The organism is Streptomyces atratus (assembly GCF_900119365.1).
In the GTDB taxonomy this organism is placed as follows: Bacteria; Actinomycetota; Actinomycetes; order Streptomycetales; family Streptomycetaceae; genus Streptomyces; species Streptomyces atratus_B.
This window is the reverse complement of record NZ_FPJO01000019.1, coordinates 1-162,174: the sequence shown is the minus strand read 5'-3', so window position 1 is coordinate 162,174 and position 162,174 is coordinate 1. Positions and strand designations below refer to the sequence as shown.

Annotated in this window: 158 protein-coding genes, 1 tRNA gene and 4 pseudogenes; 84 read left to right on the top strand and 79 right to left on the bottom strand. The window is 70.6% G+C overall.

All coding sequences use genetic code 11. The features are described 5' to 3' along the window. The 3 genes from BT364_RS27375 to BT364_RS27365 all read right to left on the bottom strand — a co-directional run. On the bottom strand, positions 1-239 hold a 239-nt coding region (locus BT364_RS27375), incomplete at its 3' end, for a helix-turn-helix domain-containing protein (protein WP_177328245.1). A 38-nt stretch (positions 240-277) separates the two neighbouring features. Beyond that, positions 278-670, bottom strand: a complete 393-nt coding sequence (locus tag BT364_RS27370; RefSeq protein WP_177328244.1) for a nuclear transport factor 2 family protein — start codon at positions 668-670, stop codon at positions 278-280. Positions 671-710: 40 nt separating this feature from the next. Further along, a complete protein-coding gene (locus BT364_RS27365) occupies positions 711-1,547 on the bottom strand; it encodes a class I SAM-dependent methyltransferase (RefSeq protein ID WP_072487895.1) in 837 nt (278 codons plus the stop codon). Between the two features lie 69 nt (positions 1,548-1,616). On the opposite strand from BT364_RS27365, the gene BT364_RS27360 reads away from it, so the two are divergent. Both BT364_RS27360 and BT364_RS27355 read left to right on the top strand, forming a co-directional pair. Beyond that, positions 1,617-3,491: a S9 family peptidase gene (locus tag BT364_RS27360; protein ID WP_072487894.1), complete on the top strand. Its 1,875-nt coding sequence runs from the start codon at positions 1,617-1,619 to the stop codon at positions 3,489-3,491. Positions 3,492-3,598: 107 nt separating this feature from the next. Continuing rightward, positions 3,599-4,480, top strand: a complete 882-nt coding sequence (locus BT364_RS27355; RefSeq protein ID WP_072487893.1) for an SURF1 family protein — start codon at positions 3,599-3,601, stop codon at positions 4,478-4,480. Between the two features lie 89 nt (positions 4,481-4,569). Here the strand turns inward: BT364_RS27355 and BT364_RS27350 are convergent, their stop codons facing one another. The 4 genes from BT364_RS27350 to BT364_RS27335 form a co-directional block, all read right to left on the bottom strand. Then, positions 4,570-5,808: a hypothetical protein gene (locus tag BT364_RS27350; protein ID WP_072487892.1), complete on the bottom strand. Its 1,239-nt coding sequence runs from the start codon at positions 5,806-5,808 to the stop codon at positions 4,570-4,572. Between the two features lie 137 nt (positions 5,809-5,945). Beyond that, positions 5,946-6,521: a SigE family RNA polymerase sigma factor gene (locus BT364_RS27345; protein WP_072487891.1), complete on the bottom strand. Its 576-nt coding sequence runs from the start codon at positions 6,519-6,521 to the stop codon at positions 5,946-5,948. Between the two features lie 358 nt (positions 6,522-6,879). After that, a complete protein-coding gene (locus BT364_RS27340; RefSeq protein WP_072487890.1) occupies positions 6,880-7,947 on the bottom strand; it encodes an aspartate-semialdehyde dehydrogenase in 1,068 nt (355 codons plus the stop codon). Next, positions 7,944-9,215, bottom strand: a complete 1,272-nt coding sequence (locus BT364_RS27335; protein WP_072487889.1) for an aspartate kinase — start codon at positions 9,213-9,215, stop codon at positions 7,944-7,946. The genes BT364_RS27340 and BT364_RS27335 overlap by 4 nt, the downstream gene beginning before the upstream one ends. 272 nt (positions 9,216-9,487) lie before the next feature. Here BT364_RS27335 and BT364_RS41745 point away from each other — a divergent pair, with 272 nt between their 5' ends. Further along, the gene (locus BT364_RS41745) at positions 9,488-9,664 is read left to right on the top strand and encodes a hypothetical protein (RefSeq protein ID WP_177328243.1); all 177 of its coding nucleotides are present in this window, start codon (positions 9,488-9,490) and stop codon (positions 9,662-9,664) included. 22 nt (positions 9,665-9,686) lie between these two features. Here the strand turns inward: BT364_RS41745 and BT364_RS27330 are convergent, their stop codons facing one another. From BT364_RS27330 to BT364_RS27320, 3 genes are all read right to left on the bottom strand, one after another. Further along, positions 9,687-10,346: a DUF5063 domain-containing protein gene (locus tag BT364_RS27330; protein ID WP_072487888.1), complete on the bottom strand. Its 660-nt coding sequence runs from the start codon at positions 10,344-10,346 to the stop codon at positions 9,687-9,689. A 149-nt stretch (positions 10,347-10,495) separates the two neighbouring features. Continuing rightward, positions 10,496-11,095 carry a recombination mediator RecR gene (gene recR, locus BT364_RS27325; RefSeq protein ID WP_072487887.1) on the bottom strand — a complete coding sequence of 200 codons (600 nt, stop codon included), beginning with the start codon at positions 11,093-11,095 and terminating at the stop codon, positions 10,496-10,498. Positions 11,096-11,196: 101 nt separating this feature from the next. Next, entirely contained in the window at positions 11,197-11,532 is a 336-nt protein-coding gene (locus tag BT364_RS27320; protein ID WP_072487886.1) for a YbaB/EbfC family nucleoid-associated protein, read from the bottom strand. A gap of 373 nt (positions 11,533-11,905) precedes the next feature. On the opposite strand from BT364_RS27320, the gene BT364_RS27315 reads away from it, so the two are divergent. Next, entirely contained in the window at positions 11,906-12,652 is a 747-nt protein-coding gene (locus tag BT364_RS27315) for an SLATT domain-containing protein (RefSeq protein ID WP_072487910.1), read from the top strand. Positions 12,653-12,744: 92 nt separating this feature from the next. Here the strand turns inward: BT364_RS27315 and BT364_RS27310 are convergent, their stop codons facing one another. The 3 genes from BT364_RS27310 to BT364_RS27300 form a co-directional block, all read right to left on the bottom strand. Beyond that, positions 12,745-13,395, bottom strand: coding sequence for a hypothetical protein (locus BT364_RS27310; RefSeq protein ID WP_072487885.1), 651 nt, complete (start codon positions 13,393-13,395; stop codon positions 12,745-12,747). Positions 13,396-13,519: 124 nt separating this feature from the next. Next, entirely contained in the window at positions 13,520-14,278 is a 759-nt protein-coding gene (locus BT364_RS27305; RefSeq protein ID WP_072487884.1) for a GntR family transcriptional regulator, read from the bottom strand. Between the two features lie 163 nt (positions 14,279-14,441). Continuing rightward, complete coding sequence (locus tag BT364_RS27300) at positions 14,442-15,815, bottom strand: aspartate aminotransferase family protein (protein ID WP_072487909.1); 1,374 nt, start codon at positions 15,813-15,815, stop codon at positions 14,442-14,444. Positions 15,816-16,099: 284 nt separating this feature from the next. Between BT364_RS27300 and BT364_RS27295 the strand changes: the two genes are divergently transcribed. The 6 genes from BT364_RS27295 (at position 16,100) to BT364_RS27270 (ending at position 23,723) form a co-directional block, all read left to right on the top strand. Further along, positions 16,100-16,705, top strand: a complete 606-nt coding sequence (locus tag BT364_RS27295) for a DJ-1/PfpI family protein (RefSeq protein ID WP_072487883.1) — start codon at positions 16,100-16,102, stop codon at positions 16,703-16,705. Continuing rightward, the gene (locus tag BT364_RS27290) at positions 16,702-17,184 is read left to right on the top strand and encodes a MarR family winged helix-turn-helix transcriptional regulator (protein WP_072487882.1); all 483 of its coding nucleotides are present in this window, start codon (positions 16,702-16,704) and stop codon (positions 17,182-17,184) included. Before BT364_RS27295 ends, BT364_RS27290 begins: the two co-directional genes overlap by 4 nt. A gap of 156 nt (positions 17,185-17,340) precedes the next feature. Continuing rightward, complete coding sequence (locus BT364_RS27285) at positions 17,341-19,206, top strand: serine/threonine-protein kinase (protein WP_072487881.1); 1,866 nt, start codon at positions 17,341-17,343, stop codon at positions 19,204-19,206. Positions 19,207-19,282: 76 nt separating this feature from the next. After that, positions 19,283-19,474, top strand: a complete 192-nt coding sequence (locus tag BT364_RS43335) for a DUF397 domain-containing protein (RefSeq protein WP_371268655.1) — start codon at positions 19,283-19,285, stop codon at positions 19,472-19,474. A gap of 82 nt (positions 19,475-19,556) precedes the next feature. Beyond that, complete coding sequence (locus BT364_RS27275; RefSeq protein ID WP_072487880.1) at positions 19,557-21,545, top strand: YncE family protein; 1,989 nt, start codon at positions 19,557-19,559, stop codon at positions 21,543-21,545. Between the two features lie 699 nt (positions 21,546-22,244). Further along, the gene (locus BT364_RS27270; protein WP_177328247.1) at positions 22,245-23,723 is read left to right on the top strand and encodes a PucR family transcriptional regulator; all 1,479 of its coding nucleotides are present in this window, start codon (positions 22,245-22,247) and stop codon (positions 23,721-23,723) included. Between the two features lie 85 nt (positions 23,724-23,808). Here the strand turns inward: BT364_RS27270 and BT364_RS27265 are convergent, their stop codons facing one another. Together BT364_RS27265 and BT364_RS27260 are read right to left on the bottom strand one after the other, a co-directional pair. Beyond that, entirely contained in the window at positions 23,809-24,693 is an 885-nt protein-coding gene (locus BT364_RS27265) for a glycoside hydrolase family 19 protein (protein ID WP_072487878.1), read from the bottom strand. Positions 24,694-25,272: 579 nt separating this feature from the next. Beyond that, positions 25,273-26,556, bottom strand: coding sequence for an adenylosuccinate synthase (locus BT364_RS27260; RefSeq protein WP_072487877.1), 1,284 nt, complete (start codon positions 26,554-26,556; stop codon positions 25,273-25,275). Positions 26,557-26,742: 186 nt separating this feature from the next. Here BT364_RS27260 and BT364_RS27255 point away from each other — a divergent pair, with 186 nt between their 5' ends. Continuing rightward, positions 26,743-27,600, top strand: coding sequence for a diacylglycerol kinase family protein (locus tag BT364_RS27255; RefSeq protein WP_072487876.1), 858 nt, complete (start codon positions 26,743-26,745; stop codon positions 27,598-27,600). A gap of 103 nt (positions 27,601-27,703) precedes the next feature. Then, the gene (locus BT364_RS27250) at positions 27,704-27,913 is read left to right on the top strand and encodes a hypothetical protein (protein WP_072487875.1); all 210 of its coding nucleotides are present in this window, start codon (positions 27,704-27,706) and stop codon (positions 27,911-27,913) included. 28 nt (positions 27,914-27,941) lie between these two features. On the opposite strand, the gene BT364_RS27245 is transcribed toward BT364_RS27250, so the two are convergent. Beyond that, entirely contained in the window at positions 27,942-28,487 is a 546-nt protein-coding gene (locus BT364_RS27245) for a GbsR/MarR family transcriptional regulator (RefSeq protein WP_072487874.1), read from the bottom strand. Positions 28,488-28,589: 102 nt separating this feature from the next. Here BT364_RS27245 and BT364_RS27240 point away from each other — a divergent pair, with 102 nt between their 5' ends. The 3 genes from BT364_RS27240 to BT364_RS27230 all read left to right on the top strand — a co-directional run bounded on the left by BT364_RS27240 (position 28,590) and on the right by BT364_RS27230 (position 31,551). After that, positions 28,590-29,522, top strand: a complete 933-nt coding sequence (locus BT364_RS27240) for an ABC transporter ATP-binding protein (RefSeq protein WP_072487873.1) — start codon at positions 28,590-28,592, stop codon at positions 29,520-29,522. Further along, positions 29,519-31,153 carry an ABC transporter permease gene (locus BT364_RS27235; protein ID WP_072487872.1) on the top strand — a complete coding sequence of 545 codons (1,635 nt, stop codon included), beginning with the start codon at positions 29,519-29,521 and terminating at the stop codon, positions 31,151-31,153. Before BT364_RS27240 ends, BT364_RS27235 begins: the two co-directional genes overlap by 4 nt. A gap of 68 nt (positions 31,154-31,221) precedes the next feature. Then, the gene (locus tag BT364_RS27230) at positions 31,222-31,551 is read left to right on the top strand and encodes a hypothetical protein (protein ID WP_072487871.1); all 330 of its coding nucleotides are present in this window, start codon (positions 31,222-31,224) and stop codon (positions 31,549-31,551) included. Between the two features lie 43 nt (positions 31,552-31,594). Here the strand turns inward: BT364_RS27230 and BT364_RS27225 are convergent, their stop codons facing one another. The 15 genes from BT364_RS27225 to BT364_RS27155 form a co-directional block, all read right to left on the bottom strand. Then, complete coding sequence (locus tag BT364_RS27225; protein WP_072487870.1) at positions 31,595-32,824, bottom strand: cytochrome P450; 1,230 nt, start codon at positions 32,822-32,824, stop codon at positions 31,595-31,597. Between the two features lie 62 nt (positions 32,825-32,886). Continuing rightward, the gene (locus tag BT364_RS27220; RefSeq protein WP_072487869.1) at positions 32,887-33,564 is read right to left on the bottom strand and encodes a response regulator; all 678 of its coding nucleotides are present in this window, start codon (positions 33,562-33,564) and stop codon (positions 32,887-32,889) included. Further along, positions 33,561-34,826 carry a sensor histidine kinase gene (locus BT364_RS27215; RefSeq protein ID WP_072487908.1) on the bottom strand — a complete coding sequence of 422 codons (1,266 nt, stop codon included), beginning with the start codon at positions 34,824-34,826 and terminating at the stop codon, positions 33,561-33,563. The genes BT364_RS27220 and BT364_RS27215 overlap by 4 nt, the downstream gene beginning before the upstream one ends. A 141-nt stretch (positions 34,827-34,967) precedes the next feature. Then, a complete protein-coding gene (locus BT364_RS27210) occupies positions 34,968-35,843 on the bottom strand; it encodes an alpha/beta hydrolase family protein (protein ID WP_072487868.1) in 876 nt (291 codons plus the stop codon). 125 nt (positions 35,844-35,968) lie between these two features. Further along, the gene (gene kynU / locus BT364_RS27205) at positions 35,969-37,159 is read right to left on the bottom strand and encodes a kynureninase (RefSeq protein ID WP_072487867.1); all 1,191 of its coding nucleotides are present in this window, start codon (positions 37,157-37,159) and stop codon (positions 35,969-35,971) included. Further along, positions 37,152-38,000 (bottom strand): tryptophan 2,3-dioxygenase family protein, encoded by an 849-nt coding sequence (locus BT364_RS27200; RefSeq protein WP_072487866.1) that lies wholly within the window; start codon positions 37,998-38,000, stop codon positions 37,152-37,154. Before BT364_RS27200 ends, kynU begins: the two co-directional genes overlap by 8 nt. 175 nt (positions 38,001-38,175) lie before the next feature. Next, entirely contained in the window at positions 38,176-38,589 is a 414-nt protein-coding gene (locus tag BT364_RS27195) for a DUF3151 domain-containing protein (protein WP_072487865.1), read from the bottom strand. 56 nt (positions 38,590-38,645) lie between these two features. Further along, positions 38,646-40,172 carry an MFS transporter gene (locus BT364_RS27190; protein WP_072487864.1) on the bottom strand — a complete coding sequence of 509 codons (1,527 nt, stop codon included), beginning with the start codon at positions 40,170-40,172 and terminating at the stop codon, positions 38,646-38,648. A 67-nt stretch (positions 40,173-40,239) separates the two neighbouring features. Beyond that, positions 40,240-41,415 carry a MalY/PatB family protein gene (locus BT364_RS27185; protein WP_072487863.1) on the bottom strand — a complete coding sequence of 392 codons (1,176 nt, stop codon included), beginning with the start codon at positions 41,413-41,415 and terminating at the stop codon, positions 40,240-40,242. Between the two features lie 90 nt (positions 41,416-41,505). Next, entirely contained in the window at positions 41,506-42,528 is a 1,023-nt protein-coding gene (gene fbaA, locus BT364_RS27180) for a class II fructose-bisphosphate aldolase (protein WP_072487862.1), read from the bottom strand. Positions 42,529-42,753: 225 nt separating this feature from the next. Next, entirely contained in the window at positions 42,754-43,293 is a 540-nt protein-coding gene (pyrE, locus tag BT364_RS27175; protein WP_072487907.1) for an orotate phosphoribosyltransferase, read from the bottom strand. A 41-nt stretch (positions 43,294-43,334) separates the two neighbouring features. Further along, the gene (locus BT364_RS27170; RefSeq protein ID WP_072487861.1) at positions 43,335-44,135 is read right to left on the bottom strand and encodes an aldose epimerase family protein; all 801 of its coding nucleotides are present in this window, start codon (positions 44,133-44,135) and stop codon (positions 43,335-43,337) included. Positions 44,136-44,203: 68 nt separating this feature from the next. Beyond that, entirely contained in the window at positions 44,204-45,145 is a 942-nt protein-coding gene (locus BT364_RS27165; protein WP_177328241.1) for an SRPBCC family protein, read from the bottom strand. A 113-nt stretch (positions 45,146-45,258) separates the two neighbouring features. Beyond that, positions 45,259-46,857 (bottom strand): polyamine aminopropyltransferase, encoded by a 1,599-nt coding sequence (locus tag BT364_RS27160; protein WP_072487859.1) that lies wholly within the window; start codon positions 46,855-46,857, stop codon positions 45,259-45,261. A gap of 84 nt (positions 46,858-46,941) precedes the next feature. Then, positions 46,942-47,463 carry a DUF2617 family protein gene (locus tag BT364_RS27155; RefSeq protein WP_072487858.1) on the bottom strand — a complete coding sequence of 174 codons (522 nt, stop codon included), beginning with the start codon at positions 47,461-47,463 and terminating at the stop codon, positions 46,942-46,944. A gap of 711 nt (positions 47,464-48,174) precedes the next feature. On the opposite strand from BT364_RS27155, the gene BT364_RS27145 reads away from it, so the two are divergent. Continuing rightward, positions 48,175-49,353 carry a pyridoxal phosphate-dependent aminotransferase gene (locus BT364_RS27145; protein WP_072487857.1) on the top strand — a complete coding sequence of 393 codons (1,179 nt, stop codon included), beginning with the start codon at positions 48,175-48,177 and terminating at the stop codon, positions 49,351-49,353. A 72-nt stretch (positions 49,354-49,425) separates the two neighbouring features. Here the strand turns inward: BT364_RS27145 and BT364_RS27140 are convergent, their stop codons facing one another. The 3 genes from BT364_RS27140 to clpB all read right to left on the bottom strand — a co-directional run bounded on the left by BT364_RS27140 (position 49,426) and on the right by clpB (position 54,294). Next, positions 49,426-49,986, bottom strand: a complete 561-nt coding sequence (locus BT364_RS27140; RefSeq protein WP_072487856.1) for a type III secretion system chaperone family protein — start codon at positions 49,984-49,986, stop codon at positions 49,426-49,428. 69 nt (positions 49,987-50,055) lie between these two features. Continuing rightward, complete coding sequence (locus BT364_RS27135) at positions 50,056-51,309, bottom strand: MFS transporter (RefSeq protein WP_072487905.1); 1,254 nt, start codon at positions 51,307-51,309, stop codon at positions 50,056-50,058. A gap of 363 nt (positions 51,310-51,672) precedes the next feature. Continuing rightward, a complete protein-coding gene (gene clpB, locus BT364_RS27130; RefSeq protein ID WP_072487855.1) occupies positions 51,673-54,294 on the bottom strand; it encodes an ATP-dependent chaperone ClpB in 2,622 nt (873 codons plus the stop codon). A 249-nt stretch (positions 54,295-54,543) separates the two neighbouring features. Here clpB and BT364_RS27125 point away from each other — a divergent pair, with 249 nt between their 5' ends. Continuing rightward, positions 54,544-54,948, top strand: a complete 405-nt coding sequence (locus tag BT364_RS27125; protein ID WP_072487854.1) for a pyridoxamine 5'-phosphate oxidase family protein — start codon at positions 54,544-54,546, stop codon at positions 54,946-54,948. A gap of 121 nt (positions 54,949-55,069) precedes the next feature. Here the strand turns inward: BT364_RS27125 and BT364_RS27120 are convergent, their stop codons facing one another. Next, positions 55,070-55,390 carry a Rieske (2Fe-2S) protein gene (locus BT364_RS27120; protein WP_072487853.1) on the bottom strand — a complete coding sequence of 107 codons (321 nt, stop codon included), beginning with the start codon at positions 55,388-55,390 and terminating at the stop codon, positions 55,070-55,072. Continuing rightward, positions 55,387-55,725, bottom strand: coding sequence for a hypothetical protein (locus BT364_RS27115; protein ID WP_072487852.1), 339 nt, complete (start codon positions 55,723-55,725; stop codon positions 55,387-55,389). Before BT364_RS27115 ends, BT364_RS27120 begins: the two co-directional genes overlap by 4 nt. Positions 55,726-55,853: 128 nt before the next feature. Here BT364_RS27115 and BT364_RS27110 point away from each other — a divergent pair, with 128 nt between their 5' ends. Beyond that, positions 55,854-56,840, top strand: a complete 987-nt coding sequence (locus BT364_RS27110) for a helix-turn-helix transcriptional regulator (protein WP_371268654.1) — start codon at positions 55,854-55,856, stop codon at positions 56,838-56,840. A gap of 103 nt (positions 56,841-56,943) precedes the next feature. On the opposite strand, the gene BT364_RS27105 is transcribed toward BT364_RS27110, so the two are convergent. The 4 genes from BT364_RS27105 to dnaK form a co-directional block, all read right to left on the bottom strand. Then, positions 56,944-57,390, bottom strand: coding sequence for a heat shock protein transcriptional repressor HspR (locus BT364_RS27105; protein WP_072487850.1), 447 nt, complete (start codon positions 57,388-57,390; stop codon positions 56,944-56,946). A 1-nt stretch (position 57,391) separates the two neighbouring features. Further along, a complete protein-coding gene (dnaJ, locus tag BT364_RS27100; protein WP_072487849.1) occupies positions 57,392-58,576 on the bottom strand; it encodes a molecular chaperone DnaJ in 1,185 nt (394 codons plus the stop codon). 93 nt (positions 58,577-58,669) lie between these two features. Continuing rightward, the gene (gene grpE, locus BT364_RS27095) at positions 58,670-59,323 is read right to left on the bottom strand and encodes a nucleotide exchange factor GrpE (protein ID WP_072487848.1); all 654 of its coding nucleotides are present in this window, start codon (positions 59,321-59,323) and stop codon (positions 58,670-58,672) included. Then, entirely contained in the window at positions 59,320-61,173 is a 1,854-nt protein-coding gene (gene dnaK / locus BT364_RS27090; RefSeq protein WP_072487847.1) for a molecular chaperone DnaK, read from the bottom strand. The genes grpE and dnaK overlap by 4 nt, the downstream gene beginning before the upstream one ends. Positions 61,174-61,489: 316 nt before the next feature. Here dnaK and BT364_RS27085 point away from each other — a divergent pair, with 316 nt between their 5' ends. From BT364_RS27085 to BT364_RS27075, 3 genes are all read left to right on the top strand, one after another. Beyond that, a complete protein-coding gene (locus tag BT364_RS27085) occupies positions 61,490-62,152 on the top strand; it encodes a sugar transferase (RefSeq protein WP_079179658.1) in 663 nt (220 codons plus the stop codon). Between the two features lie 88 nt (positions 62,153-62,240). Continuing rightward, entirely contained in the window at positions 62,241-64,508 is a 2,268-nt protein-coding gene (locus tag BT364_RS27080) for a (Fe-S)-binding protein (protein WP_072487846.1), read from the top strand. A 190-nt stretch (positions 64,509-64,698) separates the two neighbouring features. Continuing rightward, a complete protein-coding gene (locus tag BT364_RS27075; protein WP_072487845.1) occupies positions 64,699-65,655 on the top strand; it encodes a Yip1 family protein in 957 nt (318 codons plus the stop codon). A gap of 80 nt (positions 65,656-65,735) precedes the next feature. Here the strand turns inward: BT364_RS27075 and BT364_RS27070 are convergent, their stop codons facing one another. Together BT364_RS27070 and dcd are read right to left on the bottom strand one after the other, a co-directional pair. Then, entirely contained in the window at positions 65,736-66,245 is a 510-nt protein-coding gene (locus BT364_RS27070; protein WP_072487844.1) for a phosphoribosyltransferase, read from the bottom strand. 6 nt (positions 66,246-66,251) lie between these two features. After that, on the bottom strand, positions 66,252-66,827 hold the full coding sequence (gene dcd / locus BT364_RS27065) for a dCTP deaminase (protein WP_072487843.1): 576 nt from the start codon (positions 66,825-66,827) through the stop codon (positions 66,252-66,254). 466 nt (positions 66,828-67,293) lie between these two features. On the opposite strand from dcd, the gene BT364_RS27060 reads away from it, so the two are divergent. Then, positions 67,294-67,367 (top strand) — tRNA-Gly (locus BT364_RS27060). A 186-nt stretch (positions 67,368-67,553) separates the two neighbouring features. Here the strand turns inward: BT364_RS27060 and BT364_RS27055 are convergent. Beyond that, positions 67,554-67,775, bottom strand: coding sequence for a hypothetical protein (locus BT364_RS27055; RefSeq protein ID WP_072487842.1), 222 nt, complete (start codon positions 67,773-67,775; stop codon positions 67,554-67,556). Between the two features lie 73 nt (positions 67,776-67,848). Beyond that, a complete protein-coding gene (locus BT364_RS27050; protein WP_143166558.1) occupies positions 67,849-70,368 on the bottom strand; it encodes a type I restriction-modification system subunit M/S in 2,520 nt (839 codons plus the stop codon). A gap of 484 nt (positions 70,369-70,852) precedes the next feature. Between BT364_RS27050 and BT364_RS27045 the strand changes: the two are divergent. From BT364_RS27045 to BT364_RS27020, 5 genes and pseudogenes are all read left to right on the top strand, one after another. Continuing rightward, a pseudogene (locus BT364_RS27045) lies at positions 70,853-71,236 on the top strand (hypothetical protein); the annotation flags it as partial. Positions 71,237-71,243: 7 nt separating this feature from the next. After that, positions 71,244-71,591, top strand: coding sequence for a transcriptional regulator (locus BT364_RS27040; RefSeq protein ID WP_072487840.1), 348 nt, complete (start codon positions 71,244-71,246; stop codon positions 71,589-71,591). Next, positions 71,588-72,236, top strand: a pseudogene (locus BT364_RS27035) (nucleotidyl transferase AbiEii/AbiGii toxin family protein). Before BT364_RS27040 ends, BT364_RS27035 begins: the two are co-directional and overlap by 4 nt. Before the next feature lie 1,272 nt (positions 72,237-73,508). After that, entirely contained in the window at positions 73,509-73,757 is a 249-nt protein-coding gene (locus BT364_RS27025) for a type II toxin-antitoxin system CcdA family antitoxin (RefSeq protein WP_072487838.1), read from the top strand. Beyond that, a complete protein-coding gene (locus BT364_RS27020; RefSeq protein ID WP_072487837.1) occupies positions 73,754-74,155 on the top strand; it encodes a PIN domain-containing protein in 402 nt (133 codons plus the stop codon). The genes BT364_RS27025 and BT364_RS27020 overlap by 4 nt, the downstream gene beginning before the upstream one ends. 719 nt (positions 74,156-74,874) lie before the next feature. Here BT364_RS27020 and BT364_RS27015 read toward each other — a convergent pair. After that, positions 74,875-75,270, bottom strand: coding sequence for an NAD-dependent epimerase/dehydratase family protein (locus BT364_RS27015; protein WP_072487836.1), 396 nt, complete (start codon positions 75,268-75,270; stop codon positions 74,875-74,877). Positions 75,271-75,352: 82 nt separating this feature from the next. After that, the gene (locus BT364_RS27010) at positions 75,353-76,840 is read right to left on the bottom strand and encodes an MFS transporter (RefSeq protein ID WP_072487835.1); all 1,488 of its coding nucleotides are present in this window, start codon (positions 76,838-76,840) and stop codon (positions 75,353-75,355) included. Between the two features lie 166 nt (positions 76,841-77,006). On the opposite strand from BT364_RS27010, the gene BT364_RS27005 reads away from it, so the two are divergent. The 4 genes from BT364_RS27005 (at position 77,007) to BT364_RS26995 (ending at position 80,114) form a co-directional block, all read left to right on the top strand. After that, positions 77,007-77,585, top strand: coding sequence for a TetR/AcrR family transcriptional regulator (locus BT364_RS27005; protein WP_072487834.1), 579 nt, complete (start codon positions 77,007-77,009; stop codon positions 77,583-77,585). Further along, positions 77,582-77,860, top strand: coding sequence for a hypothetical protein (locus BT364_RS41090; RefSeq protein ID WP_143166557.1), 279 nt, complete (start codon positions 77,582-77,584; stop codon positions 77,858-77,860). Before BT364_RS27005 ends, BT364_RS41090 begins: the two co-directional genes overlap by 4 nt. 158 nt (positions 77,861-78,018) lie before the next feature. After that, positions 78,019-78,450 carry an SRPBCC family protein gene (locus BT364_RS27000; protein WP_072487833.1) on the top strand — a complete coding sequence of 144 codons (432 nt, stop codon included), beginning with the start codon at positions 78,019-78,021 and terminating at the stop codon, positions 78,448-78,450. Between the two features lie 422 nt (positions 78,451-78,872). Continuing rightward, a complete protein-coding gene (locus BT364_RS26995; RefSeq protein ID WP_072487832.1) occupies positions 78,873-80,114 on the top strand; it encodes a PP2C family protein-serine/threonine phosphatase in 1,242 nt (413 codons plus the stop codon). A 195-nt stretch (positions 80,115-80,309) separates the two neighbouring features. On the opposite strand, the gene BT364_RS26990 is transcribed toward BT364_RS26995, so the two are convergent. Beyond that, positions 80,310-80,804, bottom strand: a complete 495-nt coding sequence (locus BT364_RS26990) for a DUF5994 family protein (protein ID WP_072487831.1) — start codon at positions 80,802-80,804, stop codon at positions 80,310-80,312. Between the two features lie 280 nt (positions 80,805-81,084). Here BT364_RS26990 and BT364_RS26985 point away from each other — a divergent pair, with 280 nt between their 5' ends. Then, positions 81,085-81,633 (top strand): DUF5994 family protein, encoded by a 549-nt coding sequence (locus BT364_RS26985; RefSeq protein WP_072487830.1) that lies wholly within the window; start codon positions 81,085-81,087, stop codon positions 81,631-81,633. Between the two features lie 708 nt (positions 81,634-82,341). Here the strand turns inward: BT364_RS26985 and BT364_RS26980 are convergent. Next, positions 82,342-83,007, bottom strand: coding sequence for a CBS domain-containing protein (locus tag BT364_RS26980; protein ID WP_256260241.1), 666 nt, complete (start codon positions 83,005-83,007; stop codon positions 82,342-82,344). A gap of 235 nt (positions 83,008-83,242) precedes the next feature. Between BT364_RS26980 and BT364_RS26975 the strand changes: the two genes are divergently transcribed. Then, positions 83,243-86,296, top strand: a complete 3,054-nt coding sequence (locus tag BT364_RS26975) for an FG-GAP-like repeat-containing protein (RefSeq protein ID WP_072487829.1) — start codon at positions 83,243-83,245, stop codon at positions 86,294-86,296. Positions 86,297-86,437: 141 nt separating this feature from the next. Here the strand turns inward: BT364_RS26975 and BT364_RS26970 are convergent, their stop codons facing one another. The 3 genes from BT364_RS26970 to BT364_RS26960 all read right to left on the bottom strand — a co-directional run bounded on the left by BT364_RS26970 (position 86,438) and on the right by BT364_RS26960 (position 88,366). After that, entirely contained in the window at positions 86,438-86,761 is a 324-nt protein-coding gene (locus BT364_RS26970; RefSeq protein ID WP_072487828.1) for a hypothetical protein, read from the bottom strand. Continuing rightward, on the bottom strand, positions 86,754-87,314 hold the full coding sequence (locus BT364_RS26965) for an RNA polymerase sigma factor (protein ID WP_072487904.1): 561 nt from the start codon (positions 87,312-87,314) through the stop codon (positions 86,754-86,756). The genes BT364_RS26970 and BT364_RS26965 overlap by 8 nt, the downstream gene beginning before the upstream one ends. 269 nt (positions 87,315-87,583) lie before the next feature. Beyond that, on the bottom strand, positions 87,584-88,366 hold the full coding sequence (locus tag BT364_RS26960; RefSeq protein ID WP_072487827.1) for a polysaccharide deacetylase family protein: 783 nt from the start codon (positions 88,364-88,366) through the stop codon (positions 87,584-87,586). A gap of 200 nt (positions 88,367-88,566) precedes the next feature. Between BT364_RS26960 and BT364_RS26955 the strand changes: the two genes are divergently transcribed. Continuing rightward, positions 88,567-89,316: a DUF1838 family protein gene (locus BT364_RS26955; RefSeq protein WP_072487826.1), complete on the top strand. Its 750-nt coding sequence runs from the start codon at positions 88,567-88,569 to the stop codon at positions 89,314-89,316. Positions 89,317-89,333: 17 nt separating this feature from the next. Here BT364_RS26955 and BT364_RS26950 read toward each other — a convergent pair whose 3' ends face one another. From BT364_RS26950 to BT364_RS26940, 3 genes are all read right to left on the bottom strand, one after another. Then, entirely contained in the window at positions 89,334-90,257 is a 924-nt protein-coding gene (locus tag BT364_RS26950) for an RNA polymerase sigma-70 factor (RefSeq protein WP_072487825.1), read from the bottom strand. Then, complete coding sequence (locus BT364_RS26945; protein WP_072487824.1) at positions 90,254-91,462, bottom strand: NAD(P)/FAD-dependent oxidoreductase; 1,209 nt, start codon at positions 91,460-91,462, stop codon at positions 90,254-90,256. The genes BT364_RS26950 and BT364_RS26945 overlap by 4 nt, the downstream gene beginning before the upstream one ends. A 270-nt stretch (positions 91,463-91,732) precedes the next feature. Continuing rightward, positions 91,733-92,683 (bottom strand): alpha/beta fold hydrolase, encoded by a 951-nt coding sequence (locus BT364_RS26940; RefSeq protein WP_072487823.1) that lies wholly within the window; start codon positions 92,681-92,683, stop codon positions 91,733-91,735. A 127-nt stretch (positions 92,684-92,810) separates the two neighbouring features. On the opposite strand from BT364_RS26940, the gene BT364_RS26935 reads away from it, so the two are divergent. Continuing rightward, a complete protein-coding gene (locus BT364_RS26935) occupies positions 92,811-93,422 on the top strand; it encodes a TetR/AcrR family transcriptional regulator (protein ID WP_072487903.1) in 612 nt (203 codons plus the stop codon). 91 nt (positions 93,423-93,513) lie between these two features. Here BT364_RS26935 and BT364_RS41085 read toward each other — a convergent pair whose 3' ends face one another. Then, positions 93,514-93,774 (bottom strand): hypothetical protein, encoded by a 261-nt coding sequence (locus tag BT364_RS41085; RefSeq protein ID WP_143166556.1) that lies wholly within the window; start codon positions 93,772-93,774, stop codon positions 93,514-93,516. A 357-nt stretch (positions 93,775-94,131) separates the two neighbouring features. Between BT364_RS41085 and BT364_RS26930 the strand changes: the two genes are divergently transcribed. The 8 genes from BT364_RS26930 (at position 94,132) to BT364_RS26895 (ending at position 101,348) form a co-directional block, all read left to right on the top strand. After that, positions 94,132-95,358 carry an ATP-binding protein gene (locus tag BT364_RS26930; RefSeq protein WP_072487822.1) on the top strand — a complete coding sequence of 409 codons (1,227 nt, stop codon included), beginning with the start codon at positions 94,132-94,134 and terminating at the stop codon, positions 95,356-95,358. Continuing rightward, positions 95,355-95,759, top strand: coding sequence for a roadblock/LC7 domain-containing protein (locus BT364_RS26925; RefSeq protein WP_072487821.1), 405 nt, complete (start codon positions 95,355-95,357; stop codon positions 95,757-95,759). Before BT364_RS26930 ends, BT364_RS26925 begins: the two co-directional genes overlap by 4 nt. Then, on the top strand, positions 95,756-96,130 hold the full coding sequence (locus BT364_RS26920) for a DUF742 domain-containing protein (RefSeq protein ID WP_072487820.1): 375 nt from the start codon (positions 95,756-95,758) through the stop codon (positions 96,128-96,130). The genes BT364_RS26925 and BT364_RS26920 overlap by 4 nt, the downstream gene beginning before the upstream one ends. Continuing rightward, positions 96,105-96,695 carry a GTP-binding protein gene (locus tag BT364_RS26915; protein WP_072487819.1) on the top strand — a complete coding sequence of 197 codons (591 nt, stop codon included), beginning with the start codon at positions 96,105-96,107 and terminating at the stop codon, positions 96,693-96,695. Before BT364_RS26920 ends, BT364_RS26915 begins: the two co-directional genes overlap by 26 nt. A gap of 115 nt (positions 96,696-96,810) precedes the next feature. Then, complete coding sequence (locus tag BT364_RS26910) at positions 96,811-98,202, top strand: cytochrome P450 (RefSeq protein ID WP_079179655.1); 1,392 nt, start codon at positions 96,811-96,813, stop codon at positions 98,200-98,202. A gap of 347 nt (positions 98,203-98,549) precedes the next feature. Continuing rightward, positions 98,550-99,680 (top strand): cytochrome P450, encoded by a 1,131-nt coding sequence (locus tag BT364_RS26905; RefSeq protein WP_072487901.1) that lies wholly within the window; start codon positions 98,550-98,552, stop codon positions 99,678-99,680. Then, positions 99,677-100,456, top strand: coding sequence for an enoyl-CoA hydratase/isomerase family protein (locus BT364_RS26900; RefSeq protein ID WP_072487818.1), 780 nt, complete (start codon positions 99,677-99,679; stop codon positions 100,454-100,456). The genes BT364_RS26905 and BT364_RS26900 overlap by 4 nt, the downstream gene beginning before the upstream one ends. Positions 100,457-100,766: 310 nt before the next feature. After that, entirely contained in the window at positions 100,767-101,348 is a 582-nt protein-coding gene (locus tag BT364_RS26895) for a CAP domain-containing protein (protein ID WP_072487817.1), read from the top strand. On the opposite strand, the gene BT364_RS26890 is transcribed toward BT364_RS26895, so the two are convergent. Together BT364_RS26890 and BT364_RS41740 are read right to left on the bottom strand one after the other, a co-directional pair. Next, entirely contained in the window at positions 101,312-101,533 is a 222-nt protein-coding gene (locus BT364_RS26890; protein ID WP_072487816.1) for a DUF397 domain-containing protein, read from the bottom strand. The two genes, BT364_RS26895 and BT364_RS26890, sit on opposite strands and share 37 nt — an antisense overlap. Positions 101,534-101,773: 240 nt before the next feature. Further along, on the bottom strand, positions 101,774-102,781 hold the full coding sequence (locus tag BT364_RS41740) for a helix-turn-helix domain-containing protein (RefSeq protein ID WP_072487815.1): 1,008 nt from the start codon (positions 102,779-102,781) through the stop codon (positions 101,774-101,776). Between the two features lie 189 nt (positions 102,782-102,970). Here BT364_RS41740 and BT364_RS43325 point away from each other — a divergent pair. The 3 genes and pseudogenes from BT364_RS43325 to BT364_RS26870 form a co-directional block, all read left to right on the top strand. Next, positions 102,971-103,264 (top strand): annotated as a pseudogene (locus BT364_RS43325) (helix-turn-helix domain-containing protein); the annotation flags it as partial. Positions 103,265-103,368: 104 nt separating this feature from the next. Next, positions 103,369-104,166 (top strand): VOC family protein, encoded by a 798-nt coding sequence (locus BT364_RS26875; RefSeq protein WP_072487814.1) that lies wholly within the window; start codon positions 103,369-103,371, stop codon positions 104,164-104,166. A gap of 138 nt (positions 104,167-104,304) precedes the next feature. After that, a pseudogene (locus tag BT364_RS26870) lies at positions 104,305-104,931 on the top strand (phosphoribosyltransferase); the annotation flags it as partial. A gap of 70 nt (positions 104,932-105,001) precedes the next feature. On the opposite strand, the gene BT364_RS26865 reads toward BT364_RS26870, so the two are convergent. Continuing rightward, positions 105,002-106,507 carry an alpha/beta hydrolase gene (locus BT364_RS26865; protein WP_072487813.1) on the bottom strand — a complete coding sequence of 502 codons (1,506 nt, stop codon included), beginning with the start codon at positions 106,505-106,507 and terminating at the stop codon, positions 105,002-105,004. 330 nt (positions 106,508-106,837) lie between these two features. On the opposite strand from BT364_RS26865, the gene BT364_RS26860 reads away from it, so the two are divergent. After that, a complete protein-coding gene (locus BT364_RS26860) occupies positions 106,838-107,662 on the top strand; it encodes a M23 family metallopeptidase (protein ID WP_072487812.1) in 825 nt (274 codons plus the stop codon). Positions 107,663-107,779: 117 nt separating this feature from the next. On the opposite strand, the gene BT364_RS26855 is transcribed toward BT364_RS26860, so the two are convergent. Continuing rightward, the gene (locus BT364_RS26855) at positions 107,780-108,271 is read right to left on the bottom strand and encodes a hypothetical protein (protein WP_072487811.1); all 492 of its coding nucleotides are present in this window, start codon (positions 108,269-108,271) and stop codon (positions 107,780-107,782) included. Between the two features lie 380 nt (positions 108,272-108,651). On the opposite strand from BT364_RS26855, the gene crcB (BT364_RS26850) reads away from it, so the two are divergent. The 4 genes from crcB (BT364_RS26850) (at position 108,652) to BT364_RS26835 (ending at position 110,878) form a co-directional block, all read left to right on the top strand. Then, positions 108,652-109,062 (top strand): fluoride efflux transporter CrcB, encoded by a 411-nt coding sequence (crcB, locus tag BT364_RS26850; RefSeq protein WP_072487810.1) that lies wholly within the window; start codon positions 108,652-108,654, stop codon positions 109,060-109,062. Next, a complete protein-coding gene (locus tag BT364_RS26845) occupies positions 109,059-109,415 on the top strand; it encodes a DUF190 domain-containing protein (RefSeq protein ID WP_072487809.1) in 357 nt (118 codons plus the stop codon). The genes crcB (BT364_RS26850) and BT364_RS26845 overlap by 4 nt, the downstream gene beginning before the upstream one ends. Beyond that, positions 109,412-109,786, top strand: coding sequence for a fluoride efflux transporter CrcB (gene crcB / locus BT364_RS26840; RefSeq protein ID WP_072487808.1), 375 nt, complete (start codon positions 109,412-109,414; stop codon positions 109,784-109,786). The genes BT364_RS26845 and crcB (BT364_RS26840) overlap by 4 nt, the downstream gene beginning before the upstream one ends. Positions 109,787-110,113: 327 nt before the next feature. Then, on the top strand, positions 110,114-110,878 hold the full coding sequence (locus BT364_RS26835; RefSeq protein ID WP_256260240.1) for an SDR family NAD(P)-dependent oxidoreductase: 765 nt from the start codon (positions 110,114-110,116) through the stop codon (positions 110,876-110,878). Between the two features lie 98 nt (positions 110,879-110,976). Here the strand turns inward: BT364_RS26835 and BT364_RS26830 are convergent, their stop codons facing one another. Both BT364_RS26830 and BT364_RS26825 read right to left on the bottom strand, forming a co-directional pair. Further along, on the bottom strand, positions 110,977-112,434 hold the full coding sequence (locus BT364_RS26830) for a DEAD/DEAH box helicase (RefSeq protein WP_072487807.1): 1,458 nt from the start codon (positions 112,432-112,434) through the stop codon (positions 110,977-110,979). 242 nt (positions 112,435-112,676) lie between these two features. Continuing rightward, positions 112,677-112,880 (bottom strand): cold-shock protein, encoded by a 204-nt coding sequence (locus tag BT364_RS26825; RefSeq protein ID WP_072487806.1) that lies wholly within the window; start codon positions 112,878-112,880, stop codon positions 112,677-112,679. A 750-nt stretch (positions 112,881-113,630) separates the two neighbouring features. Here BT364_RS26825 and BT364_RS26820 point away from each other — a divergent pair. Genes BT364_RS26820 through BT364_RS26800 form a run of 5 tightly spaced genes read left to right on the top strand, consistent with a single transcriptional unit; the run spans position 113,631 to position 117,539 of the window. Next, positions 113,631-114,092, top strand: a complete 462-nt coding sequence (locus tag BT364_RS26820) for a hypothetical protein (RefSeq protein ID WP_072487805.1) — start codon at positions 113,631-113,633, stop codon at positions 114,090-114,092. Positions 114,093-114,098: 6 nt separating this feature from the next. Next, positions 114,099-114,710 (top strand): toxin, encoded by a 612-nt coding sequence (locus tag BT364_RS26815; protein WP_072487804.1) that lies wholly within the window; start codon positions 114,099-114,101, stop codon positions 114,708-114,710. A gap of 47 nt (positions 114,711-114,757) precedes the next feature. Further along, the gene (locus BT364_RS26810; RefSeq protein WP_072487803.1) at positions 114,758-116,056 is read left to right on the top strand and encodes an MAB_1171c family putative transporter; all 1,299 of its coding nucleotides are present in this window, start codon (positions 114,758-114,760) and stop codon (positions 116,054-116,056) included. Next, a complete protein-coding gene (locus tag BT364_RS26805) occupies positions 116,053-116,649 on the top strand; it encodes a phosphatase PAP2 family protein (RefSeq protein ID WP_072487802.1) in 597 nt (198 codons plus the stop codon). Before BT364_RS26810 ends, BT364_RS26805 begins: the two co-directional genes overlap by 4 nt. Positions 116,650-116,690: 41 nt before the next feature. Continuing rightward, on the top strand, positions 116,691-117,539 hold the full coding sequence (locus BT364_RS26800) for a GNAT family N-acetyltransferase (protein ID WP_072487801.1): 849 nt from the start codon (positions 116,691-116,693) through the stop codon (positions 117,537-117,539). Positions 117,540-117,551: 12 nt separating this feature from the next. On the opposite strand, the gene BT364_RS26795 is transcribed toward BT364_RS26800, so the two are convergent. The 3 genes from BT364_RS26795 to BT364_RS26785 all read right to left on the bottom strand — a co-directional run bounded on the left by BT364_RS26795 (position 117,552) and on the right by BT364_RS26785 (position 120,508). Then, entirely contained in the window at positions 117,552-119,267 is a 1,716-nt protein-coding gene (locus tag BT364_RS26795) for a SpoIIE family protein phosphatase (protein WP_072487800.1), read from the bottom strand. A 188-nt stretch (positions 119,268-119,455) separates the two neighbouring features. Beyond that, complete coding sequence (locus BT364_RS26790; RefSeq protein WP_072487899.1) at positions 119,456-119,728, bottom strand: DUF1876 domain-containing protein; 273 nt, start codon at positions 119,726-119,728, stop codon at positions 119,456-119,458. Between the two features lie 69 nt (positions 119,729-119,797). Further along, positions 119,798-120,508 (bottom strand): dienelactone hydrolase family protein, encoded by a 711-nt coding sequence (locus BT364_RS26785; RefSeq protein ID WP_072487799.1) that lies wholly within the window; start codon positions 120,506-120,508, stop codon positions 119,798-119,800. 97 nt (positions 120,509-120,605) lie between these two features. On the opposite strand from BT364_RS26785, the gene BT364_RS26780 reads away from it, so the two are divergent. Next, on the top strand, positions 120,606-121,091 hold the full coding sequence (locus BT364_RS26780) for a peroxiredoxin (RefSeq protein WP_072487798.1): 486 nt from the start codon (positions 120,606-120,608) through the stop codon (positions 121,089-121,091). A 53-nt stretch (positions 121,092-121,144) separates the two neighbouring features. On the opposite strand, the gene BT364_RS41735 is transcribed toward BT364_RS26780, so the two are convergent. From BT364_RS41735 to BT364_RS44350, 3 genes are all read right to left on the bottom strand, one after another. After that, on the bottom strand, positions 121,145-121,318 hold the full coding sequence (locus BT364_RS41735; protein ID WP_177328239.1) for a hypothetical protein: 174 nt from the start codon (positions 121,316-121,318) through the stop codon (positions 121,145-121,147). Between the two features lie 86 nt (positions 121,319-121,404). Beyond that, positions 121,405-121,800: a nitroreductase/quinone reductase family protein gene (locus BT364_RS26775; RefSeq protein WP_072487797.1), complete on the bottom strand. Its 396-nt coding sequence runs from the start codon at positions 121,798-121,800 to the stop codon at positions 121,405-121,407. Positions 121,801-121,830: 30 nt separating this feature from the next. Continuing rightward, positions 121,831-122,328, bottom strand: a complete 498-nt coding sequence (locus BT364_RS44350; RefSeq protein WP_371268653.1) for a hypothetical protein — start codon at positions 122,326-122,328, stop codon at positions 121,831-121,833. Positions 122,329-122,415: 87 nt separating this feature from the next. Between BT364_RS44350 and BT364_RS44345 the strand changes: the two genes are divergently transcribed. Continuing rightward, a complete protein-coding gene (locus BT364_RS44345) occupies positions 122,416-122,556 on the top strand; it encodes a hypothetical protein (RefSeq protein WP_371268652.1) in 141 nt (46 codons plus the stop codon). A gap of 741 nt (positions 122,557-123,297) precedes the next feature. Here the strand turns inward: BT364_RS44345 and BT364_RS26765 are convergent. Next, positions 123,298-124,725, bottom strand: a complete 1,428-nt coding sequence (locus tag BT364_RS26765) for an ATP-binding protein (protein WP_072487795.1) — start codon at positions 124,723-124,725, stop codon at positions 123,298-123,300. A gap of 714 nt (positions 124,726-125,439) precedes the next feature. On the opposite strand from BT364_RS26765, the gene BT364_RS41730 reads away from it, so the two are divergent. The 3 genes from BT364_RS41730 (at position 125,440) to BT364_RS26750 (ending at position 127,850) form a co-directional block, all read left to right on the top strand. Beyond that, on the top strand, positions 125,440-125,907 hold the full coding sequence (locus BT364_RS41730; RefSeq protein WP_177328238.1) for a hypothetical protein: 468 nt from the start codon (positions 125,440-125,442) through the stop codon (positions 125,905-125,907). A gap of 210 nt (positions 125,908-126,117) precedes the next feature. Beyond that, a complete protein-coding gene (locus BT364_RS26755; protein WP_072487793.1) occupies positions 126,118-126,588 on the top strand; it encodes a cation:proton antiporter regulatory subunit in 471 nt (156 codons plus the stop codon). Positions 126,589-126,590: 2 nt separating this feature from the next. Next, a complete protein-coding gene (locus BT364_RS26750; RefSeq protein WP_072487792.1) occupies positions 126,591-127,850 on the top strand; it encodes a cation:proton antiporter in 1,260 nt (419 codons plus the stop codon). A gap of 103 nt (positions 127,851-127,953) precedes the next feature. Here the strand turns inward: BT364_RS26750 and BT364_RS26745 are convergent, their stop codons facing one another. Both BT364_RS26745 and BT364_RS26740 read right to left on the bottom strand, forming a co-directional pair. Then, positions 127,954-128,901, bottom strand: coding sequence for a M56 family metallopeptidase (locus BT364_RS26745; protein WP_072487791.1), 948 nt, complete (start codon positions 128,899-128,901; stop codon positions 127,954-127,956). A gap of 7 nt (positions 128,902-128,908) precedes the next feature. Next, positions 128,909-129,304 carry a BlaI/MecI/CopY family transcriptional regulator gene (locus tag BT364_RS26740; protein WP_072487898.1) on the bottom strand — a complete coding sequence of 132 codons (396 nt, stop codon included), beginning with the start codon at positions 129,302-129,304 and terminating at the stop codon, positions 128,909-128,911. A 330-nt stretch (positions 129,305-129,634) separates the two neighbouring features. On the opposite strand from BT364_RS26740, the gene BT364_RS26735 reads away from it, so the two are divergent. Beyond that, on the top strand, positions 129,635-130,090 hold the full coding sequence (locus BT364_RS26735; RefSeq protein WP_072487790.1) for a tellurite resistance TerB family protein: 456 nt from the start codon (positions 129,635-129,637) through the stop codon (positions 130,088-130,090). Positions 130,091-130,297: 207 nt separating this feature from the next. On the opposite strand, the gene BT364_RS26730 is transcribed toward BT364_RS26735, so the two are convergent. Further along, positions 130,298-131,368, bottom strand: coding sequence for a PucR family transcriptional regulator (locus tag BT364_RS26730; RefSeq protein ID WP_072487789.1), 1,071 nt, complete (start codon positions 131,366-131,368; stop codon positions 130,298-130,300). A 263-nt stretch (positions 131,369-131,631) separates the two neighbouring features. Here BT364_RS26730 and BT364_RS26725 point away from each other — a divergent pair, with 263 nt between their 5' ends. The 5 genes from BT364_RS26725 to BT364_RS26705 all read left to right on the top strand — a co-directional run bounded on the left by BT364_RS26725 (position 131,632) and on the right by BT364_RS26705 (position 142,343). After that, positions 131,632-132,309: a hypothetical protein gene (locus tag BT364_RS26725; RefSeq protein ID WP_072487788.1), complete on the top strand. Its 678-nt coding sequence runs from the start codon at positions 131,632-131,634 to the stop codon at positions 132,307-132,309. Between the two features lie 150 nt (positions 132,310-132,459). Next, positions 132,460-134,616 carry a flotillin family protein gene (locus BT364_RS26720; RefSeq protein WP_072487787.1) on the top strand — a complete coding sequence of 719 codons (2,157 nt, stop codon included), beginning with the start codon at positions 132,460-132,462 and terminating at the stop codon, positions 134,614-134,616. Between the two features lie 58 nt (positions 134,617-134,674). Further along, positions 134,675-139,633, top strand: coding sequence for a DNA repair ATPase (locus tag BT364_RS26715; protein ID WP_072487786.1), 4,959 nt, complete (start codon positions 134,675-134,677; stop codon positions 139,631-139,633). Between the two features lie 30 nt (positions 139,634-139,663). Further along, the gene (locus BT364_RS26710) at positions 139,664-141,658 is read left to right on the top strand and encodes an NAD-binding protein (RefSeq protein WP_072487785.1); all 1,995 of its coding nucleotides are present in this window, start codon (positions 139,664-139,666) and stop codon (positions 141,656-141,658) included. A 76-nt stretch (positions 141,659-141,734) separates the two neighbouring features. Next, the gene (locus tag BT364_RS26705) at positions 141,735-142,343 is read left to right on the top strand and encodes a 3'-5' exonuclease (protein WP_072487784.1); all 609 of its coding nucleotides are present in this window, start codon (positions 141,735-141,737) and stop codon (positions 142,341-142,343) included. A 4-nt stretch (positions 142,344-142,347) separates the two neighbouring features. Here BT364_RS26705 and trpS read toward each other — a convergent pair whose 3' ends face one another. After that, positions 142,348-143,394 (bottom strand): tryptophan--tRNA ligase, encoded by a 1,047-nt coding sequence (gene trpS / locus BT364_RS26700; RefSeq protein ID WP_072487783.1) that lies wholly within the window; start codon positions 143,392-143,394, stop codon positions 142,348-142,350. Positions 143,395-143,572: 178 nt separating this feature from the next. After that, complete coding sequence (locus tag BT364_RS26695) at positions 143,573-143,986, bottom strand: ATP-binding protein (protein ID WP_072487782.1); 414 nt, start codon at positions 143,984-143,986, stop codon at positions 143,573-143,575. 433 nt (positions 143,987-144,419) lie between these two features. Here BT364_RS26695 and BT364_RS26690 point away from each other — a divergent pair, with 433 nt between their 5' ends. From BT364_RS26690 to BT364_RS26650, 9 genes are all read left to right on the top strand, one after another. Then, the gene (locus BT364_RS26690) at positions 144,420-145,298 is read left to right on the top strand and encodes a DUF5753 domain-containing protein (protein WP_072487781.1); all 879 of its coding nucleotides are present in this window, start codon (positions 144,420-144,422) and stop codon (positions 145,296-145,298) included. Next, positions 145,295-145,501 (top strand): DUF397 domain-containing protein, encoded by a 207-nt coding sequence (locus tag BT364_RS26685; RefSeq protein WP_079179650.1) that lies wholly within the window; start codon positions 145,295-145,297, stop codon positions 145,499-145,501. Before BT364_RS26690 ends, BT364_RS26685 begins: the two co-directional genes overlap by 4 nt. Positions 145,502-145,545: 44 nt before the next feature. Then, positions 145,546-146,052 (top strand): DUF6879 family protein, encoded by a 507-nt coding sequence (locus tag BT364_RS26680; protein ID WP_371268651.1) that lies wholly within the window; start codon positions 145,546-145,548, stop codon positions 146,050-146,052. Positions 146,053-146,307: 255 nt separating this feature from the next. Continuing rightward, positions 146,308-146,517: a hypothetical protein gene (locus tag BT364_RS26675; protein ID WP_072487779.1), complete on the top strand. Its 210-nt coding sequence runs from the start codon at positions 146,308-146,310 to the stop codon at positions 146,515-146,517. A 6-nt stretch (positions 146,518-146,523) separates the two neighbouring features. Beyond that, positions 146,524-147,060, top strand: coding sequence for a DUF6879 family protein (locus BT364_RS26670; protein WP_072487778.1), 537 nt, complete (start codon positions 146,524-146,526; stop codon positions 147,058-147,060). After that, positions 147,057-147,899: a helix-turn-helix domain-containing protein gene (locus BT364_RS26665; RefSeq protein ID WP_072487777.1), complete on the top strand. Its 843-nt coding sequence runs from the start codon at positions 147,057-147,059 to the stop codon at positions 147,897-147,899. The genes BT364_RS26670 and BT364_RS26665 overlap by 4 nt, the downstream gene beginning before the upstream one ends. A gap of 87 nt (positions 147,900-147,986) precedes the next feature. Next, positions 147,987-148,442, top strand: coding sequence for a hypothetical protein (locus tag BT364_RS26660; protein ID WP_072487896.1), 456 nt, complete (start codon positions 147,987-147,989; stop codon positions 148,440-148,442). Between the two features lie 370 nt (positions 148,443-148,812). Beyond that, positions 148,813-148,941 carry a hypothetical protein gene (locus BT364_RS43320; protein ID WP_256260239.1) on the top strand — a complete coding sequence of 43 codons (129 nt, stop codon included), beginning with the start codon at positions 148,813-148,815 and terminating at the stop codon, positions 148,939-148,941. Positions 148,942-149,031: 90 nt separating this feature from the next. Further along, positions 149,032-149,790, top strand: a complete 759-nt coding sequence (locus tag BT364_RS26650) for a hypothetical protein (RefSeq protein ID WP_072487775.1) — start codon at positions 149,032-149,034, stop codon at positions 149,788-149,790. Between the two features lie 57 nt (positions 149,791-149,847). Here BT364_RS26650 and BT364_RS26645 read toward each other — a convergent pair whose 3' ends face one another. Further along, entirely contained in the window at positions 149,848-150,273 is a 426-nt protein-coding gene (locus tag BT364_RS26645; protein ID WP_072487774.1) for a hypothetical protein, read from the bottom strand. A gap of 29 nt (positions 150,274-150,302) precedes the next feature. Between BT364_RS26645 and BT364_RS26640 the strand changes: the two genes are divergently transcribed. Continuing rightward, positions 150,303-150,902, top strand: a complete 600-nt coding sequence (locus tag BT364_RS26640) for an SMI1/KNR4 family protein (RefSeq protein WP_072487773.1) — start codon at positions 150,303-150,305, stop codon at positions 150,900-150,902. 21 nt (positions 150,903-150,923) lie between these two features. Here the strand turns inward: BT364_RS26640 and BT364_RS26635 are convergent, their stop codons facing one another. Then, positions 150,924-152,063: a Fic family protein gene (locus BT364_RS26635; RefSeq protein ID WP_072487772.1), complete on the bottom strand. Its 1,140-nt coding sequence runs from the start codon at positions 152,061-152,063 to the stop codon at positions 150,924-150,926. A gap of 555 nt (positions 152,064-152,618) precedes the next feature. On the opposite strand from BT364_RS26635, the gene BT364_RS26630 reads away from it, so the two are divergent. After that, the gene (locus BT364_RS26630; RefSeq protein WP_072487771.1) at positions 152,619-154,046 is read left to right on the top strand and encodes an FtsW/RodA/SpoVE family cell cycle protein; all 1,428 of its coding nucleotides are present in this window, start codon (positions 152,619-152,621) and stop codon (positions 154,044-154,046) included. A gap of 123 nt (positions 154,047-154,169) precedes the next feature. Here the strand turns inward: BT364_RS26630 and BT364_RS26625 are convergent, their stop codons facing one another. After that, complete coding sequence (locus BT364_RS26625) at positions 154,170-154,310, bottom strand: DUF6126 family protein (protein ID WP_256260242.1); 141 nt, start codon at positions 154,308-154,310, stop codon at positions 154,170-154,172. 154 nt (positions 154,311-154,464) lie between these two features. Between BT364_RS26625 and BT364_RS26620 the strand changes: the two genes are divergently transcribed. From BT364_RS26620 to BT364_RS26610, 3 genes are all read left to right on the top strand, one after another. Then, a complete protein-coding gene (locus tag BT364_RS26620) occupies positions 154,465-155,553 on the top strand; it encodes an LLM class flavin-dependent oxidoreductase (RefSeq protein ID WP_072487769.1) in 1,089 nt (362 codons plus the stop codon). 5 nt (positions 155,554-155,558) lie between these two features. Then, on the top strand, positions 155,559-156,230 hold the full coding sequence (locus tag BT364_RS26615) for an FMN reductase (protein ID WP_072487768.1): 672 nt from the start codon (positions 155,559-155,561) through the stop codon (positions 156,228-156,230). Positions 156,231-156,349: 119 nt separating this feature from the next. Then, on the top strand, positions 156,350-156,772 hold the full coding sequence (locus BT364_RS26610; protein ID WP_072487767.1) for a universal stress protein: 423 nt from the start codon (positions 156,350-156,352) through the stop codon (positions 156,770-156,772). A 92-nt stretch (positions 156,773-156,864) separates the two neighbouring features. On the opposite strand, the gene BT364_RS26605 is transcribed toward BT364_RS26610, so the two are convergent. Next, positions 156,865-157,275 carry a hypothetical protein gene (locus tag BT364_RS26605; RefSeq protein ID WP_072487766.1) on the bottom strand — a complete coding sequence of 137 codons (411 nt, stop codon included), beginning with the start codon at positions 157,273-157,275 and terminating at the stop codon, positions 156,865-156,867. A 114-nt stretch (positions 157,276-157,389) separates the two neighbouring features. On the opposite strand from BT364_RS26605, the gene BT364_RS26600 reads away from it, so the two are divergent. The 3 genes from BT364_RS26600 to BT364_RS26590 all read left to right on the top strand — a co-directional run bounded on the left by BT364_RS26600 (position 157,390) and on the right by BT364_RS26590 (position 161,410). Then, the gene (locus tag BT364_RS26600; protein ID WP_072487765.1) at positions 157,390-158,286 is read left to right on the top strand and encodes a hypothetical protein; all 897 of its coding nucleotides are present in this window, start codon (positions 157,390-157,392) and stop codon (positions 158,284-158,286) included. Between the two features lie 115 nt (positions 158,287-158,401). After that, positions 158,402-159,352 carry an NADP-dependent oxidoreductase gene (locus tag BT364_RS26595; protein WP_072487764.1) on the top strand — a complete coding sequence of 317 codons (951 nt, stop codon included), beginning with the start codon at positions 158,402-158,404 and terminating at the stop codon, positions 159,350-159,352. Between the two features lie 135 nt (positions 159,353-159,487). Continuing rightward, positions 159,488-161,410 (top strand): FUSC family protein, encoded by a 1,923-nt coding sequence (locus BT364_RS26590; RefSeq protein ID WP_072487763.1) that lies wholly within the window; start codon positions 159,488-159,490, stop codon positions 161,408-161,410. Between the two features lie 19 nt (positions 161,411-161,429). Here BT364_RS26590 and BT364_RS26585 read toward each other — a convergent pair whose 3' ends face one another. Together BT364_RS26585 and BT364_RS26580 are read right to left on the bottom strand one after the other, a co-directional pair. After that, the gene (locus BT364_RS26585; protein ID WP_072487762.1) at positions 161,430-161,831 is read right to left on the bottom strand and encodes an RNA-binding S4 domain-containing protein; all 402 of its coding nucleotides are present in this window, start codon (positions 161,829-161,831) and stop codon (positions 161,430-161,432) included. A gap of 165 nt (positions 161,832-161,996) precedes the next feature. Then, the coding region (locus tag BT364_RS26580) for a transposase (protein WP_177328237.1) at positions 161,997-162,174 on the bottom strand (178 nt) is incomplete at its 5' end.

Sequence of the window (162,174 nt, the reverse complement as noted above, 5' to 3'; positions counted from 1 at the left end):
ACGAGACCTGGATTGAGGAACGCCAGCTCCTCGGTCTTCTTCCACGCCGTCAGCATCGCCGACGTAGCGTTGTAGTTGACCCGCTCCTGCCGCACCCATGCCTCCGTGCGGGCGGCGAGCGCCAGATTGTAGACCTTCCGCACGCAACCGAACGTGCGCGACAGCTCGGCTGCCTGCGCATCAGTCGGATAGAAGCGGTACTTGAACGCCCGCTTCACACGGCTCGTGGTCACGCTCACAAACTAGTGATGCTGCGAGTTAAGATCAAACCTGCGGGTCACAGCACGGCCTTTCGCCCTGGGGGCGAAACTCCGCTCCTTGCCCTGCTCCGCAGGAGTCCGATTCCTCTCCGCCCTGAAGGGCGGAGTATCCACGGAGGAATCCGATGAATGGCGGGCAGCTCCTCGGCGCCGACCGTGAAGCGCGTACGGACGGCGGCCTGCCGCCCCTGGCCGTCGGCCACCACCCGCTCGACGCGGACGCGCCAGTCCCCCGGGTACTCCCGGTTGAACCGCAGGTACCGCTCCTTGCCGCGGATGCGCTCGCGGGTCTGCGGCAGGTCGTACAACACCTCGTCGGCCAGCGTCGTGGCGAAGACGTCCCAGTCGCGGGCGTCGGCCGCGCTCCAGTACGTCTCCACCACGGCGCGCAGATCGGCAGTCGTCGTCATGGTCCGAGTCCGAACCCCGCCACTGACAGTCGGCCCTTGTTCAGGAATCGGCCGCCCTCGACGCCTTGATGGAGTACATCAACGGGATGCGCGGCCGGCCGGCGGGGAAGCGGTAGGAACCGTCGCCCTGCCGTTCCAGATCCGAGAAGCGGGCGAAGAGCGAGATGTCGTGCTCGTGCAGGAACTCGATCCGCAGCCCGGCTGCCGCCAGCGCCGACACCACCTCACCGATCGGGTGCTGCCATTCGACGCTGCGGTTGTGGACGGTGGGCGCGTCGAAGTCCGCGTACGTACCGGGCGTCTCGTCCACCCAGGCGTCGCGGCTGAAGTAGTCGTGCTCGATCTTCGTCCCGGTGGAGTCGTCGAGGCAGTCCGTGATCGGGTGGAACTCCGCGAGATAGAGGAAACCGCCGGGCGCCACGAGCGATGCGGCGGTCTCGGCCCAACGGCGGGTGTCGGGCAGCCAGTTCAGCGCGCCGATGCCGGTGTAGACGATGTCGTACGACGAGTCGGGGACGGCCTCCGCGGCGTCGTGGACGTCGGCCGCGACGAACGCCGCCCGGTCCTGGCCGAACCCGAGCTCGCGGGCCAGGGCGCGCGCGGTCTCGACGGCCGGTTCGGAGAAGTCCAGACCGACGACCTGTGCGGCGCCGTGCCGGGCCCAGGAGAGGGTGTCGACCCCGATGTGGCACTGCAGATGGAGCAATGACTTTCCCGTGACGTCCCCGACCTCGGCAAGCTCGAAGTCGCGCAGGGCTTCCTTGCCTGCGCGGAAGGATTCGAGGTCGTAGAAGTCGCTCGTGGCGTGGATGGGGACCCGCTCGTCCCAGTGCGCGCGGTTTGCCTCGTGCCAGTCGGCAGGGGTCGATGCATGCATGCCGGGAGGTTATCCACAGGCTGCGGACGAAGCGAACGAATTGTCGGCGTCCCGACGCAGAATGGGGGCATGACTGAGATCACTGGCTCGACGCCCACCCCCTCCGACCAGGCCCCCGCCTCCGTGCCGGAGTGGGAGCAGCGCTTCCGGGCGCCACGGGTGTCGTTGCCCGACTGGGCGGAGGACGCACCCGACCGCGCACTGTTCATCTCCAACGCGACGGGGACGTACGAGCTGTACGCATGGGACCGCGCCACCGGGGAGCAGCGCCAGGTGACCGACCGGCCGAACGGCACGACGGACGGGGCGCTGACACCCGACGGGGAGTCGGTCTGGTGGTTCGACGACACCGATGGCGACGAGTTCGGGGTGTGGATGCGCCGGCCGTTCCACGCCGGCGGGGACGGGGAGCCGGGCGCGCCGGTGGACGAACCGGCGACGCCCGGTCTCGGCCCCGCGTACTCGGCCGGGCTCGCGATCGGGCGGGACGGCACGGCGGTGGTCGGCCGCTCGACCGACGAGGACGGGACGACGATCCATGTCGTGCGGCCCGGAGCGGAGCCCGTGGAGATCTACCGCCACCGCGAGTCGGCGGGCGTCGGCGACCTCAGCCATGACGGGACGCTGATCGCCCTGGAGCACACCGAGCACGGCGACGCGATGCACTCCGCGCTGCGCGTGGTACGCCCGGACGGGACGACGGTCGCCGAGCTGGACGACACCGAGGGCGGTACGAAGGAGCTGGGTCTGACCGTGCTGGGCTTCGCCCCCGTCGCCGGGGACACGAGGCTCCTGGTCGGGCATCAGCGGCGGGGCCGCTGGGAGCCGATGATCTGGGATCCGACGACGGGCGAGGAGACGGACCTCGCGATCGGTCTGCCCGGCGACGTGGTCGCCGAGTGGTATCCGGACGCCTCCGCACTGCTGGTCGTGCACGCCTTCGAGGCCCGTAGCGACCTGTGGCGGTACGAGCCGGGGGCGGGCGGCGCCCCCGCCCGGGTGAAGACCCCCGCGGGTTCGGTGTCGGGTGCCACGGCCCGGCCGGACGGCACGGTGGAGTACCTGTGGTCCTCGGCCGCGCAGCCGCCCGTCATCCGGTCCACCTCGGGTGCGGTGGTGCTCGATCCGCCCGGCGCGAAGGCCCCGGCGTCCGTGCCGGTGGACGACGTGTGGGTGGACGGGCCCGGGGGCCGTGTCCATGCGCTCGTGCAGCGGCCCGCCGCCCCGGCCGAGGGCCCGTTCCCCACGGTCTTCGAGATCCACGGCGGCCCGACCTGGCACGACAGCGATGCCTTCGCCTCCGGCCCCGCCGCCTGGGTGGACCACGGCTACGCGGTCGTCCGGGTCAACTACCGCGGCTCCACCGGATACGGCCGCGCCTGGACGGACGCGCTCAAGCACCGGGTCGGCCTGATCGAGCTGGAGGACATCGCCGCGGTGCGGGAGTGGGCGGTGAAGTCCGGCCTCGCGGACCCGGAGCGGCTGGTCCTGGCCGGCGGCTCCTGGGGCGGCTATCTGACCCTGCTCGGCCTCGGTACGCAGCCGGACACCTGGGCCCTCGGCCTGGCGGCGGTCCCGGTCGCCGACTACGTCACGGCGTACCACGACGAGATGGAGGACCTGAAGGCGATGGACCGCACGCTGCTGGGCGGCACCCCGGAGGAGGTTCCCGAGCGCTTCGAGGCGTCGTCCCCGCTGACGTACGTCGACGCGGTCCGGGCGCCGGTCTACATCTCGGCGGGCGTCAACGACCCGCGCTGCCCGATCCGCCAGGTGGAGAACTACGTCGACCGGCTGAAGAAGCGGGACGCGGTGCACGAGGTGTACCGGTACGACGCGGGACACGGCTCGCTCGTCGTGGAGGAACGGATCAAGCAGGTCCGCCTGGAACTGGACTTCGCCCGGCGCCACCTGTCCCCGGAGCCGGGCACGACCGGCGCGTAGCGGACAGGCGGACGGGGCGTCCGTCCCCTGCGGCACAAGGCCGGGGACACGGCCGTCAGTCGGCACCCCGCTCCGGGCGGCCGGAGCGGGGACCGTACCGTGGAGGGGTGTACCGGTTCCTGCTGACCCCGCGATGGTGGGGGATCAACCTCTTCGTCGTGCTGGCCATCCCGTTCTGCGTGTTCATGGGCACCTGGCAGCTCGGCCGCTTCGAGGACCGCGTGCAGACGCACGACGCCGCCGAGAAGCAGCCCGCCCCGGGGTCCCGGCCCGCCAAGCCGATCGACGAGCTGCTTCCCGTCGACACGGTGACCTCCGGCCGCCCCGCCATCGCCACCGGCCGGTACGCCGACCAGTTCCTGGTGCCCGGACGGAAGCTGGACGACAAGAGCGGCTTCTACGTCCTGAACATGCTCCGCACGGACAGCGGCAAGGCGCTGCCGGTGGTGCGTGGCTGGATGCCCGGCAAGCCCGGCAGCACCGCCGTGCCCCCCGCGCCGACCGGCGAGGTCACGGTGACCGGCGACCTCCAGGCATCCGAGAACGCCGGCACCGCGGGTGTCGACACGGCGGGCGGGCTCCCCGACGGCCAGCTGGGCATGATCAGCGCCGCGTCCCTGATCAACCTCGTCCCGTACGACGTCTACGACGCATGGGTGACGCTCCAGGACACGGGCGCCGGGACCGGTGACAAGGCGGCCGGCGCGCTGCGTCCTGTCCCGGCCGCCAAGGCGCAGGGCACCGGGCTCGATCTGAAGGCCTTCCAGAACCTCGGCTACACCGGTGAGTGGTTCGTCTTCGCCGGGTTCGTGCTCTTCATGTGGTTCCGGCTGGTCCGCCGCGAGGCCGAAGCGGCGCGCGACCTGCAACTGGGCCTGGTCGCGGAAGCGGAAGAGGAAGCAACGTCGGAAGCGGAGGCCAGGTCCGGGTCGGAAGCCGGGTCCGGGTCCGGGTCCGGCAAGGACGCCGTGGGCTCCGGAGCGGTCTGAGACACACAGACGCAGACACAGACACGCGCGAGGGGCCCGCCGATCGATCGTCGATCCGGCGGGCCCCTCGCGTCATACGTCGTACGGCGTCACGTCGCGGGAGCGAGCACCCCGGTCCGGTAGATCGTGCCCGAGCAGGCGTTGGCGATCTTCGCCTCCGCGACCGGTGCCCCGGCCTCCGGCGTGTGCGTCACGGCGACGCTGCCGTCCTGCGTCCCGCCGCCGTCCTCGCTGCCGAACTGCGTGTCCGCCCCCGTCGTCCCGTCGCCGCTCCCCGAACCGGCACCGGCGGCCGTGGCGCCGCTCGCACCGCCCGCGTCGTCGGTCGGTGTCGGGCTCGGCGAGCCTCCGACGGTCGGGCAGGTGTCCTTCGGCACCCAGGCGAACTTCACCTCGTACGCCATCGACGGCTTCAGCAGCACCGTCCCCTGCTCCTGCGAAGGGTCGGGCAGCCCGGCCGCCGCGTCACCCGCGGTGTGCTGGACAACCGCGATCCTGGCCGGGTCGGCCGCGCCTATCGCCTGGAAGCCCACGCTGCCGCTGCTGCTCACCGAGCACTCCGTGCCGGAGACATTGGCGATCCGGAAGGTTCCGTAGACCGTGCCGTCGGCACCGGCCTCACCGGTCTCGGCCGAAGCGACACCGAGCTGCTGCGGGTCGCAGGTCGGCATGGAGGCCATCGCGGGGTCGCTCGGACCGGCTCCCCCGCCCGACAGGTGTCCGTCCCCGCCCTGGCCACGGCTGTCGGAGGGGCTGCTCGTGCTCGTGGGCCGGTTCCGGTCGCCACCGGGCTGCCCGTCGGCGTTGCCGCCGCTGTTCTTGCCGCCGGCCTGCGCGCCGGTGTCCGTGCCGTTGCCGCCCTGCGCCTGCTCGCCGTGCCCGGCCATCTCGGGGTTGGCGGTGTTCGAACCGTCGGAGTTCGCGACATGGACGAAGGCGGGCACCGCGGTGCCGATGAGCAGCGCCGCAGCCGCCAGACCCACGACGGCCTGCCGTCGCTTGGCGCGCCGGACGGGAACCGCGCGCCGCAGATGGTCGAGCGTGCCGTCGCTGGGCTCGATGTGCTGGACGGCGCCGCGCAGCATGCGGCTCAGCGCGACCTCGTCGAGGTCCGCACCACCACCGGCTCCCGGTCCGCCGTGCGGGCCCGAGTCCGGGCCCACCGAGCGCGGACCCGGGCCGAAGAGACTGCTCAGACTGCCGAGCTCGGCGGTCTCGGCCGCCCTGGCAGATTCAGCAGCCCCAGCGGCCCCGGCGCCTTCAGCCCCGGCACCGGCAGCCTCCGCGTCCCTGTTCGCCCGCGAGGCGTTCTCCGGCCCGTGGTTCACAATTCCGTTTCCAGTCCGGTCAATCCGACGCTCACGTCCGGCGGAGCCGTGTTCACGTTCGTCGAAGCCGTGTTCACGTTCGCCAGGGCCCTGTCCGCGTTCATCAGGGCCGTTCTCGTACTCGCCCTCGCGCCGGCTCATGCCTGGGCCTCCATCACGACGCGCAGCGCCGCGATCCCGCGGGAGCCGTAGGCCTTGACCGAGCCCAGGGATATCCCCAGCGTCTCGGCCACCTGGACCTCCGTCATGTCCGCGAAGTAGCGCAGCACCAGTACTTCCCGCTGGCGCCGTTGCAGCCCCCGCATCGCCTTGATCAGCGCGTCCCGCTCCAGCTGGTCGTAGGCGCCCTCCTCCGCGCTCGCCATGTCCGGCATGGGCTTGGAGAGCAGCTTCAGCCCGAGGATGCGGCGGCGCAGCGCGGAACGCGAGAGGTTGACGACGGTCTGGCGCAGATACGCGAGTGTCTTCTCCGGGTCCCGTACCCGGTTGCGGGCCGAGTGCACCCGGATGAACGCCTCCTGCACCACGTCCTCGCAGGAGGCCGTGTCGTCCAGGAGCAGGGCCGCGAGACCGAGCAGCGAACGGTAGTGGGCCCGATAGGTCTCGGTGAGATGGTCGACGGTGGTTCCGGCAGCCACGCTCTCCTCAGCGCCCTCGCGCTGCGAGGGCAGCCGTGCGGGGCGCGCAGCGGGCATGGGCGCAATCACCGGCATCCCGCCGGGTGCGCGGGGCCGTCGGAGCGGACGCACCGAAGCGCCGCGCAAGGGGCCCACCACTGTGATATCGAGAACCTCTGCCACGCCAGTTGGACACGTTTCCCCCCGTCAGGGTTGTACGCGCGCGGCACCGCGTTCGGCGCTGTGCGACATGCCCTCATACGTACCTGCTCTTCCCCGAATGCCCCGAATGTGCGCCCCGCCGCGCCAGAGGTGACGACATAGACGCGCACTCCCGGGCCAGTGGTTGCAGCAGGCCGAAAGTCATCGTCGGATACCCCGACACCCCAGCTCAAGAGGTTGAGACCTTCAACTTACTCACAGAGCATTCACAGACAGTACAAAACAGGTTCGATCAGGACCGTTGGGGGAACTCCGCGGCCACCGACTCGGCGATCTGCGCCACGTTCAACGCCGCGCCCTTGCGGAGGTTGTCACCGCAGACGAACAGCTCCAGACCCCGCGGATCGTCCAGTGACCTGCGCACTCGCCCGACCCAGGTCGGATCGGTGCCGACGACGTCGGACGGTGTCGGGAAGTCCCCCGCCGCCGGGCTGTCGTACAGCACCACGCCCGGCGCCGTCGCCAGGATCTCGTGGGCCCGGTCGACCGCGATCTCGTTCTCGAACCGGGCGTGCACGGACATCGAGTGCGTCGCGACGACGGGTACGTACACGCATGTCGCCGCGACCCGCAGGCCCGGCAGGTCCAGGACCTTGCGGCACTCCTCGCGGATCGCCAGCTCCTCCGACGACCAGCCGTCCCCCGCCTCGGTCCCGGCCCAGGGCACCACATTGAGGGCGACCGGGGCGGCGAAGGGGCTGCCTTCCGTGTCCCCCAGGGCCCTGCGTACGTCCCCCGGCTTCGTGCCCAGTTCCGTACCGGCGACCATCGACAGCTGTTCGCGCAGCGCCGCGACACCCTCCCGGCCCGCACCGCTCACCGCCTGGTACGAGGAGACGACCAGTTCCCGTACGCCGAATTCGGCGTGCAGTGCACCGACCGCGACGATCAGCGCGAGCGTCGTGCAGTTCGGGCTCGCGACGATGCCGCGTGGCCGGATCCGTACGGCATGCGGATTGATCTCGGGCACGACCAGCGGAACGTCCGCGTCCAGCCGGAACGCGGCGGAGTCGTCGATGACGACCGTGCCCTTGGCGGCGGCGATCGGCGCCCACTGCGCGGAGACCTCGTCGGGCACCAGGAACAGCGCGACGTCCACGTCGTCGAAGACGTCCTCGGTGAGTTCGAGGACCTCGCTCTCCTCGCCGCGCACGACCAGCTTGCGACCGGCCGAGCGCGGCGAGGCGATCAGCTTCACCTCGCCCCAGACATCCGCGTGCTGCGAAAGGATCTGGAGCATGACGCCGCCGATCGCCCCGGTCGCTCCGACGACCGCGAGCGAAGGACGGCACGCGGTCATCGGCCGGTGCCCCCGTAGACGACGGCCTCGTCGGAGTCGCTGTCCAGGCCGAACGCGGTGTGCACGGCGCGCACGGCCTCGATGACGTCGTCGGCGCGGGTGACCACCGAGATGCGGATCTCGGACGTCGAGATCAGCTCGATGTTCACGCCGGCGTCCGACAGCGCCTCGAAGAAGCCCGCCGTGACCCCCGGGTTGGTCTTCATACCGGCGCCGACCAGGGAGATCTTCGCGATCTGGTCGTCGTAGCGCAGCGACTCGAAGCCGATGCTGCCGCGGTTGCGCTCCAGGGCGTCGATGGCCTTGCGGCCCTCGGCCTTCGGAAGCGTGAACGAGATGTCGGTCAGACCGGTCGACGCGGCGGAGACGTTCTGCACCACCATGTCGATGTTGATCTCCGCGTTCGCGATGGTGCGGAAGATCGCGGCGGCCTCGCCCGGCTTGTCGGGCACGCCGACGACGGTGATCTTGGCCTCGGAGACGTCATGGGCGACTCCGGAGATGATCGCGTGCTCCACCTTCTGGTCCCCTTGCGGCTCGTTGCTGACCCAGGTTCCGCGCAGTCCGGAGAAGGACGAGCGGACGTGGATCGGGATGTTGTAGCGGCGTGCGTACTCCACGCACCGGTGCAGCAGCACCTTGGAGCCGGACGCGGCCAGCTCCAGCATGTCCTCGAAGGAGATCCAGTCGATCTTCCGGGCCTTCTTCACGACCCGCGGGTCGGCGGTGAAGACACCGTCCACATCGGTGTAGATCTCACAGACCTCGGCGTCCAGCGCGGCCGCGAGCGCGACGGCGGTGGTGTCGGACCCGCCGCGGCCGAGGGTGGTGATGTCCTTCTTGTCCTGGGACACACCCTGGAACCCCGCGACGATCGCGATGTTCCCCTCGTCCAGCGCCGTACGGATACGGCCCGGCGTCACATCGATGATGCGCGCTTTGTTGTGGACCGAGTCGGTGATGACGCCCGCCTGGCTGCCGGTGAAGGACTGGGCCTCGTGGCCCAGGTTTTTGATCGCCATCGCCAGCAGGGCCATGGAGATCCGCTCTCCGGCGGTCAGCAGCATGTCGAACTCACGCCCGGCAGGGATCGGGGATACCTGCTCGGCGAGATCGATCAACTCGTCCGTCGTGTCGCCCATCGCTGACACCACGACAACCACCTGGTTGCCGTTCTTCTTGGCATCGACGATTCGCTTGGCGACGCGCTTGATGCCCTCGGCATCGGCTACGGAGGAGCCTCCGTACTTCTGCACGACAAGGCCCACGTGCGCTCCTCGCTCAGTCCATTACTGCGGTCGACTCAGTTTAACGAGCAGCCCGGAAACGCCCCGCTGATACCACATGGTGAGATGTCCCGCTCAGCACGTGATCATCGGCGTGTCGTCCGGACTGCTCGTACACGTCCTGCCCGCCGCGCGGGCCCGCACTCCCGCATGTGGTCCAGCCCACACGCCTGGCGGCCCGGGTCCACGATCCGGCGGCCCTCCCCCTCCAGCGTGGACCGGAACCCAGCCGTCCGCCCCTCGGGGGCCCCGCCATGCGCAAGCCGCTGGGCGCGAACCCCTGGACCGACATCGTCGGCCACCTGGACCCGGGCATTGCGGTGAACGCCTCGCGCCGGGGCACGGACGAGCTGTGGCGGGTGTCCCGCACGGACGACGGCGCACCACTGGGCTGCATGCGCGACGGTGACCTGCGGTGCGACGGGGGGTGAGAGCGGGGTGCGCGTATCGCCGCTACTGCACCGGCCGCAGCCCCAGCGGTCCCGCGATCTCCTCGGCCATGACGCGGCCGGCCTCCTCGGCCAGGTCGTCGTCGATGGTTTCCGAGTCGGTGTCCAGGCCGTCCAGTTCCTGGAGGGGCTGGTTGAGGCGGATGTGGGCGATCAGGGACTGGAGGGCGCGCAGGGTGGCGGAGGCGGTGGAGCCCCAGTTGGAGAAGTAGGAGAACTGCCACCACCACAGGGCCTCGGTGGTGCGGTCCTCCTCGTAGTGGGCCAGGCCGTGGCGCAGGTCGGTGACCAGGTCGGCCAGGTCGTCCGAGATCCGGGCCGGGACCGGGGCCTTGCGGGGCTCGTACGGGTCGAAGACCTCGGAGTAGACGTCGATCGGCTCCAGCAGGGCGGCGAAGCGCTCGCGCAGCCCGTCGGCGTCCGGCTCAGCGCCCAGGTCCGGCTCGTAGCGCTCGTCGGGGACGATGTCCTCGTACGCGCCGAGCCGGCCGCCGGCCAGCACGAGCTGGGAGACCTGGAGCAGCAGGACGGGGACGGCTTCCTCGGGCTCCGCGACCTTGGACACCTCGGTGACCGCGACGATGAACGTCTTGATCTGGTCGGCGATCTGGACGGCGAAGTCGTCCGGGTCCTGCGTGACGGAGTTCAGCGTGGCGTCAGACATCGAGGGGACCTCCCGTGGGCACGGTCGCGAACGGTGAGTAGAACATAGCGTCGCTGAACGTAAAGCCGCCGTGAGTCGCGGGAACGGTCGTGGAAACGGCCACCGGCTGAACATCGGGAGACGTGAAGGCGTCAGGCATCGAGAAGGCGTCAGACATCGAGCAGGCGCCTCCCCTCGAAGGCGCGGCCCAGGGTGACCTCGTCCGCGTACTCCAGGTCGCCGCCGACCGGCAGACCGCTGGCCAGCCTGGTGACCCGCAGGCCCATCGGCTTGATCATCCGCGCCAGGTACGTCGCCGTGGCCTCGCCCTCCAGGTTGGGGTCGGTCGCCAGGATCAGCTCCGTGATCGAACCGTCGGCGAGGCGGGCGAGCAGTTCGCGGATGCGCAGATCGTCCGGGCCGACGCCCTCGATCGGGCTGATCGCGCCGCCGAGCACGTGGTACCGGCCCCGGAACTCACGGGTCCGCTCGATCGCGACGACGTCCTTCGGCTCCTCGACCACACAGATCACCGACGGGTCCCGGCGCGCGTCCCGGCAGATGTTGCACTGCTCCTGCTGGGCGACGTTGCCGCAGACCGAACAGAACCGGACCTTGTCCTTGACCTCCAGGAGGGCATGGGCGAGGCGGCGCACATCGGTCGGCTCGGCCTGCAGGATGTGGAAGGCGATCCGCTGCGCGCTCTTGGGACCGACGCCGGGCAGCCTGCCCAACTCGTCGATGAGGTCCTGAACCACGCCTTCGTACAACGGGAACGCCTTCCTTTCCTGTTCTGTCCCGGGTGAGCCGAGTCCCGTCCCGGGTGGGCCGAGTCCTGTCCCGGGTGGGCCGAGCCGGAGGATTCAGCGGGTCAGAAGGGGAGACCGGGCATGCCGCCCAGGCCCTGGGCCAGCGGGCCCAGCTTCTGCTGCTGGAGCTGCTGCGCGTTCTCGTTCGCCGCCTGGACCGCGGCGACGACGAGGTCCGCGAGCGTCTCGGTGTCCTCCGGGTCGACCGCCTTCGGGTCGATCACCAGGTTGCGGAGCTCGCCGGAGCCGGTCACGGTCGCCTTCACGAGACCGCCACCCGCCTGGCCCTCGACCTCGGTCCTGGCCAGTTCCTCCTGGGCCGCGGCGAGATCCTGCTGCATCTTCTGGGCCTGCTGCAGCAGTTGCTGCATATTGGGCTGACCACCACCGGGAATCACGGTCACTCCTGGCATATCGACGACAAAATGTTTCGGTATGCCGAGCCTACGTGGTCACCGGGCGGCTCGCCCCACCCACTGGCGAGCAACTCTTTCGGGTGAGTTTCAGGCAGCCCTTGCCGGGCTCCTATACCTGATCACAGGCCTTGCACGCCCGGGAATACCGCGTTTTCTTCCCCATGGCCCACCATTCGGCGGTAGGAAGGGCATGCGCATCAGGACACCCAGGCCCACCGTTCGTCACGCAAAGTTACCTGTGCGGGACTGTCGGCCACGCCGGAGAGCAGTGAGCACCCCCGCCGCCTCGAAACACATCGCCACATCAGGCGTCGCTACGCAGAATGCAGAGGAGTACCCGGTGAGTCAGCCGGAGATGCAGCCCGAAGGGCCGCCCCGCAACGAGCCCGGCCCGGCCGGCTCGGACTCCCGCGCACGGGGCCGGGATCTGACCGGTACCCCGTTCCCGCTCGGCGACTGGGGCGAACCCGCCGACCGCCTCGACGAGCTGTACCGCTGGGTCGAGGCCGACGCGCTGCGCACCGCCGACTGGTATCTGAACGACCGGGTGTGGAAGCGGCGCGGGGCCAGGGCGCTGCGGATCGGCACCGCGATCGGGGCGGTCGCGGGCACCGCGCTGCCGCTGCTCGATCTGACCGGGGCGCTGCACGGGGCGGCGGGCTGGGGCTATCTGTCGCTGCTGCTGGGCGCCGCGAGCATGGCGTGCGACCGGTACTTCGGCCTCACCTCCGGCTGGATAAGGAATCTCGCCACCGCCCAGGCCGTGCAGCGGCGCCTCCAGGTGCTCCAGTTCGACTGGGCCTCGGAGTGTGTACGGGAGGTGCTCGGCCCGACCGAGGGGACGGCCAGCGAGGCGGCCGAGCGGTGCCTGGGGGTGCTGCGGCGGTTCTCGGAGGACATCACGGAGCTGGTGCGCACCGAGACCGCGGACTGGATGGTGGAGTTCCGGTCCGGCCCCGCGCCGATGGGGATGCAGGCGCTGTCGTCGGGCGGCGGCAGCGGTGGGCGTACGGACCACGGGGTGCTGTCGGGGCGGTTCCCGCTGCAGACGATGACCCGGCCGAACATGCCGCGCCAGCGCCCCCCGGAGTCCCCTCGGTGACCCCGCGGGCGCCTGTCCCCGAACGGGCGCCCGCGAGACGCCGGAGCCGGTCGGGGCCAAGGGCTGTCCTGTAATCCCTGGCGGGACAGCCCTCAGCTGAAGATGATCATTGAGCCCTGGGCGAGGCTGCGGGTGGCCGCCGCGTGCAGCCCCAGCCAGACGTGCCGCTCGCGGGCGAACGGGCTGTTGTCGTACGGGATCGGGGCCGCCGGTTCCTCCAGGGAGGTCGGTGCGGCGGGCGGCAGCGGGGCGGCCGGCGGGTTCGCCGGGTCGATGCCGATGGACGGGGCGACGTACTGCAGCTCCCGCAGCAGCCCGTGCGAGGAGCCGAGCGGACCGCCGCCCTCCAGCAGGTCGTCGCCGGAGAGCGGGGCGGCGAAGTCCAGCGGGACGTACGCCCCGGCGTGGTCGTAGTGCCAGACCAGGTGGGACTGACGGGCCGTCGCCTCGAACATCTCCAGCAACTGCTCGTAGTCCCCGCCCAGTTCGCCGACCGGTGTGACGGCGAGGCCGCTGAGCTGGAGCAGGAAGGCGCGGCGCAGGAAGTGCAGGGCGTCGTAGTCGAAGCCCGCGACCGGTGCGACGTCGCCCGTCAGCCCCGGCATGTAGGCGTACACGGGGACGGGCGGCAGTCCGGCCTCGCCCAACGCCTTGTCGTAGACGGCTATCTCTTCGGCGAACGGGTTGTCGGGGCTGTGGCACAGCACATCGACGAGGGGAACCAGCCACAGGTCACAGGCCACGAAGTCTCGCTCTCCCACGGTGCGCAGCGGATGTTCAAGATGGTCGGGACAGCGTAATGCGGTGGGCGCGTTGCGCACAGTGGCCGTCGGCGGGCGGGGCCTGTCCGGCGGGGCGGAGCGGGGGTTACGACTGCGCCGTCCCGGGGTCCGGGGCCTCTCCGGCCGGCCGGCCGCCGCGCCGCGGATGTCCGAGCTCCCCGGCCGCGAGCCGGTCCGCCCAGTTCAGCGCGTGGGTCCTGTAGTCGTCTAATACCGCGCGCACCGCGCCGTGTTCGCCGAGTGTGACCGCCGCGACGAGGTCCTGATGGCCGTGCCAGAGCCAGTCCCGGGCGGCCGCTTCGTGGCGCAGGTACGGCACCGCGAACACCCAGGCCTGGACGCGCAGTCGGTGCAGGAAGTCGTTGATGTACGTGTTGCCCACGAGCGCGCCCAGCTCGCGCCAGAACCGCAGGTCGTAGCCGATGAGGATGTCGAGGTCGCCGCCCCGCGCCGCCCGTGCGGCCTCCTGGGCCCTGCGGCGTACGGAGACCAGGCAGTCCCGGTACCCCACCCGCTGCACGGTCGAGAGCCCGGCGCCGAAGAAGATGCCTCGGACGACTCCGTCGATGACCAGGGAGCGGGCCTCGACCAGGGAGCGGTAGTCGGCGACGGTGAACTCCCGTACCCGGAAGCCCCGGTGCTGGTCCGATTCCAGCAGCCCCTGCGCGGAGAGGTCGAAGAGCGCCTCGCGCACCGGTGTCGCCGATACGCCGTACTGCTCGGCGATCTGCTTGACCGTGAACTCCCGCCCCGGCTGCAGACGCCCGGCGAGCACCTCGTCACGCAGCGCGTCCGCGATCTGCTGCCGCAGCGTACTGCGGGTCACAGCTCCGCTCGCGCACATGGCGCCCCTCCCCATTCTTTTGCCTGCGGTCACCTTAAGCCAGGGCCGCTGTGCCCGGATCCGGGCAGGGGAGGGGCGCGTCGCACTTTCGGACAGCGCTACCGGCTGTGCTGCCGGGCCGCGCGGGCCCGGACCGCATGGGTCCGGGTCACGCGGGTCCGGGTCACGCTGTGTGTTCGTCCGCGACCGACAGCGCCGCGTCGAGAGCTGCGAGGCCCTCCTTGGCCTCGGCCTCGGTGACGTTGCAGGCCGGAACGGCGTGCGTGCGGTTCATGTTGATGAAGGGCCACAGGCCGTTCTTCTTGGCCGCGGCGCCGAAGGCCGCCATCGGCGCGTTGGCCTCGCCCGTCGCGTTGTACGGGACCAGCGGCTCGCGGGTCTCCTTGTTGCGGACCAGGTCCAGCGCCCAGAACGCGCCGAGGCCGCGGACCTCGCCGACCGACGGGTGGCGCTCGGCGAGTTCGCGCAGGCCGGGGCCGAGAACGGTCTCGCCGATGTGGGCGGCGTGCTCGACGACCTTCTCGTCCTCCATCACGTGAATGGTGGCGACGGCCGCCGCGCAGGCCAGCGGGTGACCGGAGTAGGTCAGTCCGCCCGGGTAGGCGCGAGTCTCGAAGGTCGCGGCGATCTCGGCACTGATCGCGACCCCGCCGAGCGGTACGTAGCCGGAGTTGACGCCCTTGGCGAAGGTCATCAGGTCCGGCACCACGTCGAAGTGGTCGGCGGCGAACCACTTGCCGGTGCGGCCGAAACCGGCCATGACCTCGTCGAGGATGAAGACGATGCCGTACCGGTCGCAGATCTCGCGGACGCCCGCGAGGTAGCCGGGCGGCGGCGTCATGATGCCCGCGGTGCCGGGGATCGTCTCCAGGATGATCGCGGCGATGTTGCCGGCGCCCTCGAAGGCGAGGGTGTCCTCCAGGTGCTGGAGCGCGCGGGCGCACTCCTCGGCCTCGGTCTCGGCGTGGAACGGCGAGCGGTAGAGGAACGGCGCCCAGAAGCGGACGACGCCCGCCGAGCCGTTGTCGGACGGCCAGCGGCGCGGGTCACCGGTCAGGTTGATCGCGGTGGAGGTGGCGCCGTGGTACGAGCGGTAGGCGGAGAGCACCTTCGAGCGGCCGGTGTGCAGCCGGGCCATCCGGACGGCGTTCTCGACGGCCTCGGCACCGCCGTTGGTGAAGAAGATCTTGTCCAGGTCACCGGGGGTGCGCTCGGCGATGAGGCGTGCGGCCTCGGAGCGCGCCTCGATCGCGAACGCGGGGGCGAAGGTGGCGAGCTTGCCCGCCTGCTCCTGGATCGCGGCGACGACGGTGGGGTGCTGGTAGCCGATGTTGGTGTAGACGAGGCCGCTGGTGAAGTCCAGGTAGCGGTTGCCGTCGTAGTCCCAGAAGTACGCCCCCTCGGCGCCGGCGACGGCGAGCGGGTCGATCAGGCCCTGGGCGGACCAGGAGTGGAACACGTGCGCGCGGTCGGCGGCCTTCACGGCCGCACCGGCAGCGGGGTCGACATGCGGGGCATGCGGGGCATGAGGGGTCATGCGGCGAGCGTAGGCCGCACGGGAGCGGCCCGACATGGCCACCTTGTATGGCGTGGGGCGCTTTGGTGAGCAGGGTGTCGGGTTGTCGGCATACGGGCCGGCGCGGGGCAGGCAGGAATGCGAGGCGTGGTAGGCGGTGGGATGGCCGCAACCGGAATCACTTGACATCATATTGCCATCATGACAGCATGTTGACATGCCCTCGTGGTCGCCCGTGATCACTCGCGGTCACTCGTGATCATCCCGGAGCGAGGCCGACGGGGCAGTTCCGCCGAGGAGGCGCCATGACCGACACCCGCAGGACCGTGCACCTGGCCGTGTACGACACCCTCGCCGACTGGGAGACCGGACACACCACCGCCCATCTCGCCCGGGGCGGCTTCACCGTGCGGACGGTCGGCCCCACCACGGACCCCGTCACCACCATGGGCGGGCTGCGCGTCCTGCCCGACCTCGCGCTCGCGGACCTGCGCCCCGAGGACAGCGCGCTCCTGATGCTCCCCGGCGCCGGCCTCTGGGACTCCGGTGACACGCTCGCCCCCTTCGCCCGCGCGGCCCGCGGCTTCCTGGACGCCGGGGTGCCGGTCGCCGCGATCTGCGGCGCGACGGCGGGCCTGGCCCGCGAGGGCCTGCTCGACGAGCGCACGCACACGAGCGCGGTCTCCTTCTACCTCACGGCCACGGGGTACAGGGGCGGCGGGAGTTACGTCGACACGGACGCGGTGACGGACGGCGACCTCATCACGGCCGGGCCCACCGAACCGGTCGCGTTCGCCCGCGAGGTCTTCGCCCGGCTCGGGGTGTACGAGGGCGAGCAACTGGACGCCTGGTACCGGCTGTTCCACGACTCGGACGCAGCCGCCTACGAGATCCTGAGCGCCGGCTCATGAGCCAGGAACCCGCGAACCGGAACTCAGCGAGCCAGGAACCCGCGAACCGGGAGCTGTTGAGCCGTACCGCTCTCGGCGTCTTCCGGCTCAATGGCCAATTCCTCTCCGTTTCGGAGCGGTTGGCCAGGCCCGCCGGACTCACCGCCGCCTGGTGGCAGGTCCTCGGGGCCGTGCTCCGCGAGGACCTGCCCGTCTCCGGGATCGCCCGCACCATGGGCATGACCCGGCAGGGCGTGCAGCGCGTCGCCGACCTGCTGGTCGGCAAGGGCCTCGCCGAGTACGTACCCAACCCCGCCCACCGCCGCGCCAAGCTGCTGCGCCCCACCGACGAGGGACGCGCCGCGGTCCGGCGCATCGATCCCGGCCACACCGCGCTCGCCGCCCGGCTCGCCGCCGAGCTGGGCGAGGAGCGGTTCGCGGAGACCGTACGGGTGCTGGATCAGTTGTCCGTCGCCATGGAAGCCGTTGCCGAGGAGTAGTCGCCCTCCGGGGCCCGTCCCTCCCGGGACGGGTCTTCTTCGCGTTCCCGGCCGAAGCCGCAACCGGCCCGGCCGCGCGCTGCGTGGATCCCTATGATCGAACGAGCCACGCCAGGCACCGCTCAGTTCAATCCCGGGGGAAGGACGTTCAGCGCCATGCAGAGCCTGACGCCACAGGATCCGCGCGCCATCGGCGCGTACCGGCTGCTGGGCCGGCTCGGCGCCGGCGGCATGGGCCAGGTCTACCTGGCCCGGTCCGACCGCGGCCGCACCGTCGCGATCAAGCTGGTACGCGGCGAACTCGCCGAGCAGCAGGAGTTCCGCGACCGGTTCCGCCACGAGGTACGTGCCGCCCGCCAGGTCGGCTCCGCCTGGACGGCTCCGGTGCTGGACGCCGACACCGAGGCCGCCGTGCCCTGGGTCGCCACCGGGTACGTCGCCGGCCCCTCGCTGCACGCCACCGTCACCGGCCGCCCGCGCACCCCCGAGGGAGCGGCCTCCGGCGCGTACGGCCCCCTGCCCGAGCGTTCGGTCCACATCCTGGGGGCCGGTCTCACCCACGCCCTCCAGGCCATCCACACCGCCGGGATCGTCCACCGCGACCTCAAGCCCTCCAACATCCTGCTGACGATCGACGGGCCGCGCGTCATCGACTTCGGCATAGCCCGGGCACTCGACACCATGACCGGGGGCGGCGTCACCCGCACCGGGGATCTGGTCGGATCGCCCGGTTTCATGGCGCCCGAGCAGGTGCGGGGCGAGCGGGTTACCCCGGCGTGCGACGTGTTCTGTCTCGGCTCGGTACTGGCGTACGCCTCGACCGGCCGGCTCCCGTTCGGGGCGTCCGACAGCGGCGCGGCCGCGCAGATGTTCCGGATCGCGAAGGAGGACCCGGACCTGACCGGCGTCCCCGTGGTCCTCGTCGAACTGATCCGGGACTGCCTGCACAAGGACCCGGCCGCCCGCCCGACGACGGACGCGATCCTGGAGCGCCTGGCCGACGGCGACACGGCGGAACCCTGGCTCCCGGGCGCACTGATCGCCCAACTGGGGCGCCATGCGGTGGAGTTGCTCGACTCGGAGGACCCGGAGGAGGTGGCGGCGGCCGGGCAGGCCCCCGTACCGGACCCGGCGCCCCCGACGCCCACGCCTCCCGCGACCCCCACGGACTACCCCCTGCACCCGCCGTCCCCGGCGGTCGGCGCCCCGACCCCGACCCCGACCCCGCCCCCGGTCACCGCCCCGGCACCGCACGGAGCCCCCGCCTACGGCTACCCGTCGCTGCCCGCACAGCCACACCCCGGCCAGGGCTTCGGCCCCGCGCAGAGCCAAGCCGGTTACGGATATCCGCCGCAGCAGCAACAGCCTTACCAGCAGCCCGGGTTCGGCCCAACGCCCCCGTACGGCCCCGCCTTCCCCACCGCCCCGCAGCCCGATCCCGAACCCGCCCGCCGCGGCAGGGGTTCGACCATCGCGCTCGTCGCCGTCGCCGTCCTCGTGGCCATCGGCGCGGGCGGCTCCGTCTACGCGCTCATGAACGGCAAGACGCCGGGCCCCACCGGCTCCCCGTCCGCCTCGGGCTCCTCGGGCTCCTCGGGCGCCTCGACCGGCGAACCGTCGTCGCCGGCCCCCTCCCCGAGTGCCGGCCAGAAGAACGGCGACGGCCCCATCCCCTCCGGCTACATAGGCACCTGGTCCGGCTCCATCGACAACGCGGCCGGCCACTCCACCCGGAAACTCGTCATCCAGCAGGGCAAGGTCGGCCAGAGCGTCCTCACCCTCACCGCGGACGGCCCGCTCGACACCGGCGGCTCCTACCACTGCGTCTTCCGGGCGAGCCTGTCCTCGGAGCCCTCCCAGGGCGGCCCGGTCGAGATCGGCCCCTCCACGGTCACGGCGGGCGAGCCCATGACGTCCTGCACCCCGGGCGGCGCCACCACGCTCACCCTCCTCCCGGACGGCACCCTGCGCCGCGAGAACAACGACAGCGGAAAGAAGCTCACGTACACCAAGGACCAATAGCGGGCCGGACCCTCAACCCAGCAGCGCGGACGCCGCGTTGAGCAGCAACAACGCATGGACGAACCTGCCCGGCACGGTGGTCGGTACCTCGCAGGGTGCGCCCGTCGTCGCAACGCCAGCCCACGTCCGGGACTCCAAGGTGCCCGAAGGCCCCACCTTCGCGGTTGCCCCCGGCGCCTGGGCGACGTTCCTCACCTGGGCGAACCGACCATTCGCGGGGTCGGAGGCGTCCGGCCCCGCAAATGTGTACGACTTGTGGACGCCATGACATACCCTGCGTTCCTGGGCCGCACCCCCTGACTCATCTCCGGGTGCCATGCGGCCCTCTCTTACCGTGGGGGTAAATCATTTTGCGTACGCGCAGAATCTCGACCGCGACCTCGCTCGCGGTTCTCTTCAGCTCAGTGGTTCTGGTCGGCGGGGCGGCGAATCCGGCCTCTGCCGACTCCTCCAGGATTCTTCCCGCCGCTTCCGTCGGCGACGTCGTCGCGGACGGCGTGCACAAGCGGGTCTTCATCAGTGACCCGACCAGTGGCAAGGTCCTCGCCACCGACTACAGCGGCAACGTCGTCGGGACCATCCCGTCGCTGCCCGGCGTGACCGGCCTCGAACTCTCCGCCGACTCCGGCACGTTGTACGCGGGGGTGCGCGGCGCCGACGCCATCGCGGCGATCGACACCTCCGCCCTGGTGGAGTCCGCCCGTTACGCGACCGGCGCGGACACCGAGCCCGCCTACCCGGCGCTGGCGGGCGGCAAGCTCTGGTTCGGCTACGGGGCGGCGGCCGAGGGCAACATCGGGTCGATCGACCTGTCCGGTGCCGAGCCCGTCGTCACCCTGGGCCAGGAGCCGGACAGCACCTGGTACTCGGCCCCGACCCTGGCGTCCGCGCCGGGCGCCCCGGGCACGCTGGCCGCCGGGGCCGAGGGGCAGAACCCCGTCCAGCTGGCCGTGTACGACGTCGCCTCGGGGACGGCCACGCGCACCGCGCAGCTCCGCACCGGCGGCAGCAACCTGCACGACCTGGCGCTGACCCCGGACGGCTCGCAGGTCGTGGTGGCCAGCGGGGCCCCGTACCACCACCAGGTGTACCGGACGTCCGACCTCACGCCCGGGACCTCGTACCCCTCCGACGCGTACCCCAACGCCGTCGACATCGCGCCGGACGGCACGGTCGCCGCGGGCATCGACGGCTGGTACGAGCCGGACGTGTACGTCTACAAGCAGGACACCACCAAGCCGATCCGGACGTACGACTTCCCCAACACCGGGACCAACAGCGGATCGGACGTCCTGGTGCCGGCCGGGCTGGCCTGGGCACCGGACACCAGCCGGCTCTTCGCGGTCACCGAGAACAGCGCGGGCGTCCGTTCGCTGCGGGTGCTCACCGACGCCGTGAAGTCCCCGACCACCGTCACGGTGAACGCCCCGGAGAAGTCGGCGCTCGACAAGAAGCTGACCGTCACCGGACGGGTGAAGTCCGCGGGCGCCTTCCCGGCGGGCACGAAGGCCACGGTCACACGCACCGACATCGAGTCGCCCAAGGGCAAGGCGCTGCCCTCGGTGACGCTCAAGTCGGACGGCAGCTTCTCCTTCGCCGACACCCCGACCGCGGGCGGCCAGGTCACCTACAAGGTGTCGTACGCGGGCGACGCGACCCACTCGGCGGCCTCCGGCTCCGACAAGGTCGCCGTTTCCCGGACGGCCACCTCGCTGACCCTGAACCACAACAAGGCGCTGTACTCCTACGGCGCCGATGTGTCGTTCACCGCGCACCTCGGCAAGACGTACAAGAACCGCACCGTCGAGCTGTGGGTGGACCCGTTCGGGTCGGACAAGCCCAACAAACTGGTGAAGACCGGCAAGGTCAGCTCCAAGGGCAACCTGTCGACCACGGTGGACATGACCCGGGACACCACCGTCACCGCGATCTTCAAGGGCGACGGCCGGTACGCCCCGAAGAAGGTCACGTCGACCGCGTTCGCCAAGGTCAAGGTCTCGACCTCCGTCTCCAAGCAGTACAGGACGGCGAAGATCGGCAAGACGTCGTACCGGTACTTCCACAAGAAGACCGACCCGGTCTTCACGACGACGATGACGTACTACAAGAACCGCTCGCACAAGCTGTCCCTGGAGCTCTACTACCAGGGCAAGTGGTACGACGCGGGCTCGCAGTACTTCAAGCTCGGCACCAGCGGGAAGTCCCTCGTGACTCTGCAGGGCACCCATGACACGGGCTACCGGATGCGCGTCCGCGCCTCGTACGTCAATGGCACCTCGGGCGACACGGTGAACTCCACCACGCACGGCGCCTGGCAGTACTTCATCTTCACGAAGTAGCCACGCCGGCAGGCGGGGCGAAGGGTGCGGGGCCGGGCGGATCGCCCGGCCCCGCACCCCTGTCCGCACCGGTCAGCCCAGCAGTTCGCGCAGCCGGAGCACCTGTCGCTCCGCGGTGCCGGGTGGGTTCCTGGGGTGCGCCGGATCCTCGGCGCAGAGGACGAACAGCCAGGCCAGCGCCGGCAGTCGGCGGCATTCCCGCAGCCGGGTGCGTTCCTGGGCGGTCAGGTCGAAGCAGGCGAGGAAGCAGCCAGGCCATGCCCTCTCTCAGGGCTTCGCGCACAGCCGTCCCGGCAGCCGGTGGCGGGCCCTGCCCGTGCTGGGTGCGCAGCCGCGCGTGCGCTGCGCTCAATACGGAATTCCATGGCGGCGGCCTCTCCCGGTCGGCTCCGATCACGGTCGTGATCGCGAGCCGACACTGGGGGCCGCCGCTGACAGCGGAGGAAGAACGGTTGCGGCCGACGCGACAGCGGCCACCCCCGTGAGCCGCTGCTGTCGCCCCCGTACCCCTCCCCCGAGGGTGCCGCAACCGTGTTCGGACTCTAGGTCCTCGGGTAGGTACTCGAAAGCTTCAATTCGCACTGTGTGGGCCGCGGCGGGTATCAGTCCGCACAATCAAACCGGTACCCTGCATTCCGGTTTTTGGGCAGGAGTGGAGGATTCGTGCACGCGCGGGAACGGGCCGATGACGTACTGCGGATGTACCGACTGGCCCGGTCCGGCGGGTCGCGCGAGCTTCTGCACTGGGTGTCCGGCCGGGCGGCGGGCTGGGCCGGGCTGCTCGACGGGGACGGCACCGTGCTGCACGGCGTGACCCGCAGCCCGGACGGTACGGGCGTCGAGGCGGCCGCTCTGGCGGGTGAGTACGCGAAAGGCCTGTCGGGGCTCGACGCGCGTTCCTTCGCCTTCGACCGGGGCCCGCACACCGCGCTGCTGTTCCCGCTGGACGGACCGCCGGACGCCGCCGCCCCGATCCTCGCCGTGGTCGCACCGCGCCCGTTGCCGGACGGGCTCGCCATACTGCTCTCCGACGTGGCGATGCCGCTCGCCATGTGCTGGGCCGCGGAGGCCGTGGAACGCAAGCGGCGCCGCGTCGACCTCGCGGAGTCCCGCAGCCGGGAGGCGGTGCTGCATCTGCTCATGACGGGGCAGCTGTCCATCGCGCACCAGGTGGCGGGCGCCCTGAAGCCCACCCTGCCCGACCCCGTCCGGCTGTACGTCGTGGAGTGCCCGGCCGGCCGCCGGGACGAGGTGGCCCGGATCTGCACGGAACTCTCCGGCGGGCGGTCCTGGATCGTCCGCTGCCCGGTCTACGCGCGCCATCTGATCCTCGTCGTGCCGGCGGACGCGGACGCGGCCGAACAGCGGCTCGGCCTCCGGGTCGCCGAGGTGGTGACCGAGTGCGTCGTGGGGGTGAGCGAGGACGTGCCGCTGCCCGACACGGCGACCGGCTACCGCCAGGCGTTCCACGCGCTGGCCGTGGCCCGGGGGCTGCCGGACCGGCATGCCCGCTTCGGCTCGGCTCCGGACCCGGCCGTGGCCGCCGGGGCGGCCGGCGCGCGGTGGGCGGACGAGCTGCTGCACCCGTTGCTCACGTATCTGCCCCGGCGCAGCCAGGACCCGGGCAGCCAGGAACTCGGGGCGACGCTCGCCTCCTGGCTCGCATTCTCCTCGCACGCGACCCAGCACCTGAAGATCCACCGGAACACCCTGGCCGCCCGGCTCCGGCTGATCGGCGAACTGCTCGGCCTCGACCTGAACCGGGTCGGCGACCAGGCCGCCCTCGACCTCGCCCTGCGCATCCGCGCCACCCCCACCGGCGCGGGAAAGGCCCGCCGGGACGAGAGGACGGCCCGGCCGCCCCTCGGCCTGGACGACATCCTGCGCGACCCGGCCGTGCGGGAATGGGCGGTCCAGCAACTGCGCCCGCTCACCGGGCCCGACGCCCCCAGAAGCGCCGCCGACCCGCAGGACACCCTCCGTGCATGGCTGCGCTGCGAAGCCCAACTCACCCAGACGGCAGAGGCGTTGGGCATTTCGGTGCCGGGCGTCCGCAAGCGCCTCACCCGGCTCGAATCGGCGCTCGGCCGCTCACTGCTCCAGGCGCCCAGCGCCCGTTACGACCTGTGGCTCGCCTTCCGGTCCCTGGACGCCGCGGGAGCGGACACCGCCCGGTGAACCGAAGAGGGGGCGCGTCCGGCCGGAACCGGACACGCCCCCGTCGGGTGGGGGGGTCCACAACCGCGGACCCACGGAATGCGAGTCAGCAGCTCAGATTGGAGCCAGGCGTGGTGCCGAGGATCGATACGAACGCCTGGTAGCGGTCGATACGGCTCTGGACCTGGGCGGGGTTGCCGCCGTTGCACTCCAGGGAACCGTTGATGGAGCGGATCGTCTCGCCGAATCCCGCGCCGTTCACCATGGCGTTGTGGGCGGTCATGGTGCCGGGGCCGTTCTGGGTGTTCCAGTACCAGAGGCCGGTCTTCCAGGCGACCGAGGCGTTCTGCTCGACCAGGTACGGATTGCCCAGCAGATCGATGCCGAGGGCATCACCGGCGGCCTTGTAGTTGAAGTTCCAGCTGAGCTGGATCGGCCCGCGGCCGTAGTACGCGGACTGGCCGGCCGGGCAGCCGTAGGGCTGGCTGCTGTCGCAGTAGTGCGGGTAGTTGGACGTGTTCTGCTCGACCACGTACACCAGACCGCCCGTCTCGTGGCTGACGTTGGCGAGGAACGCCGCCGCCTCCTGGCGCTTGACGGTGTCGCTCCCGGTGTTCGCGAAGCCCGGGTAGGCGCTCAGGGCCGCGGTCAGTCCGCTGTACGTGTAGAACGGATTCCGGTTCGGGAACATCTGGTTGAACTGCGCCTCGCTGACGACGAAGCCGGACGGGGTGCCCGGGTCCGTGCCGCCACCGCCGCAACTTCCCTGGTCCGCCCAGACGTCGGAGCTGCCGGGGGTCTCGTTCTGGGTCCACCACTTGGCGGTCCAGTTGTGTCCGTTGTAGGAGGCCGATCCGCCGCCGGTGTAGACGGACGAGGAGTTCCAGGGTGCCGCGCAGTCGGCTGCCGCGGCGGTGGTGGCGGGGAGAACGACGACCATTGCGACGACCGCGCCCAGCGCGGCCAGCAGGCCCATGATGCGTCTGATCATGCGATCACTCCTTCGGTGCGGCGCAACGAGCCGGACGGTGCACCGCCATGGGGGGCTGACGGTCACTCAAGCGTCGCTGGTCTGAACCTGTCAAGGTCTGGACCAAGGAGGGAAACTTTCCCGACGGAGCGCTCACAGGCGGGCCGACGGCGCGTTCACGCCACCGAACCCGCCCTCAACAGGGGGAATCCCGGAAGGAGTTCATCCGGATCATGCGCCGCAGCGCCGACGGGTCCGAAGGTAAAACCTCCGGACCCGTCCAGCATGCGGTACGCCGGACCCGGCCGGCCCGGTGGCGGTCCGTCAGCAGCCCAGCCGGGAGCCCTGTGCCGTGCCGAGGATGCCGGTGATCCGTTCGTGCGTGGCGACCCGGGCCACGACCGAGGCCGCTCACTCCTTCGACAGGGCACGCCGAACACCTCGGCGGGCCGCCTGGACGTCCCGCCACTCAGAACCCAATGATCTGAACCTGTCAACGCGCTCCGGAAGGACGGACCGCCAGGAGCGCCAGAACACCGACGGCCGGAACGCCGAGAGGGCCGGGACTCGTCGTCCCGGCCCTCCTGGTGTTCGCCGCTCCTAGAGGAAGGAGTTGATCTCGATGGTCTCGGTGCGGCCGGGGCCGACACCGATCGCGGAGATCGGGGCGCCGGACATCTCCTCCAGCGCCTTCACGTACGCCTGCGCGTTCTTCGGCAGGTCACCGAAGGTCTTGGCCTTCGTGATGTCCTCGGACCAGCCCGGCAGCATCTCGTAGACCGGCTTCGCGTGGTGGAAGTCGGTCTGGCTGTACGGGAGCTCCTCGACGCGCTTGCCGTCGATCTCGTACGCCACACACACCGGGATCTGCTCCCAGCCGGTCAGCACGTCCAGCTTGGTGAGGAAGAAGTCGGTGAGACCGTTGACCCGGGTCGCGTACCGCGCGATGACCGCGTCGAACCAGCCGCAGCGACGGTCGCGGCCGGTGGTGACACCGCGCTCGCCACCGATCCGGCGCAGCGCCTCGCCGTCCTCGTCGAGCAGCTCCGTCGGGAACGGGCCCGCGCCGACGCGGGTGGTGTACGCCTTGAGGATGCCGATGACCCGGCTGATCTTCGTCGGGCCCACGCCGGCACCGGTGCAGGCGCCGCCCGCGGTCGGGTTCGACGAGGTGACGAAGGGGTACGTGCCGTGGTCGACGTCGAGCAGCGTGCCCTGACCGCCCTCGAAGAGGACGACCTTGCCCGCGTCGATGGCGTCGTTCAGGACCAGCGTCGTGTCGGCGACGTACGGCTTGATCTGCTCCGCGTACTGGAGCATCTCCTCGACGATCTTGCCGGACTCGATGGCACGGCGGTTGAAGACCTTGGCGAGGAGCTGGTTCTTCTGCTCCAGGGCCGCGTCGACCTTCTGCTCCAGGATCGACTCGTCGTAGAGGTCCTGGACGCGGATGCCCACCCGGTTGATCTTGTCGGCGTACGTCGGGCCGATGCCGCGACCGGTCGTGCCGATCTTGCGCTTCCCGAGGAACCGTTCCGTCACCTTGTCGATCGTGACGTTGTACGGGGTGATCAAATGGGCATTGCCGCTGATCAGCAGCTTGGACGTGTCCACGCCGCGGTCGTTCAGCCCACTCAGCTCGGAGAGCAGGACGGCCGGGTCGACGACGACACCGTTTCCGATGACCGGGGTACATCCCGGCGAAAGGATTCCGGAGGGGAGGAGATGCAGTGCGTACTTCTGGTCACCTACGACCACCGTATGGCCGGCGTTGTTGCCGCCTTGGTAACGCACCACATAGTCCACGGATCCACCGAGGAGGTCGGTGGCCTTTCCCTTGCCCTCGTCACCCCACTGAGCACCGAGCAGCACAAGTGCGGGCACAGGCGTACACCCCTTCCGGGCGGGGCATGTCCAAGGTCAGGGGGCGTACGTAAACGTCGTACATGCCGTACGACGATGTACGACAAGGCCTGAACCGTCGAACCGGGTGCCCCGGAATAGACGAAGCCCCTGGCGCAATAGCGCAAGGGGCTCTTGCACCAAGATGCTACCCGAGGAAGGACCGAGGTGTCGGCTGCCCAGCCCCCCGGCGACGGTGCGCACCAGCTGCTGGTGGTCATCGACCCGGTCGCCCGCCGGACCGACGGCGAGTCCGTTCGTATCGCGAAGGACGTGCTGAGCGCCGGTTCGCACGCCAAGATCTGCCTGCCCGACGGGCCCGAGGAATTCGCCCGGGCCCTGTCCCGCCGGGGCAGCCGGCGGCCGGTGGTGGTCGGCGACGACCGCGCGCTGCGGCGGGCGGTGGCCCAGCTGCACCGGGAGCGCGAGCCGGCCGGGAGCGCGCTCTCACTGATCCCGGTCGGCACCGCGGCCGCGCTGGAACTCGCGCATTCGCTCGGCGTGCCGATGGGCGCGGTGGCGGCGGCGCGCACCGCGCTGGACGGTGCCGCGCGCAAGCTCGACCTGCTGGTCGACGACAGCGACGGCGTGGTCCTGGGCGCGCTGCACATCCCGGCGCTGAGCGCGCTGCCGGGCGCGTCGGCCGCGCACACGGGGGTCACGGCGGTCTGGGACACCTGCCGCAACCTGGTCCGCACCCTGGTGCGCCCCGCCCCGCAGACGCCCGCCGCCCCGCCGCCCACGCACCGGCTGCGGGTCGAGGCCGACGGCGTCCTGCTGAACGGTCTGGACCGCCCGGTCGAATCGGTGACCGTGACCGCGCAGGGCGGCGACGGGGGCCTGGCGGAGGTGGTGATCCGCCCGCCGTCGGCCGATCCGGTGACGGCGGAGGCGAAGGCCGTCACGGTCTCGGGCGCGGACTTCCGCTACCGGGCGGACATACAGGTCGGCGGCCCGGTGCGGACGCGGACCTGGACGGTGCGGGCGGGGGCCTGGGGACTGATGCTGCCGGTGGACGAGGGATAGCCTCCGGCCGAGGTGCGGATGAGAAGGATGTCGGACGTCTCGGGGAACGCGGACAGACCGGGCCCGGACGGGGGCGGGACGGGCGACGGGGAGGCGGCCGCGGGTGTGGCCGGGGCGGGACAAGTGCCCCTGGGCGGGGCTGCCCGCGCCTGCCGGGACCGCCGAGCTGCGCGGGTGGCTCGACGAGGAGCCGGTGGTCGTCGCCTGGATCGAGGGGCGGCCGTACTGGCCGCAGGACCCGTACCAGAGCATCGATCCGTCCGGCCCCGAGGCCCTCGGGGCGCTGACGGAGATGGTCCCGGGCCCGATGTGACGGTCCCGAGAACGGCCCCGTGCGCCCGTCAGGCGTTCGCGCGCCCGTCGCGGGCCGGGAGGCCGAGCGTCTTGCGGTGCTCGTGCCAGCGGTCCATCATCCCGACCAGCTCGGCCTGCAGGAACTCGAAGAACGCCACCGTCTCGGCGATCCGGGCGCCGGCCGGGGTGTCCTCGCCCAGGATGCGGACGCCTTCCTTGAGGGTGCTCTCCCAGCGGGTCAGCACCCGGTCGCGGCTGGCGAAGGTGGCGAACCAGACCTCGTCGAGCAGGCGGTAGCGGTCGCGGCGCGAGCCCGGGTCGCGTTCGCGGCCGACCATGCTGACCTGCGTGAGGTAATTGACCGCGCCGGACACGGCCGCCGGGCTGATCTGCAGCGCCACGGCGAGCTCGGCGGAGGTCATGGAGCCGTCGTCGTCCGCGAGGAGCGCGGCGAAGACCCGGGACGCCATCCGCTGCATCCCCGCCTCGGTCATCTCGGACGCGAACCGCTCCACGAACCGCGACACGGCCTCCGCGTCACGCCCGGAGCTCATGCTCTGTCCGGTTGCGCCGGTCTCGGTTTCGCTGGTCATCGCCCGATCGTCTCCCCTGTTTTCCCGGCCCCCGCCGTAACGCCAACTTTATACGCTTCCTTAACTTCACAAATTTGTGAAAGTAGCGTACGTTCAAAAAACATGACGAAGGCAATCACGGTGGCCGGACTGCACAAGTCGTTCGGTCGGACACACGCGCTGGACGGGCTCGACCTCACCGTCGAGGCCGGCGAGGTCCACGGCTTCCTCGGGCCCAACGGCTCCGGGAAGTCCACCACCATCCGGGTGCTGCTGGGGCTGCTGCGGGCCGACTCCGGCGCCGCCCAGCTGCTCGGCCGCGACCCGTGGCGCGACGCGGTGGAGCTCCACCGCAAGGTCGCCTACGTCCCGGGGGACGTCACGCTGTGGCGCAACCTCTCCGGCGGTGAGGTGATCGACCTGTACGGGAGCCTGCGCGGCGGCCTCGACCGGACCCGGCGCGCCGACCTCGTCGACCGGTTCGAGCTCGACCCGACCAAGAAGGGGCGTACGTACTCCAAGGGCAACCGCCAGAAGGTCGCGCTCGTCGCCGCCTTCGCCTCCGATGTCGATCTGCTGATCCTGGACGAACCCACCAGCGGGCTCGACCCGCTGATGGAGGAGGTCTTCCAGGACTGTGTCGCCGAGGAGCGTGCGCGCGGGCGGACGGTCCTGCTCTCCAGCCACATCCTCAGCGAGGTCGAGACGCTCTGCGACCGGGTCAGCATCATCCGCCAGGGGCGGACGGTGGAGACCGGATCGCTGGCCGACATGCGCCATCTGACGCGTACGAACATCAGCGCCGAGCTGGCCGGCCCACCCAACGGGCTCGCCCGTCTGCCCGGCGTCCACGACCTCGAAGTCCAGGGCCTGCGGGTCACGCTCCAGGTCGACACGGACAAGCTGGACGCCGTACTCAAGTCGCTCACCGCCTCGGGCGTACGGACCCTGACCAGCACCCCGCCCACGCTGGAGGAGCTCTTCCTGCGCCACTACGCGACCGACGCGGCGGACGCGCCCGGGAGCGGCGAGGACGCGGAGGTGGCGGCGCGATGACCGCCGTGACCACGACCGCCCCGGCCGACGCCCGGCGCCGGACCCGGGCCGCGACCGGGCAGCTCGCCGGGACATGGACCCTGCTGCGGCTCGCGCTGCGGCGCGACCGCGTCATGCTGCCGATCTGGGTGCTCGCCCTCGGCGGCTCCTTCTCCTCCGTCGGCAGCTCCATCGCCTCGCTGTACGACACCGCCGCCCAGCGCGCCGAACTCGCCGCGTCGATGAACGGCAACAGCTCGCTCCGGGCGATGTACGGACCGGTCTTCGACGACTCGGTCGGCGGGCTCGTGAGCTGGCGAATGGCCGCCTTCGGGGCGGTGCTGGCCGCCGTGATGAGCCTGATCGTCGTCATCCGGCACACCCGGGAGGAAGAGGAGACCGGCCGCCAGGAGATGCTCTCCGCCGCGATGGTGGGGCGCCGCGCCCCGCTGACCGCCGCGCTCCTCACCGCGTTGATCGCGAACGGGGCCCTGGCACTGGTGGTCGCGGCGGGCCTGGCGGGGGCCGGCGCGGGCGGCGCCGGGGCGGTGGCCCTCGCCCTGGCGGTCGCCGGGACGGGTGTGCTGTTCGCCTGCACGGCCGCGATCGCCGCGCAGTTCACCGAGAGCGCCCGGCTCGCCAAGGGGCTGACGGCGGCGGTGATCGGTGCCGCGTTCGTCCTGAAGGCGGCGGGCGACTCGGCGGCGGACGACGGCTCGTCCGTGCTGACCTGGCTCTCCCCCATCGGCTGGGCGGAGAACGTACGGGCGTATGCGGACGAGCGCTGGTGGGTGCTGCTCGTCCTCGCGGCGGCCGTGGCGGTCCAGGCCGTCCTCGCTTACGCCCTGGCCGGGCGGCGCGATGTCGGCATGAGCTTCCTGGCCACGAGACCGGGGCCCGCGCAGGGGCGGATCGCCACGGCGTTCGGTCTCGCGCTGCGGCTCCAGCGCGGTGCGCTGACCGGGTGGACGCTCTCCTTCGCCGTGGTCGGTGTCGCCTTCGGCGGGCTGACCGGTGGGGCGGCCGATCTCGTCGGTGACAACGCGAAGACCCGGGAGATCTTCGAGCGGATGGGCGGACAGGCCGGCCTGACCGACGCGTTCCTCGCCGCGATGGTCTCCGTCCTCGGGATGGTCGCGGCGTTGTACATCGTCGCGTCGGTGCTGCGGCTGCACGGCGAGGAGACCGCCGGGCGCGCCGAGCCGGTGCTGGCGGGCGCGGTGAGCCGGACCGGGTGGGCGGCCGGTCATCTGGTCATCGCGTTCGGCGGCGCGGCCCTGCTCATGACGGCCGGCGGCCTCGGCCTGGCCGTCGGCTACGGCCACGAACTTCCCGCCGTGCTCGGGGCGTCGCTGGTGCAGCTGCCGGCGATCTGGCTGCTGGGCGGGGTGACGGTCCTGCTGTACGGGGCGTTCCCGAAGGCGGCGGTGGCGGCCTGGGGCGTCGCCGGGATCTGTCTGGCCCTGGGGTGGCTCGGGCCCGCCGTCGACATGCCGCAGGCGGTGATGGGCGTATCGCCGTTCACGCACCTGCCGAAGCTGCCGGGCGGCACGGGAATGGAATGGGGCCCGGTGCTCACGCTCACCGCCGTCGCGGCGGTGCTGGTCGGGGCCGGAGTGGGGGCGCTGCGCAGGCGCGATGTCCTGAGCTGACGGTGGCGCGGGGGCAGGGAGCCCCGGCGGGTGCAACCCCGCCGCGGTGCCCCTGCGTCACTCCGTTCGTGGAGAACCGAAACGAAGCCGTCCGTGGGATCGCCGGATGCCTGGTCGTCGCCGCGGGCGGGATCGCCGGAATGCTCGCCTGGGCGCCGTACGGCAGGCATGGCATCTTCAGCGGCTTCGAGGGCGCGACGGAGTGGAACGTGCTCTGGCTCGGGCTGCCGGTCATGACGCTCGGCGGCATCACGGCCGGGCTCACCCTCGTCGCCCTCGCGGGGCGGAAGTGGCGGCGGGCGCTCGGGGCGGCGGCTGTGCTCGCCGCCCTCACCGGCTTCGGGGTGGCCTTCGACGTACTGGAAGGCCCGCCCCTGGCCTGCGGACCGGGATGCTGAGCGCCGGACGCCCGGTGGGCCGGGGCCCCGGCCCACAGCCTCGTCACAGCTCCACGCGGAGTTCCTTCAGCCCCCTGATCACATAGCCCGGGTTCCACTCCGGTTCGGCCGCCAGCCGCATGCCCGGGGCGCGGCGCAGCAGCTCGCCGAAGGACGCGGCCAGTTCGACCCGGGCCAGCGGGGCGCCCAGGCAGAAGTGGATGCCCGCCCCGAAGGTGATGTGCGGGTTGTCCCGCCGGGCCAGGTCCAGCGTGTCCGGGGCGGTGAAACGGGCCGGGTCGCGGTTGGCGGAGCCGAAGAGCAGGGCCACCTCCGAGCCGCGCGGAATGACCGTCCCGTCGATCTCGATGTCGTCCAGCACCCAGCGCTCGAACATCTGCAGCGGGGTGTCGTACCGCATCAGCTCCTCGATCGCCGTCGGCAGCAGCCCGTGGTCGGCGCGCAGCGCGGCCAGCTGCTCGGGGTGGCGCAGCAGGGTCCACCAGCCGTTCACGGTGGTGTTGACGGTCGCCTCGTGGCCGGCGTTCAGCAGCAGCACACAGGTGGAGATCATCTCCTGCTCGCTCAGCCGCTCCCCCTCGTCGTGGGCGGCGATGAGCGCGGAGATCAGATCCGTGCCGGGGTTCTTGCGCCGCTCCTCGATCAGCTCGCGCAGATACGCGGAGAAGTCGAGCGAGGCGCGGACGGCGGCGCGGGCGGTCTCCTCGGACGGGTTCAGTTCGAACATCCCGCAGATCGCCGCGGACCAGGGCCGCAGCGGGGCCCGGTCGGACTCCGGGATGCCGAGCATCTCGGCGATGACGGCCACCGGCAGCGGCTCGGCGACCGCCGTGAGCAGATCGCCGCCGCCCGCCTCGACGAAGGAGTCGACCAGCTCGGCGGCCAGCCGCCGCACGGTCGGGACGAGCCGCTCGACCGTACGCGGGGTGAACGCCTTGGAGACCAGGCGCCGGATCCGGGTGTGGTCGGGGGTCTCCAGGTCGAGGAGACCCTGCCCGTTGAGGGTGTGGAAGGGCTCGTGCCCGGCGGGCGGCGGTGTGCGGCCGAACTCCTCGTGGGTGAAGCGGTGCAGATACGTGCGGCCCAGACGGCGGTCGCGCAGCAGCGCGGACACATCGGCGTGGTGCGGGACGAGCCACTGGTCGGTCGGCTCGAAGCGGTGCACCCGGCCGGTGGCGCGCAGCGCGGCGTAGGCGGGGTACGGGTCGGCGACGAAGGCCGGGGACCAGGGGTCGAAGCGGGCATCGGCCGCGGAACGGTGAGACGGGTGCATAGGCGGACGCTAACCGCACCCCACCGCCGCCGACCACCCGCCCCTCACACGGCCCGGCACCCTCAGGACGGTGTGACCAGCCGGGCCTCGTACGCGAAGACGGCCGCCTGGGTGCGGTCGCGCAGCCCCAGTTTCACCAGGATGCGGCTCACATGCGTCTTGATGGTGGACTCGGCGACCACCAGATGCGAGGCGATCTCGGCGTTGGACCGGCCCTGCGCGATCAGGACGAGCACCTCCGTCTCGCGCTCGGTGAGGTCGCCGACCCGGGCGAGGGCGGGCGAGCGCGGGGTCTGTGCGAGCTTCGAGAACTCGTTGATCAGCCGCTTGGTGACGGTCGGGGCGAGCAGCGCCTCGCCCGAGGCCACCACCCGTACCCCGTCGGCGAGCTGGCGCGCGGAGGCGTCCTTGAGGAGGAAGCCGGACGCCCCGGCGCGCAGCGCCTGGTACACGTACTCGTCGAGGTCGAAGGTGGTCAGCACCAGCACCTTGGCGTCCGCGTCGGCGGCGACGATCTCGCGCGTGGCCTCGATGCCGTTGAGTTCCGGCATCCGGATGTCCATCAGGACCACGTCGGGGCGCAGGGCCGCGACCTGTGCGACGGCCTGCCGGCCGTCGACCGCCTCGCCGACGACCTCGATCCCCGGCATGGCGTTGAGCAGCACCGAGAAGCCCTCGCGGACCATCATCTGGTCGTCCACGATCAGCACCCGGATGGACGGGGCGGTGGGAGTGCTCATGCCCGGTCCGCCTGTTCCCGGAGCTCGGAACCGGCCTGTACGGGGATGAACGCGGCGATCTCGTAACCGCCCTCGCCCGTCGCCTCGGCCGTCATGTCCCCGTCCAGCATCGCGACCCGCTCGCGCATCCCCGTGATCCCGTGCCCGGCCCCCGGCGAGGGCTTCACCGGACCGGTGGGCGGCCCGTTGACCACCCGCAGGCCGAGCCCGCCCAGCACATAGCCGATCTCCACCTTGGCGGTGGCGCCCGGCGCGTGGCGCAAGGTGTTGCTGAGGGCCTCCTGGATGATCCGGTACGCGGACAGTTCGACGCCCTGCGGCAGTTCACGTACCGCGCCGGTGACCGTCTTCTCCGTCTCCAGGCCCGCCTCGCGGACATTGGCGAGGAGCCCGTCGAGCTGGGCGAGGGTGGGCTGCGGGGCGTCCGGGGCCTGATAGTCCTCGGCCCGTACGACACCGAGAACCCGGCGCAGCTCGGTGAGGGCGGCGACGGCGTTCTCCCGGATCGTGACGAAGGCCTGCTCCAGCTCGGGCGGCGGATTCTCCACCCGGTACGGGGCGGCCTCGGCCTGGATCGCGACGACCGACATGTGGTGCGCGACCACGTCGTGCAGCTCACGGGCGATGGTGGTGCGCTCCTCCAGCAGCGTGCGCCGGTCGCGTTCGACGGCGGTCACCGTGCGCTGCACGGTCACCTCGCGCTCCGCGTCGTGGCGGATCTGCACCACGGCGACCACGAGCAGGGCCAGCGCGGAGGCTATGGCCATGCCCACGGTGGTGGTCCCGGGCCGCCAGACGGCGTTCTCCATGACCGTGCCGAGCAGCACGGTCAGGCCCCACATCCAGCCGGCGGTACGCGGCCCGCTCCTGGCCGCGACGACGACCAGCACGACCAGGTGCGCGAAGAACGAGCTGGGCCCCCACGGCCACCCGCCGTGGCCGACCACCGCGGTGACCGGGGTCAGCAGCAACGACATCCAGAACGCCCCGACCGGCCTGACCAGGGTCATCAGGACGCTGACGGCCGGGAACACCGCGAGCAGCTCGCCGAGGGGGAAGTCCGACACGGCGATCCCCGTCAGGAAGGTGATGAGCGCCGCGGCCACCACCAGCGCGTGCGGCGTCCATGCGGCACGCGCCCGTATCCGCTCCGGCAGCCGGCGGATCAGCGGCCCGTCGGTCCGCAACTGCGGCATCGGGCGGTAGGCGAACGCGTCGTGCATGAGGGCCTGCCGGAGGCCGCCCACCACCCCCGCGGCCATCCGGTACTCCGGACTTCTGCTCTTGGTCTCGGTCACCCCTCCACGGTAGGGGCGGGCCGGGACCCGGTCGTCAGCAGTGATACGGATTCCGGGCCGTCCATCGCAAGTACTACGGTCTCCGCCGAGCGGCCGGATCCGCCCTCACCAGGCCAGTTGGGCGAGCTCCTCCGCCACCACCGCGCACGCGTCCGCCGCCGGGTCGATCAGCGGGTAGTGACCCACCTCGGGCAGCAGGGTCAGCCCCACCGTCTCACCCGCCTTCGCCGCCGCGTCGACGAACGCCTCCGCGACCGCCTGCGGCACATCGAAGTCGGTGGTGCCCTGCACCACGGTCGTCGCGATGCCGGTGGGCAGCAGCACGGCCGGGTCGGCGTGCGCCGCCCGCTCCTCGAAGTCCTCCTCGCGGCCGAGGAACTGGCCGACCGCCCCGGAGCACACGTCCAGGCCCACGGAGGTGGCGAAGTCGGCGATCGGCGCCAGGGCGACGACGCCCCGCAGCTGCGGCGGCGCGGGCAGCCGCCACGGCGAGCCCTCGGGCAGTACGTGCCGGGCGGCGGCCCACAGCGCCAGCTGCCCGCCCGCGGAGTGCCCGGTGAGGACGATCCGCCGGGCATCGGCCCGAGGGAGCTCCCGGGCCAGCAGCGCCGGCAGCGCGTCCATCGCCGCGGCGACGTCGTCGAAGGTCTCCGGCCAGCGGCCCGCCACCGGACCGGCACCCCGCTGCTGCGGGATCCCGCCGCCGCGCCGGTACTCGACGCTGGCGACGGCGAATCCGCGCCGGGCCAGGAAGTCCGCGAACGGCGACACATGCTGCCGGTCGTACGGCGCCCGCCACGACCCGCCGTGCAGGACGACCACGACCGGCGCCCCGGTCCGCCCGTCGCGCGGGGCGTAGAAGTCGATCAGCTGGTCGGGGTGGCTGCCGTAGGCGGCGGACGCGTCGGGGACGACCGGTGGACGCGAGAGGGCCGACTCGGTCTCGGCGGCGTCCCGATCGCGCGCGGCAGAATCCGACATGCTGCTCCAACCGTCCTGTAGCTGCTGAGCCCAACTGGCCTGACCTGCGGGGACGGTACCAGTACGGAAGGCTTCCGTCCCCGCAGAGGATCACAACAGGAGACCGGCTCCTGCGGAGGGTCCCGCTACCTCTCCGCCAGCACCTCGCCCAGCACCCGCGCCGCCCGCTCCACGTCCGCGAACCCGACGTACAACGGGGTGAATCCGAACCGCAGCACGTCCGGCCGGCGCAGGTCCCCGACGACGCCCCGGGCGATGAGTTCGCTCATCACCGGCTCCGCGTCCTCGCAGCGCAGCGCGGCCTGGCTGCCGCGCTCGGCACGCGCGGGGGTGATGGAGGGGGCCCGGCCCTCGGGCGCGTACCGGGCGACGCACATCAGGAAGAAGTCCGTCAGCGCCAGGGACTTGGCCCGTACCTCGTCGATGGACACCCCGTCCCACACGTCCAGCGATGCTTCGAGCGTCAGCATGGAGACGATGTCGGGGGTGCCGACCCGACCTCGTACCGCGCCGTCGGCGGGGGTGTATCGAGGGGTCATGCCGAACGGGTCGGCGTGCGACGTCCACCCCGGCAGCGGTGAGTCGAAGGCCGCCTGGTGGCGCTCGGCGACGTAGATGTAGGCGGGCGAACCCGGGCCGCCGTTCAGGTACTTGTACGTGCAGCCGACCGCCAGGTCCACGCCGTGCTCGTCGAGACCGACGGGCAGGGCGCCCGCGCTGTGGCACAGGTCCCAGACGGCGATGGCGCCCGCCTCGTGCACGGCGGCGGTGAGTCCGGGCAGGTCGTGGAGCCTGCCGGTGCGGTAGTCGACATGGTTGAGCAGCACGGCCGCGGTACGGGGGCCCAGCGCGCCGGGCACCTCGGCGGGGGCGACCGGGACGAGCCGGTGGCCGGTCATCCGGGCCGCGGACTCGGCGATGTACCCGTCGGTGGGGAAGGTCGTCGCGTCCACGAGGATCTCGTCGCGCCCCTGCGGCGCCAGCCGGGTCGCGGCCACGACGGCCTTGAAGACGTTCACGCTGGTCGAGTCGGAGACGACGATCTGTCCCGCGGCGGCACCGACGAGCGGGGCGATCCGGTCGCCGATCCGTTCCGGCGCGGTCCACCAGCCGCTCTCGTCCCAGGACCGGATGCGCAGCTCGCCCCACTCGCGGGTGAGGACCTCCTGCACCCGGGCGGGCACGTGCGCCGGCAGCGCGCCGAGCGAGTTGCCGTCGAGATAGACGGTGTCGTCGAGGGTGAAGAGCTTGCGCCGGTCCGCGAGCGGGTCGGCGGCGTCGAGTGCCGCGGCCCGCGCGGCGAAGGACTCAGACATGGCTGCGCGCCGTCCACAGCTCGGGGAAGACGTTCTTCGTGGCCCGCTTCTCCAGCCAGGCGACCCCGGCTGAGCCGCCGGTCCCGGTCTTGGAGCCCATCGCGCGCCGGGTGGCGACGAGATGGTCGTTGCGCCAGCGCCACACCAGCTCGCCGACGTCGGTGAGCGCCTCGCCGAACCGGACCAGGTCCTCGTGCTGTTCCGGGGCGGCGTATATCTCCGCCCAGACCGCCTCGACCTCGGGGGACGGTTCGTACTTCTGCGTCAGGTCCCGGGCGAGCACGGACTGTGGCACGGCGAACCCGCGCCGGGCGAGCAGGGCGAGTGTCTCGTCGTACAGACCCGGCTCGCCGAGCGCCTTCTCCAGCTCGGCGTGGACGCGGGGCGCGCCCCGGTGCGGGACCAGCATGGACGCGGACTTGTCGCCGAGCAGGAACTCCATCCGCCGGTACATCGCCGACTGGAAGCCGGAGCCCTCGCCGAGGGCTGAGCGGTAGGAGTTGAACTGGGCGGGGGTGAGCTGGGCGAGCGGGGTCCAGGAGGCGTTGAGCGCCTCCAGCTCCCGCACCGACCGCTTGAGCGCGTCGCGTGCGACGGTCAGCCGGTCCTCGCGCAGGGCGTGCGCGGCGGTCTCCCACTCGTGGACGATGACGGTGAACCACAGCTCCATGACCTGGGTGGTGACCAGGAAGACCATCTCGCCCGGATCGTCGGAGCGAGGGTGCTGGAGATGGGTCAGGACATCCGCCTGGACGTAGTCCTCGTACGGAGTCGTTCCCGCGAAGTCGAGGTGCGGGGTCTGCGCACCGGTGGCTTCGGGGTCGGGGTGGATCGTCGACATTGCTGTCTCCTCGACACAAGCTTCCGGGTAGCGGTCCGCCCCTTCCGTGAGGTGGTGGAGCTCCGGTCCCCTGTCGGCATCCTAGACGGACGCCCCAGGAGTGCGCAGACCCCGCAGACGTACCACCCGTCCACGGGGTCCGGCGAAAAGACCGGCGAAAGACCGGCGAAAGTCCCTAGCCGAGGGTCTCGGCGGCGGTCGGCGAGGAGTCGCGCAGGAAGGCCGAGCAGCGCTCGTACTCCTCCTGCTCACCGATGGCCTGGGCGGCCCGCGCCAGGGCGTGCAGGGCGCGCAGGAAGCCGCGGTTCGGCTCGTGCTCGAACGGTACGGGGCCGTGGCCCTTCCAGCCGGCCCTGCGCAGTGCGTCGAGGCCGCGGTGGTAGCCGGTGCGGGCGTAGGCGTACGACTCGACGACGCGGCCGCCGTCGAAGGCCTCGTCGGCGAGCTGTGCCCAGGCCAGGGAGGAGGTCGGGTACTTCGCGGCGACATCGGCGGGGGCCGTGCCGTTCGCGAGCAGCTCGCGCGGCTCCGGGTCGTCGGGCAGATGGGTCGGGGGAGGGCCCCCGAGCAGGTTCTCGTGGATCGACATGGGTTCAAGTGTGCCTGGCACATGCGTGCCGGGGTACCCGGGCGCCGGGCGTACGGTCAGCCCGTGCCCGGGTTCTCCGGCTCCTCGTGCGCGGGTTCCAGGGGCGGGGCCGCGATGCCGCAGTGCACCGTGCACTCGGGCCGTGCCTGCTCCTCCTCGTCGGCCGCGGGCAGGGGTGTGCGTACCGTCGCCCAGGCGATGGCCGCCCCCAGCACGAGCAGCCCGGCGCACATCGGCATGGCCCGGCGGAAGGTCGAGGCGAACTCGTCGGCGTTCCGGTAGGCCTCCGGGCCCATTCCGGCGAGCAGCGGCAGTGCGGCCACCGCGATCAGCCCGGCGGCGCGGGCGGCCGCGTTGTTGATCCCGCTGGCGAGGCCGGCCCGTGCGGTGTCCACGGAGGCCAGAACGGTCGCGGTGAGCGGTGCGACCATGGTGACGAGCCCGACGCCGAGGACGGCGACCGCGGGCAGCACATCGGTGAGGTAGCCGGAGACGGTGTTCGACCCGGGCCCGACCCGCAGCATCAGCAGCATGCCCGCAGCGGCGACCAGCGGGCCCGCGGTGAGCGGGATGCGGGGCCCGATGCGCTGCCCCAGTTCACCCGAGGCGGCCGAGAAGAGCAGCATCAGGACGGTCGTCGGCAGCAGCGCCGTGCCCGCGCCGAGCGCCGAGTACCCGGCCACCACCTGGAGCTGGATCGCGGCGAGGAAGAAGTAGCCGCCGAGCGCCGCGTACACGCAGAGGGTGATGACATTGACGGCGGTGAACTGCCGGGACGCGAAGACCGAGGGCGGCAGCATCGGTTCCTTCCGGGTGCGCTCCACCCGTACGAAGGCCGCCCCGAGCAGGACCCCGGCGACGGCCGCCCCGATCACCGCACCGGACACCCCCTGCCCCGGCGCCTCGATCAGCGCATAGGTCACCAGGGCGAGGGCGAGCGCCCCGAGCACGGCCCCCAGCACGTCGAAGCGCCCGTGCGCGTGCGGGTCGCGCGATTCCGGTACGTGGCGCAGCGCCACCGGCACACAGACCGCGGCGAGCGGCACATTGAGCAGGAACACCCACCGCCAGCCCGGCCCGTCGACGAGCCATCCGCCGACGAACGGCCCGACGGCGGCCCCGACCCCGCCCAGCCCCGACCACAGCCCGACCGCGCGGGCCCGGTCGTCGGGGTGGAAGCTCGCCTGGATCAGGGCCAGCGAACCGGGCGTCAGGAGCGCCCCGCCGATGCCCTGGAAGGCGCGGGCGGCGATCAGGACGGCGGCGTTCGGCGCCACACCGCACAGCACGGACGCGGTGGCGAACCAGACGACGCCGACGAGGAAGACCCGCCGCCGCCCGTACCGGTCGCCGAGGGCTCCCCCAAGGAGGATCAGCCCGGCGAGGGTCAGCATGTAGGCGTTGACGGTCCACTGGAGGGCGGCCAGGTCGGTGCCGAGGTCCTTGCCGATACGGGGCAGGGCGACGTTGATGACGGTGGAGTCCAGCATGGCCATGCTGGAGCCGAGGACGGTGGTGAGGACGACCCGGCGTCCGGTGGCGGAGGCGACGCGGATGGCGCCCGTCTCGGCTGCGTCAGGCATACGAGCAGCATCCCCGCTCCGTGCCGGTAGGGCCATCGGGCGGGGCGCCCGGCCGGCAGCGGACGACCTACGATGCCCGCGCCGTCACCGCCCGTACGCCCCTGATCAGCGCCTCCACCCCGGCCTCCGCCTTGGAGCGCGGGCACCCCACGTTCAGCCGCACGGAGCCCGGCGCGCCGTACACCCCGCCCGGCATCACCGCGACCTTCTCCTGCTCCACCAGCACCCGCTGCAACGCCTCGTCGCCGTCGACACCCGCGGGCCGCAGATCGATCCACGCCAGATAGCCGGCCTGCGGCGGCCGCCACCCCAGCTCCGGGAACTCCTCGTCCAGCCGCCGCGCGACCAGCGCCAGGTTCCCGGCGACATACGCCCGCAGCTCGTCCAGCCAGGTCTCCGACTCCCGGTACGCGGCGATGTGCGCGGTCAGCGACAGGACGGCCGGGGAGGCGAGCCCCTCGGCCGTCTCCATCCGGCGCAGGTACTCCGCCCGGTCGGCCGGATCGCCGATCAGCCCGTACGAACCGGTCAGCGCCGGGAAGTTGAACGCCTTCGACGCGGAGGTGACCAGTGCCCAGCGACCCTCGCCCGCGACCCTCGTCCACGGCACGTGCGCATACCCCTCATGCACGAAGTCCGCGTGTATCTCGTCGCTGATCACCGCGACCCCGTACCGCGCCGCGAGCGACGCCATCGCGCCCAGCTCGGCCTCCGTCCACACCCGGCCCGTCGGATTGTGCGGCGAGCACAGGATCAGGACCTTGCTGTCGGGGCGGGCGAGCTCGCGTTCCAGCGCGGCCCCGTCCCCCACCGGCACGCCCCGCAGCTCCCGCCCGAGCCCGGTGACCGCCTTGCGGAAACCGTCGTACGTGGGGGTGTGGACGACCACGCCCTCGCCCTTCGACGTCCACATCTGCAGCAGCTGCGAGAGCTGGCTGAGCACGGAGGGCCCGTACACCAGTCGGCCGGTGTCCACCTCGGTGCCGTACCGGGTCCGGTACCAGTGGGCTATCGCCGAGCGGAAGTCGTCCTGCCGCCAGTCCGTGTAGCCGAACACCCCGTGGTCGAGGCGGGAGCGCAGCGCGCTCAGCACCTGCGGGGCGGTCTCGAAGTCCATGTCGGAGATGGTGAACGGCAGCAGCCCGTCCACCCCGAACCGGTCCGCGACCCCGTCCCACTGGACGCACCAGGTGCCCCGGCGGTCGACGACGGTGTCGAAGTCATAGCGCGCGCTGGAACCCACAGCAACCCCTTACGCATGTGTCTGTCGGACATGCCGTGGGCCCGGCACCCCACGGGGTACCGGGCCCACGGCCACACTTCGTACCGGCTGCTACTTCAGCTTGGTGCCGGTGGAGCGCAGGTTGGCGCAGGCCTCCGTGACGCGCTTGGCCATGCCCGCCTCGGCGGACTTGCCCCAGCTGCGCGGGTCGTAGACCTTCTTGTTGCCGACCTCGCCGTCGACCTTCAGCACACCGTCGTAGTTGCGGAACACGTGGTCCACGATCGGGCGGGTGAAGGCGTACTGGGTGTCGGTGTCGAGGTTCATCTTCACGACGCCGTTCTCCAGCGCGGTGGCGATCTCCTGCTCGGTGGAGCCGGAGCCGCCGTGGAACACGAAGTCGAACGGAGACGTCTTGCCGTACTTGGCGCCGACGCCCTCCTGGAGGTCCTTCAGCAGCTCGGGACGGAGCACGACGTTGCCCGGCTTGTAGACACCGTGGACGTTGCCGAAGGAGGCGGCCAGCAGGTAGCGGCCCTTCTCACCCAGGCCGAGCGCCTCGGCGGTGCGCAGCGCGTCGTCGACGGTGGTGTACAGCTCGTCGTTGATCTCGTGCGTGACGCCGTCCTCCTCGCCACCGGTCGGGGTGATCTCGACCTCAAGAATGATCTTGGCGGCGGCGGCCTTGGCCAGCAGCTCCTGGCCGATGGCCAGGTTGTCGGCCAGCGTCTCGGCCGAACCGTCCCACATGTGGCTCTGGAACAGCGGGTTCTCGCCCCGGGCGACGCGCTCGGCGGAGATGTCGAGCAGCGGACGTACGTAGCCGTCCAGCTTGTCCTTGGGGCAGTGGTCGGTGTGCAGCGCGACCGTGACGTCGTACTTGGCGGCGACGATGTGCGCGAACTCGGCCAGGGCGACGGCGCCGGTGACCATGTCCTTGTTGTACTGACCACCCAGGAACTCCGCCCCACCGGTGGAGATCTGGACGATGCCGTCGCTCTCCGCCTCCGCGAAGCCGCGCAGTGCAGCGTGCAGGGTCTGGGTCGACGTCACATTGATGGCCGGGTAGGCGAACTTGCCTGCCTTCGCCCGGTCGAGCATCTCGGCGTAGACCTCGGGGGTTGCGATGGGCATCTGACCGCTCCTTGGGATATGCGGGTGTGCGTTGCTGGTTCCCTGACCTGGGGGCGACGTCATCGTCGCCCCCATCTTCCCAGACTCTCGTTCCGGCTCCACCCGGCCCGTCGCCGGGCCGGTCCCGCAGGTGCGCGGCAGGCATGCGGAAGGGGTGGACCGTTTCACGTGAAACAGCCCACCCCCGGAAAAAGCCGCAGGTCGAGCCAGACGTCAGGCCAGGCCTCAGGCCAGGTCGAGATCAGCCACCGAGTAGACGTGGACGTACGGGAGGCCGGCCTCGGCGATGGCCGGAGCAGCGCCCCGCTCCACGATCACGGCCACGGCCACGACCTCGCCACCGGCCTCGCGCACCGCCTCCACGGCGGTCAGCGGCGAACCGCCGGTGGTCGAGGTGTCCTCGACCACCAGACAGCGCCGGCCCTTCACATCCGTGCCCTCGATGCGGCGCTGCATCCCGTGCGCCTTCTGCGCCTTGCGGACGACGAAGGCGTCCAGCTCCTGCCCGCGCGCGGCGGAGGCGTGCAGCATCGACGTGGCGACCGGGTCGGCGCCCAGCGTCAGCCCGCCCACGCAGTCGTAGTCCAGCTCGGCGGTGGCGTCGAGCATGACCCGGCCGACCATCGGAGCGGCCTTGCCGTCCAGCGTGATGCGGCGCAGGTCGATGTACCAGTCGGCCTCAAGACCCGAGGAGAGGGTCACCTTGCCGTGTACCACGGCCTTGTCCTTGATCTGCTGGAGCAGCTCAGCACGTACGTCACTCATGGCTACGAGCTTAGGGCCTGCCCGGCGGACCACCGCCGGGGTCAGAGCCGGCGCCAGCTCCACGTGGTCGAGATCTCCAGCGGGTCGATCGGGGTGACGTAGCGGGGCACGGTGTTCAGCCCGTTCGGCGGGCCGGACTGCGGCTCCACGCAGACGGCCTCGTCCTGCTCGTCGTAGATCACGACCCACTCGTCCCGGCTCTTCACGGTCAGCTCCAGCTGTTCCGGCCAGGTGAGCGTCACCTCGACCCCGTCCGGCATCCCGAAGCAGTCGTCCCAGGGGCCGCTCAGGGGCGGGATGCGGCGGCCGGTCGGCAGATGGTCCTCGCCGCGCTCCTCCTGCCAGGCCGGGTCGAAGGCCAGCTGCACGTCCTTGCCGCCATGGCCGAGGTTGCGCAGGAACCAGGGGTGCCAGCCGGCCTGCGCCGGGAACGAGTCCCCGTACGTCTCGATGCCGAAGGCGAGCGTGAGCGAGTCCTCGGCCAGCTCGAAGGTCTGGGTCACCCGGCCGGGATACGGCCAGGGGTCGGCGAGGTCGTAGTAGAACGCCGCCTCCTGCTCGCCCAGTCGGGCGGTGCGCCAGACGCTGTCCCTGCCGGTGCCGTGGATGGCGTGCGGCGGGGAGTTCAGCGGCAACCGGTGCGGGACGCCGCCGTTGTGGAACAGGCCGTTCCCGGTGCGCCCGCACCACGGCACCATCGGGAAGCAGCCGTACTGCTCCCCCTGCCGCAGCAGCTCGGTGCCACCGATCCGCAGGCTGCCGATGCGGCAGCCATGGGCGGGACTCACGGTCAACTCTGTGTCGCCGACGGACAGCCGGACATCCTTCTCGCTGCTACTCACCCGACCGAGATTACTGGCGCAACGGCCAAGGGCTGTCCCGCACGCCGCCAGGGATTACGGGACAGCCCTCACCGTCGCCGCCTCAGTGCCCGGCTCACCACCACGGCCGAGGCCAGCGCGAGCGCGGCGGCCGGGGCGACCCAGCGGAGCGTGGCGCCCGCAGTGGTCGAATCGGGTGACGGGACGGGCGCGTACCGGCCGCGCGGCGGCGCGTGGTCGACTTCCTCGGCGCTGCGGCCGATCATGGTGCGCCTGGCGTGCGCAGCCTCCGCCGGGGGGTTGTCGGGGACGGTGAACTCCACCTCGGGGACCGGGTCGGGCGAGGGCGGGGGCACGGGCGCGTCGAAGCCGGTGCCCGGGGGGTTCCCGGGCTCCTGGGGCGCCTCGGGTTCCTCGGGCTTTCCCGCAGGCGGCGCCGCGTCGTCGGCAGCGGCCGGGCCGGTCGTGTCGGCCTCCTCCGCCGCCTCCTCGATGGCCTGCTCCACGGCTTCCCCGACGGACCGCTCGGCCTCCCCGAGCGCCTCCCCCGGCTCGGCGCCGCCCTCCGCACCGGCGGCCAGCGTCTCGGTCACCAGCTGTTGGGCAAAGCGGTCCAGCAGCCGGCGGGCCGCAGCGAGCGCCGCCGCCGCGTCCAGCTCCAGGAGCCGGCCGTCACCGCTCGCCGTACCCGCGAACCCGATCGCCGTGCCGCCGTCCCGCTCGGTCAGGGTGATCGTCAGGGTCAGCTTCGCCGAGCCGCCGCCTCTCGCCTCGGAGCCCTCACCGGTCACCAGGACCGCTTCCCCGCGCGCCCCTTCCGGGCCGTCCAGCGGCGCATCGGTGAGTCCCAGCGCGCCGCGGTACGTGATCGTGTGGCCGTCGACCCGGATCCTGAGCCGGCCGGACAGCGGGCCCGCGGACGCGTCGGCGTCCTGCTGAAGCCCCGGCACGCATCGCGCGACGCGGGCGGGGTCACCCAGCGTCCGCCGCAGGGACGGGACCGGAACCGGAACGAACACCTCATGCTCCATGGAAACCGAGCCTACTCAGCCCCGGCCGTCACGTCAGCGGTTCCGCCCCGCGAGGCCGCCGGGCGCCCGGACCACGACCCCGGGCACCGGGCACCCCGAGCACGGACCCCGGCTCACCGGTCCTCCCAGTACCGCGGATGCACCAGCGTCGACGGCGGCAGCCCCGGCAGCCGGGCCCGCTCCGCCTCCCGCCCCGCGTCCAGCAGCGCGGGCTCCGTCATCGACCGCAGCTCCGGCGCCTTCGCGGCGAGGCCGGGCTCCGGCCGCTGCCCCGGGCCGGCGAGGACGAAGCCCCAGCCGTGCGCGGGGCGCTCCCGGTGCGTGGCCCGGTCGGGACCGGCCGCGGAGTCGGTGAGCCGGCCGCTCATCCAGTACGGGCGGGTGCGCAGGCCGGCCGCCCGCATCGACGCCTCGACCGTCCAGAACGTACGCGGCCGGGAGACCGGCGGGCCCCCGTGCACCACCAGCCGGCCGCCGGGCGCGAGCGACTCGGCGACCAGGCCGTAGAACTCCGCCGAGTAGAGCTTCGTGCTGGTGGAGATCCCCGGGTCGGGCAGATCGGAGATCACCACGTCGTACTGGCCGTGCGCCGCCCGCAGCCAGTTGAAGGCGTCCGCGGTGACGGCCGTGACCCGCGGGTCGCGGAACGCGTGGCGGTTCAGCTCCGAGAGCGCCCGGTCGGTACGGGCCAGGCGGGTGACGCCCTGGTCGATCTCGACCACGGTGACGGCGCGTACGTCCGGGTAGCGCAGCAACTCGCGGGCGGCGAGGCCGTCGCCGCCGCCCAGGATCAGGACGCGGGCGTGCGGCCCGTTCATCGCCGGGTGCACCAGCGCCTCGTGGTAGCGGTACTCGTCGCGGGCGCTGACCCGCAGTCGTCCGTCCAGATACAGATCCAGGGAGCTGCGGCCCGACCCCGTCAGCACCACCTCCTGGACCTCGGTCTGCACCGCGACCCGCACCCCGTCCCCGTACACCGCACGTCGCGCCGCCCGCTCGAAGTCGTCGACCAGCGCGGTGGCGACGGCCAGCACGGCGATCACCGCCACGTTGGCCAGGATCAGCAGCCAGCGCGAGCGCGGCGTGAGATCGCGCCGGAAGACGCACAGCACCAGCGCCCCGCCCGCCGCCGCGTTGACCGCGCCGGTGCACAGCGCCCCGGTGAGCTGCCCGAGCACCGGCAGCAGCAGAAAGGGGAACGCGAGCCCGCCGACCAGCGCGCCCACGTAGTCGGCGGCGAAGAGATCCGCGACGGCGCCGCCCGCGTCCTGCCGGTCGACGCGCTGGATCAGGGTCATCAGCAGCGGGATCTCCGCACCGATCAGGATGCCGATCGTGAGCGAGAACCCGACCAGGGCGTACCGCGACTCCCCGATCCAGGCGAACGACGCGTACAGCACGAGCGCCGAGGAGCCGCCGACGAGCGCGAGAGCCGCCTCGATCAGCCCGAAACCCACTGCGGCACGGCTGCGTAAACGTTTCGCGAGAAGCGATCCGACGCCCATCGCGAACACCATCACGGAGAGCACGACGGATGCCTGGGTGACGGAATCACCGATCAAGTAGGAGGCGAGGGCCACCAGTTCGAGCTCGTACACCAGACCGCAGGCAGCACAGACGAAGACTGCGGCCAGCACGAGACACCGACCGGTCCTCGGCCGGACGGGAAGACAGGCCGCGCCCCCTCGCAGCGACACCTGCTGGTCGATCATGACGCGAACGCTACGTCACGATCACATGGCAGCCTGTCACCCACAAGGGTGTAAGTGGCGTGCTCACAACGGAGTTGGGACTTCTCAGGGTGCTGCCGCCGGCATTCGCACTCCCACTCGGGTGCGCGTCACCACCAACTGCCCCTCCTGCGGGTACGCGTGCCAGGTGCGCCACCGCACCTGACCCTCGGCCCGCTGGGCCAGCATGGCGGTGAAGGCGTGCGGGCTGCCGGGGAACGTCCCGGCGAGCCCCTGGGGATGGTCGGCCACCAGCGCGAGGAGCTCCTGCGCGCGCCCCGCGAACGAGCCCGCCGAGAGCGTCTCGACGCGCGCCGCGAATTCGTACTCCCATTCCCCGAGTCGCTTGGAGACACCGAGCGGCAGCGGCGTACTGCTGCCGGGGATGCACGCGACGGTTTCGGAACAGGTGCCGCGCTCCGCGTCGAGGAGCACCTGGTGGGAGGCGCCGAGCAGGCGCATCTGCAGCCGGGCGCCCGCGAGATCGAGATCGAGCACGGCCAGGGCGGGGAGCGGTTCACGCCCCAGCGTCCAGGCCAGGTCGGCCGCACGGGTATCGGAATAAGCCGTCTGGAGGGTCGTGAGCATGAGTCGGCTCCGCAAGCAAGCATGGACGCATGGACAGGGGACGCCCCCGACGTGATGCACGTGGGAGGTGGGTAGCGCCCGATCAGGTCCAACTGGGGTCCGAGGGCTGAATGTTCTCTCAACCGAGGGAACCATGAATAAGTCGCATCCACAGGACTTTTACCCAACTTGCCGTGGTTTCCATCCGCCCGGGGGCCTCTCGGATCATCTGTTCACCGGCAACTCGCGAAAAGCCCCAACAAAAAGGTGCCCGGCGGGAGTTCACCCGCCGGGCACCTCCGGAACCAGCCGTCCGGGTCAGCTGCCCCCGCCGCATCCGCCCCCGCCGCCGCACGACGATCCACCGCCGCACGAGGAGTGGCCGCCGCCGCACGAATGGCCTGAGGAGTGCCCGCCGCTGCTTCCGCAGGACGTACCGCCGCCGCTGTCACCCCCCGCCCACCAACTGCCCCCCGCCGAGTCGCCGCCGGTTCCCCGCCGCCCGCCGCGCCTGCCGGCCTTCGCCCTGCTCCCGCCCCTCAGGACCGAAACCAACAGCACGATCAGACCGACCGCGATCAACACTCCTACGAAGATCGACACCGACCTCACGTCCTTCCGTCCCCCGAAGCGAGGTCCCCCGCTTCCCCCGCGCCTGTCGCGTGTGTGGGGGATGCCCCCGCCCCCGAAGGGCCAAAGCAGACTTGAGCAACTCCAGAGCTTCCGCGCAGGATGGCAGCCATGACACAGGGACGACCGCTGCTCAACCGCCGCCTCGCCGGGTTCGGTACGACGATCTTCGCGGAGATGTCGGCGCTTGCCGTACGGACCGGCTCCATCAACCTCGGCCAGGGCTTCCCCGACACCGACGGCCCCGAGGAGATCCGGGAGGCCGCGGTCCGGGCGCTGCGCGACGGGCGCGGCAACCAGTACCCGCCGGGCCCCGGCGTCCCCGAACTGCGCACCGCGATCGCCGACCACCAGCAGCGGCGCTACGGCCTCACCACCGACCCCGACACCGAGGTCCTGGTCACCGCCGGCGCCACCGAGGCCATCGCCGCCGCCCTGCTGGCACTGCTGGAGCCCGGCGACGAGGTCATCGCGTTCGAGCCCTTCTACGACTCGTACGCCGCCTGCATCGCCATGGCCGGCGGCGTCCGCGTCCCGCTGACCCTGCGCGCCCCGGACTTCCGCCCCGACCTCGACGCCCTCCGGGACGCGATCACGCCCCGCACCCGGCTGCTGCTGCTGAACAGCCCCCACAACCCGACGGGCATGGTCCTCACCCGCGAGGAACTGACCGCGATCGCCCAACTGGCCGTGGAGCACGACCTCCTGGTGGTCACCGACGAGGTCTACGAGCACCTGGTCTTCGAGGGCGAACACATCCCGCTGATCTCACTGCCCGGCATGCGCGAGCGCACGGTCTCGATCTCGTCCGCCGGCAAGACCTTCTCGTACACCGGCTGGAAGGTCGGCTGGGTCGTCGCGGCCGCCCCGCTCGTCGCCGCCGTCCGGACGGCCAAGCAGTACCTGACCTACGTCAGCGCGGGCCCGTTCCAGTACGCCGTCGCCGAGGCGCTGCGGCTGCCGGACACCTACTTCGAGGACTTCCGCTCCGATCTCCGCCGCAAGCGCGACCTGCTCGGCGAGGGGCTTCGCGCGGCCGGGTTCGAGGTGCACCGCCCGCAGGGCACGTACTTCATCACCACCGACATCACCCCGTTCGGCGAGAAGGACGCCTACGCCTTCTGCCGCGCGCTCCCCGAACGCTGCGGCGTCGTCGCCATCCCCAACTCCGTCTTCTACGACGACCCCGACGCCGGCCGCAGCCAGGTCCGCTTCACCTTCTGCAAGAAGGACGACGTCCTGCACGAGGCGGTCGGCCGCCTGCGGCGCCTGGCGCCCTGAAACGGCGACACCCCGGGGCGGCGGTCGTGAGGACCGCCGCCCCGGGGTGGGGTGTCACTGCCGTACGAGGGCTCAGGCGCTCGGCGGGACCGGGTCCTCGCCGTCCGCCTTCTCCTCGGCCGGGGCCAGGCCCAGACGCTCCTGGAGCCACTTGTCGAACTCGATCGAGGCGCGCACCCAGCTGACCGTCGACGAGACGAAGTGCTCCAGGCTGACGCCCGTACCGATGAGCATCTGCGCCTCACCGATCAGGCGGACCGAGATCTCGGTGTCCTCGGAGCCCTCCTCGGGCTCGTGGGTGTGTGTGTAGACCTTGGGCCACAGGGTGCGGCGGTTCCAGTCGTCGATCGCGTCGAGGAGGACCGGACGCTGGTCCGCGGCGTGCGGGCGGTCGTAGAACGTACGGACCGAGAAGACCTGCTGCTCGTCCTCGCCCCGGAACATGAAGTACGTGCGGAAGTCCTCCCACGGCGCCGCGAGGTCACCCTCGTCGTCGACGACGTACTTCAGCTCCATCTGTTCGAGAAGCTGCTTGACGAGGTCCTGGTCAGGGACAACGGGGCCCTCGGGTCCTGCCGCCTGCGGTTCGGGCTGGCCCCCGAAATTCGGAATCGAGGACGGATCGATAGACATCGCTGGGTACTCCTGTGGATCGCGCGTGGTTTCCTGCCGACGACCCTAGCCGCGTTTCGCCGCCAGGCCCTACGCACTCCGGGGAATCATCTGCGCATCGTCGGCCCGCGCCCGCGTCCAGGCAGTGGCGGCAAGAATCGCGCACAGCACCCCGAGGAGTCCGGACGCGCCGATGGTGTTCGCCGACGAGCCGGTCAGCTCCGTCGCGACACCCCCCAGGGCGACGCCGATCCCCTGCATGGCGGTCACCCCCGACCTGGCGAGCCCCAGCGCCTGGCCACGCCGGTCGACCGGCGTCAGGAGCACGAAGGTGGCCCCGGCGGTGATCTGGTAGGCGGAGCACACCCCGGCCACCAGCAGCAGGAACATGGCCACGCCCACACTGGGGTCGAGCCAGTAGACGAGCAGAGGCAGATTCGCACCGACCGCCAGCGGCCCCAGCAGGCGGCGCCGCGACTCGTCGCCGACCTTGGCCCGCCCCAGCAGGGCCGCTCCCAGCACCATTCCCGCCGGATGCGAGGCGAGCAGGAGTCCCACCGAGTAGGCGCCGCCGCCGGCCTCGTCCGCGAACGGGGCGGCCAGCCCCTCCGGCAGGACGACGAACCCCGCAAGCCACCCCAGCGCGAGCAGCGACCGGAGCCTGCGGTCCGACCAGATCAGTGCGGCCGCACCCCCGACCTGTGCGCCGAGCCGCGTCTTGCGGGCGTCGGCACTCGCCGCGGGACGGGCCTTCACGCCGAACCTGACCAGGGCCGCCGAGAGAAGGAAGGTCACCGCGTTCACGCCCAGGGAGAGGTTGCTGCCCAGCCACGCGGCCAGCAGACCGCCCCCGGCGAAGCCGACCAGCTGTCCGGTCTGGTGGGTGATCTGCATGACTCGCTGGCCGCGTTCGTACCTCTGCGCGCCGAGCACGGTGGGCAGCAGTGCGCCCTGGGCGGCGCCGAAGGGCGCCTCGGCCAGCTGCGCCAGCACCAGAAGCCCGGCGAGCAGCGGCAAGGGCATCCCGGGCAGGGCCATCAGCCCGACCAGCACCATCCGCACCAGGTCGCAGCTGATCATGACCGTACGCCGGGGGAACCGGTCCGCCAGGCCGGACAGGAGCACCCCGGACAGCAGAGCGGGCAAGGTGGTCAGCGCGTATGTCGCCGCGGTCCACCCCGGCGAGTCGGTGCGTTCGAACACGAGCAACGACAGGGCAACGCGTGCCAGCTGGTCACCCAGGATCGACTGAGCATAAGCAGCCCAAAGGGTACGGAATTCGCCAAGGTGAAAGAGATTGTCAGATCTGGGCTTTTTTGGCCCCGGATTTATCTCATCGCCCATCCGCTCGTTCATACGGGCACGCTACCGACTGCCGAATTCCACCCCCAACCCTGCTTGCGAGCAGGCCATGACGGACACCGCGAGGTGTCCTGATTACTCGCTCACCGCCGGGCGGAAGCTGCCCGCACCCGAGTAGAAGTCCCTTGTCAGGGGCGGGTGATGCAGTCCGGGGCGGAGCCGGGTCAGGAGATGCCGCCCATCGGTGCGCAGCCAGGCGTTTGGCTCAATATCGATGTTGAACACTGGATCAGCGATGACGGCGGCCGCTTTCTCTTTCTCCCGAAATCACCGCAATCCGTCGCCCCTTGCGCTGCGGTCTTCCGCACCGCAAGGGGCGAACGCATCGAACGGGCCGCATGCCGTCTACAAGGCGCCGCCCGGGGCCGCCGCGCCGGTGTCCGAGGTCGCGGGGCCGACGAGCAGGTCGTCCCCGACCCGGTCCACCCGGACGGTGTCCCCGTCCTTGACCTCGCCCGCGAGGATCTCCTTCGCCAGCCGGTCGCCGATCGCCGTCTGGATGAGGCGGCGCAACGGCCGTGCCCCGTAGGCCGGGTCGTTGCCCTCCTCGGCCAGCCAGGCCAGGGCCTCGGGCGTGACGTCGAGAGTGAGCCGGCGGTCGGCCAGGCGGCCGGCGAGCCGGCCGATCTGGAGCTGCGCGATGTGCGACAGCTCGTCGCCGGAGAGCGCGGAGAAGACCACCAGGTCGTCGAGCCGGTTGAGGAACTCCGGCTTGAACGAGGCCCGCACGACCTCCAGGACCTGTGCCTTCTTCTCCTCGGGCTTGGTCAGGGGGTCGACCAGGAACTGGCTGCCGAGGTTGGAGGTCAGGATCAGGATGGTGTTGCGGAAGTCCACCGTCCGGCCCTGTCCGTCGGTGAGCCGGCCGTCGTCGAGGACCTGGAGCAGGATGTCGAAGACCTCGGGGTGGGCCTTCTCGACCTCGTCCAGCAGCACGACGCTGTACGGGCGGCGGCGGACCGCCTCGGTGAGCTGGCCGCCCTCCTCGTAGCCGACGTATCCGGGCGGGGCGCCGACGAGCCGCGCCACGCTGTGCTTCTCGCCGTACTCGCTCATGTCGATGCGGACCATGGCCCGCTCGTCGTCGAACAGGAAGTCGGCGAGGGCCTTCGCGAGCTCCGTCTTGCCGACACCGGTCGGGCCGAGGAAGAGGAACGATCCGGTGGGCCGGTCGGGGTCGGCGATTCCGGCACGGGTACGGCGTACCGCGTCCGACACCGCCCGTACGGCCTCGCTCTGCCCGATGAGGCGCTTGCCGAGCTCGTCCTCCATGCGCAGCAGCTTCTGGGTCTCGCCCTCCAGCAGGCGTCCGGCGGGGATGCCGGTCCAGGAGCCGACGACGTCGGCGATGTCGTCCGGGCCGACCTCCTCCTTGACCATGGTGTCCTTGGCCGCTTCCCGCTCGGCCTCGGACGCCTCGGCCAACTCCCGTTCCAGGCCCGGGATCTCCCCGTACAGAAGCTTGGACGCGGTGTCGAAGTCGCCGTCGCGCTGGGCGCGTTCGGCCTGGCCGTGCAGTTCGTCGAGGCGCTCCTTCAGCTCACCGACGCGGTTGAGGCCCTGCTTCTCCTTCTCCCAGCGGGCGTTGAGGCCGCGCAGCTCCTCCTCCTTGTCGGCGAGGTCGCGGCGCAGCTTCTCCAGGCGCTGCCGGGAGCCGGGGTCGGTCTCGTTCTTGAGGGCCAGCTCCTCCATGTGGAGACGGTCGACGGCACGCTGGAGCTCGTCGATCTCGACGGGCGAGGAGTCGATCTCCATGCGCAGCCGGGACGCCGCCTCGTCGACCAGGTCGATGGCCTTGTCGGGGAGGAAGCGGGAGGTGATGTAACGGTCGGACAGGGTCGCGGCGGCCACCAGCGCGGAGTCCGCGATGGAGACCTTGTGGTGGGCCTCGTAGCGGCCCTTGAGCCCGCGCAGGATCGCGATGGTGTCCTCGACGCTCGGCTCGGCCACCAGCACCTGCTGGAAGCGGCGCTCCAGGGCGGGGTCCTTCTCGATCCGCTCGCGGTACTCGTCGAGCGTCGTCGCTCCGACCATGCGGAGCTCGCCACGGGCCAGCATCGGCTTGAGCATGTTGCCGGCGTCCATGGCGGAGTCGCCGCCGGCGCCCGCGCCGACGACGGTGTGCAGCTCGTCGATGAAGGTGATGATCTGCCCGTCACTGTCCTTGATCTCGGAGAGGACGGTCTTCAGGCGCTCCTCGAACTCGCCGCGGTACTTGGCGCCCGCGACCATCGCGCCGAGGTCGAGCGAGACGAGCCGCTTGTTCTTCAGGGACTCGGGGACGTCGCCCTTGACGATGCGCTGGGCGAGGCCCTCGACGACGGCCGTCTTGCCGACGCCGGGCTCGCCGATGAGCACGGGGTTGTTCTTGGTGCGGCGGGACAGGACCTGGACGACGCGGCGGATCTCCTGGTCGCGTCCGATGACCGGGTCGAGCTTGCCCTCGCGTGCGGCCGCGGTGAAGTCCGTACCGAACTTCTCCAGCGCCTTGTACTGCCCCTCCGGGTCGGGTGTGGTCACCCGGCGCCCTCCCCTGCTCTTCTCGAATGCGTCCAGCAGCCTCTTCGCACTGGCCCCCTGCCCACTGAGGATCTCACCGGCGCGGCCGCCCTCGGCGGCGACGCCGATCAGCAGGTGCTCGGTGGAGATGTAGTCGTCGCCGAGCTCCTTCGCGCGCCGCGCGGCATCGGCGATGACGGCGAGCAGCTCGCGGTTGGGCTGCGGCGGGGCGACGGTCGACCCGGTGACACTGGGCTGGGCACCCAGGAGCCGCTCGGTCTCGGTGCGTACGGCGATCTGGTCGGCCTCGACGGCGGCGAGCAGATCGGTGATGTTCTCGTTGTCCTCGCCCGCGAGCAGCGCGAGCAGCAGATGCCCCGGGGTCAGATCGGGGTGCCCGTCCTTCACGGCCCTGCTGGTGGCCGCGTTGATGGCGTCCCGGCTCTTGTTGGTCAGCTCGGCGTCCACGTGCGCTTTCTCCTCCTTGCGGCGACTGGCCCTCTCACAACACTGACTTAGTCAACGTGCATAAAGTTGAGCCTATTCCACTCAAGTTCATGTTGAGTCTACTCCACTCAACTTGATGTTGGGAGCTGTCCGCGCGAGTCCTGCCCCTTGTCCCGGTGCTTCGAGTGAACCGGCCGCACCGGCCCTCCGCCACCGCAGCGGGGCCCACGGCGCGGCCGGCGCCGCGCCCGCGCTGCTTACGCTGTCCTCATGGCAGTCGACGTGACGAACCCCGGCCCCGAGTACCTCGCCTTCTGGCGCGCACGCCATGTGTGCACCCTGACCACGCCCCGCCCCGACGGCACACCGCACGTGGTGCCGGTGGGCGTGACGTACGACCCCGGGACGAGGCTGGCGCGGGTCATCACCGGCAAGAACACCCGGAAGGCCGCCAACGTCCTGGCCGCGGGCCCGGACGGCGCACGGGTGGCGGTCTGCCAGATCGACGGGCGCCGCTGGGCGACGCTGGAGGGACGTGCGACGGTGCGCACGGAGCCCGAGGCGGTGGCCGACGCCGTGCGCCGCTACGCCGAACGCTACGAGCGCACGCCGAAGCCCAACCCCGACCGGATCGTCATCGAGATCGCCGTGGACCGGGCGCTCGGCAGGGCCTGACCGGCCCGCGGCGGCGCGGCGGGCGCGGCCGGGAAAAGCACAACGGCGCCATCGTGTTCAGGTCACGATGGCGCCGTTGTGTGGGGGAGTGACTGAGCGACATGGAACGACGGGGGATCGCTCAGGCACTGCGGGGGGTGGCGGAAATAGTCTCTGGCTCGAACAGCTGGTGGTCCCGCCGGTCGAGGTTGACGAAAATCATGTCGTACCGAATCGCACAGCGAACGGGCTGCGGGGCTCCACGCGGCTTGCGGAGGCAACGGTAGGCACGTACTTCGTCGTCTTCTTCACGTGCGACAACGATGGGGTCGCCGAACAGAGTGACCATCAACGAGTCGCCACAGTGGGGGATGGCAGTGACGAGATCGATGAAATGCCAGCCTGATCGGTAGGCCGTGGCCATCTCTCGCCGGAAGGTCCGGTCGTCCGGCGGGATGGTCATGCGCCTGTGCGGGCCGTGGCGGAGCCGATGCCGGCGGGCGAGACCCAACCGATGTCGGCGGGCGAGACCCAGCCGATGTCGGACGACTTGCCGGGCGAACCCCAGCCGATGTCACCATCGGCCGCCGCCTGGACGACCCACCCGATGTCGGACGACTTGGCAGGTGCGACCGGCCACCCGATGTCACCGTCGGCTGCGGCCTGGACGGTCCACCCGATGTCGCCACCGGCAACACTGCCCTCGCTCCAGCCAATGTCGCTGCCGCCCAGCAGCCCGATGCCCAGGGCCGCGACGAACGAGACGGCAAGCGCCGAGCGATGCATTCGCTTATACATAGTCGGCTTCGTCCTCACTTGTGGATTCTTCTCCCCCGCACCTAAGACGATGTCTCACCTGGGCACGCGAACACCACTGAGTAGATGCATCATGTTCCTGCATGTTCAGGAACCTGGGGGGTGACGATATGACCACAAGCGACACAAAGCCGACACATTCTCACGGGATCACCGAACTGTGCGACGCGGGAGCACGCCTTTACGCCAGTGCTTTGCGTCTGGGACGCATCGCCCGCGCCGAAGTGGAACCGGCGCCCTGTCTGATGGAGTTCGCGCTACTGCATCCCGATCCGGACGACCCGGCCTGGCTCCGGCCCGTTCCGCCGTCCACCGCTCTTGCGCAACATCTGCATCCCATCGAGCGCGAGATCCTGGAACGTCGCCGGCACTCGGTCGAACTGACGGAGTCGTTCGAGCCGTTCATGGACATCAGCACTCTGGGGCCGCCCAGCACCCACGCCATCACCGTGCTGGAGGGCGTGAACCGGATCAACGCGGCCCTCGATCTCGCCACCGCAGAGTGCCGCACCGAAGTGCTCACCGTCCAGCCCGGCGGCGGCCGAACCGAGCATCGTCTCAGCAAGTCGCTGGAACGCGGCCTGTCCGTGATCCACCGCGGCGTCGGCATGCGCACCCTCTACCAGCACACCGCGCGCCACAGCCCCAGCACACTCGCGTACGCGGAACGCATGACCGACGACAACGTGGAAATACGCACGCTCGAAGAGCTCATCGGCCGTCTGATCGTGTTCGACCGGACCGTCGCCTTCATCCCGGCCAGCGACGACGACCAAGTCGCCCTGGAACTCCGCCACCCCGGGCTCGTGCAGTACCTGGCCAACGTGTTCGAGCAGCTCTGGACCAGAGCGGCTCCACTACGGGAGGAGGTCAAGTACGAACCGACCTCCCTGGGCATCAGCGGGGTCCAGCGCTCCATCGCCCAGCTTCTGGTGGAAGGCCATGTGGACGACTCCATAGCCCGCCGCCTCGGCATGAACGTCCGCACCTGCCGGGCCCACGTCGCCAAACTCGCCGCCGCACTCGGCAGCAACAGCCGGGCCCAGCTCGGCTATCTGATAGCCCGGTCGGGGATCCTGGAAGAGGAGCAGAGCTGAGACCCGCCCCACCCCGCAAGCAGCTTCTCCCGTTCGCTTCGGTGTACGGCAAAGGCCGGGGAGCCGACCCGCGAGTCGGCTCTCCGGCCCTTGACCGGTCCGGTCAGTCCTTCGGCCGTTTCGGCCGCCAGACCACCAAGGCGCTGGTCTGCTGCACGTCCTGATAAGGCACCAGATCACGCCGGTACGAGGCGTGGACCTGGGCCTCGCGCTGCTGCATCGCCTGTGCCGCGCCGTCCACGGCCGCCGAGAGCTCGGCGACGCGCTGCTGGAGCGCGGCGACCTGGTTCTCCAGCTCGATGATGCGCTTGATGCCGGCGAGGTTGATGCCCTCGTCCTGCGACAGCTGCTGCACGGTGCGCAGCAGCTCGATGTCGCGGGCCGAGTAGCGCCTGCCGCGCCCGGCCGTGCGGTCGGGCGAGACCAGGCCGAGGCGGTCGTACTGGCGCAGCGTCTGCGGATGCAGGCCCGAGAGCTGGGCCGCGATCGAGATCACGTACACCGGGGATTCATCGGTCAGTTCGTACGGATTGCGTCGTCGGCCGTCCACCTCAAGCTCCCTTCGCCGCCTGGAACAGCTCCGCCCGCGGGTCCTGGCCCGCGGTCGCCTTCCGGTAGGCCTCCAGCGCGTCCCTGGCCTCGTCGCTGAGGCCCTTGGGGACCGCCACCTCGACGGTGACCAGCAGGTCGCCCCGGGTGCCGTCCTTGCGTACGGCGCCCTTGCCGCGGGCGCGCATCGTGCGCCCGTTGGGGGTGCCCGCGGGCAGCTTCAGGGTGACCGGAGGGCCGCCGAGCGTGGGCACCTTCACCTCGCCGCCGAGCGTCGCCTCCGTGAAGTCGACGGGCACGGTGACCGTGAGGTTGTCGCCCCTGCGGCCGAAGACCGGGTGGGCGTCGACATGGACCACGACGTACAGATCGCCGGCCGGTCCACCGCGCTCGCCCGGACCGCCCTTGCCGCGCAGCCGGATCCGCTGGCCGTCCGAGACGCCCGCCGGAATCCTGACCTGCATGGTCCGGGAGGACTTCGCCCGTCCGCTGCCCTTGCAGACGTCGCAGGGGTCCTGGGCGATGAGGCCCCGGCCCTTGCAGTCCACGCAGGGGTCGGTGAGCGAGAAGCCGCCGCCGGTGCCGCGCGAGACCTGGCCGGTGCCGAGACAGGTCGGGCAGACCCTGGGGGTGCCGTTCTTGTCACCGGTGCCGGAGCACGCCTTGCAGGGCGCCTGGCTGGACATCCGCAGCGGGACCGTGGCCCCGTCGACCGCCTCGGTGAAGCTGAGCGTCACCTCGGACTCGATGTCCTGGCCGCGGCGCGGCTGCACCCGCGTCCCCGTACCGCCCCGGTTGAACAGGCCGCCGAAGACATCGCCCAGACCGCCGCCGCCGAAACCGCCGGCTCCGCCGCCCTGGCCGCCGCCCTGGGCGCCTCCGAAGAGGTCGCCGAGGTCGAAGTTGAAGTTGCCTCCCGCGCCTCCGGGTCCGGCCCTGAAGCCGCCGTTGCCGAAGAGGGCGCGCGCCTCGTCGTACTCCTTGCGCTTCTTGCTGTCACCGAGGACGTCGTTCGCCTCGGAGATCTCCTTGAAGCGCTCCTCCGCCTTGTCGTCGCCCTTGTTGGCATCCGGGTGGAACTCGCGGGCGAGCTTCCGGTACGCCTTCTTGATCTCGGCGTCGGTGGCGTCCTTGGGGACGCCGAGGACCTTGTAGTAGTCCTTCTCGACGAAGTCCTTCGTGCTCATCGACGTCCCTCCTTCCGGACGATCGGCCATGCGACCGGCCCGTGGGCCGGTCGCATGGCCGGGCGGTGTGCGGCGAGGTGGTCAGACGGGATGTCAGACCTCCTCGGTGCCACCGCTCTCCTCGTCGGTTGCCTTCTCTTCCTTGGCTGCGGCCGGTGTCGCACCCGGCTGGGGTTCGGCCACCGCCACCCGCGCGGGGCGGATGGTGCGCTCGCCGATCCGATACCCCGGCTGCAGGATCGCCACGCAGGTCGTCTCGGTGACATCCGGCGCGTACGAGTGCATCAGGGCTTCGTGGATCGTCGGGTCGAAGGGCTCGCCCTCCTTGCCGAACTGCTGCAGGCCCAGCTTGGCGACGACCGTCTCGAGAGACTCGGCCACCGACTTGAACCCGCCCACGAGCTCGCCGTGGTCCCGGGCCCGGCCGACGTCGTCGAGCACGGGCAGGAGCTCGGACAGGAGACCCGCTACGGCGATCTCCTTGACCGTGGCCCGGTCCCGCTCGACGCGGCGGCGGTAGTTCTGGTACTCGGCCTGGAGCCGCTGGAGGTCGCCCGTGCGCTCGTTGAGCGCGGTGCGGACCTGGTCCAGCTGGGCCGTCAGGCCGACTGTCTGTACTGCGTCCCCGGCCGGGGCCGCCCCCTCCTCCGAAGAGGAGGAAGAGGCGTCCTTCGGCTCAGCTCCGTCAGGGGTGGCGCCGGAGGGGACGTCGGGCTTCTCCTCGAAACCCGGAGTCTCCTCGGTCACACCGCACCGCCCTTGGCGTCCTTCTCGTCGTCCACGATCTCGGCGTCGACGACGTCGTCGTCGGCCTTGGCCTGCTGGGCGCCCGGCTGCGGGTCACCCTGCGGGCCGCCGTCGGCCTGGGCGTTGGCGTACATCGCCTGCCCGAGCTTCTGCGAGACGGCCGCGACCTTCTCGGTGGCGGTACGGATCTCGGCGGTGTCCTCGCCCTTGAGCTTCTCCTTCAGCTCGGTGAGCGCGGTCTCCACCTCCGTCTTCACGTCGCCGGGGACCTTGTCCTCGTTGTCCTTGAGGAACTTCTCCGTCTGGTAGACGAGCTGCTCGCCCTGGTTGCGCGACTCGGCGGCCTCGCGGCGGCGGTGGTCCTCCTCCGCGTACTGCTCGGCCTCCTCACGCATCCGGTTGACCTCGTCCTTCGGCAGCGAGGAGCCGCCGGTGACGGTCATCTTCTGCTCCTTGCCGGTGCCGAGGTCCTTGGCGGCGACGTGCATGATGCCGTTCGCGTCGATGTCGAACGCGACCTCGATCTGCGGGACGCCACGCGGGGCCGGCGGCAGGCCGGTCAGCTCGAACATTCCGAGCTTCTTGTTGTACGCCGCGATCTCGCGCTCGCCCTGGTAGACCTGGATCTGCACGGACGGCTGGTTGTCCTCGGCCGTCGTGAAGATCTCGGAGCGCTTGGTCGGGATCGTGGTGTTGCGCTCGATGAGCTTGGTCATGATGCCGCCCTTGGTCTCGATACCGAGGGACAGCGGGGTGACGTCGAGGAGCAGGACGTCCTTGACCTCGCCCTTGAGGACACCGGCCTGGAGCGAGGCGCCGATGGCGACGACCTCGTCCGGGTTCACACCCTTGTTGGCCTCCTGGCCACCGGTCAGCTCCTTGACGAGCTCGGCGACGGCCGGCATACGGGTGGAGCCACCGACGAGAACGACGTGGTCGATCTCGGAGAGCTGGATGCCCGCGTCCTTGATGACGTTGTGGAACGGGGTCTTGCAGCGGTCCAGGAGGTCGGCCGTGAGCTGCTGGAACTGCGAGCGCGTGAGCTTCTCGTCCAGGTGCAGCGGGCCCTCGGCGGACGCCGTGATGTACGGCAGGTTGATCGTGGTCTCGGTCGAGGACGAGAGCTCGATCTTCGCCTTCTCCGCAGCCTCGCGCAGACGCTGGAGAGCCATCTTGTCCTTGGACAGGTCCACGCCGTGGCCGTTGGCGAACTGCTTCACGAGGTAGTCGACGACGCGCTGGTCCCAGTCGTCACCACCGAGGTGGTTGTCACCGTTGGTGGCCTTCACCTCGACGACGCCGTCGCCGATCTCCAGGAGCGATACGTCGAAGGTGCCGCCGCCGAGGTCGAAGACGAGGATCGTCTGGTCGTCCTTGTCGAGCCCGTACGCCAGCGCGGCGGCGGTCGGCTCGTTGACGATACGCAGGACGTTCAGGCCCGCGATCTCGCCGGCCTCCTTCGTCGCCTGACGCTCGGAGTCGTTGAAGTACGCGGGGACGGTGATGACCGCGTCGGTCACCTTCTCGCCCAGGTACGACTCGGCGTCACGCTTCAGCTTCTGCAGGATGAAGGCGCTCATCTGCTGCGGGTTGAAGCTCTTGCCGTCCAGGTCGATCTTCCAGTCGGTGCCCATGTGGCGCTTGACCGAGCGGATGGTCCTGTCGACGTTGGTCACTGCCTGGCGCTTGGCGACCTCGCCGACCAGCACCTCGCCGTTCTTCGCGAAGGCGACGACGGACGGCGTGGTCCTGGCGCCCTCTGCGTTGGTGATGACGGTGGGCTCGCCGCCTTCGAGAACGCTGACGACGGAGTTAGTCGTGCCCAGGTCGATGCCGACCGCACGTGCCATTTCAGTTCCTCCAACTTGACTACTTGAGTGGATCTGACTCAAGGATGCATGACACCCGCCCCACTGTCAACAGACCTGAGTCGAGTGGACTCAACTATCGTGCGGACACCCCGCGCCAACTGCGAATTCCTGCATGTGACGTGTGCACGAGAGGCACACGCGAGGCGCGCACGGGCCGATCGCGCGCAACACTCCCCGCCCCCTGGCGACACAACCCCTCCCCATCATCGCCACATGGGATCGTTCTGTCACAAAATGCAGTGAGCCACGCAAAACCGGCACTCGATCCGCCGCGAACCCCGGGCAGGTGCGAACGATGCAGACACAGCAGAGGCAGAGTGCGGTACGTACCCGGCAACGGGAGCCGCACTGGGAGCGACCGTCGGCCAAGCGCGTACTGGACCTGGCCCTCGGCTCGGCCCTCCTGGCCCTGACCTCCCCCCTGCTCGCCACGGGCGCCGCCGTCCTGGCGGCGCGGCGGCCCCCCGGCGGCGTACTGACCCACTCGCCCCGGGTCGGCCTGGACGGCCATGTCTTCGTACTGCGCTCGCTGCGCACCCGGCGGCTCCGGCTCGACCTGCTCTCCAGGCTGCCGTACGTCGTACGGGGAGACCTCTCCCTGGTCGGCCCGGAGCCCCTGACTCCGGACGAGGCGGACGCGGGGCGCACTCCGGCCCCGGGCACCTCCCCCGCCGCGAGACACTGGCGGCAGGAACTGAAACCGGGCCTCACCGGCCTGGCGCAGGTGCGCTCCCGCTCCGGAATGCCGTGGGACGAGCCGGCCCTGCTCGACCAGCACTACGCCGAGCACCACGGGGTGGGGACGGACCTGGCCATCCTGGCGAGAGCCGTGCTCGCTCCGCTCCGCGAGGCGGCCCGAGGGCTCGCCCCGCGCGGAAAGGCGCGCCTGAGCGACACAGATCACCGCCTGTCCGGCTACAGCGCGGCAGAAGAAGTGGGTAGTGTCAGCACAGACTGATTAAGTTACTGCTTAGTAATCACGGATAATCGCCAGTACTCGCTCATTGACGCTGGATTCCACCCTCGCAGGCCCGAGGAGCCCCCAAATGCAACTCGCCGCGATCATCGTGTCGCTGGTTCTGATCGTGGTCGGCGTGGCCCTGTTCCTCCGCGCCCTCCTGCAGATCTACAACTTCATGCGGCTCGGCCAGAACGTGCCCGCGGGCACCCGCACGGACGAGCCCGCACAGCGCACCGTCACCGTGGCCAGGGAGTTCCTCGGCCATACCCGGATGAACCGCTGGGGCATCGTCGGTGTCGCGCACTGGTTCGTGGCGGTGGGCTTCTTCTCACTGCTGCTGACGATCGTCAACGCGATCGGCCAGCTCTTCAAGGCCGACTGGCTCCTGCCGATCATCGGCGACTGGGCGCCGTACAACGTCTTCGTCGAATTCATCGGCACGATGACCGTGCTCGGCATCCTGACCCTGATCGTCATCCGCCAGCTGGCCCACCCGCGCAAGCCGGGCCGCAAGTCCCGCTTCGCCGGGTCCAACTTCGGCCAGGCGTACTTCGTCGAGGCCGTCATCCTCATCGTCGGCGTCTGCATCTTCATGCTGCACGCCCTCGAAGGCGCCCAGCACCACGTCGACGGCTACGAGGCCTCCTTCTTCATCTCGTACCCGGTCGTCAACTGGCTGGAGGGCATGGACGTCTCCACCCTCCAGAACCTCACCTACTTCTTCGCCGGCCTGAAGATCGCGACCTCCTTCATCTGGATGATCACGGTCGCGCTGAAGCAGGACATGGGTGTCGCCTGGCACCGCTTCCTGGCCTTCCCGAACATCTGGTTCAAGCGCAACGCCAAGGGCGAGACCTCGCTCGGCGAGCTGCTGCCGATGACCTCCGGCGGCAAGGAGATCGACTTCGAGGACCCGGGCGAGGACGACGTCTACGGCGTCTCGCAGATCGAGCACTTCTCCTGGAAGGGCCTGCTCGACTTCTCCACCTGCACCGAGTGCGGCCGCTGCCAGTCGCAGTGCCCCGCCTGGAACACCGGCAAGCCGCTCTCCCCCAAGCTCCTGATCATGTCCCTGCGCGACCACGCGCACGCCAAGGCCCCGTACCTGCTGGCCGGCGGCGGCAAGACGATGGAGGGTGAGGAGAAGGCGTCCGAGGAGCAGCTGAAGGACGTACCGGCCGCGGCTCTCGCCGAGGCCGAGCGCCCGTTGATCGGCACGGTCGAGGAGAACGGCGTCATCGACCCGGACGTGCTGTGGTCCTGCACCACCTGCGGTGCGTGCGTGGAGCAGTGCCCGGTCGACATCGAGCACATCGACCACATCGTCGACATGCGCCGCTACCAGGTGATGATCGAGTCCGCGTTCCCGTCCGAGGCGGGCACGATGCTCAAGAACCTGGAGAAGAAGGGCAACCCCTGGGGCCTGGCGAAGAAGCAGCGCGTCGAATGGACCAAGGAGGTCGACTTCGAGGTCCCGATCGTCGGCAAGGACGTCGAGGACCTCACGGAGATCGACTACCTGTACTGGGTCGGCTGCGCCGGCGCCCTGGAGGACCGGGCGAAGAAGACCACCAAGGCCTTCGCCGAACTCCTCCACATCGCGGGCGTCAAGTTCGCGATCATGGGCGGCGACGAGAAGTGCACCGGTGACTCCGCCCGCCGGCTGGGCAACGAGCCGCTGTTCCAGCAGCTCGGCCAGGAGAACGTCGCGATGCTGAACATGGCGTTCGGCGAGGACGACGACGAGCCGGAGACGAAGAAGCCGAAGTCGTCGAAGAAGATCGTCGCGACCTGCCCGCACTGCTTCAACACCATCGCCAACGAGTACCCGCAGCTCGGCGGCGAGTACGAGGTCATCCACCACACCCAGCTGCTCCAGCACCTCATCGACGAGGGCAAGCTGATCCCGGTGACCCCGGTCGAGGGTCTGATCACGTACCACGACCCGTGCTACCTGGGCCGTCACAACAAGATCTACACCCCGCCGCGCGAGATCATCGCGAAGGTCCCGGGCCTGCGGAACGAGGAGATGCACCGCCACAAGGAGCGCGGCTTCTGCTGCGGCGCCGGTGGTGCCCGGATGTGGATGGAGGAGCGGATCGGCAAGCGCATCAACAACGAGCGCGTCGACGAGGCCCTCTCCCTCAACCCGGACATCGTCTCCACCGCCTGCCCGTTCTGCCTGGTCATGCTGACCGACTCGGTCAACGGCAAGAAGAACGACGGCAAGGCGAAGGAGTCGGTCCAGGTGGTCGACGTCTCGCAGCTGCTGCTGGACTCCGTGAAGACCCCTGCCGACCCGGCCGGGGAGGCGGAGTCGGCGGACACGCCGGAGCCGGAACCGGTGAAGTAACCCGCTCAGCCGCGTGACGGAAGCGGCCGGACCTGCCTCGGGGGCGGGACCGGCCGCTTCTGCCTTCCCTTCCCCTGGGGGGGGCCGTCCCCCCGGGGTTCCCCTAGGGGATGTCACAGCTCGGCCGCAATGGCGGGCAGGTTCCCCAGGCCCTCTGACCGCACCGCCCCGGACCAGGTACGTTCGATGAGTGGCTGGATTCAGGATCGGACGCGGCCGGGACAACCGCACCCCGCAGCAAGCGCAACAGCAACCGCGGCAGCAGCCGTACGGCACACAGGCACCACCGCCGTACGGCCAGCAGCCCTGGCCCCCGCCAGGAGGCAACGCGGCCCCGCCCCCGTACAACAACGGCGGCAACGGCGGCAACGGCGGCTACGGCGGTGGCAGTTACGGCAACGGCAATGGCGGCCAGGGCGGCGGCCACGGTGAGCCGGAGTACTTCGGCGACCCGTACCACCAGCCCCAGCACCCCCACGGTTCCCCCCAGCAGGGCGACCCGTACGCCAACTCCCCCGGCCACACCCAGGCGTTCAGCATCGGCGAGGACCCGTACGGCCCCGGCGACACCTACCGCGCCGGCCAGGCCCCCGCCCAGCCCGCAGGCCCCCGGCTGCGCTGGAAGGAGTTGCTCACCGGCATCGTGCTCCGCCCGGGACCGACGTTCTGGCAGATGCGCGACTACCCCGTCTGGGGTCCGGCGCTGATCGTCACGTTCCTGTACGGCCTGCTCGCGCTCTTCGGCTTCGACCAGGCCCGGGACGACGCGATCAACGCGACGATCTCCACAGCGGTGCCCTACGTCGTCATCACGGGCCTCGGCTTCGTCATCGGCGGCCTGGTCCTGGGCGCGGTCACGCACACGCTCGCCCGCCAGCTGGGCGGCGACGGCGCGTGGCAGCCGACGGTGGGCCTGTCCATGCTGATCATGTCGATCACGGACGCGCCCCGCCTGATATTCGCGCTCTTCCTCGGCGGCGAGAATTCCCTGGTCCAGGTTCTCGGCTGGATCACCTGGCTGGCCTCGGCCGCGCTCTTCACCTCGATGGTGAGCAAATCGCACGACCTGCCGTGGCCGAAGGCACTGGGCGCATCCGCGATCCAGCTGATCGCCCTGCTGTCGATCATCAAACTGGGCACGATCTGACGCCACCGGCCCGCCCGCCCGAAGACACCGAAACCCCCGGCACACGCAATATGCCGGGGGTTTCTCGCATCCCATCCCGCTCAGGCGTCCAGAACCTGCCCGCTGCGCCGTACGACGGGCTTGTCCACGCTCCACGGGAAGTTGATCCAGCGGTCGGTCTTCTTCCACACGTATTCGCACTTCACGAGCGAATGCGACTTCTCGTAGATGACCGCGCTGCGCACCTCGGCGACATGATCGATACAGAAATCACGCACCAGCTTCAGCGTCTTCCCGGTATCGGCGACGTCGTCGGCGATCAGGACCTTCTTGTCCGAGAAGTCGATGGCGTTCGGAACGGGTGCCAGCATCACCGGCATTTCCAGCGTGGTGCCCACGCCGGTGTAGAACTCCACGTTCACCAGATGAATGTTCTTGCAATCCAGGGCGTAGGCGAGCCCGCCGGCGACGAACACTCCGCCGCGCGCGATGCTGAGCACGACATCGGGCTCGAACCCGTCGTCCGCCACCGTCTGCGCCAGCTCACGCACGGCACGGCCGAACCCCTCGTAGGTCAGGTTCTCGCGCACGTCATTCGCCTCACCGCTCATGAGACATCACACCTGGGTCCGATGGAAATTCATGAACGAACGCGACGCGGTCGGCCCACGCTGGCCCTGGTACCGCGATCCGTACCGCTCGGAGCCGTACGGGAACTCCGAGGGCGAGCTCAGCCGGAACATGCACAGCTGCCCGATCTTCATCCCCGGCCACAGCTTTATCGGCAGCGTCGCGAGATTCGACAGCTCCAGCGTCACGTGCCCGGAGAATCCGGGGTCGATGAACCCGGCGGTCGAATGCGTCACAAGCCCGAGCCGTCCCAGTGAACTCTTGCCCTCCAGCCGCGACGCGAGATCGTCGGGCAGCGAGATGACCTCGTACGTCGAAGCGAGCACGAACTCACCGGGGTGCAGGATGAACGCCTCGTCCCCGTCCGGCTCGACCATGCGCGTCAGATCGGCCTGCTCGACGGCCGGATCAATATGTGGATAGCGGTGGTTCTCGAACACCCGGAAGTAGCGGTCGAGCCGCACATCGATGCTCGAGGGCTGCACCATCGACGCGTCGAATGGATCAATGCGGACACGTCCGGCGTCGATCTCGGCCCGGATGTCCTTATCTGAGAGAAGCACGCCCCGAGGATACGCAGAACGCGCGGGCCCACCCCAATCCGGGACCACCCGCGCGCCTGCCACCCTCGCCTACCGCCGCTCGAACACCACCGGCACGGCATGCCGCAACCGCGCACAGCGCGGACAGCGAATGAGCCGCCCGGGACCGATCCGCCCGGCCCCGAGCTGCTGCATCGGGAACGAAGCGGTAGCGAAAACGTGCCCTTCGGCACAGCGGACGACGGTGCGCTCCATGGAGTCCATCAAGTCCCTTCCCCAACAAGCCTTGGACGAGAAAGCCACATTAGGGGATGAACGGGACGCCACTCCAGGCGGCGCTCCGACCCCCACGCTACGCCCCCAACTCCCGCCCACGGCACCCGCATCCACCATCCGCCCACAGCAAAAAGGCCCCACGGCTCAAACGCCGGGGACCTGCGATGGGGTACAGTATGGGACGGCAGACGCCGCTCAGGTGGCATGCTTCGCGGGTGTAGTTTAATGGTAGAACATGAGCTTCCCAAGCTCAGAGCGCGAGTTCGATTCTCGTCACCCGCTCCATGCATTCCATGCGAAAGCCCCAGGTCAGCAACCTGGGGCTTCGTCTTGCCCAGAACCTGCAGGAGCACTTGAGGCGGTACGGGGGCGGCGGCGGAGCCGTTGCGGAAGGCTATCGCCGACTTCGCCGCATCCGTGGCCTGAGGATCCCCGTCGACCGGGCTCAGCCGCGCGGACGGCCGGTCCGGGTCAGCCCTGTCGCTTGAGTTCGCGCACGGCCGCGGGCAGTGCGAGGCACAGGGCGAAGGAGGTCGCGAAGCCGCCTCCCCCTGCCAGAACGACATCAGTGGTGCCCACGCCTGAACGGAGTACCAACAGGCTCACGACGAGGCCGACCACCATGGAGCAGGCAACGTACAACGCCAGCCACAGCTGCCACGTATATCCGGAACGGGCTGTCGATTCGGGCATGGACTCGATCCTTTCGAGGGTCACGGGCGAGAAGGAGGAAGGACAGGTAGGGGAGATCAGCGGTGGCAGGCCGTCACAGCGGCTCGACCGAGCCGTGCAGCAGGTGTTCGGCGAGTTCGGCCCGCAGCCGACCAAGTGCCGAGACGTACGAGGCGTACGCATCGGCGCGTTGGCCGAGCTCACCGAGAAGATCCACGCTCCGCCGCTGCTGCCCGATCGGCGGAAAGCGCACGGGAAGGTGGCCCAGAGCCGCAGAGCTCAGCGAGGGGGCTGCCGTGGCCGCGGCGCGGTGGGACATCCACTCGCGCGCGTACCGTAGGCCCAGGTAGGCGTGGAGGTACAGGGGGTCGATCTCGGCGTTCGGGCGTACGCGCAGACGCATCACGTTCGAGCTGAGCAGCCATCCTGCCTGCGGGCCGGAGACCAGCGCGGGTTGCTGTTGGGCCCCCGTACGCACGCAGACGATGTCGTCGGGGAGCAACTCGAACTTCTTGAAGCGCTCGGCCGTCAGCCACGGCACGCGGTTCTGGGGTTCGTCCGCGATCTTCCCTCCGACGAGATCCTGCGGGAAGACAAGAGGAATACCGGCGTCCGCCGTGCGTGCCTTCGCTGGAAGGCGGGTGTATGACGGACCGGGCCGGATCTCGCACAGGTCCTTGAGAACTGCCTCGTTCCAGCCGCCGGGTCCCGGGCCCGTGCGGTAGCCGTTGCCCGTTTCCACCCATCGCTGCTCCAGCAGGCGGAGCATGTCCGTATGCTCTGCCGCCTTCTCACCGGCTTCGCGCAGCTGGGCCGCAACGGGAGCGGCGCCGTAATTTCCGCCCCCCAAGTAATCGGCGGGGCGCAGCGAACACTCCTCGTCGGCGATGACCGCGCGGGCCACGACGACAGCCGACAAGCCCCGGTCGGCAGCGTGCGCCGCGTACTCGTCACCATCCGGGCACTGCTCTCCGTCGAGCCATGGGCGGACCACGGCCGTGATCGCATCGCAGTCTGTGTCGCGCAGCGCTCGTCGGCGCCGGACCTTTGTCCCCAGCTCCTGGGCATCGACGAACAAGACGCTTTCTCTCACCGGATGCTCCACGCGCCGCAGCAACCACAGGGAAACCGGCACGGGCGTCGCGGAGAACAGATGGGACGGCAGCGTGATGACGCACTCCACAGCCCCGCTGCGGACAAGGGCGCGGCGGATCTCGCGCTCGGCGATGTTCACCGAGTTGCCTGCCTTAACCGGCATGACCACCACGGCTCGACCGCCGAGTACCAGCGCACCAAGGACGTACTGCATCCAGGCGAAATTGTCATTGCCCTGTGGCGGTGGCCCGTACGGCCAGTTTCCCGTCCGGCGCCCGGGGCCGGGTGCGTCGCTCATGTTGAACGGAGGGTTCGTCAGCACCACGTCGGCGCTGTGCTCGCGGTTCGGTGGCCATCGGTCGGACCGGGTGCTGGTCAGTTTCGGTCGTACGCCGAGGTGGAGAAGGTACAGACTCGCGACCGCTTGCAGCCGGCCGTCGAGGGTCTCGCCGTACATGGTTCCCCGCGCGCCTCCGATGTGCCGGTACGCAGCCGCCAGCATCTCTCCGCCCCTCATGTAGGGGTCCAGCACTGTGGCCTTCTGTCCTGGAGTCAGTACGAGTGCCGCGGACAGTGAGGCCAGGCCCACCGGGCTGCAGAACTCCGAGCTCTGCAGTCCTTCCCGGGCGCTGAACGACTCCCACACGAGCTGGAACGCGCCAACGCCGGTGCCTGCCGCCGTCCGTACTGCCGTGGTGAGGTCGTCCCAGCTCCGCGGTTCCAGTTGCAGCAAGCTGCTGCGCATGTCGGTGCGGTCGCCGTTCCGGCGCAGCGTGTCCTGGGCCATGTCGCCGAGGGAACGGAGCAGCGATTGCACGTCCCGAGCTCCTTGACCTGCCGACATGACGTCCTCGATCCGGCGCCACTGCTCCGGTTCCGCATGTCTTACGTACATCACGATGAGACAGAGATTCACGAAGTCCGCCATCGTCGCCGGGCCTCGGACCCGGTCCGCGAGTCGGCCCATCAGCTGATCGACGGCCTTCTTGTCCTCGGTCCCGATGCGCTGAGCGCTACCCCCCACGGTTTTCGGTTCCGCAGACGGTCGGTCACCGCTGGTCCGGCGGAATCGGTCGGCGTAGGTGGTTCCCGCCTGCTCCCCGTCGAGCAACTGTGATTGAGGAATGGTGCGGTTCATCAGCCACCGCGCGATCTCGGCCTCGTGGAAGAGCTCCGTATCGCCGGAGCGCACAGGGGTGGGAAAGTCCTTGTGTCGCCGGGCCCAGTTCGACACGGCCGGGCGTCTCACGCCCGCGCGCTCCGCGATCTGGGTTCGGGTGACAAGACCGGTTTGTTCATCATGCGCCAACTGCATGGTGCCTCCTGAGGTTTGGCCGGTTGAGCTTCCGATGTGAGGACCGTACGAGGAAGAAGACACACGAGCCAAACGCGCATTCACAGTGCTCACTCTGTCTGCTTTGGCGGAGTGGTAGGCAACCCACCCCGCCACGACCGCGGCAGAGACGAAAGAAGCACGTGAATACGGGCCAAGCAATGTTCCTGCGACCGGACCCTCCACCCAGGTTCATCGATTACATGGGTTAACAGAATTCTCGGGTCGGCCTCCTCGCACGTCAGTTGCGTGCAGGGTTACCGAGGAGGGCTGCGGCCACTTCGGCATCGAGCAGGACACCTTCGAGGCCACTGTCGATGGCCGGGTACAGGTGATCCTCCGTACCGCGCATCGCGGTAGCGAGAGGTGGAGACGGCTGCGCGGCTGGTTCCGCCTTGTTCCGTATACCCCTCGGGGCGCAGGGCGTTGAAGGCATCGGTGGTGACTCAGCACTGGAGTCAGGGGAGATTCTTGTGACGACACGCCGCAATCGCGCAAGGGGGCCAGGCGCCCGGACCTCAGCGCGGGCGACGCTCGCAGGTCTGGTCAGTGCGGTGGCCGGTATCGTCGCGTACTCCATCAGCCAGACCGGTGGCCAGACGCTCTCGATCGTCGTGGGCGGTCTGGTGGGCATCACGCTGGTGCTGGGGGCCGAGCTCTACCGCCGGTCCCCGAGCGCGAAGCGGAGCTCGTCCGCGCGCTGCGCGCGGAGGGGAAACGAGTCGCGGTCGTCGCGGGACGGCGTCAACGAAGCGGCGGCGCTCGCCGGGGCCGACCTCGGCGCCGCGATAGGCACCGGCACCGTTGTCGCCATCGCCGCCGCCGACGTCACCCCCTCGTCCGCGACGACATCGAAGCCCTCGCCCGCCGCGCCCTCGCCACCATCCGCGGCAACCTGTTGTGGGCCTTCGGCTACAACGTCGTGATCATCCCACTCGCCGTGGTGGGCCTGTTCAACCCGACGCTCGCCGCCGGCGGGGCAGCGGGCCGGTCTCCTGCTCGCAGAAGTGGTATCTGCGGCCCGAGCGGCTCATCGTCGGCTCTTCCTGGATAATCGACGTATGGCATCACAGCCCGGTCTTTCCGATCTCCGTCGTGCCAAGTTCGCCCGGCGCCTGCCCGCAGCGCTCTCCGAGCTTGCCGGTCCCGAGCACGGCCCGGTACGCCTGCCGCTCCACCTTGCGTGGTCAGGGCTGACCACGTTCGACCTCGACCGTCCTCGGCTGCGGATGAGCTACTACCGCATCGTCCTGGCCGAGGGCCAGCACGACGACCTGGTCCAATACCTCAACCGGGACCTTCTCGTCGGCCTTTGGCCCACACTGCGCACACTGGTCAGCCGTGATGTCCGTGAGGTCTGGGAGAGCGCCTTCGGCGAGCTGGCTCACAGCACCCAGGCTGCTGCGTGAATCTCACGGACCTGCACCGCCGCTTGCTTGCAGACGTGCTCGCTGTGGGCGGCACTTACCCCCTCGCGCTCACCGGCGGCTATGCGGTCCAAGCACACGGTTTGGTCGACCGGCTCAGCCAGGACCTCGATGTCGCAACCGAGAACCCAGATCGTATGGAGGACATCGCAACCGTCGTACGTACCGGACTGGAGCAGCGCGGATGGCGCGTAAGAGCCCTGGAAACAGACCCGCTGTCCGCACGTCTGATCGTCACCGATCCTGCCAGCCATGAAGAGTGCGAGGTCGACATCCTCAAGGAGGCACTCTGGCGACCACCCGCTGTCCCTCGAAGATGTCGTCGGCACCAAGGTCCGCGCCTTGGCCGACCGTGGACTCGCCAGGGATCTGATCGATGTACAGGCCGCCACGGACCGCTGGAACCCCGTCGAACTCGAGGAGCTCGGCCGGCGCCATGCCCGCGACTCCTTCGACCTCAGCGAGCTTCAAGCTCGGCTGAGCGGAGCCGACTGGATCGACGACACGGAATTCGCCGCCTACGGACTCGACGAGCGGGCAATCGCCGGGCTGCGGCAGTGGGCACAGACCTGGGCCGACGACATCGGGGAACGGCTCCACGAGCTTGAGGCTCCGCACGAGGACTGATGGCCTCACGGATGCCGACCGCTCGACAAGAGTGCGGTTCGCAAGAGAGCCTGCCAGCCCCTCGGTCGCCGTGCCCCATCCATGCCCTTCGGGGCGGACAGCAGCGGTCAAGCTCGGCGCCCTGGGACCACGCCGGCCTCGCATCTCAGGGTCAAACATGCAGGCCAGAAGCACTTCGAGCGTGCAAGCACCGGTGATTCCCAAGCTCAGAGCGCGAGTTCGATTCTCGTCACCCGCTCCAACAGAAAGCCCCAGACCAGCGGTCTGGGGCTTCTTTGCTGTCTAGGCTGGTCAGCATCGCGCACCACCTCGTCCGCACGACCTTGACCGTCTTCCGCTGTTCAGCGCCCTTCCCCCGAGCGGCCCGGACCATCTTGTCCAACGCGCTCGCCACCTCTTCTCTGCCGCTCGTGGCCCGAGTCCCGATAGGTCAGCGTGGCGAGCTCGTCGAGTCCCAGGCTCGTGGCTCGGCCCTTGAGACGCCATCGGCCCGCCCGCTGGAAGCGCCACAGGAGAATCCCGTCTACATGAGATCGGGCAGGGCAAGCACGAGGGCGATCGAGAGACAAACACTGAGGATGAACTTCCGCCACCTGAACGGACGTCGGCGGCCTCTGGCATCCACGAACTGCGCGACCCAGGCAGCCAGGAGCACGCAGAGCGACCCCAGGGAGGCATGCCCGAGATGGCCGCCCCGCAGCGCCGTGGAAAGGTAGAAGACGCCCGCCATCTGAACAGCAATCGTGAGCGCTGTAAGAGCGAGGACGATACCGGCTCTCCGATGAGCTTCCTCCTCCTCGGGCGTAACGACCCTGACTCGCACGTATCGAGGCACTGCTCTCCAACCACGCAGAGACACAGCAGCATTGACGATCACCTAACCTATCGAGATCCACGCTGATGACCTCAACATGCGCCACTACCCCCGAGCGCACGATGCGCGCGCCTTGCATGTCGACGGAGAGGCTGCCACGACTCCTACAGGTTCGCACCGCTTGTTGAGGCCGAGAGGGAAGCGACGTGGCGACGAGTGACGCCCCATCCAAATCATGGGGTCATCGTCATCGGAGAGTGGCGACCGGCACATCTCGAGGCCCAGTTCATCAGGGGCCGTGGTCCGCGTACGATGTGGCCCCGCGCGAGGAGAAGCTTCAGTTACCCGAGCCCTCCGCCTCGGGGCGGGAAAGACGACCGAATTGGCTCCGGGCCCTCTGGCATCCCCCAGGGCAGCAATCACGACACCTTACGCGCATACTCCGGTATGCTTGCCACATGTCCTCAACGACCCGCATCACCGTCACCCTGCCCAGCGACCAGGTGGCGGAGCTTCGCAAGCTCACGGACAACGTCTCCGGCTACGTGGCGGAAGCCGTGGCTCGCCAGATCCGGCACCAGCTGCTGGGCGACGATCTACGACGCCATGAAGAAGAGCACGGGCGATTCAGCGACGAGGAGCTCGCCGAGGCCCACTCGAAGATCTTCGGTGCTGTCGGCTCCTCCAAGGACGCGGATGCCGCGTGAGCGAGCGCATCGAGACCGTTGTCCTGGATTCGGAGGGGCTCTCCGCATGGATCGCGCAGGACCGCAAGTTTCTCGCGATGTTGCAGGTGTTTCACGGGATGGGGGCCGACCTCGTGATCGGGGCGAACACCATCGTGGAAGTCAGCCACTCCCGTACCAACATTCCACGCCTGAACTGGGCCCTGTCCCGCATCAAGGTGGAGCCGGTCACCGAACAAGCGGCTAAAGCAGCAGCCGAGCTCCTCAAGGGCGCCGGACTGCACGGGCACAAGTACGCCATCGACGCCACGGTGGCCGAGGTCGCGCTGCGCCAGCCGAAACCGGTCGCCCTGCTGACGTCCGACAGCGACGACATGACCAAGCTCTGCGGCAGCCAGGTCCACATCATTCCTCTCTGACCCGCCAGCCCACCCGGAGCATGCAACATTGGCAGGCTCCGTTGCAATGGCACCACCCGTGCCCCATCCGTGCCCAGCGGAGCGGACAACAGCGGTCATGTACGGCTCCCAGGGACCATGGCCAACCACCCCGCCCAGGGAAAAGACGCAGGTCAGAGCGACTTGGGCTTGCCAAGCACCGTTGATTCCCAAGCTCGGAGCGCGAGTTCGATTCTCGTCACCCGCTCCGCGACGAAGGCCCAGGTCATAGACCCGGGCCTTTCTTGTTGTCCGGAGGGGGCTTGATCAGAGGCGGCAGCTGATTTCGAGGCCGTCCTCAACGGGGAATGTGACGCTGTGGTAGCCGTTTGCGGTGTCGCGGACGTGGTCGAGGTAGGGGCCGAGGCCAGCGACCCCCGGTCGTAGGGCTGGATGCTCCACAGACGTGCCGCGGTCTCATCGTCACGGGCAGCGGCTTCGAACATGCGGGTCAGGGCGGCGGAGACACGTGGTTCTGCGAGGGTGCAGGGATGCGTGGGCACGGTGCTGGCTCCTTCGGGCGCTGCTATGGGTGGGTGGGGGGGCACGGGAGGGCGGACCTGACAGGCCGTCCTCCCGTGCCTGCGCCGGGCCGCCTCGTCAGGCCGTGTAGGCACCTGCGTCAATGTCCGCGAGCAAGGACGTCCCGGTGGGCTCCCAGGAGAGAAGCTGCCGCTGCCTGGTCGCGTTGCTGGACGCGGTCATGGCGGAGGCGAAGAAGCTGCCGACGAAGCCGAAATGGGCTCCGGCGCCTGCTCCAAGCCGAGGCGGATGAGGCGGGCAGCATCGTCGCGGTGCACCGCCGACCAGGCAGCGGAGCCGTCGCCGATATGGCCGGAGACTCCCTGGACTCGGCAGCGGCTGCCCCAGTCGTGCTTGTTGGCCATGTGGGTGACCTCGTCCGCCTGGGCGGCGCCTCGCCTCAGCGAGGCGAGATCGTCCAGGTCACCGCGGACGACGCCGGCGCCCTTGGCCGCGAGAGCCTGCTCGGCCTGGTCGGATCGGGCCAGGCCGGTGGCCCGGTGACCCGCCGAGATGAGTTCGTCGACAACGGCGGATCCGATCCGACCGGTCGCTCCGGCGACAAATGCACGCATGAGCTTGTCCTCCTTCGCGCTGGTGGTGAGCGTGCCCTGATCACGACGCCGGCGCCGAGTCAGGTGGCGTGAGGCCCCTCAGCTACCGCGGGGCGGTCCGGTGGGCGCGGCGGGCGCCGGCGACGACCAGGGCTCCGGCCAGGAGCACGACGAGGGCCGCGGCGCGCAGCGCGGTGTTGGCGCCGTGGGTGAACGCTTCGGTGACGGCGGTGTGGTCGGCCGGGGCCAGCGTGAGCGCTTCCTGCACCGTACGCGGGAGCGGCGTGTGCCGGCTCAGGTCGGCAGGCAGGTGGTGTGTGAACCCGGCTGTGAGGATGGTGCCGACGACAGCCACACCCAGAGCGCTGCCCAGTTCGCGGGTCGCGGACTGCAGACCTCCGGTGATGCCCGCCCTCTCCACGGGCAGGGCAGAAGCGATCTGAGCGGTCAGACAGGGCGCGGCCAGCATGATGCCGAGCCCGATGACGAACAGACCGGCCGCGTACACGGGGTAGGCCATGGTCGAGGCGTACGAGAGGCCGAGCAGGCCGGCGCTGGTGAGCGCGAAGGCCGCGGAGAGTGTCGCGGGGATGCCGATGCGGCGGATGAGCCCGGGAACGTAGCAGGTGCCCACCAGGAGCGGGACGGTCAGCGGGATGACCCCGAGCCCTGCCTGCAGGACGGAGAAGCCGCGCCCGTATTGCAGGAGTGAGGCGTTGACGTAGAAGAGCCCGAAGCTTCCGAAGAATGTGATGGTCATGCCGAGGCCGGCGCTGCTGAGCGCCACGCTGCGAAACAGCCGTGGGTCGAGCATGGGATGGGGGGCGCGCAGCTCGACACGCACCCAGCACAGGCTCAGCAGAATGCTGCAGGCGAAGGCGATGAGGACGACCGTGCTGCCCCAGCCCAGTTCGGGCCCTTCGATGATTCCGATCAGCAGCGCCACGAAGGCTGCCACGAACAACAGCGTGCCGGGCAGGTCGAGGGTGCGCTCGAGCCGAGCGCTGCGCGGCGCGGACCGTGCCACCCACGCCAAGCAGCAGGCCGCGATGAGGGCGACCGCCTCGAACAACGCGCGCCAGGAGCCCGCGCTCAGCACCGCACCGCCTCCGACGTTGCCGACGACGCCGCCGATACCGGTGGCCGCCGCCCAGACGGCCAGCGCGTGAGGGCGCCGCTCGGGGGCGGTGGCGTGCAGGAGGACGCCGACGCAGTTGGGCAGGACGCACGCGGCGCCGAGGCCCGTGATGGCGCGCCCGATCAGCATGATCGCCACGTTCGGCGCCATGGCCGACACAACGGCGCCGAACGCGAATATTCCGAGCCCCGCCATGAGGACGCCCTTGCGGCCGAGCTTGTCGCCGGCCGCACCGGCAGGGATGACCAGGCAGGCGAAGATCACGACATAGGCGTCGACGATCCACAGCAGGTTCGACGAGGTCGGTTGCAGTGAACTCGCGGCCAGCTGCGGCACTGCCAGGTTGATCGCCGCAACGAATCCGACGACCAGGGCAGTGCACACGCTCACGCAGGCGAGCACCGGGCCGGACCGCCGCGCCGGGCGCAGGGCGCCCTCCGGTATGGGATCCATTGCTCTCCGATTCCTTCTGGGATTGCAGTACACGAAGCGCGGTGGGACACCGCCCGGCAGGCCCTTCCCGGGACCGGGCGAGGGAAGGCCGGACACTCATTTACGAGTCACCGTGCACCGTAAAGGTAACACATACGAGACACAGTGCCTCGTATAGAGTGGCGGCATGGTGGATGGAAGTGGCCGCGGACGGCCCCGCAGCGAAAGCGCACGCGCCGCCGTGCTGCACGCCGTCGACGACCTTCTGGTCGAAGTCGGGTACGCAGCCCTGACCATGAAGGGCATCGCCGAGCGGGCGGGCGTGGGCCGTCAGACCGTGTACCGCTGGTGGTCGAACAAGGCGGAAGTCCTCTATGAGGCCAGCGCCATCGACGCCCGGCACGAACTGTCCGTGTCCGGCAGCGACGACCCCCGCAAGGACCTCAAGGCATACCTCGACGCCCTCGTCACCTTCTTGTCCCGCTCCCACGCAGGCGCGGCCTACCGCGCCCTCATGGGGGAAGCTCAGCACGACGCAGACGTCGCCGCGCTGCTCGCCTCCCGCGACATCCTCGGGGAGAGCGCCGCACAGGTCGTGGAGGCGGTGCGGAAGTCGAGCAGCACCACCCTCTCGCTCGAACAGGCGACCGCACTCCTGATCGGCCCGCCCTTCTTCCACATCCTGTCCGGGCGCAGCGCGGACGACATCGACACCGAGCAGCTCGCGGAGCAGTTCGTGCGCACCCTGAACCATCCGGGGACATGAGGCGCCCAGCACCCAACACGCCCGAAGCGGACGCAGCCGGTACGGAGCCCGGCTTCTACGTCACCCGCCAGGCGACGATCTGCGGGCCGCACCGGCTGCGGCCGTGCCATAACGTGCCAGTAGCGGCGGTAAAGAGCGGTCAGAACGGGGAAGCGTGCGACTCCTGGCGGGCCTCCGCGCCCGAGACGCAGCGGCGTGAGGCCATGACCCCTTACATCGTCGAGGAGCAGGAATGCTTCTACCACGGCCGCGAACTCGGAGTCGGGCCCGCCTGAACCCCCCGCGGTCCTTGCGCCCGTGCCCCGGAACGCCGAGGACGGACAGCACCGGCCCGCCGGCCCACGGACATGACGCCGGCCCCCATCGACCCTCTGGAGGCGACAATGGAGACATGGCCCCGTAGTAGACCGTGAACCGAGTTGCGAGGTGGCCGATGAGCACTCTCGAAGAACAGATAGACGTCGATATTCCGATCGCTGCGGCCTGGGAACGCCTCCACCGTGCGGAGACCTATCCGCGGTTCGTCGAAGGAGTACGCGAGGCTCGTTCGGAGGATGGGCACCGGACGCGCCTGGACGTCGACGTCGGCGGCCGGGTTCAGGAGTTCGAAGCCGAGATCACCGACCGTGGCAAGGAACACATGATGGAGTGGCAGACCACGAGCGGTCCCGACCTGGCGGGAACCTTCTCACTGCTGCCCATCGACCAGGAGCACACCCGAGTCCAGGCCCGGATCGAGTACGACCCGGGCACCGTCAAGGAGGCGTTCGGCGGGCCGAAGGGATTCGCCCAGGCGACCGCGATCGAACGGCTTGTACGGGACGACCTCGAGCACTTCAAGGAGTTGGTGGAACGGGAACGGTGAGGCGCTCCCACCGGGTATGACGGCAGTGCGGTCCACGGCCGTCGTGCTCCATCCGTGCCCTTCAGCACGGCAGTCAGCAGTCAGCAGTCAGCAGTCAGCAGTCAGCAGTCAGCAACGGTGCCCCGTGCACCCCCGGACGGGTCGCCCCGCCAGCGTCTGGCCTGGTCAGGCCCCATGTCGGCCTCGCAGGCGGCGGTGATCCCCGAGCTCGGAGCGCGAGTTCGATTGATCCGAGTACGTCGGGGTGTACGCCGGGTCGGGGCACACCCCGAGCCGGAATATGTGGCTGGCCACTGAAGGCGCCGGCGCCTGGAGGGAGGGAGAAGCTGCTCCCCATCCGGGGTGGCACCGCTTCGTACCGGCTCCACACAACCGACCGCCCACCGAATTCCCATACCGCGGTATGAAGGGATGCATCAGCGATGACCGAAGGCGGGCGAAAGCCGGGCAAGTTCGGGGTGGACCGGTCGGAGGGGTTCGGTGAGCGGTTGCTGGGTTTGCTGCTGGACCGGGCTCACGAGATGCCGCCGCAGTTGCTCGCCCCGCTCGTTGCGGAAGAGGTGGCCAGGGTGGGTGGCCGGGACGTCTCGATCCTCTTGCAGGACTACGAGCAGATGCTGCTGGTGCCGCTGCCGGGCCGGGGGTTGATGGTCGGGGACCCCGAACCGGTCGAGGGGTCCCCCGCCGGGGAGGCGTTCCTGAGCCGCAGAACGGTAGAGGTACCGCAGGACGGCACCGTGCGGATGTATTTGCCGCTGCTGGACGGCAGTGACCAGGTCGGGGCGATGGCTGTCACCCTGGACGGCGTCGACGACGACGACCGGCGGTTGCTGCGCAGACTCGCCAGTTTGGTCGCAGACATGATCGTCACCAAGGACGCCTACACCGACCTGTTCTTCCAGGCCCGGCGCAGAGCCCCGATGAGCGTGGCCGCGGAGATCCAGTGGTCGTTGCTGCCTCCGCTGTCGATGACTGTTCCGCAGGTTGAGGTGGCCGGAATTCTGGAGCCCGCGTACGACGTGGCCGGCGACAGTTTCGACTACGCCCTCAACGGCGACGTCCTTCATGTGGCCATGATCGACGCGATGGGCCACGGCCTGGACGCGGCGGCCATGGCGACGGTGGCCATCGGCGCCTACCGCCACACGCGACGGGCCAACACCGGCCTGTCCCAGGTGTATGCGTTCATGGACAGGGCCATCAATGAGCAGTTCGGCGACGACCACTTCGTCACCGCGCAGATGATGTGTCTGAACACTGCCACGGGCCGGCTGCAATGGGTCAATGCCGGCCACCCGGCACCGCTGCTGATCCGTGGCCGCGCCGTGGTGGACCGGCTGGAGAGCCCGACCACATTGCCGGTCGGCTTCGGCGGTGAGGAGCCGGTGGTCAGCGAGCGGATGCTGCAGCCCGGGGACCGGTTGCTGTGTTTCACCGACGGCCTGATCGAAGAGCATCAAGCTGGTGGGGAAGAGTTCGGTGAGGAGCAACTCATCGAGTTGACCAACCGAGCCGTCCGGGACCACACGGGGGTGCGGCCGGTGGTGCGCGCGCTTTCCCACACCCTGAAACAGGAACGAGGCGGCGTCACCAGCGACGACGCGACCATCTTCCTCATCGAGTGGCGCGGCGGCGACGCCGATCATCTCGCCACCCTCGATTGAGCCGACAGCCACCGCCTGTACAGGGCCGGCGGAGCCGAAGCCCCCGCGGCCCATCCGCCGTTCGCCGACCCGGATCGCGTCCATGGCCGACTCGTGAGTGCTGGTGTCGACGTAGATCGCCTCCAGCTCGCCGATCCTGCGGCCCCGGGTGTCCACCACGTCGTCGGTCCACCACTCACGGATCCGCCATTCCGATCATCCCGACTCCTCGCGCTCGGTTGCCGGTTCGGGAAGCGTGGCGACGAGGATGTCGGCAGCCTGGGTGACGTTGTCGGCGTCGACCGCACGGGCCATGGCGTCTCGTGCCGCGTCGGGTGTCGTGTCAGGCGGCACCACCAGGAGGGCGAAGTGGTCGTTTTCGCCGCGTGTGATGAGGGCGGTGTCGTCGCCGACGGGAAAGGAGTCCAGGTGCACGACCCGATCGTCGACGACCACACGAGTCGGGACATCATCCCAGGCGGCGGTGTCCAGGCCGACCCTCATGATGGGGCCGAGATGCGTGGTGAGCACCTCGATCAGGGCGGGAAGCTCGGCCGTGACGTCCCGGGAGCGGGGCCACCAGGCACCGTCGAGGATGCCTTCGCGGAAGTGCGTCGTCTGCAGCCGGAGCAGGGCCGTGCCGGGTTTCACCGCCCGATGGATCTCGTCCGGAAGGAGCTTCCCGGGGGTGGGGGTGTCAGATTCGGCCATGGTGGTCCGCCTGCCTGCGCGGGGCCGCCGACACCTCGTGGCCGGCGAGATACCGCCGTGGTCTCACGGTACTCCGCGTGCCTGTGGTCATGCCCACGAGCATCAGCCGAGCGGTGTTCCCGGTCGGAAATCACCTGGCCAGAACGGCTCGCCCGGCCGCGGCGCGGAGTACGCTGAAAGTACCGGGAGTAACTCGAACACCCGCTCCCACGCGGACGTCGTTTCCGGCGATCAAGACACTGGGCCGTCCTGCAGGGCGGCCCGGAGACGGGTCCGCATCATGACCGCGACCGTCGAACGCGGAGTGGCACGGGCGCTTGTTCCCCCGCTCCCGACGCGCATTTCCCTCACGCCGAAGACCACCCTCGCCGGCCAGTTGGACGGTGCCTGGTGGCCTTACTCGCGCGACCTGATCACCGAGCTTCCGCCCCTGGTCGAAGCGCTGGAAGGGCGTTGGGGACGCATCACGCGCGCCATGGTGAATCCCACCCGCTGGCCCGTCGTCCCGCACAAGGTTCCCGTCACCGGGCACACCGTGCACGTGGGCTGGTTCACCGAACAGGATCCCGACAAGATGATCCTGCTCTCCTGCACCGCAGGCCGCTGTGACCTCCTGGTGATCCCGCCCGAGACCGAGCCCGCCGCAGCCGCCCGGCTGATGACCGCCGCCGCCGTCCCCGGCAGCGTCCTCACCGCCGGTGTGCTGATGTCCGAAGAAGCCGCGATGGGCCGTCGTATGCGGGACGCCCGAAGCAGCCAGGAGGCTTGGGAGACCGATGGCGGGTCGCCCTGCCGCCCCTCCGGCACCCGGTCGTCGGCGCGCGGATGATCCCCCTGCCGGGGAACACCACCAGCAGACCGCCCACGCGCACCGGCGCCCACGGCGACGAAGTCTGAGGAGCATCGGGCCTTCACCTGCACGGAAGGACTCGATCATGGCGACCCTCCGCGAGCGGCAGGTCTACCGATCGCGCCCGGCACTTACGGCCTGCACGGCCCCATTTGCGCACACGAACGAGGGGGACGGGGCCTGCCGATGGCCCGCTCTCCCCTCCCGGCCCGTCCGGCTCGTCCGGCCCGTCCCGGCCCGCAGTCGTACCATTGAACTCGGATCGAGCACTCTCACGTGTGACGATCCGGAAGGGCGGCCCCGGCGGAGTGAATGCGCTGGGGCCGTTGCGCGCGAGGTCCGATCCGAGGACGCGGTCGAGAAAGGCGAACCGTCTCGAACTCGGCACCGGCCGGTACGTCGGCGCGCGTCGCCACGGTGACCAGCGTGTCCAGGACAGCGGGGACACCGAGATCATCAGCCGGCACGGCATATGCGTGTCGGAGCGCATCGGCAGGGGTCGGTCCGGACGGCTCGTACGGACGCCGCCGACCGCGTCCTGTGCGGCGGTTCCGTATGCGTAGACGTGTACGCCGGCAGCGGCGCAGAGTGTTCCGTTCAGATGGTGTCGCCCTGCCGGACCGCAGCCCAGAACTGGTTCGTGCACTTCCGGCATGGACCGCCCGGACAATCCGGAGCGGGCTCCCGCTACGGGGTCGCGCCAGGGCTCATCGGTTCCCCCGGCCCTCCAGTCTCCAGTGTGTGCCGCTGGGTCAGCCGTGAAATGTCCTTCGCGGTGACGATCCCCACCAGATGGTGCCCGTCCACGACGAGAATGCGCATGCCAGTACCCGGGCGGAGCTTGTCGAGAGCCTCACTCAGAAGATCACTCGGGGCGGCAACCGCGCACTGTGACAGCGGGATCGCCACCTCGCGCACGCGCAACGCCTCCCGGCGCGCTCCCGGTATCCGGGCAAGCTTGCGTATCTGAACGATCCCGCTGGGACGGCCTTCGAAATCGAGCAGCGGCACGGCGAAATGGCGGGAGTTCACTGCCACCTCGTCGATGAAATGCCGGATGGTCAGCCAGTCGGCGCCGGTGGTCACGGGGCTGGACATGGCATCGGCGACCTTGATGCCCCGCAGTGCTGTGTGGATCACGGCACGCTGCCGTTCGGTGCCTGCGACGACCGTGATGAAGAGACCGACGAAGACGAGCCACAGCCCGCCCGGCGCCCCGCGCAGGAAGGAGATCCAGCCGAAGGCCATCAGCAGCCCGCCCACGACCTGACCGCTTCGGGAGGCCGCCCGATCCGCACGTTCCCGGTTCAGCGACGACATGACCAGGCTCTGCGGCAGCCAGGTCCGGATCATCCCTCTCTGACCCACCAGCCCACTTCGAGCAGTTGCGCCTCGGATCGCCCTCATGGGGACCGCCCGCGGCATGCCGTCGGCCCGCCGGTCATGCACAGGTGAAGTGCTAGGATCCGGCCACTCGCCTGGGGGGTGTCTGAAACGTCATATGTGCCGCGCGTCCATGACCTGCGGCTCAACGGCGTACGCACAAGTCTCTCCAAGCCTTCGACTACCGTCACCGGAGAGGTCCTGCATGGGCAGACGTGCGCTCGTACGAGGCGCTACCGCCACCGCTGTTTCCTTCACGCTCGCCCTCGGGCTCGGCCCGCTCTCGGCCGGCAGTGCGCATGGGGAGACGGTCACCGGAGAGGTGGTCGTGCCGGCCACCACGGCCATGGCTCCCCGGACGGGCCTGCTGAGCGCGGGGCCCTCGGGGTTCCTCCGGTACGAGGACGGGCGGGGCCAGCTGTGGACGACGTACGACGGTGTCGACACGGTCGTCGACGCCTCGGGCACGGACGCGTACGGCGTCACGAGTGCCGGCGCGGGCTCGGACGTCGTCTCCCGCTACGACGACTCCGCCCGGACCGTGACGCTGCGGAACATGACGTCCGGCCAGGTCAGTACGGTCGCGCTCCCCGACGGACACTCGTACTTCAGCACCCTCGGGTCGACGGTCGTCACGACGGCGGGAGCCCCGGGTACCGACTCCGTGTGGCATCTGCTGGACGCCCGGGCCGACGGCTCCGTCGCCGACCGCACGGTGGAAGGCGTCCCCTCCGGTGTCTACCTGTGGTCCGCCGCGGGGCTGGGCGACGCGCACGGACAGGTCGTGCGGTACCGAAAGGGCGACGACGAAGTCACCGGGTGGCTCGATGTCGAGCAGGGGCGCTTCACCGCCCTGCCGTACACCGTGCAGTCGTGGCACTACCTGGTCGCGCTCAGCGCCACCCACCTGGTGTGGTTCTACGACGGCACCCTGCACGTCGCCTCCCGCCAGGACCCGGCCGCCGCCGTGCGGACCGTAGCGGTCGGCGACATCGCGCAGGTGCTGGGCCTGGTCGGCGACACCGTCATCGTGTCCCGGTACGACTCCTCCCTGGGCCGCTACGACACCAGTCGCGCGGTCTCACGGGTCGAGGCCGTCCCCCTCGACGGCTCCGCGCCGCGGACGCTGCTGGCCAGGACGTCGCGGCAGGCCATGCCGACTCCGGACGGCGGGCTCCTGGTCGCGGGCGGCGCGGACACGGACCACTGGGGTGTCTCCCTCGTCGAGGCTGCCGAAGGCGGCGGGGTCACCGTGCGCAGGCTCGCGGACGCGTACCCCCGGCGGACCGCCCACACGGTCTCTCACCTGACCCTCGCCCAGGGGCGGTTGACCACCGTGGAGCGGGACCCCGTGGGTGACTGGTCGTATCTCCACACCCGGGAGACCGGCGTGGCCGACTCCCCCACGGCGGGGGTGCGCACCACCCGAGGCCGTATCGCGCTGGAGGACTACTCGGAGGGCCGTCCGCGTCTCATCGACACCGGCGACGGCCGGACGGTCATCTCCGGCTCCGGCACGAGCGCCGCTCAGCAGCCCCGGCTCCTCGGGGCCGACCGGTCGCTGCCCGGCACCCGGATCGACAGCTCCCGCAGCTACCGGACCGCGACCGCCGCCACCGGCCGCTTCGCCGCCCTGACCAGGCCGTACGACAGCACCGGCGCGGCGGAGACCCGGATCGTCGACCTCGACACCGGGCGCACGGTGTACACGACAACGAAGACCGTGCGGGCGATGTGGGGCACCACCGCGTGGGTGGCATCCGGCAACGACACCGTGGTCCCCGTCGACCTGCTGACCGGGCAGCAGGGCGAGCCGGTGTGGTTCGGGCGCGGCTGCCTGCTGAACGACTTCCAGGCGGTCGGTCGGTGGCTGCTGTGGAACTGCGTGCTCAACTCGGAGGGCCAGGGCGTCTACGACACCGTCACCAAGCGGAACCTGACCCTCGTCTCCGGCTCCGGCTGGGAGCAGGCGCAGCTCGGCGACGGCTTCGTCGCGACGGTCGAGGCCGGCCGGCTGAAGGTGATCGATGTCCGCAGCGGGACGCCCGTGTCGCACACCGCCGGGAAGTTCGAGGGGAACGACTGGGACGTCGACCCGTACACCGGCGTGATCGCGCAGCTCCGCTCCGACAACACCATCCGTCTGACCTCCAGCGATGTCCCCGTCTCCGCCCTCGTCCAGCGCGACGCCACCGTCGCCGCCTCGGTGGACGTCAAGGGCGGCGCCGCGCAGTGGAGCCCGAAGTGGTGGCTGAACAAGCCCGCGGCCTCCTGGAAGCTCGTGATCGACAACCGAGCCGGTACGGCCGTGCGCACGCTCTCCGGCGGCCTGGCACGCGGTGTGGTGACGCCGGCCTGGAACGGCAAGGACGGCTCCGGCCGGCTGGTGCCCAACGGCGCCTACACCTGGAAGCTGACCGTCAGCCCCGCGGACGGGCAGGGCGCGGCGCTGACGAAGACGGGCACGGTCAAGGTCACCGGAGCCGCCGCGGCCCGCCGCGACTTCGTCGGATCGGACGGCTTCGGCGAGCTGATGACGCTGAACGGCTCGGGCGGGCTGACGTACCAGTACGGGACGGGGAAGGGAACGTTCACCGGGAAGCGAACGGGCTCCGGGTGGCCGACCACGGTGAAGGCGGTGCCCTTCGGCGACCTGAGCGGTGACCGGTGCAACGACGTACTCGTCCGGTTCAGCAGCGGCACGCTGCGCGCCTACCGGCCCGCGTGCGGGGCGGCGGTGACGCCTTCCACCGCGTACACCTCGCTGGGCACGGGCTGGAACCAGTACGACGTGCTGACCTCGCCCGGGGACATCAGCGGTGACGGCCGGGCCGACCTGATCGCCCGCCAGTCCTCGACCGGCGACGTCTACCTCTACAAGGCGACGAGCACGGGCAAGCTCTCCGCCAAGGTGAAGATCGCGTCCAAGTGGACGAGTTACAAGAAGGTCCTGGGCGCGGGTGACCTCAACGGCGACGGTTACGGCGACCTGCTGGTGCAGGACAGGTCGAACGAGCTGTGGCGCTACGACGGCACCGCGACCGGCAAGTTCAAGAGCCGCGTGAAGGTCTTCGACAACTGGGGCTCGTCGTACAACGTGATCGTGGGCGTCGACGACATCACCGGCGACGGCAGAGCCGACATCGTCTCCCGCGACACCTCCGGCACCGTCTGGCGCAACAACGGCAACGGCAAGGGCTCCTTCGGCGGCCGTACGAAGATCGCCACCGGTTGGCAGGGGTACAAGGGCCTGTTCTGAGCCGGCCTTTGCCACTGCCCCGCGGGCCCGGACGATGTGATTCGTCCGGGCCCGTTCCATGCCGCATGCCCAAGACACCCCGGCCACCGCTGCCCGGCGAACGAACCACGGGCGACTTCCGCCCGGCGCGGTGGTTTCGCGCTATGGGACGCTGTGCGGTCCTGATGCCCGGGGCTGTCCGGCGCCGTCCCCGTGCGACCGGACGTTCCGGTCGACGGACAGTTCGCAGCGACCGTCCACGCACGAACGCTGCAGCCGGCCCTTCGAGATGGTCTGCAGCAGCCCGATCGTCCAGCACGTGGGGCACCCGCGCAGTGCGAGCAGACCCAGTGGTGCGAGCAGGAGGCCGGCCGGCCCGACTGCCGGAATCAGCAGGACCGAAGCGGCCAAGGCTCCGAATCCCAGCGCGCCGCGCGCCAAGTGCCGGGGCAGCGAGGCGCTGGCGAAGTTCTGGCGGTCAGTCATGGCCGGCTCCCGGGAGCGGATCAGGCATTCCCTGCAGTGTCCGGCGAACCTCTGTGCGGGCGCGGTGCAGCCTCGACTTCATTGCGGCAGTGCTGAGACCGAGCGCATCGGCGACCATCCGCCCGCTGTGGCCCTGGATGTCCCGCATGATCAGCACACGTCGTTGGTCGGCGGGCAGAGCGGCGATCGCCGTCGCCACCCGGCTTGCTTCCAGGCGCTGCAACACCTCGTCCTCGAACGACGGCATGACGATGTCCGGCACCGGTCCGTGGCTGCGCAGCATCAGCCGCGCCCGTCGCAGGCACTCGTTGCGCACGATGCGGAACATCCACGACGCCAACGCACCGGAGGCCCGCAGCATTCCGATCTTGCGGTACAGGATGATCAGCGCTTCCTGTGCGGCGTCCTCGGCGTCCTGGGGAGAGGCGCACAAGGAGTGTGCGAACCGCTGCACATGCGGGTGCGAGCCCGATACCAGAGCGGCTGCGGCCTCGACGTCGCCCTCCTGGGCCGCGGCGATCAGCTGTTCGCCGGGCCATGTGAAGTCAGCCATGCGATCGCCCCCGCCGACGCCGTACGACGACAGCACACGCACAGATCAGTACAGCCGCGACGATGACGGCACCAATGATCACGACAAACCTCCGGTTCCCGTGCCGACCTTGTGTCCGCACATGGTTGAGAGGCGCGACCACCGCCAAAGGATTCACCCCTGCACGGTTGCGCAGCGCGTCCCGGGAAATGTCGCGGGGATCGATGGCGCGGACCAGAGCGTGGCCGTCCAGCCGCTCTCGATCACCTGTCGGTGCGGGCGGGCCTCACTCACCGTACGGGGAAGCCGAAGGAGTACCCCTGCTGCCTCAGCCAGGGCAGGATCTCGCGCAGAGCGGCCACGGTCTGGGAGCGGTCTCCTCCCGCGTCGTGGAAGAGGACGGTCGGCCCGTTGGAGATCTCCCTCTTGACGGTGGCGACCATGGTGTCCGCCCCGGGACGCTCGAAGTCCTTGGAGTCGACGTTCCAGCCCAGCGGTCGCATCCCCCGGGACGCGGCGAGCTGCCGGCTGTACGGGGTGAAGGCACCGCCCGGGGCCCGGTAGTACTGCGGCCGGACGCCTCCGGACGCCTTGGTGATCATGCGTTCGGCATCCAGGATCTGCTGGGACTGGTATGCCTCGGACTTGCCGTCCATGGCGGTGTCGTGCGAGACCGTGTGGTCGCACAGCCGGTGCCCGGCCGCCACGACCTCTTTGACCAGGTCCGGGTGTGCCTGGGCCTGCGTTCCCACCATGCAGAACGTGGCCTTCACACCGTTGTCCTTGAGCAGTTGCAGCACCTGCGGCGTCCAGACCGGGTCCGGTCCGTCGTCGATGGTGATGTTGACGCCCCGGGCGCCGCGGTCCGAGGCGTGCGCGATGTCCGCCGCCACCTTGGTCACGTTCCGGTCCTGATGCGGGGCGTCCGGCGTCGAGACACGCGCTTGCGGCTGCCGCGCTCCGGCGGTGTCGGCCTGCGCGGTCCACACAGAGGCGGCAGCGGCCACCGCTGTCACCCCGAGCGCCGCCCCGAGAAGCCGGCTGTGCCATCCCCTTCCCTTGTGCTTTGCCATGTCCGCCCACCCCTTTGCTGTCTCCGCCGATGCCCTGCCCCCATCAAGACATACGAACGCTCGTACGGGATCCCCCTGTTACCGATCGCAGACAAATCCGCAGGGGGCCGGCGACAAACCCCGGAGCCCCGCGACAGATGAGGGGTGCAACAGCCTCGAAAGGGTGCCGGCGAGGGCGGTGGCCGCGCAGAGTGGTCCATATGACGACTCCCGCAGAGCTGCTCCGGTCCTTCGCCCGCACCCGCGCCTCGCTCGACGGCGAGGAGGTCACGTACTGGTGGTCCGGAGACGTCTACTCCTGGGCCCCGGACGAGCCCTACCAGCGCGTTTTCGGCTTCGAAGGGCTCAACGTCGCCCGCCTGGTCCAGGACGCCGAAGCCGGCCCGGACGCCTACCAACTGCTCACTCGCGAGGCCGCCTTCTACCTGGACCCCGTCACCCGCGAGATCCTGGAGACCTGGCAGGACCTGCCGGTGGTGCACGTCTGGAACGACCCGGCGAACCAGAAGTGGCGCCCCTTCCCGATCCCGACGACCGAGCTCGGCGGACAGGTCTGCTTCAGCCTGGAGATCCCGCTCGCCTACCCCTCGCCGCTGCCGGTGGCCCAGTACCCCGTCCACTCGGCCGGCGACACGTACAAGGCTCTGGAGCTGTTCCAGTTCTTCGCCGACCGCTCCGACCTGGCCGGCCCGGCTCCCGGCGTCCCGGCCACCATGTCGTGGACCCGGATGTCCCCGTGGCTCCCGTGGATGGCCCGCGGCCAGGCCCCCGGCGGCCTCACCTTCCACTGCCGGGGCCGCAAGCTCGGCTCGTACACCGAGGTCCCCGAGCGCACCCGTGCCCACATCGCCGACCACCGACCGGAGTTCGCCCGGGCCCCGGAGCAGTGGAGCGAGCCGAACGAGACCAGCTGGACGTACTTCCGCAAGCTCAACCCGCCGAAGCAATGAGGGCGCGGCACCAGGGCTCACCGCCTCCGCACGTCGTGAGCCGTGCCGTCCGCGACGGCCCGGAGCTTGTCCGGGTTGGCCACGTTGTGGATGGTGGTGATGCGGCCGTCGGAGTCGAAGCCGAAGGTGACGGTGGCGATCACGCGGTCCGGGGCGCTGAAGAGGATGCCCGGGCCTCCGTTGATCTCGACGAGCTCGGCGCGCATGTCGGCGGGCTCGACGCCCTGGTAGGTGACCGTGCCGATGGCTGCGAACCAGGAGGCCACCGTCTGCGCGCCCACGACCGGACGCAGCGCCTGGCGGACCTTGCCGCCGCCGTCGGTCCACAGGGTGACGTCCGGGGACAGCAGCTCCATGAGGGTGTTGATGTCCCCGCCGGTCGCGGCGGCGAAGAACTGCTCGGTGACCTCGCGCTGCCGTGAGCGGTCGGCGGTGAAGCGGGGCCGCCGGGCCTGTACGTGCTCACGCGCGCGGTGCGCGGCCTGTCGTACCGCGGCCTCGGAGCGTTCCACCGCCTCCGCGATCTCGGCGTGGCTGAAGCCGAAGACCTCCTTCAGCACGAACACCGCGCGCTCCAGCGGGCTCAGTGTCTCCAGCACCACCAGCATGGCCATCGACACCGACTCGGCATCCGTGACCGTGTCGGCGGTATCGGCGGTGCCGACGGTGTCGCCGCTGGTGAGGATGGGCTCGGGCAGCCACGGGCCGATGTAGGTCTCGCGCTTGTGCCGGGTGGAACGCAGCCGTTCCAGCGCGAGGTTGGACACGATCCGTGCCAGGTACGCCTTGGGGTCGGCGACTTGGGAGCGGTCGGCGGCCGACCACTTGATCCAGGCGTCCTGTACCGCGTCCTCGGCGTCGGCCGCGGAGCCGAGGACACGGTAGGCCACGGAGAACAGCAGATTGCGGTGCTCGTGGAAGACCTGCTGGTCGGCGCTCACTCGGCCCCCTTGGCGCCGCGGGTGAAGCGGCCGCCGCGCGGCCAGAACGCGCCCGAAGCGGGCATCTTCTTCATGCGGCCGTAAGTCGGCCAGGGCGAGGCGGTCACCGTCTCCTTATACCGGGCCGCCATACGGCCGGTCAGATGAATGCGTCGCGGGCTGTCGTCGGGGCGGGTGAACTGCACGACCGCGTCGTGCCGTCCCAGGCTCACCGGCGTGTGGTAGTAACCGAAGCGGAACGGCTTGGGCTGCCTGCCCTTCAGCGCACGGACGATCGACACCGCGGCGTGCACACCGGTCGGCATACCGCCCTGGCAGGTGCCGTGCATGACGCCGTAGCCCTGGCGGATCGCGGCCGCGTCGCCCACCGCGTACACCTCCGGGTGCGACACCGACCGCAGCGCGGGGTCGGTGACGATGCGGCCGCGCTCGTCGACGGCCAGGCCGGCGGCGGCCGCCAGCGGCGAGGTCCGCGTACCGCTGGTCCACAGGACGGCACCGGCTGCGATGCTCTCGCCGCCGGCCAGCTCAACCGCGTCGGGCAGCACCTTCACCACCTCGACCCCGCTGCGCACCGTCACGCCCAGCCGGTCGAGAGCGGCCCGCAGATACGCCCCGGCCTTCGGGTTCATGGCCGCACCGGGCTCGTCCCGGCCCAACAGGACGACGTCCAGTTCCGGGTGCCGCTCCGCGATCTCCGCGGCCGACTCGACGCCGGTCAGCCCGCTGCCGGCAACCACGACCGTGCCGCTGCCGAGCCGCGCGAGCCGGTCGGCGAGCACCTCGGCGTCCTGGGCGCCGGTCAGGGTGTGCGCGCGGTCCTCGACGCCCGGCACGGCCGCCGTGTCGGCCACGCTGCCCAGTCCGTACACCAGCGTGTCGTAATGCAGCACCCGGTCGTCGTCGATCCGCACGGTCTTCGCGTCCGCGTCCACCGCTGTCACCCAGCCGCGCACGAACCGCGCGCCCGTGCCTTCCAGCAGCTCCGGGATGCTCAGCTGGGCGAGCTGCTGCCCGGTCGCCGTCATGTGCAGCCGCAGCCGCTCGGTGAACCGCTCCTGCGCGTTCACCAGGACCACCTGCACGTCTTCGCGCTGCTTGACCCGTGCTGCGAGCTGGATCGCCGCGGACATGCCCGCGTAACCCGCCCCCAGGATCAGGACGCGGTGGGTGGCTGCCCTGCCTGCTCCGTGCTGTGTACTCATCGCTTCGCCCTCTTCCGGTCGCCGTTGACGACCACCAGATGGAAGCTGCCGCCCCGTTCGTGACATGAGGTCGATGTGACGCACGCCACTGCTTGTTCGATGGCCGCCCGACCACCTGCTTGAGCGCGCAACCAACTGGAGCGAAGAGGAGTAGAGGGCGGGGGGCAGGGGCAGGGATTCATTTTGCTCCCGCTCCCCGACTCTGCGTCGATCGAGGAAGTCCAGGACACGGGGCAGCCGGGGCGGACACACCGCTTCTCGCGACCAGGGTTACGCCTCGACTGCGCCCCGGTTCGCAAAATGGCCGAGGGAGTCGGCGTCCTCCATGAACTCCAGCATCCGGGCGTTGACCAGGTCGGGGTGGTCGATCTGCGGTCCGTGGCCGGTCGCGGCGACGATCTCGGCGCGGGCTCCTGGGATCAGGCGCGGAACCCGCTCCAGTTGCCGCTGCGGGTGCACCAGCAGGCTGCGCTTGCCCATGAGCAGGTAGAACGGCGTCCGGATGGAGCCCAGTTGCCCGTCGGACAGCGGCAGCGGCGCGGGCCTGCGGATACGGAAGGCCCGTACGCCCGTCCGTACCATCGCACGCAATTCCGGCACGGCGAGGACCGGTTGCTCCAGCCAGGCCGCCAGGCGCGGGCGCAGCGCCTTGGGCGCGAAGGTGGCGAAGAGGCTGGCGAAGATCCAGACGAAGAAGCGCAGGCCCACCTTCTCCAGGCCGCCGGGGTCGAGGGCGGTGACCGAGGCGAGCCTGCCGGGCCGCAGGTGTGCCTGATTGATGACGAGCCAGCCGCCGTAGGAGGAGCCGACGAGGTGGACCCGGTCCAGGCCGAGCGCGTCGAGGGCCTCGTCCATCCACTGGGCGGCACGCTCGGGCTGCCACATGGGCTCCCGGTGCACGCTGCGACCGGGGTCGCCGGGGGTGTCGAGGGCGTAGACGGGGCGCTCGGCGCTGAGCGCCCGGGTGTTGGGGTACCACTGCGCGGAGCAGCCGCCCGACCCGTGGATCAGGACGACGGGGGTGCGGCCCTCGGCGGCCGGGTCGGTGGGGCCGTACCGGTAGACGTGTGTGGTGCCGAAGCCGGTCTCGACATCGGTCTCGGAGCGGGCCGGCGCGCCCAGTGCGTAGACGGCCTCGCAGGCGGCGAAGTACCGCTCGCGCAGGGCGTCGTTGACGTAGCGGCCGACGTCGCGGCGGGCTCGGGTGGTGTTCTCGGGCACGGCGGCACCTCCGGTGAGGACTCGTCCTTCGTAATACGACCGTACCACTATGCTGATACAGCGGTACCATGAAGGGGTCCGGGAGCCGGACCGCGCAGGCACGACCGACGGGTGGAGACACGAGAGCATGCCGAAACGCGTGGACCACGAGGAACGGCGCAGCCAGATCGCCGAGGCGCTCGTCCGGGTGGCCGGACGGCGCGGACTGCACGCGGTCGGCATGCGGGACGTGGCGGCCGAGGCCGGTGTGTCGCTGCGGCTGGTGCAGTACTACTTCGGGACCAAGGAGAAGCTGCTGCTCCACGGGCTCCAGCATCTGACCGACCGGTTCACCGCCCGGGTGGGCGCCCGCCTCCGGGCCGGCGACGCGGGCACCGGGCCGCGCGCGACCGCCGAGGCCCTGCTCCTGACCTCCCTCCCGACCGACGAGGAGAGCCGGACCTTCCACCTCCTCTACACCTCGTACGCGATCCTGTCCGTGACCGACGAGGCGCTGGCCGCCCAGCCCTTCATCGACAACCCCGACGCCGCCGAGGACGCCCTGACCGGTCTGCTGCGCCAGGCCCAGGAGGCCGGTCTCGCCGATCCCGGCGTGGACGCGCGCACGGAGGCCATCGGCCTGCTCGCCATGGCGGCGGGCCTGGGCACCAGCATCCTGGTGGGCCAGCGCCGCCCGGAGTCGGCCGCCGAGGTACTGCGCCACCACCTGGACCGCGTCTTCACGCCCGTGACACCGTGAGCGCCGTGGGCCGACGAGCCTTCCGCGACGTCGGCCGGGGCGGCGCCCCAGCCCTCCCCCGCCTCCGGATGCCCGAGGATCGCGGAGCCCGTCACTGGCTCTTGTCCGCGCACTGGCCGACCGCGGACTTGCCAGGGACCTGATCGACGTACAGGCCGCCGCAGGCCGCCGGACCCGTATCGAGCCCGAAGAGCTCGGGCGGCGTCACGCCCGCGACAGGCCGTCTCGCATGCTGGTCGGCTCCGGAGGCACGTACGGACCGGTCACCGACGAACAGTCTTCGCTCCTCGTCCGCGCTGTCAGTGACGCGTGACGCGTCGTATCGCGGGTGGGCCCGCCCGCGATACGACACGCCCCGTCTCCCGCGCGCCGGTACGTCGGGAAGGCCACGGAGCGCGAGGGCGGTGAGCCGGTCCCGTAAGGCCTCGCCGCGGACCGCCGCTCCGGCGGCCCCGTCGTGAACATTCCGCGTCAAGAATGCAACTGGCGTGTCGGTCTTGACAATTGCCCGCCTGGCCGATGTTAAGATCATCTTACTTCCAGTGGGCTGATGGCATATGGGGGCATTCCGGGAGGGATGAATTCCTCGGCCCCACACCCGGAGGGGCCCTCCCTGGGTGGCGCACACCGCGGCTCGACCAGCCCGGCACTGCGGTACGTGAGGGAGCGTCAAGCCGTATCCATAGCCATGGCACTTGAAGTGAGTCTCATGACATTTGCACAGGGCCCTCTTCTGTGGGCACTGGTTGTCGTCGCGCTGGTCGCCGTGGGTGCCGTTCTGCGGGCTCGCAAGACCAACATCGGACTGCGCAGACAGAACTCCGAACTCCACCAGCAAAGAGAGACGTTGCAGCGCCAGCGTGACGAACTCCACGTCGCGTACACCGGCCTGACGCATCAGCACTCCGCCGAACTGGCCGAGGTCCGCAAGGACGCCGAGGAGGAGACCAAGGCGGTCCTCAAGGCCGCCGTGCGTACCCTCCAGGGGCTCGCCGACGAGCAGCAGGTGGTCATCGAGAACGCCCAGCAGAAGTACGGCGACGACCCCGGCATCCTCGCCGACCTGATGGCCGTCGACCACGCCAACAGCCAGTTCGGACGCCGGGCCCAGGGCATCGCGGTGCTGTGCGGCGGCTGGCTCGGGCGCCGGGAGACCGTTGCCTCCGTCTTCGACGTGGCCCGCAGCGCCCAGGGCCGTATCCGGCAGTTCGACCGGGTGCGGATCAACGGGCAGGTGAACTTCTCGGTCGTCAGCAAGGCCGTGGAGCCCGTGGCGGTCGTCCTCGCCGAGCTGCTGGCCAACGCCACCAACTACTCCGCTCCCGGCGCCCCGGTGGAGATCAACATCCAGGCCGTCCCGACGGGCGTCTGCCTCATCGTCGACGACGCCGGTCTCGGCATGGGCCAGGAGGAGAAGGACCGCGCCGCGGCCCTCCTCGCGCCGCGGGCCGCGATCAGCCTCTCCAGTCTGGGCATTCCCCCGCAGTTCGGGTTCGCCGTCTCCGGGATGCTGGCCGCCCGCTACGGGTTCAAGGTCTCGGTGGATTCCGTATCCCCCTATGGAGGCGTACGCGCGGTGGTTCTCCTGCCCGACGAACTGCTCACCGGCGATGTGCCCTCGCCGCCCCCGGTCGCCGCCCACCACGACGCGGAAGTGGCGGCACTCCCCCGGCGTCAGGCGCCCGCACCGTCCCCGACACCGCTGTTCCCTCCGGTCGCGCAGCCGATCGCCGCTCCGCAGCCCACCGGGCCCGCCGCCACAACCGCCGGCGGCCTGCCCAAGCGTCGTCGCAAGAGCCCGGTGTCGGTGGTGCCGTCGACCGAGCCGGGTCAGGTGCGCAGCAACGAGGAGACCGCTTCCCGTCTGGGCGCGTTCCAGCGCGGTACCCGGTCCGGGCGTGACATGACGACGATGGAAGGACCCGAGTTCCAGTGAACCCCGATCTGTCCTGGGTGCTCAACGATGTGCTCCAGGTACCCGGCGCACGGCACGCGATCCTCGTCTCCGCCGACGGTCTGCTGCTGGCCAGCTCCAGTGAGATCGGCCGGGACGACGCGGAGACCGTGGCGGCCGCGATGAGTTCCATGCAGTCGCTGAGCCGGGCCGTCGCGCCCTTCATCGGGGCCCAGGCCCCGGGACGCTGGCGTCAGACGCTGCTGGAGTACGACCACGGCTGGATCTTCCTGATCGCTGCGGGCACCGGCGCCTACCTGGCGGCGGCCGCGGCGGCCGACGTGGACATGGAGGCCATGTCCTTCCGCATGCAGCAACAGGTCACCGCGCTGGGGAAGGCGATGACCACACCTCCCCGCCAGGACGCGGGAATCGACGTATGACGACGCCGGGCGAGGAGCAGGCGGTCAACAGCGGGTTCGTCCGGTCCTACGTGATCACCGGAGGGCGCGGCCTGCCGGATGCGGAGGGCCTCTCCCTCGTCACCCTGGTCACCATCGCACCCGACCGGCAGCCGCCCCCGAACCCGAGCCCGGAGGTCCGGGCCATCTGGGAGCTGTGCTCTGGCGGCTATCTGTCGGTGGCCGAGGTGGCGGGCCACCTCGGCCAGCCGGTCGGTGTGGCGCGCCTGCTGCTGAACGATTTAGCTGAACAAGGTCATCTGATGCGCCGCAAGGCGCCACCGCCGGCTCAGCTCGTTGACAGGAAGATCCTCGAAGAGGTGTTGCATGGACTCCACGTCCGGTTCGGCTGACAGCATCTATGTGCCGGACGCGGTGCGGCGTGCGGCGAAGATTCTCGTCGTCGGGCACTTCGCCGTGGGCAAGACGACGCTCATCGGCACCCTCTCCGAGATCACGCCGCTGCGCACCGAGGAGCGGATGACCCAGGCCGGGGCGCACATCGACGATCTGCGCGGCGCACCCGACAAGGTGACCACGACGGTCGCGCTGGACTTCGGCCGTCTGACGCTCAGCGACGAACTGGTGCTGTACCTGTTCGGTACGCCGGGCCAGCAACGCTTCGTCGAGCTGTGGGAGGACATGGCCCGCGGCTCGCTCGGCGCGCTGCTCCTCGTCGACCCGGCCCGTCTCGCCGACACCTTCCCGGTGATCGACCTGGTCGAGACGTACGGGCTGGAGTACGCGGTCGCGGTCAACAGCTTCGATCCGTACTCCCGGCATGCCGAGGAGGAGTTGCGCGAGGCTCTCGATCTGCTGCCGGACACCCCGGTCGTGTACTGCGACGCCCGGGACGAGAAGTCGTCCGCGCAGGCCCTGATCACTCTGGTCCAGCACCTTCTGGCACACGTGGCCTGAGAAGCTGTCGCCCGGCCGCCGTTCGGACGGCCCGGGTCGGGCGATGGCTCCCGGGCCCGTTCTCCGTCCACCGTCCGGGCCTTTCGGGGCCCGCGATCACATCGAGGAATCACACATGGACTCGTCGCCGGGATCCACCCCGTACAGCGCCCCCACCGGGTGCCCGATGCGCGGTGAGCGCCAGACGTCGCTCTACGGGCCGGAGTTCGCGTCCGATCCGCAGCGCGTGTACGACGCGTTCCGGGCGCACGGACTCGCCGCTCCGATCGAGCTGGCCCCCGGTGTGGAGGCCACCCTGGTCGTGCAGCACGAGGCCGCGCTCCGGGTGCTGCAGAATCCGTCCTTCTTCGCCCGTGACGCGAGGCGCTGGGCCGCGCTGCGGGAGGGCCGCGTACCGCTGGACAGCCCGGTGCTGCCGATGATGGCGTACCGGCCCAACTGCCTGTTCACGGACGGCACCGAGCATCTGCGGCTGCGCAAGGCGGTCACCGAGAGCCTCGGCCGGCTCAACACCACCCGGCTCAGCCGCGATGTGGAGCGGATAGCCGACTACCTCATCGACCAGTTCATCGAGCGCGGCAGCGCGGACCTGCTCGGCGACTACGCCAAGCTGCTGCCGCTCCTGCTGTTCAACCAGCTCTTCGGCTGCCCCGGCGACATCGGCGACCGGCTGACCCGCAGCATGTCCGCGATCTTCGACGGCGAGGACGTGCTCCGGGCCAACGCCGAGCTGACCGAGTGTCTGATGGAGCTCGTCGCGCTCAAGCGGCGCCAGCCCGGCGAGGACATCACCTCCTGGCTGATCCAGCACCCGGCGGGGCTGCGGGACGAGGAGCTCAAGGACCAGCTCGTCATGCTGATGGGCGCGGGCGTCGAGCCGGAGCGCAATCTGATCGCCAACGCGCTGCTGCTCATGCTGTCCAGCGACACCGGGGTCGCGCAGCGGCGGGGCACCGGGATGCTGGTCGAGGACGCCCTCGACGACGTGCTGTGGAACAACCCGCCGATCGCCAACTACGCGACGCACTACCCGGTGCAGGACATCGACCTGGGCGGTGTGACGCTGAAGGCGGACACCCCGGTACTGATCAGTTTCGCCGCCGCCAACAGCGACCCCGCGCTCACCGACGCCCGGCAGACCCTGAGCAAGGGCGCCCATCTGGCCTGGGGCGCGGGCCCGCACGTCTGCCCGGCGAAGTCGCCCGCGCAGCTCATCGCCCTCACCGCGATCGAGAAGATCCTCAACACGGTGCCCGACCTCGCCCTCGCGGTGCCGCCCTCCGCGGTCGAATGGCGTCCGGGCCCCTTCCACCGGGCCCTGGTGTCACTGCCCGTGATCTTCAGCGCCGCCCCGGCGCGCCGGACCACGGCGTCGGCGGCACAGTCGCCCGTTCCGTCCCGGAATATCACCCCGGACGAGATGCCGGCCGCGCACTACGACCACGCGGAGCCGCAGAAGAAGACGAAGGGCTGGTGGAGTTCCTTCCTGGACGTGTTCCGGGTGTGAGGAACGTCTACCTGGACGTGGCGTACGACTTGTACGCATAAGGCGGACTTGCGTACGCGTAACAGCTGTGACAGGAGAGGAAGTTGAGGCGCACGCGACAGACGACAAGGGGCTGAAGCAGGGTTTCTCTGTGATACGGGCAACAACAATCCACGCATGGCAGGCATATGCGGAGGGGTAGGTTCTGCCGGTAACCATGAGCCCAGGTCAAGGAACTCTGCGTGAGCGCTATATGTGGCACAGACAGGCCCCCCGTCGACCGCCGTGCCCTCATCTCCCTCCTGAAACGCCTCAAATCGCCCGAAGGGCAGGCTGATCCCTACCCTTTGCTGGCCGATCTGAGATCCATGGGCGATGTCGTCCGCGCTCCCTGGGACGCGTACTTCGTCACGGGCTTCGACGCGTGCAGCGAGGTGCTCCGCGGACGCAACTGGCTGGCGCCCGACTTCGCCTGGCAGGAACGCCAGGCGGACACCGAGCGCTGGGAGGCCGTCGCCACGCAGGAGATGACCAAGACCCTCTCCCGTCTCAACGCACCCGAGCACACCTGCCAGCGCCGCAGCCTCGGCAACCTCTTCGACCGCTCGACCATCGCGCGGCTGACCCCGCTGGTCGAGGAGCACGTCACCCGGCTCCTCGACGAGCTGGCCGGCAAACTGCGCTGGGGCGAGGCCGACCTCGTCAGTACGGTCAGCGAGCAGCTGCCGATCAGCACCATCGGCTCCTGGCTGGGGATACCGCCCGAGGACTACGCGCACATCCTGGAGATCACCCACAACCAGGTGCACGCCCAGGAGCTGCTGCCCACCAAGAAGCAGCTCGCCGTCTCCGCCGAGGCCACCGCCCATCTGCGCAGCTACTTCACCGAGCTGGTGAAACAGCGCCGTGCCAACCCCGGCAACGATGTCCTGACCGGCTGGATCCACACCTGGGACGCCCAGGAACCCGACCGCGAGGCGGCGGACGAGATTCTCTACCGGCTCACCATGTTCGTCACCATCGCCTCGCTGGAAACCACCGCCACCCTGCTGTCGGCCATGGTGGAACTGCTGCTGAAGGAACCCGGCCGGTGGGCCTGGCTCGGCGAGAACCCCGGATACATCGACGCCGCCGTCGACGAGGTCCTGCGCTACGACCCGCCGATCCACATCAACACCAGGATCGCGGCGGACGACACCGTGCTGGCGGGCGTGCCGATCGCCAAGGACAGCATGGTCCACGTCATGTACGGGGCCGCCAACCACGACCCGCGGCGCAACGAGGACCCGGACAGCTTCGACGTACGGCGCTCCGGAACGCATCTGACCTTCGGGGGCGGGGTGCACTACTGCCTGGGCGCGGCCCTCGCCCGCCTGGAGGCGCGCACGCTCCTGACGCAGCTGCTGAAACGGTTCCCCACCCTGCGCGCCGTCGCGCCGGCCGACTACGCCTCCCGGCTGGTCTTCAGGCGGGTCACCTCGCTGAGCGTGGCGACATGAAGCTCTCGCTGTCGCAGTACCTGACCCCGCACCGGCGGCCGGGCACGGTGCGCACCGAGCGCGAGGGCGCCGTCCTCCGCGTGGAGCTGGACTCCCCCGGCACCGGCAACGCGGTCACCGAGGCGATGCTGGACGATCTGCTGGCGGTCCTGGCCGTACCGGACCCCGACGTCCGTGTGCTGGTGCTCAGCGGGGCCGGTGACGACTTCTGCCTGGGCGGCGACCGGAACGAGTTCGCCGACTGGCTCGACGAGGACCCCACCGGGCGGGGCATCCGGATCGCCGGTGACAAGGCCCGCCGGGTGTGCGAGGCGATCTCCGCCAACCAGGCCGTCACCATCGCCCGGATCCAGGGCAAGGCGATCGGCGCCGGTCTCGCGCTGGCCCTCGCCTGCGATCTGCGCGTGGGCGCCGACACCGCCGGTTTCCGGCTGCCGGAGCTGGCGCTCGGGCTGCCCACCGCCTGGGGCGGCGTACTGCCCCGGCTCATCCACGAGGTCGGCGCCGCCCGCGCCCGTGAACTCATCCTCACCGGACGCGCCTTCGACGCCACCGAGGCGTACGAGCTGTCGGTCCTCCAGCGCATCGTGCCCGAGAGCGACCTGGACGCGGCGGTCACCGCCTGGGCCAAGCCCATCGTGCGCCGCCCCGAGGCCGCCCTGCGCGTCACGAAGGCACTGCTCAACTCCTACGCCGCCCCGACCCGGCTGGCCGACCCGTCGGTACTGGACGCGGAGCTCATGGCCACCGTCGCGGCGGCGACCCGGCGACGGTAGGGGCGAGCACCCATCCGCGTGTCCGGGCCCGGACACATGCGCGCAGGCACGGGCACCAGTGGCATCGGCCACAAGGGTTTCCGGTGCTCGGGTCGCCGGAAAGCAGACGACTCCTCGGCGACATGGCGAATATTGTCCGTCTTGGCGCGGATATGTCCGTGCGTGCTTTGATGGCATTCGGCCCACCCGGCGCGCTCGCCCGCTCCCCGACGGATCAATGGCTCCTGACGGGGCAGCAGCGCCGGGCGCGGCAGCCGCGCGGAGCCGGCCACGCAGGGCTGCTCCGCGAAGATCGAACGAGGTCACACACATGAGGAAGCACCGCAGGAAGACGTCCTACCGGAAGACAATCGTCGCTGTCGTCGCAGCGGGGGCCGTGGGCATCCCCACCGCCGCCATGGCCTGCTCCGCCCCTCAGGAGCGGCCCGCCGCCCAGGCGTCGCAGGAGCGGACCCACGCCGCGCACCGGGGCGCGCCGAAGGCCGCCGCCCCGGCGGCTGCCACTCCGGCCGCCGGTGCCGCCGCCCGCGTGCTGAAGCTCGTCAACAGCGAGCGTCGCAAGGCGGGCTGCTCGCCGCTGATCCTGGACGCCGAGCTGACGAAGGCCGCCCAGGCCCACAGCGCGGACATGGCCTCCCACAAGAACATGTCCCACTCGGGCTCCGACAGTTCGGCCCCGGGCTACCGGATCGCGCGCGCCGGCTACGACTGGAGCTCGTACGGCGAGAACGTGGCCCACGGCTACTCCACCCCCGAGAGCGCCATGGCGGACTGGATGGACAGCCCCGGCCACAAGCGCAACATCCTCGACTGCTCGTTCAAGGAGATCGGTGTGGGCCTCGCCCAGCCCGGCGGCTACTGGACGCAGGACTTCGGGACGGCCTCGGGCTGAGAACGACCGGCAATAGGGGGGGCGAACGAGGCGGGGGAGGTGTTCAGCACCGGGCCGCCCGGGTTCTTGGAGGCGCGGACGGGGACCACGCCGAGCGGGGCGACGAGGTTGGCGGCGACCTCGATGCAGGCGCCGCCGTTGTCGCTGTACGAAGACTTGAACCAGCGGGGGGATCCGGTCGTCACGGGGAGCCCTTTCGTAACTGGCTGATCACGGCCACGGACGCCGCCCGTTCCCGTTCTCCGATCAGCGCACGCTGCCGCATACCCTCGGCGTGCCGGACGTGACCACCCGGCTGTGCCGCGTTCGGCGAAGGCTTCTCACGGCCGGGACAAGCGCGTCGAACCGGCGGCGCCCGGCCGGCCCCCTGCGCCGTGGTCGTGCGCGGGTGAGTCTTCTCCTCGCAGGCCCGGCAGCGGGCGGGGTCAGGCCTCAGTCGGCAGAGCCGTCGGTGTGCCGTTGATTCTGGCGATGCGTTCGCGCCAGGGGATGGGTTCGGGTTCGGTGTGGGCGGCGGCGCGGCAGCAGGAAGGGCATTCGGATTCGCCGAACAGCGGGCGGAAGACATGTGGCTCGCCGGGGCCCACGCATTCGACGAGTTCGGCGAGGGGTGGGCGTTCGTAGGGCTGGTGCCGGACCGGAGGTTCGGGGAGTTTCTGGATCAGGCGGTGGCGCAGGAAGCCGACGGCCGAGCGGACTCCTTCTCGCGGGCGTTCGGCGAGCAGGGCGTGGCGGAGGTCGGATTCGCTCAGGCCGCGTTCGAGCCACTTGACGGCCTCTGCGGCGAGTGCGCGGGCCTCGCGTACGCCCAGGAACAGTTCGCGTCGGGTGTGGCGCAGGGAGAGCAGGACCCGTTCCGCCCGCGCTAATTGGGCGGGGTCCGCCGTGGTGGTCTGCGGGGTCGGTCCGGGCGTGGCACCTGTCGCTGGCTCAGGTTCGGTGGGTGGGTGGGCAGTTGTCTTATCGCTGTGGTCTTCTACCGGTTCATAGCCACCGGCCACCCGAGGGGTCGGCTCGCCGACCGTCGGAAACCGCGCACTCGGCGGCGGCACCGTGGCCGCGACTGTGGCCGTGGGGGCGGCCGTGGGGGCGGCCGTGGGGGCGGTCTCTCGCAGGAGGAGTCCCGCCTGCTCACTCGTCAGGGGGCTGTTCGCGACGAGTTGCTCGGTCAGCCAGCGGCCTCCCTCGCCCTGGCTCCGCCGCTCGTGCACGTAGCCGTGCTCGACGAGCTGTCCCTTCGCCTTCTGGTACGCGCGGCCCTTGATGCCCATTTTGCGGGCGAGTTCGCTCAACGGCTTGCACTTGGCATCGCCCGGGAGGCCCTGGACGTAGAGGAGAAGGATCTTCGCGTCACTGTTCAGACGCGGATGGCGTACGACATCGTTCGATGCCTTCGTATAGCGCGCGGACGGCGCGATAGCATGACGCAGCATTTCCGGTGGCCTCGCAGCTCCACTGGTGGTGTAGGCCCTCGGATTGGTGTTGTCGCACCGCCGGGGGCCGCTCTGTGCGCACGAATACACACAGAGCGTGATGACGTGGTCACCGTAGCGCACGTCTCCCATCTCGCGCCACGCGAACCGAACTTCCCGCGATCACACCGTCCCCCTCGCCCCGGCACGGCATTCCTCGCCTCCGGGCGGCCGGGGCGCCGCCCGGAGGGCGGTGTCGCCGCGCCGGAGGCCCTGGACGTCCTGACCGCCCGGGAGCGCGAGGTCCTGGCGCAGGCCGCCGAGGGCCTGTCGAACGACGAGATCGCCGCCCGGATGCACGTCAGCCCGCTGACCGTACGCACCCATGCCGGCCGCGCGATGACGAAGCTGAGCGCCCGCCACCGGGCCCAGCTGGTCGCCATGGCCTACGAGTCGGCCCTGGTGCGGGTGGACCCGCCGCAGGGCCGGGGCACGGCCGGGTAGCCCTCGGCGCCCTCGGGGCAGGCCGCTCCCGGCGCGCGGGGAGGCGGTCGGCTGGCTAGCGTGAAAAGCCGGACCACCCACCCGAGCGCGAAGGAGTCAGGGCCATGGCTGTACAACCGGAGGGCACTCCGTGCTGGGCCGACGCGATGTTCGCCGACCTGGAGGGAGCGAAGAGCTTCTACGGTGATGTGCTGGGCTGGACGTTCGGCGAGTCCTCGTCGGAGTTCGGCAACTACACGCAGGCGTACGCCGACGGCAAGGCGGTCGCCGCGGTGGTGCCCCCGATGCCCGGCCAGGAGGGCCACTCGGCCTGGTGTCTGTACCTGGCCTCGCCGGACGCGGAGGCCACCGCCGCGAAGATCCGGGACAACGGCGGCGAGACGCTGATGGACCCCATGCAGGTCGGCGAATTCGGCACGATGCTGCTGGCCCGCGACCCCAGCGGTGTCGTCTTCGGCGTGTGGCAGGCGGGCAGCCACGAGGGCTTCGAGGCACAGGGGGTGCCCGGTGCGTTCTGCTGGGCCGAGGTCTTCACCCGGGAGCCCGAGAAGTCCGACGCCTTCTTCCCCGCCGTCTTCCCCTACACGATGGTGAAGATGGAGGACGAGCACGTCGACTTCAGGATGTTCAACCTCGGCGACAAGACGGTCATGGGGCGGATGAAGATGGGCGAGGAGTTCCCGCCCGAGGTCCCGCCGTACCTGAACGTGTACTTCACCGTCGCCGACTGCGACGCGGCGGTCGCGAAGGCCACCGAGCGCGGCGGCGTCCTGCGGTTCGGCCCGATGACCATGCCGTTCGGCCGGTTCGCCGCACTGACGGACCCGCAGGGCGCGGCGTTCTCCGTCATCGATGTCAACACCACCGAGGGCGAGATCCCCACGACGACACCGGTCTCCTGACCGCAGGGCCGCACCCGGCGGCCGACCGCGGCGGCCCGAGTTGCGGGGTCGCCGCACATGGGGTTGTTTCGAAGTAGGGATGCCGGTGGGGCACGTACGCATGCGGTCCCCGGCTCCCCTGGCTGGGGGTGAACCACCGTGCTGTTCGCCGACCGCGTGGATGCGGGACAGCAGCTGGCCGAGGCGCTCCGCCACCTCGAACGGGAGAAGCCCGTCGTGCTGGGGCTGCCCCGCGGCGGAGTCCCGGTGGCCTTCCAGGTGGCGCAGACCCTCGGTGCCGAACTCGATGTGATCGTCGTCCGCAAGCTCGGCGTACCGCACCACGAGGAGGTGGCGTTCGGCGCCATCGGCGAGGGCGGGGTGCGGGTCGTCAACGACGACGTCGCAGGCCGGATACTGGCCGGTAAGCAGGATCTCGCGGCGGTCGAACGGGTCGAGGAGGCGGAGCTCGTACGCCGGGCGCAGATGTACCGCGTCGGCCGGGCACGGACCCCGCTCGACGGCCGGACGGTGATCGTCGTGGACGACGGCTTCGCGACCGGCGCCACGGCCGAGGCGGCCTGCCTGGTGGTACGGGCGCAGCAGCCGGCGCGGCTGGTGGTGGCCGTGCCGGTGGCGCCGCCGGAGGCGGTCGTGCGGCTGCGCCGGAGCGCGGACGAGGTGGTGTGCCTGTCGGTGCCGCGCCTGTTCTACGCGGTCGGCGAGTGGTACCGGGACTTCTCCCAGACGTCCGACGAGGAGGTCGTCTCCCTGCTGGCGCAGGCCAGGAACAGCGGACATGTGACACCGGGCTGCGACTGAGCGGAGCGCTTGCCCGGTCGCAGCCCGGTCACGGTCAGTCCGCGCAGTACGCGTCCCGCGCCGGCCGGGTCCCGGTGTTCAGGAACGTGGTGACCGCGCGGTCGCCGCAGGCGTTCCCGTGGCCCAGGTACATGCCGTGCCCGCCGTGGTCGACGGCCACCAGGCGGGCCCGGTCGCCGAAGGCCGCGCGCATCTTCAGGGCGCCCGAGTACGGGGTCGACGGGTCGCGCAGGCCCTGGATCATCAGAACGTTGGACGGCCCCTCGTCCGTGATCCTGGTCGGCCGGTCGGCGGGCTCGTCCTTCCAGAAGGTGCACGGGGTGATGTTCGCCGTCATCCCGGCGGTCAGCGGGTACTTCACGCGGTCGGCGGCGACGGCCCGCGCGTACGAGGAGACCGTGCCCTGCCAGCGCACGTCGTTGCAGATCACGCCGACCGTGACGGCCGCGTCCGCGTCCGGCATCGGCCCGCTCAGCGCGGCGGGCAGGACCGGCTTCACCGAGGGGTCCCCGGCCGCCCGGACGAGCCCCGCCAGCCCGGCGAAGGCGTCGTCGTCGTACAGGGCCAGCTGGACCGCCTGGCGCAGCCGGTTGCCGGTCAGCGGGATGCCCGGCGTGGTGGACTGCCTCGGTTCACGGTCCAGCCGCGCCGCCAGGTCCAGCACCAGCGGCTGCACGTCCTCGGCCCGCTGCGCGAGTCGCAGCCCCTCCGCTTCCCTGGCCGGGTCCGAGGCCCAGTGCGCGAAGTCGGGGAACCGGTCGGCCGCCCCCACCGCCATGTTCGCCAGCCAGCCCTTGGCCACCCGCGACGGGTCCGGGTCGCCGCTGCTGTCCAGCACCCAACGGTCGGTGTGCTGCGGGTACTTCTGCGCGTACACGGCGCCCACGTAGGTGCCGTACGAGCTTCCCCAGGCCGACAGCTTCTCCTCGCCGAGCGCCTGCCGGAACCGGTCGATGTCCCGTACCTCGTTGGCCGTGGTGAGGCTCCGCAGCATCGCTCCGCCGTTGCGGGCGCAGGCCTCGGCGACGCGCCGGGAGCGTGTCACGTTCTCGGTGATCGAGCCGTCGGCGCCGGGCCAGGACCGCAGGTTCACCATCTCCCGGTCCTCCGGGGCGAGCCCGCAGCTCGCCTTCGGGCTGCCGCCGACCCCGCGCGGGTCGAGGCTCACGATGTCGTACCGCCCCTCCGTCTCCCGCTGCAACCGCTCCCCCTTCTGCGTCACCCGCTGCACCCCGGAGGAGCCCGGCCCGCCCGGGATCACCATCAGCGTCCCGCGCCGGGCGGCCGGGCGGTCGCTGCGGACCCGGGTCACCGCGAGGGAGAGCTGCGGGCCGTCGGGATCGCGGTAGTCCAGCGGTACGGGAAGTTCGGCGCACTCCTGCCCGGCGGGGCCGCCGTCCTGGGCACAGGACCGCCAGGAGAGCGCGGGTGCGGGATTGGCCGACGCGACGGCTTGCGGGGTCGCGGCCCCGGTGAGAGCGGTGGCGACGGCGGTGACGGACAGGGCGACGAACGCGGCAGATTTTCCGTAAGTCCTCATGGCACAAGCCTTGTTGAGCGTGCGCCCGCAACCCATCCGGGAGGCATGCCGGAAGACGGTGGGGTTAGCCCCCGGCTGCGCGATGCGGGCAACGAGAAGTCCCCACCATGCGGTGCACGGTGGGGACTTCTGGTTCGCATGCACAGGACGGAGCGGTCAGACGGCGCCGAACTCCCCGGCCTTGACGCCCGCCACGAAGGAGGCGAACGAGGGGGCTCATGGGTCTATTGGGGCAGCCGAACTTACGGCACTCTTAGGTCCGTTCAACCGGATTGCTGTCTTCCCATTCCCCGGTACCTCACCCGGATTCGACTCGGAGGATGACCACGCATGCGCTCGATACGTATCGCCCTGCTGGGCCTGGTGGCCCTCGTCGCGGGCCTGCTCACCGCGACCCCCGCTGCCGCGGCCCCGAATTTCAAGGCACCGTTCCCCTGCGGCCAGACCTGGACCTACGGCCATCACTCGGCGGAGGTCAGATCCGCCCTCGACTTCATCCGTACCGACGGCGGAGCCACGGCCGGCACCCCCGTCCTCGCCTCGTCCGGTGGGACCGCGTACCGCCACTCCCAGCCGAGCGGTGCGGGCAACTACATCGTCATCGACCACGGCGGCGGCTGGAAGACGTACTACTTCCACCTCGCCTCGTACTCCGTCACCGACGGCGCCTCCGTCTCCCAAGGACAGCAGATCGGCGTGACCGGCTCCACCGGCAACAGCAGTGGTGCCCACATCCACTACGAGCAGCTGTACAACGGTGTCGGCCAGACCATCGCGATCAACGGCCAGTCCCTCGCCCCGTACCCCGGTTCGTACCACAGCAAGTACCTGACCAGCGACAACGGCTGCGGAGGCGGCGGTGGAGGCGGCAAGTACTGGGTCGACACCTTCGCCAACGCCACCGGATACGCGGCTCCCAACACGGGCGACGCGCAGGGCGTCCTGAACGCCGGAACGAACTACGTCTACTGCAAGCTGTGGGGCGCGCAGGTCGGCTCCGGCTCCAGCTACAACCACTGGTGGCTGAAGACGGACCTGGACACGGTGTACGCGGGCAAGAACGGGCGTGGCGCGTATGTCTCGGCCTACTACCTGTCCCGCTGGGGCAACGACGAGGCGCGGGACAACAACGGTGCGGTGATCCCGAACTGCTGACGGGGTGACCGGTAGCCGGGCCGCCGGCTGAAATGAACGGATGACCGGAGTGAGGCCATGCCCGTCCCCCGCCGAGGGCGGACGGGCATGGCCTCATCTCAGGGTCGGGAGAGGCTGCTAAGCCTTGCTGTTGTAGTGCGTGATGTCCCAGTGACTGCCTTCGTTCGCGTACACGTTCTTGGCGGGGGACTTGTACAGGGCGGCGCCGTCACTGCGCGTCCCCGCCTTCGCGAACTTCCGCGTGATGTAGTTGTTCACGCACGCGACCTTGGTGGAGATGTCCGTCTTGTAGCCGTTGCGGTGGCTGTACGTACCGGAGGCATGGCCCTTCTCGGTGCCGCCGGTGACGATCACATTGCAGCCGCTGGCCTTCTTGAATGCGATCAGGCCGGCGACGGACGCCTTGTTGATCTGGGTGAATGACGTACACGTCTTCTTGTTCCAGTCGGAACAGTTGCCGCTGGACGTCCAGGTGATGCCCGCCTTCTTCAACTCGGCGGCGGCATCCGCGTGCCGCGCGTACTTCGCCGGCGCGGCCTGCGCGGTGCCGGCCAGCAGCAGGATCGAGGCGGTCACGGCGAGAACGGTACGGGCGGACAGAGGTCCCATGCGCTTCAAGAGGTGCTCCTTGTCTCTCTCACGAGGCAGAACGCTGCTCGGCTGCTGATCCGAGCGCGGGAATCCTGCCCAGCTGCGCACATCGCGCGGGTCACCCATCGAGTGAAAAGGCGGCGCTGAAATGGACGTCGCCCCGACTGCCGCGCGCTCCTCACAACTCGTATCGGCCATCCACGGCGTCGGTGGAGTGAGTACGCTCCGCGCTTGGGCGAAGCGGCGGACAACGCCCCCGGCCGGGCGGTGATGCGCACGTAAACGGAGAGGAGCACCCGCCCGACGGCTTCCGGGCGGTCTCCGGCGAGCGGCCCGAGACGCCCGGCGCGGGTCGGGGCACTAGCCTGGTGCGTGGAGCAGGCAGGAGACGTGTGCCCATGGGAGCCCCCAATCCGCAGGGATCCGTCGTCGCGGTGGTGGCGCTCGGTGGTGCGACCGGAGCGTGCGCCCGCTACGGGGCCACGCTGATCTGGCCCACAGCCCCGGGCGGCTTCCCGTGGACGACGCTGATCGTGAACGTCGCCGGATGCGCGGTGATCGGCGTGTTCATGGTGGTGATCAGCGAGGTGTGGCCGGCACACCGGCTGGTGCGGCCGTTCTTCGGTACGGGGGTGCTCGGCGGGTTCACCACGTTCTCGACGTACGCGGTGGACATCCAGCGCCTGGTCGACGGCGGCCGGGTCCGTGCGGGGCTGGGGTATCTGGGACTGACGCTGTTCGCGGCTCTCGCGGCGGTGTGGAGTGCGGTGTGGGCGACCCGCCGCGCGCTGGCCTGGAGGCAGCCATGACGACCCCGGAAACGGAACGGGCCCTGCGCCTGACGGTCCTCGTCGGCGAGTCCGACGGCTGGCACCACAGGCCGGTCTTCACCGAGATCGTGCACCGGGCGCACCGGGCGGGGCTCTCGGGGGCCAGCGTGTTCCGGGGGATCGAGGGCTTCGGCGCCTCGTCGGTGATCCACACGCAGCGGCTGCTGTCGCTCAGCGAGGACCTGCCGGTGGCGGTCGTGATCGTGGACACCGAGGCACGGATCCGCGCGTTCCTGCCGCTCGTCGAGGAACTGGTGGCCGACGGCGGGCTCGTCGTCCTGGACGAGTGCGAGATCGTACGCTTCGGCGGCGGGCGGGAGCGGGGCCGGTGAACTGGCTGCTGGTGATCGTCGGGGCGGCGGTCGGGGCGCCGCTGCGCTATCTGACCGACCGGGCGGTGCAGTCCCGGCACGACAGCGTCTTCCCGTGGGGGACCTTCGTGGTCAATGTGTCGGGCTCGCTGATCCTGGGCCTGCTGACCGGCGCGGTGGCGGCCGGCGCCGCCTCCTCGCATCTGCAGCTGCTGATCGGCACGGGACTGTGCGGGGCGCTCACCACGTACTCGACGTTCAGTTACGAGACGCTGCGGCTGGCCGAGGACGGCGCCGGGTCCTACGCGGTGGCCAATGTCGTGGGGAGTGTGGCGGCGGGGCTGGGCGCGGCGTTCGCCGGGGTCGCGCTGGCGGGGGCGCTCTGGCCGTAGGGCCTGCGGTCGGCGTCCCCTGCCACCGCAATGCGAGACGGTGGCAGGGGAACGCCGTTGGGGAGGAGCCGTCACCGGGCGCCGGGCGATTCAACCCGTTCCGCGCCGACAGCGGTCCGTCAGGCGCCGACGCTAGGCAACCGTCCGCGCCGCGCGCCCGGCACCACGCCGGTGCCCGGCCCGGCGCCACTCCAACGGCAGGCGCCGGCGGTCACCCGGCGGGCGGGCCTTGATCCACCGGCGTCCGCGGTGGTTCGCTGACCGATCAGCACGATCTCCGTGATCTTCATGATCGTCGTCATCCGCGAGCGAAGTGAGAGGCCTCCCGTGCCGGACAGCAGCACCATTGTTTCGTCGCGTCCCGTCACCGTCGTCACCGGCGGCAGCCGGGGCATCGGCGCCGCGACCTGTATCCGTCTGGCGTCGGACGGGCACGACCTCGCGCTGGGCTTCGTGAGCAACGCGGAGGCCGCCGAGCGGACCGCGGCGGCGGTCCGGGCCGCGGGGGCGCGCTGCGTCACCGTACGGGTGGACACCGCCGAGGAGGCCGATGTGGAGCGCCTCTTCGACACGGCGGCCGAACAGCTCGGCCCCGTCACCGGGCTGGTCAACAACGCGGGGGTGACGGGTCCGCTCGGGCGGCTCGCCGACACCTCCACCCGGACGCTGCGCCGCGTCGTCGACGTGAACCTCCTCGGCCACCTGCTCTGCTGCCGCCGGGCCGCGAAGGACATGGCGGCCCACGGGGCGGGAGCGATCGTCAATGTCTCCTCGGCCGCCGCCACCCTCGGCAGCCCCGGAGACTTCGTCCACTACGCCGCGACCAAGGCGGCGACGGACGCGCTGACGGTCGGGCTCTCCAAGGAACTGGGGCCCGACGGCATCCGGGTCAACGCGGTCGCCCCCGGCATGGTCGACACCGACATGCACGCCACGGCGGGCGACCCGGGCCGCGCGGACGCCGCCGTCCCCGGCATCCCGCTCGGCCGCGTCGGGGCCGCCCCGGAGATCGCGGCCGCGATCGCCTGGCTGCTGTCGGGCGAGGCGTCCTACGTGACCGGGACGGTCCTGCGGGTCGCGGGCGGCCGGTGAGCCGCGCCGCGACCCGGGCAGGGCAGGGCAGGGCAGGGCTTCGCGGGCGGCCGGTGAGCCGCGCCGCCGGGGGGCAGGACTTCACGGACGGACGCGCGCTACCCGCCGCGGTTGGCGCGGCGCTGCTTCGCGGCGGCGCGTGCCTCCGCGGTGGGCAGGTCGCTGCGGCGTGAGCGGCCCGCCTTCGTGGGGCGGCTGCCCAGGCCCCGGAAGGCCGGGGCGCCGCTCCCGGCGCGCTCCGGCACCGGTGCGGCGCCGCCGACCGGCACCCCGGAGGGCTTGCGCGCGCCGGTGATCCGGCTCAGTTCGGCCTCGCCGGAACGGACCTGGGCGATCTTCGGGGTGATCCCGGCGTCGGCCATCAGCCGGGCCATCTCCCGACGCTGTCCCGGCAGCACCAGTGTGACGACGCTGCCGGACTCCCCGGCACGGGCGGTACGCCCGCCCCGGTGCAGATAGTCCTTGTGGTCGGTCGGCGGATCGACGTTGACGACCAGGTCCAGGTTGTCGATGTGGATGCCGCGCGCCGCGACGTTCGTGGCGACCAGCACCGTGATCTGCCCGGTCCGGAACCGGTCCAGGGTGCGGGTGCGCTGCGGCTGGGACTTCCCGCCGTGCAGTGCGGCGGCCCGCACCCCGCTGCCGAGCAGATGGCCGGTGAGCTTGTCCACGGCGTGCTTGGTGTCCAGGAACATGATCACCCGGCCTTCGCGGGCCGCGATCTCCGTCGTGGTGGCGTACTTGTCCGCGCCCTGTACGTAGAACACGTGGTGCTCCATCGTCGTCACCGCGCCGGCCGCCGGGTCGACCGAGTGGACCACCGGATCGTGCAGATAGCGGCGGACCAGCAGGTCCACGTCACGGTCCAGGGTCGCCGAGAACAGCATCCGCTGGCCCTGCGGCCGCACCAGGTCGAGCAGTTCGGTGACCTGCGGCATGAACCCCATGTCGGCCATCTGGTCGGCCTCGTCGAGAACGGTGACGGCGACCCGGTCCAGCTGGCAGTCGCGGCGCTCGACGAGGTCCTTCAGCCGGCCCGGAGTGGCGATGACGACCTCGGCGCCGGAGCGCAGCGCGGAGGCCTGCCGGCCGATCGACAGGCCGCCGACGACGGTGGCGAGGCGCAGCCCCAGCGCATGGGCGTACGGGGTGAGCGCGTCGGTGACCTGCTGGGCCAGTTCCCGGGTCGGGACGAGGACCAGGGCCAGCGGTCGGCGGGCGTCGGCCCGCCTGCCCGCGGTACGGGCCAGAACGGCCAGACCGAAGGCGAGCGTCTTGCCGGAGCCGGTCCGGCCGCGGCCCAGCACGTCACGCCCCGCGAGGGCGTTCGGCAAGGTGGCGGCCTGGATCGGGAACGGCGTGGTGACGCCCTCGGCGGTGAGCGCCGAGAGCAGCGGCCCGGGCAGCTCCAGCTCCGCGAAGGCCGAAATTGCGGGCAGCGCCGGGGTGATGGTCTTCGGCGCCGCGAACTCCCCATGCACGGGGGCGGGCCTGCGGCTGCTGGAGCGGGTACGGGAATTTCGGTCGTTCGAACGTACTGTGCGGTCGCGGTCCATACGGAACCCTTCCTCGACAGGGCGCGTATCGAGGAATTCGCTGCGGCGGCGGGCGGCGCAAGAATCGCAAGAACGGGCCGTTGACAATCCTGGACGAAACCCGGCTGCGAGAAATGAGCCGCGCCGGAGTGGCTCGGGCGGGCGCCGGACAGCGCGGACGACAGCGAACCGGGGCCCGCACCCGGAGGTGGGGGCCCCGATCGTGCAAGTCGTCACAGCGCGTCGGCGCCGGAGCGGCGGGGTCAGGCCGGGGTGATGTTCTCCGCCTGCGGGCCCTTCTGGCCCTGCGTGACATCGAAGTTCACCCGCTGGCCTTCCTGGAGCTCACGGAAGCCGGAGGCCGCGATGTTCGAGTAGTGGGCGAAGACATCGGGGCCGCCGCCGTCCTGCTCGATGAAACCGAAGCCCTTTTCCGCGTTGAACCACTTGACGGTGCCAGTAGCCATGTTCTGTCTCCTTCATGGGGGCAGTTCCCGGGGATCCGCACGGTGCGGATCCCACGTCGCCGCGATGATTACCCCATCCGGAAAGCACCGGAAATACAGAGAAGCGCAGCCCTCGGCACATTGAGCCGAGGAGCACACTTGGAGTCTTCGGGAACCACAACTGCAACTACTTCCAGAATAGCACGGCGGAACCGGACGGACAGGGGGAGTAATTCCGGTCCGCCGGATCCGAATTAAACCCCGATTCAACTCCGAGCCAACCCTGATTCAAATCGAGTGAGGTGTCGCGCGCAATTCTCTTTCCGCCGGAAATCAATATTCACGCAACCGGTCCGAACGCCCGCGATCCCACCGGCGAGCACCCCGCACCGGCCCCACCCCCGGACGCACCACCCCGGACGGCAGTTGATGACGGCCTGACCAGCAGTCATAATGCAGGGGTAGCCCTTCACGCATCCCCCGTCGTGAAGGGCTACACGTACGCCCGCACAACATGCATGTGCACCATGCACCTTTTGTCCGTGGTGAATTCACACGGAACCAGTCGATTTCACGGGCAGGGGACTCCCCTCGTGGTCCCCTGCCCGTGTTTTTTCGAGTTAACAGTGACGTTGCGTGTTTACGCAAGCCCGTTCCCGTACCGCCTACCGTGCTGAGGACGCCACGTCAGGGTTCGTTACAGTACGAGCCCGTTGACCGAATCGACGACGTGAACACCGATCGGACGGGAGCGGATACGTGGGGGGCCGGATGGACAGCGTCGAGGAACGCTCGCCGGAGCTGCGGACGTTGCAGCAGAAGGTCGAGTACATGGTGGAGAAGACATTCCCCGGCCAGAAGATCTCGGGGCGCGTCTTCGCCGATCTGGTCAAGGAGCGCGGCGGGTCGCTCTCGCACAGCTACTTCTCCAACATCCTTGCCGGAAAGGTCACCCAGCCCTCCGAGGACATCCTCAAGGCGCTCGGTCTGGGCTTCGGCGTGGACTGGCGGTTCTTCAAGGAGGAGTCCGAGGTCGTCGACGACGTCGTCGCCGGTCTGCAGTTCCTCGCGATGCGGCGTACGGGAGAGATCAGCGGAGTGGCCGGGCGCGGCCTCGACGAGGACGGTCTCCCGCCGGAGCTGCTGCAGTTCGCACTCTCCCTGCTGGAGGACGCCAGGGACCGGCAGGGCGCGGCCGACGGCGGCGCCGCCCACGGCGAGCCGGAGAAGTAGCACTTCATGTCCCTGCGCGAACTACGGAAGGAGTGCGAGGCCGGGCTGGCCGATCTGCCCATCCCCACGCCCTTCTCCATCGGCGCACTGGTGGCGAACATGGAGGCGGCCCGCGGCCGCACCATCGTGCTGCACGAGATGCCCGACCGGCTGGCCCGCGTCAACGCCGCCTGCGGACTGCGCCTGAAGACCGGCGGGACCAGCTTCGTGCTCTACCGCCGCCGGCCGACCGCGTACCAGACCCAGCACGTCATCCTGCACGAGCTGTGCCACGAGTGGTTCGACCACGGCACCTCCCTCGACCCCGAGCAACTCCGGCGCCTGCTGCCGGTCTTCGACACCTCACTGATCAGCCGGGTCCTCGGGACCGAACCCCCGCCGTCGCCGCAGCCGCAGCCGGTCGTGGCCGAGATCGCCGACGCGCTCCGGTCGGGGGACGGCACCGTGCAGGCCCGCGCGCAGTACGACACGCACGACGAGCGGATGGCCGAGTTCGGTGCCTCGCTCATCCCCCGTATGGCCATGGACGTGACGAGCGACGACATGGTGGGGCGGCTGGCCAACTCCCTCTCCCGCCCGGTCGCCAACCGCCGCCGGGGCCTGTTCCGCCGCAGCTGACACCGACCGTCCCCCGCCTCTCCCCCCACCACCCCAAGGACTCCGCCGTGACCCCGCTCGACCTCGCCGGCTACCTCGTGGCCGTTCTGATGACGGCCGTCGCCCTGTGGCGCATGCCGGCAGCCCTGTGGGGCGACGAAGAAGACAAGCGCCGCCGGGCCCTCTGGGGCTGCTACGCGGGATTCGCCGCCGCCCTGTGGACCAAGACCCGGGCCGTACGGCTCGCGCTCAACGACAGCGCCGTCACCGACCTCGCCGTCCTGATCAAGCACTACACGGCGACGATCGCGATCCTGGCGATCCTCAGCTACATCGTCGCGATCTACGGCCGGTACCCCGACGGCGGGACCGTGCCGCGTCATGTGCGGTTCGCCCGCGCCATCCAGCAGGTGGCGGCCAAGGCGTCGATCGCCACACTGATCCTGCTGACGGTGCTGTTCTTCACCGTCGTCGACCGCTCCGTCCCCTCGGACCGCTTCGTCGCCGACCACGCGGGACAGTGGGGGGCCACGCTGTACATGAGCGTGTTCTACCTCTACTTGGGCGCCGCGTCCGCCGTCTGCGCGTACCAGTGGGCACTGGCCACCGCCAATGCCGGGCTCCGCCACCTGCGGGTAGGGCTCGGGATGATGACGTTCGCCATGTTCATCGGGGTCGGCTACACCGTCAGCCGGACCCTGTTCCTGTGGGTCAGCGTCGTCGACACCCCGAGCGAGTCCTTCGCGCTCCGCTTCGACGAAGTCACCGAGGCCGCACAGGTGGTGCTGTTCGCCTTCTTCGCCGTGGGCGCCTCCATCCCCGCCCTCAGCAAGGGGCAGCGGCGCGCGAAGCTCTGGCGGGCCCAGGTCAAACTGCACGGCCTCTGGCGCGAGTTGATGACCGCCTTCCCCGAGCAGCCCTTCGACCCCCCGGCCTCGCTGGCCCGCGAACTCACCCGCTTCGGCACCCCCGCGGACCTGCGGATCGACCGCTGGGCCGCCGACATCGCGGACGCGGTGGAGAAGCTGCGCCACTACGTGCCCGACACCCTGCTCCCGGCCGCGAAGGCCGCCGCCGCGGCGGACGGCACCACGGACCCGGACCGGGCGGGCCCGCTCGCCGAGGCGTACTGGATCAAGGCGGCGCTCACCGCGAAGAACAGCGGCGCGCCCGCCTCGACCGCCGCGGCGGTGGAGACCCAGCACGCCACCGACCAGGACGGCGAGGTGGCCTGGCTGGTCCGGGTGGCCACCGCCTACCGGACGGTCCCGCAGAACCGGGCGGCACAGGTGCTGGCGGATGCCGCACCCGCCCCGTCCACCGCAACCGCAGCGCCCCGCACGGCGTCCACCGAGGAGACAGCATGACCTCCACCGACACCACCGCATCGCCGGACAACACCACCGCGCGCACCGTCACCGACGTCTTCCAGCCCCGCAACGTCCTGCTCGTCGGCATGCTCGGCGTCGGTCTGGCCGCCGCCGGTCACTGGACCGGTCTGCTCTGGGGATTCCTCGGCGCCCTGTGCGCGGGCCTCATACCCGCCGGGTACATCGAGTGGGAGCGCGGGCGCGGCACCTGGGGCGACCGCCATGTCGTCGACCGCACCAAGCGGGCCCCGATCTTCTTCGTCATCCTCGGCTCCATCGGCACCGGCTCGCTGGTGATGGTCCTGGGCCACGCCCCCACCGGCATCCTCGCGGCGATGCTCGCCCTCTGGGCGATGACCGTGGTCCTGCTGGCCGTCAACACCGTCTGGAAGATCTCGGTGGACGCCGCGGTCGCCTCGGCCGTGGTCGCCCTGCTCGCCGCGGTCCACTCGCCGTGGTGGCTGCTCGCCTGCACGATGACCGTCGCCGTGTGCTGGTCCCGCGTCGCGCTCGGGTACCACTCGGTGGCGCAGACGGTCGCCGGGGGCTCGCTGGGGGCCGCGACGGCGGGCGTGTTCCTGTTCGTCTGATCCGCCGTTGAAACGGCCACCCGGGCGGGTACAGGTGCCCCGTGCCGAACTTCGAGATCACCAACGCAAGCGCCGACGACCTCACGATGCTGTCCGAATGGGCCCACGAGGAGAGCTGGAATCCCGGACTGACCGACCGCCACGCCTTCTTCGCCACCGATCCGCAGGGCTTCCTGATCGGCCGCCTCGACGGCGAGCCGGTCTCCTGCGTCTCCGTCGTCCGCTACGGCTCCGGTTTCGGGTTCCTCGGCTTCTACCTCACCCGACCGCACCTGCGCGGCCGGGGATACGGCATCCAGCTCTGGCGGGCCGGCATGGCGCGGCTGGAGAGGCGCAACGTCGGGCTCGACGGGGTGGTGGCGCAGCAGCCCAACTACCGTAAGTCCGGCTTCCGTTCCGTATGGACGAACATGCGTTACGAGGGGCTGCCGCCCGCCGGGCTGCCCGCCCCGGCCGGTACGGAGCTCGTCGACGGCCGCACCGTCCCGTTCGACCGGCTCGCCGCCTACGACCGCCGCTTCTTCCCGGCCGACCGGGACAGCTTCCTCGCCCCGTGGATCGCCCACCCCACGCGCACCTCGCTCGCCGCCGTCCGTGACGGGGCGCTGCGCGGTCTGGCCGTGACGCGCCCCTGCCGTACGTCGTCCCGCATCGGTCCCGTGTACGCGGAATCGCCCGAGGCGGCGGGTTCCCTGATCAGTGCGCTGGCGGCGGCCGATCCCGGCGTGCCGGTCGCGATCGACGTGCCCGATGTCAACCCGGCGGCGGTGCGGCTCGCCGAACAGCTGGGCCTCACCCCGTCGTTCGAGACGGCCCGGATGTACACGGGACCGGCACCGGACATCGACCACGCCGGACTGTTCGGCATCACCAGCCTGGAGCTGGGCTGACGCCGCCCGGGGTCAGGTGGCGTCGGGCGTCCACGCCCCGGGGCTCCGGGTACGGGAGGCCAGCACCGCTATGTCGTCCTCGGCACCCGGCCCGAACCGTTCGAGGACCTCGTCCAGCAGGCCGTCGAGGCTGCCCCCGGCCGGCAGGGTCAGTTCCTTGAGGCGGCCGACCGAGACGTCGATGTCCTCGCCGCGCCGCTCGACCAGACCGTCGGTGTACAGGAACAGCACCGTGCCCGGATCGAACTCCAGCAGCGTCGTCCGGTACCCGCCGAACCCGGTGCCGAGCGGCGGCCCCACCGCTATCTCGTCGCACACCCTGGCCCCTGCCAGCGGATCGATCAGGACCGGCGGCAGATGCCCGGCGCTCGCCACCTCGCACGCCCCGCCGACCCGGTCGACGACGACCAGCAGACAGGTCGCCGCCCGGTCCGGCCCGGACCGCTCGACCATCCGGTCGAGCTGTTCCAGGATGCGGTGCGGCGGCAGCTCGTCGTCGGCGAGCATCCGCAGCAGGGAGCGGTAGTGGCTCATGGCGACCGCCGCCTCCACCCCGTGCCCCATCACATCGCCCATCGCCTTGAGGTGCCGTCCGTCCCGCAGCGGGATGACGTCGAACCAGTCGCCGCCGACCATCACGCTCCGGTCGGCCGGCAGATAGCGGGTGGCGATCTCGATGTGCGGGTGCGGCGGGCGCGGTTCGGACAGCAGGGAGCGCTGGAGCTCCAGGGCGATGGTGTGCTCGTGGGCGTAGCGGCGGGCGTGGTCGAGATCGACGGCGGCCCGGCCGGCGAGCTCCCGGGCGATCACCACGTCCTCGTCCGTGAAGACCGGTGAGTCGCCCGCCCGGATCAGGCCGAGGATGCCGAGCGGGCCGCTGCGCACGGTGACGGGCACGACGACCGCCGAGTGCATCCCGAGGGCGCGGTAGGCGGCGAGCCGTTCGGGGCGGGGGGCGGAGCGCAGCAGCTGTTCGTCGGTGGTGAGGTTCTCCACCACCGGCTGGTTGGCCACCAGACAGCGCTGTACGGCCGCGCCCTCCTGGTAGTCGATGTACTCGCCGGTCAGCCCGAACCCGTCCAGTTCCTCGCTCAGCCGCGGCACGGCCTTCAGCGCCGCCCGCCGCAGCCGCAGCACCCCGGGAGGCGCGGGCCGGACCGGTGCGGCGACGTCGGGCGGGAACACCTCGACCGTCGCGAGGTCCGCCAGCCCCGGCACGACGAGGTCGACGAGTTCGGCGCAGGTGGTGTCCACGTCGAGGGTGGTGCCGATCCGGGCGGCCGCGGTGTCGAGCAGGGTCAGATGGCGCCGGGCCTGCTCCAGCTCGCGCTGCCCCTGGTCCGAGGCCATGACCTCCAGCACGATCCCGGCCAGGCCCACGATCCGCCCGTCGATCTCCAGCCGGTGGTACGCCCCGTGCCAGTACCGCCGGACCGCGGCGGCCGCGGCGGTGAATCCGCTGGAGGTGATCTCGCGGGGTTTCCCGTCGGCGAGCACCGCCCGCATCATGTCCTCGCGCGCGTCGACCCCCGGGAGGACCTCGGAGACGGTGCGTCCGAGGTGTTCGGCGGCCGGGATGCCGTTGAGCCGTTCGAGGGCCGGGTTGACATAGAGATAGCGCAGCTTCGTGTCGAGCACGCCCACCCCGGCCATGGTGCTGTCGACCAGCGCCGCCAGGACGCCGGGGTCGAACGGCACAGGGCTCTCCGCGTACGCATCGGCCGGCACGTCAACCTCCTGGGACGGGCGCGGACCACCCGCTGCCCGGCCCTCAATCGTCGGCCGCCCGCCCCCGCCGCGCATCCGCAGGCCGCGGCCGCCGGGCGGGCCGGCCCCGGCGCGGTTCGCCGGACCGGCCCCATGTGCCGGCGAGCGGGGCCGGCCCCATGTGCCGGCGAGCGGGGCCGGCACCTTTGTCAGGTGAGCGGGTACGAGGTCCGGCCGGACGCCTCGTCGATCTCGTCGTGCGCCTTCGTCAGCATCTTCATCGCCAGTTCGTTGAGCGCTCTGGCTCCCGCGATCTCCTCGCCCACCCTCGGCTGGTTCTTGTCGGAAGGATGGCGGCTCGCGTATCCATGGGCCCGCACCTCGGTCCCGTCCGGGAGCCGCACCATGGCGGCCGCGCGGGTGCGGTGGGTGTCCTCGTCGAATTCGAGCTCGATGTGCCACCCGACAGTTGTCATCACCATGACGATCACCTCCCTACCAGGGTGCGCCCGTTCCCGCGCCCCTGCACCACGGCACCGCACCCCGCCCCGTCACTCCTCCAGCAGGTCCAGGTCGAGGGTGCCGTCGACCGCCGGGGCGTCCGGCGGGAGGCCGAGAGCGTCCGCGACCGGCCCGGGGAGCGGGCCCAGCTCCAGCAGCCCGGCGACGATCCGGGCCGTCAGCGCATGCCACTCCCCGGCGCGCCGGACCATCGCGTGGTCGCTGCCCCGGATCGCGACCAGACAGGAGCGGGCACCGGCGAGCCGGGCACGGGCCGTGAGCCGCTGGGACGCGCGGGGGCCGGTGATGCGGTCCCGGGTGCTGTGCAGCAGGACGACGTCGCGGTCCGCGAGCTGGTCGACCGGGTCGTCGTCCGGGCACCAGGCGGCGAGGCCGACCACCCCGCGCACCAGCGGGTGACCGGCGGCGCGCAGGGCGGCGCGGGCCCCCATCGAGTGGCCGACCAGGACCACCGGGATCTCCCCGGCCTCGCGGCCGAGGGCGTCCAGGGCGCGTACGGCGTCGTGCAGCGGGTCCTCGCGGGGGCCGTTCCAGCCGCGGTGGGTGTAGCGGGCGGTGCGTACGAGTACGTCTCCTCCGGCGCCGCCGGTCGCCCCGGCGACGGACCGGGCGAACGGGCGCATCCGCACGCCGGGCAGGTTCAGCGGGCCGGGCAGCGGCGCGGCCAGGCCCGTCTCGGCGCCGCCGTGCAGCAGCAGCACGGCCGCGGACGGGCGGCAGGCGGACGGCGGTCGTGCCATACGTACCTCCTGGTGCGGGAGCCGGACCCGTACCGAGCATGCTGTACGTACGGCCCGGTAAAGAAACCCGGCCGCACCGGACCACGGAGGAACCGACATGGGATCGTCACCGCAACTCGGCCTGCCCGCACCGGACTTCACCCTGCCGGGCGGTGTGCTCACCGGCGAGGACTTCGAACGCCACGACTACACGCTCGCCGGGGCGCGCGGCCGTGCCGTGGTCCTGGCGTTCTACCCGGGCGACAACACGGCCGTGTGCACCAAGCAGCTCTGCTCGTACTCCTCGGGCATGGAGGCCTTCGGCGAGCTCGACGCGGAGGTCTGGGGAATCAGTCCACAGGGTGTGGACAGCCATGAGTCCTTCGCCCGCGCCCACGGTCTGCGGATGCCGCTGCTCGCGGACACCGGACGGGAGACCGCGCGGGCGTACGGCGTCGCGGCGCCCGGGATCGGGGTGCGCCGCGCGGTCTTCCTCATCGGCCCCGACGGGGTGCTGCGCTGGAAGCACGTCGCGCTGCTCGGTGCCACGTACCAGTCGCTCGACAAGCTGACCGAGCAGCTCTCCGGCATCAAGAGCGCGTAAAAGATTGCCGAACCCGGCAGTACAGACTGCCGGGCGTCTATGGGACCATCCAGTCAGTGCGGACCTTCTACCTCAAGCAGGCCGAGATCAAGGCCGAGACCGAGGCCATGCAGAAGAAGGCGGACGCCTTCGCGCAGTACGACGACGCGGCGCTCCAGGGCGGAGGTCCCGGCCCAGCCGGAGGCCGCCACCTCGAACGGCGACCAGAACGGCAAGATCGAGATCACCGACTGATCCGGCGGGCCAACGCCCGTACGTGCCTGGACGATTGCACATCGTCCAGGCACACTCGGTTCCGGACTCGGCTCCGGAGTCAATCGGCCAGGTCCACCCGCACGGTCAGCAGATTCGTACCCACCGCCCGCACGACGGCGCTGTTGTAGCGCGGCAGGGTCCTGAGCCGGGCGCGGGCGTCGTCCTGGGGCAGCGGGTGCGCGATCCCGTCGTACCAGCGGCCCGCGATGCGGACCCGGACCCGGGGATCGGCCCGGATGTTGCGGATGTACTGCGACTTGTCGCCGTACTCGGAGACCAGCCAGAACTCCTGGCCGGTGCGGCGGCCGCCGACGGGGGTGCGACGGGGCAGCCCGGACGTACGGCCGGTCGTCTCCAGCAAGATCTGCGATCCCGACCGCCTGGCCAGCGGGTTCACCACGTGCCGCTGGAGCGACGTGACCGCCCTGAACTTCAGATCCCGAAAGTCCGCCATCGCGTGTCCTTTCCGCCGGTGACAGCGAGCTTACGACCCTGTCGCCGCATCGCGGAGCGTGGCGGCGAGAACCGCGGGTGGGCCCGCATCCGCCCCTCGCTCCCGCCCCTGCTCGCCCTCGGTGATCGCCGCGATCCGCTCCCGCCACGGCAGTGGATCGGGTTCGTTCTCCATCTCGGCCCGCCGGGCAGCCCAGTAGACCCGGTTCGCCTCACGGGCACACGGCCCGCACAGGGTCTCGTCCCCGACGGGACGGAACACATGCTCCTCCCCCTCCCCCTCGCAGACGACGAACTGCCTTACGGGCGGCGGCGCGACGGGTGGGGCCGGGGCCGCCACCGGCGCCGGAAGTTTCTGGACGAGCCGGTGTCGCAGGAACCCGACAGCGGACCGTACGCCGTCCCTGGGCAGCTCACTGATCAACGCCCGCCGCAGCTCCGCAGCACTCACACCGCGCCGAATCCACTCGCCGGCGACCTCGGCCAGCCCCCGCGCCTCCCGCACCCCGAGGTGCAGTTGCGGATTCACGTGCCGAAGCGAGAGCAACACCCGCTCCCCCTCCCCGACTTCGGAAGCTACGAACGCTTCGGACGCTTCGGACGCTTCGGAGGGTGGGTGGGAGTAGTTCTCCCCAAGTTCTTCATCTACCGGTTCATAGCCACCGACCGCCCGGCCCCCCGGCTCACCGACGGCCGGATTCCGCGCACCCGGACGGGCGGCCGGGACCGCAGGAGCCGACGGGGCCGCAGAAGCTGACGGGGCCCCAACCCTGTCGTTCCGCACCGCAGCAGCCTGTTCAACCGTCAGAGGCACATTGGCGAAGAGCTGGTCGGTCACCCAGAACCCCCGGTCCCCCTGCCGCTTCCACTCGTGCACGAACCCGTTCGCAATCAGCTGCGTCTTGGCCCTCTGGTAGGCCCTGCCGGTGATCCCGAACTTCTTCGCATGCTCGCTGAGCGCCTTGCCGGCCTGCTGTTCGGGAAGCCCCTGTACGTACAGGAGAAGAATCTTCGCGTCACTGTTCAGACGCGGATGACGCACGACATCGTGCGAAGCCTTCGTGTAGCGCCGAGAGGGCGCGATAGCATGCCAAAGCATCCCGGTGGACCTTTCTCCACTCGCGGTGAAGGCCCTCGGTGCGGTGCTGCTAACACCCCCGGGGGCCGCCCCGCGCACAGGAGCACACGGAGCGTGATGACGCGATCACGGTACCGCATGAAATCACCCCCCTGCGCCACAACCGGAAATCCCTGACCCAACCCGCCCGGCCTACCCGGAACAGCCTTTCTCGGGGCGACTTGACCAGCCCCGGAAGGCCGACCGCGAGCCGCAGGAGCGAGCGAGGCGGCGCGGCAGTGGTGTTCGGAGTTCGATATTCGGCCTGCCCTGCGAAAACACGACCATGCGGCAGAGTCCTCGGCCCCTCGTTGCGCGCCATTGCCGACCGCTGCCTACGACCGCTCCGACCGGCACGTAGTGGCACGACCGGTCATAGATTCAGGACCAGGCGTCATGGAGGTCCTTGGGGGTGAGAGCACGGACGCCGTCGGCGGTGCACCCGCTGCGGGTCACGGCGAGCAAGGGGGTGCTGTCGTCGGCGCCGGGAAGCTGGGAGCGGTGGGTGATGAGGCGGGCGAGGTCACGGTTGTCGAAGGGCTTCTTCTCCAGCCACTTGACCGAACCCACGAGAGTGATTCTCTTGGCGATGGGGGAGCGGTCGGCGCCGACGATGTCGATTTCCGGGTCGTTGGTGCGGGTCCAGTAGCCGCCGATCGCATGGGTGCCTGCGGGCAGTTGCCCTTCGTCGGAGCCCAGCCGCCACAAGGCCTCGCGGATGACGGGCTCGATGGCCCTGCCCCGCCATGACGTCCAGCTGGCGCGGATGGTGTCGAGGACGCGGTCACCACGGCCACGTTCGACTGCCGCGATGCCGGGGCCGATGAAGGAGAGCCAGAAGCGCAGGTACGGGTCGTCGATGCGATAGCGGGTCTCACGGCTGGGCTTGGAGGAAAGGGGTAGTTCGGCGGCGACCATGCGGCGGGAGGTGAGGAGTTCCAGCGAGCGGGATACCGAGCTGGGGTTGAGGCCGCCGGCTGCTCTGCCGATCAGAGTGAAGGTGCGCTCGCCGTGGCCGATGGCGCCCAGGACGGTGCGAGCCTGCGCCTCGGTGGGAAACTCGGCAGCCAGGGTTCGTTCGCCGCTGACCAGCAGGGCGGATGTTGGTCTGCGCAAGGCCAGTTCGAGGTACTCCCACAGCCCGGCGCCCTGCGGCCATTCCTCCAGGACGAGCGGGAGCCCGCCGGAGATCAGGTAGGCGTCGAAGGCGTCGGCGGGCGGCAGATCGAGCATCGAAGCGACCTCTGCCGGATTCAACGGCGGCACGACCATCTCGGTGCCCCGCTGGTAGAAGGGCCGCCCATAGGTGTTGAGCTGTTCCATCATGGCGATGTCGGAGCCGATGAGGATGAGCAGAACGGGCAGCTTCGACAACGTCCGGTCGAACGCCTTCTGCAGCGCACCCTCGAAGCTTGGGTCCTCGCGTACGAGGTAAGGCATCTCGTCGAGGACCACCACGCTGGGAGAGTCGGTGGGCAGCGCGGAGGCGAGCATGGTCAGCGCGGCGTCCCAGGTCAGCGGGGCGGCGAAATCACGGAACCGCGCAGCGTCGGGAAGCCGGGAGGTCTTCACCTCGACGGCGAAGCCCGCCAGATCCTCCTCGCGGGAGCCGCCGACGGCGGTGAAGAACACATGCGGCAGCCCGGACTGCTCCAAGAACTCCTCCACCAGGCGGGACTTGCCCACTCGGCGGCGTCCCCGGATCAGCACGGCCCGCCCGGGCCTTCCGCTGCGCCCGCCAGTCTTCACCAGACCCAACAGGTCGCCGAGTTGGGCAAGTTCGCTGCGGCGCCCGATGAACCCGTTCACGATGGTCGACCTCCATGATTCAGCCCTTGATACTTCCATTCAGGATACTTTCATCAATAGAAGTATTGCACGCATGCGGAACGTGATGATGCCGAGCAGTGGCTCGCGGACGCGAGGCCGAGCAGCCCTCGGACGGCAGTTCTCGCGCCCGGCTGCACAGCGACAGGGAGAGCAACGCGGTGTCGACTGCGGGGGGAGAGAGGAATGGGCCTTCTCCCCCCAGGCCGCTCCCCTGCTGTCCCTCCTCGCGAACGAAGGCCATCACCGCCTGGACACACTCGCCCGAGCGGCCGGACTTCGCGCCGGGCAGGTGGCGCTGCTCGTGAGTGAACGAACCTGCCCGGCAGCAGCCACCGCGTGGTCCGCCTTGCGGACGTACTGGCGTTCCAGCAGCGGCGCGAGCGCCGCAGGGAGGGGCGGCGTCGGATCGCCGATGCCTTGGAGGGCGTCGAACCGCCCTATTGATACGGGTGTCGGACGAGGGCGCGTCCACGGCCACACGCGGCTGGTGGCACACCGCCGCCGCTTCCGTAGGCATCCGCTCTCTCCACCTCGCCTGCGGCATGCAGACGACGACCGTCACTGAGCAATCTGTACACGTCGACGGCGGCCCATCCCGGCCTTGCGGCCACCGTCACTCTCACCGAGATCACCGACCCGGTGCGGTTACGGAAGAAGTCCGGTACCGAACTGGCCACGGCAGCAGGCACCTTGGTGAGCAAGGCGCGCGGCAAAGCACGGCTGAAGGCCGGCGAGTTCGTGGGGATCGCTGTCCACGAAGACATGGATGCCTGCCCTGGACCCGCCTACGACACCGCACGGAAGGCGGTATCGGCTGCGCTGGCCAAAGCGAGTGGTGCCTCGTCCTCTGTCTACGCGCTTGCTGCCGCAGAGTCCGAAGCATGGCTCCTCCTCTTTCCGGAGGCATTCACGCTCTACCGGTCCTCGTGGAGAATCCCGGCGACGTGGCAGGGGAAGGACAGCGGGCGTCGGCAGGCTCCGAAGGAGGACCTCGAAGGCCTTCTCACCAGCCCACGCTTCAGGGAGAGCGATGGGCCCGAGATCGCATCGGCAGCTTTGACAAAGGGACTGCTTGCGGAGCCCAAAGGGTCGAATCGTCCCTACCAAGAGTTCATTACGGACATCTCCGGCTGGAGAGTTCCCCACACGCCGAGCCGTTGACCCGCACTCGGGCGAACCGCTCGCGAACAAGCAAGGCCCTGGTCGTCGACCGGGGCCTTCGTCATGGGTCGGGTGACGAGAATCGAACTCGCGCTCCGAGCTGGACCGGCCCGTGCCCCGCAGGCGGCGGGACCCTCCGGTTAAGGTAATGGGGAGATAAAGAGATCACCAAGTGCGTCAAAGAGCCGCCGCACCTCTCGGGAGGAAGCCATGGGAACCCACCGCACCACGCTGCCCGGAGTCGGTGTGCAGTACGACTACACGACCGAGTCGGGCCAGCACATCTCCGTCGTCGTCCACCACGACGGACGCCGCTTCATCGGCTTCTACGACCAGGACGACCCCGATTCCTGCCGGCTCTCGGTACCCCTGACACCGCAGGAGGCCACCGGCCTCGCGCACCTCATCGACGCGGCGCCCATCGACGCCGTGCGCACCGAGGGCATCGACCTGGTCACCGAGCACATCCCGCTCGGGACCCGCTCCCCGTACGGCGGGCGGCTGCTCGGGGACACGAAGGCGCGGACCCGGACGGGGGCCTCGATCGTGGCGGTGCTGCGGACGCACAGTGCGCATCCGTCCCCGGGGCCGGACTTCCGGCTGGCCATCGGAGACACCCTGGTCGCCGTCGGAACGCGGGAGGGCGTCGACACGCTCTCCGAGATCATCGCGGAGGGCTGACCGTGCACGACACGACCGCGCTGCTGGTGGAGCTCGGCTCCGTCATTCTGGGGCTGGGCATCATCGGCCGCTTCGCCGGGCGGATAGGGCTCTCGCCGATCCCGCTGTATCTGCTGGCCGGGCTCGCGTTCGGCGAGGGCGGGCTGCTGCCGCTCGGGGCCAGTGAGGAATTCACCGCCGTCGGCGCCGAGATCGGCGTCATCCTGCTGCTGCTCCTGCTCGGCCTGGAGTACAGCGCCTCGGAGCTGGTGACCAGCCTCAAGACGCAATACCCTTCCGGAGCCGTGGACTTCGTGCTCAACGCGACCCCGGGAGCGGTGGCGGCGCTGCTGCTCGGCTGGGGGCCCGTGGGGGCGGTCGCGCTGGCCGGGGTCACCTGGATCTCGTCGTCCGGGGTCATCGCGAAGGTGCTCACCGACCTCGGGCGGCTGGGCAACCGGGAGACACCCGTCATTCTCGGCGTGCTCGTCATCGAGGACCTGTCGATGGCCGTCTACCTGCCGCTGCTCACCGCGATGGTCGCGGGAGCGGGCCTCGCCGGGGGCAGCATGGCCCTGCTCATCGCGCTCGGCACCGTCGGATTCGTGCTCTATCTGGCGCTGCGGCACGGCCGGCTGATCAGCCGGGCGGTGTCCTCCGACAATCCGGAGATGCTGCTGCTGGTCGTCCTCGGGCTGACCGTCCTGGTGGCCGGTGTGGCCCAGGAGCTGCAGGTCTCCGCCGCCGTCGGCGCGTTCCTGGTCGGGATCGCGCTCTCGGGCGAGGTCGCCGAGGGCGCGCGCAAGCTGCTGACGCCGCTGCGGGACCTGTTCGCCGCCGTCTTCTTCGTGTTCTTCGGGCTCTCCACCAACCCGGCCGAGATCCCGCCGGTGCTGCTCCCCGCGGCGCTGCTGGCGATCGTCACCGTCTTCACCAAGATCGCCACCGGCTGGTACGCGGCCCGGCGCGCCGGAATCGGTTCGCGCGGACGGTGGCGGGCCGGCGGAACGCTCGTCGCACGTGGTGAGTTCTCCATCGTCATCGCCGGTCTGGCCGTGGCGACCGAGCCCCGGATCGGGCCCATCGCCACCGCCTACGTCCTCATCCTCGTCATCGTCGGACCGCTCACCGCCCGCTGGACCCAGCCGGTCGTGGCCCGGATCCAGGCCTGGCGCGGCCGGGACGGCAGCGACGGCGGCAAGGGGAGCGGCGAGGTCCCCGCGGCGCGTCCGGCGCCCGCCGCGCCCGCCGTCCGGGAGGAGTTCGCCTCCTCCGCCGACTGAGGCCGGAGAGGCCGGAGAGGCCGGAGAGGCCGGAGAGGCCGGAGAGGCCGGAGAGGCCGGACGTACGGGCCCGGCGGACGACCGTCCGCCGGGCCCGTACTGCTCACAGCGGGGTCGCCGCGTGCAGGATCCCCACCAGCGTCACGGCCGCGTTGAGCGACGACAGCGCCGAGGCCGCCGTGCCCACCGCCGCGATCAGCGCCGCGAGGGCGACATGGGCGGAGGACGGCGGCCACAGCCGCACCGGCGGAACCGGGGCGAGCAGCGCGGCGACCCGGCGCGGCACGGGGCCCGCCGGGGCCGCGAAGGCGGCGAAGCCGACCGAGACGTCCGGGGCACGGTGCGAGTACAGCGCCGCCTTGCCGACCGCGACCGCCACCACCCGCCGGTCACCGACCGCGCACGCGGCCTCCTCGTCCGCCCACCGTTCGGTGCTGAACGACACCGCGGTACGCAGCGGCAGCAGGAACGGGTTGGCGCGCGCAGCGAGTTGGACGGCCAGCAGACAACGGTGGTGCCGGGCGGCAAGATGGGCCCGCTCATGGGCGATCAGGGCCCGCCGTTCGCGGGCGTCCAGACACTCCGTCATCGCGGTCGAGACGACGACCCGGCCCGGTCTTCCGGGCAGCGCGTAGGCGTACGGCTCCGGGTCCGGGAGCACCGCGATGTCGCCGGAGACGACGGAGGGCGCGGCGGCCAGCGCGCGGCCGGCGCCGATACGCAGCCGCACATGGCGGTACACCGTCCACCCGCACGCCCCGAGGACCGCCGCCAGCGCCCCGATCGCGACGATGCCCGCCTTCTCCTCGTACGGCACCGCGGCCCGCACCTGAGGGTCCGACCAGCTGTCCGGCAGCGGGTTGCCCGGCAGCTGGGCGGTGCCCACCACCATCAGCAGGCCCAGGCAGAGCGTGCTGCACAGGGCGAGCAGCACGCCGACGACGGCGAGCAGCCGGGTCGCGCTGCGGGGGTGCAGATGCTGTTCGGCCAGGCGCGCGATCGGCAGCGCGGTCAGCGGCAGCACGAGCGGCAGGCAGACGAAGACACCCATCGGCGGGCTACAGGCCTTCCGTGTCACGGGGGTTGTCCGGATCGTCCGGGGCGTCCGCCCGCGCCAGCAGGGCGCGCAGCCGCTCCTCGTCACCGGGGGAGAGGGCCGAGATGAAGCGGGCGAGCACGGCGTCCCGGTCCCGTTCGCCGTCCAGTACGCGGCGCATCCGCAGGGCCGCGAGCCCGGCCTCGTCGGAGGCGGACGTCCAGGTGTAGGAGCGGCCCTCGCGGGAGCGGGTCACGGCCTTCTTCGCGTAGAGGCGGGAGAGGATCGTGATGACGGTGGTGTACGCGAGGTCGCCTTCGAGGTGCTTCTGGACCCAGCCGGCCGTCGCGGGGCCGTCCGCCGAGCGCAGCACGGCGAGCACTTGGGCCTCCAGTTCGCCCTGGCCGCGCCTGCGCAGCCGCCCGCTTCCGGGATGTGCGGCGCCGGGGCTGCCCGTGCTTCCGGCCGCGACCGCATCGAGGCCGGACAGCTGTTCCGCGGCGGAGAGCCGTTCCGCGGCGGGCACTCCGTCGCGCAGTGGTTCGTTGTCCGGGTGGTGGCCGGGCCTGGCCGAGTCCATCGGGGGTCCGCCCTTCTGCGATGCCGCGTCGGCCGCGGCGTCGCAGCATCCTACTGACCGCCGTTTCCGGGACACAGCGGGCGCCCCTGCTGCTAACTTCTACACGTCTGTAGAGTTGGACTTCAATCCGGCAACGCACCGCAACGCAACGCAACGTATGGAGACGTCATGGCACTGTGGGATCGGATCAAGGAATCCGCCTCGTCGATGCAGTCGCAGCTGGAATCGAAGAAGAACGACCTGAAGAGCGGGGCGTTCCGCGACGCGAGCATGGCCATGTGCGCCCTCGTCGCAGCGGCCGACGGTTCCATCGACCCGTCCGAGCGCCAGCGCGTCGCCTCGCTGATCGCCTCCAACGAGGTCCTGCAGAACTTCCCGGCGGACGATCTGCAGCGCCGCTTCAACGACTACGTGAACAAGCTCACGGCCGACTTCGCCTTCGGCAAGGTCAGCGTGCTCCAGGAGATCGGCAAGGCGAAGAAGAAGCCGGCCGAGGCGCGTGCCGTCATCCAGATCGGCATCGTCATCGGTGGCGCCGACGGCGACTTCGACAAGTCGGAGCAGGCCGTCGTGCGCGAGGCGTGCTTCGCCCTCGACCTCCCGCCGCACGAGTTCGACCTGTAGGACCCCAGGGCCTCCCGCCCTGCCCCCGGACCGGCTGCCCGGTCCGGCCCCGAACCGCCGGAAGAAGCGCGGACCGACTGACCACCGGTCGGCGCCCGGCAGGCCGGGGGTGCGCGACTCCCCCTTGCGCGCCCCCGGCCACTCCTCTGCGGACCCCGCGTCCACGGCACCCGCCGGCGGACGCGGGGTCCTGTGGTGCCCGCCCCGTCACAGCTCCTTGGCCGGCCAGTCCAGCAGCCGGGCACCGATGACCGCCGTCTGCAGGGTGTAACGGTGCATCGGATCCGACGGGTCGGAGCCGGTCAGCTGATGGATCCGCTCCAGCCGGTAGGTCAGCGCCCGCACGCTCAGCGACAGCCGACGGGCCGTCTCGGCGGCCACACAGCCCGCCTCGAAGTAGACGGTGAGCGTCTTCAGCAACGGCTCGGCACCGCCACGGGCCCGCTGGAGCGGGCCCAGCTGACTGCGCACCAGATCGGCCATCGCCTGCCGGTCTCGGGTCAGCACCGGATAGACCAGCAGATCGGCGGCGTACAGCACCGGATCTTCCAGGTCCATCCGCTCCGCCAGGTCCAGCGCGTCCAGCGCCTCGTCGTAGGAGTGGACGACGCCGCCGGGCCCGTTGTGCGGGCGGCCCACCGCGACCCGGCCGCCGTCCGTCGCCGCGTGCGCCTGCTTGGCGAAGAACCGCAGGACGTCGGGCTGGCTGCCCGGGGCGATACAGATCAGCCGGCCGTCCTTCGTCGTGATCAGGATCTTCCGGCCGCCGAAGCGTGCGAGCAGCGCCGCCTCGACCGTGCGCGGCACGGAATCGGTCTCCGTGTACGCCTCCGGGCCCGCCGCCACCGCCACCGCGTGGGCGCGGGAGAGCCGCAGCCCGAAGCGGGTGGCCCGCTCGGCGAGCCGGCCCAGATCGCTGCGCCCGTACAGCAGGTCGTCGATGAACTCGCGGCGCGCCGCCTCCTCGCGGCGCACGGTCATCCGCTGGGCCCGCTCGAAGCCCTCCGCGAAGGCGTCGACGGCCTGCTCGACCGCGGCCAGCACGGAATCCGTGGACGCGCCGTCGACGGACGGGGCGAGCGGCCAGTCGGCGCGGGTCGCCGCGAGATGACGGACGACCAGGGCGCGCAGTTGGAATCCGGTCTCGGCGGCCTGGCGGCCCAGCCTGCGGCGGTCCTCCAGCTCGTCCCGGGTGAGCCGGCGGCCGGTGGCGGCCACATCCGTCAGGATGCGGGCATAGTCACCCAGAAGCTCATCGGGTATCTCCGGCTCCGGCACGCGTTTCTCCTCCAGTCCTGACGCGACTTTGACACTCACCCAACGCATACCGGCCGGTGCCGGTGCCCGGCATCAAGGAAGGGCAAAGATTGCCGGAGTCCGGCAGTGCGGTGCGATGCCCCCGAATGACACGATCCGGTCAGCACCAACCGGGGGAAACACGGGGGACACGGGGGACGACCCGGCTGCTGCGGCGCCGTTTCAGGCGGTGCCGCAGCAGCCGGGCCACCACCGGCCGCCCGGCATGACAAGGGGGTGGACGGATGCAGGAGTTCCTGAGCGCGGCGACCTCCTTTCCCGCCGTTCTGTTCGGCGCCGCACTGACCGTCGTCGTCTTCTTCTGGCTCCTCGTGCTGGCCGGTGCGGCCGACCACCACTCCTTCGACGGCGACATCGACACCGACCTGGCCGGTATCGGCGGGGTGCCGGTCGCGGTCTCGGTGTCCGTGATGGTCGTCGTCGGCTGGTTCGCGAGCCTCACCGGTACGGTCCTGCTGCACCGCAGCGACGTCACCGGCCTCACCCGGGCCGCGCTCGCCTGCGCCGTGCTCGCCGGAGCGCTGCTGCTCGGCTGGGTCGTGCTGCGGGCGCTGGTGCGCTGCTTCCGCCGGAGGTTCCCGGACGAGCCTCCTCCGTCGCGGCAGGACTTCCTGGGCCGCCTCTGCACGATCCGTACCGGTTCCGTCAGCTCCGACTTCGGCCAGGCCGAGGTCACGGCGGACGACGGCTCCACCGCGATCGTCCAGGTCAGGCTGCTCGCCCCGGCGGACGGCACGGCCCTCGCCGCGGGCAGTGCGGGACTCCTCTACGCATACGACGACGAGGGCGAGTTCTTCTGGGTCTCGCCCTACGACAAGGCCCTGGACCCTGGTCCGCCCACGCCCCGACCACGCACGGCGCCGCGCACGGCCGCGCGCCGCACCCCGCGCCGCACCGGCTGACCGACCGGACCCCCCGGACCACCCGGACCGCTCCGGACGGCCGGACGACCGGACGACACAACCGGCCGACCGCCCCGGCCGACCGCTCCCGATCCGCCGCGCGCCCCACATTCCCTTCACCACCTTCCTCACCAGCCGTCAAGGACTGTCATGGATGCCATCACCCTGGGCTTCGGTGTGCTCGTAGCCGTTGTCCTGCTCATCGCCGTCGCCCTGCTCCTCGTCATCAGCCGGCTCTTCCGCAAGGTCGAGCAGGGCAAGGCGCTGATCATCTCCAAGACCAAGAAGGTCGACGTCACCTTCACCGGGGCCGTCGTCCTGCCGGTGCTGCACAAGGCCGAGACCATGGACATCTCGGTGAAGACCATCGAGATCCGCCGCACCGGGCGCGAGGGCCTGATCTGCCAGGACAACATCCGCGCCGACATCCACATCAACTTCTTCGTGCGGGTCAACAAGACCGTCGAGGACGTCATCAAGGTCGCCCAGTCCATCGGTACGGAGCGGGCCAGCGACAAGGTGGCGATCCAGGAGTTCTTCGGCGCGAAGTTCGCCGAGGCGCTCAAGACCGTCGGCAAGCAGCTGGACTTCGTCGATCTCTACACCAAGCGCGAGGAGTTCCGGGACCGGATCATCCGGGTCATCGGCACGGACCTGAACGGCTACCACCTCGACGACGCCGCGATCGACTTCCTTGAGCAGACGCCGATGACGCAGCTCGACGGCGCCAACATCCTCGACGCACAGGGCATCCGCAAGATCACCGAGCTGACGGCGATCGAGCACGTACGCACCAACGAGTTCCAGCGCACCGAGCAGAAGGAGATCACCCGGCAGGACGTCGACGCCCGCGAGACCATCCTGGAGCTGGAGCGCCGGCAGGCCGAGGCCGAGATCAAGCAGCGCCGCGAGGTCGAGACGCTGCGGGCCCGCGAGGAGGCCGCCACCGCCAAGGTCCAGGAGGAGGAACGGCTCGGCGCCCAGGCCGCGTTCATCCGTACCGAGGAGCAGCTCGGCATCCAGCGCGAGAACCAGGCCCGGGAGATCGCCGTCGCGCAGAAGAACCGCGAGCGCGTCATCGCCGTGGAGAACGAGCGCATCGAGAAGGACCGGCTGATCGAGGTCATCGGGCGCGAGCGGCAGACCGAGCTCGACCGGATCGCCGCGACGAAGGAGGTCGAGGCCGAGCGCCGCGAGGTCGCCGATGTGATCCGGGAGCGGATCGCGGTGGACCGTACGGTCGCCGAGCAGGAGGAGTCCATCAAGACGCTGCGGGCCGTCGAGGAGTCGGAGCGCACCCGCAGGTCGGTCATCATCGCCGCCGAGGCGGAGGCCCAGGAGAAGCTGGTCAAGGACATCAAGGCCGCCGAGGCCGCGGAGGCGGCCGCCACCCACCTGGCCGCCGAGCAGCTGACGCTCGCCGAGGCCCGGCTGAAGACCGCGGACCTGGACGCCCAGGCGAAGCTGCGGCTGGCCGAGGGCATCCAGGCGGAGACCGCGGCGCCCGGCCTCGCCGAGATCCAGGTACGTGAGGCAGAGGCCGATGTCATCGAGAAGGCCGGTCTCGCCGAGGCCGAGGCCGCGTCCGCCCGGCTCAGGGCCGAGGCGGAGGGGGCCAGGCTCAAGGCGCTGGCCACGGCCGAGGGCACGCAGGCCCAGGCGACGGCCGACGCGGCGATGATCGGCGAGAAGCTGAAGGCCGAGGCGGCGGGCCTGACCGAGAAGGCGGCCGCGATGGCGGCGCTGGACGACGCCTCGCGCGGGCACGAGGAGTACCGGCTGCGGCTCGCCGCGGAGAAGGAGATCCGGCTGGCCGGTCTCGATGTGCAGCGCCAGGTGGCCGAGGCACAGGCGACGGTGCTGGCCACGGGCCTGGAGAACGCCGACATCGACATCGTCGGCGGGGAGTCGGTCTTCTTCGACCGGCTGGTCTCGGCCGTCTCGATGGGCAAGAGCTTCGACGGCTTCGTGGAGAACTCGCAGACGGCCAAGGCCCTCGCGGGCCCGTGGCTGAACGGCACCTCGTCGTTCACCGACGACCTGACCCGGGTCCTCGGCGCGGTGTCCACCGGCGATGTGCGGAACCTGACGGTGTCCGCGCTGCTGATGCGGATGATGAAGGCGCCGGGAGCCGGGGTCTCCTCGGGGCAGATCCAGCAGCTGCTGGCCGCCGCGAAGGAGCTGGGGCTCGCGGACCAGCCGGTCTCCGCACTGACCGGGCCGGATGCCTCCGCGGTGCCGGAGGCGGCGGACGCCTCCGCCGTGCCCGTCTCGCGGAACGGGTCGGCGCCGGTCGCCCAGGGCTGAGCCGGCCGCACCACCCACCCCGCCCGCCCCGTAACACCTCGCAGGGAGAGCCGTACGTATGGACACCGACACCACGACCGCAGCGCCCACCGGCGGCCCCGTGGACGCGGGTACGTACGACGTGCTGCGCCGCCGGCTCGGCGACCGCGCCGCCGAGCTGGCACGCCGCGCCGAGGAGCTCAACGCGCGGCGCACCGAGGAGTTCGGCTCGACCGGGCTCCGGCTCACCGGCACCGAGCAGATCCGCACCGGGTACGCGGCGGTGCCCCGCGATCTGGTGGCCGTCGGCGGGCGGCTGCTGTTCGGCTTCGGGCGGGGTCCGGGCGCGGCGGACCCGGCCGAGGTCTCCGACGTACTCTCGCTGTACGGGCCGGAATTGGACTCGCCCGCAGAGGACGGGCTGCTGGCCGACGAGAGCTTCGTGCGCGAGTTCACGGCCCTGCACCGCTACTACCGCGACGCCCGGCTGCTGCGGCTGCGCCGGGTGGACGGAAAGCTGCTCGCCGTCTTCCGTACCGGCGAGAGCGCGGACGGCATCCGGGTGCTGCGCTGGGCGCTGGCCGCGGACGGTTCTCCGGGCGCGTTCCTCGACGCGCGCGGCGACCGCGACCATGTCTTCCCGCCCTCGCACGACTTCTCCTGGACCGCCGCCGGGCGCGAGTCGCACGTCCTCGGCCGGCACCCGCACATCGCGGTGGGCGGGGAGGGCCCGGATGCCGCCGTGCTCTTCGTCGACACGCTCGGCGGGACCCTCACCGTCAAGACGGTCAACGACACCGACACCCCCGACGGGATCTACGAGGAACCGGTCGCCGAACCCCTCCAGTCGCTCGCCGACGCGGAGGTCGAGCACGCCACGATCGGGCCGCTGGTCCTGCTCCGCGTCCGCCCGTACAACGAGGAGTCCTGGCGGCACCTGGTCTTCAACACGCTGCTCGGCACCGTACTGCGCCTGGACGGCATCGGGCCGGCCTGCCACCGGCTCCCCGAGGACCAGGGGATCATCTTCCCCGGCGGCTACTACCTCACCACCGGCACCGCGAAGACCTTCGACATCGCGGAGCCGCTCACCGACCCGGTCTTCGAGGGCGCCGTCCGCTCCCCGAACGGCGAGGACGTCCTGTACGTCTTCCGCTCCCCCGACGACGGCCGCGAGCTGCTGCTGCCCTACAACCTGATCCGGCAGGAGGTCGCCACCCCGCTCCAGGGCCGCGGCCACGCCCTGCTCGACGACGGCACCCTCGTCCTGCTGCGCACCACCGCCACCGGCGACGAACCGGCCCGCGTCCACCCCTTGCAGCGCTGGCGGACCCCGTACGTCTCCGACACCTACGCGGCCTCCCGTCCGGCCGGGACGGGTCCGCTGGCCCGGGTCGGCAACGCCGATCTGGTGCGCGGGATCTCCGACTGCCTGGCACTGGCGCACAGCGCCGCCGAGACCACCCCGACCGCCGCCGTGTACGCGCAGCTGGTCACGGACTGCACCCGCGCCACCGACCGCTACCACTGGCTCACCGACGCCGGACTCGGCGCACTGGCCGACCCGTTGGCGGAGCTGAAGGCCACCGCCCAGCAGGTGCTGACCGAGTTCGAGACGGTGCGGGAGCTGACCCGGCAGGCCGCCGAAGCACTCGACGGGGCGGCCGAACGGATCACCGCGCTCATCCGCCGCATCCGCGGCGAGGCCCCGCGCTCGGCCGCCGCCTGGGTGGCCCAGCTCACCGAACTGCGCCATGCCCACGGCCACTTGGCGACGCTCGCCGAGATGCGGTACGCGGACACCGGGCGGATCGCCGAACTCTCCACCGCGACCGCCGCCGATCTCGAATCGGCCGCGCAGCGCGCCGTCGCCTTCCTCGGCCGGGACGACGCCTTCACCGGCTACCACGAGGACATCGCCCGGCTCACCGCCGAGGCGTCCGCGCTCGCCACCGTCGCGGACGCGGCGGCGCTCGGCGAGCGGCTGAGCGGGATGACGGAGGGCCTGAGCGCCGTCACGGATGTCGTCGCCGGTCTCGACATCGGCGACACCACGGTCCGCACGTCGATCCTGGAGCGGATCGCCGAGGTCCTCGGCGGGGTCAACCGGGCCCGCGCCACGCTGGAGGCCCGCCGCCGCGAACTCCTCGACCACGAGGGCCGCGCGGAGTTCGCCGCCGAGTTCGCCCTGCTCGGGCAGGCCGTCACGGGGGCGATCGCAGCCTCGGACACCCCGGACGCCTGTGACGAGCAACTGGCCCGGCTGCTGCTCCAGTTGGAGAACCTGGAGTCACGGTTCGCGGAGTTCGACGACTTCCTGTCCGAGCTGGCCGAGCGCCGTACGGAGGTGTACGAGGCGTTCTCGGCCCGCAAGCAGACCCTGCAGGACGCCCGCGCCCGGCGCGCAGAGCGGCTGGCGGATTCGGCGGCCCGGGTCCTGGAGACGGTCTCCCGGCGGCTGTCCGCCCTGCCCGACCTGGACGCCGTCCACACCTACTTCTCCTCCGACCCGATGGCCGCCAAGATCCGCCGCACCGCCGAGGAGCTGCGCTCACTCGGCGATCCGGTGCGCGCCGAGGAGCTCGACGGGCAGTTGCTGGCCGCCCGCCAGGAGGCCGGGCGGGCGCTGCGCGACCGCAGTGAGCTGTACGCGGACGGCGGCGCCGTGATCCGGCTGGGCCGGCACCGGTTCGCGGTGAACACCCAGCCCTTCGACCTGACGCTCGTCCCGCACGGGGACCGGCTGGCGTTCGCCCTCACCGGCACGGACTACCGCGCCCCGGTCACCGACCCGGAGTTCGAGGCGACCCGCCCGTACTGGGAGCAGACCCTCCCCTCGGAGTCCCCGCACGTCTACCGGGGCGAGCACCTGGCCGCCCGGCTCCTCGACGAGCGGGGCGCGGACACCCTCGCCGCCCTGGACCCGGCCGAACTCGCCGCTCTGGTCAGGGAGTCTGCCGCAGCCGCGTACGACGAGGGATATCAGCGCGGCGTCCACGACGAGGACGCCACCGCGATCCTCACCGCCCTGCTGCGGCTGCACTCCGGGGCCGGGCTGCTGCGCTGTCCGCCCGCGGTACGGGCGGCGGCCCAGCTCTTCTGGGCGTACGGCACGGACGAGGCCCGGCGCACCTCATGGACCCGGCGGGCGCTCTCGCTGGCCCGCGCCCGGGAGACCTTCGGCCTCGCCCCGGCCGTCGAGGCCCTCCAGGAGGAGTGGGCGGCCGTCATCGGCGGCGAGGCGCCGTCCGCCGTCGCCGCGTACCTCTTCGAGGAGCTGACGAGCGGCCCGGCCGGCTTCGTCACCAGCGCCGCCGCCCGCACATTCCTGGACAAGTTCCGCCGTACGACGGGGACTTCGGCGTACGACGAGGATCTCGCCGCGCTCGGCGACGACCTGCCCGCCCGCCGCCAGCTCGTCGAGGGCTGGCTCGCCCCGTACGCCGCCGCGAGCGGCACCGGGATCGACGCGGGGGACCTCGCGGAGGCGGTCGCCGTGGAGCTGTGCCCGGAGCCGATGCTCGACCGGTACGACTGCGAGGCCCCGCTGACCGCGCGGGTGGACGGCCTGCTCGGCACCCATCCACGCATCGACCGGGGCGTGCTGACCCTCCGGCTCGACGAACTCCTCGCCCGCACCGCCGAGTTCCGTACCGTGGCCGTCCCCGGTTTCCGCGCCTACCAGCGTCGGCGGACGGCGCTGGTGAACGCCGAGCGGGCCCGGCTGCGGCTGGACGACCACCGGCCGCGCGTCATGTCGGTGTTCGTCCGCAACCGGCTGCTGGACGAGGTGTATCTGCCGCTGATCGGCGACAGCCTCGCCAAGCAGCTCGGCACCGCCGACGCCGAGCGGCGCACCGACTCGCAGGGCCTGCTGCTGCTCGTGTCGCCGCCCGGCTACGGCAAGACGACGCTGATGGAGTACGTCGCCGACCGGCTCGGCCTGGTCCTGGTCAAGATCAGCGGACCGAACCTCGGCCACGACGTGACCTCGCTCGACCCGGCCCAGGCCCGCACCGCGACCGCCCGCCAGGAGATCGAGAAGATCAACTTCGCGCTGGAGTCCGGCAACAACACGCTCCTCTACCTCGACGACATCCAGCACACATCTCCGGAGCTGCTCCAGAAGTTCATCCCGCTCTGCGACGCCACCCGCCGCATCGAGGGCGTGCGGGACGGCGAACCGCTCAGCCACGACCTGCGGGGCAAGCGGTTCGCGGTGTGCATGGCGGGCAATCCGTACACGGAGTCGGGCGAGCGGTTCCGTATCCCCGACATGCTCGCCAACCGGGCCGACGTCTGGAACCTCGGCGAGGTGCTGAGCGGCCGCGAGGACGTCTTCGCGCTGAGCTTCGTCGAGAACGCGCTGACCGCCAACCCGGTGCTGGCCCCGCTCGCCGGCCGCTCCCGCGAGGACCTCGTCCGGTTCGTACGCCTGGCCTCCGGCACCGCTCCGGCGCCCGGCACGGACCGGCTGGAGCACCCGTACACACCCGCCGAGGTGGACCGGATCGTCGCGGTCCTGCGCCATCTGCTGACCGCCCGGGACACGGTGCTCGCCGTGAACGCCGCGTACATCGCCTCGGCGGCGCAGACGGACGCGACGCGCACCGAGCCGCCGTTCCGGCTCCAGGGCTCGTACCGCAACATGAACAAGATCGCCGAGCGGATCGTGCCGGTGATGAACGACGCGGAACTGTCCGCCGTCGTCGACGACCACTACGCGGGCGAGGCCCAGACACTGACGTCCGGCGCGGAGTCGAACCTGCTGAAGCTCGCCGCGCTGCGCGGCCGGCTCACCCCCGAACAGTCCGCGCGCTGGTCCGCGATCACCGCCTCCTACGTCCGTACGCAGGCGCTGGGCGGCCCGGACGGCGACCCCATGACCCGGGCCGTCGCCGCGCTGGGGCTGCTCGCGGACCGGATCGCGGCCGTGGAGTCGGCGATCGTACGGGTCGCGGACCCGCGCCATCTGCTCACCGACCCGCAGGCCCGGCACGCGGCACCCCCGCCCGCCGGACCGATGGGAGATCACTGACCGCATACTCGCGCAGGAGAGGAACAAGGCATGCTGGGTCACGTGCCCTCACTCCCCCAGCAGCCCCAACGTTCCCCGTTCAGCGGACACATGGTCGTCTGCGGCGACGACGCACTGGCCCGGCGGCTCGCCGTCGAACTGCGCTATGTGTACGGGGAGCGGGTAACTCTCGTACTGCCGCCCGGATGTGACACCCGCCGCCCCGAACTCCCGCTGGCCGGACGGGGTCTGGCGGCGGCGCTGTTCGGCCGCATGTCCTCGGCGATGAACCGCAACGGAGGCAACGGCGGGGGCGGCGCCGACGCGCTCGGCGACGACACCAACGCCGGGGTCGAGGCGGTCCGCATCATGGAGGCCCTGGAGCCCTCCGACGAGGCCTTCGAGGAGGCGGGCATCGAATCGGCCGCCGCGCTGGCGCTGGTCTACGACGACGACGAGCGCAACATCCGCGCCGCGCTGACCGCCCGCCGCATCAACCCCCGCCTCCGGCTGGTCATCCGCCTCTACAACCGCAAGCTGGGCCAGCACCTGGAGACCCTGCTCGACCAGGCCGCCGCCCTCGCCACCCCCGGCCTGGACCGGGCCGCGCTGGACGCCTCCACCACCGTGCTCTCCGACGCCGACACCGCGGCCCCCGCCCTCGCGGCGACCGTCCTCACCGGCTCCAGCAAGGTCATCCAGGCGGAGGGCCTGCTGTTGCGCGCCGCCGAACGCACCCCGCCCGGGGGCGGCCAGATCGCCGACCCCGGCCTGTGCACCCTCGCGCTGCTCTCCTCCACCACCCATGACCCGGCGGGCACCGAGGGCTCCGACAGCAGCGGCGACGAAGGCCCCCGGCTGCTGCCCGACGAACGGCAGGTGGCGGCGGCGACGGGACGCGGCACGATCGTCCTGGAAGCGGTCAGCCAGGCCGGCCCGTCCGGCCCGCCGTCCCGGATGGGCGGCCGGGGCGCACCGCTCGGCCAGGTCTTCTCGCGGCGGCTGCGCTGGTCGGCGCTGGGCGTCGGCCTGGCCGTGCCGGCCCTCGCCATCGCCTCCACGCTCACCACCGGCGCCGATCCCCTGCGCGCCACCTACCTCACCCTGCTCGACCTGTTCGCGATGGGCGACCCGGCGATCGGCGAGAAGACGGCCCGCCAGATCATCCAACTCCTCTCCGGTGTCGCCGGTTTGATGCTGCTCCCCCTCCTCGTCGCGGGCGTCCTGGAGGCCTTCGGCTCGCTGCGCACCGCATCCTCGCTGCGCCGCCCGCCCCGCGGCCTGTCCGGCCATGTGGTGCTGCTCGGCCTCGGCAAGATCGGTACGCGGGTCCTCGTCCGGCTGCGCGAACTCGGCATACCGGTGGTCTGCGTGGAGAACGACCCGGACGCGCGCGGCATCCCCGTCGCCCGCCGGCTGCACGTACCGGTGGTCCTCGGCGACGTCACCCAGGAGGGCGTCCTGGAGGCGGCGAAGATCCAGCGCTCCCGCGCCCTCCTCGCCCTGACCAGCGCCGACACCACCAACCTGGAAGCGGCCCTCTACGCCCGCTCGGTCAAGCCGGACCTGCGGGTGGCGCTGCGCCTGTACGACGACGAGTTCGCCACCGCCGTCTACCGCACCCTGCGCACCGCCCACCCCCATGCCGTGACCCGTTCCCGCTCCGTCTCCCATCTGGCCGCCCCCGCCTTCGCGGTCGCCATGATGGGCCGGCAGATCCTGGGCGCGATCCCGGTCGAGCGGAAGGTGATGCTCTTCGCGGCGGTCGAGGTGGCGGGCCATCCGCAGCTGGAGGGCCGCACGGTGGAGCAGGCGTTCCGGGCGGGCGCCTGGCGGGTCCTCGCCCTGGACGCCACCCCGCCCGGCGACCGCCGCCCGGGCCTGGCCTTCCCCGACTCGGCCACCCCGGACCGCCCGTCCGGCCTGGTCTGGGACCTGCACCCCGGGTACGTACTGCGCCCCGAGGACCGGGTGGTGATCGCCGCGACCCGCCGGGGCCTGGCCGAACTCCTCCGCCGACGCCGCCCGGTGGTCCCGAGGCCGTAGGCCGTGTCCGGCGCGGGGGCCGGTGGACGCCGCAATCCGGATGCCCGGCACGCGCCCCGACCCCTACCCTGCCCCCATGGACACGGCCCCCGAACTCCTGAACGTGATCGACATCGAGGCGACGTGCTGGGACGGGCAGCCGCCGCCCGGTGCGGTGAGCGAGATCATCGAGATCGGGCTGACCGTCGTCGACCTGCGCGCGGCCGATGGGGTCTCCCCTGCTCGAACGGAGTTGAGAGCTTGGGGAAGGCTCGCCCGCCACCGGATCCTGGTCCGGCCCGCCCGGTCCACGGTCAGCGCCTTCTGCACCGAGCTGACCGGACTCACCCAGGCCGAGGTGGACACGGGCGTGTCCTTCGCCGAAGCCTGCCGCCTGCTGGCGTCGGAGCACCGGGCGGGCATACGCCCCTGGGCCAGCTGGGGCGACTACGACCGCAACCAGTTCACCCGCCAGTGCCGGGCGACCGGAACCCGGTACCCCTTCGGCCACCGCCACACCAACGCCAAGCTCCCCTTCACCTCCGCCTACGGCCTGCGCAAGCGCCCCGGCATGGCCCAGGCCCTGGAGGTGGCGGGCCTCCCCCTGGAGGGCCGCCACCACAGCGGCGCGGACGACGCCTGGAACATCGCGGCCCTGATCCTGGAGGTGGCGGCCCGGGGCGCCTGGCCGGAAGCCACCCCCTGAGGGGCTAGAGCCCGCCGCCCATCACCCCCCGCACCTCCTCCAGCGTCGCCGCCGCGATCTCGTTGGCGCGCTCGTTCCCGTCCCGGAGCACCGACCGTACGTACCCCATGTCCCGCGCGTACTCCGCCCGCCGGGCCCGGACCGGCGCCATCCGGCTGTTGACGGCCTCGGTCACGGTCCGCTTGAGGACGGCCGCGCCACCCCCACCGATCTCCTCGGCCACGGCGTGCGGTTCCCGTCCCAGACAGAGCGCCGCGAGCAGCACCAGCGAGGCCACCCCGGGCCGGTTCTCGGGGTCGTAGGTGATGTACCGCTCGGCATCCGTCTTCGCGCCCTTGATCAGCCGGGCGGTCTCGTCCGCGTCGGCGCCCAGCGCGATGGAGTTGCCCCGGCTCTTGCTCATCTTGGTGCCGTCGGTGCCGAGGAGGAGCGGCGCGTCGGAGAGCAGCGCGTCCGGTTCCGGGAAGACCGCCCCGTACCGCTCGTTGAAGCGCCGGGCGACCATCCGTGTGACTTCGAGGTGCGGCAGCTGGTCCTGCCCGACCGGCACCAGGTTCCCCTTGCAGAACAGGATGTCGGCGGCCTGGTGCACGGGGTACGTGAACATCAGCCCGCTGACGGCCGACTGCCGGGAGTGCGCGATCTCGTCCTTGACGGTGGGGTTGCGGTTCAGCTCGGCGACGGAGACCAGGCTCAGGAACGGCAGCATCAGCTGATTGAGCGCGGGCACGGCGCTGTGGTTGAAGACCGTCGAGCGTGCCGGGTCGATCCCGATGGCCAGGTAGTCCAGCAGCATCCCCTCCATGTACTCGCCGAGCCGGTCGGCGACGTCCCGGTCGGTGAGCACCTGGTAGTCGGCGATGATCACGAAGACGTCCACCCCGAGCTCCTGGAGCCGGACGCGGTTGTGGAGGGTGCCGAAGTAGTGCCCGAGGTGCAGCGACCCGGTGGGCCGGTCCCCGGTCATCACCCGGAACCGGTCGGGCGCCTGCCGGATCCGCGCCTCCAGCTCGGCGGCGCGCTGCTCGGGCGATGCGGTGGCGATACTCATGGGGGTCTCTCTCCTCGCGATGCTGGTTGCGTGGAGGACGGCCCGCCGTGATCACCGGCATCCGCACCCGTACGAGGGCGCAGAAAAGGGCCGTCCATATCGAACGGCCCTGATTCCGTGCAGAAGGGAGGTGGCCGCTCCTAGGAGGAGCGCCACCAGTTTCGGCACAGTACGGAGGTCATGGAGCGAGCTTAACGGAACCGAACTCCGCCCACACGACCTTTCCCGGCCCACGGCGCGTCCCGTACCCCCACCGGTCCGCCAGCGCACCCACCAGCACCAGCCCCCGCCCGCCACACGCACCGGGCTCCGGCTCGCGGGGTCGTGGCGGTACGTCCGAGGCATCGTGCACCTCGATCCGCACCCCGTCACCCAGCGGCCGGAACCTGGTCTCGATCTTCCGCCCCGGCGAGACCCGGGCGTGCTGCCCGGCGTTGGTCAGCAGCTCGGACAGCACGAGCACCGCCGACTCCTCCCACTCCGAGAGCCCCCAGCCCGCAAGCGCGGTACGCAGTTCCGCCCGAGCCAGCGACACACACCGCGGATGCCGGCTCCAGCGCCGCACCACGGTACGGTCCGCCGTCCCGCTCACCGGTCCACCACCGCACCGAGAACAAGGCTCGGCCCTGCCTCGATCCCCTGCTGCACCAGCCACCAACCCCGCCGCCGCCCCCGCCGGGCGAACTCGGCTTGACTAGCTTTCAGTTGGATCCGTTGACGGGCGGGGAAGCAAGGCCGTACGAGCTCACCACCCCACCGCTCCCCGCCCGGACGTCGAGTTAAGAGACACCGGAGTGATCCGAGGAATCGGACGATAAAGTTCAACACGTTGACGCTCCTTCGTAAGCGTTGGCCACGCCCCCGGACCGGTGCCACGGTCGCGGGGGTCCTTGCCGTCACGACAGACGGAAACCCACGCAGTGCACACTGTTGCGTGCGCTGCATGACGCAATCACGCTAGGCGTGTTCGAATCACTACTGCAAGTGCCACGAGCGCAAATTTGCGCACGAATTGAGGAGGTGCGATGCCCGCAGGTGGGAGGCCCACCGTTCGGAGTCGACGACTTGGAACGGCACTGAAACGCCACCGCGAAGCGGCAGGGCTCGATCAGGCCGCTGCGGCCGAGGCAATCATGAGGTCGGTCAGCAAGGTCAGTCGCATGGAGGGCGGCTTGGTGTCGGCTTCGGCCTTGGAGGTCCGCACGCTTCTCGACCGATTCGACGTCCAAGACCCCGGCGAGCGGGAACGGCTGGAACGTTGGGCACGTGCGAGCAATGAACGCGGGTGGTGGCTCGACTACCAGGAGACCGTCCGGCCCGACTACGCGGACCACATCACACTCGAAAACGACTCCACCAACATTCGATCGTGGGAACCTGCTCTCATCCCAGGGCTTTTGCAGACGGCGGAGTACGCGCGATCCGTGATCACTTCCGGACCGACGTTCATCTCACCCGACCGAGTCGATCAATTGGTCAAAGTGCGCCAGGAGCGGCAGAAGAGAATCGAAGCGGGCGGAACACACTTCACGGCCATCATCTGGGAGCCCGCCATCACCGCCCTTGCCGACGACCCCGACAACTGCGCTGGCCAGTGGTTGAGACTTCTCGACATCGGACAGCGGCAGAATGTCACCGTCCAGATGCTCCCGACTGCCGCCAGCAAGGTCGCCGGGATGTCCGGCCCCTTCGTGGCCTTCTCGTTCGGAGTGGAGCCGAATGTAGAGGCGGTTGCCGTACGGAACGTGGCCAACACGTCCGTAGTCGAGGCGCCGGAAGACTTGGCCCTCTACGCCAACGTCTTCGACCAACTACGCTCAGCAGCCATGTCCCCGAAGGAGAGTGCCGGGCGCATTCGGCAGCTCCTCCGCAACGCAGAACAGCCCACAGAAGAGGCATCGTGACAACCGAGATCACCACTGCGTTCAGCAAGTCGTCCTACTCGGATCAGCAGGGCGATTGCCTGGAGATAGCCGAAACCGCCGACGGTGGCCGTGCCATCCGGGACAGCAAGAGCCTCCCCGGGCCTCTCCTGCACCTCGGCTCCGGCCCGTGGTCGACCTTCCTGACGGCAGTGAAGGCGGACGCCTTCTCCGCCGACGCCTGACACTCGACGCCCGCTGCGAGAGGCATGTGATGTGACAGACCATCTTGGCGTTCGCTGACCTGCTGGCCACCACGCGGCATTCGACCGTGCACCTCGAACTCCGCGATACGTACGGGATCGGGGATGAGGCGGCCGAGTTCGACATGTGGCGCACCGGGTGGCGCCCTGAACCCGATCCGGCCACGTGGTGGATCGACTTCCATACGTGGGTGCGCGATGCGACTGCGAGAGGGGTCGTGCTCCGCCGTGCTCGTGTCGTCTCCGAGCCTGCAAGCGCCTACATCAGGTACGAACACGACTGCACCTACCAGAACATCGCCGCCGGCGAAGAGGTCCGGTGGCTGCCCCGGCGCAGGGCCTCGGATCTGGCCCTGCCGGGCAACGACTTCTGGCTGTTCGACGGGCGCCTGATCATGTGGAATCACTTCACGGGCGAAGGAGCCTCAGCGGGCCCGGAGATGGACGAACGGAAGGACGTGGCGAAGTTCTGCGCGGCGGCGTTCGACACTGTCTGGGAACGCGCCACGCCCCATGAGGAGTACCGGATCTGACAAGACCGCAGCCAGACATGCCCGCGTCCCCCTCATCGACCGGAAAGCCCGCAAAGTCGTAGCGGACCGGCTTCGGGAGATCAGGGAGACACGGGCCTCCGCCACCGGATCTCTCGGTCCACGAGCAGCTCCTGATTGCACGCAACAACGATCCAGAGTGACCAGGAACGGGCAATCCCGCGCAATCGTCCAGCACCCCGCAGCGATCCCAAGCATGCTGAAGACCCCATCGGTTGCGCTTCAGGGAGAGACGTCATGGCCCGACAGCTCCGCATGCTCGGCACAACGTCCGAGGAGGGAAAGTGCCCCACGCTGTACGAAGACACGCAGACCGGCGACATCATCGTTCAGGGCTACACCGTCGACGACCCCGAGGACATTGCCCAGCTCGCCAACATTCTTGACGGGGAGTCGTTCGTCGTTGTCCCACGCGACCTGCTCACCCGCTTCGGCCCCAAGGAGTAGAACCCAGTGACGCTGTTCATCGACGACGAGACGTTCGGCGACTACTTCACCGGCTTCGAGCACACGGCGTGGCGGTTGGAAACCCGTCGAGGCTATGACTCCGACCGGACTTCGGAGAGGTACCAGCAGTTCCTGTCCGGCGAGGAACTGCCGGACAACACGAACAGCCCATGGTGCGCGAACATCCGCTTCCAGACCGAGCAGGGCAAGCGGATCGAGCGCGTACGCATCGTCGACTCTCCGCCGACCGAGGATCAGTTGTTCCTTCTGGCCAGCGCGGCACGGAACAACGCTGCGGGAGAGGACATTCGCAACCTGTGGCGTGCGGATGCCAGCGAACTGGGCCTCCCTGACGTGGACTTCTGGCTGTTCGACTCACGCCGCGCTCTGGTACTGCACTTCGACGAGCAGGACAGGCTGCTCGGAACCGAACTGGTCGAGGACCCGGCACGCATCCTCGCGTTCTGCCAGGTGCGAGACGCGGCCTGGCATCGTGCGATCCCACGCACGGAATTCGTGACACAGGTAGCTTCAACTGTGTGAGCACCGATTTTCAACAGGCCCGCGAGACCCTCGGTGCGCGGCTTCGTGAGCTACGCACCGAGGCAGGGCTGAACGGCAAGGAGTTCGCCGAGGCACTTGGCTGGCAGCGGTCCAAGGTGTCGCGGCTGGAGAACGGAAAACAGACTGCCACCACCGCCGATCTGGAGGCGTGGGCTCGTGCGGCAGGGGCCCACGAGGCTTCAGGGGAACTCAGGGGACGGTTGCGCGGTCTGGAGACCACGTACCGCAGTTGGAGACGGCAGCTTGCCGGCGGTCACCGCGCACTCCAGGAAGCCAACGCCGTTCAAGAGATGGAAGCGGAGACCGTCCACCTCTTCGAGTCGGGAATCATTCCTGGGATCTTCCAGACCCCCGACTACGCGCGTGGCGTACTGACGGATGTGTCCAACCGAATTGGCTCACCGAGCGACGTCGAAGAAGGCGTGCGCGCCCGCATGAAGCGCCAGGAGGCGCTCTACCAGCCGGGCCATCACTTCCACGCTCTTATATGGGAAGGCGCTCTGCACGTCGTGCGCTGCTCGCCGGAGAGCATGATTGCGCAACTTGACCGGTTGGCCGGCCTTGTCGGCATGGACACGGTCACCATCGGCATCGTGCCGCTTGGTGTACGCACCCCGTTCTCACCCAAACACGGCTTCTGGATCATCGACGAGCGCCTAGTCATCGCCGATACCTGGAATGCCGAAGTGTGGCTCGACTCCTCCGAGGAGATCGCGTTCTACGTGAAGCTCTGGGACCAGATCCGGAACTCGGCCGTGTTCGGCCACCAAGCGCACCGCCTCATTGGACGTGCACGCGCCCACCTCAGCCCCACGTAGGCAACAAACCCCAACCGTCATGACACCTTGCGCAATCTGCCGCAACTGGCCCACAACTCCACATTCAGCCTCCGTACGGTGCGGGTCATGGCCCCTCGCACACGCAATCCGGGCTCGGACTGGCTGGCCTCCTGCGCCTCCGACCCCGTACAGGTACACCGCACTTGGGCAACCGACGGTCTCGCCCTCATTCGCGCCGAGCGACGCTGGGTCGCTGTCGAAGCAGACCTGATGCGCTCCGTCCACGCGTTGCAACACATCGCCCCTGACCGGCTCGGCCCCCTCCTCGTCCGTCCCGGCGAGGACCTCGCGTGGTGGCTGGCACCGCCGTACGCGGAAGCCCTCCTCGCGGGCATCCCCGGGCTGCGCGTCCGCCCCGAAGGCCAGCCACTGCGATGCCCACCGGCCGAGCGGTACATCGATGGGCTTGGCTGGCTGGAGAAGCCCGACGGTGCGGGGCGGCTGACCGATCCCGCCGAGCTCGGCGCTGCCTTCGATGTCCGAGCAGCGTGTTCGCGCCTGCCCGCAGCGGCTTTCGGATGACAGATCTCCAAAGCTCCGGCGAGTTGCCGCCCGTGGCCGCACTCTCCCGGGAACAGCGGCGCGGCGTGCACTGCGTGTGGTGCTCAGCAGCCCTGTCGGCGCGCACCGCCGTGAACTTGGGCGCACGCGAGACCGACGCCTTCGGCACCACCGTCCAGTGGTTTCCCCGTTGCTGCATCACCTGCCGCGGTGGTCACCCGGAGTGAATTGCTTCCAGGACTCCGCCCTCACCCGCAGGCCCCGCACCAACGGCGAGGACGGCTGAGGTCCCGCCCCCGGGAATGTCCGGCAAGACCGTCCGGGGGCGGGCTGCAAGTGCACGGCAGGGCAAGGAATCGCCTTGTCCTGGTGACTTGAGGAGGCGACAGCGTTGACCTTCAAAGAAGCACTGACGCGCCAGGCAACCGTATCGGGCGGGGACAACGGGGGCCACGGGTCGGACGACACCGACATCGAGGACGGCGACGGCAACGGCGGGAGCGGCTCCCCGGGCCACTGATCACCCGCAGCCGGTCACCGTCCCGAGAACAGTAGGAGCAGGTCCCCGGTTCCGGCCGGGGGCCTCACCCACTCGAAAGAGACTCCGCGCATGAATCTCCTGGTCGTCGACTGGGACTTCTTCTTTCCCACCCCGGCCTCGGGTGGCCCCCAAGGCCCGCACGACGAACTCTTCGCCTGGCCGGTGGCCGAGGACGAGTTCCACACGGAGACCGTCTGGGAGGCCAGACTCCGGGACTTCCGGGCAGCGGGAATCGATCTGCCGCAGGTGGAGGGATGGCAAGGCTTCTGGGACCGCTTCGCCTTCGCTCCCGGCACGCCCCTCACGTATGCCGACAGCAATGCGTGGGCGGCCCACCTCTGGCCTTCCGACCTCGGCGCGGATGCGCCTGCCTGGGATTCGGTCCACCTGTACGACGCCCACCACGACGCCGGATACCGGACGAACCACGACAGCTTCGACGCCTGGAAGGAATCCGGCGATGGCATCCGGTGCGAGAACTGGATGCTCGCTCACGCGTGGGCAGGCTCCGATCTCCACGTCCACTTCCCGCCCTGGCGCGAGTCACTGGGCCGGCCGCCGGAATCCCCGCTCGTTCCCGTCACCATGACCATCGACGACGGCACACCCCCGCCCGTGGCGTTCGACCTCGTCTTCGTATGCCGATCGGGCGCGTGGGTGCCGCCGTGGGCGGACGGGGCGTTCACCGAGTTCCTGCGAAGCGCCCCGATGCCGCGAACCGTCTTCCGCCGGAACCGCTGGGCCCATCCACGACCCGACCCGGCACGCATGGCGAACATGAAGGCCGCGCTGTACCGCAAGGTCGAGGAGATCACCGGTGATGGCTGACAGAGGCGATGCGCCCTCCGGCTGCGCGACGCCGGACTCCGACCGGGCCTGCACCGGCTACGCGTCCGGGTCCCGTTCCAGGAGCAGGTCGAGGATGCGCCGGTCGCCGTCGAGTTTCAGGGAGTCCACCGGAACACGGCTGTACAGGGCCAGGACCAGCTCACCGGCCGTGCCCCGGAGGGAGGCGTCGACAGCGGTGCCGGGCTCCGTGCCGGGCTCGGGGAAGTGGGTGGCCCGTACGCCGTCGGCGGAGAGCGAGAGGCGCCAGGACTGGCCCTCGGTGGCGTGGTAGCCGACGACGGCGGGCTCGTACGGCCAGGTGTACGGCCCCGCGCAGCAGGTGGACAGGAACTCGTCGACGCCGTCGAGCGCCGCCTCTTCCGGCAGCGGCTGCGGGGCGCCCGTGGTGATCTGGCCGTCGTAGGCTGAATCCCGGATGAAGGACGCCCCGAACCGCCTGCAGTGGGCTATGAACCACGACAATTAGCGGTCCGATACACCGAGGCGGAAGAATGACAGTGGGCAAAAACCCTCGAATAGCGGCGCTCGCACAGGTCGTGCCGACGCGGCACGGCGTGGACGAGCGGATCGACTGGAGTGCGGTCGAGGAGATCTGGGGGACCCGGTTCCCGGCCGACTACGTCGCCTTCATGGAGGTGTACGGGGCAGGGCAGGTCAGCAGGGAAGTCGGAATCCTGCTGCCGGTGCCGCGGCCCGATGTCTACTCGGACTGGAACGGACTGCGCGACGAGACCGAGAACGCCCGCGGCACCTGGGAGATGCTCGGCGGCAGAGCCGCCCTCGACGTGGACCCCGGCTCCATCCTGGCCTGGGGCGTCACCACCGGTGCGGACATCTACTGCTGGCTGACCACGGGCGACGACCCCGACCGCTGGCCCGTGCTGGTGTGCGGACGGCACACCAGCCCCGCCTTCCAGGTCCACTCCTTCGGGATGGCGGAGTTCCTCCACAGACTGCTCACCGACGAAGAGTTCCAGGAGGAGACGATCAGCGTCACCCTCCCGGAAGAGCCTTCCTTCATCAACTGGCGTGAACGGAAACGGCGTTGGGACGCCGGCTTGGACCCGTCCACGGGCGAGCCCTGGGGCTAGGAGTCATGCGGCGCCACGAGATCATGTGGCGTACGGGTTGCTGATGGTGTGATGCCGACGCGCGGTGGCCAGCACCCGCTCCGGGAACCGCGGGCCTGCGACGTAGTGGCGGCCTTTCGTCCGGCCCACGGCCGTAAGCAGCTGCGCCTTGGTGAGTGCCTGCAGATCCCGCGTGGCCTGCTGCGTGTTGATCGCTTCGGCCTTCTCGTACCGGCTGCGCCGCACCCGGCCGACCATGGCCACCTCGTGCAGCGCGGTGACCTGCCGCTCCGTGACTCCGTGTGTGCCGGTCTCGTCCATCAGTTGCATCCAGCAGTCGTTGGAACGGTCGACACGACGTTGCACCCGCTGGGTCTGCTGGTGGTAGGCGAGCAGGTTGAATTTGATCCAGGGCAAGGTGTCGCGCTCCGGCGACCAGACCGGCCCTCCGACCTCTCGCAGCACCTTGTAGTACTCCCAGGTGTTGCCCGGCATGCCGAGCCACTCCTCGATCGAGGAGAACTCGGGGGCGAGAACACCGCCGCGTGCGATGAGAAGGGTCTGCAGCGAGCGGGACATACGGCCGTTGCCGTCGGACCACGGGTGGATCTTCACCAGGTTCAGGTGGGCCATGGCTGCGCGGAGCAGGACATGACTGTCCGGGTCGCCTTCGTTGAGCCAGTCCACGAGCTCGCCCATGAGCCCGGGAACCCGCTCCTGGTCAGGGCCTTCGTAATCGGTGGCGAGCTCGTCGCCCGGTGCGGTGATGCGGATCGAGGTCCTGCGCCACTGCCCGGCGAGCTTGCGGGGGTGGTGATGCCCCTGGAGCATCCAGTGCAGGCCGTTGAGGAGTTCCTTGCTGTAGCGGAAATCGCTCACGTCGTGCAGCGACTGGATGTACGTCATGGCCTGTTGGTAGGCCAGAGTCTCCGCCTTGTTCTCATCACTGGCCTCGACCTCGCGCTCGCCGTCCATCAGGTCGGCGACGTCCACGGCATCGACCCTGTAGCCCTCGATCGTGTTCGACGCCGCGATGGCACTGGCCGTCAGGGCCTTGCGCAGATCAAGCGTCCACTTCATCGGAGCCTGCTGCACCGCATGGCGCAGTTGTTCGCGCAGGCCGTTGATCTGTTCCAGGACCTGAAGGTCGGCCGAGTCCAGGCGCGACATCTCGTACAGCATGACGCAATGATACCCAGTTCCTATCATTCCCCGCTCGGTGCACCCTCGCGGCCCGTCAGGAATTGGACCACCCGCGTCGGCACAGGACGAGGCGGTATCCGAGCAGGGAGGCAAGCGGGCCGCGTCGCCGAACCCGTACTGGGCCGGTGCGGTCGTGCACATCGTCCCCGGGTCGCACGGCTCCCCGCCCGCCCGTCCTGCACCTGCCCCAGCACCTCGTCGAACGCCTTGCTCCAGCCCGACTCCGCGCACGCCGGCCGCCGCGTGGGCGGCGCGGAAGCGTTCGGGGCGCTCGGCCTCCACGTAGCTGTTGTCCTCGACCCCAGGAAGGCGCCGGCGCCAGGTCGGCGGTACCACAGGAACCGCACACGCTTCCTTCACGTCTAAAGCGAAAGCCAAGGCCACAGCGCCGCCGAATCCGTCGGTACCGATGTCGCCGTCCACGTTCATGAGCACTACCGCACCCGCTCCGGGCCCGGCCCCTCGGAGAAAGGGCAGGAATTCGTCTCGCTGTGCGGTAGGCAGCAGGCAAGCCGTGAAGGGCTCGGTCACACGATGAGCAGTACTACGAACACATCGACGCACCACACGTCCACGATCGGCACGCCGAACCGGCGCAACACCGAACTCGCACTGCTGGTGTTCGCCGTTGTCGTCCCGGTGTTCGCCTACGCCAACGTGGGCCTGGCCATCGATGACCAGTTGCCGTCCGGCCTGCTGAGCCACGGCCTGGGCCTGGGTCTGGTGGCCGGCGTCGCCCATCTCGTCATACGGAAGTCCGCGCCGTACGCGGACCCGCTCATGCTGCCGCTGGCCACGCTGCTGAATGGGCTCGGCCTGGTCGTCATCTGGCGGCTGGACCAGTCCGAACTGCTGCAGTCGATCAAGCAGGCGGGCACCGCCGCGCCACGGCAGCTGATGTACACGGCGATGGGTATCGCACTGTTCATCGTGGTGCTGTTATTCCTCAAGGACCACCGCGTCCTGCAGCGCTACACCTACATATCCATGGTGAGCGCGCTGTTCCTTCTGCTTCTTCCGCTGGTCCCGGGACTGGGCGCCGACATATACGGCGCCAAGATCTGGATCCGCGTCGGCAGCTTCAGCATCCAGCCCGGTGAGTTCGCGAAGATCGCGCTCGCGGTCTTCTTCTCCGGCTATCTGATGGTCAAGCGCGACGCGCTGGCCCTGGCCAGCCGCCGCTTCATGGGCCTGTTCCTGCCGCGCGGCCGCGACCTCGGCCCGATCCTGGTCGTCTGGTTCCTCTCGATCCTGATCCTGGTCTTCGAGACCGACCTCGGCACGTCGCTGCTGTTCTTCGGAATGTTCGTCATCATGCTGTACGCCGCCACCGAGCGGATCAGCTGGATCGTCTTCGGTCTGCTGATGTCCGCGGCCGGCGCCGTCGGCGTCACCTCCTTCGAGCCGCACGTCCAACAACGTGTCCAGGCCTGGCTCGACCCCATGCGCGAGTACATGCTCAGCCGCCAGGGCGTGGCCGGTCACTCCGAGCAGTCGATGCAGGCGCTGTGGGCGTTCGGCTCCGGCGGCACCCTTGGCTCCGGTCTGGGCCAGGGGCACTCCGACCTCATCCGGTTCGCCTCCAACTCCGATTTCATCCTCGCCACCTTCGGCGAGGAACTGGGCCTGACGGGCGTCATGGCGATCCTGCTGGTCTACGGCCTGATCGTGGAGCGCGGCGTACGCACCGCCCTCGCGGCCCGCGATCCGTTCGGCAAGCTGCTCGCCATCGGCCTGTCGGGCGCGTTCGCGCTGCAGGTCTTCGTCGTCGCCGGCGGTGTGATGGGCCTGATCCCGCTGACCGGTATGACGATGCCGTTCCTGGCGTACGGCGGTTCCTCCGTCATCGCCAACTGGGCCCTCGTGGGCATCCTGATCCGCATCAGCGACACCGCACGCCGCCCTGCGGCCGACCCCGCCCCCGACCCAGACGCCGAGATGACCCAGGTGGTGCATCCGTGAACAAACCCCTGCGCCGGATCGCGACGGCTGTGCCATGACGCCGGTTCGTGCGATGGCGCCGGATCACCGATCCGCGCGCCATCCCGCCCCGCCGCCACCTCCCGGGGGCCGCCCCCGCTCAGTTCACTTCTTGGCGTGCTCGCCAACGTAGAACAGGATCCAGATGAAGCCCGCGAAGAGATGCGTGGCGAAGACGTAGACGAAGACGCGCAGGGCCACGCCGCGCTCCTTCCAGCGCTCGCTCTCGCCGCCGCTCCCGCTCACTGCCCTGCCTCCGTCGAAGGCGCGGTCCGTGGCCGGTCCGCACGTCCTGTCCAGGGTACGCACCGGCCCGGGGCCCCCTTGGAATAGGTCAGGGGGGTCCTCCGTTGTAGGGTGTGTTCACATAGTTCAAAGTTCAACCAAACGGAGGCGGGCCATGGAGTTCGGGATCTTCACCGTCGGGGACGTCACCACCGACCCCACGACCGGCAGGACGCCGAGCGAGAACGAGCGGATCAAGGCCACCCTCGCCATCGCGCAGAAGGCGGAGGAGGTCGGCCTGGACGTCTTCGCCACCGGCGAGCACCACAACCCGCCGTTCGTCCCGTCCTCCCCGACGACCACGCTCGGCTACATCGCCGCCCGCACCGAGAACCTGATCCTGTCCACGTCCACGACGCTGATCACCACCAACGACCCGGTGAAGATCGCCGAGGACTACGCGACGCTCCAGCACCTCGCGGACGGCCGCGTCGACCTGATGATGGGCCGCGGCAACACCGGTCCGGTCTACCCCTGGTTCGGCAAGGACATCCGTCAGGGCATCCCGCTCGCCATCGAGAACTACGCCCTGCTGCACAAGCTGTGGCGCGAGGACGTCGTGGACTGGGAGGGCAAGTTCCGTACGCCGCTGCAGTCCTTCACCGCGACCCCGCGCCCGCTGGACGGCGTCCCGCCGTTCGTCTGGCACGGCTCCATCCGCTCTCCGGAGATCGCCGAGCAGGCCGCTTACTACGGCGACGGCTTCTTCCACAACAACATCTTCTGGCCCATCGAGCACACCAAGAAGATGGTGAACCTGTACCGGCAGCGGTACGCGCACTACGGGCACGGCACCGCCGAGCAGGCCATCGTCGGCCTCGGCGGCCAGGTGTTCATGCGGAAGGACTCGCAGGACGCGGTACGGGAGTTCCGCCCGTACTTCGACAACGCACCGGTCTACGGACACGGGCCCTCCATGGAGGATTTCACCCAGCAGACCCCGCTGACCGTGGGCTCTCCGCAGGAGGTCATCGAGCGGACCCTGTCCTTCCGGGACGCCGTCGGCGACTACCAGCGCCAGCTGTTCCTGATGGACCACGCGGGGCTGCCGCTGAAGACGGTCCTGGAGCAGCTCGACATCCTCGGTGAGGAGGTCGTCCCGGTGCTGCGCAAGGAGTTCGCCGCGCTGCGTCCGGCCGGGGTCCCGGACTCCGCGCCCGTCCACCCGGCCGTCGCCGCCCGCACCGCCACGAAGGAGGCCTGACCACCGTGTCCACCACGTCCGGCGTATTCGCCACCGAACCCCTGCGGATCGTCGCCGTGTCGGCGGGGCTGAGCAGCCCGTCCTCGACCCGGCTGCTGGCCGAGCGGCTGGCCGGTGCCGCCCGCGAGCGCCTGCTGGCCGAGCAGGACCGCACGGTCGAGACCCGGGTGATCGAACTGCGTGACCTGGCCGTCGACATCGCCAACCACCTGGTCACCGGGTTCCCGCCGGCCGCCCTGGACGCGGCGGTCAAGGAGGTGGCGGAGGCGGACGGGCTGATCGCCGTCTCGCCCGTGTTCACCGCCTCGTACAGCGGGCTGTTCAAGTCGTTCTTCGACCTGATCGACAACACGGCGCTGACCGGCAAGCCGGTCGTCATCGCGGCGACCGGCGGTACCGCCCGCCACTCGCTGGTCCTGGAGCACGCGATGCGTCCGCTCTTCGCCTACCTGCGGGCCACCGTCGTACCGACGTCCGTGTACGCGGCCTCGGAGGACTGGGGCTCCTCCGGCGACGAGTACACCGACGGCCTGCCGTCCCGCATCCGGCGGGCGGGCGGCGAGCTCGCCGCCATGATCACGGGCGGCCGGGCGGCGTCCGGGGCGCCGAGGACGCTCGGGCTCGACGACGAGGTCGTGCCCTTCGAGCAGCAGCTCGCCGACCTCCGCCTGGACTGAGGGACCCACCGCCGGAAGCCCTGTGCCGGTTTGATTAGAGTTACACCGAAAGATGCGTCGTGCGAGCCCGTCTCGTACGACGCATCCGCGCACTGAGCCGAACCGAGCTGGAGGCAGTGATGGGCAGGATCGTGGTGGGCGTGGACGGCTCCGAGTCGTCGGTCAAGGCGCTGCACTGGGCCGTACGCCAGGCGGAGCTGACCGGTGACACGGTGGAGGCCGTCAACAGCTGGGAGTACCCCGCGACGAGCTGGGCGTCGATGATGCCCGGCATGCCGGAGGACTTCGACCCGCAGGCCCTGGCGACCGTGGCCCTCACCGAGACGCTGGAGGAGGCCCTGGGCGCCGAGGGCGCGGCGGCGGTCAGCAAGATCGTGGTGATCGGCAACCCGGCCCAGTCCCTGCTGGACCGCGCCGAGGGAGCCAGCCTGCTCGTCGTGGGGGCGCGCGGCTACAGCGGCCTCAAGGCGACCCTGCTCGGCTCGGTCAGCCTCCATGTCACCCAGCACGCACCGTGCCCGGTGACGGTCGTACGCGGCTGACGACGGACCGGCCGGCGGACCGGCCGCGGACATGAGGGCGGGCCCGCACCGATCGTGTGCGGGCCCGCCCTCGCGTCACACCGACGTGGGGCTCACGTCCGCTCGTGCGTGTAGAAGATGTAGAAGGCGGTGATGAACATGCCGAGGCCGACCGCCAGTCCCAACGCCGAGGACCGCAGCACGCTCGAATCGGTCAGCCCGACCAGCAGCCCGATCGCCGCCGACGTCAGCGCGCCGTAGGCCACCGCCCGCACCAGGGGCAGCATGGTGCGCTGGATCCGGCCCAGCGCGAAGCACAGGACGGCGAGCACCACCGCCGTGATCAGGCCGTACCAGAACTGCCGGTAGCCGCTCGCGCCGTTGTTGCGGAGGACGAACGAGGCGTAGAGGCCGTACGCCGCACCCAGCGTGACGGGTATCGCCCAGGAGAGCGCGCTGTGCCCGCGTGCGTGTGCCCTCGGCCCGGACCGTCCGCGAGCCGGCATTGCTGCGTGTGTGGACATGGCGGAGTTCTCCTTCCGTGACTTCCTTCCAGGGCACACCCGGCCGCGCCGCCCGGCAACTCGGATGGCGTACGGCCCGGGGCGCGGCGCCCGTCCGCGGGATTCCCTGGGAGGGTGCGGACGTATCTCTCGGCGGGTCTCTCGGCGGTACTGCTGGTACTGCTCGCCGTCCTCGTCCCCGTCGGCGCGCTGTCCGCCTGGGTGGATCTGGAGATCGACAACACGGACCGTTACGTCGACGCGGTGGCCCCGCTCGCCTCCGACCCCGATGTGCAGAGCACCGTCACCGACCTCATCACCGACGGGGCGATGAGACAGATCGACGCCGGACCGCTCCAGGACACCGTGCGGGACTTCCTGCACCAGGCGGTGCTGTCCTTCACCACCACCGACGCCTTCCAGGACGCGTGGAACGCCGCCAACCGCACCGCCCACGAGGCCGTCACCACCGCCCTGAACGGCAACACCGGCGAGGCCGTGACCATCGATCTGGCGCCCGTGACCGAACGGATCAAACAGAATCTGGAGGAGAACGGGGTCCCGTTCGCCGACCGGATCCCGGTCCAGCACACCGACATCACGCTCATCTCCGCCGGCCGCGCCGACCAGCTGCGCCAGACCTTCCACCTGCTGCGGACCGGCAGTGTCCGGCCGGCCGTGGGCACGCTCGTGGTCGCCGTCCTGGCCGCGGTCGTGGCCTGGGCGCGCGGCGGCGGCCCGGGGCACAGGCGGTCCGGGCTCGCGGCGCTCTCCGCCACCGCCGTGGCCGGGCTCGGCTTCGCGCTCGGGGCGCTCGTGCTGCGCGCGGTGGTCGCGTACGCCCGCGGCCGGGTGCTGTCCGAGGTTCCGGACAGCGAGACGGCGGGGGCGGCGGCGGTGTACGACGCACTGACGGGCTCGCTGCGCACGACGGTGTGGATCGTGTTCGCGGCGGGGCTGGCGGTGGCGCTGTGCGCGGTGCTCGTACGGCTGTGGGCGGCCCGGGGACGGCCCGCGCCGGGCACGGGATGACCCGGCACGGCGCCGCATGACAAGGGCGCTCCGGGCTCGACGTGCGGCGGCGGGCGGGCCGGGGAAGAGTGGATGTCGTGACTGCCGGATCGGGGGCGACTGAGAGGTCTTCCGCATGCGAGCCATAGCCGTCGGCGCGTTCCGGGCCGACCCCGCACTGGTGGAGATGCCCAAGCCCGAGCCGGAGGCCGGAGAGGTACGGGTCAGGATCGAGTACGCCGCGCTCAACCCGTCCGACTGGCAGGCCGCGCAGGGTTCGCCGGACGACGGACCGGCACCGCGCGTGTTCCCGATGGTCATCGGCGTGGACTTCGCGGGCCGGGTGGACATGATCGGCGGCGGCGAGAACCGCTTCCGGGTCGGCGACCACGTCTTCGGCCGGGTCGCCCGGCCGAACGCGGCCGGAGGCGGCACGTACTGCGACTACGTGTCCGTGCCCCAGGACTCCGCCATCACCGTCGTCCCGCCCGGCCTCCCCCTCCGGGCCGCGGCCGCACTGCCCTCCGCCGGGATGACGGCCGCCCAGATCCTGGAGACCGCCGTCTTCCGCGGCCACGAGAGCCTGCTGGTCATCGGTGCGGCGGGCGGCGTCGGCAGCTATCTGACCCAGCTCGCCTCGGCCCGCGACATACGCGTGATCGCCGCCGTGCGCGGCGACGAGCACAGGCGGATGACGGAACTCGGCGCCGCCGTCACGATCGACATCACCGACCGCCCCCTCGAAGCTGCCGTACAGGAGAGCTGCCCGGACGGCGTCGACGCACTGGTCGACCTGGCCTCCACCACCCCGGACTCCTTCGCCGCCCATGCCGCGCTGGTCCGCCCCGGCGGCATCGCGCTCACCACCCGGGGCGTCGCCGCCGGGGCCGCCCTGCCCACGGACGTGACCGGCATCGACTTCCGGCTCGAACCCACCCCGGTCCTGCTGGACGTGCTGGCCGCGGGCGCCGCCGAAGGTGTGCTCCGGGTGCCCGTCGACATCGAACTCCCGCTGGAGAAGGCCCCGCAGGCCCTCGACCGGAACCGGACGGGCGGCGCCCGCGGCAAGACCGTCATCGTGCTCTGAGCCCCCGGACGGGTCCGGGCCCGGACGAGCCGTCACGGCTGCGTACCGTTGAGGTACGGCTCGAACAATGCCGGGATTCGCACGATTCAAGGGGACGCGTTGACCGATACCGAGGCCGCGTCCGGACGACGCCGCGTGACGCCACCCCCCTGGCTGCTGAGCGGGCTGCGCCCGCAGCCGTCCACGCCCATCGCCTGGGCGGCGGTCGTGCGCGCCTCCGTCTCCCTGGCCACGCCGCTCGCCGTCGGCTTCGCGCTGGACCGGCCCGCGTACGGCGCGCTCGTCTCCATGGGCGCGCTCTCCGGCGTCATCGGCGACACCGCCGACGCGTACCGGATGCGCATACTCAACATCGCCGTACCGCAGCTCTTCGGCGCGCTCGGCGTCATGCTCGGCACGCTGGTGTACGGAACCGGCTGGGCGGCCGTCGCCGCGCTGACCCTGGTCGGCCTGGTCTCCGGAATGATGTCGACGATCGGCGCCGTCGCCTCCGTGTCCGGGCTGCTCCTCCTGCTCAACGCGGTGGTCGGCGCCGGACTCCCGATGCCGGAACCCTGGTGGGTGGCGCCGCTGCTGCTCACGGTCGGCGGACTGTTCGTCCTCACCCTCACCCTGCTGGCCTGGCCACTGCGCCGGAAGCTCCCGGAGCGGGTCGCGGTCGCGGACACCTATCTCGCGGTCGCCGACCTGCTCGCCGCCGCGGGCACCGACGCGTACGAGGACCAACGGCACGCCGTCACCCAGTCCCTCAACACGTCCTACGACCTGATCCTGGCCCGCCGGGCCCGCTACCACGGCCGCAGCAACGCCATGGTGCGGCTGCTCGCCCAGCTCAATGTCGTCATCCCGCTCGTCGAGGCGGCCCCCGCCGTCCATGTGCGCCGGTGCCCGCTCCCCGACGAGATCCCGGCGGCGGTACGCGAACTGGCCGCCGCCGTCGAGGAGAGCCGCACCGGCCGCCCCGAACTCGCCCTGCCCGCACCGGAATCACCCGCCACCCGGGCCGTGGACAGCGCCCTGCGGCACGCGGCGGTCGTCGTGCACAAGGCCGACCCCGACCCGTACAACGTCGACGACCGGCTCGGCCGCCCGGCCGTGCTCGGGGTACGGATCCGGCGGGCCACCCGCGACGTGCTGCTCTCCGGGGCCTCCTGGCGCTACGGGCTGCGCCTGGCCCTGTGCATCGGCCTGGCCCAGGCCCTGACCTCGCTGATCCCGGTGCCGCGCTCCTACTGGGTCGCGCTGACCGTCACGTTCGTCCTCAAGCCGGACTTCGGCTCGGTGTTCTCGCGGGCCGTGCTGCGTTCGGTGGGCACCGCGGCCGGTCTCGTGGTCGCCGCACCGGTGCTCGCCGCGGTGCCGATCGGCTGGTGGGACGTGCCGGTGATGGTGGTGCTCGCCGCGCTGATCCCGGCGCTGACGGCGAAGGGCTACGCCTTCCAGACCGCGGCCATCACCCCGGTCATCCTGCTCCTGTCCGACCTGCTGAACCACCAGGGCTTCGACCTGGTCTGGCCGCGGTTCCTGGACAGCCTGATCGGCTGCGCGATCGTGCTGGTGGCGGGCTATCTGCTGTGGCCGGAGAGCTGGCACGTACGGATCGGCCACCGGCTCGCGGACGCGGTGACGGACACCGCCGACTACGTGGCGTACGCCTTCGAGCCGGGCCGCTCCGGCGACCGGGCGGAACGGGTGCGGGCCCGGCGCCGGATCTACCGCGATCTGTCGGCCGTACGTTCCGAATTCCAGCGCGCCCTGACGGAGCCGCCCCCGGTCGGCACCCGGGCCGCCGCCTGGTGGCCGCTGGTCGTCGCGGTCGAACGCATCGTGGACGCGACGACGGCGGCCCGGGTCCGCGTCAACCACGGAGCACCCGAGCCGCCGCCCGCGGAGGTCGCGGAGATCCGGCGGCAGCTGCGGGAGCTGGCCGACGGGATCCGGGCGAGCGAGGTCCTGGTGGGGGTCCGCGCCGAACTTCCGGGCGACGAGGAGGGCGTACTGGCTCCGCTGCGCCAGGAGGTGGCGGCGGCACGGGCGATCGCCTCGCCCCAGCCGTAGGGCCTGCCCGGTGGGGCGGTCACCCGGTGGGGCCGTCCCCCCGCAGCCGGTCCATCTCGCGCCGGTCCCGCTTCGTCGGCCGGCCCGCGCCCCGGTCCCGTACCGGAACCTGGATCGCCGCCTCGCGCGGCGGCGGGGGCGGGCTGTTGTCGATGAAGCACTCCGCCGCGACCGGAGGGCCGACCCTCTTCTTGACGATCTTCGACACGACCACGATCCGGTCGCGGCCGGCGTGCCGGAGCCGTACCTCGTCGCCGACGCGCAACGCCTGGGCGGGCTTGGCGCGCTCACCGGCGACCTTCACATGACCCGCGCGGCAGGCGGCAGCGGCCTGCGAACGGGTCTTCGTCAGCCGGACCGACCAGATCCAGACATCGACCCGAACGCTGCCCTCCGCCTGCGGCGCCTCACCGGAAACCATGTGTCCGACTCTAGCCTCGCCGTTTCGGTTGGGGTGATGAGTCGTCGCTGATCGTCAGCCGCCGGGTGGGCGAGGTGATTTGGCTGTTTGGGCATGGCGGAGGCCCGGCGCGGTGGTCGGGTTCTCCAGGGTCCTTCGGGTCGTGGGCGGGCAGGGGGTTGTCGGTCAGCCGGCTGGTCGGGGCAGCGCGGCAAGGCGATGGAAGGCGTCGGCGAGTTCGTTTCTCCATGGCCAGGTCGCCGATATCCGCAGGCGGAGGCGCCGCCCGCCTCGGGTGAGGCGGGCGGCGACGTGCAGCAGTCGGTAGCGGAGCTTTTTCGGTTCGGCAGTGGCCAGTTCGCCG

Coding starts and splice junctions, on each gene's coding strand:
- BT364_RS27370 (WP_177328244.1), bottom strand. CDS start 670: ATGACGACGACTGCCGATCTGCGCGCCGTGGTGGAGACGTACTGGAGC.
- BT364_RS27365 (WP_072487895.1), bottom strand. CDS start 1,547: ATGCATGCATCGACCCCTGCCGACTGGCACGAGGCAAACCGCGCGCAC.
- BT364_RS27360 (WP_072487894.1), top strand. CDS start 1,617: ATGACTGAGATCACTGGCTCGACGCCCACCCCCTCCGACCAGGCCCCC.
- BT364_RS27345 (WP_072487891.1), bottom strand. CDS start 6,521: ATGCCGGTGATTGCGCCCATGCCCGCTGCGCGCCCCGCACGGCTGCCC.
- BT364_RS27340 (WP_072487890.1), bottom strand. CDS start 7,947: ATGACCGCGTGCCGTCCTTCGCTCGCGGTCGTCGGAGCGACCGGGGCG.
- BT364_RS41745 (WP_177328243.1), top strand. CDS start 9,488: ATGCGCAAGCCGCTGGGCGCGAACCCCTGGACCGACATCGTCGGCCAC.
- BT364_RS27330 (WP_072487888.1), bottom strand. CDS start 10,346: ATGTCTGACGCCACGCTGAACTCCGTCACGCAGGACCCGGACGACTTC.
- BT364_RS27315 (WP_072487910.1), top strand. CDS start 11,906: ATGCAGCCCGAAGGGCCGCCCCGCAACGAGCCCGGCCCGGCCGGCTCG.
- BT364_RS27305 (WP_072487884.1), bottom strand. CDS start 14,278: ATGTGCGCGAGCGGAGCTGTGACCCGCAGTACGCTGCGGCAGCAGATC.
- BT364_RS27300 (WP_072487909.1), bottom strand. CDS start 15,815: ATGACCCCTCATGCCCCGCATGCCCCGCATGTCGACCCCGCTGCCGGT.
- BT364_RS27295 (WP_072487883.1), top strand. CDS start 16,100: ATGACCGACACCCGCAGGACCGTGCACCTGGCCGTGTACGACACCCTC.
- BT364_RS27290 (WP_072487882.1), top strand. CDS start 16,702: ATGAGCCAGGAACCCGCGAACCGGAACTCAGCGAGCCAGGAACCCGCG.
- BT364_RS27285 (WP_072487881.1), top strand. CDS start 17,341: ATGCAGAGCCTGACGCCACAGGATCCGCGCGCCATCGGCGCGTACCGG.
- BT364_RS27270 (WP_177328247.1), top strand. CDS start 22,245: ATGTACCGACTGGCCCGGTCCGGCGGGTCGCGCGAGCTTCTGCACTGG.
- BT364_RS27265 (WP_072487878.1), bottom strand. CDS start 24,693: ATGATCAGACGCATCATGGGCCTGCTGGCCGCGCTGGGCGCGGTCGTC.
- BT364_RS27245 (WP_072487874.1), bottom strand. CDS start 28,487: ATGACCAGCGAAACCGAGACCGGCGCAACCGGACAGAGCATGAGCTCC.
- BT364_RS27240 (WP_072487873.1), top strand. CDS start 28,590: ATGACGAAGGCAATCACGGTGGCCGGACTGCACAAGTCGTTCGGTCGG.
- BT364_RS27235 (WP_072487872.1), top strand. CDS start 29,519: ATGACCGCCGTGACCACGACCGCCCCGGCCGACGCCCGGCGCCGGACC.
- BT364_RS27225 (WP_072487870.1), bottom strand. CDS start 32,824: ATGCACCCGTCTCACCGTTCCGCGGCCGATGCCCGCTTCGACCCCTGG.
- BT364_RS27220 (WP_072487869.1), bottom strand. CDS start 33,564: ATGAGCACTCCCACCGCCCCGTCCATCCGGGTGCTGATCGTGGACGAC.
- BT364_RS27215 (WP_072487908.1), bottom strand. CDS start 34,826: ATGGCCGCGGGGGTGGTGGGCGGCCTCCGGCAGGCCCTCATGCACGAC.
- BT364_RS27210 (WP_072487868.1), bottom strand. CDS start 35,843: ATGTCGGATTCTGCCGCGCGCGATCGGGACGCCGCCGAGACCGAGTCG.
- kynU (WP_072487867.1), bottom strand. CDS start 37,159: ATGTCTGAGTCCTTCGCCGCGCGGGCCGCGGCACTCGACGCCGCCGAC.
- BT364_RS27200 (WP_072487866.1), bottom strand. CDS start 38,000: ATGTCGACGATCCACCCCGACCCCGAAGCCACCGGTGCGCAGACCCCG.
- BT364_RS27195 (WP_072487865.1), bottom strand. CDS start 38,589: ATGTCGATCCACGAGAACCTGCTCGGGGGCCCTCCCCCGACCCATCTG.
- BT364_RS27190 (WP_072487864.1), bottom strand. CDS start 40,172: ATGCCTGACGCAGCCGAGACGGGCGCCATCCGCGTCGCCTCCGCCACC.
- fbaA (WP_072487862.1), bottom strand. CDS start 42,528: ATGCCCATCGCAACCCCCGAGGTCTACGCCGAGATGCTCGACCGGGCG.
- pyrE (WP_072487907.1), bottom strand. CDS start 43,293: ATGAGTGACGTACGTGCTGAGCTGCTCCAGCAGATCAAGGACAAGGCC.
- BT364_RS27165 (WP_177328241.1), bottom strand. CDS start 45,145: ATGGAGCATGAGGTGTTCGTTCCGGTTCCGGTCCCGTCCCTGCGGCGG.
- BT364_RS27160 (WP_072487859.1), bottom strand. CDS start 46,857: ATGATCGACCAGCAGGTGTCGCTGCGAGGGGGCGCGGCCTGTCTTCCC.
- BT364_RS27155 (WP_072487858.1), bottom strand. CDS start 47,463: ATGCTCACGACCCTCCAGACGGCTTATTCCGATACCCGTGCGGCCGAC.
- BT364_RS27145 (WP_072487857.1), top strand. CDS start 48,175: ATGGCAGCCATGACACAGGGACGACCGCTGCTCAACCGCCGCCTCGCC.
- BT364_RS27140 (WP_072487856.1), bottom strand. CDS start 49,986: ATGTCTATCGATCCGTCCTCGATTCCGAATTTCGGGGGCCAGCCCGAA.
- BT364_RS27135 (WP_072487905.1), bottom strand. CDS start 51,309: ATGGGCGATGAGATAAATCCGGGGCCAAAAAAGCCCAGATCTGACAAT.
- BT364_RS27125 (WP_072487854.1), top strand. CDS start 54,544: ATGGCAGTCGACGTGACGAACCCCGGCCCCGAGTACCTCGCCTTCTGG.
- BT364_RS27120 (WP_072487853.1), bottom strand. CDS start 55,390: ATGACCATCCCGCCGGACGACCGGACCTTCCGGCGAGAGATGGCCACG.
- BT364_RS27115 (WP_072487852.1), bottom strand. CDS start 55,725: ATGTATAAGCGAATGCATCGCTCGGCGCTTGCCGTCTCGTTCGTCGCG.
- BT364_RS27110 (WP_371268654.1), top strand. CDS start 55,854: ATGACCACAAGCGACACAAAGCCGACACATTCTCACGGGATCACCGAA.
- dnaJ (WP_072487849.1), bottom strand. CDS start 58,576: ATGAGCACGAAGGACTTCGTCGAGAAGGACTACTACAAGGTCCTCGGC.
- dnaK (WP_072487847.1), bottom strand. CDS start 61,173: ATGGCACGTGCGGTCGGCATCGACCTGGGCACGACTAACTCCGTCGTC.
- BT364_RS27085 (WP_079179658.1), top strand. CDS start 61,490: ATGCAGACACAGCAGAGGCAGAGTGCGGTACGTACCCGGCAACGGGAG.
- BT364_RS27080 (WP_072487846.1), top strand. CDS start 62,241: ATGCAACTCGCCGCGATCATCGTGTCGCTGGTTCTGATCGTGGTCGGC.
- BT364_RS27070 (WP_072487844.1), bottom strand. CDS start 66,245: ATGAGCGGTGAGGCGAATGACGTGCGCGAGAACCTGACCTACGAGGGG.
- BT364_RS27055 (WP_072487842.1), bottom strand. CDS start 67,775: ATGCCCGAATCGACAGCCCGTTCCGGATATACGTGGCAGCTGTGGCTG.
- BT364_RS27040 (WP_072487840.1), top strand. CDS start 71,244: ATGGCATCACAGCCCGGTCTTTCCGATCTCCGTCGTGCCAAGTTCGCC.
- BT364_RS27025 (WP_072487838.1), top strand. CDS start 73,509: ATGTCCTCAACGACCCGCATCACCGTCACCCTGCCCAGCGACCAGGTG.
- BT364_RS27015 (WP_072487836.1), bottom strand. CDS start 75,270: ATGCGTGCATTTGTCGCCGGAGCGACCGGTCGGATCGGATCCGCCGTT.
- BT364_RS27010 (WP_072487835.1), bottom strand. CDS start 76,840: ATGGATCCCATACCGGAGGGCGCCCTGCGCCCGGCGCGGCGGTCCGGC.
- BT364_RS27005 (WP_072487834.1), top strand. CDS start 77,007: ATGGTGGATGGAAGTGGCCGCGGACGGCCCCGCAGCGAAAGCGCACGC.
- BT364_RS41090 (WP_143166557.1), top strand. CDS start 77,582: ATGAGGCGCCCAGCACCCAACACGCCCGAAGCGGACGCAGCCGGTACG.
- BT364_RS27000 (WP_072487833.1), top strand. CDS start 78,019: ATGAGCACTCTCGAAGAACAGATAGACGTCGATATTCCGATCGCTGCG.
- BT364_RS26995 (WP_072487832.1), top strand. CDS start 78,873: ATGACCGAAGGCGGGCGAAAGCCGGGCAAGTTCGGGGTGGACCGGTCG.
- BT364_RS26990 (WP_072487831.1), bottom strand. CDS start 80,804: ATGGCCGAATCTGACACCCCCACCCCCGGGAAGCTCCTTCCGGACGAG.
- BT364_RS26985 (WP_072487830.1), top strand. CDS start 81,085: ATGACCGCGACCGTCGAACGCGGAGTGGCACGGGCGCTTGTTCCCCCG.
- BT364_RS26980 (WP_256260241.1), bottom strand. CDS start 83,007: ATGATCCGGACCTGGCTGCCGCAGAGCCTGGTCATGTCGTCGCTGAAC.
- BT364_RS26975 (WP_072487829.1), top strand. CDS start 83,243: ATGGGCAGACGTGCGCTCGTACGAGGCGCTACCGCCACCGCTGTTTCC.
- BT364_RS26970 (WP_072487828.1), bottom strand. CDS start 86,761: ATGACTGACCGCCAGAACTTCGCCAGCGCCTCGCTGCCCCGGCACTTG.
- BT364_RS26965 (WP_072487904.1), bottom strand. CDS start 87,314: ATGGCTGACTTCACATGGCCCGGCGAACAGCTGATCGCCGCGGCCCAG.
- BT364_RS26960 (WP_072487827.1), bottom strand. CDS start 88,366: ATGGCAAAGCACAAGGGAAGGGGATGGCACAGCCGGCTTCTCGGGGCG.
- BT364_RS26955 (WP_072487826.1), top strand. CDS start 88,567: ATGACGACTCCCGCAGAGCTGCTCCGGTCCTTCGCCCGCACCCGCGCC.
- BT364_RS26945 (WP_072487824.1), bottom strand. CDS start 91,462: ATGAGTACACAGCACGGAGCAGGCAGGGCAGCCACCCACCGCGTCCTG.
- BT364_RS26935 (WP_072487903.1), top strand. CDS start 92,811: ATGCCGAAACGCGTGGACCACGAGGAACGGCGCAGCCAGATCGCCGAG.
- BT364_RS26930 (WP_072487822.1), top strand. CDS start 94,132: ATGACATTTGCACAGGGCCCTCTTCTGTGGGCACTGGTTGTCGTCGCG.
- BT364_RS26920 (WP_072487820.1), top strand. CDS start 95,756: ATGACGACGCCGGGCGAGGAGCAGGCGGTCAACAGCGGGTTCGTCCGG.
- BT364_RS26915 (WP_072487819.1), top strand. CDS start 96,105: ATGGACTCCACGTCCGGTTCGGCTGACAGCATCTATGTGCCGGACGCG.
- BT364_RS26910 (WP_079179655.1), top strand. CDS start 96,811: ATGGACTCGTCGCCGGGATCCACCCCGTACAGCGCCCCCACCGGGTGC.
- BT364_RS26905 (WP_072487901.1), top strand. CDS start 98,550: ATGGGCGATGTCGTCCGCGCTCCCTGGGACGCGTACTTCGTCACGGGC.
- BT364_RS26900 (WP_072487818.1), top strand. CDS start 99,677: ATGAAGCTCTCGCTGTCGCAGTACCTGACCCCGCACCGGCGGCCGGGC.
- BT364_RS26895 (WP_072487817.1), top strand. CDS start 100,767: ATGAGGAAGCACCGCAGGAAGACGTCCTACCGGAAGACAATCGTCGCT.
- BT364_RS41740 (WP_072487815.1), bottom strand. CDS start 102,781: ATGCTGCGTCATGCTATCGCGCCGTCCGCGCGCTATACGAAGGCATCG.
- BT364_RS26875 (WP_072487814.1), top strand. CDS start 103,369: ATGGCTGTACAACCGGAGGGCACTCCGTGCTGGGCCGACGCGATGTTC.
- BT364_RS26865 (WP_072487813.1), bottom strand. CDS start 106,507: ATGAGGACTTACGGAAAATCTGCCGCGTTCGTCGCCCTGTCCGTCACC.
- BT364_RS26860 (WP_072487812.1), top strand. CDS start 106,838: ATGCGCTCGATACGTATCGCCCTGCTGGGCCTGGTGGCCCTCGTCGCG.
- BT364_RS26855 (WP_072487811.1), bottom strand. CDS start 108,271: ATGGGACCTCTGTCCGCCCGTACCGTTCTCGCCGTGACCGCCTCGATC.
- crcB (WP_072487810.1), top strand. CDS start 108,652: ATGGGAGCCCCCAATCCGCAGGGATCCGTCGTCGCGGTGGTGGCGCTC.
- BT364_RS26845 (WP_072487809.1), top strand. CDS start 109,059: ATGACGACCCCGGAAACGGAACGGGCCCTGCGCCTGACGGTCCTCGTC.
- BT364_RS26830 (WP_072487807.1), bottom strand. CDS start 112,434: ATGGACCGCGACCGCACAGTACGTTCGAACGACCGAAATTCCCGTACC.
- BT364_RS26825 (WP_072487806.1), bottom strand. CDS start 112,880: ATGGCTACTGGCACCGTCAAGTGGTTCAACGCGGAAAAGGGCTTCGGT.
- BT364_RS26820 (WP_072487805.1), top strand. CDS start 113,631: ATGGACAGCGTCGAGGAACGCTCGCCGGAGCTGCGGACGTTGCAGCAG.
- BT364_RS26815 (WP_072487804.1), top strand. CDS start 114,099: ATGTCCCTGCGCGAACTACGGAAGGAGTGCGAGGCCGGGCTGGCCGAT.
- BT364_RS26805 (WP_072487802.1), top strand. CDS start 116,053: ATGACCTCCACCGACACCACCGCATCGCCGGACAACACCACCGCGCGC.
- BT364_RS26790 (WP_072487899.1), bottom strand. CDS start 119,728: ATGGTGATGACAACTGTCGGGTGGCACATCGAGCTCGAATTCGACGAG.
- BT364_RS26785 (WP_072487799.1), bottom strand. CDS start 120,508: ATGGCACGACCGCCGTCCGCCTGCCGCCCGTCCGCGGCCGTGCTGCTG.
- BT364_RS26780 (WP_072487798.1), top strand. CDS start 120,606: ATGGGATCGTCACCGCAACTCGGCCTGCCCGCACCGGACTTCACCCTG.
- BT364_RS26775 (WP_072487797.1), bottom strand. CDS start 121,800: ATGGCGGACTTTCGGGATCTGAAGTTCAGGGCGGTCACGTCGCTCCAG.
- BT364_RS26755 (WP_072487793.1), top strand. CDS start 126,118: ATGGGAACCCACCGCACCACGCTGCCCGGAGTCGGTGTGCAGTACGAC.
- BT364_RS26745 (WP_072487791.1), bottom strand. CDS start 128,901: ATGGGTGTCTTCGTCTGCCTGCCGCTCGTGCTGCCGCTGACCGCGCTG.
- BT364_RS26735 (WP_072487790.1), top strand. CDS start 129,635: ATGGCACTGTGGGATCGGATCAAGGAATCCGCCTCGTCGATGCAGTCG.
- BT364_RS26725 (WP_072487788.1), top strand. CDS start 131,632: ATGCAGGAGTTCCTGAGCGCGGCGACCTCCTTTCCCGCCGTTCTGTTC.
- BT364_RS26720 (WP_072487787.1), top strand. CDS start 132,460: ATGGATGCCATCACCCTGGGCTTCGGTGTGCTCGTAGCCGTTGTCCTG.
- BT364_RS26715 (WP_072487786.1), top strand. CDS start 134,675: ATGGACACCGACACCACGACCGCAGCGCCCACCGGCGGCCCCGTGGAC.
- BT364_RS26710 (WP_072487785.1), top strand. CDS start 139,664: ATGCTGGGTCACGTGCCCTCACTCCCCCAGCAGCCCCAACGTTCCCCG.
- BT364_RS26705 (WP_072487784.1), top strand. CDS start 141,735: ATGGACACGGCCCCCGAACTCCTGAACGTGATCGACATCGAGGCGACG.
- trpS (WP_072487783.1), bottom strand. CDS start 143,394: ATGAGTATCGCCACCGCATCGCCCGAGCAGCGCGCCGCCGAGCTGGAG.
- BT364_RS26690 (WP_072487781.1), top strand. CDS start 144,420: ATGCCCGCAGGTGGGAGGCCCACCGTTCGGAGTCGACGACTTGGAACG.
- BT364_RS26675 (WP_072487779.1), top strand. CDS start 146,308: ATGGCCCGACAGCTCCGCATGCTCGGCACAACGTCCGAGGAGGGAAAG.
- BT364_RS26660 (WP_072487896.1), top strand. CDS start 147,987: ATGGCCCCTCGCACACGCAATCCGGGCTCGGACTGGCTGGCCTCCTGC.
- BT364_RS26650 (WP_072487775.1), top strand. CDS start 149,032: ATGAATCTCCTGGTCGTCGACTGGGACTTCTTCTTTCCCACCCCGGCC.
- BT364_RS26640 (WP_072487773.1), top strand. CDS start 150,303: ATGACAGTGGGCAAAAACCCTCGAATAGCGGCGCTCGCACAGGTCGTG.
- BT364_RS26635 (WP_072487772.1), bottom strand. CDS start 152,063: ATGCTGTACGAGATGTCGCGCCTGGACTCGGCCGACCTTCAGGTCCTG.
- BT364_RS26630 (WP_072487771.1), top strand. CDS start 152,619: ATGAGCAGTACTACGAACACATCGACGCACCACACGTCCACGATCGGC.
- BT364_RS26620 (WP_072487769.1), top strand. CDS start 154,465: ATGGAGTTCGGGATCTTCACCGTCGGGGACGTCACCACCGACCCCACG.
- BT364_RS26610 (WP_072487767.1), top strand. CDS start 156,350: ATGGGCAGGATCGTGGTGGGCGTGGACGGCTCCGAGTCGTCGGTCAAG.
- BT364_RS26605 (WP_072487766.1), bottom strand. CDS start 157,275: ATGTCCACACACGCAGCAATGCCGGCTCGCGGACGGTCCGGGCCGAGG.
- BT364_RS26595 (WP_072487764.1), top strand. CDS start 158,402: ATGCGAGCCATAGCCGTCGGCGCGTTCCGGGCCGACCCCGCACTGGTG.
- BT364_RS26585 (WP_072487762.1), bottom strand. CDS start 161,831: ATGGTTTCCGGTGAGGCGCCGCAGGCGGAGGGCAGCGTTCGGGTCGAT.